Below are 230686 nucleotides of genomic sequence, written 5' to 3' on the forward strand. Positions count from 1 at the left end.
CTGGGCGCTCCCGCCGGGCTGCTGTGGACGGACGCCGAGGTGTACGCCGAGGACAGCGGCCGCCCCCGGCTGCGCGTCCGGGGCTCGGTCGCGGCCCGCGCCGAGCGGCTCGGGGTGCGGCGCTGGCACGTCTCGCTGAGCCATGACGCGGGGATCGCCTCGGCGGTCGTGATCGCCGAGGACTGACCGGGCCGGGCCCCCGGTCAGGCGCCCGGCTCCACCCGCCGGAACGCCAGCACCGTCGCGTCGTCCTCCGCGTCCGGCGCCATGAGGGCGTCGACGAGGCCGCGCGCGAAGGCGTCGAGGGCCGCGCCGCCCGGCGGGATGCCGGCTCCGGTGCCGCCGCGCACCGCCCGCAGCAGACGGCAGGCGTCCCGGTCCAGGTCGGAGCCGCGGCGCTCGATCAGGCCGTCCGAGTACAGCAGCACCACGTCACCGGGGCGCAGCGGCGTCTCGGCGGCCGTGTAGGGCGTGCCGGGCAGCACGCCCAGCGGCAGTCCCGGGCCCTCCGGCGGGGGGTCGAGGAAGCGGACCCCGCCCCGGCGCACCAGGAGCGGCGGCGGATGGCCCGCGCAGGTCCAGCGCAGCAGCCCCCGGTCGGAGCAGTAGTGGGCGATGACCGAGGTGGCCGTCGACTCCTCGCCGTCGTCGCAGGCCAGCAGGTTCAGCCAGCCGGTCAGCCGTTCCACGCTCTCCCCGGTGAAGGCCAGCCCCGCGAGCGCGTACCGCAGCTTGGCCATCAGGGTGACGGCGTCGGGCCCGTGCCCCCGCGCGTCCCCGAGCGCGACCAGCACCCGGCCGGTCGGCAGGACGCGGGTCTTGTACCAGTCGCCGCCCACCCGGGCCGCGTGCCCCGCGGGGCGGTACACGACCGCCGCCTCCAGGCCGTGCCGGGCGAGTTCCGGCGGGAAGCCGGGAAGCACCGCCTCCCGCAGCCGTTCGGCCACTTCGGCGACCGCCTCCGCCCGCTCGCGCTGCGCCCGCGCCTCGCGCAGGGCCCGCTGGGCGGACTCGCGGGCGCGCACGTCGGCGGTCACGTCGCGGCAGACCGCGCGCACGGTCCGAACCGGCGCGCTCCCGGCGCGCACCGGTTCGGCGAGGAAGCGGAGCACGCGCGCGTTGTGCGCGTCCGGCCCGAGGCGCAGTTCGAGGTCGATGTGGTCCCGTTCGCCCAGCAGCGCGTCGTGCAGCGCCCGGTACAGCTGCTCCCGGGGCTCCGGCAGCACCATGCGGCCGAGTCCGGGCAGGTCCGGCAGCGGCGCCGGGGCGGGCAGCCCCAGCAACGCGCGCAGCCCGGCCTCCTCGACGGTCCCCCGGGCAAGGTCCCACTCCGCCCAGGCGACCCGCGCGAGCTGCTGCGCCGCCCGGGCCATCCGCGCCCGGGCCGGCTCCCCGCGCTCCCAGGTGAGGAGCAGCAGCTCCCCGGCGGGGGCCACGTGGACCTCGACGCGGGAGCGCACCGCTCGGCCGTCCGGGGCGTGGTGCGGCCACTCGGCGGGCTCGGGGCCCTGCGGCCGTCCCGTCCGGCGCGCCGCGTCGAGCAGACGTGGCACGGGCGTGGCCGCGAGGGCGGGGAACCACTCGAACAGCGGGACGGCCTCGCCCCACGAGCCCTCCGCGGGCGCGGCGGAGGCGGCCGCCGTGGGCGGCGGCGGTGCCGGCCGGGAGGAGCGCGAGGACGCCGAGGCGGCGACCAGGGGGAAGCGCCGTCCGGCGTCCTCCCACGCGGCCGTGTTGTGCGCCAGACAGTGGTACTCCGCCCCCGCACCCCGTGCGTCCGGCAGCGCGCGCACCACCACGGCGGCGAGCGGCACGGCCTTCAGCAGCTCCCGGGCCGAGAGGGCGGACGCGGACGGCTCGGGGGCCGTACGCGGCCGCCGGGACGGCTTCCCCGGAGGGGCCTTCGGAGGCGGTGCGGGGGCCTCGGAGCCCGCCTCGGCGTACCGCTCGATCCGGAAGCGCTGCTCGGCCAGCAGCAACTCCAGGGCCTGGAGCCACCGCTCGCCGTCGTCGTCGCCGCCGTCGCCGCCGTCATTGTCGGTATCGCCCTCGACGGTCATCCGCCCGCTCCTCCCCTCACCCTTCTCCGCGCCGCCCGACCCTCCCTTCGATGCTCCGCGACCCGCGGGCGACGGGCCAGTCGGAGCGCACCCCGCGTGATGCCGGGCGCACACGGGGCAGACTCGGTGCCATGCGAACCGCGTACAGCGTCGACACCGTCAGGACCGCCGAGCGCGCGCTCATGGAGCGGCTCCCGGACGGCACCCTCATGCAACGCGCCGCCGCCGGACTCGCGACGGCCTGCGCCCAGCTCCTCGGCCGGGTGTACGGCGCCCGCGTCGTCCTCCTCGTCGGCAGCGGCGACAACGGCGGCGACGCCCTGTACGCCGGCGCCCGGCTCGCCGCGCGCGGGGCCGGGGTCACCGCCGTCCTGCTGTCCCCCGAGCGCGTCCACCCCGGTGGCCTCGCCGCCCTGCGCCGGGCCGGCGGCACCACGGCGGCCCCGGAGGACGCCGGGCCGCCGCTGCGCCGGGCCCGCCTCGTCGTCGACGGCATCGTCGGCATCGGCGGCCGGGGCGGCCTGCGGCCGAAGGCGGCCCGGCTCGCGGAACTCGTGGCCGAGGGGGACGCGGCCGTCGTCGCCGTGGACCTGCCGAGCGGCGTCGAGGCCGACACGGGGGAGGTGCGCGGGCCCGCGATCCGCGCCGACCTCACGGTCACCTTCGGCACCCACAAACCGGCGCACCTGATCGACCCCGCGCGGGAGTACGCCGGATCCGTGCGCCTCGTCGACATCGGGCTCGGCCCGGAGCTGCCACGGACGCCCGTGCTGGAGTCCCCGCAGCACGCCGAGATCGCGGCGCTCCTGCCCGTGCCGGGCGCGGAGAGCGACAAGTACCGGCGGGGCGTCGTCGGCATCGCCGCCGGGTCCGCGCGCTACCCCGGGGCGGCCGTGCTGGCGGTGGCCGGGGCGCTGCGCGGCGGCGCCGGGGCGGTCCGGTACGTGGGGGCGGCGGGGGAGGCGGTTCTCGCCCGCTTCCCGGAGACGCTGGTCTCCGACCGGGGGCCCGCGAAGGCGGGGCGCGTGCAGGCCTGGGTGGTCGGGCCGGGCGCGGGGGAGGACGCGAGCCCGGTGGCGGAGGTCCTCGCGGCCGAGGTCCCCGTGCTGCTCGACGCCGACGGGCTGCGCCTGGCCGAGCGGGACGCGGTCCGCGCGCGCACCGCGCCCACCCTCCTGACCCCGCACGCCGGTGAGGCCGCCGCCCTGCTAAGCGTCTCCCGGGAGGAGGTCGAGGGCGCCCGGCTGACGGCGGTGCGCGAACTGGCGGCCCGGTACCGGGCGACGGTCCTGCTCAAGGGGTCGACGACGCTGGTCGCGGGGGAGCCGGGGGAGCCGGGGGAGCCGGAGGCGCCGGTGCGGGTGAACGCGACGGGGACGCCCTGGCTCGCCACCGCGGGCAGCGGCGACGTCCTGTCCGGCCTCGCGGGCAGCCTGCTCGCGGCCGGCCTCTCCGCGCGCGACGCGGGCAGCACCGCCGCCCACCTGCACGGCCTCGCCGGCCGGCTCGCCGCGCGGGGCGCCCCGGTCGGCGCCCACGACGTGGCCGAGGCGATCCCGCGGGCGTGGCGCTCGGTGGGGGAGTGAAACGGGGGCGCGCGGTTGGGCTCGCGCTCCCGGGGGCGGTGGCGCGGGCTCCGCCCGCCCCGCCGCAATCCACCCACCCCATCCGCTTTGAGACACTGACCCCACGATGAAGACCAGTGAAGCCGCCCCCCTCCGGGCCCGCGCGGAGATCGACCTCGCGGCGCTCCGCGCCAACGTCCGTGCCCTGCGCGCCCACGCCCCCGGCGCCCAGCTCATGGCGGTCGTGAAGGCCGACGCCTACGGCCACGGCGCCCTCCCCTGCGCCCGCGCCGCCCTCGCCGCCGGCGCCCGCTGGCTCGGCACCGCGACCCCCGAGGAGGCGCTCGCCCTGCGTGCCGCGGGCATCCCGGGTCGCATCATGTGCTGGCTGTGGACCCCGGGCGGGCCCTGGCGGGAGGCCGTCGAGGCCGATCTCGACCTGGGCGTCAGCGGCCTGTGGGCGCTGCGCGAGGTCACCGCCGCCGCCCGCGCCGCGGGTGTTCCCGCCCGCGTCCAGCTCAAGGCCGACACCGGCCTCGGCCGCAACGGCTGCTCGCCCGCCGACTGGCCGGAACTGGTCGCCGAGGCGCTGCGCGCGGAGGCGGCCGGCCTGCTCCGGATCACCGGACTGTGGTCGCACCTCGCCTGCGCCGACGAACCGGGGCACCCCTCCGTCGTCCCCCAGCTCGCCCGCTTCCGCGAAATGGTCGGCTACGCCGAGGAGCGGGGGGTGCGCCCCGAGGTGCGGCACATCGCCAATTCGCCGGCCGCGCTGACCCTCCCCGACAGCCACTTCGACCTGGTCCGCACCGGCATCGCGATGTACGGCCTCTCGCCCAGCCCCGAGCTGGGCGCCCCGGCCGACTTCGGGCTGCGCCCGGTGATGACGCTGGCCGCCTCCCTTGCCCTGGTCAAGCACGTCCCCGGCGGCCACGGCGTCAGCTACGGCCACCACTACGTCACCCCGGGCGACACCACTCTCGGCCTGGTCCCCCTCGGCTACGCGGACGGCATCCCGCGCCATGCCTCCGGCGCGGGCCCCGTCCTCGTCGGCGGCAAGTGGCGCACGGTCGCCGGACGCGTGGCCATGGACCAGTTCGTGGTGGACCTCGGCGGCGACGAGCCCCCGGTCGGCTCCGAGGCGGTGCTGTTCGGGCCGGGCGACCGGGGCGAGCCCACCGCCGAGGACTGGGCGCAGGCGGCCGGGACCATCGCGTACGAAATCGTGACCCGGATCGGAACCCGAGTGCCCCGCGTCCATGTGAATGTGAATGCCGAACGGGAAGCGTGACTCCGACCGGGTGACACGCACGACCGGGCGGGACCGAGCCGGACCGGGCGGGACCGGGTGACTCGACGAGGTGACGGGCGGGGTCGCGCGCCGGAGCGCGCGCGGGGTCGTGCGCGGTACGGCGGACGGCTCCGGACGAGGAGGAACGGGACGTGAGCGAGAGCAGCGCGGACGCCGTGGCGGCCGTGGCGGAGGCGGCCGCCGGGACCCCCGCCGGGGCCGGCAACTGGCGGATGGCCGGACTCGCCGGCGCGGCCGTCGGCGTGATCGCCGCGGGTGCCGCCGCCGGCGTCGCCATAGAGCGGCTCACCGTCGGCCGCGGCATGCGCCGCAAGGCCCGCCTCGCCCTCGACTCCACCGGCCCCTACGGCACCCTGCGCGGCACCCCCGGCACGGCGTTCGCCGAGGACGGCACCGAGCTGTACTACGAGGTGGACGAGCCGGCCCCGGAGGGCGGCCCGGTCCCGCGCCGCCGCCGGCTGTTCGGCCGCCGTACGCCCGCCCCGGTCACCGTCGTCTTCAGCCACGGCTACTGCCTCAACCAGGACTCCTGGCACTTCCAGCGGGCCGCCCTGCGCGGGGTCGTGCGCACCGTCCACTGGGACCAGCGCAGCCACGGCCGCTCCGGGCGCGGGGTCGGCCAGCGGGACGGACGGGTGCCGCTCACCATCGAGCAGCTCGGCCGGGACCTGAAGGCGGTGATCGACGCGGCGGCGCCCGAGGGCCCGCTGGTGCTCGTCGGGCACTCCATGGGCGGCATGACCGTGATGGCGCTGGCCGAGCAGTACCCGGAGCTGGTCCGGGAGCGGGTCGCCGGGGTCGCGCTGGTCGGCACGTCCTCCGGGGGGCTCGGCGAGGTCAACTTCGGGCTGCCGGTCGCGGGCGTCAACGCGGTGCGGCGGATACTTCCCGGGGTGCTGAAGGCGCTGGGGCAGCGCGCCGAGCTGGTCGAACGCGGGCGGCGGGCGACGGCCGACCTCTTCACCGGCATCATCAAGCGGTACTCCTTCGCCACCCGGGACATCGACCCCTCGGTCGCCCGCTTCGCCGAGCGCATGATCGAGAACACGCCGATCGACGTCGTCGCCGAGTTCTATCCGGCGTTCACCGAGCACGACAAGACCGAGGCGCTCGCGCACCTGACGGGGCTGCCGGTGCTGGTGCTGGCCGGTGTCGACGACCTCGTCACGCCGAGCGAGCACAGCGAGGCCATCGCCCGGCTGCTCCCCGAGGCCGAACTGGTGCTCGTGCCGGACGCCGGGCACCTGGTGATGCTGGAGCATCCGGAGCTCGTCACCGACCGCCTGGCCGACCTCCTCGTGCGCGCGGGAGCCGTCCCCGCAGGGGCTACCGTGGGGCCTTATGGAAGCACCAGCAGCAGCGCACGACGCGGGTGAGCCCACGCCGGACACCGGTGCCGCCCCGGACTCCGGCGGCGTCACCGCGGAGCTCACCGTCACCTCCCCCGAACAGATGCGGGAACTCGGCCGCAGGCTCGCGAAACTGGTGCGCGCCGGCGACCTCGTCCTGCTCAGCGGCGAACTCGGGGCCGGCAAGACCACGCTGACCCGGGGGCTCGGCGAGGGCCTCGGGGTGCGCGGGGCGGTCACCTCGCCCACGTTCGTCATCGCCCGCGTGCACCCCTCGCTGACGGCCGGGCCGCCGCTGGTCCACGTCGACGCCTACCGCCTGGGCGGCGGCCTCGACGAGATGGAGGACCTCGACCTGGACGTCTCGCTGCCCGAGTCGGTGGTGGTGGTCGAGTGGGGCGAGGGCAAGGTCGAGGAACTCACGGACACGCGGCTGCACGTGAGCATCCACCGAGCGGTGGGGGACACCGACGACGAGGTGCGACGAGTCTCGCTCGCGGGCCTGGGGGAGCGGTGGGCGAGGGCCGACCTCGGGGCGCTGTCCGCCTGACATTGCGCCGGACGGGCCGGGCTGGTTAGGTATACCTAACCAAGTCCGGCGCCGAGGTGTTCAGGAGGCGTCCATGCGACGGTCCGACCACGAGGAACCGCCCACGCCGCCGGGCGAGGGCGCCGACCTCTCCATGCGGGACCTGCTGGCCGCCTGCGCCGCGGCCCGCGCGATCTCCTCGCCCCCGCCGCGGGGGCCGAGCCCCTCCCGTGAGGGCCGTGAGGGCGGTGGAAGGGGCGATAGCGCCCCTGTGGACCCCGCGCGCTCCTACTGAACGACCACCACGGGACGTCCCACTCCCGCGAACTCCCACATCGCCTCGCCGTCGGCCCGCGCCTCCCGGATGCCGCCCAGCTTCTTGGAGGCGTCCGGCACCGGCGTGGACCCGTCCACCGCCGCGCTGAACCCCACCGGCACCCCGCCCGCCGTCGTGAACAGCACCACGTGCTCGATCGGCACGCCGTCGGAGCCCGTCACCGCCGCCGTCCGCGAGGTGACCGTGTACTTCCCCGGGGCCGGGTCCACCGTCCCCGGCATCACCTCGAACGTGCGGCGCACCTTCCCGCCGGCGCCGACCAGCCACACCCGGTCGTTCCCCAGCGCGTACACGACCCGCTCGCCCGCGCCCGAGCCCTCCGGCACCGCCGCGGCCCGCTTCTTCTTCGCGCCGGGGGTCTTCTGCGCCCCGGCCGCCGGCGAGGGCTTCGCCTTCGTCCCCGGCTTGCCCAGCGTGTCCGGCGCGCTCGCCGACGCCTGGTAGGCGAGGAATCCGACCGCGGCGACGGCCGCCACGGTGAGCCCGGCCACGAATCCCGAGCTGCTCCTAGCCACCTGTCTCCACCTCTCCGGTAGTACGACTTTCCACCGGCCGTACCTGCTCGCTGTGACGGTAGCAGCAGCCGTGTGCCGCACCGGCTCGCCGGTGCGGCGGGCTCCGGCGCCGTAGGCTGTTCGCGTGCTCTTGCTCGCTCTGGATACCGCCACCCCCGCCGTGACCGTCGCGCTGCACGACGGCACGTCCGTCCTCGCCTCCTCGAACCAGGTGGACGCCCGCCGGCACGGGGAGCTGCTGCTGCCCGCCGTCGACCGGGTCCTCGCCGAGGCGGGCACCCGGCTGGACGCCGTCACCGGCGTCGTCGTGGGCGTCGGCCCCGGCCCCTACACGGGGCTGCGCGTGGGCCTGATGACCGCCGACACCTTCGGGCTCGCGCTCGGCGTCCCGGTGCACGGCCTGTGCACCCTCGACGCCCTCGCCTACGAGGCCGCCGGCACGGACCTCGGCGGCCCCTTCGTCGTGGCCACCGACGCCCGGCGCAAGGAGGTCTACTGGGCGCGGTACGAGGACCCGCGCACCCGGGTCACCGAGCCGGCCGTCGACCGTCCCGCCGACCTCGCGGAGGCGGTCGCCGGACTGCCCGCCGTCGGCGCGGGCGCCGCCCTCTACCCGGACGCATTCCCGGACGTGCGGGGCCCCGAGCACGTGTCGGCCGCCGCGCTGGCCGCCCTCGCGGCGGAGCGGCTGGCCGCGGGCGCGGAACTGCTGCCGCCCCGCCCCCTCTACCTGCGCCGCCCCGACGCGCAGGTGCCCAAGAACTACAAGGTGGTCACCCCCAAGTGACCCGGCCCGAGACACCCGGCACCCCCGAGGGCGCCGGCACCCCCGAGTCCCCCGCGCCCGTCCTGCGCGAGATGCGCTGGTGGGACATCGACCCCGTGCTGGACCTGGAACGCGACCTGTTCCCCGAGGACGCCTGGTCGCGCGGCATGTTCTGGTCCGAGCTCGCCCACTCGCGCGGCCCGGAGGCGACCCGCCGCTACTACGTCGCCCTCGCCGGGGACCGCATCGTCGGCTACGCGGGCCTCGCCGCCCAGGGCGACCAGGGCGACGTGCAGACCATCGCCGTCGCCCGCGACCAGTGGGGCACCGGACTCGGCGGCCGGCTGCTGACCGGACTGCTGCGGGCCGCCACCGCCTTCGAGTGCGGCGAGGTCCTGCTCGAGTGCCGCGTCGACAACGTGCGCGCGCAGAAGCTGTACGAGCGCTTCGGCTTCGAGGCCATCGGCTTCCGGCGCGGCTACTACCAGCCGGGCAACGTGGACGCCGTCGTGATGCGCCTGACGGACCCGGCCACCGCGGTGGCCGACCCGGCGCCCCCGCCCGCACCGGAAGCGGAACCCCCCTCCGGCCTTCCCTCAGGACCAGGCCGTCCCTCAGGACCAGTACAAGGAACCGACCTCCATGGCTGACTCAGCTGCCGCCCGACGCGAGGAGCCCCTCGTCCTCGGCATCGAGACCTCCTGCGACGAGACCGGCGTCGGCATCGTGCGCGGCACCACCCTGCTCGCCGACGCCGTCGCCTCCAGCGTCGACGAGCACGCCCGCTTCGGCGGCGTGGTCCCCGAGGTCGCCTCCCGCGCCCATCTGGAGGCCATGGTCCCGACCATCGAACGGGCCCTGAAGGAGGCCGGGGTCACCGCCCGTGACCTCGACGGCATCGCCGTCACCGCCGGCCCCGGGCTGGCCGGGGCGCTGCTGGTCGGCGTCTCGGCGGCGAAGGCCTACGCCTACGCGCTGGGCAAGCCGCTCTACGGCGTCAACCACCTCGCCTCGCACATCTGCGTGGACCAGCTCGAACACGGTCCGCTGCCCGAGCCGACGATGGCGCTGCTCGTGTCCGGCGGCCACTCCTCGCTGCTGCTCTCCTCGGACATCACCTCCGACGTGCGGCCGATGGGCGCCACCATCGACGACGCGGCGGGCGAGGCCTTCGACAAGGTCGCCCGGGTGCTCAACCTCGGCTTCCCCGGCGGCCCCGTCATCGACCGCTACGCCCGCGAGGGCGACCCGTCGGCCATCGCCTTCCCGCGCGGACTGACCGGCCCCCGCGACGCCCCCTACGACTTCTCCTTCTCCGGCCTCAAGACGGCCGTGGCCCGCTGGATCGAGGCGAAGCGCGCGGCGGGCGAGGAGGTGCCGGTGCGGGACGTGGCGGCCTCCTTCCAGGAAGCAGTGGTGGACGTGCTCACCCGCAAGGCCGTCCGGGTCTGCAAGGACGAGGGCGTCGACCATCTGATGATCGGTGGTGGCGTCGCCGCCAACTCCCGGCTGCGCGCGCTCGCCCAGGAGCGCTGCGAGGCGGCCGGCATCCGGCTGCGCGTGCCGCGCCCCAAGCTGTGCACGGACAACGGGGCGATGGTCGCCGCCCTGGGCGCCGAGATGGTGGCCCGCAACCGTGCCGCCTCGGCGTGGGACCTCTCGGCGGACTCCTCCCTGCCGGTCACCGAGTCCCACGTGCCCGGCCACGGACACCACGAGGGGCACGACCACGTGCACGAGGTCAGCAAGGAGAACCTGTACTCGTGAAGGGAAACGTGGAGGGAGACCCGTACTCATGACCGTCGCGCTGATGTGGGAGGCCCGGGCGGTCGCCGGCCGCGGCGAGGAACTGCTGGCATGGGCGGGGGCGCATGAGCTGACCCCCGCGCCGCTGCGTCGCGAGACCTTCCGCGCCCCACAGGACAGGGTCCTCGTCATCACCTGGTGGGACGCCCCCTACGACGAGCCCGGCCTGCCCGAACTGCCGGAGCCGGGCGAGGGCCTGGTGACCCGCCCGGTGCACCGGTGGCGGTTCGAACAGGTGTAGTGCCGGGCGGTCCGGGGACGCGGCCCGGGCCCGCCCTCAGGGCGCGGGGTGCCCCAGCAGCATCACGGGCGTGTCCTCCCGCCGGGTCAGGAACACCGTCACCGCGGCGCGGCCGTACGGCTTCGGCAGCACCTTGCGCCGCAGTTCCTCCGGCTCCACCGCCGAGCCGCGCTTCTTGACGGTCAGGACGCCGACCTCCCGGTCGCGCAGCAGCGCCTTCAGCCGCTTGACGTTGAAGGGGAGTTCGTCGGTGATCTCGTAGCGGCTCGCGAACGGCGTGGGCAGGGGCGCGTCGGCGGTGACGTACGCGATCCTCGCGTCGAGGAGCCCGCCGCCGACCTCCTCGGCCACCTCGGCGACCAGATGGGCCCGGATGACGGCGCCGTCCGGCTCGTAGAGGTAGCGGCCCAGGGGACGGACCGGCGGGTCGGGGAGGCCGCGCCCGCGCAGGGTGTGCCCGGCGGGCAGCAGCGTGGAGCGGACGAGGCCGGGCTCGGTGCCGAACCACAGCACCGCCTCCTTCACGTCCCCGCCGTCGGAGATCCACTCCGCCTCCGCCTCCTGCGGCACCGCCTCGTGGGGGATGCCGGGCGCGACCTTCAGCGCGGCGAAGGGGGCGGCGCGGGCGGCGGTCACCGCCCAGGAGAGCGGCGGCGAGTACGCCTCCGGGTCGAAGACCCGCCCCCCGCCCGCCCGGCCGCCGGTGCGCCGCGCCGGGTCCACGAACACGGCCTCGTAGCCGGAGGTGTCGACCTCGGTGACGTCCGCCTCGCGCACCTCGATCAGTCCCGCGAGCCCGAGCGCCTCGGCGTTGGCCCGCGCCACCGCCGCGGTGAGCGGGTCCCGGTCCACCGCCAGGACCCGGATGCCCGCGCGGGCGAGCGCGAGGGCGTCGCCGCCGATGCCGCAGCACAGGTCGGCGACGGAGGTGACGCCCAGTGCGCGCAGCCGCCGGGCGCGGTGCTCGGCCACCGTGGCGCGGGTCGACTGCTCGACGCCGTTCGGGGTGAAGAACATCCGCTCGGCGTCGGCGGCCGGGAACTTCGCCGCCGCCCGCTGCCGCAGCCGGGCCTGGGCGAGGGCCGCGGACACCAGCTCGGCGGGGTGCGTGCGGCGCAGCCGGGTGGCGACGGCCAGCTCCCGCGCCGGGTCGGTGCCGCGCACCTCGTCGAGGAGGGCGCGGCCCTCCGTGGTGAGCAGGGCGGCGAAGGAGGCGTCGTTCACCTGGCCATTGTGGTCCAGTGTCGGCCAGTCGGTGGACGATGACCGGCCGGTCGGTGGACGGTGACCGGCGGGTCGCGGTGTCGGGCGGGAGCGGGGGCGGGTGACTGCGAGGATCCGGCGCCATGCGACTCGTACGACAAAACGATGAATATCGCGCAAGGGGTGTGAAAGCCGCGCGAGGGGCGTGCGGGGCCGCGCCGGCGGCGGTGCGTGGAGCTCTCGCGCTGCTCGCGGCGGCCGCACTGGCCTCCGGATGCTCCGCCGCACCCCCGTCCTCCGGCACACCCGGCGCACAGGACGCACAGGGCGGCACCCGGGAACTCGAGGCGCCCCCGGCGCGCGCTCTGGACTCCTACGCCTCCAGGCTGCGCGCCGCGCACCACGCGCGAGTCGCCGCGGCGAAGCGCTGGGGCCTGAAGGGCGTACCCCTCACGGCCCCTCCGCCCCCGGCGAGGAAACCGGTCATCACCACCCGCGAGGGCTTCGAGGTCGAGGACGGCGAGGACCTGCCGCCGGTTTTCACCACCGTCCCCACCGAGGACCGGGTCGTCTTCCTCACCATCGACGACGGCGCCGAGAAGGACCCCGACTTCCTCAGGATGATGAGCGAACTGAAGGTCCCCTACACGGCGTTCCTCAGCAACTACCTGGTCAAGGACGACTACGGCTACTTCCGCCGGATGCGGGACCTGGGCGCGGGCGTGGACAACCACACCCTCCACCACCCCTACCTGCCGGGGCTGTCGTACGAGGAGCAGCGGCACGAGATCTGCGCCATGCAGGACATCATGCGCGAGCAGTTCGGCAAGCGCCCCCGGATGCTGCGCCCGCCCTACGGCAACTACAACCGGGACACCCTGGTCGCGGCGAAGTCCTGCGGCGTCAAGTACGCGCCGATCTGGAACGAGGAGGTCTACGTCGACCACTGGGAGTACCGCGAGGACGACCGCAGCCTGCACCCCGGGGACATCGTCCTCACCCACTTCCGCGGCAAGGACGAGTGGGACGGCACGATGGTCGACGACATGCGCCGCTTCCTGAACAAGGTCACGGCCGAGGGCTACGCGGTGGCCCGCCTGGAGGACTACCTGTGAGAGCGCCGGGCGCCCGGCCGAAGGACCTTTCCAGGTCGCCGCGCGCCCGGCCGGCGGCGCCCCGATTCCGACACAGCGGCACAGCGAACTGGCACTCCGCTTGACCGAGTGCTAATCGCAGTCATAGTCTCGGCTCTGGCACTCCCCACAGGAGAGTGCCAACAACGCGACGGGCAGGTCCGGCACCCGCGACGACGGATCGACCTGGTCGCCACCTCAGACAGTTAACCCCGTGAGATCTCCGAAGGGGGAGGTCGGATCGTGACGACCGCCAGCTCCAAGGTTGCCATCAAGCCGCTCGAGGACCGCATTGTGGTCCAGCCGCTGGACGCCGAGCAGACCACGGCCTCTGGCCTGGTCATCCCGGACACCGCCAAGGAGAAGCCCCAGGAGGGCGTCGTCCTGGCCGTGGGCCCGGGCCGCTTCGAGGACGGCAACCGCCTTCCGCTCGACGTCAAGGTCGGCGACGTCGTGCTCTACAGCAAGTACGGCGGCACCGAGGTGAAGTACAACAACGAGGAGTACCTCGTCCTCTCGGCCCGCGACGTGCTCGCGATCATCGAGAAGTAATTCACCTCAGCACTCGTGCTGTGAGCTGCGCCCCTGGCCCCCCGCGACCTACCAGTAGCCGGGCGTCCGGGGCGCAGTGCCTTTTTCACCCAGATTTCGAAAGAGGGCTCACGCTCCCATGGCGAAGATCCTGAAGTTCGACGAGGACGCCCGTCGCGCCCTCGAGCGCGGCGTCAACAAGCTTGCCGACACGGTGAAGGTGACGATCGGCCCCAAGGGCCGCAACGTCGTCATCGACAAGAAGTTCGGCGCTCCCACCATCACCAACGACGGTGTCACCATCGCCCGCGAGGTCGAGGTCGAGGACCCGTACGAGAACCTCGGTGCCCAGCTCGTGAAGGAGGTGGCGACCAAGACCAACGACATCGCGGGTGACGGTACGACCACCGCCACCGTGCTGGCCCAGGCGCTGGTCCGCGAGGGCCTGCGCAACGTCGCCGCCGGTGCCTCCCCGGCCGCCCTCAAGAAGGGCATCGACGCCGCCGTCAAGGCCGTCTCCGAGGAGCTGCTCGCCACCGCGCGGCCGATCGACGAGAAGTCCGACATCGCCGCGGTCGCCGGACTGTCCGCCCAGGACAGCCAGGTCGGCGAGCTCATCGCCGAGGCGATGGACAAGGTCGGCAAGGACGGTGTCATCACCGTCGAGGAGTCCAACACCTTCGGTCTGGAGCTGGACTTCACCGAGGGCATGGCCTTCGACAAGGGCTACCTGTCGCCGTACTTCGTGACGGACCAGGAGCGCATGGAGGCCGTCCTCGAGGACCCGTACATCCTCATCCACCAGGGCAAGATCTCCTCCATCGCGGACATGCTGCCGCTGCTCGAGAAGATCATCCAGACCAACTCCTCGAAGCCGCTGCTGATCATCGCCGAGGACGTCGAGGGCGAGGCCCTGTCGACGCTGGTCGTCAACAAGATCCGCGGCACCTTCAACGCCGTCGCGGTGAAGGCCCCCGGCTTCGGCGACCGCCGCAAGGCGATGCTCGGCGACATGGCCACCCTCACCGGTGCCACCGTCATCGCCGAGGAGGTCGGCCTCAAGCTCGACCAGGTCGGCCTGGAGGTACTGGGCACCGCCCGGCGCGTCACGGTCACCAAGGACGACACCACCCTCGTCGACGGCGGCGGCAACAGCGCCGACGTCCAGGGCCGCGTCGCCCAGATCAAGGCCGAGATCGAGACCACGGACTCCGACTGGGACCGCGAGAAGCTCCAGGAGCGCCTCGCGAAGCTGGCCGGCGGCGTGTGCGTGATCAAGGTCGGCGCCGCCACCGAGGTGGAGCTCAAGGAGAAGAAGCACCGTCTGGAGGACGCCATCTCCGCGACCCGCGCCGCGGTCGAGGAGGGCATCGTCTCCGGTGGTGGCTCCGCGCTCGTCCACGCGGTCAAGGTCCTCGAGGGCAACCTCGGCAAGGAGGGCGACGAGGCCACCGGTGTCGCCGTCGTCCGCCGCGCCGCCGTCGAGCCGCTGCGCTGGATCGCCGAGAACGCCGGCCTCGAGGGCTACGTCATCACCGCCAAGGTGGCCGAGCTCGACAAGGGTCAGGGCTTCAACGCCGCGACCGGCGAGTACGGCGACCTGGTCAAGGCCGGCGTCATCGACCCGGTCAAGGTCACCCGCTCCGCCCTGGAGAACGCCGCCTCCATCGCCTCCCTCCTCCTGACGACCGAGACCCTCGTCGTCGAGAAGAAGGAAGAGGAAGAGCCGGCCGCCGCGGGCCACAGCCACGGCCACTCCCACTGAGCACGGCCCGCTGAACGACGCACAGGCCCCGCGCCCCGGAAAGGGGGCGCGGGGCCTTGTCGTGCCCGGGGCGCGACAAGGCCCGCTGTCAGTGCCGTACGCCATGCTGCGGGGCAGACGACGCCAAGCGGGAGGGGCATCATGCGCACACCGGTGAGCGGTGAGGTTCACGTCACCTACTGGCAGCTCTACGTCGAGAGCGGTCCGGGAGGCGCCGTCCCGGGCGTCGCCGACGCGTTCGCGGGCCAGACGGTGGGCCTCTGCGGGGCGGCCGTGCCCGGTGCCCTCCACCTGACCACAGGTTTGCACTCGGGCCGTGTCGGCTTCACCGTCGAAATCCACGACGAGCCTCCCGCCCTGGACCCGGTCTGGGAAGACGTCGTGGAGGTCTCGTTCCGCCCGGTCTCCGGTCGCACCCATCTCGAGCAGTGGGCGGGCACGGCTTCATGGCCACTGGACCTGGCCATGACGGACCACCGGGTGCGTTACTGCGCCCGGGGGATGGACGCCGGACGCGACCTGGACACCAGGTCTGACGAGGACCCGCAGGTGGACAGCTACCTCCTGCAGTTCTGGCCGGCCCCGCCCGCTCCGGACCGCGTGATCCGTCAAACCTCCCGCAGTGCCGCGCGCGACCACGAGTACGCGCGTCGGCTCCCCCCGCCCCCCACCCCCGAGGAACGCGCCGAGGCCGAACGCCTGGCCCGCGAGGCGGAGGAACGGGCGGCCGAGGAGCGGCGGTTGCACCGGGAGGCGTGGCAGTGGGGCGGTCGGCTGCCGAGCGAGGAACTGCGCGCGCTGGGCGTCCACACCTGGAGCCTGCTCCGTTTCGACCCCGACCTGGTGCACACGCTGGGCGCCGCCACCGCCGGGACCCGGCGCGGAGTGGCACTGCTCGCCGCCCGCCGGGCCTGTGAGACGGCGGGTCTGACGAACGTGCCCTGGGTCGCCGAGGCGCTCACCGCGGCGGAGGAAGGTGCCCCGTTGCCCCCACCGTTCCACTACAGCACTTTGATGGCGGAAACCCTTCGCTCCGATCCGCGCGTCCCGGAGCGTTCGGTACGCGGGGCCGTACCGCCCGAGCGCCCCCCGTACGAACCCCTGGCCTCGCCGGCCGAACCCGGGTGGAGGTGGATCCCCGCGGAGGGGTCGGACACTCCCGAAGAGCCGGAACCGTCCCAGCCCTCCCCGGTGGCCGGGCCGGCACGGCAAGGGCTCGGCAAGTACCTGGGGAAACTGGTCCCCCCGCCGCCGCAGCCGCAGTCGGGTGTCGGCCGTGGCACCGCCCCGCCGTCGGAAATGCCGCAGTCGGGGACGCTGATTCCGGCCGCACCGAAGACGGCGTACGCGGTGGGTGTGCTGGAGGTGGTGGACTCGACCCCCGATCGTCCCCGCGGCCGTATCTCACAACCGCACTTCGCCTCTCCCGCCTTACCGGCCGCCGTCCACCCCGATCCGCTGCGCGCCGCCCTGGACGCGGTGTGCGCGGCGGTCGAGACCTACGGAGAGCACTACCCGGAGCTGCTGGCGGAGATACGCGCGTTCTGCGCCGCGGCGGACGAGCCGGGGAACGAGCCGGGGGAGCGGCCGTAGGACGCGGGGTGGCGGGGTTGGGCGCGGTCCGGGCCCGGTTCTCAGAGCAGCGCTCCCAGTGACAGCACCCGGGGCGAGAGCTGTCCGCGGAGCCGGTTCGCGTCCGGGGCGGTCTCGCCCTCGGTGAGCCAGTCCGCCGCGAGCAGGCGTTCGAGGTGCGGTCCGGTCTCCTCCGGTGGCACTCCGCAGAATCTGGCGGCCTCGGACAGGTCGAGGCCGTCGTCCTCGGCGCCTCCGAGGCGGCCGTCGGGGCGGATGTGGGCGGCGGTGTACAGCGCGAGGAGCCGGGGCGCGGCGCCCGCCTTCTTCTTGCGCAGCTTGCGGTCGCCCACCACCTTCTGGGCCCAGCCGGACAGTCGCGCACGGCTGACCTTGCCGAAGGAGAACGGGCGGGGCGCGGTCGGCAGCAGCGTCGGGACGGTGATCTGGGCGGGGTCCTCGGACCGGGCGACCAGCGCGTCGGCCACGGTGACCGTGTCGGGCAGCCGCATCCAGCCCGAGTCGACGAGCCGCTGGAGCACCCACTCGGCGTCCCCCTGCAGCCAACCGGTGAAGTCCTGCCCGGTGACGTTCCCGAGGCCGGCGCGCGCGGCCCGCAGGGTGAGCATGAACACCGCGAGCCGCACCTCGGGTTCGGGATGCGGGGCGCGGTCCCGGACGTGCGCCAGCACCGTACGGGCGTGCACGGCCTGGGCGCGGCTCAGCAGCCGCTCGACCGCGGGGCCGCCCTCGCCCGCGGGCACGCCGACACGGTTCTCGTTCATCTCGCGGGCGGCCCGCGCGGCCTTCTCCGCCCGCGCGGCCTCCTCGCGCAGCGTGTGGTCGCCGGTGACGTCGGCCCACAGGGCGAACGCGCGGGCCTTGCGGTCGTGGAGGCCGGCGAGGAGGGCGAGATCGGGCTCGGGATCGCGCTGGTACGCGCGGAACGCGTCGCCGAGTTCGATGAGTTCGAGTCGCAGCACGTCGGGCTGGAGGTCGTACGGCACGATGCGCTGCGCGATCTTCCCCCACTGCCTCGACCGCTGAGCCGCCGCGCGTGGCGAGCCCGCGCGGGCACCGGGCACCGGGGCCGTCCTCCCCCCGGCTCCCGGCTTCGGCACGGGCCGGGGCTGAGGGAAGGGAGCAGGCGGCGCCCCCGGACCGTCCGCCGGTGCCCCGCCGTCCGAGAAGAGGGCGACCACCGGCTCCCGTCCCCGCTCACCCGCGGCCGCCAGGGCCGGAGCCGACGGTGCCGCCGACGGCGGCGGGGCGGCCGTGTCCAGCACCCGGCAACCCTGCGTGGCCGCCGCACAGCGCGCGCACACCTCGGCGATCCGCCACAGCCGCCCCGCCCGGTCACCGAACACCGTCAGGACGACGGACCCCCCGCACCGCCCCGTGCCCGAGACCTGCCGGGTTCCCGCGCGCCGTCCCGTGAGGATCTCGGGGGAGTGCCAGGCGCAGTCGGCGGCCCGGCACCCGCACCACGCCTCACCGCGCGGCCCGCCGCCCGCGCGGATCCCGGCGAGATGCACATTGACGTGCGCGACCGCGGCCTTGCGGCCCTCAGGGGCACCGGGCAGCCGCTGCTCACCGCAGCCCGGGGAGGAACAACTGAGCCGGACCGCGCCCGAGGAGGGACCACCGAACGGGTCCAGCCGCACGGTCCACACCCGTCCCGGCACCCGCTCCCGCGGCGCCCCGGCCCCCGCCGCCGTACCGCCCGTCCTCCCCGCACCGGAGCCGTCGAAGAACAACCCGTCCCGGCCACCGCTGTCCCCGCTCACGCGATGCCGCCCTCTCCCCTTGCACGCCGCCTACGCCGTCCACGCATCCCACGTTCACCGTGGTCACGAGGACGCTACGCCGCACCGATACAGGACAGGGCCCCTGCCCACCGGCAGATCACACGTTCGGGTGAAGACCCGGCACGCGGCGGGGGCAGGGGGAGGGGGGCAGCGCGCGGGCAGCGCCTTGCGGCTCAACGCCGGGGAGTGCTCCCGGGGTTCACCACTCGTCCCTACTGCGGTCCGTACTTCCGTCCCGTCCGGGAGGTGATCGTGCCGAGCAGGGGGCGGGGGGCCAGTTTGGCCAGGCCCAGGAGGGTCTTGTAGCGGGGGTCGGGGATGGACAGCGACTTGCCGCGGGCCAGGTCCGCCAGGCCCGCCGCGACCACCTTGTCCGCGTCGAGCCACATCCAGCCGGGGATGTTGCCCGTGCCCATGCCGGCCCGCTCGTGGAACTCGGTGCGGGTGAAGCCGGGGCACAGCACCATGAGGCGTACCCCGGTGCCCGCGAGGTCCTTCGCCGCGCCCTGGGTGAACTGGACGATCCACGCCTTGGACGCCCCGTACGTACCGCGCGGGACGAACGCGGCGACCGAGGCCACGTTGACGACGCCGCCCCGTCCGCGCTCCCGCATGGCCTCGGACGCGGCCGAGGTGAGCCGCAGCACGGCCTCGCAGTGCACCTTGAGCATGCGCAGCTCGTCGGCCATCGGCACGTCGAGGTAGCGGCCCTTGTTGCCGAAGCCGGCGTTGTTGATCAGCAGGTCGACCGGGTGCGTACGGTCGCCGAGGCGGGCGACGACGGCGTCGATGCCGGCGTCCGTGGCGAGGTCCGCGGTGAGCACCTCGACCTCGACGCCGTGGCGGTCGTGCAGTTCGGTCGCCTGCTCGCGCAGGCGCGCGGTGTCCCGGGCGACGAGGACGAGGCTGTGGCCGTCGGCCCCGAGCCGCCGCGCGAAGGCGGAACCGATGCCGGAGGTCGATCCCGTGATCAGAGCGGTAGTCATGCGCCAAGGCTAGGGGGTGTTTTTCGGTCGGGACGCCGCCGAGGGACGGCACCCCGCGGCCCACCCGCCGGCCCGCCCGGCCAGCCCGGCCGGCGGGACGGGCGGGACGGCCCGGCGATCCCGGACGGTCCGCGAGCGGCACCTGCCTGGGGCCGACATCGACATCGGTGCCTGTGCCGGTACCCATGACCGGGCCGGCCCCGTCATCCCCCGCCGTCCCGCCGTCCCGCCGTCCCGCCGTCCCGGCGCCCGGCGTCACGTCGCACGTCGCCTCGCCGTCACGTCGCACGTCGCCCCGGCGTCACGCCGGCGCGGCCCCGCGCAGCCGTGCCAATTTCTCGCGCACCTCGGTGTGCAGCGCCTCCCCGGCCGGCGCGAGCCGCGGCAGCAGTTCGCGTTGCGTCGTCGTGGCCCGGAACTCCATCGTCGTCGTCACCCCGTGCCCCGGCCTCCGTACGATCTCCACCGCGTCACCGGCCCGAACGGTCCCCTCCTCGAGGACGCGCAGATACGCCCCCGTGAGCCCCGCCTCCGAGAAGCGCTTCACCCAGCCCCGCTCCCCGAGGTGGCCCTGGAAGGTGCGGCACGGGATGCGGCCGGAGGTCACCTCCAGCAGCGGCCCGCCCTCGCCCCCGACGCGCCACCGCTCACCTATCTCGGCGTGCGAGAGGTCCAGGCCCTCCGTCGTCAGGTTCTCGCCGAACTCCCCGTCGCGCAGCGGGCGTCCCAGCACGCGCTCCCATTCGTCCAGGTCCTCCCGCGCGTAGGCGTACACCGCCTGGTCGTTCCCGCCGTGGTGCCGCCGGTCGCACACCGCGTCCCCGGCCAGCCCGCTGCCCCCGACGCCCTTGGGGCCCGGGGCCGTCACCCGCACCGGCCCCTCCGCCGGCCTCTTGTCGATGCCCGTCAGCCCCTCGGGCTGCGTGGTGTACGGCACGGCGAGGGGGCGTCCCACGTTCACGCTGAGAACCTTCATGGCCGCAGGGTAATGGCGGCTCTCTCAAAGTTTCCGCGCATTTTTCGCCGTGCCATCCAAGAAAGCCTTATATTCGTGGGGTGATAGAAGCCCGTCATCTCCGCGTGCTGCGCGCCGTGGCCGCCACCGGCTCCTTCTCTGCGGCGGGGCGCCGGCTCGGCTGCACCCAGCCCGCCGTCAGCCAGCAGATGAAGGCGCTGGAGGCCTCGGTCGGCACGCCGCTCCTCGTGCGCGGCGGCCGGGAGATACGCCTGACCCAGGCCGGCGAGGCCCTCGTCCGGCACGCCTCGGGCATCCTCGCCGGACTCACGGCCGCGGAGGAGGAGATCGCCGCCATCGCGGGGCTGCGCGCCGGCCGGGTGCGCCTGGTCTCCTTCCCCAGCGGCAGTTCCACGCTGGTGCCCACCGCCCTCGCCGCCCTGCGTGCCGCGCATCCGGGGACCCGGGTCTCCCTGGAGGAGGCCGAGCCGCCGCGGTCGGTCGAACTGCTGCGCGCGGGCGACTGCGACGTGGCCCTCGCGTTCCGCTACGCGGGCGCGAGCGGCGCGGAGGAATGGGACGACCTGGTGGTGCGCCCCCTGCTCGCCGACCGGCTCGTGGCGCTGGTGCCCGAGCGTCACCGGTTGGCCGGGGCCGGTTCCCTCGCCATCGGCGACCTCGCCGAGGAGCCGTGGATCGCGGGCTGCCCCCGCTGCCGCGGACAGCTCGTCGAGGTGTGCCGCGCCGCCGGCTTCACCCCGCGCATAGATTTCGCGACCGACGACTACCCGGCCGTGGTCGGCCTGGTCGGCGCGGGCCTCGGCGTGGCCGTCCTGCCGCAGCTCGCGGTCGAGTCCGTACGCCCCCGGGGCGCACGCACGGTGACGCTGGAGCCCGAGGTGCGGCGCGAGGTCGTCGCGCTCACCCTGCCCGATCTGGCGCAGGTTCCGGCGGTGAAGGCCACGCTGCGGGAACTGTCCCGCGCGGCCGGTCACCGTCGGGCGGCCACCGACGAGGAGGACTGAGGGGCCGCCGGAGGCGCGCGCGTCACCGTCCGGCGGGTTGCCGTTCCCTATATCGCTACTCGGTGATGCGAAACGCCGACGTATCGGTATCGGCGATGTCGGCAGTATCGGCAGTATCGGAAGAAACGTTCCTTCAACTGTTCGAGAAACTAATGGTGAGAAAAGCCGGAGTGCGAGGCGCCCGAGTGCGGGACGCCGTCGTGCGAGGGGGGAGAGGCGTGGTCCTCGCCGCGTGAGGAGGCCGGCGCCGCGGCCGACACCAGGCGGTTCCGCGCGCGGCCCATGAGTTCCTCGCGCTCGTCCTCCGTCAGCCCGCCCCACACGCCGTACGGCTCGCGCACGGCCAGCGCGTGAGCCGCGCACTCGGCGCGTACGGGGCACCTCATGCACACCTCCTTGGCCGAGTTCTCACGGGCGCTCCGTGCGGCACCGCGCTCTCCCTCGGGGTGGAAGAAGAGCGAGCTGTCGACCCCGCGGCAGGCCGCGAGGAGCTGCCAGTCCCACAGATCCGCGTTCGGACCGGGAAGGCGGGAGAAATCTGCCATTGCGTGTCCCCTCGTTGCCGTTCTGAGCGGATGTGTGCTCGTGACCGTCCGCACCGTCCGCACCACATCGAGGGCTGTCAGGTCGGTGATGCCCGCGATGCCCATGAGGACGACGTACCACGATCTAAGGAGATGAAAATATGACTCATTGCGAATCTAGCTCCAGACACCAGCAAACGGGAAGAAAAACGGCCGAATGGGGCACGAGGTGTGAGGAAAGTTGAAGGGTCGGCCCCGCATGTCTGCACCGTGTCCGCGCCCTCACGTACAGTGCCGAAGGCGGCTCGCTGCACCGTAACTCTTTCGAGTGACCATCGTTGAGAGTGCGGATGGCGGTCGAAGGAATACGCGCTCGGGCAGGTGCATCCACTGCCCACGAGCGCCGACCGCACCGGTGACGATTCGTACCAGCCTGGAGGCTCAAGGTGACGCGCATCAGCTGCGGAGGGCGGCCATGACATCCGTCCTCGTCTGCGACGACTCCCCGCTTGCCCGAGAGGCGCTCCGCCGCGCGGTCGCGACCGTGCCCGGCGTGGAGCGCGTGACGACCGCGGCCAACGGCGAGGAAGTCCTCCGCCGCTGGGGAGCGGACCGTTCGGACCTTATTCTGATGGACGTACGCATGCCCGGTCTGGGCGGCGTCGAGACCGTGCGCCGGCTGCTGTCGGCGGACCCCGGTGCGCGCATCATCATGCTCACCGTCGCCGAGGACCTGGACGGCGTGGCGCTCGCCGTCGCCGCCGGTGCCCGCGGCTATCTGCACAAGGACGCCTCCCGCGCCGAACTGCGGGCCACCGTCACCCAGGCCCTGGCCGACCCCACCTGGCGGCTCGCCCCCCGCCGGCTGCGTTCCGCCGAGATGGGCGCCGCGCCCACGCTCACCGCGCGTGAGATCCAGGTCCTGGAGGGCATGAGCCACGGCCGCTCCAACGCCGAGATCGGCCGCGAGCTGTTCCTCTCCGAGGACACCGTCAAGACCCACGCCCGGCGGCTGTTCAAGAAGCTCGGCGCCTCGGACCGCGCCCACGCGGTGGCCCTGGGCTTCCGTTGGGGTCTGGTCCGCTAGGTGGACGACCGCGGGGGCACGGGAAACCCCGCCTACCGGCAGGTGGGCGGGGGTGGCACGGGGGTGCGCCGGGCACCCGCCGCCGGTTTCGCCGCGGATGCCGCATCCTTGAGGTGTGGAGTTCCTCGGGGACGAGTCTGTCGAGCGGGAGGGGAGGGCGCAGGACATGGCTTCCGGCGCACCTGCTCATAACGCTTCGGTGCACAAGTACGGGCACGGTGTCACGGAGCCCGCGGCACCAAGGCACCATGGACCGATGCGCGACGACGAGACGACGGTGATCGGTGCTCTCGTACACCGCGCCGTGGACGGCGACGAGCAGGCCACGCACGACCTGCTCGCCCGCGTCCATCCGCTCGCGCTGCGCTACTGCCGCACCCGGCTCTCGCGCCTGCCCGGGGACGCCCGCCACTTCGTGGAGGACCTCGCGCAGGAGGTCTGCGTCGCCGTGCTGCTCGCGCTGCCTCGCTACAAGGACACCGGACGCCCGTTCGAGGCGTTCGTCTTCGCCATCGCCGCGCACAAGGTCGCGGACCTGCAGCGGGCGGCCATGCGCCACCCCGGTTCCACGGCCGTCCCCTCCGACGAGATGCCGGAACGCGCGGACGATTCGCTCGGCCCGGAGGAGCGCGCCCTGCTCAGCAGCGACGCCGCCTGGGCCAAGAAACTCCTCGCCAATCTCCCCCAGAACCAGCGGGAGCTGCTCCTGCTGCGCATCGCGGTGGGCCTGACGGCCGAGGAGACGGGCCAGATGCTGGGGATGTCGCCGGGCGCGGTCAGGGTCGCCCAGCATCGCGCGCTGAGCCGGCTGCGAGCCCTGGCGGAGCAGTAGCCGTAGCAGTGGCAATCGCCGGAGCGGAAGTCCGGCGCGTCACGGCGGAGCGTACGGCGTCCGCCGTGATGCCCCCCACACCTGAACCGGGTGAACGCCCAGGTCACCCGCCGCGTACGAAGGTACGAACATACGAAGGGGGCGGGCGTCCCGTTCGTGGAATGAGGCGACCGTGCTTCCCGTTAGCATGGACATCCGCACCGAGCAAGGCCATATGGGGAAGGTGTCATGACTGCCAACGTCGACGGAGTGCCCGATAAATTCGCGACACTCGGGCTGACCTACGACGACGTGCTGCTGCTGCCGGGCCCGTCGGACATGGCTCCCGACGAGATCGACACCGCCTCGTACGTCTCCAAGAACGTGCGGGTCAACATCCCGCTGCTGTCCGCCGCCATGGACAAGGTGACCGAGTCCCGCATGGCGATCGCGATGGCCCGCCAGGGCGGCGTCGGCGTGCTGCACCGCAACCTGTCCATCGAGGACCAGGCCAACCAGGTCGACCTGGTGAAGCGGTCCGAGTCCGGCATGGTGGCCGACCCGATCACCATCCACCCCGAGGCCACCCTCGCCGAGGCCGACGCGCTGTGCGCCAAGTTCCGCATCAGCGGCGTGCCGGTCACCGACGGCGCGGGCAAGCTGCTCGGCATCGTCACCAACCGCGACATGGCCTTCGAGAACGACCGCTCCCGCCGGGTGAGCGAGGTCATGACGCCGATGCCGCTGGTCACGGGCAAGGTCGGCATCTCCGGTGTGGACGCCATGGAGCTGCTGCGGCGCCACAAGATCGAGAAGCTGCCGCTGGTCGACGACCAGGGCGTCCTCAAGGGCCTCATCACCGTCAAGGACTTCGTCAAGGCGGAGAAGTACCCCAGGGCCGCCAAGGACGGCAAGGGACGGCTGCTGGTCGGTGCCGCGGTGGGTGTCGCCGGGGACGCCTTCGAGCGTGCCCAGGCGCTGATCGAGGCGGGTGTCGACTTCATCGTCGTCGACACCGCGCACGGCCACTCCCGGCTGGTCGGCGACATGGTCGCCAAGATCAAGTCGAACTCCCACGTGGACGTCATCGGCGGCAACATCGCCACCCGCGAGGCCGCCCAGGCACTGATCGACTCCGGCGTCGACGGCATCAAGGTCGGCGTCGGCCCCGGCTCCATCTGTACGACGCGTGTCGTCGCGGGCATCGGCGTCCCCCAGGTCACGGCCATCTACGAGGCCGCGCTCGCCGCCAAGGAGGCCGGTGTCCCGGTCATCGGCGACGGCGGCCTGCAGTACTCCGGCGACATCGCCAAGGCCCTCGTCGCGGGCGCCGACACGGTGATGCTCGGCTCGCTGCTCGCGGGCTGCGAGGAGTCGCCGGGCGAGCTGATGTTCATCAACGGCAAGCAGTTCAAGTCCTACCGGGGCATGGGCTCGCTCGGCGCCATGCAGACCCGCGGCGACCGCAAGTCCTTCTCCAAGGACCGCTACTTCCAGGAGGGCGTCGCCTCCGACGAGCAGCTCGTGCCCGAGGGCATCGAGGGCCAGGTGCCCTACCGGGGTCCGCTCTCCTCGGTGGTCCACCAGCTCGTCGGCGGTCTGCGCCAGTCGATGTTCTACGTCGGTGGCCGCACGGTCCCCGAGCTGCAGAGCAACGGCAAGTTCGTCCGGATCACCTCGGCGGGTCTCAAGGAGTCCCACCCGCACGACATCCAGATGACGGTCGAGGCGCCCAACTACAGCCGCCAGTGAGCCCGCGGGCGGGTTCCCCGCGCGGGTGAGGCAGCCGGAGGGCGGTCCCGGGAGGTCCCGGGGCCGCCCTTTCGTCCACCTGCACGGGGGCGCCCGCGCGGCCGTCGGGGATACTGGAAGGCGCTGCAACGCAACAGGGAAAGGCCACAGACGTGACTGAGATCGAGATCGGGCGCGGCAAGCGCGGCCGCCGGGCGTACGCCTTCGACGACATCGCCGTCGTCCCCAGCCGCCGTACGCGGGACCCGAAGGAGGTCTCGATCGCCTGGCAGATCGACGCCTACCGGTTCGACCTGCCCTTCCTGGCCGCCCCCATGGACTCGGTCGTCTCCCCGGCCACCGCGATCCGCATCGGCGAGCTCGGCGGACTCGGGGTGCTCAACCTCGAGGGCCTGTGGACCAGGTACGAGGACCCGCAGCCCCTGCTCGACGAGATCGTCGGCCTGCCCGCGGAGAACGCCAGCCGCCGACTGCAGGAGATCTACCGGGAGCCCATCAAGGAAGAGCTGATCGGGCAGCGCATCAAGGAGGTGCGCGACTCCGGCGTCGTCACGGCGGCGGCGCTCTCCCCGCAGCGGACGGCCCAGTTCTCCAAGGCGGTCGTCGACGCGGGCGTGGACATCTTCGTGATCCGCGGGACGACGGTCTCCGCCGAACACGTCTCCGGTTCGCACGAGCCGCTCAACCTGAAGCAGTTCATCTACGAACTCGACGTCCCCGTGATCGTCGGCGGCTGCGCCACCTACACCGCGGCCCTGCACCTGATGCGGACGGGCGCGGCCGGCGTCCTGGTGGGCTTCGGCGGCGGCGCCGCGCACACCACGCGCAACGTGCTCGGCATCCAGGTCCCGATGGCCACCGCGGTCGCCGACGTGGCGGCGGCCCGCCGCGACTACATGGACGAGTCCGGCGGCCGGTACGTCCACGTCATCGCGGACGGCGGCGTCGGCTGGTCCGGCGACCTGCCCAAGGCGATCGCCTGCGGCGCCGACTCCGTGATGATGGGCTCCCCGCTCGCGCGCGCCACCGACGCGCCGGGCCGCGGGCACCACTGGGGCATGGAGGCGGTCAACGAGGAACTGCCGCGCGGCCAGAAGGTCGACCTCGGCACCGTCGGCACGATCGAGGAGGTCCTCACCGGCCCCTCGCGCATCCCGGACGGCTCCATGAACATCTTCGGCGCCCTGCGCCGCGCCATGGCCACGACCGGCTACAGCGAGCTGAAGGAGTTCCAGCGCGTCGAGGTGACGGTGGCGGACTCGCAGCACAAGCGGTGACACCGCGCCGCGCGTGGGCGTGAGCGCGAGAAGGGGCCCGGTCGTGGCGACCGGGCCCCTTCGTACGTCCTCGCGCCCGCTCACAAGCGGTGCGCGGCGCCCGTCGGTGCCGCGCCCCGCGTGTCGAGGAGGAGCTGGGCCTTGACCGACAACCCCTGCAGGTCGTACGTGCGGTGGTGTTGCAGCAGGATCGTCAGATCGGCCTCCGCGACCGCCTCGTAGAGCGAGTCCGCGCGTGGCACGGGGCGGTCGAGCACGTTCCAGGAGTGCACCAGCGGGTCGTGGTAGCTGACGGAGGCCCCGAGTTCCGTGAGCCGTACGGCGATCTCGTGCGCCGGCGAGCCCTTCAGGTCGGCGACGTCCGGTTTGTAGGTGACCCCGAGCAGCAGCACCCGTGCGGCCCGCGCGGACTTGCCGTGCTCGTTGAGCAGCGCGGCGGCCCGCTGGACGACGTACTGCGGCATGTCGTCGTTGACCTGCTGGGCGAGTTCCACCATGCGCAGCCTGCGGCCGCCGGCCGGGCCGAGGGGGCCGCCCAGGTCGTCGAGCGGGACGGTGTGACCGCCGACGCCGGGGCCGGGGCGGAAGGCCTGGAAGCCGAAGGGCTTGGTCTCCGCGCAGCGCACGACGTCCCACAGGTCGACGCCCAGCTCGTGGCAGAGCACGGCCATCTCGTTGACGAGCGCGATGTTGACGTGCCGGTAGTTGGTCTCCAGGAGCTGCACGGTCTCCGCCTCGCGCGGCCCCCGCGCGCGCACCACCTTGTCCGTGAGGCGGCCGTAGAACGCGGCGGCCGACTCGGTGCAGGCGGGGGTCAGTCCGCCGATCACCTTGGGGGTGTTGGCGGGGGAGAAGCCCCGGTTGCCGGGGTCGACGCGGCTCGGGGAGTACGCCAGGTGGAAGTCGCGGCCCGCGCGCAGTCCGGACCCCTCCTCCAGCAGCGGGCGCAGGAAGTCCTCCGTGGTGCCGGGGTACACGGCCGACTCGAGGATCACCGTGGTGTGCGGGCGCAGCCGGCTCGCGAGGGCCCGGGCGGCGGCCTCCACCTGACCCAGGTCGAGCGTGCCGTCCTCGTCCCGCGGGGTGGGGGAACAGATGACGGCGGTGCGGACGCGGCCGAGTTCGGCGGGGCCCGAGGTGATACGGAAACCGCTCGCATGCATGCGGCGCAGTTCCGCGGCGGTGAGGGAGCCGGCGTCGGGGCCGGTGCGGTACCCGACGGTGGGAATGCCGGCTGTCACAGCGGCCTGGGCCAGGGGCATGCCCAGGTGACCGAGTCCGATGACGGCGAGATCTGCGGGCATGGAGTGGGCCGTCCTTCCCATTAACCGGAGCGGGGCAGGCGCGCAAGCGCGGTGGACAGAATGAGCGAGCGCAATGTCAGACTAGGAGTAAATATGACCGAATTGCTGGATTGGTTCGGCGCGTCTCCCTGAGTGTTCCTGCCCGTCCGTGCGTGTTCGTGCGTGTTCACAGGGATGCGTGGGTGTTCCGGCTGGTGGCCGAAGTGGGGCGAGGCGGTCAGAATTGCGGGCATGAGGGATGTGGGCCGGGACTCGCCGCACGGGTGAGGCCGACGCGAGAGACAGCGGGAGGCAGCGGTGAGGACAGCGGCACTGGGTCCGGCGCAGCGCGCCGAGGCACTGGCGGGAATAGCCGAGCGGGAGCTGGACGTGCTGGTCGTGGGCGCGGGCGTGGTCGGCGCCGGCACGGCGCTGGACGCGGCCACCCGCGGCCTGTCCACGGGGCTGGTGGAGGCCCGCGACTGGGCCTCGGGCACCTCCAGCCGGTCCAGCAAGCTCATCCACGGCGGACTGCGCTATCTGGAGATGCTCGACTTCGCCCTGGTGCGCGAGGCGCTGAAGGAGCGCGGACTGCTCCTCGAACGCCTCGCCCCCCACCTGGTCAAGCCGGTCCCGTTCCTCTACCCCCTCCAGCACAAGGGCTGGGAGCGGCTCTACGCGGGTTCGGGCGTCGCCCTCTACGACGTCATGTCGATGGCCCGGGGACACGGCCGCGGGCTGCCCGGACACCGCCACCTGACCCGCCGCCACGCCCTGCGGGTCGCCCCCTGTCTGAAGAAGGACGCCCTGGTCGGCGCGTTGCAGTACTACGACGCGCAGATGGACGACGCCCGCTACGTCGCCACCCTGGTGCGCACCGCCGCCTCCTACGGCGCCCGGGTCGCCAACCGCGCCCGCGTCACAGGATTCCTGCGCGAGGGCGAGCGCGTGGTCGGCGCCCGGGTGCAGGACGTCGAGGGCGGCGGGGAGTACGAGGTGCGCGCCAAGCAGGTCGTCAACGCGACCGGGGTGTGGACCGACGACACCCAGGCGATGGTCGGCGAGCGCGGCCAGTTCCACGTGCGGGCCTCCAAGGGCATCCACCTGGTCGTGCCCAAGGACCGCATCCACTCCACCACCGGGCTCATCCTGCGCACCGAGAAGTCCGTCCTGTTCGTCATCCCCTGGGGACGGCACTGGATCGTCGGCACCACCGACACCGACTGGGACCTCGACAAGGCCCACCCGGCCGCCTCCAGCGCCGACATCGACTACCTGCTCGAACACGTGAACTCGGTGCTCGCGGTGCCGCTCACCCGGGACGACGTGGAGGGCGTGTACGCGGGGCTGCGCCCGCTGCTCGCCGGGGAGTCCGACGCCACGAGCAAGCTCTCCCGAGAGCACACGGTCGCCCACCCGGTGCCGGGCCTCGTGGTCGTCGCGGGCGGCAAGTACACGACGTACCGGGTCATGGCCAAGGACGCGGTCGACGAGGCGGTGCACGCCCTGGACCAGCGGGTCGCGGACTGCGTCACCGAGGACGTCCCGCTGCTCGGCGCGGAGGGCTACCGGGCGCTGTGGAACGCGCGGGCGCGCACCGCCGCGCGGACCGGCCTGCACGTGGCGCGGCTGGAGCACCTGCTCAACCGCTACGGCTCGCTCACCCAGGAGATCCTCGACCTGATCGCGGAGGACTCCTCGCTCGGCGCGCCCCTCCCCGGCGCCGAGGACTACCTGCGCGCCGAGGTCGTCTACGCCGCCTCGCACGAGGGCGCCCGGCACCTGGACGACGTCCTGACCCGGCGCACCCGCATCTCCATCGAGACCTTCGACCGCGGGACGCGCAGCGCCCGGGAGGCGGCGCGGCTGATGGCGCCGGTGCTGGGCTGGGACGAGGAACGGATCGAGCGGGAGGTCCGGCACTACGAGAAGCGCGTCGAGGCCGAACGCGAGTCGCAGCGCCAGCCGGACGACCTGACGGCCGACGCGGCACGGCTGGGCGCGCCGGACATCGTGCCGCTGTGACCGTGCCGCTGCCGCTGCCGCTGCCGCTGCCGCTGCCGGGGACGGGGACGGGGACGGGCAGGTTCACTCGAACGGGTGGGCCCGGGAGGGATCTCCGTTCGGAACCCGGTCGTTCTACGGGGTGCGGGAGCAGAACTCGGCCGACAGCAGGGCCCGCTCGAGGCCGGGATCGGCGAACGCGTCCGTGTTCAGGCGGTAGGTGAGCACACGGCGACCGTCGACGGTGGCCGCGGTGCGCACGTAGCTGCCCGGGATCCGGCCGGAATGTCCCCACACGGTCGTCCCGCACGGAAGGGTCACCGGATAGATGCCCGCGCCGTACACGCCTTGTGCGGCCCGGGTGTCGAGCATCTCGCGCAGCCAGTGCGGGGGCAGCAGTTCGCCGCCGAGCAGGGCCGCGTAGAAGCGGTCCAGGTCGGCGAGCGTGGTCACGAGTTCGCCTGCCGCGCCGGCCACGCGCGGGTCGAGCGCGGTGACGTCGGACCCGTCGGCGGCGTAGGCCCGGCCGTGCGGGGAGGGAAGGGTGGTACGGGCGCCCGGGAAGGAGGTGCCCGTCAGACGCAGGGGGGTGAGGATGCGGCGCTCGGCCTCGGTGGCGTACGAGTGCCCGGTGACCTGACGGACGACCATGCCGAGCAGGACGTAGTTGGTGTTGGAGTACGCGTAGCGGCCCGGCGTGGTGGGGGAGTGGGTGAGGGCGAGACGCACGGCCTCACGCGGCGTCAGGGGGACCATGGCCCCGGTGTCCGCGGTGAAGTCGGCCAGACCGCTGGTCTGCGTGAGCAGGGAGCGCAGGGTGAGGGCACTGCCGTCGTTGCCGTGCCCGCGCACCAGCCCGGGCAGGTGGTCCTCGACGGAGTCCGAGAGCGACAGCCTGTGCTCGGCTGCGAGTTGGAGGACGACGGTGGCGAGGAACGTCTTGGTGAGGCTGCCGGCCCGGAAGTGATCGGCGGCGCGGAGACCGTCCCTCTCCGTGCCCCCGGCACCGGAACCGGCGGGGGTCCCGTTTCCGCCTCCGTCCCCCTCGTTCTCCGCGTGGGCGAAGTGGGAATCCTTCCGGTCCTGCGTGAGGAGCGCTCCGGCGGGAACTCCGGTACGGGTGACCATAATTGACAGGACCGTGTCCGTCGCCGGCCTCTCCCGGCCCCGGGGCCCGGGCGGCGCCGCCGGGTCGTGGGGTGCGAGGGCGAGGAGGGGCAGGGTCATGGCCACGGCCACCAGGGATCGGCGGGCCCGGCGAAGCGGCATCGGCGTCCTCGTTTCGTCACCGCACATCATGGAGGAAGGCCGGTCGTCCGCGTGCCCCGGGTGGTGGGAGCGCGCCCGCTCCGCACGGGGCGTCCTACGGGGCACCCTGGGCGTCGGACGGTCCGTGGGTGAGGGACAATGAAGGCTCTGTCAGGGCGGGTTGCATGAGGGGACGCATGTCGGAGGCGGAGCGGGCGGGGTCATCCCGTCAGGACAAGAGCGGACGTCTCCTCGCCGGGCGGTACCGGCTGGGAGGGGTCCTCGGCCGCGGCGGCATGGGCACGGTGTGGCGGGCCGAGGACGAGACCCTCGGCCGCGCGGTCGCCGTGAAGGAGCTGCGGTTCCCGTCGAGCATCGACGAGGAGGAGAAGCGCCGGCTGATCACGCGCACGCTGCGCGAGGCGAAGGCGATCGCGCGGATCCGCAACACGGGCGCGGTCACGGTCTTCGACGTCGTGCAGGAGGACGACCGCCCCTGGATCGTCATGGAGCTGATCGAGGGCAAGTCCCTCGCCGAGGTCATCCGTGAGGACGGCGTACTCGAACCGAGGCGTGCCGCAGAGGTGGGACTCGCGGTCCTGGACGTGCTGCGGGCCGCGCACAGCGAGGGCATCCTGCACCGTGACGTGAAGCCGTCCAACGTGCTGATCAGCGAGGACGGCCGGGTCGTGCTCACCGACTTCGGTATTGCCCAGGTCGAGGGCGACCCGTCCATCACCTCGACCGGCATGCTCGTCGGCGCCCCCTCCTACATCTCCCCGGAGCGTGCCCGCGGGCACAAGCCGGGCCCGGCGGCCGACCTGTGGTCGCTCGGCGGCCTGATCTACGCCTCGGTGGAGGGCGTTCCGCCCTACGACAAGGGTTCGGCGATCGCCACCCTGACGGCGGTCATGACGGAGCCCGTCGAGGAGCCCAAGAACGCGGGCCCGCTGCGCGGCGTCATCTTCGGACTGCTCGCCAAGGACCCGGAGCAGCGGCTCGACGACGCGGGCGCCCGGGCGATGCTCAACGAGGTGATCGACGCCACCGATGCCGCCAAGGGCTCCGTCGCGGAACCGGTGGACGCCACCCGGGTCGTGGCGCTGCCGCCGGTGCCCGAGTCGGACGGGGGTGCCCCCGACAAGCTGCGCGGGGCACTGCGCTCCGTCCGCAAGGCGGCGGGTGCCGCGACCGCCCGCTCCAGGCGCGGCGGTGCGCCGGGCGAGGCCAGGAGCGGGGTCACGCCCGGCACGGGCAAGGAGTCGGGGACCACGGGAGGCGGCAAGGCGGCCGGCGCGTCGGCCGCAGGGGCCGCCGCGGGTGCGGCGGCGGCCGCCGGGACCGCGGGCACCTCGGGGACTCCGACCGCCACCCCGGCCGCGTCGGACTCCTCCTCGGCCGCGTCGGAGCCCTCGTCCTCCTCCACGCCCTCGTCCCCCTCCACGCCCTCGTCTCCCTCCGCCTCCCCCTCGGTGGGGGCGGCCTCGGAGAAGTCCACGGTCGACGCATCGAACTCCGGTGCGGCGAAAACCAGTTCGGGCTGGCCCGTGGTGCCGGAACCGGACCGCCCGCGGCGGCCCGCGCCCGCCCCCCGGGCGCCGATCACCGACGTCGTGCCGAAGCGGGCGCTGGTGGTCGTCGCCGTGGTCGTGGTGCTCGCCGTGCTCGGTACGGTGCTCGCGCTGACGCTGGGTGACGACGACGGCGGGGACAAGCGCGCCGACACCAAGGCGGACACGTCCCAGGGTGCGAGCAGCGGCTCGGGCAAGGGCGGCAAGGACGACAGCGGCAAGGGCGGTGCCTCCGGCAACGGCGGCGAGGGCGAGAAGAACGACGACGGGTCGCGCACGGACGGCTCGGGGAAGGGCTCCGGGGACACCGACGAGGACGGCACGGCGGACGGCTCCACCTCCGGCGACTCGGACTCCTCCTCCTCGAACGGCTCCTCGGACTCGTCCGGGTCCTCCTCCGGCGGCAGCGGCAAGGTGACCACGTACAAGGGCGCGCAGGGCTTCTCCATCGGGCTGCCCAAGGGCTGGAAGTACACGAAGACGGACTCGGCAGGGGCCCGTTTCACCGGCCCCGAGGGGCAGCGGCTGCTGATCGCCTGGACCTCCACCCCGAAGAACGACCCGGTGGCGGACTGGAAGAGCCAGGAGCGCTACATGACCCGCTCCCAGTACCACCGCATCCGAATAGAGAAGGTGGACTACCGCGGCTGGAACGCCGCCGACTGGGAGTTCACCTACTCCGACAACGGGACGCAGTACCGGACGATCGACCGGGGTTTCGTCGTCAACGACCACCAGGGTTATGCGCTGATGTACTCGGCGAAGTCGGCCCGGTGGAAGAGCGACCTGCGCAAGGACACCTGGAAGACCCTGAACACCACGTTCGAGCCGAAGTCATGAGGTGACGTTCCGTACGGTTGCGGGACGCCGAGATGTCATATACCTCCATGCGGGTTGCCCACGGCACGTATCGTGAGTGGTTGCGAACCGTACGCATCCACAACGGGGCGCAAGACGAACGGAATTGACCAGCCGACCGGCCGGGGGAGGCACTGTGGACGACTACGCGGGACGGGTTCTCGCCGACCGCTACCGCCTGCCGCTGCCTGCCGCCGACGAGGACGAGTTCGCCGACGGACGCGCCTTCGACACCTACAGCGGCCAGGAAGTGCTCATCCGGCAGGTGCCGCTGCCGGAGGTCGTCGAGGCGGAGGTGCTCGACGCGGACGGTCTGCCGGACGGCTTCGTGGCCCGTGACGCCGGGGCGCGCGGCCGCGGCGGGCGCGGCGCCACGCGCCGGCCCGCCGATCCCGCGGTACGGCGCGCGATCGAGGCGGCGCAGGCCGCCGCGCGGATTCCCGACCACCCCCGTCTCGACCAGGTCTTCGACGTGTTCGCCGAGGGCGGTTCGCTGTGGGTCGTCAGCGAGTTGGTGCCCGCGCGCTCGCTGGCGGCGCTCCTCGACGAGCAGCTCCTGACGCCCTACCGGGCGGCCGAGGTCGCCTCCGACGTGCTGATGGCCCTGCGGGTGCTGCACGCGCACGGCTGGGTGCACCGCAACATCACGGCGCGCACGGTGCTCGTCTGCGAGGACGGCCGGGTGATGCTCACCGGGCTCGCGGTCGGCGCCGCCGAGGAGGCGCTGTGCGGGTACGACCCCGTGCCGCCGGACATCGACGCCGACGCCGGTACCGGGAACGGGGCGGACGCCGGTGCGCCCGGCGCCGTGCCCGACACCTTCCGGGGGCCCGCCGCCGGTCCGGTGACGCCCTCGGCCCCGGTGCCCCCGGGTCCGCGCCCGCCGAGTGCCTGGCGCGCGATCCCGGGGGCGCGCGGCGCCGGCCTCGACGGTGCCGGTGGCCCGGGGGGCCCGGCCGTGGGCCCGGGGGCGCGCGGGGCCGTCGGAGCCGCCGGGGGCATGGTCAGCGCACCGGCCGGGGGCGCCCTCGGGGCGGTGGCGGGCGGCATGAGCGCGGCGGACGCCGAGGAGGCACGCCGCGCGGCACTCGAAGCGCGGGCCAACGGGGCGATGACGCCGCAGGGCGGCTCCGGGGGCGTGCCGGCCCCCGGCCCCAGGGCGCCGGAGAACGGGGACGACGTACGGGCGGCGCGGGCCGGGGCGATCGCCGCCTACCGGGCCGGTGCCCGGGCCGCCGCGCGCGTGCAGGAGGAGGAGCGCAGCAGCCGGGCCGCGCTCCCCGCGCCGCGCCCCGCGCACAGTCTTCCGCCCGGTGGTCCCGCCTCCGAGGGTGGCGCTCCGAGCGCGCACGGCGGTCCCCGGGGCGCGGGCCCGGCGGGCACGCCGGAGCAGGACCCGGCGCTCGGCGTGGAACAGGCGCCCTCCCCGGCACCCGGCCAGATCGCCGATCCCTACGGCGTCCTGGGCCGGCCCGGCGCGTACGGCCCCGCAGGAGCCTCGGGCGGGCCGCAGCTCTACGGTGGCCCGGGAACACAGGGCGGCCCCGGTATCCCGGGCGGTCCCGTCCGCCCCGGTGAGCCGGCCAATCCGGCCGTGCCCGGCGTGCCCGGTGTTCCGGGGGCCCGGAGCGGCGCGGGCGCGTACGGCGCCCCGGAGGGACGGGCCCCCTACGGGGCCGGCATGCGGGACCCGGCGGCCCACCGCGCCGCCGCCCCCGTCCGGCCGGGCGTCCACGGCACCCCGGAGGGACCTCCCCCGTACGGCACCGGTGTGGAGGGCCCGGCGGCCTACGGTGCCGTCCCCGACACGGCGCGCGGCCACGGTCCCGCCGGGGAGGCGGACCCGCACCGCGCCCCCGAGGTCCGGGACGCGCCCACCGCGCACTGGGGGCGGAGTGCGCCCGGGCGCGCACCCCAGCGCGGGCCGGGCACCGCGCTGGAGGCGGAACGGGCCCGGCAGGCGCGGATGGCGCTGGTCGGTCCCGTCACCGAGCGCTGGGCGCCCGAGCAGGCCGGGCCGGTGCACGAGAACTGGCAGCTCGCCGCCCCCATCGGTCCCGCCACCGACCTGTGGGCGCTGGGCGCGCTGCTGTTCCGCTCGGTCCAGGGCCATGCCCCGTACCCCGAGGAGAACACCGCCGAGCTGGTGCAGCTCGTGTGCGCGGAGCCGCCCGCCTTCGCCGAGGAGTGCGGACCGCTGCGGCCGGTCGTGGAGTCGCTGCTGCGTCAGGACCCCACCGAGCGGCCCGACTTCGAGGAACTGCGCGGTTGGCTGCGCTCGCTCGTGCGCTCGGCGCCCGAGCCGGAGGCAGGCGCGCACGTCGTGTCCGCGCCCCCCATCGACACCCGGCGACTGCCCATCGTGCGGCGGCGCGGCGAACTCGTGCGGCGCCGCAGGGCCGGACTGCCCGTCGCCACCCGGGCCCGCCACCGGGGCGCGCGAGCGGGCCGTCCCCGTCGGCTCGGCCGGACCCTGCTCGTGCTGATACTGCTGGCGATGGCCGCGGCGGTGGCGTACGCCATGGTGTTCCTGCCGAAGAACGGGGCGCGCGAGGACGGCGCGGGTGCCGACCGCGCGGGCACCGTCGGCGAGGCGAGCGCCGCCCCCGCGCCCTCGGCGAAGGACGAGGCCGAGGGCAAGGAGAAGGGGAAGGGCGGCGGCAGCGCGTCCCCCGACGCGGGGAAGAGCACCTCCGGGTCCGAGGAGGACTCGGGGACCGGCAGCGACGGCGGTTCCGGCGTCGCCCAGGGCTTCACCCTGCGCAAGGACAGCGAGGGCTTCCGGGTCGCCGTCGCCGACGGCTGGGACCGCGCGGGCCGCAACGGCAGGGGCCAGGTCGTCTACTCCCACGGCGAGTTCGAGCTGATCGTCGTACCGGGCCGGGACAGCACGGGCACATTCGGCACCGACCTGCTGACCTACCAGCGGGAGAAGGAACCGGAGACGCAGCCCTTCCGGGACTCGACCTGGGCGACCTCCACCGGCATGCGCCGGATCGACGTGGGCGGACGGACCATGGCGGAGGGCCAGTTCACCTGGACCGCCGGCGGCAAGGAGCTGTACGTGCGCAATCTCGTGCTGCTGGTCGGCAACCGCTACCACGTGGTGCAGGTGCGCGGTCCGGAGGCCGAGCGCGACGAGGTCACCCGCCTCTACGAGCAGGCGGAGCAGACGTACCGGGCCACCGGCTGACGGCTCGTGACGGGCAGTGACGGTGGCCTTCGCGCATGACGGGTGATCGGGTGTTATGTCGCCACTCGCACCCCTGACGCCACAGCAGGTGCCACAACTCCCAAGCGTCACAGTGTCGTTTCCGTACCACCCCGCCGGTTCCCAGTGCGGGGGCGGGTCCTTACGCTGGTTGTGTCAAGACCATTGCGGGGAAACGTGAATCAGATGCAGGGCCAGCTTCTCGCGGGCCGCTACCGGCTCGTCGACCCGATCGGCAGCGGGGGCATGGGCCGCGTATGGCGTGCCCGGGACGAGGTGCTCCACCGGTCGGTCGCCATCAAGGAACTGACGGCCGCGCTCTACGTCACCGACAGTGACCGTGCGGTGCTGCTGGCGCGTACCCAGACCGAGGCACGGGCGGCGGCACGGATCAACCACTCGGCCGTCGTCACCGTGCACGACGTGCTGGAGCACGACAACCGGCCGTGGATCGTCATGGAACTGGTCGAGGGCGGCTCGCTCGCCGACGCGGTCCGGGACCGCGAGCGGCTGGAGCCGGCCGAGGCCGCCCGCATCGGGCTGTGGGTGCTGCGCGCCCTGGGCGCCGCGCACGCCGCCGGCGTCGTGCACCGCGACGTCAAGCCGGGCAACGTCCTGCTGGCCACCGACGGGCGGGTACTGCTCACGGACTTCGGCATCGCCCAGGTGGAGGGCGACACGACGATCACCCGCACCGGGGAGATCGTCGGCTCGGTCGACTACCTGGCCCCCGAACGCGTGCGCGGCCAGGACCCCGGGCCCGCCTCCGACCTGTGGGCGCTCGGCGCCACGCTGTACACGGCGGTGGAGGGCCGCTCGCCGTTCCGGCGCACCTCGCCGCTGACCACCATGCAGGCCGTCGTGGACGAGGAGCCGCCCGAGCCGCGGTACGCCGGACCCGCGCTCGGACCGGTCATCGAGGCCTTCCTGCGCAAGGATCCGGCGACACGGCCGAGCGCGCGGGAGGCCGAGCAGATGCTCGCCGAGGCGGCGGAGGGCCGCCGCCCGCGCGCGGCCCAGGCCTACGTCCCGACCCGGCACGTCGATCGCGCCACCGGCAGCACCCCGGGCGGTGAGGCCGCCAGTGGTGAGGGCCCGGAGGGCGAGGGCGCGACGGACCGGCAGGGGGCCGCGGGGACGACGTCCGGGACCTCGGGAGGGACGGCGGCCACGCGCACGCCCACCGACGCCACCCATGCCCTCGACGCCGCCCGCGCCACCGACGCCGCCACGGCCGTCGCCGAGGCCTCCGGCGCGTACGCCGCCGCCCGCGCGGCGGACGGGTACACGGCCACGCCGGTGCCGGGACGCGCCACCGTCGGCACGCACATAGCGGGCGCGCCCGCGTCGCCGGGCGCCCCCGGCCATCCGGCCACGCCCCCCTTCGGTGCCACCGCCCACCAGACGCAGCAGGCGTCCGCGGGCGCCGGGGACCGGCCGCGCCGCCGCGGCCGCACGGTCGCGCTCGTCCTGGCACTGGCCGTGGTCGTCGGCGCCGGCGGCGCCCTGGCCTGGAACCAGCTGGGGAACGGCGGCCCGGACGGCAAGAAGTCCGACACCTCCGCCTCGGGCGCCGCCGTCCGTTCCGAATCCCCCTCCTCCGGCTCCCGCACGCCCTCCACCGGCGAGGACGGGGCCTCCGCAGTGGTTCCCGAGGGCTGGCAGCGCGTGGACGACCCGCTGGGATTCAGCATCGTCGTCCCGCAGGGCTGGAAGCGGCAGGTCGAGGGCAGCCAGATCGACTACACGCCCGACGGCGGACAGCACTTCCTGCGCGTGGCGGTGGACGACTCCCCGGACTTCGACACGGCGTACGGGCACCTCGCCGACCTGGAGCAGCAGTTGAAGCGGCTGACCGCCTATCAGCGGGTCAGTCTGAACTCCAACGTCTACCGCGACTGCCAGGGCGCGCTGTGGGACTTCACCTGGACCGCGCTCGCCAAGGACGGGCCGTACCCCGGTCCGCGACGGGCCGTCGAGCAGGCGTACATCAGCCGGGACGGCGTCGAGTACGCGCTCTACCTGTCCGGCCCCGCCTCGGACTGGGACACCGCGCGCAAGCAGTTCGACACGATGCTGCGCGGCTGGCGACCGCCGGCACAGCGTCCCTCGGCGTAGGGGCGTAGGGGCGTAGGGGCGTAGGGGCGTAGGGGCCTGCCGGGGCGCCGGGGGCTTCGTGCGCCCCCGAAGTCCACCGTTCGTGCTGCCGCACGCCCCGGCCCCGGTACGTCACTTGTCGGCCAGCCGCGTTCCGTTGCCCCGGGGGGCGGTGGTGGGGTGCGGCATGATGGGGCGCATGGGGACCGAGGGGGAGAACGTCCGTGTGATCGCGGGCCGATACCGGCTTCGGAACAGGCTCGGACGCGGCGGAATGGGTGTCGTCTGGCGTGCCACGGACGAACTGCTCGGCCGGGACGTGGCCGTCAAGGAGCTCCCCTTCGACGGCTCGCTCTCCGCGGAGGAGGCCCGCGCCCGGCGCGACCGCACGCTGCGGGAGGCACGGGCGGTCGCGCAGCTCCACCACCCGCACATCATCGTCGTCCACGACGTCGTGGAGGACGACGAACGCCCGTACATCGTCATGGAGCTGATCGACGGCGGATCGCTGGCCGACCGCATCGCGGCGGAGGGCCCGCTCGACGTGCGGGAGGCGGCGCGCCTCGGCGTCGACCTGCTCGGCGCGCTGAGCCGGGCGCACGAGGCCGGGGTGCTGCACCGTGATCTGAAACCCGCCAATGTGCTGCTGGAGAGCGGGACCGGCCGGGTCGTCCTCACGGACTTCGGCATCGCGCAGGTCGCGGGGGCGTCGACGCTGACCGAGACCGGCTCCTTCGTCGGCTCGCCCGAGTACACCGCGCCGGAACGGATGTCGGGGGCCAGGACGGGGCCGGAGTCCGACCTGTGGTCGCTCGGCGCGCTGCTGTGCGCGGCGCTCAGCGGCGAGTCGCCGTTCCGCCGGGACTCCGTGGGCGAGGTGCTGCACGCCGTCGTGCTCGACGAGATCCGGCCACCGGAGCGGGCGGGTCCGCTGCTGCCCGTCGTACGGGGACTGCTCGACCGCGACCCCGAGCGGCGCATGAGCGCGCCGGAGGCGGAACGGCTGCTGCGGGAGGTGTACGAGACGGGACGGGCGCCGCGCGGGACGGGGCACACCGCACGCGGGGCGACGGGGCGCACCCCGCTCGGCTCGTACCGGACGCGCGCGCCCTCGTACACCCCGACACAACGGAACGTGCCGCGCGCGCCCGCCGGGCCGCCCTCGCCGTCCTCCCCGCCCTCGGGCACGCCGTCCGCCGCGCCGGCCCGCCCCGGCCGCCACTCGACCCGGAGCCTGATGCTGATGGCGGCGCTGGTCGCCGCCCTGACGGGCGCGGGCGTCACGGCGGCGGCACTGCTGCTGCACGGGGACGGCGACGGAGGCGGGGAACCCGGCCGCCCGGGTCCCGAGACCTCGGTCAGCGCGCCCCGCCCGACACCCACGCCGAGCCCCTCGGGCACGACCCCGGGCACCACCGGCTCGGCCTCCGCCCCGGCCCCCGGCGCGAGCGCCTCCACGGCCGCCGGGCACCGGGCCCCCTCCGGCTACCGCACCGTGCGCGACCCGGAGGGCTTCTCGCTCGCCGTGCCGGAGGGCTTCACCCGCCGGCCGCAGGGCGAGCGCGTGTTCTATCTGTCGGCCGACGGGCACGTCCGCCTCGGCATCAAAGTCGCCGCCCCCGATCCGGGGGGCCCGCTCGCGGTCATGCGCCGGGCGCACGCCGGGGGCCCGTCCACCAACCCCGGTTACCGCGCCGGCCGCGTCACGCGCACCGGGCACGAGGGCCGGCCGGCGGCGCTGTGGGAGTTCACCTGGGACGGTTTCGACGCGGCGGCCGAGGGCCCCCGGCACACCTACGACCTGTGCTGGGACGAGGGGGGCCGGATGTACGACGTGTGGGTGTCGGCGCCGGTCGGAAGGGGACGGGAGGCGAGGGAGTACTTCGACGTCGCGGTGGACACCTTCGCGCCGGGCGATGTCACAGGTGGGTGACCGGTTCCGGGCAGGTGTGGTGCCGCCCCCCGTCCCCGCGCTAAGCATGGGGGCATGAACGACAACGGGGGAGCCACACAGGGACCGGACGAACCGACGAGCTACGCGCTGCAACCCCCGCAGGCGCGGAAGCCTCACCCGGACAATCCCTACGCCGCTCCGCGCCCGGAGCCGACCGGGCAGACCCAGGCCCCTCCACAGTCCCGGGCCCACCCGCAGCCTCAGCCGCATCCCCGGTCGTCCCGGCCGCACCCCCACCCGGAGCCCCGCCCGGCGACCGAGGCCGGGCATCCGGCCCCGGTGCCGGAGCAGGCCGCGGGCCCCGGAGCGGGTCCGGGCGCCGCGCCGGGCGTCGGCCGCCTCGTCGCCGGCCGCTACCGCCTCCTCTCCCGCCTCGGCCACGGCGGCATGGGCACCGTGTGGCGGGCCAAGGACGAGACGGTGGACCGCGAGGTCGCGGTGAAGGAGCCGCGGGTCCCCGAACACCTGGGCGAGCAGGAGCGCGCGACCGTCTTCGAACGCATGCGCCGCGAGGCACGTGCCGCCGCCCGCCTGGACCACCCGGCGGTGGTGACCGTGCACGACGTGGCGGTGGTGGACGGCCGGCCGTGGATCGTCATGGAACTGGTCCACGGCCGCAGTCTGGGCGACGCGCTCCAGGAGGGCACCCTCGACGTCCGCGAGGCGGCCCGCATCGGCCTCGAGGTGCTGGGCGCGCTGCGGGCCGCGCACGCGGCGGGCGTGCTGCACCGTGACGTGAAGCCGGACAACGTACTGCTCGGCCGCCACGACAGAGTCGTGCTCACGGACTTCGGCATCGCCCAGATCGAGGGTGAGACCCGGCTCACCGACACCGGCGGCTTCGTCGGCTCGCCCGAGTACATCGCCCCGGAGCGGGTGCTGGGCCGGCGCCCGGGCCCCGCCGCCGACCTGTGGTCGCTGGGCGTCCTGCTGTACGCGGCGACGGAGGGCGTCTCCCCGTTCCGCCGCAGCAACACCCCGGCCACCCTCCAGGCGGTCCTCAACGCCACACCCGCCCCGCCGGCCGCCGCGCGGGGGCCGCTGGCCGAACTGATCAACGCCCTGCTGCAGAAGGACCCGGCGCACCGCCCGGACGAGCCCCGGGTGCGCGCCCTGCTGGAACGGGCGGCCGCCCCGCCGCCGGCCCAGGCGCCCACCCAGGTGGTCTCCGCGCCGGCCCCCGAGGGCGGCGGGGGCATCCGCATCGGACGCAAGGCGCTGCGGGTCTCCCTCGGAGTCCTGGGCGCGGCCCTCGTCGCCGCGGCGGCGACCACGTACTGGCTGGTCGCGGACCCGTTCGCGGGCTCCCTCCCGGAGGGCTGGAGCAAGCACCACGTCACGCGTCTGGGCGCGACGCTGCCGGCCCCGGCCTCGTACCGCGCGAGCGGTCCGGACGCCGACGAGTCCGACAGGAACTGGGTGATGTACAGCGACCCGAGCGGCGCGATCACCATCGTGCTGCACGTGGCCCGCAAGGCGGAGGACACCGGCCACGAGATCAAGTCCTCGGCGGCCGCGGAGATGTACGCGGAGAACGACGAGTTCAAGGCCCGCGGCGACTACACCCGCGACATGCCCGCCAACCCGCACACGGCCCCCGACGGCAAGACGACCTTCCACGGCAGGCCGGCGGCCGAGAACACGCTCGCCTACACCACCACGGACAGCAGCGACCCGACCCCGCGCGAGGAACGCGTCTTCTACTACAGGACCTCGGCCGGGAACATGTACCAGGTCGCGGTCAGCTACCCCGGCAAGGGCGACTTCACGGCCAGGGGCCGCGAGGTCGCCCGCACGACACTGGCCAACCTGGACATCGACAAGCCCTGACGCCCCGTCGGTTCGCCGCCGGTACCGGTGGCGTCCGCGCGGGGCGTTCATGACATCCTGTGACGTCGCGCGACGTCTCGGGAGGCCGCATGGGAACGGCGGACGTCCAGGGGGTTTGGGGAAGGTCGATGAGGCTCTGCTTCCTGGTGGAGGAGCAATACCGCCGCGACGGCATGCCGGTCGAGGTGATCCGGCAACTGACCTCCTGGGGGCACCGGGTGGACGTCGTGCGGCCCGGCAGTTCCCTGCTGCGCGTGTCCGAGGACGTGTGGGCCGGCACCCATGACGCCTGGGTCCTCAAGACCGTCTCCGGGGGCCCCGGCCTCACTCTGCTGGAGGCCGCCGCCGCACTCGGGATGACGACGGTCAACGACGCCCGGTCGATCCGGGGCGTGCGCGACAAGGCGCTCGCCGCGGCCGTCGGCCGCAGCCGCGGACTGCCGCTCCCGCAGACCTGGGCGGCGGCGCGGCCCGAACTCCTCGCGGAGATACCGGACTCGGAGTACCCGCTCGTTGTCAAGCCCGCCGACGGCAGTTCGGGACGGGCGGTGCACCTGGTCCCGACGCCCGCCCGGCTCGCCGAACTCCTCCCCGTGCTCGCGGGCGAGGGCATGCTGATCGCCCAGCCCTACGTGCCCAACTCGGGCATGGACCTCAAGGTCTACGCCGTCGGCGGCGAGCTGTACGCCACCGAGCGCCGTTCGCCGCTCCACCCGGACCACGCGATACGCGAACGCGCGGTGCCGCTCCCGGCGGAGGTCGCCGCGGTGGTCGCCCGCACGGGCGCGGTCTACGGCCTGGACCTGTACGGCGTCGACGTCCTGCTCGGCCCGGACGGCCCCGTCATCGTCGACGTCAACGACTTCCCCAGCTTCCGCCGGGTCCCGGACGCGACGGCGCGGGTGGCCCGCGCCGTGCTCGAACTGGCCCGTGGCGGAAGCCGTTCCGCCGAGGCGGCGGAACGATCCTTCGTACCCCCGGCCGAGCTTCCGCCCCCGGCACCGACCTCGGCCGAGTGGCACGAGGGGGCCGTCGAGGCGCCCGCGATGCCGCGCCCCCGCACGTCGCAGGTGCCCGCCGCCGCGCGCGAGCGCATCTGAGACCGGGGACCCATGAGGATCGGCCTGATCACGTCCGCCCCCGGGCACCCCCTGCTCGCCGCCACCACCGCGCTGCTCGTCCCCGGCCACCGGGTCGTGCACCTGGACCCCGGGACGGCCGTGCCGGACACCGCGGACGAGGAGCCGCTCGCCGACGTGTACCTGCTCAAGGCCCGCACCCCGCGCGCGCTGGAGCTGGCCGCCGCGCTGGAACGGCGCGGCGCCCCCGTCGTCAACTCGTCGTCCGCGACCGCGCTCTGCCAGGACCGCACCGCCATGGCGGATCTCGCGTTGAGGGCCGGACTGCCCTTTGCGCCCACCCGTACCTTCCCGGCCCTCGCCGACCTGGCCTCGGGGCCGCCCCTGACCGGTCCCGTGGTGGTCAAGAGCCGCCACAGCCGCAGACAGGACCTGGTGGCCAGGGTCGATGGCGACGCCCGGCTGCGGGAACTCGCGGCGGCCGCGCCCGGGGAGCCGGTCGTGGTGCAGGACTTCGTGCCGAACAGCGGTGACGACCACAAGTTGTGGGTCGTCGGCGAGCAGGTCTTCGCCGCGCTGCGCCGGTCCGAACTCGCGCCCGGGGGACGGGGCCCCACCCGGCCGCTCCCCGACGCCGGGCTGCCGGCCGGATGGGCCGCCCTCGCCCGCCGCGTCGGCGAGGTCTTCGCGTTGGACGTCTACGGCGTCGACGTCCTCGACACCGGCGGGGGCGCCCCGGTGATCGTGGACGTCAACGCCTTCCCCGGCATCCGCGGCCAGGCCGGCGCCCCGGAGGCCCTCGCGGCACTCGCCCTGTCGAGGTCCGGCGGGGACGAACGCCGAGAACGCCGAGAACGCCCCGAAGACCCCGAAGACCCCGAAGGTCAAGGGGGCCGAGAACGAGGGGAAGGCCAAGGAGGCCGGGAAGGCCCGGAAGGCCGGGAAGAGGGACGCGGTGCGCACGCAACGCGCTGATCAGGCCATTCGCTGCCAGTGATCACTGGCGCGATGTGTACGGCCGGTGAAAGCCCGGGAAGCGCCGCGAATCCTCATTACCGACGGGTACCAAAACGCCGCGACCCGGCATACCCTGCGGCTCATGACCGACGCCCAGGCCTCCTCGCCGACCCCCCGCACGGCAACTCCCACGGCCACCCGGTCCACCCCGTCCGACCCGGACGCGGCGGCCGGCACCAACCCCGTCGCCCCCGTCCCCGAGGGTGTGCGCACGGCCGCCGACGTGGTGACGCCGGAACTGGTCGCCCAGTTGACCAAGGGCGTCACCGGCTCCGGCCGCACCAAGAGCCACACCCCGTTCACCGGCGAGAAGCTCGCCGAGCTGCCGGAGTCCACCCCCGAGGACGTGCGGAAGGCCTTCGAGGAGGCCCGTGCCGCGCAGACCGTGTGGGCCCAGGTACCGGTGCGGGAGCGGGCCGCCGTGCTGCTCCGCTTCCACGACCTGCTCCTCGAACGCCAGGGCGAGGTCCTCGACCTCGTCCAGCTCGAGACCGGCAAGGCCAGGCTGCACGCCCACGAGGAGGTGCAGGCCGTCGCCGTCGCCGCCCGCCACTACGGCCGCAGGGCGCGCGCCTACCTGCGGCCCAAGCGGCACACCGGCGCCGTGCCGACCCTGACCCGGGTCACCGAACTGCGCCACCCCCGCGGTGTCGTCGGCCAGATCGCCCCCTGGAACTACCCCCTGGAGCTGTCCGTCGGCGACGCGATCCCGGCCTTCGCGGCGGGCAACGCGGTCGTCATGAAGCCCGACACCGAGACCTGCCTGACCGCGTTGTGGGCCCGTGACCTGCTGATCGAGGCGGGGCTGCCCGCCGGGGTCTTCCAGGTCGTCCTCGGCGAGGGCCCGGTCGTCGGACCCGAGGTCGTCCGGTACGCCGACTACGTCTCCTTCACCGGCTCCACCCGCACCGGCCGCGAGGTCGCCCAGGGAGCCGCCGCCCGGCTCGTCGGCGTCTCGCTCGAACTCGGCGGCAAGAACGCCATGCTGGTCCTCGAGGACGCCGACGTGGACAAGGCCGCCGCGGGCGCCGTCCGCGCCTGCTTCTCCTCCGCCGGACAGCTCTGCATCTCCATCGAACGGCTCTACGTCCACGAGGCCGTCGCCGACGCGTTCCTGGAGCGGTTCACCGCCCGGACGAAGGCCATGCGGCTCGGCACCGCCCTCGCGTACGGCGCCGACATGGGCTCGCTCGTCGGCCCGCGCCAGCTCGAGACCGTCACCCGGCACGTGGAGGACGCCGTCGCGAAGGGCGCCCGGGTCCTCGCCGGGGGCGTGCCCCGCCCGGACGTCGGCCCGTACTTCTACGAGCCGACGATCCTCGAGGGCGTCGACACCCCCATGTCGGTCTGCGGCGAGGAGACCTTCGGCCCGGTCGTGTCCGTCTACCGCTTCACGAGCGAGGACGAGGCGGTCGAACGCGCCAACGCCAGCTCCTACGGTCTCAACGCCTCGGTCTGGACGAAGGACGCCCGGCGCGGCCGCGCGGTCGCCGCCCGGCTGCGCACCGGCACCGTCAACGTCAACGAGGGCTACGCCTCCGCCTACGGCAGCGTCCAGTCGCCGATGGGCGGCATGAAGGACTCCGGGCTCGGCCGCCGCCACGGCTCCGAGGGCATCCTCAAGTACACCGAGGCCCAGACCGTCGCCGAGCAGCGCGTGCTGCCGATGGCGCCGTCACTGGGCATGGACGACGAGAAGTACGCGGCGTTCATGAGCCGGAGCCTGCGCCTGATGAAGGCCCTGCGCCTGCGCTGACCGACCCCCACGCGTTCCCCGCGCCCCCGTCCCTTCCTCCCCGTCCGTCCCCGTCCGTCCCCGTCCCCATTCCCTCCGCCCCCGTCCCCGTCCCCCGTTTTCCGTTCTCGACGAGGAGAGCACGTGCCGCAGGAGAAGTCCGTCCCCGCCCGGGCCGAGGGCGGGCACCACCACGACGCCGAGGACGCCGCCGACGGGTACGACTACGACGTCCTCGTCGTCGGCTCCGGGTTCGGCGGCTCCGTGACCGCCCTCCGCCTGTCCGAGAAGGGCTACCGCGTCGGCGTCCTGGAGGCCGGCCGCCGCTTCACCCGCGAGACCCTGCCGAAGAACTCCTGGGACCTGAAGAACTACCTCTGGGCGCCCCGCCTCGGCATGTACGGCATCCAGCGCATCCACCTGCTCGGCAACGTCATGGTGCTGGCCGGCGCGGGCGTGGGCGGCGGCTCGCTCAACTACGCCAACACCCTCTACGTGCCGCCGAAGGCCTTCTTCGAGGACCCCCAGTGGCGGGACATCACGGACTGGGAGAAGGAACTCCAGCCGTACTACGACCAGGCCCGGCGCATGCTCGGCGTGCGGCTCAACCCGACGATGACCCCGTCCGACACGCACCTGAAGGCAGCGGCCGAGCGGATGGGCGTCGGCGACACCTTCCACCTGGCGCCCGTCGGCGTCTTCTTCGGCGACGGCAAGGACGCCGCCGGGGACGCCGAGGCGGCCCCCGGCGCGGAGGTCGACGATCCCTACTTCGGCGGGGCGGGCCCGTCCCGGCGGGCCTGCGTCGAGTGCGGAGAGTGCATGACCGGCTGCCGGCACGGCGCCAAGAACACCCTCAACGAGAACTACTTGTACCTCGCCGAGAAGGCGGGCGCGGTCGTGCACGCCATGACCACGGTCGTCTCGGTGACGGACGACTCGCGCGGCGGGTACGCCGTCGCCACCCTCCCCACCGACGACCGCCGCAAGGGCGCGGGACGCCTCTTCACCGCCCGCCGGGTCGTCCTCGCGGCCGGCACGTACGGCACCCAGACCCTGCTGCACCGCATGAAGGCCGGCGGTCAACTGCCGCACCTCTCGCGGCGGCTGGGCGAGCTGACCCGCACCAACTCCGAGGCGCTGGTCGGCGCCCAGACCGACGACCGGCGCTACCGCAAGGCGCACGGCGCGCCCCGGGCCGACTTCACACGCGGCGTCGCCATCACCTCGTCCGTCCACCCGGACGCCAGCACCCACATCGAGCCGGTCCGCTACGGCAAGGGCTCCAACTCCATGGGCGGCCTGTCCATCCTCCAGGTGCCGTACGCGGAGGGCGGCTCCCGCGCGCTGGCCTGGCTGGCGAACGCGGCCCGCCACCCCCTGCTGATGGTGCGCTCGCTGTCCAACCGGCGCTGGTCGGAGCGGACCATCATCGGACTGGTCATGCAGTCGCTGGACAACTCCCTGACCACGTACCTGAAGCCGAAGGGCACCGGCAAGGGGCTGCTGACCGCGCGCCAGGGGCACGGCGCCCCCAACCCCAAGCAGATCAAGGCGGCCTCCGAGGCCGCGAGCGCCCTCGCCGAGGAGATCAACGGCTTCCCCGGCAGCAACGTCGGCGAGCTCATGGGAACCCCGCTCACCGCGCACTTCCTCGGCGGCTGCCCCATCGGCGACTCGCCCGAGACCGGGGTGATCGACCCGTACCACCGGCTCCACGGCCACCCGGGCATCTCCGTGGTGGACGGTTCGGCCGTCTCCGCGAACCTCGGCGTCAACCCGTCGCTGACGATCACGGCGCAGGCGGAGCGGGCGATGGCGTACTGGCCCAACAAGGGCGAGGCCGATCCGCGCCCGGCCCCGGGGGCGGGATACGCGTCCCTCGACCCCGTGGCACCCCGGCACCCGGCGGTCCCGGAGGAGGCCTTCGGCGCACTGCGGCTGCCGTTCCTGGGGATGCCGACGGTGCCGCCGCGGAAGCCGCGCGAGGCCGCGGCCGAGTAGCCGTCCTTCGGGGCGGCGGGAACGCGGGCCGCGCCCCCGCGCCGGCGGCGGACGGAGAAGAGGGACCTGCGCCCCCCTCCTGGCCCAGGTCCCTCTTCCCCGTCCGTGCCGGCGTAGCGCGCCGCCCGGGCCCGCGGCTTCCCGCGGGGCCGGGCGGCGGCGCTCAGGCCGCCGTGCCGCCGCTCCTGCGGCGACGCACCGCGAACACCGCGCCGGCACCGGCGACGACGGCCACGCCGCCGACGAGGCCGACGGTCGGCAGCATCGAGCTCGAACCCGTCTCGGCGAGGCTGCCGGTGACCGGGATGTCCGCGGCCCCGCCCTGCGGCTTCTTGCCGCCGACCGGCTTGGGCTTCTTGCCGTGGTCGACCGGCGTGGCCTGCCCCGGGTCCACGTTGCCGCTGCCCGGCTTGAGCACGGAGAACTGGTAGAAGCCGAAGGAGCTGTGGACGCAGTTCCGCTTCTCGTCCAGGTAGCCGCCCAGACCCACGGTGAAGCCGTCACCGGCCGGGGCCTTGGCGGTGATGTCGAGGCGGAGCTGGATGGTGACCGTCTGCTTGGCGCCGAGTTCGGTCTCGCCGAAGGAGATGCCCTCGCCGACGACGTCCGCCAGCGACGTCCAGGTCTTGGTCGCCGGGTCCAGGTACTGGACGTGGGTGTACTGGCTCAGCGAGGCCTTGCCGCCCCCGTCGAGCCCGTCGTTGTCCACCAGCACGAACCACTCCACGGTCCCCAGCGGCTCGTCGCTGTGGTTGGCGGCGGTCAGCTTGAAGGTGTGCCAGCCGCTGCCCGCCACGATCTTGCCGGGGAGCCCGGAGACGCCGAGGGTCAGCGCGGAGTCGAGGTCGTCACCGTTGTCGTCGACCGGGCAGTCGGTCGGGTCGTCGCTCGGCTCCTTGGTCGACCCGGTGGCCGGGGTGGTGGCGGGGGTCGTGACGGCGTCCACCGGCTTCCCGCCGGACTTGCCGGCCTCGCCGCCGTTCGCGGCGTCCGAGCCTTCCGTGGCCGGGGTGTCCCCGTCGGCGGTGTCCGCGTCACCGGAGCCTTCGGCGTCGCCCCCGGTGTTGTCTCCGGAGGTGGAGTCCGTGCCCGTGGTGGCCTCGCCGGACGGCGCGGTGTCCGTACCGGCGGACTGGGTCGTGCCGGTGGCCGGGTCGTCGTCCGCGAGGGCCACTCCCGCCGCCATCAGCGACAGCGGGGCGATGGCGGCCGTCGCGGCGGCGGTGGCGAGAGCACGGCGAAGCTTCATGAAGACCTCGAGAAGTCGGGCGTACCGCCCCCGTGGCGGTACGGACGGAGGCCTCCGCGTGTGGGGCGCGGACGTGGCCCTTGGTTCCACAGAGGTGACCGTCCGCGATCGGTGAAGGTTGTCCTCGTCTTCACGACATCTTTATGTGAGGTGGATCACGCCCGGCGGGCCGAGGGGGCCCGGTGTGCGGGCGGGAAGGGGCGAAGGACCCCGGGGAGCCCGCCGGTGCGGCGGGCGTGATGCTCCACGGGGTCCTTCTCCTCATGGGCACCGGTGGTCGGGGGCGGACGCCGGTGCCGGACGACGGCGCGAGGAGGAGGCGCCGTCGACAAGGCCTGTTCACCGCCGGCCGGCCCCGGGCGTCCCCGGGACCGACCGTCTCTTGGGTGACCGGGCTGCTGTCCCCTGCCGTCCGGTCACAACCGGGGCGAGGTCCCACGACGTACGGCGTGAATCCCGTACGTCTCATCGCCCCGGCGCAGCCACGCGTGGTTCCTTCGGGCCCGCCCCTGGCTGGCACGGACACCCCTATCAACGACGGGATGTGGCGTGGGTCACGCCCCGGAGAAAGGGATGTCAGACGCGGCCGCGGCACAGCTCGAGAAGCGTCATGGCGAGGGTGGTGCCGGGCTTGCCGAGGGCGGCGCTGTAGCGGCCGAGGATCTCGTTCTCGCGGGAGAGGTTCACCCGGCGGCCGCCGGAGGCGATGCGGGCGTCCTGGATGACGGCGGAGACGGCCATGCGCTCCTGGACGAGACCGAGGATGCGGTCGTCGAGTGCGTCGATGCGCTCACGGGCGCCGGTGATGAGGCCGGCGGCCTCGGAGGTACGGGCGCCGGTCCTCTCGGCGGCGGCGGGGGCGTCGGTCTTCTCGACGGTCTCGGGGTGGGTCGCGGTCATGGAGGGCTCCTTGTCGGATCGTGGTTCCCGGAGCCCCGGGTGACAGGTCCCGTGCACGCAGAGCGCCCCGGGCCTGTGTGGCCCGGGGCGCCTGGGAGGTCGCTCGTCAGTTGCTCAAGCAGCTCGACCATGGCAGCCGGTGGGCCGGGTGCCATAGGTAAAGAGGAAGGCCGGGTGCGTGCTGAGCATGGGGCCAGTATGCCGCGCGGCGGAGGGACGTCCAAGCGGGTTCGCATGATGAGACGGCCGGGGGCGGGAGGGGGTGTCTCCCGGGGTGGAAGCGAGGGCCGCGACGCCCCGCCGCCCCCCGGTAGACTCGGAATCACACCCCTTGCTCATCCGCCGGAAGGCAACCCGTGTCAGAAGCGTCCCCCGCCACCCCCGACACCGTTCTGGTCGTCGACTTCGGTGCGCAGTACGCCCAGCTCATCGCCCGTCGCGTCCGCGAGGCGCGGGTGTACAGCGAGATCGTGCCGAGCACCACCCCGGTCGAGGACATGCTCGCCAGGAACCCGGCGGCGATCATCCTCTCCGGCGGACCCTCCTCCGTGTACGCCGAGGGCGCGCCCACCCTCGACCGCGCGCTCTTCGAGTCCGGTGTCCCCGTCTTCGGCATGTGCTACGGCTTCCAGCTCATGGCGCAGACCCTCGGCGGCACCGTCGACAACACCGGCGCCCGCGAGTACGGCCGCACGGACATGTCGGTCAGCAAACCGTCCTCGACGCTGTTCGAGGGCACCCCCGCCGAGCAGTCCGTCTGGATGTCGCACGGCGACGCCTGCTCCGCCGCCCCCGAGGGCTTCAGCGTCACCGCCTCCACGGACGTCGTCCCGGTCGCCGCCTTCGAGAACGACGAGAAGAAGCTCTACGGCGTCCAGTACCACCCGGAGGTCATGCACTCCACGCACGGCCAGCAGGTCCTGGAGCACTTCCTGTACCGCGGCGCCGGCCTGAGCCCCTCCTGGACCACCGGCAACGTGATCGAGGAGCAGGTCGCCGCCATCCGCGAGCAGGTCGGCGACAAGCGCGCGATCTGCGGCCTGTCCGGCGGCGTGGACTCCGCGGTCGCCGCGGCCCTCGTGCAGAAGGCCATCGGCTCCCAGCTCACCTGCGTGTACGTCGACCACGGTCTGATGCGCAAGGGCGAGACCGAGCAGGTCGAGAAGGACTTCGTGGCCGCGACCGGCGTCCAGCTCAAGGTCGTGGACGCCGAGGAGCGGTTCCTGAAGGCGCTGGCCGGGGTCTCCGACCCCGAGCAGAAGCGGAAGATCATCGGCCGCGAGTTCATCCGGGTCTTCGAGCAGGCCCAGGCGGAGATCATCGCGGACGAGGGCCCGGCGGTGGAGTTCCTGGTGCAGGGCACCCTCTACCCCGACGTCGTCGAGTCCGGCGGCGGCACCGGCGCCGCCAACATCAAGTCCCACCACAACGTGGGCGGCCTCCCCGAGGACCTCGAGTTCCAGCTGATCGAACCGCTGCGCAAGCTGTTCAAGGACGAGGTCCGGATGGTCGGCCAGGAACTCGGGCTGCCGGAGGAGATCGTCCAGCGCCAGCCGTTCCCCGGCCCCGGCCTCGGTATCCGGATCGTCGGCGAGGTCACCAAGGAACGGCTCGACCTGCTGCGCGAGGCCGACGCGATCGCCCGCGAGGAGCTGACCGCGGCCGGCCTGGACCGCGACATCTGGCAGTGCCCGGTGGTGCTGCTCGCCGACGTCCGCAGCGTCGGCGTCCAGGGCGACGGCCGCACCTACGGTCACCCGATCGTGCTGCGCCCGGTGTCCTCCGAGGACGCCATGACCGCCGACTGGTCCCGGCTGCCGTACGACGTCCTCGCCAAGATCTCCACCCGGATCACCAACGAGGTGCGCGACGTCAACCGCGTCGTCCTCGACGTGACCAGCAAGCCCCCGGGCACCATCGAGTGGGAGTGAGTGTCCTTCGCTGAGGGCGCTCAGGTCCGCCGGAGGGTCCGCACCGGCTCTCCGGGCTTCCAGATCTCGAGGACGAGGTACTTCTCGTCCTCGACGGTGGTCCGCACGACCTCCCTCAGTTCGGCGCGGAAGAGGTGGAACGGCTCCGGCGGTTCCACCTCTTCCACGTACGCCGACCGCCGTTCCGGGTCCGTCACCTCCACCGCCCGCCCGCCGATCCGTACGTCCCCGCCGCCCATCCCGGTGCCCGGGCCCTGGTTGGCCTGGAGTGCGAAGCGCGGATCCCGGCGCAGGTCGAGGGCCTTGAGCGAGTCCGGCATCATGCCGAAGCACAGCTCGCCGTGGACGAACCGCACCTCGATGCCGCTGGTGCGGGGCGCGCCGTCCGTGCGGAGGGTCGCCAGGGTGTGGTGGGTGAAGGCCTCGAAGCGTTCCCGGACGGTCCGGGCCAGCGCCGGTTCGGCGGCCGCGAACTGTGCCCAGACGGTGCCCGTCCGCGAGTCCCGCGTGGTGTACGCCTTGTCCAGAGAGCCGTTGTCCATACGACCGAGGATCACCCGCAAAGGTGACACCTCCTGTCGGGTATCGCAGGCCGTCGTTCCGCGCGATGTCACCGACCGCCAACTCTTCACGGAAACCCCTGTCCCCCCAGGACTGACCGGCGGTAACTTCCGCCCCGTGAACGAACCCAGTGCGGGAGCACACATGCACGAATCCACCCCGCCGCCCCTGCCCACCGACAAGCTCCGGTTCGCCCTGCCGCCCAAGCACGAGTCGATCGAGGACGAACGCCGTCACCGCAAGGAACGGCTGGCCGGCGCCTTGCGGATCTTCGGCCGCAAGGGCTTCGAGGACGGGGTCTCGGGACACATCACCGCCCGCGACCCCGAGTTCAGCGACTGCTTCTGGGTCAACCCCTTCGGCATGCCGTTCCGGCACGTCACCGTGAGCGACCTGGTGATGGCCAACGCCGAGGGCCAGGTCGTCGAGGGCGACTACCACGTCAACCAGGCCGCGTTCACCGTGCACGCGCAGGTGCACGCCGCCCGCCCCGACGTCGTCGCCGTCGCCCACTGCCACTCCGTGCACGGCCGCGCCCAGGCCGCCCTCGGCGAGCTGCTGGACCCGATCACCCAGGAGAGCTGCGCGTTCTACGAGGACCACGTGGTGTACGAGGCCTACACCGGGGTCGCCGTCGACGCGGAGGAGGGCCGCCGGATCGCCGCCTCGCTCGGCAGCCGCAAGGCACTGGTGCTGCGCAATCACGGCCTGCTCACCGTCGGCGACTCCGTGGACGCCGCCGCCTGGTGGTTCCTGTCGATGGAGCGCTCCTGCCAGGTGCAGCTCGCCGCCCGCGCCGCCGGGCGCCCGGTGCTGATCGACCACCGGCAGGCGTCCGCGACCCGGGAGCAGCTCGGCGGGGACCTCGTCGCCTGGATCAACTACCAGCCCCTGTGGCAGCACATCAGCCGCAGCGAACCGGACCTGCTGAGCTGAAGCCCGGACCGGCCCTCCGGCGTCTTCGCGCCACTTCCTCGCACCGTCCGTCCCGTTCACCCCGTCCGTCAACACGCGCGCGGCGCATTCACCCCCACTGACCGGACCTGGCCGACGCGCACCCCCTTCGGTACGGCACAATGCGTGCTCGTCGCAGGGGAGTGGCAGACGGGCCGGACGCATCGCGGAACCGGCCGTACCAAGGCACGGGACGCGGGGAAGGCGGGCATCGGGCGTGGCGGTGCAGGAGGCGAGACAGGGCGCGGAGCCCACGGCCCACCGGGGCGGTTGTACCTGCGGGGACTGCCCGCACGGCGCCCGCGAGGGGCATCGGCGCGCGGTGGCGGCGTTCCTCGCGAAACGGGACGGGTACGCTTCCGGGCAGGGCCTGCCCGCGGCGGTCGCGCACTCCGCGTCCGCCTCCCGGCAGTGGGTGTCGGACGAGTTGACCCAGTCCGCCGACGCCGTCGCCGAACGCGGCCGCGCCGAGGGCGAGGCCTGGCTGGCCCGGCTCTGGCACCGCACCGCCTTCGCGGTGTGGGGTGGCGTCACGGTCCTGCTGCTGGTCCAGGCGCTGACCGCCGTCGGCGCCGGCTGGTCCCCGGCCCGCACCGCCGGACTGCTCGCCGCGGTGCTGCTCGGCGCCGTCCTCACCGGCGCCGGGTACGCGCACCGGGCCCGGGGCGGCGCGCTGGCCCCCGTCATCGGCGAGGACAACCGCCTGTCCACCTCGCGCGCGGTGGCCGCGAGCTGGGTGCTGTTCACTGTGTACGCGGTGCTCGTCCTGGTCGGCCAGCTCGCCGCGGCCTCCGCGCACGGTCGGCGCGACCGGCTGATCGCCGGGCTCGACCTCGCCCGCGGGGCGGGCGTGGTGACCGTCGTCGCCGTGGTCTGCGGGATCGCCGTGCTCGTCCGGCGGGTCGTCGGCCTGCGCGTGCTGGGGCAGCGCCTGCAGAAGGTGCGCGCCCACCGCCCGCGCGCCGCCGATCTGCTCTCCGACGACTCCGGGAGGGGCAGCTTCGCCGACATCCAGTACGTGATGATCAGCGCCGTGGCCCTGGCCTTCGCGGCGGTGCGCCTGGCCCGCCGCCCCGACCAGCTCCCCGACCTGCCCTGGGGCCTCGCCGTCCTCGTCCTGATCTCCGCGGCGACGTACCTCGCCGCCAAGTACGCCGAGGGCGGCCGTCCGGTGATCCTCTCCGTGGTCCGCGCCCGGGAGGCCGGTGACCTGGACGCCCCGATCCGCACCGGCGACGACATCGAGATCCGCGGCGCCGGCTTCGTCCCCGCCGGTGCCCAGTCGGCGGACCGGCTGTCCCGCATGGTGGTGCGTATCGGCGCGGTCCATGTCCACGTCCCGCTGGTCCCGGTGACCGGCGGCTTCGACAATCCCTCCGACACCCTGCTGACCGTCCCCGTCCCGGCCGACGTCGAACCCGGCCGTGTCGAGGTACAGGTGGTCACGGCCGCCGGAGTGGAGACCAACCGCGTGACCGTCGAGGTCCTCGACTGACCCGGCCCGATCACCCGACTGCCCCCTCGGCTGATCCACCGGGCAGAGACTCCCCCGAACCGCCCATGCCACGTCCCCCAAGCTGTCTACAACATGTCAGTACGTGGTCGGACCGTGAAGACGCGTCCGATCGTTGAGCGGCCCCCGTTTCTCGTACGTATGGTTGGTTGAGATCTCAACAGTCCAGCGGGCGAGAGGCGGCGACCGGCAGTGACTCACATCCGTTCCGATACGCACACCCTTCATGTGGGTGAGCAGCGAGGCTGGCGGGACACCGCCACGCGGTACGCCCTCGTCCCGCTGCGGATCTTCCTCGGCGTCACCTTCGTCTACGCAGGCATCGACAAGCTGACCGACAGCGCCTTCATGTCCGACTCGGGGGCCGGCTCGCTGGGCGACACCCTGCGCGCGGTCCGCGACTCCTCGGCCATCCCCGCCCTCGTCGACCTGGCCCTCAAGAGCCCGGTCGGCTTCGGCTACGCCATCGCGCTCGGCGAACTCGCCGTCGGCCTCGGCACGCTGTTCGGCCTGCTGACCCGCGTCGCCGCGCTGGGTGGTGCGCTGATCTCGCTCAGCCTGTGGCTGACCGTGAGCTGGGCCTCCGATCCGTACTACTACGGGAACGACCTCGCCTATCTCATGGCCTGGCTCCCCCTCGTCCTCGCCGGTGCCTCCGTCCTCTCCCTGGATGCCGTGCTCCACGCCCGCCGCAGGCAACGGACACCCAGCTACCGCTGACTGCGGGCGGCATCGCCGTCACCGCCGCTGTGCCCTCGCTGCGGCCACCGGCCCGGCAGGGCCGGCGGGCCGGGGCCACCGCCGCGGGTGACGGGCAGCGGGTGACGGCGGGTGGCAGCGGTCCCGGGCGGGCCCTCGCCACGCTGTCGCCCTGAGCCCGGGGGCCACCGTCGGAGGCTGCTCAGAGCGGTGTCTTCGAGGAGGCCGGTGCCGTGGGACGGGTCCGTCGCCGGCGGCGCACCGCCCGGCCCGTCATTCCCGCCGCGGCCGCCAGGCACAGGCCGCCCACGACGATCGGGATGATCACGAACCACGGCGTGCTCCACCAGCCACCCCCGTCACCCGCGTAGGCGACCCCGGCTGAGGCGAGCGCCAGCCCCGCTATCAGCCGGCCGGGCCAGAACTCATGACGCGGCACGGGTCACCTCCACCTGTCCGAGGCCCACCCGCAGTTTCAGGTCGAACGAGCCCACGTTCTTCTTCTTCCCACCGGCCGCCGGCGGCAGCGTCACCCGCTTGTGCTTGCCCGGAGCCACGTCCACGTCCTTCGAGGTGTCACCCGGGAGCTGGATGTCGCCGATGCCCGCGTTGATGTCCAGCCTGGTCGTGACGCCGGGCGGCAGCACGATCCGGAGCCGTCCGATGCCCACCTCGGCGTCGGTACTGACCGTCCGGCCCTCGGCCGGGCGTATTCGGCTCAGGTCGAGCGTGCCCTCGCCCGTGCCCAGGTCGTAGTTCTCCCGGACCGTGGAGGCCGAGGCCGGTGCCCAGGTGGTCCGCGCCCAGTGGGTGCCGATGTCCTTGGGGAGCGCCGCCGACGCGGCGAGGAGGGCCGCGGTGAGCACGGCCATGATGATCGAGCCGGCACCCGTCCGCCCTATGAAGGCGCTGAGCGCTATCCCCAGGCCGAAGACGGCGAGTGCGCAGGAGAGGCCGATCTGCAGACTGGTGCCCAGGGGGTGATCGCTCCAGGTCAGCCCCGTGCCCAGGCCTCCGGCCAGCAGGGCGAGCAGGGTCACCGGGCCGCCCGTGCGGCGCGGACCGCGCGGGCGGGGCCGCGGCGCCGGCGGTGTGCCCGGGCGCAACGGGTAACCCTCGGCGATGTTCACCGCGGCCCGCACGTCCCGGTCGGGGATGTCCGGTGGCCCCCACAGGTATCCGGTGCCCCCCTCGTGCGTGCCGTCCTTGACGATCGGCTCCCGCCACCAGGAGGGATACGTCGTCGCCACCGGCGGTGCCGTGGCCTCCGGGGGCGCGTCGGCGGCGGCCTGCGCGGCCAGGGGGTCGGGCGCCGGTGCGCCGCGCCGCCGGGACCAGTACCCGGCGCCGGCCAGCAACAGGGAGAGGACCGTGGCGAAGGCCAGCACGGTGCCGTTCTTCAGCATCGTCAGGAAGACCCCGCAGCCGACCAGGGCGAACAGCACGGCGGCGAGCCCCGGGCCGTCGACCCGTCCGGTCAGCAGCTTGCGGAACTCGTTCTCCTCCTCGTCCTCGAAGGGGACGAGGAGCCAGACGAAGCCGTAGAAGAGGAGGCCGAGACCGCCGACCGCGGACAGCACCGCGAGGCCCACCCGGAAGATCACCGGGTCCATGTCGCACTGTCGCCCCAGACCGGCGCACACCCCGCCCAGCATCTTGTACCGGCGGTCGCGGCGGAACCGCTGCGGCACGTCGACGCCCGCGGTCTCCTCGACGCCGGCGGCCTCCCCGGCGGCCGTGGGCTCCTCGTGCGCGCGCGGTTCCCTTCCCGGCCCGGGGGCGGGCCCCGGCCCCGCCGGCGCGTGCTGGTGATCTGTCATGCGTCCATCGTCCCCGCAGCGGCGCCCGCGCGGCAGCAGGGATGACCCTGGCAGAACCCTGAGATCCGGTCTCGGGGCACGGCGCTGCGGCGGCAGGCGCGCGGAAGCGCGGGACGGAGCCGGACGAGGAGCCCGTGGCACTCGTCCGGGGTCGCGGTGAGGGTGACGGTGAACGCGGGCGGGTGACGGTCTCAGACCGCGCGCAGGCAGAAGGGGTGGCCCGCGGGGCTGGCGTACACCCGGCTGCCGGTGCTGCGTTCCGGGGGGACGCCCTCGGCCGGACGCAGCCGGGTGGCGCCCGCCGCGGTGGCCGCGTGGTCGGCGGCCGCGAGGTCCTCGACGGCGAAGTCGAGGTGGATCTGCTGGGAGACGCCGTCCGGCCAGTCGGGCGAGGTGTGTCCGGGGGCCGACTGGACGACGACCACCGGGAGGCCGGGAGCCTGCACGAAGTGGTGCGCCGGGGTGCGGGTGAGCGAGCCGCCGAGCAGCCGGTGCCAGAAGGCGCCCTCCGTCTCGACGTCTGCCGCGTCGACGACGACGGAGGCCAGGGTGAGGGGCATGGTGATGTCCTGTCTTGCTGTCCAGGGGGTTTCAGACGGTCGGGATGATGCCGCCGTCGACGCGGAACTGCGCTCCGGTCAGCCACTTCGCGCGGTCGGAGGCGAGGAAGGCGATCATCTCGGCGACGTCCTCGGGGTCGCCGGGGCGGCCCATGGGGACCTTGAGGTGATCCACGAACCGCTGTTCGATCTCCTTGGTGCTGACGCCCTCCTGCTCGGCCATGTGCCGGAGGTGCGCGTCGGCACCCTCGGTGACGACGAAGCCGGGGAGGACGCACACCACGCGCACCCCGTGCTCACCGACCTCGGTGGCCAGTTCGCGGCTGTAGGTGTTGAGCGCGGCCTTGGCGGCGGCGTAGGACGCCTCGGTGCGCTGCGGCAGGTGGGAGGCGATCGAGGAGACGTGCACGACGACGCCTGAGCCCCGTTCGACCATCCCCGGCACCAGGGCACGGTCCAGGCGCACGGCGCTGAGGAGGTTCATCTCCAGGTCCGCCTGCCAGGAGGCGTCCGAGCGGCTCAGGGTGGGTGCCGGGGAGCTCGCCGCGCCCGCGTTGTTCACGAGCACGTCCACTCCACCCATCTGTTCGACGACCCGGCGGCCGAGTCCGGCCACGCCCTCCTGGGTCGAGAGGTCCGCCGGGACGAACGTGGTGCCGTCTTCCGCCGCGGGCCTGCTGCGGGAGGCCGTGAGCACGGTCGCGCCCGAGGCCGCGAACCGGCGGGCGGTCGCGGCGCCCAGGCCCCGGCTGCCGCCGGTGACCAGCACCCGTAGGCCCTTGAAGCTGTCGTCCCCGAGGAAGGGCATGGGAGTCTCCTCGCCGTAAGATGAACCCGACTCCGGAAACCATACACATAAGCGGAGTCCGACTCACCTTATGGATCCCGTGGAGGTTCCCTTGCCGGCATCACGCCCGCTGCGCGCCGACGCGCGACGCAACCGGGAAGCGCTGTTGTCCGCGGCCCGCCAGGCGTTCCTCGGTGGAGACACCGACGCCCACGTGGAGGACATCGCCCGCAGCGCCGGCGTCGCCGTCGGCACGCTCTACCGCCACTTCGAGACCCGCGAGGCGCTGATCGAGGAGGTCTACCGCAAGGAGGTCGACGACCTCTGCGCCGCGCCCGCCGAGCTGCTGGCACAGCACCCGCCGGAGGAGGCGCTGCGGCGCTTCCTGCTGCTGCTCGTGGAGCACGCGGCGGTCGGCAAGGGGATGTCCGTCGTCCTGGAAAGCATCATGGCGACGGACTCACCGGTCTTCGACGAAGCCCGCGCCCGCATGGCCGACGCCCTCTCCCGGCTGCTCGAAGCCGGCGCCGCGGCCGGCACCGTCCGCGGGGACGTCACCGGCCCCACCCTGCTGCGCGCCCTGGGCGGCATCTGCGGGATGCGCGCCACCGAGGGCTGGCTGACCGAGGCCCGGCAGATCACCGCCCTCCTCTTCGACGGTCTGCGTCACGGAGCGGCCGGGGCGGCCTGAACCGGAGGCGCCGGACCGCCCGTCTGCGGGACGAAGATCAGGGGAGTCTCGGGGACCGACCCTGATGCCCCGGGTCCGCCCGGCGTGTGACCATCGAAGGCATGCCGGAAGCCGCCACAGCGCCACTCGCCTCTCCGCGGCCCCCGCGCAAGCTCTACCGCAGCAGCGACGGACGCTGGCTGGGCGGGGTGGCGCGAGGGCTCGCCGGACACCTCGGCCTGCCCGTGGTGTGGGTCCGGCTGGTGTTCGCGGGCCTGTTCATGGCGGACGGCCTCGGCGCCCTGCTCTACGCCGCCTTCTGGTTCTTCGTGCCGCTCGGCGTCGGAGGGGTGAACGACCGCCGGCCCTCCTCCCTGGTCGGCACCGAGATCTCGCCGGACGGCCGGCGCAGACTCGTGGCCCGCAAGCCGGACAAGGGCCAGATCGTCGCGCTGCTCCTCATGGTCGTCGTGGCGATGGTCTTCGTCGGCAACGTCAACCTCGGTGACGGGGCCAAGGCCTATCTGTGGCCGGCCGTCCTCGTCGGCGCGGGCGTCGCCCTCGTGTGGCGCCAGGCGGACAACGCGCGGCGGGCCCGCTGGGCCGAGGTCGGCCGCCGCCGGCGCACCCTCACCCTGCTCCGGTCCGCCGCCGGTGTCCTGCTGGTCACCGCCGGGGTCTCCGCGATCTTCGTCCTGCAGGGCTCCGCCGCACACCTGGGCTCGGTCCTCCAGGCGGCCCTCGCGGTCCTCGTCGGCATCACCCTCCTCGCCGGCCCGTACCTCATCCGCATGACACAGGACCTCTCGGAGGAGCGTCTGATGCGCATCCGCGCCCAGGAACGCGCGGAGGTCGCCGCCCACGTCCACGACTCGGTGCTGCACACACTGACCCTGATCCAGCGCAACGCGGAGAACGTGGGCGAGGTCCGCCGCCTCGCCCGCGCCCAGGAGCGGGACCTGCGCGCCTGGCTCTACAAACCCGAGGGCACCGGCAAGGACGAGGACGAGGAACCCGACACCCTCGCCGAGGCGGTCCGGCACCACGCGGCCGAGGTCGAGGACAAGCACGGCGTCCCGATAGAGGTCGTCGTCGTCGGCGACTGCCCGCTCGACGAACGCATCGGCCCGCAGATGCAGGCCGCGAGGGAAGCCATGGTGAACGCGGCCAAGTACGGTGGCGACGGCGGTCCGGTCCAGGTGTACGCCGAAGTCGAGGGCAGGACGGTCTTCGTGTCCGTCCGCGACCGGGGCCCCGGCTTCGATCTCGGCGCGATACCCGCCGACCGCATGGGAGTCAGACAATCGATCATCGGCCGCATGGAGCGCAACGGTGGCACGGCGCGGCTGCGCGCGGTGCCCGACGGCGGCACGGAGGTCGAGCTGGAGATGGAGAGGGCGGAGAAGACGTCATGAGCGACGCGAACGACGCGAACGGCGCGACCGGAGCGACCGGAGCGGCCCGGACGGAGGGCGCGAGCGGGGGCCCGGCCGGACGCCGGGTGCGCGTCGTCCTCGTCGACGACCACCGCATGTTCCGCACGGGCGTGCAGGCCGAGATCGGGCAGACGGAGACGACGGGGGTGGAGGTCGTCGGTGAGGCCGCCGACGTCGACCAGGCGGTGAGCGTCATCACCGCGACCCGGCCGGAGGTCGTCCTCCTCGACGTCCACCTGCCGGGCGGCGGCGGAGTCGAGGTGCTGCGCCGCTGCGCACCCCTCATGGCGGACGCCGAACAGCCCGTGCGGTTCCTGGCCCTGTCCGTCTCGGACGCGGCCGAGGACGTCATCGGGGTGATCCGCGGCGGCGCCCGCGGCTACGTCACCAAGACGATCACCGGCTCCGACCTCGTCGCCTCGATCTTCCGGGTCCAGGAGGGGGACGCGGTCTTCTCCCCGCGCCTGGCCGGATTCGTCCTCGACGCCTTCGCCTCCACCGACGCCCCGCCGGTCGACGAGGACCTCGACCGCCTGACCCAGCGGGAACGCGAGGTGCTGCGTCTCATCGCCCGCGGCTACGCCTACAAGGAGATCGCCAAGCAGCTCTACATCTCGGTGAAGACGGTCGAGTCCCATGTCTCGGCGGTCCTGCGCAAGCTCCAGCTCTCCAACCGCCACGAGCTGACCCGCTGGGCCACGGCCCGCCGGCTGGTGTGACGCCCGGCCGCCGGGGGCCACCCCGGCGGGAGGGGGTGGGGGCCGGTCCGATTAGGCTCCGGCCCCATGGACGTACTCATCCACCTCTTCGTCGGCCTGCACATCATCGGTATCGCCGCGCTGCTGGGCGGGTTCCTCACCCAGATGAAGGCGATGGGCAGCGGCACCGCGCGGTTCGTGCCCGGGATGCTGCACGGCGCGCTGACGATGCTGGTCACGGGCGCGGTCCTGGTGGGGCTCAACCAGGCGGACGACCACTCGGTCGACAACATCAAGATCGGCGTCAAGCTCGCGCTGCTGATCGTGATCCTGGGCCTGGTCTACGTCAAGCGGGACGAGGAGCGGGTCGACAAGCGGCTGTTCGGGCTGGTCGGCCTGCTGACCTGCGCGAACATCTTCATCGCGGTCCTGTGGACCTGATCGTCCGCAGCGGTCCCACAGCCGCGCCCGCGGTGACGGCGAGGCACACCACCACCGCGATCCACAGCAGCACCTGCCCCGGTGTCCGCAGCCACCCCGCCCCCAGGGCGGGCGCGGCGGAGAGCAGCGCCGCCGCCGTCATGCCCAGGGGGAACGTCGTCGACCAGCGCCGTATGTCGTAGCGCGGGCGCGGCCGCAGCAACTCCGCCGCCCACAGCACCACGTACCAGGCGAGGGCCAGGACGAGCAGGGTGACGGTCATGGAGTGCAGTACGTGCTGGCCGTCGTCGCTCCACAGGTACGAGGGCCCCTTGCCCGCCTTGAGCAGCTCGGCCCCGGCCAGCGCGGAGATCGCGAGCGCGCCGCCCGCCACCCAGTGGTCGCCGTGCCCCCGGACGACCTGCCGCCAGTCGAAGAAGTAGAGGGCGACGGCGTACAGGGCCAGCCCGAGCCAGAAGAACACCAGCGCCACATGGGCCGGCCAGGCCGTACGCACCGCGTGCGCCACGGCCGCGCCGAGCACGGCGGGCCCCTGCGTCGCCACGCAGGCCAGGAACACCGAGCCGGGCATGCCCCGCCGCCAACCCCGCAGGGCCAGGAACAGCAGCACCGGCCACAGCACCACCGCGAGGGCGAGGAGCGCCTCCGCCAGGGTCTGCCGGCCCAGGGCGGAGAACTGCGAGCCCAGGACGGTCGTCGCCGCCACCGCACTGGGGGCGGCCGGGCTCCCCGAGTCGGAGAGCCACCGCCGCGGCTGTCGCGACAGCCGTACGGCGAAGTCGGCGGCCAGCCCCAGCCAGGTGAGGACGGTGACGGCCAGCGCGATGTCGGACAGCACGTCGTACCCGGCGAGCCGCAGGCCGACCGAGAGGATGCCCGCCGTCATCACGGCGGCCCCCGCGGCGGGCGGGCGGCGGGCCCACCAGGCGAGGAGTACGGAGACGAGGGTCGAGGGCCCCGGGGACGGGGAGCTGCCTGCCATGGCTCCGATGCTAGGAACGACCGTCGGCCTCGCGCCCGGGGCACGCGCGCGAGGCGTGTGGAAGAGCACCGCGTGCGCGGGAGAGCGCCGGGCGTGCGGAATACAGGCGAGCACCCCCGCGTACGAACCGGACCCGGAAGAGTGCCGCCCGCGCGCGTTAGGCTTCCGGCGTGTTCGATTCGCCGGATTTCGACTTCGACGTGACGCCGTATGCGGGCGTCGACGCGGAACGGCTGGTGCGGCACACGTACTGCAGTGGGGAGGCGTCCGCCTGGCGGTCGCTGCTGGTGCAGTGCTTCACGCACGCCCGGGAGGTGGAGCGGCTCGAACTGCCCGGGACGTCCGACCTCCACCTCGTGCTCTGTACCCACGGGGACGCCGTCATGCGGACCGGCACGGGCGGCGGCAGGGCGGTACGGCGGCGCTGGGTCCCCGGCCGCATGGAACTCATGGTTCCCGGCCGGCCGACCACGCGTGGGTACCGCACGGCGTCGACGCTGCGGACGACACAGGTGCACATCCCGCGGGCGACCGTCGACCGGACGGCCGCACAACTGGGCGTCGGGGAACCCGACTTCGAGGCGCTGGCCGCGCATCTCGGCGAGGGCGACGCGGCCGTCGAACACGTCGTACGCGCGCTGCCCGCCGCCCCGGGCACGAGCGACCTGTACGCGGAGTCCGCCGCCTCCTTCCTCACGACGCACCTGCTGACCGGGGGCCGCGGCCAGGCCCCGCCCGGGCCCGAACGCACCGCCGTCCGCACGGGCATCGCCATCATGCGGGAGCGTCTGGCCGATCCGCTCACCCTCGCGGACCTCGCCGCCGAGGTGCACCTGAGCGTCTACCACTTCATCCGGGTGTTCCGCGAGGCCACCGGCGAGACACCCCACCGGTACCTCACCCGGCTGCGGATCGAACGGGCGCGGCACCTGCTCACGAGTACCACCCTCACCGTCGGCCAGATCGCGGAGCGCTGCGGTTTCTCCGGCCCCGGCGCCCTGTCCGCGGCCTTTTTCTCCCATGTCGGCGTCCGGCCCTCCGTGTACCGCAAGAACGCGTGAGGGGGACGGCAATCGCGCGCATGTCGCGCGCGGCCACGCCTTCCTAGCCTGGTGCCATGCCTCATAGCTACAGGGTGACGTCCCACTCGCACGCGACCCCCGGTGCCGTTTTCTCCCTGCTCGTACGGGGAGGGACGTGGTCGTCGTGGTCGCCGATCGACACGGTCGGGATCGAGGGCGGCGGGGACCCCGACGCACCGCAGAAGGTGGGGGACACGAGGGTGTTCCGGACCGGCCGGGCGACCTCCCGGGAGCCAATCGTCGAACTGGTGGCCGACCGGAGGTTCGGCTACGAGAACCTGGGCGGCCCCTTCCGCTCCTACCGCGGCGTCATCGAACTCGTCGAGGCGCCGGGGGGCGGTACCGACATCACCTGGTCGGCGACCTTCGTGCCGAAGGTTCCCCTCACGGGTCGCCTCCTGCGGCGGTACCTCACCGGCTACATGCAGCGGATGGCCGACGGACTGGCGCGGTACGCCGGCCGATCCGACATCTGACCGAGTCGTCAGGCGAGCCGTCAGGCGAGCCGTATGACGCCGCGGACCGCCGCCTCGCCGTCGAAGTACACCGACTCCTCCCGTACGTAGGCGCCCGGGCGGGGGGCGTGGATCATCATTCCGTTGCCCGTGTAGACGCCCACATGGCTGAGGTCCTCGTAGAAGAAGACCAGGTCACCGGGGTGAGCGGCGGCGAGCGGGACGGTCGTGCCGCACCGGGCCTGCTCGGCGGGGGTCCGCGGGAGCAGGAACCCGGCGGCCTTCCAGGCGGCCTGGACGAGACCGGCGGCGTCGAAGGAGCCGGGACCGGTCGCGCCCATGACGTACGGCCGTCCGGTCTGCGCCCGGGCGAAGGCGGCGGCGGTCGCGGCCTTGTCGACGGCGGGAACGCCGGCGCCCGCCGCGGGGACGGCCGACGTGGGGGCGGGTGTGACGGTGCCGTGCGAGGCCGGTCCCTGGGAGGCGGTCGGCGCTTGCGGGGCGGCGGTGGGGACGGCGCCCGTGGGGCCGATGGCCGGGATGCTGCCCGTGCTTTCGATGGTCGGGAGGGAGTCGCCCCGGCCGGCGGGCGCGTACGTGCCGGCGCCCGCGGCGGCCGGGAAGGCCACGGTGACGCCTGTGGCGGGGGCCGGACCGGTGAGGGCGGCGGCCGGCGCGGGGCCGGCGGTGGGAGCCTGCGCGAGGCCGCCGGTGGCGGGGTACGCGCCGAGCCCGCCGGTGCCGGGGAGCCCGCCAGTGGTCCCCGGGAAGAAACCGGTGGTCCCCGGGGCGGAGAAGGAGCCGATGCCGTCGGCGGCCGGGAAGCTGCCGGTGCTGCTCACGCCCGGCAGCCCACCGCCGCCGTTCGCGGCGGGGTACGCCGGGGCCACGTCCGCCGGGAACGCACCGGTGCCGCCGGTGGCCGGGTAGGCCGGGGCGGCCGGGTAGGCGTTGCCCGCACCGGGGTCCCCGGCGGCCTGGTACGCGACCGGGAGCGCTCCGGTGCTGTCGCCCGCGGGATACGGGGCGGTGCCGCCGGTGGCCGGGAAGCCGCCGGTGCCGTCCACGGCGGGGTAGGCCCGCGTGTTGTCCACCGCCGGGAAACCGCCGGTGCCGTCCACCGCCGGCCAGGAGCCGATGCCGTCGACCGCCGGGAAGGAGCCCGTGCCGTCCGTGCCCGGGTACGAGTAGGCGGTGCCGAGGGCCGGGATGGAGCCGGTGCCGTCGACCGCCGGCCAGGAGCCCGTGCCGTCCGTGCCCGGGTACGAGTAGGCGGTGCCGAGGGCTTGGAAGGAGCCCGTGTCGTCGGCCGGGGGGAACGCCCCGGTGGCGCTCGCGCCGCCGGTGGAACCCATGCCGTTCACCGCCGGGAACGATCCTGTCCCGCTCACCGCCGGGAACGCGCCGGTGTCCGTGCCGGGGTACGCGCCGGAGCCACCGGCGCCCGGGAAGGTGGCCGTGCCGGCACCCATCGCAGGGAAGGAACCCGTGTTCTCCATGCCCGGGTAGGCACCCGTGGCGCCCACCGCCGGGAACGACCCGGTGGCGCCCACAGTGGGGAAGGACCCCGTGCCGTCGACGGCAGGGAACGAACCCGTGCCGTCCACCGCCGCGAAGGCGGAGGCCGTACCGCCCGTCGTCGTGTACGCACCGGACGGCGCCCCCTGTCCCGGGGCGAGCTCCTGCACGGGGGACGCCCACGAGGGCGACTGCTGCTGGGTCTGTGCCCGCGCGGGCGATGCGCTCTCGAGTGCCGCACGTGCTCCGCCGGTCCGCTGCGACAGCAGACCGCGCGCGGTGGCGAGCTTGCGCTGCGTCGCCTCCTTCGAGGTCCGCGGCGACCGCTGAGGCGCGCTCGCCGAGACCGGCTTCCTCGGCGACGGCAGTGCCGGCAGCTCCCGCCCCGCGGTGCCGGGCCCGAGTGCCGGCGTCTCGCGGGAGGCGCCCAGCGCCGGGGTTCCGGACCTGCGCCGTTTCTCCGTCGCGGCGATGAGCTCGGCGACGGTCCTGTCGATCGAGGACTGGCGCAGGCCCTGCGGCCGCCCGGCGCCCGGACGCCCCGTGGACCGGCCGGGCGCCGGTCGGTCGGAACTCCGGTCGGCCGGCAGCACCGCCGGGACGGACGGGCCCAGCTTGGCGCGTGCCGTGTCCAGCCACTGCGAACGCTTGGCGGCCTCCGCCGCGGCCCCCGACCGCTGCCGCTCCTTGGCGGCCAGGACGCGCGTCGCGTTGTACGTCTCCGTGGCCGTCTCGACCCGCTGGTACAGGCTGTCGATCCGCTGCTGGACCTCCGCGCGGCTCGGCGCCGGCGGTTCGGTCCCGGAAGCGGAGTCCCCCGAGCCGTTGTCCCCTGCGGGAGCCACGGGGACCGCCGGGTACGCCGGGCGCGCGACGGCGGGAAGCGGTTTCTGGTCCGACGCCAAGAGAGGCGACTCCTTCCGTACGCCGCCTACCGGGTTAGCTGTCGGATTCGGGCGGATGGTTCCGGAAGGACTGCCCTACGGCCCGTGCGCGCGGGGCGGTGGGCCGATTCACCCCAGGTCTCGGTTGGGTCCCCGGTTCCGGCTGCCCGCGGGGGCGGGCCGGATTCGGCGGAGGCCGCGCGGCCCGGCGACGTTCGCCGGTTGCGTCGCGCGACCTGCCCGGCACGGTAGCCAACTTGTGTGCCTCGTGTGAAGGTCGAAGTGCGTTATGTCCGATACATTTTTGTGACCTTCGCGTGAGGATTCGGTTGCCGACGGCGGCGCGGGCCAACGTGCGGAACCGTTCCGGCAGTTGCCCGTCCGCCGGCCCCTTCCGCGCTCGTCTCGCGGTCACCAGGGGTGATGGCGCCGAGGTGGCGCCTCGGTGGCCGGCCGGGGGGATGCCGGCCGGGAGGCCCGCCGGGCACCGGCGCCCCGGCTGAGAGGTTCGTCACGCGGGGCGCTCCGCCGCCCCGGGGTTGCGGGCGGAGTTCCCGAGGGGGCGGCCGGTTGTCGGTGGGGCGCCCTAGACTCGGAGAGCGATGAGCAGCCTCTTTGACGACAGCTTCCTGGCGGACCTCCAGGCCCCGCGGGCCCACGCGGAGGAACCCCCGCCACCGCCCGAGGACGAGCACGTGCCGGAGCCGATTCCGGACGACCTGTTCGGCGGGAAGTTCGACACGCCCCCGGGCGGCTGGGGGGCCCGAGCGGGGGAGTCCGAAGGCGGAGGCGGCTACTACCGCAACGGCGCCCCCCGCCCCGTCCTGGACGCGGCGGCCCTGCTGGACGGCCTGAACGAGAACCAGCGTGCGGCCGTCGTGCACGCCGGATCCCCTCTGCTCATCGTCGCGGGTGCCGGCTCCGGCAAGACCCGTGTGCTCACCCACCGCATCGCGCATCTGCTGGCGGAGCGGAACGTCCACCCCGGCCAGATCCTCGCCATCACCTTCACCAACAAGGCCGCGGGCGAGATGAAGGAGCGCGTCGAGCAGCTCGTCGGCCCGCGCGCGCACGCGATGTGGGTGATGACGTTCCACAGCGCCTGTGTCCGCATCCTGCGCCGGGAGAGCAAGCGGCTCGGCTTCACCTCCTCCTTCTCGATCTACGACGCCGCCGACTCCAAGCGCCTGATGGCCCTCGTCTGCCGTGATCTGGACCTCGACCCCAAGCGCTTCCCGCCGAAGTCCTTCAGCGCCAAGATCAGCAACCTGAAGAACGAGCTGATCGACGAGGAGGACTTCGCGGCGCAGGCCGCCGACGGTTTCGAGAAGACGGTCGCCCAGGCCTACGCGCTCTACCAGTCGCGGCTGCGCGAGGCCAACGCGCTGGACTTCGACGACCTGATCATGACGACGGTCAACCTGCTGCGCGCGTTCCCGGACGTCGCCGAGCACTACCGCCGCCGCTTCCGGCACGTCCTGGTCGACGAGTACCAGGACACCAACCACGCCCAGTACGCCCTCGTGCGTGAACTGGTCGGCACCTCCGAGCACCCGGTCGACGTGCCGCCGGAGGCCCAGGTGCCGCCCGCCGAGCTGTGCGTCGTCGGTGACGCGGACCAGTCGATCTACGCCTTCCGGGGCGCGACCATCCGCAACATCCTCCAGTTCGAGGAGGACTACCCGGACGCGACGACGATCCTGCTGGAGCAGAACTACCGCTCCACGCAGACGATCCTGTCCGCCGCCAACGCGGTCATCGAGCGCAACGAGTCCCGCCGACCCAAGAACCTGTGGACCAACGCGGGCTCGGGCGCGCAGATCACCGGCTACGTCGCCGACACCGAGCACGACGAGGCCCAGTTCGTCGCCGAGGAGATAGACCGCCTCACGGACGCGGGCGAGGCCAAGGCGGGTGACGTCGCCGTCTTCTACCGCACCAACGCACAGTCCCGTGTCTTCGAAGAGGTGTTCATCCGCGTCGGCCTGCCCTACAAGGTCGTCGGCGGCGTCCGCTTCTACGAGCGCAAGGAGGTCCGGGACGTCCTGGCCTACCTGCGGGTCCTCGCCAACCCGGAGGACTCCGTGCCGCTGCGCCGGATCCTCAACGTGCCCAAGCGGGGCATCGGCGAGCGCGCCGAGGCGATGATCGACGCCCTCGCGCAGCGCGAGCGGATCAGCTTCCCGCAGGCGCTGCGGCGGGTCGACGAGGCGTACGGCATGGCGGCCCGCTCCGCCAACGCCGTCAAGCGGTTCAACGTGCTGATGGAGGAGCTGCGCACGGTCGTCGAGTCCGGCGCGGGCCCGGCGACGGTCCTGGAGGCGATCCTCGAACGCACCGGCTACCTCGCCGAGCTGCAGGCGTCGACGGACCCGCAGGACGAGACCCGGATCGAGAACCTGCAGGAACTCGCGGCCGTCGCCTTGGAGTTCGAGCAGGAGCGGGGTGGTGCGGCCGGTGCCGGGGACGGGACCGGGGCCGTGACACCGGACACCGCCGCGCCCGCCGATGCCGCGACGGCCGGCACCGGTGCCGGGGGTACGGAAGCCGAGGGCGCGGACGCCGCCGTCACGACCGGCGCGGCCGCCGGAGCTGCGGCGGCCACCGGCGGCACCCTCGCGGAGTTCCTCGAGCGGGTCGCCCTGGTCGCCGACTCCGACCAGATCCCGGACGAGGAGGAGGACGGTTCGGGCGTCATCACGCTGATGACCCTGCACACCGCCAAGGGCCTGGAGTTCCCGGTCGTCTTCCTCACCGGCATGGAGGACGGCGTCTTCCCGCACATGCGCGCGCTCGGCCAGACCAAGGAGCTGGAGGAGGAGCGGCGACTGGCGTACGTGGGCATCACCCGTGCCCGGGAGCGGCTCTACCTGACCCGTGCGGCACTGCGCAGCGCGTGGGGGCAGCCCTCGTACAACCCGCCCTCCCGTTTCCTGGAGGAGATCCCCGAGCAGCACGTGCAGTGGAAGCGCACGGGGTCGGCCGGGGCTCCGGCAGCGGGCGGTCGGCCGGGGCGCGGCTCGGGCGTGGCGGCCTCGCTGTCCTCCTCCCTGTCCTCCTCCTTCCCGGCGAGCCGGTCGCGTTCCTCGGCGGCGGGCGCCGCCGGGTTCGCCACGGGCCGGGGCGGTGCGGGGGACCGGCCCGCGGTGGACCTGTCCGTCGGCGACCGGGTCACGCACGACCAGTTCGGCCTCGGCACGGTGGTCTCGGTCTCCGGGGCGGGCGCGAAGGCGGAGGCGACGATCGACTTCGGCGACACCAAGCCGAAGCGGCTGCTGCTGCGGTACGCGCCGGTGGAGAAGCTGTAGCCGGGCGGGGGCGCCCGGCCCTCTGCCGTAGGTGGAGCGGGGCGGGGGGCCGCCCCGCCGGTCACGCCGGGTTCAGGCCGTGGCTGCGGAGCCAGGGGAGGGGGTCGATCGCCGAGCCGCCGCCGGGCCGGACCTCGAAGTGCAGGTGCGGGCCGGTGGAGTTGCCCGAGCTGCCGGAGAACGCGATCGGCTGCCCGGCCTTCACGGTGGTGCCGGAGGCGACGCGGTAGCTGGAGAGGTGGCAGTACCACGTCTCCGTGCCGTCCTTCGCGGTCACGATCGCCATGTTGCCGTACGCGCTGTTCCACTGGGTGCGCACGGTGCCGTCCGTCGCGGCCATCACCGTGGTGCCGAAGGAGACGGGGAAGTCGATGCCGGTGTGCACGGACATCCAGTTGACGCCGGCCTGGCCGTAGTAGGCGCTGAGGCCCTTCTGCGAGACCGGCAGGGCGAACTTGGGGCGCAGTCGCTCCTTGCGGGCCGCCTCCTGCGCCGCCTTCTTCTGCTGGGCGGCCTGCTGGGCCTTGAGGTCGATGCGTTCCTGGGTCCGGCTGGCCCGGCCGGCGAAGTCGTCCGCGCCGGCGGACAGGCTCTGGAGCTGGGTGTCCAGCTTGTTGTTGGCGGCGACCGGCTTCACCGGGGCGGCGTCCGAAGACCCGGCGGCCGTCGTCTCCTTGCCGTCGTCCCCGCCGAAGTCCATGGTGGCGGCGGCGATCGAGGCGACGCCCAGGACGCACACCGAGGGCACGGCGACGGTGAGCAGCGCGGAACGTTTTGCCGGGGCGCGGCGGCGGGAGCGGGTGGCGGCACGGGCCGCGGTCCGCGAGAGCGGCGCGGGGGCGACCTCTTCCTGGTCGTCGAGGAGGGCGGGGGCGTCCTCGCCCTCGTCCGGCCCCTCCGTCCCGAACTGGGCCGCCTCGAAGGACTCGAACGTCGCGGTGGCCTGCTGGTCGAAGGGCACGGGCTGCTCGACGACCGCCGTGGCCGGGTGCTCGTAGTCGTAGGAGTCCGCCGCCTCGAAGGTGGCGGTCGCCTGCTGGTCGAAGGGCTCGGGGGACGGGGTGCTCTCCGGTGCCCGGCCCTCGTGCTGCTCCTGGTGGCCGGCGTCGGCACCCGCGTTCCACTGCGTGGCGTCGTACACGCCGCTGTCGAAGGTCTGGGTGCCCCATGCCCACTGCTGGGTGGCGCCCGCGCCGTCGGAGTGCTGATCCGCCTGCTGCCAGGCCTGCGCGTCCCACTGCCCGGTCGCCTCGGGGGACTGCCCCTGCGCGGGGATGCCGCCGAGGTGCTGGTAGCCCTCGGTCCAGGCGGTCGCGTCGTGGGTCCCGGAGTCGTACACGGACTGGTGCGCGGCGGCGTACGGGTCGTAGGCGGGCGTCTGGTTCGGGTCCGCGCCGTAGGTCTGGCCGGTGCCGGCCCACTGGGCGGCGTCGTACGCGCCGGTGTGGGTACCGGTGTCGGGGAAGGCGCCGAAGAGCGGGTCGCTGCCGAAGGAGACGGACTGCTGTCCGCCGAGCGTCCCGGTCGTGCTCGCGGAGGGATCACCGTACGGGGTGAACTCGCCGTACTGGGCTTCCTGGCCGCCGTACGGCGCGTAGGACGCCGAGGCCGGATCGGAAGCCGGGGCCGGGGAGGTTGCGGTCCCCGACGGGTGACGGTCGTTCACCAACTTCTCTTTCGCCTCGACAACAGGGGCTGGCAGAGCAGTGCGGCGACTGTACCCGGCGGTATGCGGGCGCGACAATCTTCTGCGGGTTTCAGCCCCGGGGGAAACGGGCATTCGGCCGTGTTTCGGGGGGCGTTGACAACGGCTTGGCCGTACGTTCGAGGAGTGTTCGAGTGCGCTGGCCGTGTGGTGCGGCGCTCGCGTCAGGGGTGAAATACCCGTACGGGACTTACCTGTGGCCGCGCGGACCCGAGACTCCTCAGCCCGCGGTTCTCCGGGGCCGCGGTTCACCGGCCCGCGGTTCGTCCGGTCCGCAGTTCTCCGGTCTGCGGCTCTTCGGTCCGCGGTTCGTCCGGTCCGCAGTTCTCCGGTCCGCGGTCCTTCGGCTCGCGTCTCAGGCCACCGTGAGGCCGCCCTCGTTCGTGTGCCCCTGCTTCGTGCGTCCCTGCTTCGTGTGCCCCCGCATCGGGTGCTCCGGCGTGCGGGCCCCCGGGAGCGTCGGCGACTCGCCGGACTCGGTCGGGCCGGCGTCCAGTACCTGCCGTACGCGCGTGGCGACCGCGGGGTGCACGGGCAGGGCGAGGTGGCCGATGCCCGTCACCCGCACGTTCTCCGCCGTCAGGTCCGGATGATCGATGCGGGCCGTCTCCACCGGGACCATGACACGGTCCAGATCGCTCCAGAAGCTCACGAAACGCGTGCGGCAGCCGGGCGCGGGCCCCCGCAGCTCCTCCAGCAGCGCGGAGTGCGGACGCATCTGCCGCACGATCGGATGCGCGTCGGCGAGCGGTGCGACGCGTGTGCCGGAGTGTGGGGTGCCGAGGGTGACCAGGGTGCGCACCCGCAGGTCGCCGCCGAGCCGCTGCACGTAATAACGGGCGATCAGCCCGCCCAGGCTGTGCCCGACGACGTCGACGCGGTCCTGGCCGGTGCGCGCGAGGAGGTCCTCCACGTGGCGGCCCAGGAGTTCGGCGGCTACCCGGATGTCGCAGGTCAGCGGCGAGTGGTTGAGTGACTCGATCCGGCGGTGGCCGCCTCGGGCGAGGGCGCGGCGCAGCAGGACGAAGGCCGACCGGTTGTCGACGAAGCCGTGGAGGAGGACGACCGGGGGAACCGGGGGAGTGGACGGGGCGGGGAGGCGGGGCAGCGCGGGCGCCACGGGCGGTGCGGCCCCGGGACCGCCGGAACGGGCGGCTTCGACCTGGGCGGCCCCGGGCAGGAGGACGCCGGGACGGACGTCGCCGGGATGCGCGTCGCCGGGATGCGCGGCATCGGTGGGGTGGGTGCCGGAACGGCGCTCGGGGAGGAGGCCGGAGGGGTACAGCAGAAGGTGGCCCGCGAGGACCGCGGCCTCCAGGACGGTCGCCTTGAGGAGGGGAACGAGGTGGGGGAGGGGTGCGTGGGGGTGAAGCGGTTGTGCGGGGCGGTCGGGTGTCGCTGCGGTGTCGTCCAAGCCGGCCTCCTGTCGGTGCGCCGGTAGGGGAGCGCGCGTCCGCGGAGGTGGGTGAAGGTGGTAAGGGCGCGGAAGGTGTCCCACCGTGTGATTTCCCCCTCTGTGTGCGGCACGAAACGGCCGGTTGCGGGATGCTGGCGATAACGTTCGTTCACTTCGCTTCGACGTCGTGCAGTCGTCGCTGGCGGTCGCTTGTAGTCATGAAGGGAGTGGTGGGTGTGGCAGCGGGACCGATCCGTGTGGTGGTGGCCAAGCCGGGGCTCGACGGTCACGATCGCGGGGCCAAGGTGATCGCGCGGGCGCTTCGGGACGCGGGGATGGAGGTCATCTACACCGGGCTCCATCAGACGCCGGAGCAGATCGTCGCCACGGCGATCCAGGAGGACGCCGACGCGATCGGGCTGTCGATCCTCTCCGGTGCGCACAACACGCTCTTCGCGGCGGTGATCGACCTGCTGAAGGAGCGGGACGCGGAGGACATCAAGGTCTTCGGCGGCGGGATCATCCCGGAGGCGGACATCGCGCCGCTGAAGGAGAAGGGCGTCGCGGAGATCTTCACGCCCGGGGCCACGACCGCGTCGGTCGTCGACTGGGTGCGGGACAACGTGCGCCAGCCGGCGGGTGCCTGACCGGACGCGTGACCGCGCGCCCGGCAGGGCGCACGACCGCTCGCCAGGCCGGGCACGGTCCGCGTGACGGCGGCGAGGGCGGGGGCCTCCTCGCCCCCGTCGCACGACCCCACCGCCCCCGCCACTCCCGTGCCTCCGGGACGGGACGTGGAGGCGCGGGCCCGCGCCCGTCTAGGGCGTCAGCTCCGCCGTCATCAGCGCCCGCAGCCGCAGCGTGGCCGTGAGGCGCTGGAAGGCCTCCGCCCAGTAGCTCCCCGCTCCCGGCGCCGCCCCCTCCGTCTCGTCGGGTATCGCCGTCAGGCCCTCGAGGCGGTCCGCCTCCGCGGGCGCCAGGCACCGCTCCGCCAGGCCCATCACCCCGCTGAAGCTCCACGGGTAACTCCCGGCGTCCCGGGCGATGTTGAGCGCGTCGACCACCGCACGGCCCAGTTCGCCCTCCCACGGCACCGCGCACACGCCGAGCAACTGGAACGCCTCCGACAGGCCGTGCGTGCCGATGAACCCGGCCACCCACGCCGCCCGCTCCTCCGCCCCGAGGGTGCCGAGGAGCTTCGCGCGTTCCGCGAGGGACACCGCGCCCGGGCCACCCGCCTCCGGTGCGGACGGCGCCCCCAGCAGCGCCCTGGCCCATGCGGCGTCCCCCTGCCGGACGGCCGCCCGGCACCAGGCCGCGTGCAGTTCGCCCTGCCAGTCGTCGGCCACGGGGAGGGCGACGATCTCCTCCGGTGTCCGGCCCCCGAACCGGGCCGCCCAGGTGCTCAGGGGCGCGGCGTCCAGCAACTGGCTCAGCCACCAGGACCGTTCACCCCGTCCGGAGGGAGGCTGGGCCACCACCCCGTCGCGCTCCATCCCCGCGTCGCACTCGTGCGGCGCCTCCACGACCAGCGTCGGGACGGGGGCGGTCACGTCCACCGCCACGCACGTGGCCGCGCGGCTCCCCATCCGGGCGGCCAGCGCCGAGCCCGGCAGCGCCGACAGCAACTCCGCCGCCACGGCCCGGACGTTGCGGCTGCGGTCGGTGAGGGCCCGTTCCAGGAACGGCTCGTCCTGCGGGCCGAGCCCCGAGCGCAGCGAGTCGAGGAACATCAGCCGGTCCTCGGCCCGCTCCGCCGGCCAGGTCGAGGACAGCAGCGCACGGCCCGCCGCCGGGGTGCGGGCCCTGAGCGCGGAGAGCAGCGCGACGCGCTCCGCTAACAGGCCCCGCCGCCACAGATCGCGCACCCGGTCGGACTCCTCGGCCGAGGGCAGTCCCCCGCCGCCCGGCGCGGCCCGCAGCGCGAACCGCCAGTCGGGGTTGAGCCGGGCCAGCCACAGCGCCCGCGGCCCCGCGAAGGCGAGCGCCGCCGGACGCAGGTCCGTTCGCCCCCGGGCCGCGTCCAGCAGCGCGGGGAGCAGCTCGGGCGGGGCGGCGAAGCCCCGTTCGTTCGCCAGCGCCAGCCACTGCGGCAGCAGTTCCCTCAGGTCCGGAGCCGCTCCCCGGCGGCCGCCGCCCGTCCCGGGCCGGTCCGCGAGCAGGGCCGCCAGCCGGCGGGCCGCCGGGGACGGCAGCGGGGGCCGGGGGTCGGGCGCGGCGGACTCCGGCCGGGGCGCGGCGGGCGCGGCGCGCAACCCGGCCCGCCGCCGTACGGCCGCCACGGCCGCCGCGTCCAGCAGCGCCGCCGGGGCCTCGCGGCCGGGCGGCAGCCCCGGCGGTGTGCGGCGGTCGGTCCCCAGCAGCGCCGTCGTCACCAGCTCCGGCCAGGAGAGCGGGCCGGGAGCGGGGAGAGTGCCACTCATGCGCGGTCCTTCCGGTGGGGGGATGACGGGCGGAACGGGGGCAGGACGGCGCGGGGCGGGGCGAGCCGGGGCGGTGTCAGCACAGCGTCACCGCCTCGCCGGGCCCCTCGGGCCAGGCCGTCAGCGGGGTGAAGCCGCGGTGGCCGCACTCGCCGAAGACCGTGACCGGTGCCCCGCCCGAGAGGGCGACCAGCCGCCACAGACCGGAACGGGACCCGGCCGACGTCCGTACGGGCAGCGCCAGGCCGCCCTCCGCTTCGGCCAGTTGCCAGGAGCCCTCCCCGGCCGGGACCGGCACCACGCGGCACAGGGTCACCGGGTACGTCTCCTGCCAGGGATCGTCCCTGAGCGCCTCGCCGTACCGGGCGGCGGCCTCGGCCGGGCCGCAGCCGGGCGGGCGTGCGGCCGAGGGGACGGGATCCGGGAACCGCTCGCCCAGGGCCACCCGGAGCTGACCCGCCCCCGGGTACGCCATCGCTTCCGCGTCCAGCTCCCGCCCCACCGGCAGGGACAGCTCCGGGACGCGCCCTCCGCCCCCGTACGACAGGACCAGTGCCGTGCGGCCGGACTCTGTGCCGTACAGCCAGATCCGGCGGGTGGTGAGCCTGCCCTCGTACGTGTCGTACCGGGCCAGCACCAGCCAGCGGTCCCGCACCGGCGGGCCCACGGGCGAGGAGGGCAGACCGAGCCGTGAGCGGACCGTGGCCGCGAGTGCCTCCGGCAGGTCCTCGTGGCGCAGCCAGCCCCGGTCGAGCAGATGGAGCAGCGCGCACTCCTCCAGCAGCCGGGCGGGCCAGCCCGGACCCGAAGCCGTCACGGCCCCCAATTCCCGCACCCGGGCGGCCAGTCCGGGAGCCTGCGCGTCGACCATGCGCGCCGCCGTCTCCTCCCACGGTCCGTACCCCTCCTCCTCGGCGGCCGCCAGGCCCCCGCGCAGGAGATCGGCCAGCCGCCGCTCCAGTTCCGTGACCCCCGCCGTGACCCTGGCCGCCCGCTGCTCCGCCCGGCGCCGGGCCGCCCCCGGATCGGCGGGCGGGCCGGCCGCACCGGGCCCGCCGCCCGCCGCGCGCGCCGCCACGTCGGACACCGGTGCCGGCACCTGGTCCGTCGTCCGGCGCACCCCCGTATCACTCATGCACCCGACCGTAGATCCCCCCACTGACAATCCGCCCCGTGAGTGCGTTCGCGCAGGTCGGAGCGATTGTCAGTGGGGTGGTGCAGGGTGGGGACCAGATCGGACCGGCCGAGCTGGAGGGGGACCTGCCCATGCCTGCGCCCGAGGAAGCCACGACCGCCGCGCACGCGGGAACGGACGACGAAAACGTGCACGCGACCAGGGCCGCCGAGGTCCTGCGGCCGCACGCCGAGGAGGCCTTCGCCGAGGAGCTCGCCGCGCTGGCCGCGCGGGACGACCGCCCGCGTCCGCCCCGCTGGCGGCTGTCCCCGTGGGCCGTGGTCACGTATCTGCTCGGCGGCACCCTGACGGACGGCACGGTGATCACACCGAAGTACGTGGGCCCGCGCCGCCTCGTCGAGGTCGCCGTCTCCACTCTCGCCACCGACCGCGCGCTGCTGCTGCTCGGGGTGCCCGGCACCGCCAAGACGTGGCTGTCGGAGCATCTCGCCGCGGCCGTCAGCGGCGACTCGACGCTGCTGGTGCAGGGCACCGCGGGCACCCCGGAGGAGGCGATCCGCTACGGCTGGAACTACGCGCAGCTCCTGGCGCGCGGCCCCAGCCGGGAGGCGCTGGTGCCGAGCCCGGTGATGCGCGCGATGGCCGGGGGGACGACCGCCCGCGTCGAGGAACTGACCCGCGTCCCGGCGGACGTCCAGGACTCGCTGATCACCATCCTGTCCGAGAAGACCCTGCCGATACCGGAGTTGGGGGAGGAGGTGCAGGCCGTCCGCGGCTTCAACCTCATCGCCACGGCCAACGACCGCGACCGCGGGGTCAACGAACTCTCCAGCGCCCTGCGCCGCCGCTTCAACACGGTGGTGCTGCCCCTGCCGGAGTCCGCCGAGGCCGAGGTGGAGATCGTCACCCGGCGGGTCGACCAGATCGGCCGCGCCCTCGACCTGCCCCCGGCACCCGAGGGCATCGACGAGATCCGGCGCGTCGTCACCGTCTTCCGCGAACTGCGCGAGGGCATCACGGCGGACGGCCGGACGAAGCTGAAGTCGCCCGGCGGCACGCTGTCCACCGCCGAGGCCATCTCCGTGGTCACCGGCGGGCTCAGCCTGGCCGCCCACTTCGGTGACGGCGTGCTGCGCCCGGACGACGTCGCCGCAGGCGTCCTGGGCGCCGTCGTCCGGGACCCGGCGGCCGACCGCGTCGCCTGGCGGGAGTACCTGGAGACGGTCGTGCGGGAACGGGAGGGGTGGGCGGACTTCTACCGGGCCTGCCGGGAGGTGGGCCCATGACCGGAGGGGGACCGCTGCTGCTCGGCGTGCGCCACCACGGGCCGGGCTCGGCGCGTGCGGTGCGGGCCGCGCTCACGGCGGCGGAACCCGGGACGGTGCTGATCGAGGGGCCGCCGGAGGCGGATCCGCTGATCCCGCTCGCGGCGGACGGGACGATGCGGCCGCCGGTCGCGCTGCTGGCCCACGCGGTGGACGAACCGGGACGCTCGGCGTTCTGGCCGCTGGCCGAGTTCTCCCCGGAGTGGGTGGCCCTGCGCTGGGCGCTGGAACACGGGGTGCCCGCCCGCTTCATCGACCTGCCGGCCGCGCACACCCTGGTGTGGGGCCGGGACACGAACTTCACAGACGGCACAGGCGACACAGACGGCACAGACGCCCCGAACGGTGACGGCGACGGAGACGGCAGCCCGGTCCCCGACGAGGCCGCGCGCGTGCGGGTGGACCCGCTCGCCGTGCTCGCCGACGCGGCCGGGTACGACGACCCGGAGCGCTGGTGGGAGGACGCGGTCGAGCACCGGGGCGGGACGAGGGACCCCCTCGCGCCGTTCGCGGCGCTCGACGAGGCGATGACCGCGCTCCGCGAGACCTACGGCGACGGCGGGCACCCGCGGGACCTGGTGCGCGAGGCCCACATGCGGATCCAGGTGCGGGCGGCGGTCAGGGAGTTCGGGGACTCCGTGGCCGTGGTCTGCGGGGCCTGGCACGTTCCGGCGCTGCGGGAGCGCACCACCCTCGCCGCCGACCGGGCCCTGGTGAGGGGCCTGCCCCGGGTGAGGACCGACATGACGTGGGTGCCGTGGACCCACCGCCGGCTCTCCCGGGCGGGCGGCTACGGCGCGGGCATCGAGTCGCCCGGCTGGTACGGGCACCTGTTCGCGGCCCCGGACCGGCCCGTCGAGCGGTGGCTGACCGAGGTCGCCGGGCTCCTGCGGGCCGAGGACCGGCTCGTCTCGTCCGCGGACGTCATCGAGGCCGTACGGCTCGCCGAGACGCTCGCCGTGCTGCGCGGCCGCCCCCTGCCCGGGCTCACCGAGACGCTCGACGCGGCACGGGCGGTGCTGTGCGAGGGCTCGGACGTGCCACTGGCGCTGGTGCGGGACCGGCTCGTGGTGGGGGACGTACTGGGCCGGGTGCCCGCGTCGGCGCCCGCCGTGCCGCTGCGGCGCGACCTCGACCGGGAGCAGCGGCGGCTGCGCCTGAAGCCCGAACCGTCGGCGCGCGAGGTGGAACTGGACCTGCGCAAGGAGACCGACGCCGGGCGCGGCCGGCTGCTGCACCGGCTGCGGCTGCTGGGCGTCGACTGGGGCCGGCCCGTGGACGGGCGCGGGAGCACGGGCACCTTCCGGGAGACCTGGCGGCTGCGCTGGGAGCCCGAACTGGAGGTGCGGGTCGCCGAGGCGGGGATCTGGGGCACCACGGTGCTCGCGGCCGCGACCGCCAGGGCCGAGTCGGACGCGCTGTCCGCGCCGGGACTCGCCGAGGTCACCGCCCTCGCCGAACGGTGCCTGCTCGCCGGGCTCCCGGAGGCGCTGCCGGTGGTGACGAGGATGCTCGTCGACCGCGCGGCGCTCGACACCGACGTCGGCCACCTCGCCCAGGCGCTGCCCGCCCTCGTCCGCTCCCTGCGGTACGGCGATGTGCGCGGCACGGACACGGCGGCCCTGGCCGAGGTCGCCGGTGGCCTCGCCGAGCGGGTCTTCATCGGCCTCCCGCCCGCCTGCGCCGCGCTCGACGCCGAGGCCGCGGCGGAGATGCGGCGGCATGTCGACGCCGTGCACGGGGCGGTGGCCCTGCTCGGTGAGGGAACCGGACCGCCACCCTCCGGCCGCGGTGGTCTGCGCCGGCGTTGGTACGGGGTACTGCGCGTGCTGTCGGCGCGGGACACGTGCGCGGGGATCGTGCGCGGCCGCGCGGTGCGGCTGCTCCTCGACGAGGGGGAACTGGACGAGGGCGAGGCCGCCCGGCTGATGGGGCTCGTCCTGTCCCCCGGCACCCCGCCCGCCGACGCCGCCGCGTGGATCGAGGGATTCCTCGGCGGGGGCTCCGGCGGCGGACTGCTCCTCGTGCACGACGAGCGGCTGCGGGGCCTGGTCGACGCCTGGCTGACGGCGGTCCCGGACAGCGCCTTCGAGGACGTACTACCCCTGCTGCGGCGCACGTTCGCGGCCTACGAGGCGGGAGTGCGCAGAACGCTCGGCGAGCTGGTGCGGCGCGGTCCAGGGGCGCGGGGGAGCGCCGTCCACCCGGGTGCGGGCGCCCCGGGGTTCGGGGACGGCTTCGACAGCGGGCGCGCGGACGCCGTACTGCCGGTGCTGGGCCTCCTCCTCGGCACGGCGGAGGCGGACGAGGCCGGGGCGGGAGACGGTGAGGGACACGGACCCTCGCCCCACGACGGACGGAAGGCCGACGAGAGATCACCGGAAGACATGGGGGAGGCGCTGACGTGACACCGGACCAGGAGGGGACGCCGGCCCGGGACGCGGCGGAGGAACGGCTGCGGCGGTGGCGGCTCGTGCTGGGCGGGGGCGCGGCGGACGGCACCGGGCACGGCCTCGGCGGACGGGACGCCGCGATGGACGGCGCCCTGACCTCGCTCTACGGGACGGCGGAGAAACCGGCGGCGGGCCGGGACCGTTCGGCGGGGCTGGGGGCGTCCGCGCCCTCGGTCGCCCGGTGGCTCGGGGACATACGGACGTACTTCCCGGCCTCCGTGGTGCGGGTGATGCAGCGCGACGCCATCGACCGGCTCGGCCTGGCCGCACTGCTGCTGGAGCCGGAGATGCTGGAGGCCGTGGAGGCGGACGTCCATCTCGTCGGCACCCTGCTCTCCCTCAACAAGGCGATGCCGGAGACGACGAGGGAGACGGCACGGGCGGTGGTGCGCAAGGTAGTGGCGGACCTGGAGGAGCGGCTGGCCACCCGGACCCGGGCCGCGCTCACCGGTGCGCTCGACCGCAGTGCCCGGGTCGCCCGGCCCCGCCACCAGGACATCGACTGGAACCGGACGATCGCGGCCAACCTCAAGCACTACCTGCCCGAGCACGGCACGGTCGTGCCGGAACGGCTCCTCGGGCACGGGCGGGCGGCGAGGTCGGTGCAGAGGGAGGTCGTCCTGTGCATCGACCAGTCGGGCTCGATGGCCCCGTCCCTCGTGTACGCCTCCGTCTTCGGGGCCGTGCTGGCGTCCATGCGGTCGATCGCCACGCGGCTCGTCGTCTTCGACACGGCGGTGGCCGATCTGACCGACCGGCTCGACGATCCGGTCGACATCCTCTTCGGCACGCGACTCGGCGGCGGCACGGACATCAACAGGGCCCTGGCGTACTGCCAGTCGCGCATCACCCGCCCCGCCGACACCGTCGTGGTCCTCATCAGCGACCTCTACGAGGGAGGGATACGCAACGAGATGCTGAAGCGGGTGGCGGCGATGCGGGCCTCGGGGGTGCGGTTCGTGGCGTTGCTCGCGCTGTCCGACGAGGGGGCGCCCGCCTACGACCGTGAGCACGCGGCGGCCCTGGCGGCGCTGGGCGCCCCGGCCTTCGCGTGCACGCCCGAACTCTTCCCCGAGGTGATGGCGGCGGCCATCGAGAAACGCCCGCTGCCGGTCCCGGACGTGGGCTGAGGGGAGGGCGGCGAGGAGAACGGCAGGGCCCGTTCCGGGCGGTGACGGGGGCTTGCGCGGGCTGTGGAGCCTCGTGCGAGGATCGTTGCCCCTTCGTCCCTGTCCCTCCTGCCCCGTCCGCCTCACGGAGGCCGTCCCGCCGTGATTCCGCCCGCCGCGCCGCATCCCGCCGGTGCCGTCCTGCGCCTCGTGCGCACGGCGGCCGGCCGGCGCGTGCTCCAACTGGCTCTGCTGGTGGGCGGGTTGGCGGTGCTGGGACTTCTGGGCGGAGGGCGGGCGCAGGCGGCGGACGGCGGTGGGAGCACCCCGGCGACGGCGGCGGGCGTCACCTCGACCGTGGAGCGGACGGTCGCGAGGGCCGCCGCGCTCACGGACGCGCACACGGCGGTGGCCGGCGGGGACGGCCCCGGCGGGGCACCGGGCGCGAGGCACGCGTCCGAGGTGCCGCGCGATCCGGACGCGTCCTCCGCACCCCGCGAACCTCGCCGACCCAGCGACCCTCGCCGACCCGACGGCCTCCGCGGGCCCGGCCCCGGCCGCGCGGGCAACACGGCCCACGCGGGGCACACGGCCCACGCCGTACGGACGGCCCACGCGGCAGAGGTGGTCGCCCAGGCCCACCCGGCACCCGCACCGCGCGCGGTGCGGTCGGTGAGGGGTGACGGCGGTGGCGGCGGTGACGGCGATGACATGGACGGCGCTGTGCGGCGCGTGATCCGGACCGTCGCCGACGGGCCCGTGCGCCCGGTGGCGGAGCAGGCCGTGGGCCGGGTCGGCGGAGTCGTCGAGGCGGCCGCCGGAGCGCCGGGGGGCACGGCGGGGCAGTGGCCGCCGGCCTCCGCACTGCCCCTGCCCCTGCCCCGGGTGACGTTGCCGCCCTTTTCCCTCGTCCCGCCGGGCCCCTCCTCCCCGGCCGACCCGCGCCCGGTGCCCGACCCGCACGTACTGCCCGGCCGGTCCGGGGCGCCCCCGGGGGCCGTACAGAAGCAGTCCCCCTCGTCCGCACCCGGCGGGCGGGCCCTGGCGCACACCGCGAAGGAACCGTGGACCCGGTGGGCCGGTGGGCCGGCCGATCCGGCGGCCACGGGCGGCGAGGACCGTACGGCGGCCTCGGGCGACCGCGCCGGGCAGCGGCGCACCGTGCCGCTCCCCCTGCCCCGGCCGCCCGGCGGGGACCCGTCCGGGCTGCTGGGGGAGCGGTCCCTCGTCGACAACGGCGGCCCCCGGCACGCCGATCCGCACGCGGTGGCCGTCCGGCAGCGGGCGCTGCCGCGCCTCGCGCCCGGGGCCCTCGCGAAGCATCCCGCCGAGGACGTCCGGTACAGGAGCGGGGAGGTGCCGAGCCCTCCGGGCCGGGACCTGCGGGAGGCCGCCCGGCAGAGGCCGCGGCCTCCGGTCCCCGGCCCCGTGCGCGTCCGGCCACCCTGCGGGGCCGTGCGCGGGTCCGCTCCCTCTTCCTCCTGACGTCCGGCGATCCGGCGCCCCTGCCGGGGCGCAACCGGCGGCGGGGGACGTGGCGTCCCCGAGCGAACACGGCTTCGGCCCGCCCACGCCGGCACCCGCCCCCGACCGCCCCTTCCCATCCCGGCGACCGGCCGACCGGCCGCTCGACCGGCCGCTCGACCGCCGTCCCGGCCGGCCGCCTGATCGGACACGTGCGCACCGGACGCGTGCGCACCGGGCACGTGCGCATCGGACACGTGCGCACCGGCCGCAAGCGGACCGGCCGTCTCTCGTCCGGCAGCCGCGTGTCGACCGACCCGGGCCGGACACGAGAGAAGAACCGCGGCGCCCTCGCGCCGCCCCGAAGCTCCACAGGAATCCGGCCCGGACGGCCGAAAGCCGTCGGAACCGTCCGGGCCGGATCCCTGCGGACGGGGCGGGGCCCCCTTGGGGAAGGGGGCCCCGCCCCGCGCCCTCGACGGGTCGTCACCTCCCGCGGGGCGCTGAACAGGGCCTCACCGGGCCAACCCCAGCCCGGTGAGGCCTTTCTCCCGCGGCACGCCGTGCCAGTAGGTCAGGCATCATGTGACAGGTATCACCGCTCAGGTGTGACCTGCGATTTAGAGCCCCACCCCCGGCGGCGATAACCTGCGAGACGGACATGCCGCGCGCTCGGTCACCGTGTGCGCTCCCCTTGTGACACTGCGGACGTCACGTTGCCCTCGCGGCACGCCCACGCATCCAACGAACCGCGAGATCACTGATAGGGACGGAAGCGCGTGGACCTGTTCGAGTACCAGGCGAGGGACCTCTTCGCCAAGCACGATGTACCGGTGCTGGCCGGTGAAGTCATCGACACGCCTGAGGCGGCGCGCGAGATCACCGAGCGTCTGGGCGGCAAGTCCGTCGTCAAGGCGCAGGTGAAGGTCGGTGGTCGTGGCAAGGCCGGTGGCGTCAAGCTGGCCGCGTCCGCGGACGAGGCCGTCGCGCGTGCGACGGACATCCTCGGGATGGACATCAAGGGCCACACGGTCAACAAGGTGATGATCGCCGAGACCGCCCCGGAGATCGTCGAGGAGTACTACGTCTCCTTCCTCCTCGACCGTGCCAACCGCACCTTCCTCTCCATCGCCTCGGTCGAGGGCGGCGTGGAGATCGAGGAGGTGGCCGCCACCCGTCCGGAGGCCGTCGCCAAGACCCCGATCGACGCGATCGACGGCGTGACGCCGGAGAAGGCGCGCGAGATCGTCGAGGCCGCGAAGTTCCCGGCCGAGGTCGCCGACCAGGTCGCGAACGTCCTGGTCAAGCTGTGGGACACCTTCATCAAGGAGGACGCCCTCCTGGTCGAGGTCAACCCGCTGGCCAAGGTGGCCTCCGGTGAGGTCATCGCCCTCGACGGCAAGGTCTCCCTGGACGACAACGCCGAGTTCCGTCACCCGGACTTCGAGGAGCTCCACGACAAGGCCGCGGCCAACCCGCTCGAGGCCGCCGCCAAGGAGAAGAACCTCAACTACGTCAAGCTCGACGGCGAGGTCGGCATCATCGGCAACGGCGCGGGTCTCGTCATGAGCACCCTGGACGTCGTCGCGTACGCCGGTGAGAAGCACGGCAACGTCAAGCCCGCCAACTTCCTGGACATCGGCGGCGGCGCCTCCGCCCAGGTCATGGCGAACGGCCTGGAGATCATTCTCGGCGACCCGGACGTCAAGTCCGTCTTCGTCAACGTCTTCGGCGGCATCACCGCCTGTGACGAGGTCGCCAACGGCATCGTCCAGGCGCTGAAGCTCCTGGAGGACCGCGGCGAGAACGTCAGCAAGCCGCTCGTCGTCCGTCTCGACGGCAACAACGCCGAGCTCGGCCGGAAGATCCTCACCGACGCGGGCCACCCGCTGGTCCAGCGCGTCGACACCATGGACGGCGCGGCCGACAAGGCCGCCGAGCTGGCCCACGCCGCCAAGTAATCACTCAGGACGAGGACATCAACACACCATGGCTATCTGGCTCAACAAGGACAGCAAGGTCATCGTCCAGGGCATGACCGGCGCCACGGGCATGAAGCACACCAAGCTCATGCTCGGTGACGGCACCGAGGTCGTGGGCGGCGTGAACCCGCGCAAGGCGGGGCAGACCGTGGACTTCGACGGCACCGAGGTACCGGTCTTCGGCACCGTCAAGGAGGCCATCGAGAAGACCGGCGCCAACGTCTCCGTCATCTTCGTGCCGGAGAAGTTCACCAAGGACGCCGTCGTCGAGGCCATCGACGCCGAGATCCCGCTGGCCGTCGTGATCACCGAGGGCATCGCCGTGCACGACTCGGCGTCGTTCTGGGCGTACGCCGGCAAGAAGGGCAACAAGACCCGGATCATCGGCCCGAACTGCCCCGGCATCATCACCCCGGGCCAGTCGAACGTCGGCATCATCCCGGGCGACATCACCAAGCCGGGCCGCATCGGCCTGGTGTCGAAGTCCGGCACGCTGACGTACCAGATGATGTACGAGCTGCGGGACCTCGGCTTCTCGACCGCCGTCGGCATCGGTGGCGACCCGATCATCGGCACCACGCACATCGACGCGCTCGCCGCGTTCGAGGCCGACCCCGAGACCGACCTGATCGTGATGATCGGTGAGATCGGCGGCGACGCCGAGGAGCGGGCGGCCGACTTCATCAAGGAGAACGTGACGAAGCCGGTCGTCGGCTACGTCGCGGGCTTCACCGCGCCCGAGGGCAAGACCATGGGCCACGCCGGCGCCATCGTCTCCGGTTCCTCCGGCACCGCCCAGGCGAAGAAGGAGGCCCTCGAGGCCGCCGGTGTCAAGGTCGGCAAGACGCCGACCGAGACCGCGAAGCTGGCGCGCGAGATCCTCGCCGGCTGAGACGTTCACGTCTCGGGGGCGGTGCCGCACCGCCCCCCGGCACGTCGGGCCCGCCCTCCCCACCCGGGAGGGCGGGCCCCTTCGTGTCAGCGGGCCGAGGGCACGAGGCGGTGGGGGCCGCCGGGGAACTCGGACCGCAGGGCCCGGTGCAGTGCCCGGGACCGCTCCGACAGCGGGCCCTGGACCGCGTGCGGAGGCAGGCCGTGGATCGCCGCCCCCTGGGGCACCGGGCGTGCGTAGTGGTCGGGGGCGTACTGCAGGGCGAGCGCCGTCGTGCCGGTCAGGGTGGTGACCAGCACCGCCGCCGTGCGCACCCACTGGCGGTCGCGTCGCTCACCCGTCGTGCGCACCGTGGGCGGGGGCGCGGCGGCCGGGATCTCGGTGGCCGCCAGTTCGCTCAGGCGCCGGCGCAGGTCCGGCGGGGCACTCGCGCCCGGCAGCAGGTCGCTCACCGCCTCGCGGGCGTGCCGCAGCCGCCTGGCCGCGGCCGAGGTGGTCGCCTCGGTCTCCTGGGCGATCTGCCGTACGGTCAGCCCGACCCCGTCGGCCAGCAGCAGCGTGCGCCGGTACGGCGGCGGCAGTTGGAGCAGGACGTCGAGGAGCGCGCGCCCGGCCGGGTCCCCGGGCGGTGGCTCCGGTTGCCGGTGGCGCCGGCGGAACCGGTGCCAGGGGGAGAGCGCGTGGTCGTGGGCGGCCGCGCGCACCCATCCGCCGGGGTCGCGGTCGCGTGCCACCTCGGGCCAGCGCCGCCAGGCCAGTTCGAACGCCCGCTCCACGGACTCCCGGGCCAGTGCCCGCCGCCCGGTGAGCAGGTACGCCTGCCGCACGAGGACGGGGGCGCAGAAGCCGTAGAGCGTATCGAATGCCTGAGCGGGCGTGAGCTGACCTCGGGTGAGCTGACCCGGCATGAGCCGACCGCGCCGGAGCTGACTCTCAGTCACCGAAGGACACCCTTTCGTACGAAAAAGAACATAAACGTATTTTGGGCGACACTGCCGAGTCCCGCCCGTTACGAGGGAAAAGTGGGTGTCGTTGGGAGCATGGCCGTCGTGCTCCCATGGATCGAACGTCGCGCCTCGCCGACACCCCTGGCCCCACCCGCGCCCTCGCCGGGCACCGGGACCCCCTCGCTCACCACGCGATCGCTCACCCGGTTGCTCGCCTGGCTGCTCACCCGGCTGCTGCTCCGGCTCCGCGGGCGGCTGCGCCGCCGCGTGCGGGACCGCGCTCCGGGCCTCGGCGCCGGTCTGCTGGGCGGCGCGATCGCGGCCGGGCTCGGGCTCGGCGCCCTCGCCGTCCTGGTGCTGGCGCTGTGGGTCACCTCCCCGTACCCGGATGGCGGTCCGGACGGCGCCCTGCACCTGGCCGCCTCCCTCTGGCTCCTGGGCCACGGCGTCGAACTGCTCCGCACCGACACGCTCACCGGGACGCCCGCCCCCGTCGGCCTCACCCCGCTGCTGCTGCCCGCGCTGCCGGTGTGGCTGCTGTACCGGGCCGGGCGGGACGCCGTCGACGTCCCCCGAGAGGGCCCCGGGGACGCGCCGCCGGTCAGCCCGCGCACGGCCTGGTGCGGGGTCATGACCGGCTACCTCGCGGTCGGCTCCCTCGCGGCGGCCTACGCGTCCGGCGGTGAGCTGCGGCCCTCCTGGATCTGGACCGCCGGCGCTCCGCCGCTGCTCGCCGGGCTCGCCGCGGGAGGGGGCGTGTGGACGGCGTACGGGGCGCCGCGGGGCGCGCTGCCGCGGTGGGCGCGGGTGGCCGCGCGGGCCGCGCTGCGAGGGCTCACGGTGCTGGTGGGGGGCGGCGCGCTGCTCGTCCTGGCCTCGCTGGCCTGGCACGGCGAGGCCGTACGGGACTCCCTGCTGGGGCTCACGCCCGGATGGTGGGGCCGGCTCACGGTGGCGCTGCTCGCGGTGGCCCTGCTGCCCAACGCGGCGGTGTGGGGCGCCGCCTACGGGCTGGGGCCGGGCTTCGTGCTGGGGGCCGGGCAGGTGGCCGGGCCCTGGGGGGCCCCGGGGAGCGCGGCGCCGGGGGCGCTGCCGAGGTTCCCGCTGCTCGCGGCGGTGCCGGGGGAGGGCACGGCGTGGCTCGGCTGGGCCGTGGCGGTGGTACCGGTGGCCGCGGGGGTGGTCGTGGGCTGCGGGGTGGCCGGGGCCGCGGCGCGGGAGCGGGTGCGCTGGTCGTGGCCGCGGGTGGTGGGGGTCGTGACGGCGGCGGGAGCCGGGTGCGGCGCGGCCGCCGGAGGGCTCGCGTGGGTGGCCGGCGGGGCGATGGGCGTGCGGGGACTGGCGCGCTTCGGGCCGGTGTGGTGGCAGGTCGCCCTCGCCGGCGCCGCGTGGGCCGTGGGTATGGGGGTGCCGGTGGGGTTGCTGTGGTGGGGGGTGCGAGTGCTCCGGAGCGCGGGCGCGGGCGCCGGTGCGCCCGGTGCGGGCGTCGGCGAAGCCTCCCGCGCGCGTGCGGCGGGGACGGGCGCCCCCTCGGCCGTCCCCGCCCCGAAGGGAGCGGTGGAGCCGGAGGACGCCTATGACTTCCTGCCGGTCGATCCGGTCGATCAGACCGGCCCGGTCGGTCCGGTCGGTCCGGTGGGCCCGGTGGGCCCGGTCGGCCCGGCCGGTCCGGTGGGCCCGGTGGGCCCGGTGGGCCCGGTAAATCCGGTAGGCCCGGTCGACGTGGAGCCGGCCGTACCGGCCCGGCCGCCGAGGCCCGGGGACGCGCCGGCCGAGTGAGCGCCCGGGGGCGGGGCGCGCGCCACGGAGGAACGCGCCCCGTGCCGCACCTACGGCGCGCGCGGCAGGACTACGGCACGCCAGGCAGGACTACGGACGCACTCGCCAGGGCTATGCGTGCCGAGCGGGCCCGCGGTGCTACGGCGTGCCCATCAGGTCGCGGAGCTGGTGCGGCAGCAACGAGTCGCAGTCCTTCTTCGCGGAGGTCGTCAGGGCGTCCTTGGTGCAGGTGTAGTAGTCCCGGTAGACCAGGTGTGCCGTGAAGGTCGTGGCCACCATGAGCAGGGCCAGGGAGGCCGTCACCAGGCCGCTGATCGCCGCCGTCGTCTGCGGCCGGCGGCCCGGCGGCTGCGGCGCGGGCGCCGGGGCGGGCGCGGTGCCGGGCGTGCCGTTCTGCGGGCGCGGGGCCTTGGCGCGCAGCGCGCTCACTCCCCAGTACAGCCCGAGCGCGCCCAGCAGCAGCGCCACCGACGGCCAGCCGAACAGGGAGAAGAAGAAGGCCCACATGCCGGACAGGAGCGCGAAGCGCGCCCTGCGCTGGGCGGGGTCGGTCGGGTCCCAGCGCGTCCCGCCGGGACCGCCCTGGCCCCCGGGGCCGCCCTGGTTCCCGGGCCCGCCGTTGTCCGGGCCCTCGGGGCCGCCGGGCCGGCGCGGTCGGGTGCCGAAGCTGCCGTCCGACGAGGGGCCCGGCTGCCGGTCGCTCCACTGGCTTCCCCACGCGGGGCCGCCCCGGCCCCCCTGATCCCGGCTTCCCTCGTCCTGGCCGTCCTGCCCGCCCTCGGGGCGCCGGGGCTGCCAGGGGCGGTCCGGGGTGCCCTCGGGCGGCGGCGCGAACGGGTTGTCCTCGCCCGAGGGCGCTCCGCCCTCGCGGCCGGACCCGGACGACCCGGAGCCGGACGACCCGGACCCGGAACGGGACCCGCCCGTCGCACCCGGACCCTCCCCGCCCGGCGCGGACGTGCCCCCCTGCGGCGGGTACGGGGGCTGGTGCCGCTCGCGCGGCAGGAGGTGCGGGTGTCGGAAACGGCTGTCCGGCATCAGGTGTGCGTCTTCCCCTTGGTGGTTCCGGCGGGCGGCGTGCGGTGCGGTCCGTGCGGCGCGTCAGTGGTGCGCCCCGGGTCCGCGTACTCGGGTCCGCGGACCCGGGTGTGCGTACCGGTCGCGAGGACCCGTACCCCGGTACCCGTGGCGTCCGTCCTCGCGTCCGTGCCCGGGTGTCGCGTACCCCACCCGTGAACGTTCCGCGCGAACGGGTCGTTCCCCGCGTGGGCCGCTCGTCGCGGGTGGGTGCTCCCCGCACGCTACCGCCCGGCCCCGCCCCCGTCCCGTGGGGGTTGTCCGAGGTGCCGGTATCGTTGCGGACGGTCGGCCGCTTCGTAGGCTTCCCCGTACGCGGGGGCCCGAAGCATTCGTACGAACGTACAAAGAAGAACGTCGTGCGCGCCGCCCGCTCACCGCATGCCTCCCGAAGAAAGGGCCCGCCGTGGCCGCCAAGCCCGTGGCTCCCGTGCCCGGACGCCGTCCCGGGGCGGGACGACTGGTCGTCCTGGTCTCCGGATCCGGCACCAACCTCCAGGCGCTCCTCGACACCATCGCGGAGGCCGGGGCCGATGCCTACGGTGCGGAGGTCGTCGCCGTCGGGGCCGACCGCGAGGGCATCGAGGGCCTGGCCCGCGCCGAGCGCGCCGGGGTGCCCACCTTCGTCTGCCGGGTCCGGGACCACGCGACCCGCGAGGAGTGGGACGCGGCGCTCACCGAGGCCGTCGCCGCCCACGAGCCCGACCTGGTCGTCTCGGCCGGGTTCATGAAGATCGTGGGCAAGGAGTTCCTCGCGCGGTTCGGCGGCCGGTTCGTCAACACCCACCCCGCCCTGCTCCCCAGCTTCCCCGGAGCCCACGGGGTGCGGGACGCGCTGGCGTACGGCGTCCGGGTCACCGGCTGCACCGTCCACTTCGTCGACGACGGCGTCGACACGGGGCCGATCATCGCGCAGGGCGTGGTGGAGGTCCGGGACGAGGACCACGAGGACGGCGGTGCCGCTCTGCACGAGCGCATCAAGGAAGTCGAGCGAAGGCTGCTCGTCGATGTCGTGGGGCGGCTCGCCCGCAACGGCTATCGCATCGAGGGACGAAAGGTAGTTATCCAGTGACCGCCACCGCCACCGCCGGAACCGAGAAGCGGGCCATCCGTCGCGCGCTCGTCAGCGTCTACGACAAGACCGGACTCGAGGAGCTCGCCCGCGGGCTGCACGAGGCCGGCGTCGAGCTGGTCTCCACCGGCTCCACCGCCGGGCGGATCGCCGCCGCCGGTGTTCCCGTGACCCGAGTCGAGGAGCTCACCGGGTTCCCGGAGTGCCTCGACGGCCGGGTCAAGACCCTCCATCCCAAGGTGCACGCCGGCATCCTCGCCGACCTGCGGCTGGACGACCACCGCCGGCAGCTCGACGAGCTGGGCGTGGCGCCCTTCGACCTCGTCGTGGTCAACCTCTACCCGTTCCGCGAGACCGTCGCCTCGGGGGCCGCGCCCGACGAGTGCGTCGAGCAGATCGACATCGGCGGGCCGTCCATGGTGCGCGCCGCCGCCAAGAACCACCCCTCGGTGGCCGTCGTCACCAGCCCCGCCCGGTACGGCGACGTGCTCTCCGCGGTCAAGGACGGCGGCTTCGACCTCGCCGCCCGCAAGCGGCTGGCCGCCGAGGCCTTCCAGCACACCGCCTCCTACGACGTGGCCGTCGCCTCCTGGTTCGCCTCCGAGTACGCCCCGGTCGACGAGTCGCGATTCCCGGACTTCCTCGGTGCCACCTGGGACCGCTCGCACACCCTGCGCTACGGCGAGAACCCGCACCAGCCGGCCGCGCTGTACACCTCCCCCGAGGGCGGCGGCCTCGCGCGGGCCGAGCAGCTCCACGGCAAGGAGATGTCGTACAACAACTACACGGACACGGACGCCGCCCGCCGTGCCGCGTACGACCACGACGAGCCCTGCGCCGCGATCATCAAGCACGCCAACCCGTGCGGCATCGCGGTCGGCGCGGACGTCGCCGAGGCGCACCGCAAGGCGCACGCCTGCGACCCGCTGTCCGCCTTCGGCGGCGTGATCGCCGTGAACCGGCCGGTCAGCAAGGAGATGGCCGAGCAGGTCGCGGAGATCTTCACCGAGGTCATCGTCGCGCCGGACTACGAGGAGGGCGCCCTGGAGGCGCTCACCCGGAAGAAGAACATCCGGGTCCTGCGCGCCCCCGAGGCGCCCGCCGCCCCGGTCGAGGTCAAGCCCATCGACGGCGGCGCGCTGCTGCAGGTCACCGACCGCCTCCAGGCCGAGGGCGACGACCCCGCCACCTGGACCCTCGCGACCGGCGAGGCCCTCTCCGAGGCCGAGCTGGCCGAGCTGGCCTTCGCCTGGAAGGCGTGCCGGGCGGTCAAGTCCAACGCCATCCTGCTCGCCAAGGACGGCGCCTCGGTCGGCGTCGGCATGGGCCAGGTCAACCGGGTCGACTCCGCGAAGCTCGCGGTGGAGCGGGCCGGCGCCGAGCGCGCGCAGGGGGCGTACGCCGCCTCCGACGCGTTCTTCCCCTTCCCCGACGGCCTGGAGATCCTCACCGGGGCCGGCGTGAAGGCCGTGGTGCAGCCCGGCGGTTCGGTCCGCGACGAGCTGGTCGTCGAGGCCGCGAAGAAGGCCGGCGTGACCATGTACTTCACCGGGACGCGGCACTTCTTCCACTGAGCCGCCGGACGAGCGACGACGGCCCCGGGCCGGCGGCTTCGAGCCGCCCGCCCGGGGCCGTCGTGACGTGGGGCCCGGATCGGCCGCTCAGTACCTCGGGCGGTTGAACCAGGCCGAACCCGTCGAGTTGCCGACGAAGACGGCTATCAGGATGCCCAGCACGGTGTGCACGAGACCGACGATGATGAACGGGTAGATGCCCGCGATCGCGGTGATGACGGCGAAGACCAGCATCGTGATCCGGGCGCCGTTGCCGCCCGACGTGAACTTGGTCGCCAGCACGATCGCGAAGATCATCCACGCGACGCCGAACACGACGAAGGCCCACAGGACGCCCGTCGACTGGTCGGCGAACCGCTGGAAGTCGGCGTTGTCCTGGAGGTCGTTGTCGTCCTTGTGCGCGCTGACGGTGGCCGCGGCGATGGCGAACAGCGCCACGCCGATCACCTGGAGGGCGACGATGACCCACATCAGGGCGCGCGCCGCGCTCACCGTGCCCGGCATCGACGTCATGGCCGGTCCGCCGCCGTACTGCGGGACGGGGGGAGCCTGCGGATAGCCGTACCCGGGCTGCTGCGGACCCTGCGGGTAGCCGTAGCCGGGCTGCTGAGGGGCGCCGTAACCGGGCTGCTGACCCTGTTGCGGGGCGCCGTAGGGGTTGTTCGGGTCGCCGTGACTCATGGCGCTGTTCATCCCTCCGTCTGCCGTTCTAGTGCGGGGAAACGCGGCCCGCAGCGGAGGAATGAGTGAAGAGGAGCGGTCCGTCCCCCCGGTACTGTCCGCGGCACTGCCCGGTCATCGTTCTGGCGGGCGTGGGCGTATGTCCAGAGCCACGCCATATGTGTTGTGCAAGCGCAACCTTCCGATCATGCGTTGATCAGGGCCGTAATGCCGCGTACGGGCTCGGGGGCGGTCGGCCGCGGCGCCCGGCGCGGCACCGTTTCCCGGTCTCGTATCGCGACCCGGATTGGAACCGCCGGGCGGTCATCCGGGAGGATGGGGCCATGACCGCCCAGATTCTCGATGGCAAGGCCACCGCAGCCGCGATCAAGTCCGATCTGACCGCCCGCGTGGCGGCCCTGAAGGAGAAGGGCGTCACGCCCGGCCTCGGCACCGTCCTGGTCGGCGACGACCCCGGGAGCCACAAGTACGTCGCCGGCAAGCACCGCGACTGCGCGCAGGTCGGCATCGCCTCCATCCAGCGCGAGCTGCCCGCGACGGCCACGCAGGAGGAGATCGAGGCCGTCGTCCGCGAGCTGAACGAGGACCCGGCCTGCACGGGGTACATCGTGCAGCTCCCGCTGCCCAGGGGCATCGACGAGAACCGCATCCTCGAACTGATGGACCCCGCCAAGGACGCCGACGGTCTGCACCCGATGAACCTCGGCCGGCTGGTGCTCAACGAGCCCGCGCCGCTGCCCTGCACCCCCAACGGCATCCTCACGCTGCTGCGCGCGCACGGCGTGGAGATCAAGGGCGCGGAGGTCGTGGTCGTCGGCCGCGGGGTGACCATCGGGCGCCCGATGCCGCTGCTGCTGACCCGGCGCAGCGAGAACGCGACGGTCACGCAGTGCCACACCGGCACCCGTGACCTCTCCGCCCACCTCAAGCGGGCGGACATCATCGTCGCCGCGGCGGGTGCGCCGCACCTGGTGCGCGCCGAGGACGTCAAGCCGGGCGCGGCCGTCCTGGACGTGGGCGTCTCCCGCAACGCCGAGGGCAAGATCGTCGGCGACGTCCACCCCGACGTCAACGAGGTCGCCGGCTGGATCTCCCCCAACCCGGGTGGCGTCGGCCCCATGACCCGTGCCCAGCTGCTCGTCAACGTGGTCGAGGCGGCGGAGCGCAGTGTCGGCTGAGCCGGGGGAGGGCGGCGGGGCCGTGCGGGAGAAGTCCGGCGAGCGGGAGAAGTCCGCCGCGCACGCCGAACCCACCGAGCCCACCGGGCACGAGAAGCCCGCCGAGCCCGCCGAGCCCGCCGGGCACGAGAAGCCCGCCGCGCACGAGAAGTCCAGGCCCGCCGGGCACGGCGAACCCGGGAAGTCCGTCGACCCCGAGAAGGAGGAGCCGACCGTGCGCGATCCCATCGCCGTGGGCGGCCGCTTCGAGCGGGCCCGGCGCGGGGTGCGCCGCTTCCCGCTGTTCACGCGGGACACCGCGCGCCCCGAGGGCGGCGGCCGTGCCGCACCCGGGGACGCGCCCGCGCCCGCCCGGCAGTGGCCGATCCTCGTCGTGCTGCTGACCGTGGGGCTCGGCCTGCTGCTCACCGCGTTCGACGCGTTCCGGGTGGGCACGATCCTCGTCGGCGTCGCCCTGCTCGGCGGGGCCGCGCTGCGCTGGGCGCTGCCCGACGTGGGCATGCTCGCCGTCCGCTCCCGCTTCACGGACCTGCTCACCTACGGCACGCTCGGGGTCGTCATCGTCCTGCTGGCGCTGATGGCGCAGCCGAGCCCCTGGCTGGTCATCCCCTTCCTGGACGACACGCTGCACTTCACCATCAGCACGTGAGCACGTGAGCACGTGAGCACGGGGCCGGGGACGTCCTCCCCGCGGACCTGACGGTGGCCCGTACCTCCCCCGGGGGTACGGGCCACCTGCCGTCCGGGGTCGTCATGCGGGCCCCGGACGCGGGCCGGGTCAGACCGTGAGGCTCCGCAGCCACGGCCAGGAGTTCCGGCCGGGCAGTCCGTCCACGGTGAGACCGGCGCCCCAGTCCCGGTCGGCGAGCCGCTGGAAGCTCCGCATCGACGCCTTCGACCTGGTGCCGAAGATCCCGTCGACGGTGCCGGGGCTGGACACCGCGTCCGGGAGGATGGCGTGCATCCGCTTCAGGAGGCACTGCGCCTCGATGCCCGCACTGGTGACCGTGCTCGACGAGGGCACGACCGTCAGACCGCTGTAGTGCCCGGCGTACTCGTAGCCGTCGCTCTTCTTGTAGTGGCAGCTGTACGCCGTCGCCGAGGCCGGTGCCGCCGAGGCCGCCGTGACGGGCAGCAGGGCGAGCCCGCCGCCGAGGACGAACGAGACCGCCGCGAGGGCGAGGCGCCTGTGCGTGCTCATGTGCCGCTCCTTCCGTGTGCGGGCCGGGTCCCCCCGTCGGGTCCCCCGTACGGCCCGCCGTGCGCGGCACCGCCGGTCGAGCGGTGCCGCCGGTGAACGACGGTAGGGACCGCCGGTGCGCCCCCGCGTCCCGCCGCGGGTGGAATCCCCCGCACACCGGCCGCGGCAGCCCGGCGGCGGCTGCAACTCCCGCGGTACCGCGAAAGGTTGACTCCACGCCCGGTGCACCGGCGCTACGCTGCGGCGATGCGTCCGCGGTCGCCCCGTCCCCGTCCCGCCCGTCCGGGCGCCGCCCGTGTGTGGCGCCGGGCACGCCGGGTGCTGCACGCCCCGTACGTCCTCGACTCGCTGACCGCCCTCGCCATGGCCGCCGTCGCGCTGCTGCTCGGCCGGGAGTCCGCCGCGCAGGGGTGGCCGGCACTCGATGCCCGGGCCCTGCCCTGGATCGCGTTGTCGCAGCTCCCGGTGGCCCTGCGCGCACGCGCCCCGCTCACCGTGTTCGCCGTGGTGTGCGCCGCCGACGCGGTCCATGTCGGGCTCGGCTACTGGCCCGTGGTGTGCACCTTCGGCCCGATGCTCGCCCTGTACACCGTGGCAGCCCTGCGCCCGCTGCGGGACGCCCTGTGCTGTGCCGCCGTCCTCACCGGCCTGTGGATCTGCGCGGGGCTCGTCACGGACGGCTCCTCCATGCCCTCCGTCCTCGGCCAGGGGCTGCTGTTCTCCGCGGTGCTGGTCCGCTTCGGCGCCCTCGCCCGCCGCTCCGCCGCCCTCGCCCGTCGGCTGCGCGCCGAGCAGGCCGAGCGGGCCCGCCGCGAGGTCGCCGAGGAACGCGGGCGCATCGCACGGGAGTTGCACGACGTGGTGGCCCACCACATGTCGGTGATATCCGTGCAGGCCGGCCTCGCGCGGTTCGTCTTCGACTCCGACCGCACGACCTCCCGCACGGCCCTGGACACGATCGCCGGCACCAGCGCGGAGGCGCTCGACGAACTGCGCCGCATGCTCCAGGTGCTGCGGGAGGAGGACCTGGCCGACGCCGGGGGCGGCCGGGACGGGACACCGGCCGCGCCCATGCCGGGACTCGACCGGGTGGAGGACCTGGTGCGGCGCGTACGGGCCGGCGGCGTCCCGGTCGAACTGCGGGTCGAGGGCGAGCCCCGCCCGCTCGCGCCCGGGGTGGACCTGTGCGCGTACCGGGTCGTGCAGGAGGCGCTGACGAACGTCCTCAAGCACGCCCGGCACGCCGAGGCCGTCGTGGAGGTCCGCTACCTCCCGCAGCACGTGACGGTTTCCGTCACCGACGACGGTGAGGGGGTGATTCCGGACAGAGTCGCCGGGGGCGGCGGACACGGCTTGCTCGGCATGCGCGAGCGGGCCAAGCTCTACGGCGGGACGATCAGCATCGGCCCGCGGAACGAGGGCGGGTTCGCCGTACGGCTGACCCTGCCGACCTCGGCCGCGGCCGCACGGCAGGGGGACGACCGGACGCGATGACCGGACACGACGGGACCGGAGACGACGGGACCGGAGACGCCGGGGCCGGGCGTGCCGGGACCGGACACGACGGGACCGGAGACGACGCGGCCGGTCACCGGGCGGCCGGACGCGCCATGACGGGCCTCCGCACGCTCGGACGCGCCGTCCCCGGCCTCCGCACCCCCGGTTTCCGCACGACCGGCCCCGGCACGACCGGGCGGCGGGACGGGCGCGGCCGCCCCGGACGGCCGGGCGGGTGGTCCGCGTGATCCGGGTGCTCGTCGTCGACGACCAGTACCTGATCCGGGCCGGCCTCGTCGGGCTGCTGAACGCGGCCCCCGGCATCGAGGTCGTCGGCGAGGCGGAGGACGGCGACGCGGCGGTCCGGGTCGCCGCCGAGACCTCGCCCGACGTCGTCCTGATGGACATCCGCATGCCCGGCACCGACGGCGTCCGGGCCACCGAACTGATCCTCGCCCAGGCCACCGACCCCGTGCCGCGCGTCCTGGTGCTCACCACCTTCGACCTCGACGAGTACGTCTACGGGGCGCTGCGTGCGGGAGCCTCCGGGTTCCTGCTGAAGGACTCGGGCCCCGAGCGCCTGCTGGCCGCCGTGACCGCCGTACGGGGCGGCGACGCCCTCTTCGCGCCCAGCGTCACCCGGCGGCTCGTGGAGGCGTACGCCGGCCGGGCCGGACATCGCCCGCGAGACGCGGAACCGCCGCCGGAACTCGGGGCGTTGACCACCCGAGAGGTGGAGGTCCTCGGGCTGATCGGCCGGGGCCTGTCCAACCTGGAGATCGCCGACCGGCTCTACATCAGCGAGGCCACCGTCAAGACCCACCTCAACCGCACGATGACGAAGCTGGACCTGGACAGCCGGGCCCAGGCGGTGGTCGTGGCGTACGAGACGGGACTGGTCACGCCCGGCGGCTGACCGCGCCCCGCCGCCGGACCTGGGATCCTGGTCCCGCGCACGCCACGGTGGGGGGAGCCGGGCGCGTGGGCACGGAGCGCGGAGGACGCGGGAAGTGAGGGGGAAGGGAACGTCATGCCTCGGTGGAAGGCCCTGCCGGAGGAACTCGACCCAGGGCTCGCGGAGTTCGTGGAGGAACTCCGGCGGCTCGTGGACCGCAGCGGGCTGAGCGTCGCCGCGGTGGCCGACCGCACCGGCTACGGCAGGGCGTCCTGGGAGCGGTACCTGGCCGGGCGGCTGCTCGCGCCCAAGGGTGCGGTCCTCGCGCTGGCCGAGGTCACGGGGACCGACCCCGACCGGCTCACCGCGGGGTGGGAGCTGGCGGAACGGGCCTGGCGTCGCTCGGAGACGCGGCAGGACACGACGGGGGAGGCGCTGCGGATCGCGCAGGACCGCCGGGCGTCCACGGCGCCCGCCCCGGCCCGGGCCCCGGGCACCGGCGCCCGGGCCGGGGGGCGGCTCCCGGGGGACGCGGTGCCACCGGGCGCGCGGGACCGTGCACCCGGGGCCCGGTGGCGCCGTCCGGCCGTGCTCCTCACGGCGCTCGCCGGGACGCTCGCCGTGGTGCTGGGCGCGGTGTGGCTCACCTCGGACGGCGAACGCCGGCCGGAGGCGCGGCCGCGCGCGAAGACCCCGGCCGCCGCGGCGAGCACCGCGCCCTCGCTGCCCGCCGGGGTGCGGTGCGCCGGGGACGACTGCGTCGGCAAGGACCCCGAGCGGATGGGCTGCGGCGGGGCGCGGGCCCGGACGACGACGAGCGTCACGGTGGGGACGACGCTGGTGGAGGTGCGCTACAGCGAGGTCTGCTCGGCCGCCTGGGGCAGGATCGTCCGGGCGGCGCGGGGGGACCGCGTGACCGTCCGGGTCGTCGCCCCCGCCGGCGCCACGGCGCAGGGGCGGGTGCAGCACGGCTTCGTGCGGGACGCCGCGGACACGGACGCGTACACCCCGATGGTGCGGGTGGGCGGCGCCGGCGGCGCCGAGGTCTGCGCGGTCCTGGCCTCCGGCCTCGACGGCTGCGCGGAGTAGCCCACCGGCGGGCCGACGATCGCCGGGTCGCCGGGTCGCCGGGTCGCCGGGTCGCCGGGGCGTCGGCTGCCGGAACATCGGGTGCCAGGCGTGCCAGGCGTCGGACACCAGCGTCGGACACCGGGCAGCGGGCGTCGGCTGCCGGGCCGTCGACCGCCGACCGCCGACCGCCGACCGCCGACCGCCGACCGCCGGGACATCGGGGCATCGGGGCACCGGGGCATCGGACCGCCGGGCACCGGGCCGCCGGAACATCAGGCGTCAAGCACCGGGCGTCAAGCACCGGGGGTCAAGCACCGGGGGTCAAGCACCGGGAGTCACGCACCGGGCGTCAAGCACCGGGCACCGGCCGCCCGCCGCCGCGGCACGAGGGCCGCGACGCGCGCACGTGTCTCCCGTGGTCGCCGGCGCGTGCCTGGTCCGTACACAAAACCATCACTCCGCCAGGCGGTTGGCCGCCTGCCGTACGGGCAGGCGCACCAGTACCCCCACGGGATCCGGGCTCTCCGGTCCCCGGCCGGCGGCCGTCTGCGGTCCCTCCTCTTCCGGACCGGCGGCCGCCGGTCCTTGTGACGCCACCGTCACCCCCTGTGGGCCGGGCCACAGCAACCCCGACCGTGCGGGATGCCGGATGCGCGATAGCCTGACGTCGATCTCTTGACGCCAAGAGATCGATCATCCGCCCCAAAGCCAGCTGTCCTACGGAGAACGCCATGACCCGCACTCCCGTGAACGTCACCGTCACCGGCGCGGCCGGCCAGATCGGTTACGCCCTGCTCTTCCGCATCGCCTCCGGCCAGCTGCTCGGCGCGGACGTGCCGGTCAAGCTGCGCCTGCTGGAGATCACCCCGGCGCTGAAGGCCGCCGAGGGGACCGCCATGGAGCTGGACGACTGCGCGTTCCCGCTGCTGCGGGGCATCGACATCAGCGACGACCCGAACGTCGCGTTCGACGGCACCAACGTCGCCCTCCTCGTCGGCGCCCGCCCCCGCACCAAGGGCATGGAGCGCGGCGACCTGCTCGAGGCCAACGGCGGCATCTTCAAGCCGCAGGGCAAGGCGATCAACGACCACGCCGCGGACGACGTCAAGGTCCTGGTGGTCGGCAACCCGGCGAACACCAACGCGCTCATCGCCCAGGCCGCCGCCCCGGACGTACCGGCCGAGCGCTTCACCGCGATGACCCGTCTGGACCACAACCGCGCGCTGACCCAGCTCGCGAAGAAGGCCGGCGTCACCGTCTCCGACATCCAGCGCCTGACGATCTGGGGCAACCACTCCGCCACCCAGTACCCGGACATCTTCAACGCCCGGATCGGCGGCAAGTCGGCGGCCGAGGTCGTCGACGACGAGAAGTGGCTGGCCGAGGAGTTCATCCCGACCGTCGCCAAGCGCGGTGCCGCCATCATCGAGGCGCGCGGCGCCTCCTCCGCCGCGTCGGCCGCCAACGCCGCGATCGACCACGTCCACACCTGGGTCAACGGCACCGCCGAGGGCGACTGGACCTCGATGGCCGTGCCGTCCGACGGTTCCTACGGCGTGCCCGAGGGGATCATCTCCTCCTTCCCGGTCACCACCAAGGACGGCCGGTACGAGATCGTCCAGGGCCTGGACGTCAACGACTTCTCGCGCGCCCGCATCGACGCCTCCGTCAAGGAGCTCACGGAGGAGCGCGACGCGGTCCGCGGCCTCGGCCTGATCTGACCCGTCGGCCCCGCCGCCCTCGGACGGCCGGCCCGGGCGCCTACCACCTTTCGCGCAGGCTCCGTCCCGTTTTCGTACGGGACGGGGCCTGTCGGCGTGTACGCCGCTATCGTCGAGTTCCGGGCGGGATCGGGGGGACGGTACGACATGCGCCAACGGTGGGACGCGGAGCAGCAGCGCTGGATCGACGACGACGCGGGCACGGTCGGCGCGCAGCCGCCGACGGGCCGGGCGGACCGGCCGGAGCAGCCGGGTCAGGCGGTACAGCCGGGTCAGGCGGGGCAGGTCGGGCAGCCGGAACAGGTGGGCGGGCCCGCGCAGGACGCGGAGCGGCCCTGGTGGGCCGGGGCCGAGACGCAGATCGGCACCGTCCGGCCGCCCTCGTTCCCGTCCGCCCCCTCCGCCCCCTCCGCCCCGTCCGCCCCGGCGTACGCGGCCCCTCCACCGCCGCCCCCCTCGTACGTCACTCCCGCTCCCGCTCCGCCGTACCGGCCGGCCCCCGGACCGGGAACGCTTCCCGTGACCGTGCCGGAACCGGCCGCGGGGCCGGACGCCCGGGGCCCGCGCACCGTTCTCGTGCTGATCGCGGTGCTGGCCGTGCTCGCCGGGGGCGGCGCCGGCGCGGGAGTGTGGTGGCTGACCCGCGAGGACGGCACGGGATCACAGGCGGGCCCCGCGGGCCCCTCCGTGTCCGCCCCCGCCACAGGGAGCCCGCAGATGGTGCCGCCCGCGGAGACCGGCGGCCGGCCCTCGCCCTCGGACACCGAGCGGTCCCTCTCCCGCTCCGCGGGCCCCTCGCCCGGGTACCGCCGGGCCGAGGACCCCGTCGGCTACCGACTGGACGTGCCCGAGGGATGGGTGCGCTCGCAGGAGCACGGGGTCAGCGCCGAGGTCGTCACCTACCGCTCGCCCGCCGACGGGCGCAGCCTGCTGATCTTCGAGGTGGTCGAGGAGACGCCCGCCGCCTCCCTCGACCTGGCGGAGAACGGTCCCGGCGGCTTCGCCGAGAAACTCTCCGGCTACCGCGTCCTGCACCGCTCCTCCGGGGCGGACCGGGCGGAGCTGGACTACCGCTACGACGACCGCTCCTCCGGCGCCACCCGGGTCGTCGACCGCCGTTTCACCGCCGCCGACGGCACCCTGTACGCGATCCGCTCCAGCGGCCCGGAGGGCTCCGACGTCCGCACGCCCTTCGACGCGGCCACCGCCTCCTTCTGCCCGACCGGGGCGGACTGCCCGGCGGCCTGAGCCACCCGGCCGCGTCACGGGCGGGGCGGAGATCACGGAGGGCTCACGGTCGGTGACAACTCGCTTTCCGCTGTCCGCGTGCGCCACTATGCTGATCCTCCATCACCACGCGTGTCATGTACGCGTGTTCGGACCATCGGGGGATGGGCGTGAGTACCGCCTACGTACCGCAACAACCACAGCCGCGACCGGATCCCGGCGCGGGCCCGGGTGCCGCCCCGGCCGCCGCACCGAACCCGGAACCCCCGGCGACACCGCCGTACGCCAGCGAGGCCACCCGGCTGCTGTGCGCGGGGACCTACCTGGACTCCGCGTACCGCGACCGGGTCATCGACGAGCTGTACCTCGGCGAACAGCGCCTGGCCGCGCCCTCGCTCGGCTTCGACGCCGCCCGGGTCCTGGCGCACGCCCTGCGCGCACGCCGACTCGAACTGGGCTGGTCCGCGGCCATCCTGGGCCTGTGGGTGGTGGGCCTGCCGCTCACCCGGGGCTGGCTGTTCCTCTTCCTCGTCTTCGGCACCTACTCCGCCCTGGCCCCCTGGGCCCGCGGCAAGGCCGACGAGCCGCCGATGTACCGGCGGGTGTTCGCCTTCCTGCTGCGCTGGTACGGCCGCATCGGCATCACCGCGCTCCTGGTGACGACCGTCTACGTCGCCTGCGGCGGCGGGGAGGACGCCGACCGGTCCGTCTCGTCGCCCTCCTACTACGGCGGTGCGTACGGCTCCTCGGGAAGCACCGACCTCTTCGACACCCTGCACGAGTGGGTCGGCGTCCTGGGCGCCTGGCTGACCCTCGCGATCCTCGCGCTCACCGGCCTGTTCCTCGCCGCCCAGCGAAGCCAGGTCACCCGCTCGCTGTCCGCCGAACTGTCCATGGAGCGCTTCCCCGACGTCGCCGGCGACCCCGCCGAGCAGGCGGAGGGGCAGCGGTTCCGGCGGCTGGCACAGCGCATCAGGGCCGAGCAGTGGCAGCCGCTCGTCATGTACCACGAGGCCCGCCCGTTCTGCGGGGCCGGCGCCGCGCACGACACCTGGGTGCTCGCCGTCGAACTGCGCCCCGACAGCGCCCGCGCGCAGCGCCCGCTGAGCAACCGGACCGTCCTGGAGACCGTGCGCCCGCTGCTCGAACAGCTGCGGGAGTCCGCGGCGACGGCCGAGCACCCGGTGCGCGACCGGCTGCGCCGGCTGGAGATCGACGAGTGCGTCTTCCTGCCGGTCGAGGGACTGCTGCGGCGCGAGGACGCCCCCTACGCCCCCGGCGACTTCGAGAGCCACCTGGCCCGCGCGGTCGAGGAGGGCGCGGAGAAGCGGCGGCACTTCCTGCGGGTGCGGGTCGGGGGCTGGGAGGAGGAGCTGGTCGTCAGCGTCTTCGTCCGCGTCCACACCCAGGGCCGGATGCTCATGCTGGAGATCGCCCCGCACGTCCTGACCCCGGTGCGCGAGGACTTCAAGGACGCCGACCGCACCGCCCACCGCTACAACCACAACAACCTGCTCGGCAAGGCCGCCTGGGCCGTGCCGCGGGTGCCGGCCGCGGCCGCCGTGGCGGTGTATCAGCTCGGCCGGCAGGTGGTGTTCGGCTGGCGCCTGGTGACCTCCGGGAACGCGGGGGCGCTGCCCGAGGGGCCGGCGGCCTCGGTGCGCGAACTGGGGGCGGCGCCGGACGGCTCGCTCTTCCAGGAGATGGACGTCGACCGCTATCTGCGTGCCGTGCAGGACCGGATCGCGCACGGGGTGCGCACCGCCCTGGCCGACGCGGGCTACCAGACCGGCGAATTCGTCCAGAAGATCATCAACATCAGCAACGGCGGCGTGAACATCGAATCGGTGGAGGGCTCCACCTTCGCCGTCGGCGAGCACGCCACCGCGCAGAGCGGCGGCGCGCCCGCCGCCGCGCCGCAGAAGGGAACGGAATAGCGATGGCCGGCACCCCTGGCACCAACGAGCCCGGCGTCTCCGTGGGAAACGTCTCGGGCAGCACGTTCGCCATCGGCAGCCACGCCAGGGCGGTGAGCCACCACGGCACCGCACCGGACCGCGACGCCGCGACGGAGGAGCTGCTGGCGGCGGTGCGTGAGCTGCGCGCCGATCTGACCCGGGTGCGCGGCACCGACCGCACGGCCGAGCTCGACGCCGCCCTCGCCGAGACGGAGGAGGAGATCACCGGCACCGGGCGGGCCGCGCCCACCCGCCGTCAGCGGCTGCGGGAACTGCTCGCCGACTCCGAGTCCCTGCTGAGCGTGCTCTCCTCGGCGGGAGCGGTGGCCGGGCTGCTCGGGATCGGGTCGTGACCGGCGAGAGACGGCGGGTCTGGAACGAGGAGACCCAGCGCTGGGAGGACACCGGCGCCTCCGGCGACGCGGCACCGCCGCCGCCCCCGCTCCCGCCGCTCCCCGGACACCTGCCGTACGTGCCCGAGACGCCGACCGTGCCCACGGTCCCCGCACCGCCCGTGCCGGCGGCCGGGGGCGGGCGGGCGCTGTGGTGGAAGGTCGTGGCCGCGGCCGTCGTGCTCGGCCTCGGCGCCGGCTACGGCGTGCTGAAGCTGATGGGTGAGGACGACGGGGACGGCCACGACCGCGCCCCCACGGCCGCCACGGCGCCGCCGAGCGAGGACGGCGTCCCCATGGACGGGGACACCGGCGCGGGCGCCCCGTCCTCCGAGTCCCCCTCCCCCTCGCCCTCCGAGTCGGCCGGCACGCTGCCCGCCGGCTACCACCTGGTCGAGGACCCCGCCGGGTACGCGCTGGCCGTGCCCGACGGGTGGGAGCGCAGCGAGCGCGACACCGGCGTCTTCTACGCCGCGAAGGGCGACCGCAACCTGCTGCAGATCTTCGTGATCACGGAGGGGGATCTCACGCCCTACGAGGCGGTGCGGCAGTCCTCGAAGAACCTGGGCAGCCAGCAGCCCGGGTACGAGGAGGTCTCGCTGGACCGCGGGGCCGCCCCCGAGGGCGCGTCCCCCGCCGTGGGCGAGGACACGGCGCGCCTGGTCTACGCCTACGACAGCGAGAAGCTCGGGACGCGCAAGCAGGGCGTGGAGTACGCCTTCACCGCGGCGGACGGCAAGAAGTACGCGCTGGTCGCGGCGGGCCCGCTGGACGACTGGGCCATGACCCGCGAGAGCGCGGAGACGGCTCTGGCCCACTGGGCGACAGGGGGCTCCCTGGACTGAGGGGGTCGACCGGAACCGAGGGACAGGTGGCGGCGGGGCCCCCTTCGCGCCCCGCCGCCACCTGCCCGGCCCTCTCAGCCGCTCTGTCCGGCCCTCTCAGCCGTGCTGCCCCGGCCGGTAGTGCCCCGGCACCATCCGGGTCGTCACGGCGAAGCGGTTCCACGAGTTGATCACGGTGATGGCCGCGACCAGCGCCGCCAGCTCCTTCTCCTCGAAGTGCGCCGCGGCCCGCGCCCACACCTCGTCCGGCACGAACCCGTCGGTGAGGACCGTCACCGCCTCCGTCAGTTCCAGCGCCGCGGCCTCCCGCTCCGTGTAGAAGTGCCGCGACTCCTCCCACGCCGAGAGCTGCACGATCCGCTCCACGCTCTCGCCCGCCGCGAGCGCGTCCTTCGTGTGCATGTCCAGGCAGAAGGCGCAGTGGTTGAGCTGCGAGGCCCGGATCTTCACCAGCTCCCGCAGCTTCGGCTCGACACCCTGCCCCGCCGCCGCGTCGAGCCTGATCATCGCCTTGTAGACCTCGGGCGCGAGCGTGGCCATGTCCAGTCGGGGGGTGTGCTCGGGCGCGTACGCGGTCACCGTCTCGTTCGTCGTCATGCCACCGACCCTAGGAGGCGGGCAGCCCGGCGGTATGGTCCACTTCCATGCCGAATCAGCGGGCCACTTCCGCGCTCGACCTCCATCTGCACCTGGACCGGAACGCCGGTACCGGCCTGCGCCGCGGCCTCACCACCGCCCTGCGCGAGGCCGTCCGCACCGGCCGCCTCACCCCCGGCACCCGGCTGCCCTCCTCCCGGGCCCTCGCCGCCGACCTGGGCCTCGCCCGCAACACGGTCGCCGAGGCCTACGCGGACCTCGTCGCCGAGGGGTGGCTCACCGCCCGCCAGGGCTCGGGCACCCGGGTCGCCGACCGCCCGGTCGCGGCGCCGCGCGGTACCGGGACCCCGTCCCGCGCCCGCAGCGGCGCGACCTCCCGCCCCGCCTACGACCTCACCCCCGGCACCCCCGACCTCGCCTCCTTCCCCCGCGCCGAATGGCTCCGCGCCGCCCGTCGGGCCCTGGCCCGCGCACCCCACGAGGCCCTCGGCTACGGCGATCCGCGCGGCCGCCCCGAACTGCGTGCCGCGCTCGCCGGCTACCTGGCCCGCTCCCGGGGCGTGCGCGCCGACCCCGAACGCATCCTGGTCTGCGCCGGGTTCACCCACGGCCTGTCACTGCTCGGCACCGCGCTGCGGGAGCGCGGTGTGCGCACGGTCGCGGTGGACGAGTACGGCCTCGACGTCCACTGGGACGTCCTGACCCGGGCCGGCCTGCGCACCACGCCGCTCCCGGTCGACGCGCACGGCACCCGCACGACCGACCTGAGCACCGCCCGCGGCGGCCCGGGGGCCGTGCTCCTCACGCCCGCGCACCAGTTCCCGCTCGGCGTGTCCCTGCATCCCGAGCGGCGCGCGGCCGTCGTCGACTGGGCCCGGCGCACCGGCGGCTGGGTCCTGGAGGACGACTACGACGGCGAGTTCCGCTACGACCGCCAGCCGGTCGGCGCCCTGCAGGACCTCGACCCCGAGCGCGTCGTCCACCTGGGCACCGCCAGCAAGGCCCTCGCCCCCGGGCTGCGCCTCGCCTGGATGGTGCTGCCGCCCGCGCTCGCCGGGCAGGTGCTGGAGGCGACCGGCGGGCACAACCCCTGCGGTGTCCTGGACCAGCTCACCCTGGCGGAGTTCCTCGCCTCCGGCGCCTACGACCGCCATGTGCGCGCCTCCCGGCTGCGCTACCGGCGCCGCCGCGACCAGCTCGTCGCCGCCCTCGCCGCCCGCGCCCCCGAGGCGCGCCCCACCGGCATCGCGGCCGGACTGCACGCGGTGCTCCGGCTGCCCCCGGGCACCGAGCAGAGCGTGGTCCGGGCGGCCGTCTGGCAGGGCCTCGCCCTGCACGGCCTGGCGGCGCACCGCCATCCGGAGGCCGCGCCGGGCCCCGCGGCCGACGCCCTCGTCGTCGGCTACGGCACGCCCCCCGACCACGCCTGGTCCGGGGCCCTCGACGCGCTGTGCCGGGCGGTGCCGTAAGGTACCGCGCGCACATACGGTCCACAGCGGTCACGGGGGAGCGGGAACATGGCGGACATACGTCGGCAACTACGGTCGGGAACGGTCGTCCTCGGAAGCGTGGGGCTGCTCGCCGCCGCGCTCACGGCCTGCTCCTCCGACCCCGACAAGCGGTGTGTGGACAAGGACAGTTACGAGGCCGGCAAGGGCTACCGCACCGTCGACGGCAAGTACTGCGGCTCCTCCGGCGGCACCGGCAAGTCCGACGGCTCCGGCAGCTCCGGCATCAACGGAGTCTGGTACTACGGCGGCAGCAAGAAGGGGCAGCGCGTCAAGGGCGGTTCCCTCACCAAGCCCCGCTCCGGCTCCGGTTCCTCGGGCGGGGGCGGCGTCAAACGGGGCGGGTTCGGCGGCAAGGGCGGCGGCTCCGGAAGCTGAGGGGGGAGCCCGCATGGAACGCCGCACCCTGACCCCCCGCCCCGGCTGGCAGCGGACCGTCGAGGCGCAGGGACTCATCTACCCGCTCACCCTGCCCCCGGCCTGGGAGTCCGCCCGCGCGGCGGGCGACCCCGTCCCCGAGGACGCCTGGGTGCCGTACTGGGACGAGAGCGCCGCCTACGTCTTCTCGCTGCCGGAGGTCGAGGCGCTGGAGGAGACGGTCGCGGAACTGCACCGCATGTGCCTGGCCGCGGCCGGTCACATCGTCGCGGAGAACCGTTTCGCCGACCTCGGCATCACCGACCCGAGGGTCGCCGCCGCCGTCGCCGAGGCCTGGCGGCGGCGGGCCGAACTCCCCTCCCTCTACGGCCGCTTCGACCTGCGCTACGACGGGACCGGCCCGGCCAAGCTGCTGGAGTACAACGCCGACACCCCGACCTCGCTGGTCGAGGCCGCCTCCCCGCAGTGGTTCTGGATGGAGGAGCGGTTCCCCGGCGCCGACCAGTGGAACTCCCTGCACGAACGCCTGGTCGACGCCTGGAAGCGGCAGTCCGCGCTGCTTCCGCCCGGCAGCCCCCTGTACTTCGCGCACTCCTCCGTGGACGAGCTCGGCGAGGACCTGATGACGGTCGCCTACCTCAAGGAGACGGCCGAACAGGCGGGCCTCGACACCGACTGGATCTCCATGGAGGAGATCGGCTGGGACCCGCTCTCCGAGCGCTTCGTCGACAAGCGGCTCCGCTTCATCCGCTCCTGCTTCAAGCTCTACCCGTGGGAGTGGCTCACCACCGACGCCTTCGCCGAGCACGTCCTCGACACCCTCGACAACGGTGGCGGCACCGGCAGCACCCTGTGGATCGAACCCGCCTGGAAGATGCTGCTCAGCAACAAGGCGCTGCTCGCCGTCCTGTGGGAACTCTTCCCCGGCCACCCCAATCTGCTGCCCGCCCATCTGGACGGCCCCCGCGAACTGGCCGCCACCACCGGCTACGTCGCCAAGCCGCTGCTCGGCCGGGAGGGCGCCGGCATCACCGTGCACGAGCCGGGCGCCGGCGCGGCCCTGCGGGACGAGCCCTGCTGCTACCAGCAGCTCGCCCCGCTGCCCGACTTCGACGGCAACCGGGTCGTGCTCGGGGCGTGGGTCGTCGGGGACGAACCGGCGGGCCTCGGCATCCGCGAGTCCGCCGGGCTGATCACCGACGAGTACGCCCGCTTCCTCCCGCACGTCATCCTCTGAGCCGGGCCGTCACGCCCCGCCGAGCACCGCCGCGAGTCGGTCCACGCCCCACTCCAGGTCCTCCTCGGAGATCACCAGCGGCGGGGCGAGGCGGAGCGTGGAGCCGTGGGTTTCCTTGACCAGGACGCCCCGCCGGAGCAGCCGCTCCGAGAGCTCCCGCCCGGTGCCGTACGCCGGGTCCACGTCCACGCCCGCCCACAGCCCCCGTCCGCGCACCTCCGTGACCGGCCCCGGACCGGCCGCCGACGCCGACAGCCGCCGGTGCAGCACCTCGCCGAGCCGGGCCGCCCGCTCCTGGTACTCGCCCGTGCGCAGCATCGCCACCACCTCCAGGGCCACCGCGCAGGCCAGCGGATTGCCGCCGAAGGTCGAGCCGTGCTCGCCGGGCCGGAACACCCCGAGCACCTCCTCGTCGGCCACCACCGCCGAGACCGGCACGATCCCGCCGCCGAGCGCCTTGCCCAGCACGTAGACGTCCGGCACCACGCCCTCGTGCTCACAGGCGAAGGTCCGTCCGGTGCGGCCGAGTCCCGACTGGATCTCGTCCGCCACGAACAGCACCCCCCGCTCCCGGGTCAGCTCCCGCACCCCGGCCAGATAGCCCGGCGGCGGCACCCGCACCCCCGCCTCGCCCTGGATCGGCTCCAGCAGGACGGCCACGGTGTCCTCGGTGAGGGCGCCGCGCAGCGCGGCGAGGTCGCCGTAGGGGACGACGTCGAAGCCCGGCGTGTAGGGGCCGAAGTCCGCGCGGGCCTCCGGGTCGGTGGAGAAGCTGATCACCGTCGTCGTACGGCCGTGGAAATTGCCCTCCGCGACGACGATCCGGGCCCTCCCGGCGGGCACGCCCCTCACCCGGTAGCCCCACTTGCGGGCCGTCTTCACCGCCGTCTCGACGGCCTCCGCGCCGGTGTTCATCGGCAGCACCATCTCCTTGCCGCACAGTGCCGCGAGGCCGGCGCAGAAGGGGGCGAACCGGTCGTGGTGGAAGGCCCGGGAGGTCAGCGTCACCCGGTCGAGCTGGGCCCGGGCCGCGTCCAGCAGCCGCGGATGGCCGTGGCCGAAATTGAGTGCCGAGTAACCGGCGAGGAAGTCCAGGAAGCGGCGCCCCTCCACGTCCGTCACCCAGGCGCCCTCGGCGCGCGCCACGACGACCGGGAGCGGGTGGTAGGTGTGCGCGCAGTGCGCCTCGGTCTCGGCGATCAGGTCGTCGGCGGTGCTCACGGGGGCGTCCCCTTTCCGTCGAGCGCCCTGCCGCCCGTCCCGTTTCCGCCCCCGCGGGAGAGCCGCCCTCCGCCCTCCATTCTCGCTCGCATGGTGGACGCGCGCCCCGTCCGCCGCGTCGCTCCCGGTAGGCTGGCCGCGGGCCGTGACTGGCGCGCTGGGATGGGACCGACCATCGGGAAGCGGCCCCGAGTCCGCCTCGACGGGCTCGGAAGCGTGTGTGCCGTGCGCCTGGGCCGAACCGTGACCGTGACCGCTGAACGCCACGCAGCCCCGGAGGCCGAGATGTCAGAGCAGCCGCACCTGTCCACCGAGTCCACCGCCTTCCGCGGCGCCCTCGACGTGATCCGCGCCGTGGAGCCCCGCATCGCCGACGCCATCGGCCAGGAGGTCGCCGACCAGCGCGAGATGCTCAAGCTGATCGCCTCCGAGAACTACGCCTCCCCGGCCACCCTGCTCGCCATGGGCAACTGGTTCAGCGACAAGTACGCCGAGGGCACGGTCGGCCGCCGCTTCTACGCCGGCTGCCGCAACGTCGACACCGTCGAGTCGCTCGCCGCCGAGCACGCCCGCGAGCTGTTCGGCGCCCGGCACGCCTACGTCCAGCCGCACTCCGGCATCGACGCCAACCTCGTCGCCTTCTGGGCCGTCCTCGCCGACCGCGTCGAGGCCCCGTTCCTGCGGAAGACCGGCGTCCGCCAGATCAACGACCTCTCCGAGGCCGACTGGGCCGAGCTGCGCCAGGCCTTCGGCAACCAGCGCATGCTCGGCATGTCCCTGGACGCCGGCGGTCACCTCACCCACGGCTTCCGCCCGAACATCTCCGGCAAGATGTTCGACCAGCGCTCCTACGGCACCGACCCGGCCACCGGCCTCATCGACTACGAGGCCCTGCGCGCCCAGGCCCGCGAGTTCAAGCCGCTGATCATCGTCGCGGGCTACTCGGCGTACCCGCGCCTGGTGAACTTCCGGATCATGCGGGAGATCGCCGACGAGGTCGGCGCCACGCTCATGGTCGACATGGCGCACTTCGCCGGCCTGGTCGCGGGCAAGGTCCTCACCGGCGACTTCGACCCGGTGCCGCACGCCCAGATCGTCACCACGACCACCCACAAGTCGCTGCGCGGCCCGCGCGGCGGCATGGTCCTGTGCGACGACTCCCTCAAGGACCAGGTCGACCGCGGCTGCCCGATGGTGCTCGGCGGCCCGCTCCCGCACGTCATGGCCGCCAAGGCGGTCGCCCTCGCCGAGGCCCGGCAGCCCTCCTTCCAGGACTACGCGCGCCGGATCGTCGACAACGCCCGCGCCCTCGCCGAGGGCCTGACCCGGCGCGGCGCCACGCTGGTCACCGGCGGCACCGACAACCACCTCAACCTCATCGACGTCGCCTCCTCCTACGGCCTCACCGGCCGCCAGGCCGAGCAGGCGCTGCTCGACTCGGGCATCGTCACCAACCGCAACGCGATCCCCGCCGACCCGAACGGCGCCTGGTACACCTCCGGCATCCGCATCGGCACGCCCGCGCTGACCACGCGCGGCCTCGGCACCGCCGAGATGGACGAGATCGCCGCGCTCATCGACCGCGTCCTGACCGCCACCGAGCCGGGCACCACGTCCAAGGGCGCCCCCTCCAAGGCCCAGCACGTCCTGGACGCGAAGGTCTCGAAGGAGATCGCCCAGCGCGCCACGGACCTGGTGGCGGGCTTCCCGCTCTACCCGGAGATCGACCTGGGCTAGGGTTCTTCGCTCGGCTCGGGCCGGCCGGGGTGGCGCGGTGCGTCTCCCCGGCCGGCCCGGTCGCACGTTCGGACCCCGTCGGCCGGGGGTGGCGTGCGGCACCGTGCGGGCACGGCTCGACCGGCCTCAGCCGAACGGGTCATTCGCGCTTCGGCCCGGAGGCGGGTCCGGCAGCCCTGGGGCCACCCGGTCGCCGCGCGCCGCGCCGAAGACCCGGCAGCGTCAAGAGGCCGATGTGCGGGCGCACTTGACGACCGTGCCGGAGGTCCCGGAACCGCGACCCCCCGCCCGGCACCGGGACCCGCTGTGCCGGCTCGTGGTCCCCTCGAACGCCGCTTTCCGACGGGTGAGCGACCGGGTTGTCGGCTTTCATGGCATCGTCCGGGCCGCCACGGCGATCGTGAGGGAGGAGCCCGTTCCGCCGCGGATCGTTCCGCCGGCGGAGCAGGAGGCCGGCGACAGCACCGGACACGGCGGAGACCGGAACGATCCCGGAGGTGAGCGGACGTGGACTTCTGGGACTTCCTGGGCAGCCGCCACGAGCAGCTGCTCGCCGACGCCCTCCAGCACGCCAGCGCCGTGTTCCAGTGCATGGTCGCCGCGACGCTGATCGGGGTGCTGATCGGGGTCGTCACCTACCGCAGCGAGTGGGCGGGGAACCTGGCGACGCTGTCCACCTCGACCATCCTCACCATCCCGTCGCTGGCGATGATCGGTCTGCTCATCCCCGTCCTGGGCCTGGGCGTGCCGCCGACGGTGACCGCGCTGACCCTGTACGGACTGCTGCCGATCGTGCGCAACTCCATCGTCGGCCTGCGGGGGGTGGACCCGGCGCTGGTGGACGCCGCCAAGGGCATCGGGATGTCACGTCCGGCGCGGCTGCTGCGGGTGGAACTGCCGCTGGCCTGGCCGCCGATCCTGACCGGCATCCGGGTCTCGACGCAGATGCTGATGGGCATCGCGGCCATCGCCGCCTTCGCCTCCGGGCCGGGCCTCGGCAACGAGATCTTCCGCGGGATCGCCTCGCTGGGCAGCAAGAACGCGCTCAACCAGGTGCTCGCGGGCACGCTCGGCATCATCGTCCTGGCCCTGTTGTTCGACGCGGCGTACGTGCTGCTGGGGCGGCTGACCATCTCCAGGGGGATCCGTGCCTGAGAGCGGTGGCGAGGAGAGGGCGGTCACCGGGCCGAGCGGGGCCGGTGGCGCGACCGGGAGCACCGGAACCGGCGGGACCACCGGTGCCACGATCGAGCTGGAGTCCCTCACCAAGCTCTACCCGGGCAACCCGCAGCCCGCCGTCGAGAACGTGTCGATGGAGATCAAGGCGGGCGAGACGGTCGTCTTCGTCGGCCCCTCGGGCTGCGGGAAGTCCACCACCCTCAAGATGATCAATCGGCTGATCGAGCCGAGCGGCGGCCGCATCCGCATCAACGGTGAGGACGTCACCGACATCGACCCGGTGAGGCTGCGCCGCAAGGTCGGCTACGCGATCCAGTCCTCGGGCCTCTTCCCGCACATGACCGTCGCACAGAACATCGCCCTCGTACCGAAGATGATCGGCTGGTCGAAGGCCCGCATCCGCGCGCGGGTGGAGGAGATGCTGGACCTCGTCGGTCTCGACGCCGGGGAGTTCCACGGCCGCTATCCGCGCCAGCTCTCCGGCGGCCAGCAGCAGCGGGTGGGCGTGGCACGCGCCCTGGCGGCCGATCCGCCCGTGCTGCTGATGGACGAACCGTTCGGCGCGGTCGACCCGATCACGCGCGACCACCTCCAGGACGAACTGATCCGCCTCCAGCGCGAGCTGCACAAGACGATCGTCTTCGTCACCCACGACTTCGACGAGGCCATCAAACTGGGCGACCGGATCGCCGTCCTGCGCGAACGCTCCCACATCGCGCAGTTCGACACCCCCGAGGCCATCCTCACCAACCCGGCGGACGACTTCGTCTCCGGCTTCGTGGGCGCGGGGGCGGCGCTGAAGCGGCTCAACCTGACACGGGTCCGGGACGTGGCGATCACCGACTACCCGACGGTGACCGTGGAGGACCCGCTCCAGCACATCTTCGACCGGCTGCGGGAGTCGGGCACCAACGAGATCCTGCTCCTCGACCGGCGCGGCCGGCCCTACAAGTGGCTGCGGCGCGGCGACCTGATGCGGGCCAAGGGCTCGCTGGCACGGGCGGGCACGCTCGTCCACGACACGGTGACCCGGGACGCGACGCTGCGGGACGCGCTGGAGGCGGTGCTGACCGACAACGCGGGGCGGGTCGCGGTCACCGGGCGGCGCGGCGGGTACGAGGGCGTGGTCGACATGGAGACGCTGATGAACTCCGTGCAGGAGCTGCTGGAGGCCGACCGCCTCGACGCGCTGGAGCACCGGCACGACCTGGAGGAGTCCCGGGCCCCGCTGACGCACACCGAGCAGGAGGGCTTCGGCGAGGTCGGAGGCCGCGCGTGAGCGGCACCGCCCGGCCCTCTCCCGGCCGCCGGCCCGAGGGGGAGCACGAGGCCGAGGGACTCGCCTTCCGGGACGAGGACGACGATGCGGGGGAGGCGCCCCCGCCTCCCCGGGCGGCGGCCGGACCCCGGATCGGCTGGCGGAAGCTGACCTTCCTGCCCGCGGTACTGATCGCCGTCCTGCTCGCCACGTGGCTGTGGTACCGACAGGCCGACCTGGACGCGCTCACGCGCAACGCCCTCGGCAACGGTCAGGTCTCCAAGGCCCTGTGGCAGCACATCCAGCTGACGGTGATCTCCACCTTCTTCGTGCTGATCATCGCGATCCCGCTCGGCATCCTGCTCACGCGACGGGCGTTCCGGAAGGCCACCCCGTTCGCGATGGCCTTCGCCAACATGGGCCAGGCGACGCCGGCGATCGGCCTGCTGGCGCTGCTGGTCATCTGGCTGGGCATCGGCCGCCGGGCCGCCCTGATCGGCATCATCGCGTACGCCGTCCTGCCCGTGCTGTCCAACACCATCGCGGGTCTGAAGGCGAACGACCCGACGCTTCTGGAGGCGGCCCGCGGCATCGGCATGTCCCCGCTCGGCGTCCTCACCCGGGTGGAACTCCCCCTGGCCGTCCCCCTCATCCTGGCCGGCGTGCGCACGGCGCTCGTCCTGAACGTCGGTACGGCGACGCTGGCGACCTTCGGCGGGGGCGGCGGTCTGGGCGTCCTGATCACCACGGGCATCACCAGCCAGCGGATGCCCGTCCTGGTGCTGGGCTCGGTCCTCACCGTGGCGCTCGCGCTGCTGGTGGACTGGCTGGCGTCGCTGGCGGAACTGCTGCTGCGCCCGAAGGGCCTCGAGGTGGACACATGAGACGACCGAGGCCGAGCGGACGTATGCGCGTGCTGCTGGCCGTGTCGCTCCTGACGGCCTGCGCCGGGTGCGGCCTGACCAGCGGCTCCCCGATGGTCGACGACGTCGGACCCGGCACGATCGGCAGGGGGAGACCTCTGGACGGGGCCGCTCTGACGGTCACCTCCAAGGAGTTCACCGAGCAGCTGGTCCTCGGCGCGATCATGGGCATCGCCTTCCAGGCGGCCGGCGCGGAGGTGCTCGACCGCACGGGCATCCAGGGCTCCGTGGGCACCCGCGCGGCGGTGGAGAACGGTGACGCCGACGCCACGTACGAGTACACGGGCACCGCCTGGATCACCTACCTCGGCAACAGCAGGCCGATCCCGGACCCGGAGCAGCAGTGGGAGGCGGTGAGGAAGGCCGACGCGAAGAAGGGCCTGACGTGGCTGCCGCCGGCCCGCCTGAACAACACGTACGCCCTGGCGATGAACCGCTCGAACTACGAGAAGTACCGCACGAGAACCCTCTCGCAGGTCGCCGCCCTCTCGAAGTCGGACCCCGGCGCGGTGACACTCTGCGTGGAGGGCGAGTTCGCCAACCGTGCGGACGGCCTGCCGGGCCTGGAGAAGGCGTACGGCATGTCGCTGCCCGCCGGGAACATCACCCAGATGGACACCGGCATCATCTACACCCAGACCGCGAAGGGCGCCTGCACCTACGGCGAGGTGTACACCACCGACGGACGGATCACGTCCATGCACCTCGTGGTGATGGAGGACGACAAGAAGTTCTTCCCGAACTACAACGCGGCGCCCATGGTCCGCACGGCCACCCTGAAGAAGTGGCCGGCGATCGCGTCGGTCCTCGACCCGGTCACCAGGGCGCTGACCAACGACGTGGCCCGGGCCCTCAACGCCAAGGTCGACGTGGACGGCGAGGACCCGCACCAGGTGGCCCTGGACTGGATGAAGGAGAAGGGCTTCGTGAAGCAGGGCTGAGGGCCGTCCCGTCCCACCCCCGGCCGGGCCCAGGGCCTTTCGTTCGCCGGGACGATCCGGACGAGAGGCCCTAGAGGTCGATCAGCTCCTGCCGCGGCTCCCGCGCGACCGGCTCCGCGTCCCGCCGCGCGGACCACCGCCGCAGCCCCCAGGCGCCCCCGCCCCCGAGTGCCACGCCGGCCAGCGCCCCCCAGAGCGCCCAGCGCGCCCGCAGTCCCGCGCCGGACTCCCCGGGCTGCTCGGCGGGACCGAACATGCCCGCCTTCTCCAGCCGGTCGTAGACCTTCCGGACCCCGCGGTGCCACCGCACGTCGTCGTCCGCGACGTCCGGCGCGGGATCGCTGCGGATCCACGGCGTGCCGTCCTCCGCGAGGAACACCTGGTCCTGCCGCTCGATGGCGACGTCGCCCCCCGGCGCCCGCTCCGTGTACGGCCACCCCCCGATCCCGGTCAGCCCCCACACCACGGTCGCCCGCGCCCGCGGGTACCGCCCCTCCCGCCACTCGGGAGGCACCGCCTCGCTCTCCGTCTCGTCCGGCCGGAACAGGTCCCACAGCCGGGCGAACCCGGTGTCCCCCGAGCGCACCGTCCTCGTCCGCGCGCTGTCGCCCGGGATGACGATGGCCAGGTCCGGCACGTCCTTGGCCACCGCCCCCGCCCCGGGCGCGCCCACCCCGAGGAACGCCCCTGCCATCACGAGACCCGCCGTCACCACGGCCGTACGACGTATCACGCCGCAGCCCCTTCCCACACGATCCGTCCTGCCCTCGCCCGCATCCGCGCCGGACCCGGTCCCGCACCCTGCCACCAGGGCATCGTCCCTTGTTACACCCCGAAGACCCGTTCGGGCAGCTCCTCTTCCCGTCGCGTACCGGAGCGGGTCCGCGGACCTGAGAGAATGGTGGGCATGGCGATCGACCGACCCCGCGTGCTCTCCGGAATCCAGCCCACCGCAGGCTCGTTCCACCTCGGAAACTACCTCGGCGCCGTCCGCCAATGGGTGGCTCTCCAGGAGACGCACGACGCGTTCTACATGGTCGTCGACCTGCACGCGATCACCGTGCAGCAGGATCCGGCCGAACTGCGCGCCAACACCCGGCTGGCCGCCGCCCAGCTCCTCGCCGCCGGTCTCGACCCGGAGCGCTGCACGCTGTTCGTGCAGAGCCACGTGCCCGAGCACGCCCAGCTCGCCTGGGTCATGAACTGCCTCACCGGCTACGGCGAGGCCCAGCGCATGACCCAGTTCAAGGACAAGTCCGCCAAGCAGGGCGCCGACCGCACCACCGTCGGCCTGTTCACGTACCCGATCCTCCAGGTCGCCGACATCCTGCTGTACCAGGCGCACGAGGTGCCGGTCGGCGAGGACCAGCGCCAGCACATCGAGCTGACCCGCGACCTCGCCGAGCGCTTCAACGGCCGCTTCGGCGAGACCTTCACCGTCCCGAAGGCGTACATCCTCAAGGAGACGGCGAAGATCTTCGACCTGCAGGACCCGGCGATCAAGATGAGCAAGTCGGCCTCCACGCCGAAGGGCCTCATCAACCTGCTCGACGAGCCGAAGGCCACCGCGAAGAAGGTCAAGAGCGCGGTCACCGACACCGACACCGTCATCCGGTACGACGCCGAGGCCAAGCCGGGCGTCAGCAACCTGCTGACCATCTACTCCACGCTCACCGGCGAGGGCATCCTCGCGCTGGAGCAGCGCTACGAGGGCAAGGGCTACGGCGCGCTCAAGACCGACCTCGCCGAGGTCATGGTCGACTTCGTGACGCCGTTCCGGGAGCGCACCCAGGCCTACCTGGCCGACCCCGAGACGCTGGACAAGATCCTCGCCAAGGGCGCCGAGAAGGCCCGCCTCATCGCCGCCGAGACGCTCGCGCAGACCTACGACCGGGTCGGTTTCCTGCCCGGCCGCCGCTGAACCCCACCCCCCACCCTCCGGTCCCGTCCCGCACGGCGACCGGAGGGCCACCGCACGGCACCGTGTACCACCGGGCAGAGCGCTGCACATCACTCCCGCTGCGCCTGCCCGGGGCCGAGCCGTGGCCGTACAGTCGATAGCCGGGCGGCACACAGCCGGCCGGCGAGCCCGCCCCGAAGTCAGACGCCCGACCCGACGACGAAGGAGACGACGTGGGGACCGTAACGATCGGTGTGTCGATCGCGGTCCCGGAGCCGCACGGCACCCTGCTCCAGCAGCGGCGCGTCGGCTTCGGCGACGTCGCGGCGCACGGCATCCCCACCCACGTCACCCTGCTGCCGCCGACCGAGATCGGGCGGGCGGACCTGCCCGCCCTGGAGGCGCACCTGGCCCGGGTCGCCGCGGCCGGGCGGCCCTTCCCGATGCGGCTGTGCGGCACGGGCACCTTCCGCCCGCTGTCACCGGTGGTCTTCGTCCAGGTGGTGGAGGGCGCCGAGGCGTGCGCCCGGCTGCAGCAGCAGGTGCGGAACGCCTCCGGGCCCGTCGCCCGCGAACTGCAGTTCCCCTACCACCCGCACGTCACCGTGGCCCACGGTATCGACGAGGCGGCACTGGACCGCGCCTACGAGGAACTCGCCGGCTACACCGCCCAGTGGCCCTGCACCGGCTTCGGCCTGCACGAGCAGGGGAGCGACGGGGTGTGGCGCAAGCTGCGCGACTTCCCCTTCGGCTCCACGGTCGTCCCGCCGCAGGCGAGTGCCCCCGAGGGCAGCTCGCTGCCCGCCCGCTGACCCCCAGGGGCGGCGGCGGCACCGCTCGGCTCACATCGGCAGCAGCCGGAACAGCGGCCGCGGCACGTGCCGCAGCGCCGACATCACCACCCGCAGCCGCCCCGGCACCCACACCGTCTCCGAACGGCGCCGCAGCCCCAGCTCCACGGCCCGCGCCACCGCCTCCGGCGTGGTCGTGAACGGCACGTCCGGCCGCTCGGTGCTGCCCGCCGTGCGGACGTACCCGGGGCGGACGACCATCACATGCACCCCGGTGCCGTACAGCGCGTCCCCGAGGCCCTGCGCGAAGGCATCCAGGCCCGCCTTGCTGGAGCCGTAGATGAAGTCCGAGCGGCGGGCCCGCTCACCGGCGACGGACGACAGCACGACCAGCGAGCCGTGCCCCTGCGTCTGCAGGGCCTTCCCGCACACCAGCCCGGCCGAGACGGCGCCGGTGTAGTTGGTCTGCGCGACCCGGGCGGCGGCCACCGGGTCGCGTTCGTCGGTGGCCTGGTTGCCGCTCACGCCGAAGGCCAGCAGCACCATGTCGACGGCGCCCTCGGCGAACACCTTGCCGAGCACCGCCTCGTGGGCCTCGGGGTCCAGCGCGTCGAAGGCGACGGTACGGACGTCCGCGCCCGCCCGGCGGATCTGCTCGGCGGCCTTCTCCAGCGCCGGCGAGGGCCGCCCGGCCAGCCACACGAGCCGGGTCCGGCGCGCGATCAGGCGCCGGGCGGTGGCGAGCGCGATCTCGGACGTGCCCCCGAGCACGAGCAGGGAGGTGGGAGGTCGATAGCCGTCCATCATGCGCCCGACGGTATCGGTCACATGGGTATGTACCCTTCCAAAACACGCCGTTCCTCGTGCCGCTACCGCCGCCGTCAGCGGGTAACCGGGCAAGAAGGGGCCGAGCTGCCGGAAAGAGTGGGACCGTCTGGATCATGGACTGGCTGAGAAGACTCCCCGGCGTCGGCCCCGCGCTGGCCCACCTGGAGACCACCCACGCCTGGCGCTCCTACCAGCGCCTGGACCGGGTCAAGTGGACCCGCCTCGCCGCGGCGATGACCTTCACCAGCTTCGTCGCCCTCTTCCCCGTCCTCACCCTCGCTGCGACCCTCGGCACAGCCGCCCTCAGCGAGGCCCAGCGGCGCACCCTCCAGGACCGCCTCGCCGAACAGGTCCCCGGCATCGCCGAGGAACTCGACATCCACGGCCTGGTCGAGAACGCGGGCACCGTCGGCGTCATCGCGGCCGTCGTGCTGCTGGTCACCGGCATCGGCTGGGTCGACGCCATGCGGGACTGCCTGCGCACGGTGTGGGAACTGCCCGAGGGCGAGGAGAACCCCCTGCTGCGCCGGGTCAAGGACGCGGGCGTCCTCGTCGGCTTCGGCGGTGCCGTCCTCCTCACCCTGGCCGCGTCCGCGACCGCCACCGCGCTGGTGGGATGGAGCGCCGACCGCCTCGGCCTGGACGGGGCGGGCTGGGGCCGCGCGCTGCTGCAGCTCGCCGCGTTCACCGTCGCCGTCCTCGCCGACTTCGCCCTCCTGCTGTACGTCCTGACCCTGCTGCCCGGCGTCGAGCCCTCCCGGCACCGGCTGTTCGTCGCCGCCCTGCTCGGCGCCCTCGGCTTCGAGATCCTCAAGCTGGCGCTCAGCGGCTACATCCAGGGGGTCGCCTCGAAGAGCATGTACGGCGCCTTCGGCGTGCCGGTCGCGCTGCTGCTGTGGATCAACTTCACGGCCAAACTGGTGCTGTACTGCGCCTCCTGGACGGCCACCGGCAGCAAGGCCGAGGAGGGCGTCACCCGTCCTTCCCGCGGCGTGCCGAACCCGGCAGCGGCCAGCGGCGGTTGACCAGCCAGACCCCGGCGGCGAGCAGCACCAGCAGCCCTCCGGCCACACCGAGGGCCACACCCATCCCGCCGGACCCGCCCCGCGCGGCCGCGGCGGCCACCGGCTCGGTGGACGGCGCGGGCGTGGCCGTCGGAGTTCCGGCGTCCCCGGCGGCGGAGGAGTCGCCCGCCGCGCCCTCGGGGGCGACCAGTTCGCCGACCGGCGTGGCCTTGCCCGCCGCCGAGAAGCCCCAGTCGAGCAGCCTGGCGGCCTCCTTGTAGACCTCGTTGTGCCCGTGGTCCTCCGGGTTCATCACCGTGACGAGCAGTACCCGGCCCCCGCGTTCGGCGACACCGGTGAAGGTGGCGCCGGCCTCGGTGGTGTTGCCGTTCTTCACGCCCGCGAGGCCCGGATAGGCGGGGACGTCGGTGTCGCCGGCCAGCAGCCGGTTGGTGTTGCGTATCTCGAAGGTCTTGCGGGACTTCTTGCCGCCGCTCTTCGTGGTCTTTCCGGGGAAGGAGGTCTTCACGGTGGCGCAGTACTCCCGGAAGTCCTTCTTCTGCAGCCCGGAGCGGGCGATCAGCGTCAGGTCGTACGCGGAGGAGACCTGCTTCGGGGCGTCGTAGCCGTCCGGGCTGACCACCGTCGTGTCCAGGGCGCGCAGCTCCTCGGCGTGCGCCCGCATGTCCTGAACGGTCGCCGCGACGCCCCCGTTCATCGCGGAGAGCACGTGCACGGCGTCGTTGCCGGACTTCAGGAAGACGCCGAGCCACAGGTCGCGCACGGAGTACGTCTCGCCCTTGTGCAGCGGGACCACGCTGGACCCGGCGCCCATCCCGGCCAGATCGGAGGCGGCCACCTCGTGCTCGGTGGTGCGGGGGAACTTGGGCAGCAGCGTGTCCGCGAACAGCATCTTCAGGGTGCTGGCCGGGGGGAGTCTCCAGTGCGCGTTGTGCGCGGCGAGGACGTCGCCGTTCTCGGCGTCGGCGACGATCCACGAGCGGGCGGTGAGGTCCTTGGGCAGCACGGGCGCACCGGAGCCGAGTTCGGCCTGCGTCCCGGGCAGCCCGAGCCGCGCCCCGCCGACCGTCGACATCGTTGCCGGGGGAGTGGCGGAGGCGCCGGCGCCGGGTGTCGCACCGGCAGCGGTACCACTGCTCGCGCTCGCCCCCGGACTCGTGCTCGATCCCGGACTCGCGCCCGCGCCCGCCCCCGGTGTCGTGCCGGGCGCGGTGCTGCCGCTCGCCCCAGGACTCGGCGGCAGCGGTGCCGCGAAGGCGGTGCCGGGCACCGCGAACGGCAGCGCGGGCAGGGACAGCAGGACGACGGCGGCGACCGGCGCGCGGCGCCTGCCGGTCTTCGTGTGGGAAGCGGGCACGCAGTGCAACGTACCGGGCGCCGCTTCCGGTGTCGCACCCCCCTTCGGCCGTATCGCCTCCGCGCGGCCGGAGCCCGCCGTTCCAGCCGCCCGCCGGGCGTGCGGCAGGGGCCGCGGGGTGGGGAGCTGGGTCATCCGGATCACCTTTCACACGCGTTCGTCCGTCGCGGGGCCGCCACGGCACCGGGGCCTTCACCGCCCTCCCCGAAGAAGAGCGCCGGGACCCCCCGAGGGTTGCGGTGCGCCGACGGATCCGGGGCCGGGCGGGCCGGGCAAGTCGGGTGCGCGGCAAGGGCGTTGTCAGTGGCGGCCCCTACCTTGTGGTCCATGACCCAGGACGCGCAGACGTACGCCTACCTACGGCCCTCCGCCGTGCACCGCACCACGGAGGGCGGCATCCTCAGCCTGCAGACCTCCGGCGGGACGACACCGGCGGGCCGGGAAGCCCACCCGAGCTTCTTCCACGGCTTTCTGGCGAACCCCCAGGTCGCCGCCGCCGGGCTGCTGTCCGTCGCGGACGTCGCCGCCGCCCGCTACTACCAGCCACAGCGCTACGGCTGCTGCGATCCGGTGGTCACCGGCAACGGGGACCGGCTGCGCTTCGAGTCCTTCTCCGGCTGCGGTGGCGTCTACGCCCGGCTCGACGTGCTGGGCGAGGCGCTCGACGGGGACGAGGTCGGGCACGGCACGACCAACGTCGACGTGAACCTCCCCCTCCGCGAGGCCCTCACCCACGTCGGCCCGGCCGACCCGATGCTCCTTGAGGTCGGCCCCGACGAGCTGACCCTCACCACCTTCGACGGGCCCGTGGTGGAGAGGAAGGTGCCCCTGCCCGGCCGCTGGCTGCGCGGGTTCGCCGAGACCCAGGTGCTCGCCTCCGGCTTCGACCTCCGTGCCGAGCTGTCCGCCGCCGAGGCCGTGCGCTTCCTGCGCTCGCTGCCCCGTTCCGGTGCCTCCCGGGCGGTGCGCTGGGTCGTCCCGGCCGGCCGCTCGCTGCGCGCCACCACCCGGCCGGTCCCCGGCGCGGTGTGCCTGCCGGGTCCCGAGCGGCTCGCCGCGCTCGGCCGGGTACTGCGCCACGCGACGGGCCTGCGCCTGCACGGACCGGCCGTCACCTCGGGCAGCGGGCCCGTGGCGAGCGCGTGGGAACTGGAACTCCTCGGCATGCGCCTCACCCTCACCCTCTCCCCGGACCCGGCCCGGGGCTTCTCCGGCGAGGGCGGCGTCCTGGAGGCCCTGGCCTCGGAGGAGTCCGCCGAGGACGCCGAGCTGGTGTCGGTGCTGCTCGCCTGGGACCCCGTCGTCGACCTCGACCGGCTCGCCGAGCAGAGCGGGCTCACCCCCGCGCGCGTACGGGCGGCGCTCACCCGGCTCGGCACCGCCGGACGCATCGGCTACGACGTGGCGGAGGCGGCGTACTTCCACCGCGAACTGCCGTACGACACCGGGCGGGCCGAGCGCCAGAACCCCCGGCTGCGGGCCGCCCAGGCCCTGGTCGAGGCGGGCGCGGTCTCCCTGGAGGGGGAGCTCGCCACGGTCACCGTCGACGACCACGTCCACCGGGTCAGGTCCGCCGAGGGGCGCCTGAGCTGCACCTGCCTGTGGTGGGCCACGTATCGCGGCGGCCGGGGACCGTGCAAGCACGCCCTGGCCGTCCGGATCGTCCGCCGCGCGGCGGCCCGGGGCACGGCGGGCACCACGACCTCTTCTTCTCCCGCTGCTTCCACTTCTCCTTCCTCTCCTTCCTCTTCTTCCTCCTCCTCGACCGGAGCCGTCTGATGCCCGACTACGACATCCCCGCCGGGGCCGCCCCCGGCGCCCACGCCCTGCTGCACGCCGTGCGCGAGGGCCGCGCCGAGGACGTCGCCAAGCTGGCCTCGCCCCTCACCGCCGCCGAGCGGCGCGCCTGCCTGCCGGTGCTGAAGGCGTGGCGCAAGGAGGTGCGCGACGACCGGACCGAGGGGCACCTCGGGATCCGCGAGGCCCTGTGGGCGGCCGGGGCGGCCTGCTCCTCCGGCGTGGCGGCCGCCGCCCAGTGGCTCGCGGCGGGCGAGCTGTGGTGGAGCAGCAGGGACCTCACGCCGGTCCTCGACGCGCTGGGTGACCGCGAACCCGCCTGGCTGGGCCAGGTCGCGCACCGGATGGCCGAGCGCCGTACCGTCGCGCGGGATCAGTACCCGCTGATCGCCGCACTGGTGCAGGCCGCGGGCTGCGAGCCGCCCACGACGGACGGCTTCGTCCTCGGCTGGGAGCTGTGCGTCGGCGGCTCCCCGGTGAGGAAGTCCCTCGGCGAGCACCCCTTCCTGACGGTCATGGTGCCGCGGCTCTTCGAGGTGCCGGAGGCCGGCTCGAACCTCCAGTACGTCTGGGACCACGACCCCGGGTGGGCCGCGGCCCTGGCCGGACTCGCCGAGGAGGGCCGGCTCAGCCGGGGGATGCTCCTCGACGGCTGTGTGTCCCGGCTGTCGCGCGAGACCCGGCTCGGCCTCGTGCGGGGTTTCCTCACCCTGCTGACGGCCCTGGACCCGACCGAGGACGAGTACGCGGCGCGCACCCTGACCTGGGTGCGGATGGTGCCCGACGCCCAGTCGCTCGCGGCGGCACGAGCCCAGGAGGTGCTGGCCCGGCTCGACGCGGCGGGCCGTCTGGAGACCGAGCACCTGGTCGAGGCCTCCCGGGCCGCCCTGACCCGGCCCGAGAAGAAGATCGTGCGGGCCCAGCTCACCCTGCTGGACAAGGCCGTGAAGCGCGGCGGACCCGGCACGGAGGAGCTGCTCCTCGCCGTGACCGACGTCTTCGCCCACGAGGAACACAGCCTCCAGGAGCGCGGCCTCGCCCTGCTGATCCGCCACCGCAAGCGTGCGGGCGGGGCCGTCCTCGCCGCGATCGCGGCGTCCGCCGGGCAACTCCGCCCCGACCTGCGCGCCCGCGCGGCCGAGGCGTTCGGGGACGTCCTCGCCGAGGAGACCGCCGGCATACCCGAGGGCGACGACGAGGACGAGGGGCTGCCGCCCGCCCCGCTCCCCGAGCCCCTCGAACCGGAGCCGCTGAGCCTCGCCGAACTCGTGGAGGAGATCGCCGCCGTCCCCGAGGGCTCCGGCGCACCGGTACGGCAGGAAAGGGTCCTGGGCGCTCTCGTGCGCCACGCGCACGCCGACCTGCCCGGGCTGCGGGCCGCCCTGGAACCGGTCGCGGGGCGCTGGAAGGAGAGGTGGTACGCGGACGGCCACTACTACTACCTCGGCTGGCACTGGCTCCCGTCCCTCCTCGCCTCCGCCATGGGTGCCGCGCCGGAGGAGGAACTGGCCGCCGCCCGCAGCCGGGTCCTCGAATCCGCGTGCCCGCACAGGGCCGTCGGACTCGTCCCCCTCCTCCGGGTGGCCGAGATCGCGGCACGGCTGCACACCGACCCGCTGCCGTTCCTGCTGGCCACGCCCACCTGGTCCACGGGCACCATCGACCCGGCGGTGCTGGTGGAGCGGCTCGCCGCCTACGAACGCGCCGGCATCGCACCCGGCCCGGCCGACCTCGACCTGGCGCTGCTGCGGCTGGACCGGGAGGTGCCGCCCGGCGTCGTGGCGGCGGCCGCGGAGCTGACCTCACCGGCGGGCCGCCGGCTCGCCGCCCGGCTCGCCGAGGGCCCCCTGCCCGATCCCGCCGTCTTCCGCGAGCGGCAGCGCCTGGGGCTGAGGACGGCGCGCCCCGGCGTTCTGGTCCGCACCGAGGCCGTCGCAGGACACGAGGACTTCTCCGAGCCGTTCCGTTCCCTGCTGGGCGTGTACGACCCCCTCACCGGCAGGTGCCGGTGCGGCGACGAAGGCGGCGAGCTCAGCACGCAACTGCTCGCACTCCTGCCTCAGCACCGGGAGATCGTGGCGGCCCGGATGCTGGTCCGGTTCGCCTGGCTGGCCTACGACGAGAGCATCGGAGAGGCCGCCGACGTGCTGCCCGTACTCGCCGAGTCCGGGGGGCCGGCCGGGCCCGCGACCCATCTCCTCCTGGCGTACGGTCTCGGGGCGCGGCGCCCGGAGGAGCGGCTGTCCGCCGTGGACGCGATGCTCGTCCTGGCCGCGCGCGGACAGCTCGACACGGAGCGGCTCGGCCGGGACGTGGCCGAGCTGACCCAGCTGCGCCGGCTCACCCTCCAGCGGGTCGTGGAGGCGCTGCGGGAACTCGTGCGCACCGGCGCGTACGCCACGGCATGGGCGGTGCTCTCGGCCGTGCTTCCCCCGCTCCTCGCGGACGAGGCGCCGCACGGCCTCCCCGCCGTGCTCACGCTCGCCGCCGACAGCGCGGAGGGCTGCGGCGCCCGCGGGTCCGTACCCGGGCTCGACGCACTGGCGGCACGTCCGGGCTCCTCGCAGACGGTGAAGCAGGCGCGGCGCCTCAAGAACGCCCTGGACAGGACGGACTGATCAGGAGGACGGACTGATCAGGAGGACGGGCTGAGGAGGAGTGCGGGCTGAGGAGGAGTGCGGGCTGATCAGGCGACGGGCTCCCGCGTGTCCGCGCGCAGGCCGCGCAGACCGCGGAGCCCGATCGCACCGACGGCCGTGCCCAGGACGAACGAGGTGACGGCCAGGGTGAGGTGCACCCAGAAGTAGGCCGTGGGACTGCCGTCCTCGAAGGCGAGCCCGCTCGCGTCCGCGATCAGGTTCTTCACGAAGGTGACCCAGATCACCCACGACCACACGCCGAAGGCGAGCAGGAACCAGGAGGCACGACGGCCGAGTTTCATGAGAGGAGTCCTCCGGTGCGACAGACATGACGGGTGCGACGGCCGCGAGGGCGGGGCCGTGCACCGCAAGTGTCCTCCTCGCAGCTCGGTGCCCTAGCATCGGGCACCGGTGGCCCGCCGTACCGCGCAGGGCGGTGCGCCGCTACGGCCGAGGGAGCCCCGCAACCGTGATCGTCGTCTTCGTCCTGGCCGCGCTGCTGGTGCTGGCCGCGTTCGTGGCGCTGCACTGGTGGGCCTGGCGCCGCCTGGTGCGCGACACCACGTCCGGCCCCGGCCCCGCCCGCCGCACCGGCACGGCGGTGCTCGTGGCCGGGCCGGTGCTGATGTTCGGCGCGCTGGTCGCGGAGCAGGCGCACGCCCCGTTCTGGCTCCAGCGGACGCTGGGCTGGCCGGGCTTCCTGTGGATGGCGCTGTGCCTCTATCTGCTGCTGGCGCTGGCGGCGGGGGAGGCGGTGCGCCCGCTGGTCCGGCGGCTGGTGGCGCGACGGGCGGGCGTGGAGCCCCGGGAGGTGGTCCGGGAAACGGTCCCGCCGGCCCCGGGAGCGGTCCCGCCGGCCCGGGAACCCGAGGCGGAGTCCGAGGCGGAGTCCGAGAAACCCGCCGCTCCCTCGCGCCGGCTGTTCGTCTCCCGGGTGGTGGGCGGCGCGGTCGCCACGGCGGCCGTCGGCACGGTCGGCCTCGGCACCTACGGCGTCCTGAAGGGCCCCCGGGTCAAGCGGATCACCGTCCCCCTGGCGAAGCTCCCGCGCGCGGCACACGGCTTCCGGATCGCGGTGGTGAGCGACATCCACCTGGGCCCGGTGCTCGGCCGGGGCTTCGCCCAGCGCGTGGTGGACACGGTCAACGCGACCCAGCCGGACCTGATCGCGGTGGTCGGCGACCTGGTCGACGGCAGCGTCGAGGACCTGGGGCCTGCGGCGGCCCCGCTGGCCGGGCTGAGGGCCCGCCACGGAAGCTATTTCGTCACCGGCAACCACGAGTACTTCTCGGGCGCCGCCCAGTGGGTCGAGCAGGTCCGCGAACTGGGCCTGCACCCCCTGGAGAACGCCCGCACGGAACTCCCCGCCTTCGACCTGGCGGGGGTGAACGACCTCCAGGGCGAGAGCGAGGGGCAGGGCCCGGACTTCGCCCGCGCCCTGGGCGACCGCGACACCTCCCGCGCGGTGGTGCTGATGGCCCACCAGCCCGCCCAGATCCACGAGGCCGTGCGACACGGCGTCGACCTGCAGCTCTCCGGTCACACCCACGGCGGGCAGCTCTTCCCCGGCAACTTCGTCGCCGAGGCCGCCAACCCCACGGTCGCGGGCCTCGACACCTACGGAGACACCCGGCTCTACGTCACCCGTGGCGCCGGCGCCTGGGGCCCACCGACAAGGGTCGGCGCCCCGTCGGACATCACGGTGGTGGAACTGGCGTCGAAGCAGGCATGACCCGCCCCGGTGATCCACTCGCGACGGGTGGCCGCGTCCGGTCGGCTCCTCCGCCTCGGGGCCCCGCCGCCCAGCGGGTGCGGGTCAACTGGTTCGGCCGACCCGCGGTAGGCCGCTTCGGCCCGATTTCGCCGGACGAGGACCCGCCGGTCGCGGCGGACCCGCTCAGTCCCCCGGCACCCCCGCCGGCAGCACCACCGTCACCGTCAGGCCCTCGTCCGGGGCCGTCGTGGCGGTGACGTCGCCGCAGTGGGCCTCGATCACGCCCTGCACTATCGCCAGGCCCAGGCCGCTGCCCGCGGAGGAGCCCGTGCGGAAGAAGCGGTCGAACATGCGGGCCGCGTCCTCCTCGGGCAGTCCCGGGCCCTCGTCGGCGACGGTCAGGCGGACCGTGCCGTCGGAGCGCCGCGCGTCGAGCCGGACGGGGACGTCGGGCGGGGTGTGGGCGCGGACGTTGGCCACCAGGTTGCCGAGGACCTGGCGCAGCCCGGACTCGTCGGCGCGCACCAGCAGGGCACCGGAGGCCGACACCGTCACCGGGCGGTCCGGCTGCTGCGCGCGCAGGTCCTCCGCCGCGTCCCGCACCAGCCGGCTCACGTCCACGTTCCGCAGCCGCAGTTCCGGGCGCTGGTCGAGGCGGGCCAGGGTCAGCAGCTCGTCGACCAGCCGGCCCATCCGGTCCACCTCGCCGTTCATCCGCTCCCAGGCACGCTTCCGCTCGTCCGGGTCGGTCAGGATGCCCCGGTCGTAGAGCTGGAGGTAGCCACGGATCGCGGACAGCGGGGTGCGCAGCTCGTGCGAGGCGTCGGCGACGAACCGGCGGAGCTGGGCGGCGCTGCGCTCGCGCGTGCGGTACGCCGACTCGACCTGGTGCAGCATCGAGTTGAGGGCGAGCCGCAACTGCTCCACCTCCAGGCTGGTCTCCCGCCGCGAGGGCACCCGCCGGGTCAGGTCGCCCTCGGCGATCGCCGAGGAGGTCTCCACCATGTCCTCCAGCGGCCGCATCCGACGCCGCACCTGGAACATGGTGAGGAAGGCCAGCAGCGCCAGCAGCAGCCCCCCGACGGTCAGATCGAGCTTGAGCGCCTTGTGGATGCCGTTGTCCAGCGCGTCCGTGGAGCTGGCGAACAGCACGTACGTGCCGTCGTCCAGTCTGCTCGCGGTGGCCCGGTAGGAGGCGCCGTTCAGGGTGAGGTCCCGGGGCTCGGGGGCGGCGGCGAACGGTGCCGGGTCCCCGACCGCCGCCGCGAGCGCCCGCTGCGCCCGGGTCGGCCGCAGCCCGGCCACCTCCAGGACGGTGCCGTGCCCGTCGACCATCGCGAACGTGTCGTCCGGCGTCGCCGACCCGTCGAGCTGCGGCACCAGTCCCTCCCGCAGGACGGCCGTGGCACCCAGGTTGTCGAGCTGGTGCAGCGTGAGGTGGGACTCCCCCAGCGAATCGCGGCTGCGCATCAGGTGCGTGTCGATCTGGCCGAGCAGGTAGTGCCCGGTGCCCATCAGGCTGACCGCCGTCGCCGCGATCACGCCGACCGCGAGCAGGGCCACGTTCGCCAGGGTGAGCTGGGCACGCAGGGAGTGCAGCCCGCGGGGCAGTGCCACCGGGCACGACCGCAGGGAGGGGAACCGCGGGCGGAAGGGAAGCCTCATGCCAGCCCGTATCCCACGCCGCGCCGGGTGGTGATCAGCGGCGGGCCCAGGGGGGCCAGCTTGCGGCGCAGATAGCTGATGTACGTCTCCACCACCGTCGATTCCGCCGGCGCGTGCTCGTAGGCCCAGACGTGGCGCAGCAGTTGCTCCTTGGTCACGATGCGCCCGCCGTTGCGCACCAGGAAGCGCAGCAGCGCGTACTCGGTGGGCGTGAGCTCCACCATGCGGCCCGCGCGGTGCGCGCAGTACGTCGTCTCGTCCAGTTCCAGGTCGCCGTAGCGCAGCGGCGGGGGGTGGGGGAGGACGTCGGCGGAGCGGGTGCGGCGCAGTACCGCCGTGACCCGGGCGACGACCTCGTCGATGTGGAAGGGCTTGGTGATGTAGTCGTCGCCGAAGCCGAGCGCCCCCACGATCTCGCCGGGCGCGTCCCGCGCGGTGACGAACACCACCGCGAGGCCGGGCATCCGGGCGCGCAGTTCCTTGCCGAGCGCGCGGCCGTCGCCGTCCGGGAGCATGACGTCGAGCAGCGCGGCGTCGGGCCGGACGCGCTCGGTGAGCGCGAGGGCCTCGCGGACCGTGCCCGCCGTCATCACCTGGAAGCGGTGGTAGCGCAGGGCGATCGCGAGGACGTCGGCGATCGACTCCTCGTCCTCCACGAGGAGCACGGTCGCGCCGTCCCCCGGCCGCGCTCCGGCCCCGTCCTCCGGGCGGACGCTCTCGTCGGCATCGCTCGTCATGGCCCCAAGTATCCGCAACGGGCGCCGGGTCGGCGGGGGTCCGTGCTTTGGAGTTCCCTGAGAGTGCGCCGCGCTCCGTGTTCCCGCCCCGTCCCCCGCCGGGATGCTGGGGGTCCAGGCCCGGGGGACCCTGACGAAGGAGCAGGAAGACGTGACGACTTTGGCGCGCTGGTGCTACAGGCACCGGCTGCTGGTGGTGCTGCTGTGGCTGGCGGCACTCATAGGGGTGGGGGCGGCGGCGACCTCCGCCGGGAGCGACTACGCGACCACGTTCTCGCTGCCGGACACCGACTCCAAGCGGGCCTACGACCTGCTGGAGAAGGCCTTCCCGCAGACCTCGGGGGACACCGACACGGTGGTGTGGAAGGTCGAGGACGGCAAGGTCACCGACGGCGCGGTGCGGAGCCGGATGGAGCCGGCCCTGAAGAAGATCGCGGGCATGGACGGCGTCGGCGAGGTCGTCGGCCCGTACTCCGGCGAGCGGGGGGCCTCGCAGATCAGTGAGGACGGGCGGATCGCCTACGCCCAGGTCACCTTCAACAAGCAGGCCGACGCCCTGCCCAAGGAGCTGGTGCAGGACGTCGTCGACACCGCCCAGGACGCCGAGCGGCAGGGGCTGCAGGTGGAGCTGGGCGGCCAGGCGATCCAGCGCGTGGAGGAGCCGCCGACCGGGCTCGCGGAGATGGTCGGCCTCGGGGCCGCCGCCGTCATCCTGTTCCTCGCCTTCGGCTCGCTGCTCGCGATGCTGCTGCCGCTGTGCGTGGCCGTCTTCGGCGTCGGCATCGGCGACTTCGGCATCCAGCTGCTCAGCCACGGCACCAACGTCCCCGACCTCGCGCCGCTGCTGGCCTCGCTGATCGGCCTCGGCGTCGGCATCGACTACGCGCTGTTCATCGTCACCCGGCACCGGCGCGGCATCCTGCGCGGGCTCGACCCGGAGGAGGCCGCGATGACGGCGCTCAACACCTCCGGCCGCGCCGTGCTCTTCGCGGGCGGCACGGTGTGCATCGCGCTCGCCGGCATGCTCGTGACCAATCTGCGGTTCCTCGACGGCGTCGTCATCGGCACCACCCTCACCGTCGTGCTGAGCGTCCTCGCCGCGATCACGCTGCTCCCGGCGCTGCTCGGCCTGTTCGGCACCCGGGTGCTCAGCCGTCGGCAGCGCCGCAAGCTGGCCGCCGAGGGGGCCGAGACCACGTCGGAGAAGACGAGCGGGCTCGCCGCCCGCTGGTCGGCGCAGGTGCAGAAGCGGCCGCGGCGCACCGCCGCGCTCGCCCTCGTCGTCATGGCCGCCCTCGCGCTGCCGGTGCTGTCGCTGCGGCTCGGCACCGTCGACCAGGGCAACGACGACACCACGACGACCACCCGCCAGGCCTACGACATGCTCGCCGAGGGCTTCGGGCCCGGCTTCAACGGACCCCTGCAGGTGGTGGTGGAGGGCGGCGACAGCGCCGCGCTCGTCAAGGGCATCGAGGCCACCGAGGGTGTCGCGCAGGCCTCCGCACTGCCGCCCGCCCACGGGGTGAGCCTCATCCAGGTGGTGCCGACCACGTCACCGCAGTCGAAGGAGACCTCCGAGCTCATCGACCGGCTGCGCGAGGACGCCATCCCGGAGGCCGGGGTCACGGCCCACGTCGGCGGGGTCACGGCGGTCTCCAAGGACTTCGCCACCGTCACCGGCGACCGGTTGCCGCTGTTCGTCGGCACCATCATCGCCCTCGGGTTCCTGCTGCTCCTGCTGGCCTTCCGCTCGCTCGTCGTCCCGCTGACGGCCGCGGTGATGAACCTCGTCGCCGCCGCCGCGTCCTTCGGCGTCCTGGTCGCGATCTTCCAGTGGGGCTGGGGGCTCGACCTGCTGGGCCTCGGCAAGGAGGGGCCGATCAACGCCTTCCTGCCGGTGATCATGCTTTCGCTGCTCTTCGGGCTCTCCATGGACTACCAGGTGTTCCTGGTCAGCCGGATGCACGAGGAGTGGGTGCACACCCGGGACAACGCCCGCGCGGTCCGGGTCGGCCTCGCCGAGACCAGCCGCGTCATCAACAGTGCCGCCCTCATCATGGTCGCCGTCTTCGTGGCCTTCGTGCTCAGCGGCAACTCGGGTGCGGCGATGGCGGGTGTCGGGCTGGCGGCGGCGGTCGCGCTCGACGCGTTCATCCTGCGCACCGCGCTGGTGCCCGCCGCGATGCATCTGCTGGGCCGCTCCAACTGGTGGCTCCCGGCCTGGCTGGACAAGCGGCTGCCGCACCTCGCGGTGGAACCCGCGGAGGAGTCCGAGAGGCCCGCCCCGGCGGACGGGGCGAGCGAGGACAGGGCCGGTGCCGGTGCGGCCGGTACGGGGGGCTCGGCGGTGCACGGCTTCGTGCGGGACGCGGACGGCGGTCCCGTCGAACACGCCTCGGTGACGCTGCTGTCCAAGGGCGGCGGACGCCGATTGGACAGCGTGACCTCCCTGGCCGACGGCTCGTACATCGTCTCCGCGCCCGCCCCGGGCACCTATCTGCTGACGGTCACGGCGGCGCCGTACGGCGCGCGGGCGCAGCGGGTGGAGGTGGGCGAGGAACCGCTCGTCTACGACGTGGAACTGCGCTCCGGCGAGGTGGACGTGGTCGGCTAGTCCTTCCCGGACCTCTTCCCCGGCTCCCTCCCGGAATGGTCCACGGGCCCCTCTCCGGGCCCCCGCCCGGCGGTCCGGTCCCCCTCCGGCCGCCCCCGGCCCCGTCGCCCCTTGGCGGCGGGGTCCGGCAGTGCCCGGGTCATGCCGGGCAGGAAGTCCGTGAACAGCTCGTGCACCTCGTGGACGAGGGGCCGCAGCACCCGGAAGCGGGCGAGGACCACGCCGCGCGCGGTGAGCCGGGCGCCGCGCTCGGCGAGCCGGTAGCTGCGCTCGCGGCCCTCCGTGCGGTCGAAGATCCAGTACATCACCAGACCCATCTGGGCCAGCCACATCAGGTCCGGGAGCACGTCCTTGAGGTCGGCGGGCACCTTGGTGCGGGAGCCGGCCAGCACCTCGCGGTGCAGGGAGAGGACCTCCGTCCGCGCGGGCTCCGACTCCTTGGAGAAGGGGCTGAGCGGACTGTCGGGGTCGGCCGCGTTCTTGAAGAACTGCACCGCGAACTCGTGGTACGGCGCCGCCACGTCCAGCCAGGCCTTGAGGACGCCGGCGAACCGGGCGTGCAGCTCCGTCTCCCGGGCCAGGACCTCCCGGACCGCCGCCCGGTGCTCCGCGGCGATCCGGTCGTAGAAGCCCTGGATCAGGTGCTCCTTGCCCGCGAAGTAGTAGTAGGCGTTCCCGACGGAGACGCCCGCCTCCTGGGCGATGGCCCGCATGGTGGTCCTGTCGTACCCCCGCTCCTGGAAGAGCCGCATCGCGGTCTCCAGGATCAGGGCACGGGTCTGCTCGCTCTTGGTCACCGGGGGGTCGTTCTTCGCAGGCACGGGGTCGAGCCTAGGGCCTGTCCGACAATCACCGTCGTCAGCCCGGAGGGCCGGCAGGCGGAGATCGTCGGACGGGCCTCAGCCGGTCGCGCAGGCACCGTCGGAACAGTCTTCCGCGGGGCGGGCGGGGCCTCGGTAGGCCCAGCCGGACTGGGGGGTGTAGACCCATCCGTCCCGGCGCACGTAGGCGGTGCCTCCCCAGTGCGGGGCGCGCGGGGCCGCCGTCCGTACCCGGTGGGCCTCTCGCCACTTGGCGGCGGCGAGCACCGCGCCGCGGGCCACCCGCAGCCCGGCGGGGGTGGACAGCCGGTGGGCGAGGGCGCGGTGCTCGCGCAGCGCCCACAGGCAGACGACCCAGGCGGCGGCTCCCCGGTAGACCTGGCCGCCGTCACCGACGACGGTGATCTCCTCCTGGGCCGCCCGGTGGTCGAGGTCCGGCAGGAGCCGCCGGGCCCCGGGCGAGCCGACCGGGACGAACTCCAGCGGGACGAGCCGGCGCTGCCGGCCGAGCCAGCCGCTGACGAAGCGGCACAGGGGGCACCGGTCGTCGTAGAGGACGGTGAGCCCTCGGACCGGGGGCGGCGGGGCGGCGTGGGGCGCGGCGGCCGCCGTGTCCGGCGTGCGCATCTCCTCACGCCCCGGCGGGCGGGGCGACGTAGCCCTGCGGCGGGACCGGCGGGAACTGCTCGCGCTCCATCGCCCCGCGCCGGCGTATCCGGTTGAGCACGTACACGTTGGCCAGGTGCATCACGCCGAGGACCAGCAGCACCACGCCGAGCTTGGTCGACAGGGCCTCGAAGACGCCCCGGGCGTCGGCGACGGTGCCGTCGCCGTTGAGGTAGAGCGCGACGAAGCCGAGGTTGACGAGGTAGAAGCCGACCACCAGGAGGTGGTTGACGGCATCGGCGAGCTTCTCGTTCCCGTGCAGCACGTCGGCGAGGAAGATCCGCCCGTTGCGGCTCAGCGTCCGGGCGACCCAGATGGTCAGGGCGATGCTGATCACCAGGTAGATGACGTACGCGACGACCGTGAGGTCCATTGCCCCACCTTTCTCGAACACGTTCAAAACGTTGTCACGGGTGACTGTAGACCTGTTTTTGAACACGTTCAAGCTCGGGTCCGGCTGAGCGGACCGCCCAACGGGCCGCCGCGAAGGCAGGGGCGACGTGTCGTCAGCGCACGACAGTCCCGCGCCGCACCGCCCGCCCCAGTTCGGGGCGCTTGGTGTAGTCGGTGAAGCCCAGGACGTTGCCCCAGGGGTCGGCGAGCTCGACGGTCCAGCCCGTGGCGACGGCGAACGGCTCGTCCAGCGGGGGTACTCCGGCGGCGGCCAGCGTGCGCGCCGTCACGCGCGCGTCGCGCACCTCCAGCCACACCCGGGGCGCGGCCCACGGCGGCGGCCGGTGGCCGAGGCCCTCCTCGTGCCGCAGGAGCAGACCGGGCGTCTCGCCGCCCACGCCCAGCAGGGCGATCCCGGCCTCGTCGAGCCGGAAGCGCAGCGGGAAGCCGGCCGCCTCGTAGAAGGCCACGGCCTCGTCGAGGTCGCCGACGGACAGCAGCACGTTGTCGAAGCCGAGCAGCTCGTACGACTCGTCGTCTGACATGCCATCAGATTAGGTGGCCGGTTCCCCGGGGGCCCGGCAACAGCGGCGGCGGGGTCACCCGCGCGGAGGAGGCGAGGTCCCGACTTCCTCCCGGGAGGGGTTCTCCTGCAAGATGACCTGCACTCATACTTATGCGCATCAGACTTCACCAGGAGTGGTCGCCGTGACCCAGCCGCCGAACCAGCCGCCGCAGCCCCCGAACCAGCCGCCGGGCTACGGCTACCCCAACTCGGGTGAGCAGAACCCCTACGGGGCGGCGCCGGGCGCCGGCCCCTACCAGCAGCCGCAGTACGGCTACCCGCAGGCCGGCGGCTACCAGCAGGCCGGCGGCTACCCGCCGCCCGGCGGCGCGGTGCCGCCCCCCGGCGCGTACGGCGCCGACCCCAACGCCCCCTACGGCTACGACCCCTACGGGCGGCCGTACTCCGACAAGTCGAAGATCGTCGCGGGTGTCCTCAGCATCTTCCTCGGCTACCTGGGCATCGGCCGGTTCTACCTCGGGCACGTGGGTCTGGGCATCGCCCAGCTCCTCACCTGCGGCGGCCTGGGCATCTGGTCGCTGATCGACGGAATCGTGCTGCTGACCAGCAACAACACCACGGACAGCAACGGGCGGATCCTGCGTGGCTGACGCGGGCCCGCGCACCGGGAGGATGCCGGCCGCACCCCGGCCGGTCCTCCGGTGGCTGCCCCCCGCGCTGCGCCGTCCCGAGGCGGCGCCGCTCGCGGTGTGCGTCGCGGGACTCGCGGGCGCCGGCTACCTCTACGTGACCGACCCGCACGAGCCGGGGCACCTGCTGCCGGGCTGCCCCTTCCGGTTCGTCACCGGGCTGCTCTGCCCCGCCTGCGGCGGCACCCGCATGGTGTACGACCTGATGCACGGCCACTTCGGGCAGGCCTGGCTGGACAACAGGATGCTGCTGCTCGCCGCCCCCTTCGCCCTCGCGCTGCTCGGCCGCTGGGCGCTGGAGGGGCTGCGGGGCAGGCGCTGGCGCCCCCGACTGCGGCCGCGCACGCAGGCGTTGATCCTGCTGCTCGCGGTGGCCTGGACCGTGGCACGCAACCTCCGCTGAGCGCGGGCCTGTTGCGAAACCTGTCGTATTTCATACTTGACCGTGACTTGGTCATAATTTGATCACGGGATGAGCACAAAAGGCCGTTGATGCTCCCTGAGCTGACCGGGACTCTCTAGGCTCCCTGCTCACAGGGGGGATGAGCTGTGCTGTACGGCCTGTGGCGAACGCTGCCACGGGTCCCTCCTGAAGCGCCCGGAGCGGAGTGCTCCGGGCACATTTCAGTCATTCAGGAGCTGCACCATGACCGTCCCCACCCCTGACGCCCCCTACGGCTTCGACCCGCAGGGCCGCCCCTACTCCGACAAGTCGAAGATCGTCGCCGGCATCCTCCAGCTCTTCCTGGGCACGCTCGGCATCGGCCGCTTCTACGTCGGCTCCGTGGGCGTCGGCGTCGCCCAGCTCCTGACCTGCGGCGGCCTGGGCTTCTGGGCCCTGATCGACGGCATCATCTTCCTCACCAGCAACGACCGCACCGACAGCCAGGGCCGCGTGCTCCGCGGCTGACCCCTGGCGAGTGCCCCCGGGGCTGCCGCTCCAGCCCCGGGAGGGCCCGGACGCGTCCGGGGCCGCGCCTCGCCGCGTACGCCGAGGGCCCGACTTCCCCAGGGGGAAGCGGGCCCTCGGCGCGTGTACGGGGCCGACGGCCCCGGCAGGCACGGGATCAGAGGCGGCGCGTGATCAGCGCCCGCTTGACCTCCTGGATGGCCTTCGTGACCTCGATGCCACGGGGGCAGGCGTCCGTGCAGTTGAACGTCGTCCGGCAGCGCCAGACACCGTCCTTGTCGTTCAGGATCTCCAGCCGCTGCTCCCCGGCCTCGTCACGCGAGTCGAAGATGAAGCGGTGCGCGTTCACGATCGCGGCCGGCCCGAAGTACTGGCCGTCGTTCCAGAACACCGGGCACGAGGACGTGCACGCCGCGCACAGGATGCACTTGGTCGTGTCGTCGAACCGCTCCCGGTCCTCCGCCGACTGCAGGCGCTCCCGCGTGGGCTCGTTGGTGTCCTTCGTGATCAGGAAGGGCATCACGTCCCGGTACGCCTGGAAGAACGGCTCCATGTCGACGACCAGGTCCTTCAGGACCGTCAGGCCCTTGATGGGCTCGACCGTGATCGGCTTCTCGGGGTTGATGTCCTTGATCAGCGTCTTGCAGGCCAGCCGGTTCTTGCCGTTGATCCGCATGGCGTCCGAGCCGCAGATGCCGTGCGCGCAGGAGCGGCGGAACGTCAGGGAGCCGTCCACGTCCCACTTGATCTTGTGGAGGGCGTCCAGGACGCGCTCCTTGGGGTCCATCTCGAGCTGGAAGTCCTGCCAGGTCGCCTCGGCCGCCACCTCGGGGTTGAAGCGGCGCACGCGCAGGGTGACCGTGATGTAGGGGGAGTCGGCGAAGCCGGGCTCGGGCGTGCCGGCCGCGTCCGCCTTGTCCAGGGTCGGGGTTGCCATCAGTACTTACGCTCCATCGGCTGGTAGCGGGTCTGGACGACCGGCTTGTAGTCGAGACGAATGGACTCGCTGCCGTCGTCGCCCACCTCGCGGTACGCCATGGTGTGGCGCATGAAGTTGACGTCGTCGCGGTTCGGGTAGTCCTCGCGGTAGTGACCGCCGCGGGACTCCTTGCGGGCGAGTGCGGAGACGGCCATGACCTCGGCCAGGTCGAGCAGGTTGCCCAGCTCGACGGCCTCCAGCAGGTCCGTGTTGAACCGCTTGCCCTTGTCCTGGATCGCCACGTTCTTGTAGCGGGCGCGGAGCTCGCCGATCTTCTCGACCGCCGTCTTGATCGTCTGCTCGGTGCGGAACACCATGACGTTGGCGTCCATGCACTCCTGCAGCTCGCGCCGCAGCTCGGCCACCCGCTCGGTGCCGGTGGAGGAGCGCAGCCGCTCGATCTGCGCGACGACCAGGCTCTCCGGGTCCTCCGGCAGCTCGACGAAGTCGGCCTTCTGCGCGTACTCCGCGGCGGCGATGCCCGCGCGGCGGCCGAAGACGTTGATGTCGAGCAGCGAGTTGGTGCCCAGCCGGTTGGCGCCGTGCACGGACACGCAGGCGACCTCGCCGGCCGCGTACAGGCCCGGGACGACCGTCGTGTTGTCCAGCAGGACCTCACCCTCGACGTTCGTCGGGATGCCGCCCATCGCGTAGTGCGCGGTGGGCTGGATCGGGATCGGGTCCGTGTAGGGCTCGATGCCGAGGTAGGTCCGCGCGAACTCGGTGATGTCGGGCAGCTTGGCGTCGAGCTGCTCCGGCGGCAGGTGGGTCAGGTCGAGGTAGACGTGGTCGCCCTCGGGACCGCAGCCGCGGCCCTCGCGGATCTCCGTGTAGATGGAGCGCGAGACGACGTCGCGGGAGGCGAGGTCCTTCATGACCGGCGCGTACTTCTCCATGAAGCGCTCGCCGTCCTTGTTGCGCAGGATGCCGCCCTCACCGCGGGCGCCCTCCGTGAGCAGGATGCCCATGCGCCAGATGCCGGTCGGGTGGAACTGGAAGAACTCCATGTCCTCCAGCGGCAGCCCGCGCCGGTACACGGCGGCCTGGCCGTCACCGGTCAGGGTGTGCGCGTTCGAGGTCACCTTGAAGAACTTGCCGGTGCCGCCGGAGGCGTAGATCACGGACTTCGCGCGGAAGACATGGATCTCGCCGGTGGCCAGCTCGTAGGCGACCACGCCGGCCGACTTCTTGATGCCGTCGACCTCGGCGATGAGCTGGTCCAGGACGTAGAACTCGTTGAAGAACTCCACGCCCTCCTTGACGCAGTTCTGGTACAGCGTCTGGAGGATCATGTGGCCGGTGCGGTCCGCGGCGTAGCAGGACCGGCGGACCGGGGCCTCGCCGTGGTTGCGGGAGTGACCGCCGAAGCGGCGCTGGTCGATGGTGCCGTCCGGCGTGCGGTTGAACGGCAGGCCCATCTTCTCCAGGTCGAGGACGGAGTCGATGGCCTCCTTCGCCAGGATCTCGGCGGCGTCCTGGTCGACCAGGTAGTCACCGCCCTTGACCGTGTCGAAGGTGTGCCACTCCCAGTTGTCCTCCTCCACGTTGGCGAGCGCGGCGGCCATGCCGCCCTGCGCGGCGCCCGTGTGGGAGCGGGTGGGGTAGAGCTTGGTCAGCACGGCCGTGCGGCTGCGCTTCGTCGACTCGATGGCCGCGCGCATGCCCGCGCCGCCGGCGCCGACGATGACAGTGTCGTACTTGTGGATCTTCATGATTCTCGCAGCCCCGTGCCTAGCGGATGTTCGGGTCGAAGGTGAAGATCACCAGCGTGCCCAGGACGATCGTCCACACCGTCGCGGTGTAGAGCAGACCCTTGAGCCACAGACGGCTCTTCACGCTCTCCGCGTAGTCGTTGATGATGGTGCGCAGGCCGTTGGCGCCGTGCAGCATCGCCAGCCACAGCATGGCCAGGTCCCAGACCTGCCACCACGGCGAGGCCCAGCGGCCCGCCACGAAGGCGAAGCCGACCTTGGACACGCCGCCGTCCAGCACGAGCTGGATCAGCAGGTGGCCGAGGACCAGGACGACCAGGACGATGCCGGACAGGCGCATGAACAGCCAGCCGTACATCTCGAAGTTGCCGCGCGTCGAGCGCGGCGTCTTCTTGGTGCGCTTGCGCGGGGGCTCGATGAAGGGCGCCGGGTTGTCGACGCCGTAGGACCCCTCGTGGGCACCGGAGCCCTCGACGGGGCCGATTCCGGTTGCGGTGGTCTCAGTGGACATTGCGCGTCAGCTCCCGAACACGACTCGAGCGGCGTGACCGAGGACGGGGTAGATCGCGCCGAGCATCAGCACGAGCCACACGCCCACGACGGTCCACAGCATCTGCTTCTGGTAGCGCGGGCCCTTCGACCAGAAGTCGACGGCGATGACCCGCAGGCCGTTCAGCGCGTGGAAGAGGATGGCCGCCACGAGGCCGTACTCGAGCACCGCGACCACGGGCGTCTTGTACGTCGATACGACCTTGTCGTAGGCCTCGGGCGAGACACGGACGAGTGCGGTGTCCAGCACGTGAACGAACAGGAAGAAGAAGATGAGGACGCCGGTGACTCGATGAGCCACCCAGGACCACATTCCTTCCCGGCCGCGGTACAGCGTTCCAGCCGGCACGGAAGAACCCTCTCCAAAGCGGGGACTGGGGCCGGCCGGCTTCGTTGTGTCGGACGGGCCCGGCCGGGTACGGTCCACCGGCCCCGGCCATCGTAGCGACGTGTTGTCGGAACGCTCACTCGGCCCCTGCCGATGTGATCAAACTGGCAATCAATGAGGCACGTACGGCCTACTGGGACGTTCCGAACCAGGGGATTGCGGGGCGATCCCGTCCGTAGCGGCGGCGTAGCCGCCGAGGAGCCGGGTGAGGCGGCCGCGGGCCAGCCGGCGCAGCTCCTCGGCCGCGGCGACCCGCTCGTCCTCGGGATCGTTGTTCCATCGTGACCGGATTCCGGCCAGCACCCGGTCGGCCGCCTCGTCCGGGGCCACATCGTCCAGACAGATGACGAACACGTGCCCGAAGCGGCTCTCGTACGCGGCGTGCGCGGCGCTCAGCGCGGTCTGCGCCGCCGAGTAGGCGCCGTCGGGGAGCAGGGTCAGCGACTCGCCCGCGAGGGCCTCGGCGAGATCGGCCGGAGCCAGGTCGTACGCCGCCTCGTCGGCCGCCGCGAGCAGCGCGGGCAGATCGGGGTAGGGGCGGTGGGCGGCGACCCGGCGGGCCCAGCGCGGGCTGCGGCAGCAGGACAGCAGGGCACGCTCGGCCTCGTCTGCGGGAGCCGTGTTGAAGGCGTGGGGGTCGGGCGTGAGGTGCGGGCGATGCGCGGGCAGCGTGGGTCCTCGGCGAGGCGGGGCCGCGGTGTCGTGTGCACGCGGCGTGTGGATCGGCTGGGGATGAGGTGACAGAAGTGACATCACGTTATCGAGGTCGGTCGAAGGCTGTCCGCGGAAGTCCGGGATTTCACCCGGACGGGGAAGTTTCGGAACCGGAGATGGACGTAGGAGGTCGGACGAGGTCGTGGGTGTCGGCGGCGGGCCGTAGGTTCGGAGGAGTGAACGGGGGCGGATGTGTGCGGGTACGAGTGCGCGAACGCGTGCGGTGAACGGGATGTGCGGTGAGTGCGGGTGACTGCTGAGGTGACGATCGGCGTGGGCAGGAGGCTCGTACGGTGAGCGGGCGGAGGAGAAGGGCCCCGAACCGAAGGACGTCCGTGGGGCGCCGGGGGTTGCTGCTGGGTGCCGGAGTCGTCGTGGCGGGCGGCGCGGTGGCGGCGGCCGTGACGCTGTGGCCCACCGGTGACGGCGGGGGCGAGGGGACGCGCGCCTCCGAGAGCGCCTCGGCGGGCACGTCCGGCGGCGCCTCGCCCTCGCCGAGCCGGAACTACCCGCTGTCGAAGGCCCCGCGCACCATCCCCGCCGTGCGCGCGCACACCGCCGCCCGCGGCCCGGGCTGGCGGCCCGCGTCCGGCGCCCGTGTCGTCGTGAACGACGACGGCCTCGCCGACGAGGGGAAGCTGCTCGCCGGGGAGCTGAAGATGACGTACGGCGGGCGCGCCGGCGCCCGGGCCGGGGACGTGGAACTCGCGCTGGACGGCAAGGGGGACGCCGAGTCGTACACCCTGACCGTGGGGGAGGGCCGGGTGCGGATCGCCGGCCCCGGACAGTCCGGCGTCTTCTACGGCACCCGCACGCTCAAGCAGGAGGTGCACGGGGGCGGCACGGCACCCGAGGGCGTCGTGCGCGACCGGCCCGCCAAGCCGGTGCGCGGCTTCATGCTCGACATCGCCCGCAAGCACTTCACCGCGGGCTGGATAGAGGACCGCGTACGCGAGCTGGGCGACCTGAAGTACAACGAGCTCGGCCTGCACTTCTCCGACGACCAGGGCTTCCGCATCGAGTCGGACACGCACCCCGAGGTGGTCTCCGAGGAGCACCTGACCAAGGCGCAGGTGAAGCGGATCGTCTCCCTCGCGGCCGAACGGCACATCGCGGTGGTCCCCGAGATCGACTCCCCGGGACACCTCGGCGCGGTCATCGACGCCCACCCCGACCTGCAACTGCGCAATGCCGGAGGAGCCTCGGCGAGCCGGGGCACGCTCGACATCTCCAAGCCGGCGGCCGCGAAGATCGTCGACGACCTGCTGGACGAGTACGCCGGCCTCTTCCCCGGCTCCGGCTGGCACCTGGGCGGCGACGAGTACCAGGCGCTGACCGCGTCGAACCCGGCCGCCTCCTATCCGCAGCTCGCCTCCGCCGCCGTGAAGCGGTACGGGGCCGGGGCGACCATCGCCGATCTGACGACGGGCTGGCTCAACGACCGCGCCGCGGTGGTGGCCCGGCACGGGCGGACGCCCCGCGCCTGGAACGACGGCTTCTACCGCTCGGTGAAGAAGGCGGGAGTGTCCAAGGACGTACGGGTCGCCTACTGGACGGGGAAGGAGTACGGGGCCCGGCAGCCGACGGAGTACCTCGCGGCCGGCCGCGAGATCGTCAACTACAACGACGAGTTCCTCTACTACGTGCTCGGCCAGCCGCAGACCTTCGTCTACCCGACCGGGGAGCGCATCTACCAGCAGTGGACGCCGCGGGTGCTGCGCGGTACGACCGCCGTGCCGGCCTCCTACGAGGACCGCATACGCGGTGGCGTGTTCGCCGTGTGGTGCGACCTCTCGGGCGCCCAGACCCAGAACCAGGTCGCGGCCGGGATCCGGATGCCGCTGCGGGCGATGGTGCAGAAGCTGTGGGACCCGGGGAAGCCGGAGCTGTCCTGGAAGGAGTTCCAGGCCCTCGCGAACCGGATCGGCTGACCCCTTCCGACCTCGGTTGACTCTGCGTCAACTCCCCGTGGGTGGCTGGAATTTTACCGCCGCGTGTGGGACGCGTGGGGCGGGAGAGGCCGCTGTGCCGTCCATCATCTGTCGCGCTTAGTAGTGGCAAACCGCGTTTCCCGTGAGAAAGTGGCGCCTCGCAAGGCGTTCCGGGGAGGGGCGATGAGTCTGGTGGACTTGATCGGCGAGGCCGAGGCGCGGGGGCTGGCCGCGAGCGGGTTGGCTTGTTTGGACCGGTGCGTGCCCCTGCTCGGGGGAGGGGACGAGGTCCTGCGCCCCCTGTGGGCCTGCCTGGCCGAGGACGAGGGCGGGGCGGAGGAATGGGCGGTACGCATGGCCAAGGTGCGCGGTGAACTGCCGGGCGAGGACGAGGCGTCCCCGTCCGGCGCGGACCCCGCGGCCGCGGCGGCACGGGGGATGCTCGAGGGCATGCCCGAGACCTGGGACGAACAGGCACTGAGGGCGTGGGCCGAGGCCTGCTCCCTCGCCGCACTGCGGGTGCACGCCCTGCTCGACCCCTCCGCCCCGGGCGGGGGCCCCGACCCGGTGCCCGGCTACCGCGAGGGCCGCACGGAGGGCGCCGCCCCACTCGTCGCGGCGGAACTCCGCCGCCAGACGGCCGTACTGGAACTCCTCGCCGACCACGGCCCGGCCGGTCTGCGCCCGGCCCTGGAGATCTGCACGGAGGGCCGCCGCGTCCTGCGCGCGGTGGTGTCCCGAAGGGCCCGCGGGCGGCGGTAGCCACAAGCGGCGGCAGTGACCGGGGCGCCGGGGCGGCGGGCTCCGGTCCGGCGCTCGTGCGGGGCGGCGGGCCGGGCGGGCACGTCCCCGGTGCGTTCGCGTGCACAACGGGTGCGACGCGATGTGTCGAAGTGGACCTCGACACATCGCGTCGAAGCCGAGGAGCGCGCATGACGTCGAACCTGCCCGTCAAGCCGGACGACGTGGTCGACCGGGACCGGGAGCGGGTTGATCCTCCGCGGTTGCGCGATGAGCGTCATGCGCGAACCGCGGTCGGGAACCGAGCCCCTGCGGTGCCGTGCCGTGGTCGCCCCGCGCCCGGGAGCCTTCGACCACCGGGGCCGGACCTCCGGTCCCCCGCGCGCGGAGTCCACCCGGACCTCGTCGAACCGGCCGACCGCCGAGAGGACGTACTCCTTGTGGATGTGGCCGCGTCGTACGGGAGTCGACGCGGATGCGGCGACGACCGGGGCCGCCACCCCCCACAGGAGAGGCCCCGGTCGTCGCGTGGCACGGGTCGCGCGGCGGCCCGCACTCCGTACAGCGCCGGGGGTGCGTTTTGTGTCACACCCCCGCCCGTCACGAGTCGGTTGCGGCCCGTACCAACGTGGACGGGACCCGGATTGAGGCCGTAACGTGCCATTCGCGCCGGACTGCGAAGCCCACCGTACGGACGAGGACCGACGAACGGACGGTGGGAGCGGCGCCAGTGCGTGCGCAAAGGGAGTAGCGGTGGGGGACGACGCGGAGCTGACCGCCGCGGTGCTCGCGGCCCAGGGTGGTGACGAGGCCGCGTTCCGGAAGGTGTACCGCGCGGTGCACCCCCGGTTGCTGGGGTACGTCCGGACGCTCGTCGGCGACGCGGACGCCGAGGACGTCGCCTCCGAGGCATGGCTGCAGATCGCCCGTGACCTGGGGCGGTTCAGCGGGGACGCCGACCGGTTCCGAGGCTGGGCCGCCCGCATCGCCCGCAACCGCGCGCTGGACCACATACGGATGCGCGGGCGCCGCCCGGTGATCGGCGGCGACGAGAACGAGCTGACCGGCCGGGCCGCCGATTCCGACACCGCGTGCGAGGCCCTGGAGGCGCTCGCCACCGACCGCGCCCTGTCGCTGATCGCCAGGCTGCCGCAGGACCAGGCGGAGGCGGTGGTGCTGCGCGTGGTCGTCGGACTGGACGCCCGCACCGCCGCCGAGACGCTCGGCAAGCGCCCGGGCGCCGTACGCACCGCCGCGCACCGGGGCCTGAAACGGCTGGCCGAGTTGCTGGGAGCGGATGCGGAGTCAACGGGCGCCCTCGACGCGCTCCCCCCTCAGAGGCAACCGCGAGTACGCGCGGTGACGTCCGCAAGTGTGACGCGCTCGCGTTCGCGGACGCAGAAGGATGTGTGATGGCCGACGAGCAGTACGGGTGGCTGGACCGCGACATGGCGGAGCGTCTGCTGCGCGGAGAGCCGCTCCCGGCCGTCGACGAGAACGTCCGGGCCCGGGCCGGCCGGCTGTCCGAGACTCTCGGCGCCCTCACTCCGCCGCCCGCGCGCGAGGACCGCGAACTCCCCGGGGAGGCGGCGGCGCTGGCCGCGTTCCGGGCGGCGCGGGCGCCCGAGGGCACCGAAGCGGAATCCGGGCAGGTCACCGCTTTCCAGAGCGCCGACGCGGGTCTCGTGCGCCTCGGCCGTCCCGTGGACGTCCCGCGCCGGCGGTCGTCGCGGCGGCCCGTGCGGCTGGGGCTCGCGGCCGGACTGGCCGCGGTGACGCTCGGCGGGGTCGCGGTGGCGGCCGGCTCCGGAGTGCTGCCCGCCCCCTTCGGCAAGGACGAACCGGAACCCGGCAGTTCGGTGACGGCCCGCGTCACGCCCCGTCCCTCCGGCACCGGAGCGGCGGACGGCGGCGGCACGGGCGCGCCCGAGGGCGAGGGCGGGACGGCCGGGGGAGGCTCCGCGCGCGAGGGCGCGGGCGGGGGCGGCGCGCGGTCCGGCGCGGGCAAGGGCGAGGCCGCGCTGCGCGGGTCGGGGGCGTGGTGGAACGGGGTGCTCGACTCCTGCCGTGATGTTCGCGAGGGCAAATCCCTCGACGCCGCGCGGCAGCGGACGCTGGAGGACGCGGCGGGCGGTCACGACCCCGGCCGGGTGAAGTCGTACTGCCGTACCGCGCTGGCGTCCCCCGGCGCGAACGGCCCCGCCGCCACGAACGGGAACGGCGGCAAGGACAAGGGCCACGGCAAGGCGCAGGGGCAGGACGGCCAGGGCAAGGGGAACGGCAACGCGAACGGCGGCGGCGCGGGCGGGAACCAGGGCCAGGGCAACGGCAACGGCAACCAGGGCAACGGCAACGGAGGCGGGAACGGCAACGGAGGAGCCGGCGGCGGAGGTCCCGGCAAGGGGCACGGCAACGGCAAGGGAAACGACGCGGGCGGCGACAAGGGCCCCGGTCACCCGGGCGGCGGCGGGCACGCCCACGGCCCGAAGCGGCCGTAGGGGGCGCGGGCGGGACCGGGGGAACGTGTCCCGCCCGCGCCGATGGCGCCGAGCCACGGGTACGGGGGGAACCCCGGCTCGTGTTGCGCCGGCCGATGACCAGTCGGCCATTAGGTACTGCGCCGGGCGGCCGGAAAGTGTCACACCCGGGGCGCACACCGGCTCACGCCGGAGCGAGCCCGCCCTCCCGCGCACCCGCGCCGCCGCCCCTCGGACACACCGCCGCCCCGCGCCTCACCAATGAACGACGACCTTGTCCCCGTCCCGGACCTGCGCGAACAGGGCCGCGATCTTCTGCTCGTCCCGCACGTTGACGCACCCGTGCGACCCCCCGGCGTAGCCGCGCGCCGCGAAGTCGGCGGAGTAGTGCACGGCCTGGCCGCCGCTGAAGAACATCGCGTAGGGCATCGGCGAGTCGTACAGCGTGGAGACGTGGTGCCGGGACTTCCAGTAGACGTGGAAGACGCCCTCCCGGGTCGGGGTCAGTTCGGTGCCGAACCGTACGGGCATCACCGACACCGTGCGGCCGTCGATCATCCAGCGCAGGGTTCGGCTGGTCTTGCTGATGCACAGCACCCGGCCGGTGGTGCAGCGCGGGTCCGGGGGAGCCGCCGGCTGCCCGCCGAAGGCGTACAGCTCCCATTTCGTCGGCTCGTGCGTCATCGCCAGCAGTCGCTGCCAGGTGACGGTGTCCGCGCGGCCGGTCCGCGGCAGCCCGCGCTTGCCCTGGAAGCCGCCGACCGCCTTCGCCGTGAGGTCGTCGTAACTGCCCGTCGGCCCGTCGAACAGCCAGGCGACCTGTTTCAGGCGTGCCTGCAGTTCCCGCACGTCCCTGCCGTGGTCCCCCTCGGACCACAGCACCCGGGCCGGCGCGACGGTACGGGGCGCCGGCGTGGCACGCGGGGCCCGGCGCGGTGCGGGAGGGGCGGCAGGGGTGCCGGGGGTACGGGTGGCCGGGGTGCCGGAGCCGTGCGTGGCCGGTGCGCCCGTGCCGCGGTCGGCGGGGACGTCGATGTGCACGGGGGACGTGCCGCCTCCCCGCCCGTCGTCACCGGGCTGCACCGTGCAGCCGGCCACGGCCACGACCATCACCAGCGCCCCGCCCGCGGCGAGCACCGCGCCGCCGCCCCCGTGCCGTCCGCGTCCCGCCCGCGGGCCGTGCCGCCTCCGCAGGGGCAGAGCCCGCGCCGCCCTCGTTCGCATACCCCTCTTACGCACGCCGCCCCCAGCCGTCTCACCGCTCGCCGTCGATGCCACCCGCGCACCCCGTGTTCTGCCCGCCGTGCGGGCGCTCACGCGTGCTCTCCCGTGCGGGAAGGGGCACAGTTGTGAGCAAGGTCCCAACTCGGCGCACTCCTCCACGCGCACGCCCGCCGCTACAGTCCGTCGCGAGGGTCGTTCGTACCGGCGGGTAACCAGGCAGTCGCGCAGACGGCGGGGACCGGCGGGATCACCAAGCAACGCGGAGGCACACACCATGGCGCGGGAGTCGGGCAGTGCTCGGTCCACGGAGAGCGGTCTGCCGATCGAGCCGGTCTACGGGCCGGGGGATCTGGCGGGCTGGGATCCGGCGGAGCGGCTGGGGGAGCCGGGGGCGTATCCGTACACGCGGGGTGTGTATCCGTCGATGTACACGGGGCGGCCGTGGACGATGCGGCAGTATGCCGGGTTCGGGACGGCGGCGGAGTCCAACGCCCGTTACAAGCAGTTGATCGCGAACGGCACGATGGGTCTGTCGGTGGCGTTCGATCTGCCCACGCAGATGGGGCACGACTCCGACGCGCCGCTGGCGCACGGTGAGGTCGGCAAGGTGGGGGTGGCGATCGACTCGCTGGAGGACATGCGGGTGCTGTTCGGCGGGATCCCGCTGGACAAGGTGTCCACCTCGATGACGATCAACGCGCCCGCGGCGCTGCTGCTCCTGCTGTACCAGCTGGTGGCGGAGGAGCAGGGGGTGGCGGCGGACAAGCTGACGGGGACGATCCAGAACGATGTGCTGAAGGAGTACATCGCGCGGGGCACCTACATCTTCCCGCCCAAGCCGTCGCTGCGGCTGATCGCGGACATCTTCCAGTACTGCCGGGCGGAGATCCCGCGCTGGAACACGATCTCGATCTCGGGCTATCACATGGCGGAGGCGGGGGCCTCGCCGGCGCAGGAGATCGCGTTCACGCTGGCCGACGGCATCCAGTACGTGCGCACGGCGGTGGCGGCGGGGATGGACGTGGACGATTTCGCGCCCCGGTTGTCGTTCTTCTTCGTGGCGCGGACGACGATCCTGGAGGAGGTGGCCAAGTTCCGGGCCGCCCGCAGGATCTGGGCGCAGGTGATGCGTGAGGAGTTCGGGGCGCGCGACCCCAAGTCGTGGATGCTGCGTTTCCACACCCAGACGGCCGGGGTGCAGCTGACGGCGCAGCAGCCGGAGGTGAACCTGGTGCGGGTGGCGGTGCAGGGCCTGGGCGCGGTGCTGGGCGGTACGCAGTCGCTGCACACCAACAGCTTCGACGAGGCGATCGCCCTGCCCACCGACAAGAGCGCCCGTCTGGCGCTGCGCACCCAGCAGGTCCTGGCCCACGAGACGGACGTGACCGCGACGGTCGACCCCTTCGCCGGTTCCTACGTGGTGGAGCGGATGACCGACGACCTCGAGGCGGCCGCACGCGAGCTGATGGGCAAGGTCGAGGACCTGGGCGGCGCGGTGGAGGCCATCGAACACGGCTTCCAGAAGAGCGAGATCGAACGCAGCGCCTACCGCATCGCCCAGGAGACCGACGCCGGGGAACGCGTCGTCGTCGGCGTCAACCGCTACCGGCTCGACGAGGAGGAACCCTACGAACCCCTCCGCGTCGACCCCGCCATCGAAACCCGCCAGGCCGAACGCCTCACCGCGCTGCGCGCCGGGCGCGACCAGGCGGCGGTGGACGCCGCCCTGGCCGCGCTCAAGAAGGCGGCCGAGGGCGAGGACAACGTCCTGTACCCCATGAAGGAGGCGCTGCGCGCCCTTGCCACGGTCGGCGAGGTCTGCAACGCGTTGCGCGAGGTGTGGGGCACCTACGTCCCCAGCGACGCGTTCTGACACACGGTCCGGGCCGTCCGGAACACGGTCCGGACCGTCCGGCGCGCCCCGCGGCGGACGGCTCCCCGCCCGCCGCGCGGGCGCCCCTTCAACGAGCGGGACCGAGCGAGGCACCGACCGCGGACAGGTACCGGGCGAGTCCGGTCTCGTCGGTGCCCGCCCAGCCGACGTACCCGTCGGGGCGGACCAGGTACAGGCCGGGCGCGTAGGCCCCGCGCGGGGGGATGCGGACCGCTTCGGGCGCCTCGGCCGGCCGGCCCACCGCCAGCAGGGTCCAGTGGGGCCCGCGGAACACGTCGAACAGCCGTACGCCGTCGACGCGGGCGTCCGGAGCGCGGTCGCCCGCGCGCAGGGCGTCCTCCGGGAGATCTCCCCGGGTCTCCACCGACAGTGACGACTCCGGGTAGCTCAGGTCGAGCTGTGTGGTGTCGCGGCCCCTGCCGGCCTCGCCGCGGTGCACGCGCGTGCTCAGGCCGAGCATCCCCGCCGCGGTGGGCAGGCGCTCCTCCTCGTAGGTGTCGAGCAGGGACTCCGGTGCCCCGAGGCGCAGGACGGCGCCCAGCTTCCAGCCCAGGTTGTAGGCGTCCTGCACGCTGGTGTTCAGGCCCTGGCCGCCGGCCGGGGAGTGCACGTGGGCGGCGTCCCCGGCGAGGAAGACCCGGCCCTCCCGGAAGCGTTCCGCGAGTCCTGTGCGGGGGCGGAAGCTCGAGGCCCAGAGCAGCGCGGTGACGTCCTCGGGGGCGAGAGGGGTGCGGGCGGCGACGACCTTGCGGACGCCCTCCAGGGAGAGGTCAGGGGTGACGCCCTCCGCGAAGCGCGCCATGACCTGGAAGTCCTCGGTGCCGGCCAGCGGGCAGAGAGCGAGCATCTCCGGGGCGTCCTCCGCCGCCGCCTGGAAGATGTGCCAATGGTCCCGGTCGATGCCGGTGAGCCGCACGTCGGCGACCATGCTCGGGTAGGGGTCGAGCTGTTCGCCGGTCATGCCGATGCCGAGCGCCCGCCGCACCGCCGAGCGGCCGCCGTCCGCGGCGACGGCGTACCGGGCGCGCACGGTGCCGCCGTCGGCGAAGCGCGCCGTGACCCCGTCGGCGTCCTGCGTGAGGCCGGTGAACTCCCGGCCGAAGGCGACCCGGCCACCGAGTTCCCGCAGCCGGGCGTGCAGGATCTCCTGCGTCCGCCATTGCGGGACCATCCACGGACGGTTGTACGGGGCGTCCTCGCTCGGCTCGACCGGTTCGAACATCTGGTGCTCGCCGAGCCGCTGCCCGTCCCGCCAGAGCATGACGAGCGGGTACCGGCCGCCGGCCGCGGTGAACGCGTCCGCCATGCCGAGGTCGTCGAAGACCTCCATCGTGCGCGGCTGGACGCCCTTGCCGCGTGAGCCGGGGAACAGGGCGTCCGCCCGCTCCACGACCAGCGCGTCCACCCCCCGTCTGGCCAGGTCCACGCCGAGGGCGAGGCCGGTGGGTCCCGCGCCCACGACGAGGACGTCCGTCGTCGCGTCCGTCGCCCCGGGCTCCGTCGTGCCGGTGGCAGAAGTCATGACTTTCTCCTTAACATCGTTAAGTCGCGCTTCCGTCCGAGCATGGCCTTAACGGCGTTAAATTGTCAAGGCGGGGCTGTAAGGTTTCCGGACGTGAGCACTGAACGGACAGGCGGCAGCACGTCGACGGCAGGCACCGCACGCGGGGAGCGCCGCGCGCCGCTGGACCGCGCACGGGTCGCCGACACCGCCCTGCGGCTGCTGAACGAGGTGGGTCTCGAAGGGCTGACCCTGCGCGCCATCGCCCGCGAACTGGACGTCAAGGCGCCCGCCCTGTACTGGCACTTCAAGGACAAGCAGGCCCTGCTCGACGAGATGGCGACCGAGATGTACCGCCGCATGATCGCGGGCATCCCGCTGGACCCCCAGGAGACCTGGCGGGAGCGGCTCCTCAACTCCAACCGGGGGCTGCGTACCGCCCTGCTCGCCTACCGCGACGGCGCCCGCGTCTTCAGCGGCTCGCGCTTCACCGGCGCCGCCCACGCCGAGCGGATGGAGGACACCCTGCGGGTGTTCACGGAGGCCGGCTTCACCCTCACCCAGGCGGTCCGGGCGACACAGACCTCGTACCTCTACACCATCGGCTACGTCACCGAGGAACAGGGCGTCCAGCCCATGGCCGACGAGCGCCGCGAGGGTTACGACGTCGAGGAACGGGCCCGTCTGATGGCCGAGTACCCGCTGTCGGCCGCGGCCGGCCGCGAGATCTTCGAGGACTTCGACCGCCACTTCGAGGAGGGCCTGGCCCTGCTGACGGCCGGGATCGCGGCGCGGTACGGCATCGCCTGAGGCGACGTCACGGCGCGGTGCCCGGCGGGGCCCGTCCCGACGCTCAACGCGCCTTGTTCAGCACCCCGCGCAGCCTCGGGGTCAGGGGCTTCTCCACCCAGCCGTGCACCAGCCGGGCCAGGGTCAGCATCGCCGCCACCGTCAGCGGGAGCGTCGCGTACGACGGGAGGCCCCAGGTGCGGTGCAGGAGCTGGATCGCCGGCCAGCCCAGATGCTCGTGGACCAGGTAGAAGGGGTAGGTCAGTGCCCCGGCCGTGGTCAGCCAGCGCCAGTTCACCCCGTTCAGCAGGCCCAGCGCGATCGCCCCGACCGCGACGAACGCGAACGCGACGACCAGGACGATGCCGCCCGAGGTGCGGTGGGCGAAGGCGTGCGGGTCCGCGGCGTTCCACAGGTCGCGCACCGCGTAGTGCTGCCCGATCAGGAAGCTCACGGCCACGATGCCCCAGCCGTAGCCGTCCCGCCGGTCGCGGTGGAGGAGGTGGAGGCCGACGCCGCCGATGAAGAACGGCGCGTACTCGGGCATCAGGACCAGGTCGAGCAGCGGCTCGTGCACGGACCGCGTGAGGGCCGCCGCGAGCGTCCAGCCCGCGCAGAAGAGGATCACCCGCCGCCGGTTCACCCCGGGCAGGACCACGCACAGCGCGAACAGTGCGTAGAAGCGGACCTCGGCCCACAGCGTCCAGCACACGCCCAGCACCCGGTCGACGCCCAGCGGCATCTGCAGCATCGTCAGGTTCAGCAGCGCGTCGCTCGGCGACACCGCCTCGTAGGCCACCACCGGCAGCGCGAACACCGCCGTCACGAGGACGACCGCCGCCCAGTACGCCGGCAGCAGCCGGGAGGCGCGGGAGGCGAAGAACGACGTCAGGGACCGCCCCCAGCCGCTCATGCAGATCACGAACCCGCTGATCACGAAGAACACCTGGACGCCGAGGCAGCCGTAGGCGGCGTACGAGTGCAGCGTCGGGAACTGCTCCGCGGGAGAGGTGCCCCAGGCCCGCGCCACCTCACCGCCGCGTCCGGCGTAGTGGTAGACGGCCACCATCAGCGCGGCGACCAGTCGCAGGCCGTCCAGGGACCGCAGCCGGTGCTCCCGCCGTGGTGCCGCCGGCTGCGGTCGCGCGGGCACGTCGGTCACCGGACGGACGGGCAGGGTGGTCACGGCGGCCCTTTCGACGGCGTGGGACGGGTTTCTCGGCCGGGAGTGCGCACCGGGGCGGAGACTCGCACGTTAACCCCTGCCCACCGGCCGTCCGGCCCGCCGGGAGAAGCCTTGTCCACCCGGTTCCGGCATGTTCATCTCCAGGTCACCCCGGCTTCCCGGAACACCCCCGGGCGCGGGGAGCGGCGACCCGCCGCCCGGCGGGGCCTGCCGGGGCAGCGCCCCGGACGGGGCGTCCGGGAGACGGACGGGGGCCGGCCCGCGGGTTCGGCGGGTGGCCGTGTCCCCGGTTTGTCCCCCGTCGGCGGTGGGGCTCAGCGCCGTACCGCCCTGCGCATCGCGCGCGCCCGCCGGACCACCCGGCGGGCCGTCGCGTTGTTCGGCAGGAAGGCCAGGCGCTCGGGGATGCCGCCGGGCAGGCCCAGCGAGGTGAGGCGCCTCCTGCGGACGTAGCGGCGGGTACGCGGGCCGGGGTGGGCGGACAGGTACCGGGTCGCGGCCGGCCGCAGCGAGGGGTACAGCTGCGGCTGCATCATGAAGCCGACCGCGGTGACCAGTTCGCCCAGCAGGTCCGCCGGTACCGGGTCCTCGCCGGGCCGCTCCTCCAGGTCGGGGAGCAGCGCGTCGGCGAGGACGGCCGGCACCCGGTTGCTGTTCTGGTAGGGCGTCAGGCGGTCGAGGAGCAGTTCCGTGCCGGTGCGGGCCACGGGCAGGCCGTAGAGCGCGGAGGCGGTGAACAGGGCGGTGGAGAAGCAGCCGGCGACCAGAGCGGGTCGCGCCCGTTCGAACAGCACCTCGGCGAGCACCGGGGTGTCGAGCACGGTCAGTTTCACGCCCAGCCGCTCCGCCTCCTCCTCCAGGGCGCGCCCGTACCGGGCCGGCGCGGACGGGTGCGGCTTGAAGACCAGGGCGCGGTGGCCGCGCCCGACCGCCCCGCGCGCCATCGACACGTGCAGCCGCTCCTCCTCCTCGGGGGAGAGGATGCCGAGCGCGGAGAGGTACTGGCCGAGCAGCAGCGCCGCCCCCTCGGGGATCTCCGGCGGCGGTGCGGCGGCGGCGAGCTCGCCCATGACCTTCAGGAAGGCGGGCGTAGGCACCAGGTGGGCGGGCACGTCGAACTCGGTCAGCAGCAGGGGCGTGAGCCCGGGCACCAGGTCGAGGTGGAGCAGCCGGCGCACCCGGGTGCCGACCAGCGGGTCCAGCTTGTTGCGGGTGGGGCCGTAGCTCATCAGGCCGTCGGCGTAGACGTCGATCGGCGCGTCGGTGAACAGGGTGGCGATCGAGAGGGCGGGCGGGACCTGGAGGGACTCCAGGACCAGCTCCACCCGGTCCTCGCCGAGCCCCCACAGCAGCCGCAGATACCGCTCCAGCAGGGGGACGTCGTCGGGGCGCGGCGCCCAGGCGCCCGGGTGGAAGGGGCGGACGGCCTCGTTCCAGGAGAGGACGGCGTCGAAGTGGGCGCGCAGCGGCGCGAAGCCCGGCAGTTCGTCGAGGGACGGGGTGGTCTCCGGCGTACTCGCGTTGTTGCAGACGAGGAGCAGCCGGCGGTCCGCCTCGGCGAACAGCCCGGACTCCAGGGCGGCGGCCAGGGTGGCGGCGCCGTAGAGGGTGGAGGCGCAGAAGATCTGGGTGGTGGCGCGCCGGGGGAGGTCGTTACGGGGCATCACGCGGCCGCCTTCGCTGGGGTGATCCGGCGCCGCAGCCGCCGCAGCCTCGCCGCGCGGTGCGGATCCATGGTGTCGAGTATCTCGTCGAGCGTGTCCTGCGGCAGGCGCCGGATCGCGGCCGCGCTCATCGCCCGCAGCCGCTTGGCCACGGCCGGTTCGAACTTGGCCTCGTCGGCGAGGTGGTGGGCGATGATCGCGCAGTAGGTGCGGACGGCCTTGGGCAGCAGCCGGGCGGCGTCCTCGTCCCGCGCCGTCTCCTCGATCACCTGGTCGAAGGCGCGGATGAAGTCGAGCTGGCGGACGTCACCGATCTGGGTGAGGGAGGAGGCGACCCCGCGCCGGTAGAAGACGCCGAGCAGTCCCACCACGGCGAAGGACCGCGCCTCCCGGTGCAGCCGCCAGATCCACGGCCGGTCCTCGGCGGTGCGCAGCCCGTCCGTGAAGTGCAGCAGGCCCCGCTCCAGCAGCCGACGGTGGTAGATCCCGGCCCAGGCGTAGGCGTAGTCCACGGAGGTGCTGCGCTCGGCGGGCAGGATCGACCCGCGCGGGTCGAGCACCTCGCCGCGCCGGCCGACGGGCACCCGGTGCACGGTGCGGGCGCGGGCGGTGGCCTGCACGTGGTCGGTGCGCACGAAGTCGCAGCCGAGGTCCTCCACGGCGGCGAGCAGCGCGGCGAGATGGCCGGGGGCGAGCCAGTCGTCGCCGTCCAGGAAGGTCAGGTACTCGCCGCCCGCCGCGTCCAGACCGGTGTTGCGCGCGGTGGCGAGCCCCCCGTTCTCCTCGTGGCGGACGTACCGCACCCGGGCGACGTCCGAGAGCTGCTCGGCGGCGCGTTCGAGAAGGGCCGGAGTTCCGTCCTTGGAATGGTCGTCCACCAGCACGAACTCGAAATCCTCGCGGGCATTGGACCGCAGACTTCGGAGCATGTCCGGCGCGTATTGCTGCACGTTGTAGAACGGCACGATCACGGAGAGCTTGGGCACCCGCACGACGCTAGGAGCCGCCCCGTCAGCGGAACTTGCCGGTGGGGGGACGGCCGGTGAACTCCTCGTGTCGGAACGGTGCACCGCGTGTACGCCGGGGAATTCCGCGGGCCGGTTCGGTTTCCGGTGGCGCGTTGTTCACTTCTCGTTGAATCCCGGTTGGGCCGGGCATCGGAATCGCTTCCTAGCGTCTTGGGCGTGCCAGCAAGTACACCGAAGCCCCCGCGCATCGCCGTCCTCGCGGATTCCGACACCCGCTGGAAATGGGGTGCGCTGACCGCCGGACGGATCGCCCCCGGTGGCGCCCCCGTGCTCGACGGCTTCCTGCTGCGCGGCCGGGCCACGCCCACCCCGCGCCAGCTCGCCGAGGTCGGCGTCCACGCCGACTCGCTGCGCGAGGTCACCGCCACCGCCTTCCTGCGCGCCATGACGGAGGAGGAGTACGACGTCGTCGTGCTCGCCCTCGTCGGCGGGGGAGTGCAGGCGCTGCTGCACGGTCTCGGGCGGGCCTGGGAGGGCCGCTCCCGGCGCCCCGTGGTCGTCACCGGCTACGTCGGCGTCGTCTACGAGAAGCTCGCCGACGGCCTGCTGCTGCGGCACGGCGCGGACCTCGTCCTCGCCAACTCCCGCCAGGACGCGGAGCGTTTCCGCGCGGTGTACGAGGGGGTCGGCGCCGACGCCTCGGCGGTCACGGAGGTCGCGCTGCCCTTCCTCGGCGGCGCGCCCTACACCGGCCCGCCCGGGCCGGGGGCGGAGGAGGGAGGCAGGCCCTTCACGGTCGTCTTCGCCGCCCAGCCCTCCGTGCCCGCCGGCCGCCGGGAGCGCACCTACCTGCTCGACCGTCTCGTGCGGCACGCCCGGCTGCACCCGGAGCGCGAGGTGCTGCTCAAGCTGCGCTCCCGGCCCGGCGAGCACACCACGCACCTGGAGGAGCTGCCCTACCAGAAGCTCGTCCGCAGGGCCGACCCGCCGCCCAACCTGCGCCTGATCCACGGGCACATGGGCGAGGTCCTCGACCGCACCGACCTCCTCGTCACCGTCAGCTCGACGGCTGCCCTGGAGGCGCTGCACCGGCGCATCCCGACCGCCGTCCTCACCGACCTCGGGGTGCGCGAGACGCTCGGCAACCACCACTTCACCGGCTCCGGCTGCCTCACCTCCTGGGACCGGCTGGACGCCGGGCACCGCCCCGAACCCGAGGAGGACTGGGTCGTCCGGCAGGGCGTCGCGGCCGGCGAGGGCTCCTACGACACCGCCTTCGACGGGGCCCGCACCCGCATCGCCGGGCTGCTCGCCCGGCCCGGCGGCCTGCCCCCCTTGACCCCGTACTACACGCTCGCGACGGCCCCCGGCTATCTGCCGGGCATCCTCGCCCGCCACCACCTCGGCCCGGACGGTCTCCCGCTGCCGGGCGCGCCCGCCGCCGACCGCGAGCCGGGCCCGGTCCGGGAGATCGTGCGCCGCGCCGCGCGCGGCGCCTACCGGCACGGGGTGCAGCGGGTCGCCCCGGCGATCCGCCGGATGGGGGAGCTGTGAACGTCCCGAACGTCCCGGGCACCACCCCGGGCAGCCCGAGCACCCCGAGCGTCCCGACGCAGCCCCGACGAGAGGGAGCAGAACCCATGACCGGTCCGCACGAGGGCGCCACCCCGCGCCGGGTGCTCGCGGTGATCCCCGCGCGCGGCGGCTCCAAGGGGGTGCCCGCGAAGAACCTCGCCCCGGTCGGCGGGGTGCCGCTGGTGGCCCGGGCCGTGCGCGAGTGCCGCGCGAGCCGCCTGGTGACCGACGTCGTCGTCTCCACCGACGACCGCGCGATCGCCGCCGCCGCCCGCGAGGCCGGCGCGGAGGTCGTGTCCCGCCCCGGCGCGCTCGCCGGGGACACGGCCACCTCCGAGGCCGCCGTCCGGCACGCGATGGACACCCACGAGGCACTGCACGGGGCGCCGGTCGACGTCGTCCTGCTCGTGCAGTGCACCAGCCCCTTCCTGGTCGCCGAGGACCTCGACGCGGTGGCCGGCGCCGTCGCCGAGAAGGGCGCCGACACGGCGGTGACCGTGGCCCCCTTCCACGGCTTCGTGTGGCGGGACGGCGAGCCCGGCGCCCCCGCGGCGGAGGGCGGGCACGGCGTCAACCACGACAAGTCCCACCGCCCGCGCCGCCAGGACCGCCCCCAGGACCTGCTGGAGACCGGCGCCGCCTACGCGATGGACGCGGCCGGCTTCCGCACCCACGGGCACCGCTTCTTCGGCCGCACGGACCTCGTGCGCACCGACCCGGCCCGCGTGCTGGAGATCGACGACCCGCACGACCTGGCCCGCGCCCGTGCGCTGGCCCCGCTCCTCGACGCGCCCCGGCGCGGTGCGCTGCCGACCGCCGGGGACATCGACGCGGTCGTCCTGGACTTCGACGGCACCCAGACCGACGACCGGGTGCTGATCGACGCCGACGGAAAGGAATTCGTCTCCGTGCACCGCGGCGACGGCCTCGGCATCGCCGCCCTGCGCGGGAGCGGCCTGAAGATGCTGATCCTCTCCACGGAACAGAACCCGGTCGTCGCCGCCCGCGCCCGCAAGCTGCGGATCCCCGTGGCGCACGGCGTCGACCGCAAGGACCTCGCGCTCAAGCAGTGGTGCGAGGAACAGGGCATCGCGCCCGAGCGCGTGCTCTACGTCGGCAACGACGTCAACGACCTGCCGTGCTTCGCCCTCGCGGGCTGGCCCGTGGCGGTCGCGAACGCCCACGACCTCGTGCGCGGCGCCGCCCGCGCGGTCACCACCCTCCCCGGCGGCGAAGGCGCCGTCCGGGAGATCGCCGGCTGGATCCTCGGCCCCTCCCTCGACTCCCTCCCCGACTAAGGAAATCCCTCATGAGCACCCACTCCCGCATCCGCACCCTCGGTTCCCGCGAGGCCGGCCCCGGCCGCCCCGTCTACGTCACCGGTGAGATCGGCATCAACCACAACGGCGAGCTCGAGAACGCCTTCAAGCTGATCGACGCGGCCGCCGAGGCCGGCTGCGACGCCGTCAAGTTCCAGAAGCGCACCCCCGAGATCTGCACCCCCCGCGACCAGTGGGACATCGAGCGCGACACCCCCTGGGGCCGGATGACGTACATCGACTACCGCCACCGCGTCGAGTTCGGCGAGGAGGAGTACCGGCGGATCGACGCGTACTGCAAGGAGAAGGGCATCGACTGGTTCGCCTCCCCGTGGGACACCGAGGCCGTCGCCTTCCTGGAGAAGTTCGACGTCCCCGCGCACAAGGTGGCCTCCGCCTCGCTGACCGACGACGAGCTGCTGCGCGAGCTGCGCGCGACCGGCCGCACGATCATCCTCTCCACCGGCATGTCGACCCCGAAGCAGATCCGGCACGCGGTGGAGGTGCTGGGCAGCGAGAACATCCTGCTCTGCCACGCCACCTCGACCTACCCGGCCAAGGCCGAGGAGCTCAACCTGCGCGTCATCAACACCCTGCAGGCCGAGTACCCGAACGTGCCGATCGGCTACTCCGGCCACGAGACGGGCCTGCAGACCACGCTGGCCGCCGTCGCCCTCGGCGCCGCCTTCGTCGAGCGGCACATCACCCTCGACCGCGCCCTGTGGGGCTCGGACCAGGCGGCCTCCGTCGAACCCCAGGGGCTCACCCGGCTGGTCCGCGACATCCGCACCATCGAGGCCTCGCTCGGCGACGGCGTGAAGAAGGTCTACGACTCCGAGCTCGGCCCGATGAAGAAGCTGCGCCGCGTCCCCGGCGCCGTCGCGGAGGCGGAGATCGCCGCGGCGGCGGGCGAGCCGGTCGCGGTCTGACCGGGACGGACGGTCCTTTCGCCGATGAGCCCCCGCGCCGCGACACCCGGCCCCGAAGCCGGTTCCGGCACCGGTCCCGATCCCGCCAACGGTGCCGGCCCCGGCAGCGATTCCGGCACCCTCGCCTTCGTCGAGAGCCCGGTGCAGCTGCTGAACGTCCTGGAGTGGGCACACGCACACGCTCACGTGCCCGCGCCCGCGTCGGACGGGCGGCGGCCGCCCGGCGCGGGCCTCACCCTGGTCGTCCTCTCCCCCGTGGACCCGATGACCCGCGGTCAGCTCCGCCGCATGGCCGAACTGGCCCGCGAGGAGGGGCACCGGGTCCGCTGGGAGGAGGCGCGCGGCGGCACCCTCGCCCCCTTCCGGACGGTGGGCGGTCTCACCGCCCTGCTGCGCCGGGCGCGGCGGGTGGTCATGGGCGACCCCTTCTCCCGCTACGTCCAGCTCCTGCTGACCCTGACCGGGGCGCGCGAGCTGGTCGTGGTGGACGACGGCACGGCCACGATGGAGTTCGTCACCCAACTGGCCCAGGGCGAACGCCTGGTGCGCTGGCACCGCAAGGGCGGCCGTCCGGGCCCCCGGGATCTCCTGTTCGCCCCGGTGTCGGCGGTGGCCCGCCGCCGGCTGCGCGCCACGCCCGCGCGCACGGTCGAGATCTTCTCCGCGATGCCGATCGGGGAGGTCCCGGAGGGCGTCACGGTGACCGCCAACACGTTCACCTGGACCCGCGCCCGCTTCGGCCCCCCGCGCGTCGCGAAGGGCGCCGACCTGGTCGGCACCTCGCTCGTGGAGACGGGCGTGGTCGATGTCGAGCACTACCTCGACGCGGTCCGGGCCCTCGCCTCGGCGCACGGCGCCGGCCGCTACTTCGCCCACCGGCGCGAGAGCACGGAGAAGCTCCACCGCCTGGCCGTGGAGACGGGCCTGGAGATCGTCCGCCCCGACCTGCCCCTGGAACTGATCGCCCGCCGCGGCCCGGTCGGCCGCACGATCCTCAGCTTCCCCTCGACGGTCGTCCACACCCTCCCCCTGGCCCTGGCCGGGACCGAGGTCCGGGTGGCGGTCTGCGACATCGACCCCGGCTGGCTCACCACCAGTGCCTCGCCCCGGGCCCGGACCTTCCTGACCGGCGTCACGAGCACCGCGAGGGACGTCCACCGGCTGCCGGGGACGTCGGCGACGGCGGCGGGACAGGCGGGACCCGAGGGGACGGCGGGGCCGACGGGAAGCAGTGTGTGGCGGAGGTCACATCGGCGGGAGCGATGCCCCGACTCGGCCGACAAGTCCGGGCAGTTTACCCAGCCGTGAAGGTCGTCATGCGGCGTGTCCCCGGGATTTTTTCGCCCAACGGCCTGAACTTTGTTGATCACGGGTTGGTTGTGCGTCCGATCGGCCTACCCTTCAAAGGGTGAACCATGTGATGTCCCCAGAGTCCGAGGCCGACATCCCGGGGAACGCTGTGCTCCCCGGCGCGCTGCCCGCCGCCCTGCACGCCGAGCTCGTGGCCTTCCGCCGCGATCTGCACATGCACCCGGAGCTCGGTAACCAGGAGTTCCGCACGACCGCCGCGATCAAGGCCCGCCTCGAGAAGGCCGGGCTCACGCCGCGTGTCCTCGAGGGCGGGACCGGGCTCGTCTGCGACATCGGTGACACCGGGGACCGGGCCGACGGCCCGATCCTCGCGCTGCGCGCCGACATCGACGCGCTGCCCATCCCGGACACCAAGACCGACTGCGCCTACCGCTCCACCGTGCCCGACCGGGCCCACGCCTGCGGGCACGACGTGCACACCACGGTCGTCCTCGGCACCGCGCTCGTCCTCGCCGGGCTGCACCGCGAGGGCCGGCTGCCGCGCGGAGTGCGGATGATCTTCCAGCCCGCCGAGGAGGTGCTGCCCGGAGGCGCCTCCGACGTGATCGCCTCCGGCGCCCTCGACGGAGTCGGCCGGATCATCGCCGTGCACTGCGACCCCAAGGTCGACGCCGGCCGCATCGGCCTGCGCTACGGCGCCATCACCTCCGCCTGCGACCGCGTCGAGATCGCCCTCGACGGACCCGGCGGCCACACCGCGCGCCCCCACCAGACCACCGACCTGGTCACCGCCGCCGCCCGCGTGGCCCTCGACGTGCCCGCGCTGGTGCGCAACCGGGTCGACGCCCGCAGCGGGCTCTCCGTCACCTGGGGCCGCATCGAGTCCGGCCACGCCCCCAACGTGATCCCCCAGCACGCCGAGCTGTCCGGGACCGTGCGGTGCCTGGACCTGGACGCCTGGCGGATCGCCCCCGACGTCGTGCACGCCGCGGTCGACGAGATCGCGAACATGTACCGCGCCAAGTCCGAGATCAACTACATCCGGGGCGTCCCGCCGGTCGTCAACGATCCCGTCGTCGCCGAACTGCTGCGCGACGCGATGACCGCCCGGCGCGGTGCCGACTCCATCGAGGACACCCCGCAGAGCCTGGGCGGCGAGGACTTCTCCTGGTACCTGGAGCACGTGCCGGGCGCGATGGCCCGCCTCGGCGTGCGCCGGCCCGGCGACCGGACCGTGCGCGACCTGCACCAGGGTGACTTCGACGCGGACGAGCACGCGATCACCGTCGGCGTGGAGATGTTCACGGCGGCGGCCCTCCTGCACCCGGACCACTGACGGTCCCTCCTCGCGCGAAGGCGCCCGCGAGGCCCTCGCGGGCGCCCCTTGCGTCCCCTTCGCCCGGCCGCGACATCGGCCCGTAACGCCCGTCGACCGCCCGTAACCCGGAGGCGGCACGAATCGGTAACGGCGGCGCCGAACCCCGTTCCCCCGTTCTTCTACGCGCGTTACTGTGCGCCCGAATCGCTGCCGCAGCGGCGCGTTCGATCGAGCCGGCCGGCCACGGGTGCCGGAAACGAAGGGTGCTTGTCGTGCGTTCGAATCCCCGCAGATCCCTCAGATTCCCCACGTCCCCCGGACTCCGCGGAACCTCCTCGCGCCGGATCTCCCGCGCCGCGGTGGCCGTCTCCGTCGTCGCGCTCGTGGCCGCCGGCTGCGGCAAGTCCAGCAACGAGGCGAGCGACTCCGGCAAGGACTCCTCCGGCGGCTACTCGGGCAAGGGCATCGGCCTGGCGTACGACATCGGCGGCAAGGGCGACCAGTCCTTCAACGACGCCGCGTACGCCGGTTTCGCGAAGGCCGAGAAGGAGTTCAAGATCGGCGGGCGGGACATCGAGCCGCAGGACGGCGAGTCCGATGCCGACAAGATCCAGCGGCTGACCACCCTCGCCAAGGCGGGCTACAACCCGATCATCGGCGTCGGCTACTCCTACGCGCCCGCCGTGAAGGAGGTCGCCGCCCACTACCCGAAGGTCACCTTCGGCATGATCGACGACGAGACGATCAAGGCGAAGAACGTCGTCGACCTGGTCTTCAGCGCGGAGCAGTCCTCCTACCTGGCCGGCGTCGCGGCGGCCAAGGCCAGCAAGAAGGACCACATCGGCTTCATCGGCGGCGTCGACATCCCGCTCATCCACACCTTCGAGGCGGGTTTCGACCAGGGCGCGAAGTCCGTCAACCCGAAGATCAAGATCGAGTCGCAGTACCTGACGGAGACCGCGGCGGAGGGCGGCTTCTCCAGCCCCGACAAGGGCCAGAGCGCGGCGGACGGCCAGATCGACGCCGGCGCCGACGTGATCTACCACGCGGCCGGGCTCTCCGGGCAGGGCGTGATCAAGGCCGCCGCCACGCACAAGGTGTGGGCGATCGGTGTCGACTCCGACCAGTACCGGCAGTCACCGCTGGCGAAGTACAAGGACCACATCCTCGGCTCCGCGCTGAAGAACGTCGGCGGCGCGGTCTACGAGCTGGTCAAGTCCGTCCACGAGGGCAAGCCGCTGAGCGGCGTGGTCGTCGGCGACCTGAAGTCCGGCGGTGTCGGCTTCGCGGACTCCAACCCCGGGTACCGCGCCATGAAGGACGTGGTGGCCGCGGTGGAGAAGGCGAAGGAGGACGTCGTCGACGGCAAGGTGAAGGTCGCGACGGAGTAGCCGCCCGGCCCGGCCGTGAAGGGAGGGGCCGGACGGCGACCACCCCGCCGACCAGCCCCTTCCCCGTTCCACCACGCCGATGTCAGTCCCCTGCGGTAGCTTCCGGAGTGCGGGGGGCCACAGCGCCCGTACAAGCACACGGCCACAGGGGTGGGTGGACATGAACGACGGCACGGCGACCGCACAGGACCCGGCAGCGACCGAACCGCTGGACGCCCGGCTCGAACGCCACCGCGTCGAGCTCACCGGCTACTGCTACCGCATGCTCGGTTCCTCCTTCGAGGCGGAGGACGCGGTCCAGGACACCATGGTCCGCGCCTGGCGCAGTTTCGACCGCTTCGAGGGCCGCTCCAGCCTCCGCTCCTGGCTCTACCGCATCGCGACCAACGTCTGCCTGGACATGCTGAACGCGGGCAACAAACGGGCCCGCCCGATGGACCTCACGGAGTCCACCCCGCTCGCCCGGGCCGCCCTGGCGCCCCGCCCGGACCACACCTGGCTGGAGCCGGTGCCGGACGCCCGGGTCCTGCCCGCCGTCAGCGATCCCGCGGAGGCCGCCGTGGCCAAGGAGTCCGTGCGGCTCGCCTTCATGGCCGCGCTGCAGCAACTGCCGCCCAAGCAGCGGGCGGTCCTCATCCTGCGCGAGGTCCTCGCCTGGCGGGCGAGCGAGGTCGCCGAGCTCCTCGGCACCTCGGTCGCCTCGGTGAACAGCGCACTGCAGCGGGCCCGCGCCACCCTCGCCGAGCGCCCGGCCGGGGAGGGCGCCGAGGCCGCCGTCTCCGATCCGATGGACGAGGAGCAGCGCAAGCTCCTGGAGCGCTACGTCGCCGCCTTCGAGGGCTACGACATGACCGCGCTGACCGCCCTGCTGGCGGAGGACGCGATCATGACGATGCCGCCGTTCGACCTGTGGCTGCGCGGCCCGGAGGACATCACCGGCTTCATGACGACGCTCGGCGCGGCCTGCGCGCACTCGCGCCTGGTCCCCGTCGAGGTCAACGGACTGCCCGGGTTCGCGCAGTACAAGCCGGACCCGGAGACGGGCGGCTTCACGGCGTGGGCGGTGCAGGCCCTGGAGATCTCGCCCGAGGAGTCAGGCGGCCGGATCACCGGGTTCCACTGCTTCCTCGACACCGAGCGGTGGTTCCCCCTGTTCGGACTGCCCCTCCAGCTCGACGGGGAGGGCGAGGAGGCCGAGTAGCGCTCGCAGCTCGGGCGAGGGCCCCCGGACCCGGATGCGCCCGCCGGCCCGGCGGGCGGCGAGCTGGAGCCGGGCGAGGACGTCGACGAGGACGAGTCCGGAGGTGAGGACCCCGCCGACGTCGCAGACCACCGCGCCCCCCTCGGCGGCGGCCGCCCGCGCCCGGACGTCACGGCTCAGCCGCCCCACGTCGTCCCGGCCGACGAACGGGGGAAGCACCAGCACAGCGGGTGTCACGGAATCCACGGTCGGTAGACGCCCCGCCCTCCCGCGACTCATCGGTCCCCGCACGACGCCTTCGCCCGGGGATCGGCCCGGACGTGCGAACGGGACCGGCGGGGGTCCACCGGTCCCGTTCATCCGGTCCCGTCATCCGAAAAGGGAAAAGCCCGGTCAGGCGATGCGTTCCAGGACCACCGGCGTCCGGTTGAACTCGGCGCCCTGGGCGGCGATGTCGCAGGCGTTCTCCAGGGCCTTCAGAGCGTACTCGAAGCGCTCGGGGGTGTCGGTGTGCAGGGTCAGCAGGGGCTGGCCCTCGGTGACCCGGTCGCCCGGCTTGGCGTGCAGCTCCACACCGGCCGCCGCCTGCACGGGGTCCTCCTTGCGGGCGCGGCCGGCGCCCAGCCGCCAGGCGGCGACGCCGACGTCGTAGGCGTCGAGGCGGGCGACCACGCCGGAGGCGGCGGCCGTGACCACGTGCTGCTCGCGGGAGGTGGGCAGAGGCGCGTCCGGGTCGCCGCCCTGGGCGCTGATCATGCGGCGCCAGGCGTCCATCGCGGAGCCGTCTGCCAGCGCCTTGGCCGGGTCGGCGTCCGTCAGCCCGGCCGCGTCGAGCATCTCCCGGGCGAGCGCGAGCGTCAGCTCGACCACGTCCGCCGGGCCTCCGCCCGCGAGGACCTCCACCGACTCGCGGACCTCCAGCGCGTTGCCGGCGGTCAGCCCGAGCGGGGTGGACATGTCGGTGAGCAGGGCGACGGTCTTCACGCCGTGGTCCGTGCCCAGGCCCACCATGGTGCGGGCCAGCTCGCGCGCGTCCTCCACCGTCTTCATGAAGGCGCCGCTGCCCGCCTTCACGTCGAGCACCAGCGAGCCGGTGCCCTCGGCGATCTTCTTCGACATGATCGAGGAGGCGATCAGCGGGATCGACTCGACCGTGCCGGTCACGTCCCGCAGCGCGTACAGCTTCTTGTCGGCGGGGGCGAGCCCGTCACCGGCCGCGCAGATCACCGCGCCGACGCCATCCAGCACGGACAGCATCTCCTCGTTGGACAGCAGCGCCCGCCAGCCGGGGATCGACTCCAGCTTGTCCAGTGTGCCGCCGGTGTGGCCGAGGCCCCGTCCGGAGAGCTGCGGCACGGCGGCGCCGCAGGCGGCGACCAGCGGGGCCAGCGGCAGCGTGATCTTGTCGCCGACGCCTCCGGTGGAGTGCTTGTCGGCGGTGGGGCGGGAGAGCGAGGAGAAGTCCATGCGCTCGCCCGAGGCGATCATCGCGGCGGTCCAGCGGGCGATCTCGTGCCGCTCCATGCCGTTGAGCAGGATCGCCATGTTGAGCGCGGCCATCTGGTAGTCGGCGACCTCGCCGCGGGTGTAGGCGTCGATCACCCAGTCGATCTGCGCGGCGCTGAGCTCGCCCCCGTCCCGCTTGGTGCGGATGACGGAGACGGCATCCATCGACAACGACGTCATGGCTTTCCTTCCGGAGGGGGAGCACGCGCACGTGCGGATTCGGAACGCCGTACGGCCCCGCCGAGCTGCTCAGCAGGGCCGTACGGGAAATGCGGGAGGAGCGGGAGCGAAGCAGGTCAGCCGACCAGGTGGCCCGGGCCGAAGGCCTGCGGCAGCATCTCGGACAGCGGCAGGATGCCCGCCGGGGTCTCCAGGAGCATGTCGGGCCCGCCGAACTCGTACAGGAGCTGCCGGCAGCGGCCGCACGGCACCAGGCTCTCGCCCCGCCCGTCCACGCACACGAAGTGCGTCAGCCGCCCGCCCCCGCTGTCACGCAGCGCGGAGACCAGCCCGCACTCCGCGCACAGGCCGAGCCCGTAGGAGGCGTTCTCCACGTTGCAGCCGGTGACCGTGCGCCCGTCGTCGACGAGGGCGGCGGCACCGACCGGGTAGCCCGAGTAGGGGGCGTAGGCGCGCGACATCGCCGCGCGCGCCGCCTCCCGCAGGGCCTCCCAGTCGACGCCGGACGCCCCGGCACCGGTGGGGGTCACTTGCCCTGCCCCTTGCGGTAGGGCAGACCGTCCGCCTTCGGCATCCGCAGGTGCTGCGCGGAGAGCGAGAGCACGAGCAGCGTGACCACGTACGGGGTCGCGGTGACGACCTGGCGCGGGACGTCGTCCGTGGAGACGTACCAGAGGAACATCAGCACGCCGACGACCGCGGTGGCCACGGCCGGCACGTGCCGCTTCCGCCACACCAGGTAGGCCGCCCCGAACACCAGCAGGATCGCCAGCAGCAGGATCAGCGCGTGCACGTTGGTGGTGCCGCCGCGCAGGTTGAGGCTGTCGGTGTAGCCGAACAGGCCCGCACCGAGGGCGAGGCCGCCCGGCATCCAGTTGCCGAAGATCATCGCCGCGAGGCCGATGTAGCCGCGTCCGGCGGTCTGGCCGTCCAGGTACACGTTGGAGGCGACGATCGACAGGAAGGCGCCGCCCAGCCCGGCGAAGCCGCCGGAGATCAGCACGGCGAGGTACTTGTACTTGTAGACGTTGACGCCGAGGGACTCGGCGGCCACCGGGTTCTCGCCGCAGGAGCGCAGCCGCAGCCCGAAGGCGGTGCGCCACAGCACCCACCAGGACAGCGGCACGAGTGCCACGGCGATCACGGTGAGCGGCGACAGGTCGGTGATCAGGCCGCCGACGAGGCCGGCGAGGTCGGAGACCAGGAACCAGTGCTTGCCGTTGAGCGTGGCCAGGCCGCTGGAGATGCCGGGGATGTCGAAGGTGCCGAGGGAGTCGATCGGCGGGGACTGCTTGGAGGAGCCCTGCGGGACGCCCTCGAAGGTGAACTTCGACAGGTAGCGGGTGGTGCCGAGCGCCAGGATGTTGATGGCCACACCGGAGACGATGTGGTTCACGTTGAACGTGACGGTGGCGATCGCGTGCAGGATACCGCCGAGGACACCGCCGAGGATGCCGAAGACGACACCCGTCCACGGGCCCCACTGGTAGCCGGCCCAGGCACCGAACCAGGTGCCGAGGATCATCATGCCCTCGAGGCCGATGTTGACCACGCCCGCGCGCTCGGCCCACAGACCGCCGAGACCGGCGAGGCCGATCGGGACGGCGAGCCGCAGCGCGGTGGACATCTGGCCGGTGGAGGTGATGCCGTCCGCGCCGGTGATCAGCCGGACCACGGAGGTGAGGACCAGCACGCCCGCGATGACCAGCAGGAGCACCGGGAGCGAGAGCCGACGGCCGCTCCGGCCGGGCCGCTTCGCCTGCTGCTTGGTGAGGGTCGCGGTGCTCATCGGGCCGCCACCTCCTTCTTGTCGGTGTTGCGGGCGGCGGCGGCGAGTTCCGCGCCGACCCGCTTCTGCTGGCGGCGCAGCCCCCACTGCCGTACGGCCTCGTAGGAGATGACGACCGCGAAGACGATCAGGCCCTGCATGATCGTCGCGATCTCCTTCTCGTACGCCACCGGGGTCGCGTAGTCGAGGGCGGGCGAGGCCTTGTCGAGCAGGGCCCAGAGCAGGGCGGCGAGCGCGATGCCGCCGGGGTTGTTGCGGCCCAGCAGGGCGATGCCGATGGCGGTGAAGCCGAGACCGGCGGGGAAGCTGAGGCTGTAGGTGTGGGTGTCGCCGAGCAGCAGCGGCAGGCCGGCCAGGCCCGCGACCGCGCCGGAGATCACCATGGAGAGGAACACCATCCGCTTGGCGTTGACGCCGGAGGCCGCGGCGGCGGTCTCGGAGGCGCCGGTGGCGCGCAGGTCGAAGCCGAAGCGGGTGCGGTTGAGGACCAGCCAGTAGCCGATGCCCAGCAGGATGGCGAGGAAGACCAGGCCGTAGATCTCGCCGACGTCGGCGCCGAGGTCGATGCCCGGGATCCAGCCGGACTTGCGCATCACGCCGGTCGTCATGTTGTTGCCGAGCTGGACGCCCCACACGTGCGCGAGGGTGACGTAGCCGATGACGGCGGTGGCGATGGAGTTCAGCATGATCGTCGCGACGACCTCGCTGACGCCCCGGGTCACCTTCAGCGCACCGGCGATGCCCGCCCACAGCGCGCCCGTGCCCATGGCGACCAGGAGCAGCAGGGGGATCTGCAGGAAGTTCGGCAGGGCCACGTTGGCGCCGACCACGGCGGTCATCACGACGGCGAGGCGGTACTGGCCGTCGACGCCGATGTTGAACAGGTTCATGCGGAAGCCGAGGGCGACCGCGATGGCGGCGATGTAGTACATCGACGCCTGGTTGACGATCAGCACCTGCACGTCGGAGTACGAGGCCTGCTGGAGCATCAGCCGGTAGGGCTCGAACGGGTTGCGGTCCGAGGCGAGCAGGACGACGGAGGTCAGCGCGATCGCCAGGACGAGCGCGATGACCGGTCCGGCCACTGCGAGGAGCACCCGCTCCTTGTCGAACTTCTTCATCGGGCCTCGTCCTCCGGGGCGGCCTCGGTGGCGCCGCTCGGGGCGCCTGATTCGTCGTGCTCCAGGTGGCCGGCCGCGGCGCCGGTCATGGCGGAGCCGAGTTCCTCGGGGGTGATGGTGGCCGGGTCGGCGTCGGCGACGAGGCGGCCGTTGTAGATCACCCGCAGGGTGTCCGACAGGCCGATCAGCTCGTCGAGGTCGGCGGAGATCAGCAGCACCGCCAGGCCCTCGCGGCGGGCCTCGCGGATGCGGTCCCAGATCTGCGCCTGCGCGCCGACGTCCACACCGCGGGTGGGGTGCGCGGCGATCAGGAACGTGGGGGAGTGGCTCATCTCGCGGCCGACGATCAGCTTCTGCTGGTTACCGCCGGACAGCGAGGCGGCGGTGACGTCGATGCCGGGGGTGCGGACGTCGTACTCCTCGACGATCCGGCGGGTGTCGGCCTGGGCGCCCTTGGGGTCCAGCCAGAAGCCCTTGGCGTTGGGCTTCTCGGTGACGTGGCCGAGGATGCGGTTCTCCCAGAGGGGGGCCTCCAGGAGCAGGCCCTGGCGGTGGCGGTCCTCGGGGATGTAGCCGACGCCCTGCTCGCGGCGCCTGCGGGTGGGCCAGGGGGTGATGTCCTCGCCGAGGAAGCGGAGGGTGCCGGAATCGGCGTGCCTGGTGCCGATCAGCGCGTCGATCAGCTCGGTCTGCCCGTTGCCCTCGACACCGGCGATGCCCATGACCTCGCCGGCGTGGATGGTGAACGTGACGTCGTCGAGCACCCGGCGCACGTCGGCGTCGGTGGGGGCGGTGGGCACGGCGCCGGTGCCGCCGCTGGCCGCGGGGGCGGTGACGTCGCTCGCCTCGGCCACCTCGCCGAGCGAGGCGCCGGCGGCGTGGACGGTGAGGTTCTCCACCTCGATCACCGGGCGGTCGGTGACCGTGGACTCGGCGGTCTCGGGGGTGGGCAGCTCGCTGCCGACCATCATCTCGGCGAGCTGGCGGGGGGTGGTCTCGGCGGGGACGGCGGTGCCGACGGTGGTGCCGCGCCGGATCACCGTGATCTCGTCGGCGACGGAGAGGACCTCGCCCAGCTTGTGCGAGATGAAGATGACGGCCAGGCCCTCGGACTTCAGTTCGCGCAGGTTGGCGAAGAGCGCGTCGACCTCCTGCGGCACGAGGACCGCGGTCGGCTCGTCGAGGATGAGCGTGCGGGCGCCCCGGTAGAGGACCTTGAGGATCTCCACCCGCTGGCGGTCGGCGACGCCGAGGCTCTCCACCAGGACGTCGGGGCGGACGCCCAGGCCGTACCGTTCGGAGATCTCCTTGATCTTCCGGCGGGCGCCGCCGCCGATGCCGTGGAGCTTCTCGCTGCCCAGGACGGTGTTCTCCAGGACGGTGAGATTGTCCGCGAGCATGAAGTGCTGGTGGACCATGCCGATGCCGCGGGCGATGGCGTCGGCGGGGCTGCCGAAGGCCACCTGCTCGCCGTCGACCGCGATGGTGCCCTCGTCCGGCTTCTGCATGCCGTAGAGGATCTTCATCAGCGTCGACTTGCCGGCGCCGTTCTCGCCGACGAGGGCGTGCACGGTGCCTTTGCGGACGGTGAGGTGGATGTCGTGGTTGGCCACCACCCCCGGGAACCGCTTGGTGATGCCGGCCAGCTCGACCGCGGTCGACCGCGCGGTGAGCGGAGGGCTGCTGGACGCGTCGATGGCGCACTCTCCTTGGAAAAGGGGCCGATCTACGCGCGTAGCGCCCCTGCCTTAAATAGTGCTCGGGTGCATGTCGTTCGCGCCGTGGATCCCCGGCGTTCCCGACCGTTCCCGAGCATTGTGCCGTGCGGACGGCGGTGCGGGTCGGCCCGTCCTCCCCGCACTCCGTCGTGCGGCTGCCACGCTGCCACTGCGGGCTCGCGCTGACCATGGTCCCGGGGGACCGCGTGATGACGTCGTGGCCGGGACGTCGTCGCGTCGTGACCCCCGGCCGGGAGACGGTGCCGCCGCCCGGTGCCGGCCGGGGCCGGCGGGCGGGCGGCGGTCCGGCGGGCGGGCGGCGGTCCGGCGGGTCCGGCGGCGCACCGCCGGACCCGCCGTGGTCCGCGTCAGTCCGTCAGGACGCGTTGACCTTGATCGAACCGTCCTTGATGCCCTGCTCGGCCTTCTCGAGGGCGGCCTGCAGGTCCTTGTCGTTCTTGAAGACCGGGTTGGAGTCGGCCAGGCCCACCCCGCCGTTCTCCAGGGACCCGCGGATCTCGCCGCTCTGCGGCTTCTTGTCCTTGATGACGGACTTGGCGAGGTCGTAGACCTGGCCCTGCACGTTCTTCAGGGCGGAGGTGAGGATGTACTTCTTGTACTTCGCCAGCGCCGACTGGTTGTACTGGTCGGAGTCGACCCCGATCGCCCACACCTTGTGCGCGGCGGCGGCCTTGATCACGCCCTGCCCGGAGAGGCCGGCCGCGTGGTAGACGACGTCCGCACCGGCGTCGATCTGGCCCTCGGCGGCGCTCTGGCCCTTGTCGGGGCTGGAGAAGCCGCCCTCGGCCGCGGTCTCCGTCAGGTACTGCGACTTGACCTTGACCTTGGGGTTGGTGTCCTTGACGCCCTGCTCGAAGCCGGCCTCGAACTTGTGGATCAGCGGAACGTCCACACCGCCGATGAAGCCGACGACGTTCGACTTGGTGGTCTTCGCGGCGGCGACACCGGCGAGGTAGGAGGACTGCTCCTCGTGGAAGACCAGGTCGGCGACGTTGTCCGCCTTGATGGTGTTGTCGTCGACGATGCCGAAGGTCACCTTGGGGTACTTCTTGGCGGCTTCCTTGACGGCGGGGGCGTAGGCGAAGCCGACGCCGATCACCGGGTTGTAGCCCTCCTTGGCGAGCTGCTCCAGGCGCTGGACCTTGTCCGCGTCGGACTCGCCGTCCTGGGGCTCGATGGCCTTGGAGCCGGTGTCGAAGTCCGTGGCGGCCTTCTCCATGCCGGCGGTGGCGGCGTCGTTGAAGGACTGGTCGCCCTTGCCGCCGACGTCGTACGCGAGGGCGACGCCCTTGCTCTTGTCGCCGCTGCCGGCGGACTCACTGGACGAACTGCCGCAGGCGGACGCCGTGACGGCGAGGGTTGCGGTCGCGAGGGACGCGATCGCGATTCGGGACACCCGGCGCATGGAAGGAGACTCCTTTGTGCAAGCGCCTCTACCAGGCGCTGGTTCCGCCGCAGCGTAACGCGCGTAGACGAGCCGGAAAAACCCTTCTGTCCGCTCCGTTACCGAGCTGTGCCGTCGGAAACGGGTGGGCCCGGGGCGACGCGAGGTGCGGGGCGTGGCCGGTCCGGGCGGGGCGGTGGCCGCTCGCGGGGGCCTCCGTGCCTCGTCACGAGGGTGGACACCCGCGCGGCCGGCGTCCGCCGGTGCCGCGCGGGTGCCCGCCCCTGTGAGGAGGGGGCCCTACGCCGTCCGGGTGGCGGCCGTGCGGCGGGCCGCCCGGGTGCCCAGGAGGGTGATCGAGGTCACGCCCGCCAGGGCCAGCAGGCCGAGGGCGACCGTCCCCGCCCAGCCCGTCGCGTGATAGGCCGTGGCGCCCAGTGTGGACCCCACGCTGGAGCCGATGTAGTAGGCCGACTGGTACAGCGCCTGTGCCTGCGCCCGGCCGTGCGTGGCCGTCCGGCTCACCGCCGAGGACGCCACCGCGTGGCCCGCGAAGAAACCCGCGGTGATGAGCACCAGGCCGAGGAGCATCAGCGGCAGCGAGTCCGCCAGCGAGAGCAGCAGGCCCGCCGCCGTCGTCCCGCCCGCCAGGTACAGCGCCCCGCGCCGGCCGAGGCGCCCCACGAGACGGCCCGCCGTGGACGCCGAGACCGTGCCGACCAGGTACACCAGGAAGATCGAGCCGATGATGCCCTGCGGCAGCGAGAACGGCGCGTCGGTCAGCCGGTAGCCGATCACCGTGTAGACGCCGCCGAAGACGGTCATGAACAGCGCGCCGATCGCGTACAGCCGGCGCAGCAGCGGATCGCCGAGGTGGTCGCGGATCGCGCCGAGCAGCACGCGCGGCCGCAGCGAGCCCGCCGTGAAGTGCCGCGGCGCCGGCAGCAGCAGCCGGAACGCCACCGCGCACACCACCGCGACGAGGCCGATCGTGCCCACGGCCACCCGCCAGCCGAAGAGCTGCGCGACCCAGCCGGTGAGCAGCCGGCCGCTCATCCCGCCCACGCTGTTGCCCGCCACGAACAGGCCGATCGCGGTCACCAGCGCCTTGGGCCGCACCTCCTCGGCCAGGTACGCCGTCGCCGAGGCGGGCAGCCCGGCCAGGGCCGCGCCCTGCACGGCGCGCAGCGCCACCAGCCAGCCGATCGTGGGGGCGAACGGCACGAGGAGCCCCACGGTGACCGCGACGGCGAGCGAGGCCGTCATGACCGTGCGCCGCCCGAACCGCTCCGACAGGGCGCTCATCGGCAGCACGAACAGGGCCAGGCCGCCGGTCGCGGCCGCCACCGTCCAGCTCGCCGCGCCCGCGGTCGCCGCCATGTCCTCGGAGATCAGCGGGAGCAGCGCCTGGGTGGAGTACAGCAGGGCGAAGGTGGCGACGCCCGCGAGGAAGAGGGCGAAGCTCATCCGCCGGTAGCCGGGGCCGCCCGGGGTCAGCCGGGAGTCGGCGTCGGGGGCGGGCATGTCGACGGCGGCGGGGGCGGGGGCGGAGGCGGGGGATGCGGAGGTGTCGGCGGGGGCGTCGGCGCTCACCCTGGTGAGCGCCCCGGTATCGGCGGGAGACATGTCTCGAACCTAAGGACCCCGCCACTGATCCGTCCAATGCATGAAACCCTCATAATCGTTCCCGTGACGCATCAGCAGAGGCCCGGGCCGCGCCTGTCACCTTCCGGTGACACAAGTGACATGGAAGACATCGTCGCGGCGCTCGTCCCGCGCCTCGCCCACTTCGCCGGTGTCGCCCGCACCGAGCACGTCACGCGGGCCGCGGGCGAGCTGCGGGTGCCGCAGTCGACGCTGTCCCGCGCGATGGTCCGGCTCGAACAGGACCTCGGCGTCGACCTGTTCGCCCGTCGCGGCCGCGCCGTCTCCCTCACCCCCGCGGGCCGGAGCTTCCTGCGCTCCGTCGAACGCGCCCTCGCCGAGATCGGCCGGGCCGTCGAGGAGGTGCGCGCGGACGCCGACCCGGCGGGCGGCAAGGTCGCCTTCGGGTTCCTGCACACCATGGGCTCCGAGACGGTCCCCGGACTGATCCGCGCCTTCCGCGCCGACCACCCCCGGGTCCGCTTCAGCCTGGTGCAGAACTACGGCGAGGCCATGCTGGAGGGGCTGCGCGCGGGCGAGCTCGACCTGTGCCTGACCTCACCGGTGCCGGACGCGCCCGACCTCGTCGGACGGCGGCTCGACGAGCAGAAGCTGCGGCTGGTCGTCCCGGCCGACCACCGGCTGGCCGGACGCCGCCGGGTGCGGCTCGCCGAGGCCGCCGACGAGGCCTTCGTGACCCTGGAGCCCGGCTACGGGCTGCGGCGCATCACCGACGACGTCTGCCGCGAGGCGGGCTTCGTGCCGCGGGTCGCCTTCGAGGGGGAGGAGGCCGAGACACTGCGCGGGCTGGTCGCCGCCGGACTCGGCGTCGCGCTGCTGCCGCCGCCCGCCGTGCCGCGCCCGGGGGTCGTCGAACTGACCGTCACCGCGCCGCGGGCCGTGCGGGAGATCGGCGTGGCCTGGCTGGAGGGACATCCGGACACGCCGCCGGTGGCCGCGTTCAAACGGTTCCTGCTGTCCCGCCGCGGCCGGCTGCTGTCCACCACGCCCCCCGACCTGTGAACGGGGGCGCCGGGAGCCCGCGGCACGGGTCACTTGGGGCGCGACTGGCCGAACCCCGCCGCCAGCGGCATCCGCAGGCCCAGCGGCGGCGGCGCCGCGAGCGCGTCCTGTACCGGGCGCGAGAACGGGCGGCCGAACAGCGCGCCCCGCACGAAGTCCGCCGTGAGCGCGTACACCTCGGACCGGTACTGGCGCAGCCCGTGGCCGTCGGAGTGCACCTCGAAGCGGCACACGTCCCGGTTGGCCTTCTTCGCCCGCGCCGCGAGCCGGAAGGACCGTTCGGGGTCGGTGCGCCGGTCGCTGGTGCCGTGCACGAGCAGCACCCGGCGCCCGACGAGCTGCTTCACCGGTTCGGGCGGAACCGCCCTGTCCTCCTCGGGGAGCCGGGGCGCGAGGGCGACGACCGCGTCGACCGCCTCGTGACCGCCCGCGCGCAGTGCCGCCCTGCCGCCCATGCCGAGGCCCACGAGGCAGACGGAGACGTCCCCGTACCGCCGTAACACCTCGTCCACGGCCCAGGAGGCGTCCTGGGCCGGATCCGCCTCCTCGCCGTTCCAGCCGAGCCGGCGGTAGTGCACCGTATGCGCCGCCAGGCCCTCCTCGCGGCTCACGCGGAGCAGCCGACGGGCGAGCGGACGCACCGAGACGGCCGATCTCAGGACGGACGGCCTGCGCTCCGAGTCCTCCCGGCCGTCCGGGAGCAGCAGCACCACACCGCTCACCGCCGTCTCCCGCGGACCGAGCGCCCTCCCCAGCCGGGCCTGGCGAACCGGCGTCGCTTGCTGTGCCATGAAAGAACAGTGGCAGAAGTCGTGCCGCACGCCATCCTTCCGGGCGATCACTGTTACGTATCGACGGGCCGACGCCCCCTGGTGTCTACGCGCGTAGGCGCTATGGTGCGGCAATGACGAGCCAGCACGAGCACACCCCCAGCTCCGATCAGATCCGCCGCGCGCCCAAGGTCCTGCTGCACGACCACCTCGACGGCGGGCTGCGCCCCGGCACCGTCGCCGAACTGGCCCGCGCCACCGGCTACTCCGGCCTGCCGGAGACCGATGCCGACAAGCTCGGCCTGTGGTTCCGCGAGGCCGCCGACTCCGGGTCCCTGGAGCGGTACCTGGAGACCTTCTCGCACACCGTCGGCGTGATGCAGACCCGCGAGGCGCTGGTGCGGGTCGCCGCGGAGTGCGCGGAGGACCTCGCCGAGGACGGCGTCGTCTACGCCGAGGTGCGCTACGCCCCCGAACAGCACCTGGAGGGCGGACTCACCCTGGAGGAGGTCGTCGAGGCCGTCAACGAGGGCTTCCGGGAGGGCGAGCGGCGCGCCCGGGAGAACGGCCACCGCATCCGGGTGGGCGCCCTGCTGACCGCGATGCGGCACGCGGCCCGCTCCCTGGAGATCGCCGAACTGGCCAACCGCTACCGCGACCTGGGCGTCGTCGGCTTCGACATCGCGGGCGCCGAAGCCGGCCACCCGCCGACCCGGCACCTGGACGCCTTCGAGTACCTGAAGCGGGAGAACAACCACTTCACGATCCACGCCGGCGAGGCCTTCGGACTCCCCTCCATCTGGCAGGCCCTGCAGTGGTGCGGTGCCGACCGCCTCGGCCACGGCGTGCGCATCATCGACGACATCGAGGTGCGTGAGGACGGCTCGGTGCACCTCGGCCGCCTCGCCGCCTACGTCCGCGACAAGCGCGTACCGCTGGAGCTGTGCCCGAGCTCCAACCTCCAGACCGGGGCCGCCGCCTCCTACGCCGAGCACCCCATCGGGCTGCTGCGGCGGCTGCACTTCCGGGCGACGGTCAACACCGACAACCGGTTGATGTCCGGGACCAGTATGAGCCGGGAATTCGAGCACCTGGTCGACGCGTTCGGTTACACGCTCGACGACATGCAGTGGTTCTCGGTCAATGCTATGAAGTCAGCATTCATTCCTTTCGATGAACGACTGGCGATGATCAATGACGTGATCAAGCCTCGGTATGCCGAGCTGAAGTCCGAATGGCTGTTCCAGTAGGGGTGGCCTGAACTGCGTTGATGCATGAGCGGAAGGTCGCGAAATGATTTCCTGCGGAATCCGCCTCCATGAATTCTTCACCCTCGTGGTGTGAAGGGATGTTTGCGGCGGACGGTCCCGCGTGTTTACGGTCGTGGACCGCTCATCCCCGTCAACGCTTTCAAGGACGCATTCACTATGAAGCAGTCTGCTGCCAAGACCCTCGGTGTCGCCGCTCTCGGTGCCGCCTTCGCCGCGGCCGGCGCGGGCGCCGCGAACGCCGCCCCGGCCGTGCCGGACGTCACCTCGGGCCTGGACACCGTCACCCACGCGCTGCCGGCGGACGGCCTCGCCAAGACGCTGCCCGGCGCGGGCCAGGTGCTCGGCCAGGGCCAGGGCGCGGTCGGCCGCACCCTGGAGGCCGCCGAGCCGGCCGTGCAGCACGCGCTCCCCGGCGGTCAGGGCGCCACCGGGCCCCTGGGTGGACTGCTGGGCGGCCTGCCGGTCCAGGGTCTGCCGACCCACGGTCTCCCGGTGAACGGCATCCCGCTGGGCTGACCCGGGACACCGCGCCGCACGCGGTACGACGCCGGTGGGCGCCCTCCGTCCGGAGGGCGCCCACCGGCGTCTCCGTGTACCCGGGCGTCCGCGGTGCGGGTGCCGCCGCTCTCCGGCGTCCCGCGCCCACCGCCCTCCGGCCGGCCGGGTCACCAGGCCGAGGCGGTCCTGTCCTCCGAGGGCAACAGGATCCACAGGGCTATGTAGAGCAGGAACTGCGGCCCCGGGAGCAGGCAGGAGACCAGGAAGATCACGCGCATCGTCGTGGCCGAGGTGCCGAAGCGCCGGGCCAGGGCCGCGCACACTCCGCCGATCATGCGTCCGTTCGTGGGGCGGGCCAGGGTGGTCATGGGAAGGCTCCTTCGTCGAGGCGTGGAAGGGGCGAACCGCTGTCACAACCGGTGAGCGGTGTGCCCTCGTGAAATCCACGCTACGCGGACGAAGCGGGCACCGTCGTCACTCTAAGGAGCCACTTTCACCCTGGGAATCGTCGGGGTCCGACCCTGAGAGGGTTCCGGCGCCGGCTCCTCCCCGAGGAGGGCGGCACCGCCCCGGCCCTCGGCCCCGCGGCGGAGCCGGGCCCGGACCGCCGGGACCACGGCGAGGTGCGCCAGGACCACTCCCGCCGTGTTGAGCAGCAGGCAGTCGATGTCCACCACCCGGCCGGGAACGCCGGTCTGGGCGAGTGCGATGCCCAGGGACAGGAGGGCGCCGGCGGTGGCCGTGCGGACCAGGGAGGCGAGCGGGGCGGAGTCCAGCCGGGCGTGGACGGCCGGGAGGAGGACGCCGAGCGGCGAGAGCAGGGCGAGTCCGGCCGCGATCCTGCGGGCCGCCTCCGCGGGGGGCAGGGCGAGGTCGGCCCGGATGCCGGCGAAGGGGCGCATGTTGGCGGGGCTCACCCAGGGGACGTCGAGAGGGCGCAGCGTGAGCCAGGCGACAAGGGCGAGGTGGGCGACGAGGAGGGCGATGCCTGTCGCTCGGAGCCGGGGGACGGGGTTGCCGCGAGGCGTGATGTCGTCGCGGGCGGGACCTTGTCGCTGCACGCAAGCGTAGACGCGGACCGTGGGGGCATCGGTTCCGGGCGGCCGGCTTCCGCTCCGCCGCGCCCGGGGCCGTGGCGGAGCGGGAACGACGCCGTGGCGGAGCGGGAACGGTCCCGCCTCCGCCCCCGGCCCCGCCCCGGCCCGCTCAGCTCTTCCCGACCGCCTTCGGCTCGGGGTCCTGGCTCGCCGGGTGGGTGCGCAGCCCGGTGGTGCAGGTGTAGCGGTTCAGGGGGGTGGCGGCGGGGCCGCCGAGGATGATCGTGCCGTTGTCCGCCGCCGTGGCCTCCGAGTCGGCGAACGTGCAGATGATCTGCGCCAGTTCGGCCGGTCCGAGGCGCTTCGGGGGCACGCTCAGACGGAAGGTGTTCTCCGGGTCGCGGGCGTCGGGACCGACGACCCGCAGGCCCTCGCGCACGCCCGTCGAGTAGCCGGCCGTGGTCTCCGGCGACGTGGGCTTCGCGGACAGTTCGTCGAGCAGGCTCTGGGCCACCGCGACCCGTCGTTCCGCCTCCGCCGCGCCGCCGGATATCCGCACCGAGCGGTCCACCGCCACGAGCTGCTCCGCGCACACGAGGAAGACCTGGACGGGTATGCCCGGGTCGGCCGAGGCGGTGCTCTCCGCCGCCGGCAGCGAGCAGGGCAGTCGCGAGGGCGCCGGGCCGAAGTCGGTCGGCACCTGGGTGGCGCGGATGCCGCAGCCGGCGAGCGCCGTCGCGAGCAGGGGCAGGAGGAGCAGTCCCACGCGCCTCGGGCGCCGCCCGGCGCCCGCCCCGTGCCGCCTCGTCGTTCTCCCGGCCTTCACGGCCTTCACGGCCTTCACGGCCTTCACGGCCTTCACGGCCTTCACGGCCTTCACGGCTCTCACGGCTCTCACGGCTCTCATCGCTCGCCCCCCTCGCCGGCTTCGGCCGCCTCGCCGTCGCCCCCGGGGCCGCCGTCCGCGCGGTCCCCGCCGTCCTCGACGAGCGAGGAGGCGTCCCGGGGCAGCCGCAGCGTGAACACCGCGCCGCCTTCCGGCGAGTTGGCGGCGGTGATCCCACCGCCGTGGATGTGCGCGTTCTCCATGGCGATGGACAGGCCGAGCCCGCTGCCCTCGGAGCGGGGGCGGGAGGCGCTGGCCTTGTAGAAGCGGTCGAAGACGTGCGGCAGGACCTCCTCGGGGATGCCGGGCCCGTGGTCCCGCACCTGGATGAGCAGGTCCTCGCCGTCGGTACGGACCGCGACCCGGACCGGGGAGCCGCCGTGCTTGAGCGCGTTGCCGATCAGGTTGGCGAGGATGACGTCCAGGCGGCGCGGGTCGAGGTTGGCCATGAGGCCGCGCTCGGCGTCCAGTTCGACGGCGTCGAGCCAGGCGCGGGCGTCGATGCACGCGGTGATCTGGTCGGCGAGGTCGACGTGGTCCAGGACCAGCCGGGCGGTGCCCGCGTCGAAGCGGGTGACCTCCATCAGGTTCTCCACCAGGTCGTTGAGCCGCCGGGTCTCGCTGACGACGAGTCGTACCGCGGGCTCGATCATCGGGTCGACGCTGCCGGTCTCCGCGTCCAGTTCCTCCTCCAGCACCTCCGTCACCGCGGTGATCGCGGTCAGCGGGGTGCGCAGTTCGTGCGACATGTCGGCGACGAACCGGCGGGAGGCCTCCTCGCGGGAGCTCATGTCCGCGACCTTCTTCTCCAGCGCCTCCGCCGTCCGGTTGAACGTCCGTGACAGCTCGGCCAGTTCGTCGGTGCCCGAGACCCGGAGCCGGGTGTCGAGCTTGCCCTCGCCGAGCCGGCGGGCGGCGATGCCGAGCCGGTGCACCGGCTTCAGCACGGTCGTCGCGGCCGCCTGCGCCAGCAGCGCGGCGCCGACCAGGGCCAGCGCGGTGGCGATGCCCAGCGACCAGGCGAGCGAGTTGAGGTCCTTGGCCTCCGGCTCCAGGGACTTGAGCATGTAACCGGTCGGCCCGCCGTCGACCACCCGGGCGCCGCCGACCAGGTACGGCCGGCCGTCCTCGACGATCCGCTGCCAGTACAGGTGGTACGTGGGCTTCTCGCCCGAGGAGCCGGGCTGCCGGCGGTTGACCGCCGTGCGCAGCGAGGACGGCACGTCGTCGAGGGTGAAGGTGCCCAGGTCGGAATTGCCGGTGACGGTCCGGCCGCCGGAGTCCTCGGCGACGAGCAGCACGCTGAAGCGCTGGCTGCTGTTCGCCATCTGCCCCGCCGTGCGCTGCAGTTGCTCCTGCGTGGGATGCGCGGGCAGGGCGCTCGCCCGGTTCCGCATCTCCTGCTGGAAGTCGCGCAGCACGGCGTCCTGGGCACGCGTGAGCACGGCCTCGCGGTTGAGCCAGTAGGCGATCCCGGAGGCCGAGACGGCGGCGGTCAGCGCGACCAGGCCGAACACCACGACCAGGCGCAGCCGGAGGCTGGTCAGCCGGATCCGCGACCACACGCTGCGGCGCCGCCCCACGGACCAGCCGCGGAGCCCGCCCTGGCCCCCCTCGGACGCCTCGGCGCCCACGGTGTCCGGCGCCCCCGAGGCCCTGGAGGACACTTCGCCGCCCCCCTCGGCGCCCGGGGCCCCCGAGGTGTGCTCCGCCCCCTCGATGTTCCCGGCTCCTTGCTGCCTCGCGGACTTCTGAGTCACCCGTGCCACTTCCGTCACTGAGGCGTGTCCAGCCGGTAGCCCACGCCCCGCACGGTGCGGATGAGCGTCGGGGACGAGGGCACGTCCTCGACCTTGGCGCGCAGCCGCTGCACACAGGCGTCCACGAGCCGGGAGTCGCCCAGGTAGTCGTGCTCCCACACCAGCCGCAGCAGCTGCTGCCGGGACAGGGCCTGTCCGGGGCGGCGGCTCAGTTCCAGCAGCAACCGCAGTTCGGTGGGCGTGAGCTGCAGGTCCTCGCCGTTCTTCGTGACCGTCATCGCCGAGCGGTCGATCACCACCGAGCCGAACGTCGCCGAGTCGCTGGACTCGCGTTCGCCGCGGCGCAGCACCGCGCGGATCCGGGCGTCGAGCACCCGGCCCTGCACGGGTTTGACCACGTAGTCGTCGGCGCCGGACTCCAGTCCGACCACGACGTCGATGTCGTCGTTGCGCGCGGTGAGCAGGATGATCGGCAACTGGTCGGTGCGCCGCACGCGTCGGCACACCTCGAAACCGTCGATGCCGGGCAGCATCACGTCCAGCACGATCAGGTCCGGCCGCTGTTCGCGCAACAGCTTCAGACCGTCCTCACCAGTGGCAGCAGTGGCCACCCGGTGACCCTGGCGCGTCAGAGAGAGCTCCAGGGCCGTCCGGATGGCGTCGTCGTCCTCGATCAGCAACAGGGAAGGCACGTTGGCCATTCTGGCCCATGGCACCGGCAGGTTTCGACTGTTGGGGCGCTCCCACACATCTCCCCCCTATGGGAAACCGCCCGCCGGACCCGGCGAAGGACCCCTGTGACAGCTCTGTGACAGTCGGCGGACACGGCGATGAAGTGGCCCGGGCAGGCTTCTCGACATCGAAAGAGCACGACATCGAAAGAGCACGACGCAGGTCCGGGACTCCACGACGGGGGGCGCGAGATGAACACGCTGCACGGCACCATGACGAGCGCGGTTGTCACGCGGCTCCACGACGTCAACCGGGCCACGGTCCGCGGCCGGGGGCGTCAGCACGCCGCAGCCTGGATGGCGGTGGTCGACGCCCGCACGGGTGACGCCGGCACGGGGGCGGAGGAGAGTGCGTACGGGGAGGCATCGGGGGAGCGCCGGTCCGCGGCGGAGGCGGAGTTCACCGCCTACGTCGAGGAGCGCCGCGCCTCCCTGTACGCGACCGCCTACCACCTCACCGGTGACCGCTTCGAGGCCGAGGACCTGCTGCAGAGCGCGCTGTTCTCGACGTACCGGGCCTGGGACCGGATCACCGACAAGGCGGCGGTCGGGGGCTACCTCCGCCGCACGATGACCAATCTGCACATCAGCGCGTGGCGCCGCCGCAAGCTGAACGAGTACCCGACCGAGGAGCTGCCGGAGACCGCCGGCGACACGGACGCGATGCGCGGCACCGAGCTGCGGGCCGTCCTGTGGCAGGCGCTCGCGCGGCTGCCCGAACTCCAGCGCACCATGCTGGTCCTCCGCTACTACGAGGGCCGCACGGACCCGGAGATCGCGGACATCCTCGGCATCAGTGTCGGCACGGTGAAGTCCAGCATCTGGCGGTCGCTCCGCCGGCTGCGCGAGGACGAGGTCCTCAGCTTCGGCCGTGACGAGGAGGAGTCCTTCGGCGAGCTCGTCGCCTGAGGATCGGGGGAACCACGGGGGCCCACGGGGGGATAGGGCTCGCGGGGGAAACGGGGGACTTCCGGGCCGGGGGGCCCGGAAGTGCGACACGGGGGGCCGCGAGGACGACGGGGGCGTCGGCGCGGCGACGGGGGAACGGGGGACCACCGGGGGAAACGGGGGGAGTACCACGGGGGTGGTGAACAGCGGGACCGCGTACCGGCTTTCGGGCCGGGCGCGGTCCCGCTGTTTTCGTGCGCCTCCCCGGAGGCACTCCCCGGTCGCCCGCTCCGTCCGTGTGTCCCTCGTTCGCCGGTGTGTCCTTCGCCGTCCCGAACTACACACCGCATGTATACACGCTGGGTATAGTGAGCCGCATGGCCACCACGACCGCGATCCGCCGCGACTCCCCGCTCCTCGCCCTCTCCGCCGTGACGGCCTTCGGCCTGCTGCTCGGCTGGGCGACGTTCACCCTGCACGGGACGACCCCGCTCCTGGAGCGGGCCACCAACTCGGTGTCCACCTGGATCATCTGGACCGCCGCGGCCGGTGCGGTGCTCCGCACCGCGAGGCTCGCCGCCTGGAGCGGCGGCCTCATGATGCTCGCCACCTGTGCCGGCTACTACCTGACGGCCGGCGTCGGCGACACCGCGGGAACCGCCGCCGTCTGGTCGGTGGCCGGGCTCGCGGGCGGGCCGCTGCTGGGCTGGGCCGGCTGGACCGTGCGGCACGGGCGGGGCACCGCGCGGGCGACGGCGGGGGCGGCCATCGCGATGGTGGTCCTCGGGGAGGGGCTCTGGCTGGGGCTGACGCTGCGCTACCGGGGCGAGGCCGCCGTGTACCTGGCCGTCGGCGCGCTCCTCACCGCGGCCCTCACCGTCTTCCTGGCCCGCGCCGGGGTGCGTCGCTTCTGGCTGTGCGCCGTCCTTGCGCCCCTGTTCGCCGGAGCCTTCTACCTGGCCGAACTTCTCGTCCTGGACCGCCTGATCGGCTCGGTCTAGAGGCCGGTCCGAGGGGCCGTCACGGAGTGCTGGTCGTCCTCGGGCGGCCGACGACCGCCGCGGCCGCCATCCGGCTCAGAGCCTCGTCACGGTCGCAGGGGTGGGCGCCCAGGCCGGTCTGACGGGCGACGATCGAGCGCTCGGCGCGCATCAGCCGCCAGCCGCGGCGCAGCAGGAACGGCACCGACTTGCGGCCCTCGCGCAGATCGCGCAGGAAGCGCCGCCGGAACGTCTTCACCGGGCCCCGGGTCAGACACAACGCCTCCGCGAGGAGCCCCAGCTCCCGGCAGCGGGACACGATCTCGGCGGCGAAGACGCCCTCCGCGACGAACAGCGGGGTCCGCCCGACGCTCAGCTCCTCCGTGCCGGTGCGGGCGCTGAGTGCGATGTCGTAGACCGGCACCGTCGTCCGGCCGTGCGCGCACAGTTCGGCGACGGCGGCCACGGCGGCGTCCTCGTCCCAGGAGCCGGGGGCGTCCCAGTCGATGTCCGAACTCCCCGGTACCAGCGGCAGCGTGGGGTCGTCACCGTCCTTGTAGAAGTCGTCCAGACGCAGGACGGGAAGCCCGGAGCGGGCGGCGACGAGGGACTTGCCCGAGCCGGAGGGGCCGCAGAGCAGCACGACGCGGGCGGGTGACGCGGGATGGGGGCTCACGGGACACCAGTTTGACGCATCACCCGGCCCGTGCCGACCCCGCGGGTCGGCGTTGGAGCGCACATCACACCTCAACTACCCTGCGTGTCGAAGTGGACACGAGTGGCGATCGCCGGAACGGCGCACCACGGAACGAGAAGGCGGCACCCATGGCACGACACACCTCCCGCACCCCGGCCACCACCCGGCGCCTCCTCCTCGCCCTCGCGGCCGCGGGCGTCGCCGTGGGCGCGGGGGCGACGGCGGCCTCGGCGCAGACGCTCCCCGTCGTCGACGGGACGTACCACACCGGCTCCCTCGGCGAGGTGGACCCGGGGGCGGGCCTCCAGGCGCTCACCGGGACGGTCCGGTACGTCACCGGCCCCGTCGCCGACCTCAAGCCGAACCCGCTCGCGGGCACCGGCGTGGACCCGCTCGACAACGGGGTGGGCACGCAGCTCGCCGACTTCCGCCCGCTGACCTCGCAGATGCTGACCGGCCCGGTGGCGCAGGCCCCTTCGGTCGGCTCGATCCCGGTGGTCGACCAGGTGGTCGGCGCACTGCGCTGATCCGGGGCCGGGCCGGGGCCGGGGACCGGGGGGCCTGGAACCGGACTCGTCCGCTCGTGCCCGGTTCGTCCCGCTCGCGCCGCAACTGCGCACCGCGCACCGGCGGAGGAGCCGTCTAATCTGTGGTGATCCACGCTTCGGCAAGAGGTGCAAGGGGGCCACGTGCACAACCAGGACGGCAGCAACGGGGTCGGCGGCGGCCCCGACGGGCACCCCGAGGACCGTGTCCCCGCCCCCCACGCGGTGATCGAGGGCCGCTACGAGCTGCTGGAGCCCGTGGGCAGCGGCGGTATGGGGGAGGTCTGGAAGTCCTACGACAGACGGCTGCGCCGCTTCGTCGCCGTGAAGGGTCTCCTCGACACCACGGCGGCGTCCCCGGACACGAAGCGGGCCGCGTTGCAGCGGGCCCGTCGCGAGGCGGAGGCCCTCGCCAAGATCGAACACCAGAACGTGGTGACGGTTCACGACCAGATCGAGACCGCCGACCAGGTCTGGATCGTGATGAAGCTCCTGGAGGGGCGTTCGCTCGCCGACCTGCTCAGCCGTGACGGGGTGCTCGGCGTGCCCAGGGCGGCGGACATCGGCCTCCAGATGGCCCAGGGGCTGCGCGCGGTCCACGAGGCCGCGGTCCTGCACCGCGACGTCAAGCCGGGCAACGTACTGGTGCGGGACGGCGGCCAGGTGGTCCTGGTGGACTTCGGCATCGCCACCTTCGAGGGGGCGGACCGCGTCACCCGGTACGGCGGGGTCATCGGCACACCGCCCTACCTGGCGCCCGAACTCTTCGCCCCCGGCAGCCCCGGCCCCACGCGCGCCTCCGACCTGTGGGCACTGGGCGTCACCCTGTACGAGATGGTCGAGGGACGCCTGCCCTTCGCCGGCCGCGAGGTCTGGGAGGTGCAGGCGCACATACAGCAGGCCCCCGAGCCCGTCTTCCGTTACGCCGGACCGCTCGGCCCGGTGATCCGGGCCCTGCTGGTCACCGATCCGGCAGGCCGCCCCGACGCGGCCTCGGCGGAGGAGATGCTCCGGGAGGTCCTCGCCGAACCGGGCACGCCGCCCCCCGCGCGGGCCGCCGGCCCCACGCCCCCGCCCACGGCGCCCGCCACCCCTCCCACACCGGCGCTGGTCCTCCCGGGGCCGGAGCCGGCCACCCCCGCCGGGGCCGTCCCGCCCGAGCTTCTGGAACCCGCCCCGCGCGGGGAGCGGGGCCGGCGGCGGGGCTGGAAGGTGGCGGCGGCCGCGGCGTGCGTCGTCCTGCTGGCCGGGGGCGGCTGGGTCCTCGCGCAGAACGGCTCCGGCGGCGGACGGGACGACGTCTCCGGGCGGCAGGGAGCGGGCTCCGGCGGGGCCGACACGGAGCAGGCCTGGCAGCAGTGGAAGAACGCCAGGAAGCGGCTGACGATCGGCGCCAAGGAGGACCAGCCCGGGCTGAGTCTCCACGACAGGAAGGGCGTGTGGAGCGGCTTCGACATCGACATCGCCTACGCCCTCGCCCGCGAACTGGGCTACGACAAAAAGCAGGTGGACTTCTACGGGGTCACCACGGCCAACCGGGCGAGCAAGCTCAGGAACGGCGAGGTGGACCTGGTCGTCGCCTCGTACAGCATGACGCCCGAGCGGGAGAAGCGGGACGGCATCCGGTTCGTCGGCCCCTACTACAAGGCGGGCACGAGCCTCCTCGTGCGCAGGAAGTCCGCGCGGTACGACCTCGACGAGGCCGTCGACGTGAAGCGGAACCACGTCGACGTGTGCACGGCGCGGGACTCCACCTACGCGGACCGGCTGCGCAAGGACGGCTACACCACGGGCAAGTGGCAGCCCGACACGTACAAGGAGTGCGTGAAGAGGCTGCTGGACAGGAATTCGAGTGTCTACGCGGTCGCCTCGGACGACGTCCTGCTCGCCGGGTACGCCAAGGACGATCCCGCGCACCTGAAGCTGCTGCCCAGCGGCTCGGGCACGGAGCCCTACGGGGTGGCGATGCGCAAGGACGATCCACTGCTGCGCGGCCGGGTGTGCTCGGCGCTCCGGAAGATCCTGGCCGGGGCCGAGTGGCCGGAGATGTACATGAAGGACCTGTCCCCGCTGACCGGCCGGAAGACCGCGCCGAACAGACCGGAGCTGCAGCCCTGCCCGGGTGAGTGAGCGACCGGGCGCCACCCGGGGGAGAAGGACCCCCGGGTGGCGGCGGCGGTCAGTACGAAGAGCCGGAGGCCCCCAGCGCCCCCGTCGGGTGCCAGACCGTCTTGGTCTCCAGGAAGGCCGTCATGCGCTCGATGCCGGGCATGGCCGTCCAGTCGTCCACAGGCTGTGGACGCAGGACGCGCTTGAGGTTGTCGGCCGCCGCGATCTCCAGTTCCTTCGCCAGCGCCTCGTCCGCGCCGGCCAGGTCGATCGCGTTGACGTCCCTGTGCGCGGCGAGCGGCGCGGCGATCTCCGCCGTGCGGCCGGACAGGATGTTGACGACACCGCCGGGCACGTCGGAGGTGGCCAGCACCTCGCCGAGGGAGAGCGCAGGGAGGGGGGACCTCTCGCTCGCGATCACCACCGCCGTGTTGCCCGTCGCGATCACCGGGGCGAGGACCGAGACCAGGCCAAGGAAGGACGACTCCTGCGGGGCCAGCACGGCCACCACGCCCGTCGGCTCCGGGGAGGACAGGTTGAAGAAGGGACCGGCCACCGGATTCCCGCCGCCCACGACCTGGGCGATCTTGTCGGTCCAGCCCGCGTACCAGACCCAGCGGTCGATCGCCGCGTCCACCTGGTCCGCGGCCCTCGCCCTGGACAGGCCCTCGGCCTCGGCGACCTCGCGGACGTACTGCTCGCGGCGGCCCTCCAGCATCTCCGCGACGCGGTAGAGGACCTGGCCCCGGTTGTACGCGGTCGCGCCCGACCAGCCGCCGAAGGCCTTGCGCGCGGCGACCACCGCGTCCCGGGCGTCCTTGCGGGAGGCGAGAGGGGCGTTGGCCAGCCAGTCGCCCTTCCCCGCCGCGTCAGCGGCTGATGATGCCGTCACCTCGTACACCCGGCCGCTCTCCGAACGCGGGAACTTCCCGCCGACGTACAGCTTGTAGGTCTTGAAGACGGACAGTCGCCCGTGCTTCTCGGGCTTGTCAGACATCGAGGTACGCCTCCAGGCCGTGGCGGCCGCCCTCGCGGCCGAAGCCCGACTCCTTGTAGCCGCCGAACGGCGAGGTCGGGTCGAACTTGTTGAACGTGTTGGACCAGATGACACCCGCGCGGAGCTTGTTCGCGACCGCGAGGATGCGCGAGCCCTTCTCCGTCCAGATGCCCGCCGACAGCCCGTAGGGCGTGTTGTTCGCCTTGGCGACGGCCTCGTCGGGCGTGCGGAAGGTGAGGACCGACAGCACGGGGCCGAAGATCTCGTCGCGGGCGATCGTGTGCGCCTGGGTGACGCCCGTGAACAGCGTCGGCGCGAACCAGTAGCCGGCGGAGGGCAGTTCGCAGGCCGGGGACCAGCGCGCGGCGCCCTCCGCCTCGCCCTGCTCGGCCAGCGCCGTGATCCGGGCGAGCTGCTCGGCGGAGTTGATCGCGCCGATGTCGGTGTTCTTGTCCAGCGGGTCGCCGAGGCGCAGGGTGGCCAGACGCCGCTTGAGGGAGTCGAGCAGCTCGTCGTGGATCGACTCCTGGACCAGCAGCCGCGAGCCCGCGCAGCAGACCTGGCCCTGGTTGAAGAAGATGCCGGTGACGATGCCCTCGACGGCCTGGTCCACGGGTGCGTCGTCGAAGACGATGTTGGCGCCCTTGCCGCCCAGCTCCAGCGTGAGCTTCTTGTCGGTGCCCGCGACCGTGCGCGCGATCTGCTTGCCGACGGCGGTGGAACCGGTGAAGGCCACCTTGTCGACGTCCGGGTGGGCCACCAGGGCCGCTCCCGCGCGCCCGTCGCCCGTCAGGATGTTGACGACGCCCTTCGGCAGCCCCGCCTGGCGGCAGATGTCCGCGAAGAACAGCGCGGACAGCGGCGTCGTCTCGGCGGGCTTGAGGACCACGGTGTTGCCGGTGGCCAGCGCCGGGGCGATCTTCCAGGCCAGCATCAGCAGCGGGAAGTTCCAGGGGATGACCTGGCCGGCGACGCCGAGCGGGCGCGGGTTCGCGCCGCTGTGTCCCTCTGTCGTCCTCCGGCCGAAACCGGCGTGGTCCAGCTTGTCGGCCCAGCCCGCGTAGTAGAAGAAGTGCGCGGCGACGAGGGGGAGGTCCGCGTCGCGGGTCTCCCGGATCGGCTTGCCGTTGTCCAGGGTCTCCAGGACGGCCAGCTCGCGGCTGCGCTCCTGGATGATCCGGGCGATGCGGAACAGGTACTTGGCGCGCTCGGAGCCGGGCAGCGCCGACCACTTCTCGAAGGCCCTCCGGGCGGCGGCCACCGCGCGGTCCACGTCCGCCTCGGTGGCCTCCGCGACCTCGGAGAGGACCTCCTCGGTGGCGGGGGAGAGGGTCTTGAAGACCTTGCCGTCGGCCGCCTCGGTGAACTCGCCGTCGATGAACAGCCCGTAGGAGGGGGCGATGTCGACGACCGCGCGCGACTCGGGCGCCGGGGCGTACTCGAAAACAGGTGCCATGGTGATCAGTCCACCGTCACGTAGTCGGGGCCGGAGTAGCGGCCGGTGGCCAGCTTCTGCCGCTGCATCAGCAGGTCGTTGAGCAGCGAGGAGGCGCCGAAGCGGAACCAGTGGTTGTCCAGCCAGTCCTCGCCCGCGGTCTCGTTGACCAGGACCAGGAACTTGAGCGCGTCCTTGCTGGTGCGGATGCCGCCGGCGGGCTTCACACCGATCTGCACACCCGTCTGGGCGCGGAAGTCGCGCACGGCCTCCAGCATGAGCAGGGTGTTGGCGGGGGTCGCGTTGACGGCGACCTTGCCGGTGGAGGTCTTGATGAAGTCCGCCCCGGCCAGCATGCCGAGCCAGCTCGCGCGGCGGATGTTGTCGTACGTCGACAGCTCGCCCGTCTCGAAGATGACCTTCAGGCGGGCGCTCGTCCCGCAGGCCTCCTTCACGGCGGTGATCTCGTCGTACACCTTGCGGTAGTTCCCGGCGAGGAAGGCGCCGCGGTCGATGACCATGTCGATCTCGTCCGCCCCGGCGGCGACGGCCTCGCGGACGTCCGCCAGCTTGACGGCGAGCGGGGCGCGGCCGGCCGGGAAGGCGGTGGCGACGGAGGCGACCTTGACGCCGGAACCGGCGACGGCCTCCTTGGCCGCGGCCACCATGTCCGGGTAGACGCAGACGGCCGCCGTCGAGGGGGCGGTGCGGTCGCTCGGGTCGGGACGGACCGCCTTCGCGCCGAGCGCCCGGACCTTGCCCGGGGTGTCCGCGCCTTCCAGCGTCGTCAGGTCGACCATCGAGATCGCGAGGTCGATGGCGTACGCCTTCGCCGTCGTCTTGATGGACCGGGTGCCGAGCGACGCGGCGCGCGCCTCCAGGCCGACCGTGTCGACCCCGGGCAGCCCGTGCAGGAAGCGGCGCAGCGTCGCGTCGGACGCGGTGACGTCGCTGAGAGCGTGTGGTGCAGTGGTGGGCATGGTCACCGGACGAGCATATCTACGCGCGTAGCGGCTGTACAGCCCCGAGGCGGGGGGTGCGGGTCGCCCTGGCCCCCGGCATGCGTTCCCGGACCGCTTCGGCGCCCCTCCGGGACCACCCCCGCGCCCTCAACAGCCCCCGCCCCCAAGGGTGATGGTGGTGCAGGCTGTACCCGGAATCCTCCCGCAGCCCTCATCGTGCCGAGGCTCCCCGATTCCTAGCGTGGTGGGCGACCGAGCCGCCCCCTCCGATTCGAGGAGCTGCCCCACCATGGCGACCGACACCACCCCCCGCACCCGGACCCACACTCAGACCCCCCACACTCGGACCCTCCACCCCGCGACCCGTCGCTCCCGTGCGGGGGTCACCTCCCGCGTCCTCGTCACCGCACTCGCCGCCGCCCTCGCGGGCACCGGGCTGATCACGCCGGCGGGCGCGGCGACGCACACGCCCGCCCCTTCCCTGCGGCACGGGGCGCAGTCGGTCCTCGACACCGGAACCCTCGGCGTCGTCGTCCGCTCGACCGGCCCGCACGGCTCCCGCACCGCCACCGCGGGCCTCGCCGACAAGCGGACGGGACGCCCGGCGGGACCGGACGACACCTTCCGCATCGCCAGCTCCACCAAGACCTTCGTCTCCACCGTCGTCCTGCAACTGGTCGGCGAGGGGCGCCTCTCGCTCGACGACAGCGTGGAGGACCTGCTGCCGGGCGTGGTCTCCGGCAACGGCAACGACGGCCGCCGCATCACCGTCCGCAACCTGCTCAACCACACCAGCGGACTCTTCGACTTCACGGAGGACTTCCCCGTCCTCACCGACATCGACGCCTTCCGCGAGGGGCACCTGGCGAGCTGGACCGAGGACCAGCTCGTGGGCATAGCCATGAAGCACGCCCCGCGCTTCGCCCCGGGCGAGGGCTGGAGCTACTCCAACACCAACTACGTCCTCGCCGGCATGATCATCGAGAAGACGACAGGCAAGAGCTGGCAGCACGAGGTGACCCGGCGCATCATCCGGCCCCTCGGACTGCACCGCACCACCGCCCCCTACACCGACCCCTTCATGAAGGGGCCGCACCTCAAGGGGTACTCGAACTTCGCCGCCGAGGGCCGGACGCCGATCGACGTCAGCGTGATGAACCCCAGCGCCGCCGGAGCCGCCGGGGGCATGATCAGCAACACCGCCGACCTGAGCACCTTCTACGCGGCGCTGATGAAGGGCCGGCTGCTGAAGCCCGCCCAGCTCGCCGCGATGAGGACGACCGTGCGGGCCGAGGAACTCGACCCCGCCTGGCCCGGGGCGCGCTACGGGCTCGGTCTGCTGAGCGTCCCGCTGAGCTGCGGAGGGAGCTACTACAGCCACGGCGGCGACCTCTTCGGCTACACCACCCGCAACGGGTTCAGCGCCGACGGGCGGCACGTGGTCGTCGTGGCGGCGACGGGCGACGGCGACGAGGACACCACGCCCGCGGCCAACGCCGTGATCGACGAGCAGCTCTGCGCGGACGGCGGCCGGTAGGGCGACCTCCGCGTACGGGGCGGGCGGCGGCGTCGGGCAGAATCGACGGCATGACCACCCCCGAGTCCCAGCCGCCCGCCCCCGAGCCCTCGGAGCCCTCGGAGTCTTCGGAGCCCTCGGTGTCCGACCAGGTCCACCGCTCCTCGGCCGGCATCGCCGGCGGGGTGATGCTCCTCGCCCTGGTGGCGTGGCTCGGCATCGACGCACTGGTCGTCGGCAAGGGCCGCACGCCCTGGCTGGCGCTGGCGGCGATGATCGTCGTCGTGCCCCTGGTGGCCGCGTTCACGCTGCGGCCCGCCGTCTTCGTGGGCCGGGACCGGCTGCGCGTCCGCAACCCCTTCCGGGTGATCGTGCTGCCGTGGGGCTCGGTGGCCTCGCTGCGCTCCGGTTACTCCAACGAGGTCGTCGCGAGCAGCGGCACCAAGTACCAGCTCTGGGCGCTGCCGGTGTCGCTGCGCGGCCGCAAGCGGGCGGCCCGCCACGAGGCGAGGCAGACGGCTGAGGGCATCGGCCGGGGTGGCTCCGGCCGGCGCGGCGGACTGCTCGGCGGCCTCGGCGGCGGCCAGGGGAGCGTGCGGGGCGCCGCCGCGACCGAGGGGCCGGTGCGGGCGCAGACCGACCAGGTCATGGACGACCTGAAGGACCTCGCCGAGCGGCGGGGCGGGGCGGAGACGGCCCAGGGCGAGCCGAGCGTGCGCTGGGCGTACGAGGTGCTCGGCCCGGTGGCCGCCGGCCTGATCGTCCTCGCGATCCTCCTGGCCACGGGCTGAGCCCGGGGCCCGGGGCCCCTCCCCCCGGCACCCGTGCCGTGCGCCGGCCACCGCCTGCCCCCGGGGTCTGCGCGCGCTGCACCCGCCGGCGCCCCGTCCGTACCTCCCCGCGCCCGGCCGCGACATCTAGGGCCTTTCGTTCGGATCAGGCCGGCTGGGAGGCGCGGTACGTCCTCGGCCGACCCGAGCGGGGTCCGGTGCGTGCGGCTGCAAGGCGGAGGAGGGCGCCAGGGCGGAGCCCTGGCAACCGACGACAACGCCGCAGAGGCGCGTGCCGGACCCCGCGACGCCGGGATGCTCCAAACGAGAGGCCCTAGGCTGGGGCCATGACCCCAGCGCAGAGAGAACGCCCACGCGCCCTGCTCGCGGGGTCCTCGCGCGCGTGGGTGCGGCTCCTTCCGTGGGGGCTCGCGTTCGTGCTGTGCGTCGCGCTGCTCCCCACGACCATCGTGGTCCTCGGCGGCGACTACGGCCTGAACCCGGGAGTGGCCGCCGCGTTGGCCGTGGCGCAGTCCGCCCCGCTGCTGCTCGCCGTCGTACGGCCGCTCCAGGCCTGGTACGTGATCTTCGCCGCGGATGTGGCGGGGGCGCTGGCGCTGCTCGTCGTCGACTTTCCCCAGCGGCTGCTGTGGCCGTTCCCGCCGATGGCGATCGTCGGGTACGTCGGCCTCTGCCTCGCCCTCGGCCTGCGCGAACGCCCCCGCACGCTGCTGCTGGTGTGGTCGGCCACGGCGGTCGCCAACGTGACCCTCGCCTTCTTCGCACCCCACGACGAAGGCGCCAGGGGACTGCTCCTCACCCTCCTCGGGGGCGTCGCGCTCCTGCTCGGCGCCGTGGTCAGGGAGCGGTCCGAGGCGCAGCGCAGGCTGGCCGAGCAGGAGACGATCAGCGAGGCCGAGCGCGGTCGGCGGACGCTGTTGGAGGAGCGCGCCCGCATCGCCCGGGAGCTGCACGACGTGGTGGCACACCACATGTCCGTCATCACGGTGCAGGCGAACACCGCCGAGTACCGCATCGACCGGCTCTCTCCCGTGGTGCGGGACGAGTTCACGTCCATCGCGGCCACCGCGCGCGAGTCCCTCGGGGAGATGCGACGGCTGCTCGGCGTGCTGCGCAACGAGGAGGCGCGGGGCGACCTCGAGCCGCAGCCGGGGCTCGCGCGCATCGGGCAGCTCGTGGAGGCCACGGCCAGGGTCCGGGGGCCGGTGGAGTTCACCCCCTGCGAGGCCGAGGTGCCCGAGGCGGTGGGCCTGTCCGCGTACCGGATCGTCCAGGAGGCCCTGTCGAACGTCGTCCGGCACGCGCCGGGCGCCCGCACGCGGGTGGCGCTGTCGGTGTCGGAGCCCGGCCCCGGGCCGGGCGAGTGGCTCACCGTCCTCGTCGTCAACGGCCCGCCGCCGGAACGGTCCGGCGGGCCGCTGGAGTCGGGCGGCACCGGGCACGGCCTGGTCGGCATGCGTGAACGGGTGCGGCTCGTCGGTGGCACCCTCGACGTGGGACCGCTGGAGGACGGCGGTTTCCGGGTGGCGGCCCGGCTCCCCCTGAGCGACAAGGAACTCATGTGACGACGCGCGTCCTGATCGTCGACGACCAGGCCATGGTGCGGGCCGGCTTCGCCGCCCTGCTGGCCGCCCAGAGCGACATCGACGTGGTGGGCGAGGCCCCCGACGGGGCGCGCGGCGTCGAACTGAGCCGGCGCACGCACCCCGACGTCGTCCTGATGGACGTCCGGATGCCGGAGATGGACGGGCTGGAGGCCGCACGCCGACTGCTGACGCCCCCCGCCGGGGTCACCCACGTGCCGCGCGTCCTGATGCTCACCACCTTCGACATCGACGACTACGTGTACGAGGCGCTGCGGGCCGGCGCGAGCGGCTTCCTGCTCAAGGACGCCCCGCCCGCCGACCTCATCGCGGCGGTCCGCGTCGTGGCCTCCGGCGACGCGCTCCTCGCGCCCTCCGTGACCCGCCGCCTCATCGCCGACTTCGCCAAGTCGCGTCCCGGCGGCCGGGGCGGGCCCGCGCAGCGGCTGAAGGGACTGACGCAGCGCGAGACCGAGGTCCTCACCCTGGTGGCCCGCGGCCTCTCGAACAGTGAGATCGCCGAGACGCTCGTACTGGCCGAGCAGACGGTGAAGACACACGTCAGCCGCGTCCTCACCAAGCTGGGCCTGCGCGACCGAGCCCAGGCCGTGGTCTTCGCCTACGAATCGGGCCTGGTGGCCCCGGGTGACTAGGGCCTTTCGTCTGGATCAGGCCGGCTGGGGGGCGCGGTACGTCCTCGGCCGTCCCGAGCGGGGTCCGGTGCGTGCGGCTGCAAGGCGGAGGAGGGCGCCAGGGCGGAGCCCTGGCAACCGACGACAACGCCGCAGAGGCGCGTGCCGGACCCCGCGACGCCGGGATGATCCGCACGAGAGGCCCTGGCTCCCGCACGGCTTCGCCGGGCCGTCTGGTGCACCCCCTACCGGGGTAGCACCCCCACTTCGGTTCCCGGGTATGACGCCCCGGACGCGCCCCTTCCCGCACTCTTCGGTTCGACACGCGAAGCATGCGACAGGGAGACGGACATGAGGGTGCGCAAGGGCAGGCGGCAGAAGGCGGACGGCGGGCAGGGGGCGGAGGTCCGGCCGGAGGCCCCCGGAGCCACGCCCGGCCTCGCCGTCGAACTGCGCGGGGTCCGGCGGCAGTACGGCCGCGGGGCGGGCACCGTGCACGCCCTCGCCGGCATCGACCTCGGGCTGCGCCGCGGCACGTTCACCGCCGTCATGGGGCCCTCGGGGTCCGGCAAGTCCACGTTCCTGCAGTGCGCCGCCGGGCTCGACCGGCCGACGGCGGGCTCCGTGCGCCTCGGCGGCACCGAGATCACCGGCATGAGCGAGAACGAGCTCACCGAGCTGCGCCGCAGCCGTCTCGGCTTCGTCTTCCAGGCATTCAACCTGCTGCCCTCGCTCACCGTGGAGCAGAACGTGCTGCTCCCGATGCGCCTTGCCGGGCAGCGCCAGGAGCGGCGCCGGGCCGAGGAGGTGCTCGCCCGGGTCGGGCTCGCCGACAAGGCGCGGCGCCGGCCCGGCGAACTCTCGGGCGGTCAGCAGCAGCGCGTGGCCGTGGCCCGCGCACTGATCACCGCACCCGACGTGATCTTCGCGGACGAACCCACCGGCGCCCTCGACACCGGCACCGCCGCCGAGGTGCTCGGCCTCCTGCGCGACGCGGTGGACACCCTCGGCGCCACGGTCGTCATGGTCACCCACGACCCCACCGCGGCCGCCTGGGCCGACCGGGTGCTGTTCCTCGCCGACGGCGCCTTCGCCGACCGCCTCGAGCGCGGTTCGGCGGAGGGGATCGCGGCCCGGATGACCGCGCTCACCTCCCGCGCCCCCCGTGAGGCCACGGCGGCGGGGGTGACCGTATGAGGCGCCCCAACGGACTCGCCCGTGAGGCCGTCCGTTTCCGGCCCGCGTCCTTCGCGGGCACCTTCCTCGCCCTGCTGATGTCCGCGCTGATCGTCTCCACCTGCGGCATCCTGCTCGAGACCGGCCTGCGCGCCTCGGTGCCGCCGGAGCGCTACGCGAGCGCGGCGGTCGTGGCCGCCGCCGACCAGAACGAGTATGTCGTCACCGGCAGCGGCGAGGACGAGGAGCGTGAGGCGACGCCGCTGCCCGACACGGCACGGCTGGACGCCGGGCTCGCGGCGAGGGCCGCCGGGGTTCCGGGCGTGGCCGCGGCCGTCGCGGACGTCACCTTCCCGGTGCGCACGGCGCACGCCGACGCGGGCTCCGGCGTCCGGGAACTGCCGGTTCCCGGCGGTGTCCTCACCGCCCACGGCTGGGGCGCGCACGCCTTCACCGGCACCGCGCTGACCAGCGGCTCCGCGCCCCGTGCGGGCGAGGTGGTGCTCGCCGCGGGGACGGCCCGCGCGGCGCACGCCGCCGTGGGCGACACCGTCGTGCTGGAGACCGCCGCGGGGCGGCAGGACTTCCGCCTCTCCGGCGTCGCCGAGGTGGGGAAGGCGGACTTCCCCCGCGACGCCGGCACCGGCGCCGCACCCGACCTGGTCTGGTTCGCCGACACCCGGGCCGCGACGCTCGCCGGGCACCCGGGCAAGGTCGACGCGGTCGTCGTCGTGGCCGAACGCGGCACCGACACCGGCGCCCTGGCCGACGGCGTCGCACACGCCCTGGCCGGCTCCGGCGCCCTTGTCCACACCGGCGACGGCCGCGGTGCCGTCGAGGACCCGGGCCTCGGCTACGCCAAGGTGACGCTGTTCGCGATCGGCGGTTCCTTCGGCGGGATCGCCGCCCTCGTCGCGGTGTTCACCGCCGCGGGCACCGTCGCCCTCTCGGTCGGCCAGCGGGCCCGCGAGTTCGCCCTGCTGCGTGCCGTCGGTGCCACTCCGCGGCAGATCCGCCGCGCGGTCGCCTGTGAGGCGCTGCTGGTCGCCCCGCTCGCCGGAATCCTGGGCTGCCTGCCCGGCATCGGGCTCGCGCACTGGTGGTTCGGGCAGCTCCAGGACAGGGGCGCCGTCCCGCACGCCGCCGGCCTGCACGTCTCCGCGTTCCCGATGCTCGCGGCCGTCGTCATGGGCCTGCTCACCGCGCTCGGTGCCGGCTGGATCGCCGGGCGCCGGCCCGCCCGGATCAAGCCGGGCCAGGCACTGTCGGAGGCTTCGGTGGAGCGGCTGCGGCCCGGAGTGGTCCGCACCCTCCTCGGGGTCGCCGCCCTGGTCGGCGGCTCGGTCCTCACCGGCGTGTCCGCCGGCTCCGCCGGGGACGACGCGGCCGGGGCCGCCCTCGGTGTCGTCATGTGCTTCATGCTCGCCGTCGGGCTGCTCGGCCCGCTGGTGGCCCGGCTGTGCGCGGGACTGTTCGGACTGCCGCTGCGGAGCGCGGGTCCGGCGGCGGGGCTGGCCGCCGCCAACTCCCGTGTCAACGCCCGCCGTCTCGCCTCCGCGATCACCCCGATCGCGCTCGCCGTGGCCTTCTCCTCCACGCTCGTCTTCATGCACACGAGCGAGCACCACGCCGCCGACAAGCAGCTGCGCGCGGGGCTCACCGCGGAACACGTGGTGAGCGACCCGGCCGGCCTCCCGGTGGACGCGGCCGCCCGCGCCGCCCGCGCCCCGGGCGTGGACACGGCCGTCGGACTGCTGCACACGCAGGTGCTGGTGCCGACCGGGTCCGGCGAGTTCCAGTCGCTGCTGGGCGCCTCGACCCAGGGCGTCTCCACCTCCGGGGCCGACCTGGCGAAGGTCGAGGACCTGGACGTGCGCGAGGGCAGCCTCGACCGGCTCGGCAGCGGCCGGATCGCCGTCGACCGGACCCTCGCGGAGTCGGCGGACGCCGGTGTCGGCGACCGGCTCCCGCTCTACCTCCCCGACGGCACGAAGGTCAGCCCCGAGATCGTCGCCGTCTACGGGCGCGGCCTCGGCCTGTCCACGCTCACCATGGACCGGGCGTCCCTGGAGGGGCACGTCACCTCGCCCTACGACGACACATTGCTCGTACGGGGCGGCTCGCGGACGTCGCTCGCCGCCCTGGGCGAGGTCACCGACGTCTCCGGCTACGCCACCCAGCAGAGCCTCGACGCACGGCTGGGCGCCTGGATGAACAACACCATGGCCGCGGTCCTCGGCGGCTTCGCGGCCGTCGCCGCCCTCAACACCCTGGTGATGACGGTCCTCGACCGCCGCCGCGAACTGGGCGCCCTGCGCCTGGTCGGCGCCACCCGGCGCCAGGTGCTGGCGATGCTCCGCTGGGAGGGGCTGCTGGTGGCCGCGGCGGGCCTGGTCCTCGGTTCCGCGATCGCCGCGGCCACGCTCATCCCGATGATCGACGGGGTGACGGGGGACGCCCCCTACGTGCCCCCGTCGATGTTCGGCGCCCTCACCCTCGCCACCGGCACTCTGACCCTGCTCGCGGTCACGCTGCCGGGCCGGGCGGCACTGCGCCGAAGGCCGTAGTACGGGGGGCGGGGCGGGAACCGGTGCGGCCGGTTCCCGCCCCGCGGCCGTTCATAGCCCCGCGGCCTCGGCCACGTCCTCCTTCAGCGCCGCCAGCAGCGCCGCCGCCCGCTCCCGCGCCTGCCCCAGGCCGTCCCGGTCGGCGACCGGCACGACGACCTCCAGGTAGCACTTCAGCTTCGGCTCGGTGCCGCTCGGACGGACGATGACCCGGGCGCCGTCCATCGTGTAGCGCAGGCCGTCCGTGGGCGGCAGCCGGTCGGTGCCCCGGGTCAGGTCCTCCGCCCCTCTCACGTCGAGCCCGGCCAGCCGCACCGGGGGCCGCTCGCGCAGCCGCCGCATGGCGTCGCCGATGACCGACAGGTCCTCCACCCGCACCGAGAGCTGGTCCGTGGCGTGCAGGCCGTGCTCGACGGCGAGGTCGTCGAGGAGGTCGAGGAGCGTGCGGCCCTCGGACTTCAGCCGGGAGGCCAGTTCCGTCAGCAGCAGCGCCGCCGTGATGCCGTCCTTGTCGCGCACCCCCTCGGGGTCGACGCAGTAGCCGAGGGCCTCCTCGTAGCCGTAGCGCAGGCCCTCGACGCGGGCGATCCACTTGAAGCCGGTGAGGGTCTCCTCGTACCCGAGGCCCGCCGCCGCGGCGATCCGGCCGAGGAGGGAGGAGGAGACGATCGACTCCGCGAACGTGCCGCTCACCCCGCGCCCGACCAGGTGGGCGGCGAGCAGCGCGCCGACCTCGTCGCCGCGCAGCATGCGCCATGCGCCGCCGTCCTTCACGGCGGCGGCGCACCGGTCGGCGTCCGGGTCGTTGGCGATCACCAGGTCGGGGTCGGCCTCCCGGGCGGTCGCGAACGCCAGGTCCATGGCACCCGGCTCCTCCGGGTTGGGGAAGGCGACGGTCGGGAAGTCCGGGTCCGGCTCCGCCTGTTCGGCCACCAGCACCGGCTCGGGGAAGCCGGCCCGGGCGAACGCGGCCAGCAGGGTGTCCTTGCCGACGCCGTGCATCGCCGTGTAGACGGTGCGGGCGGTGCGCGGCGAGCCGGGGGCGAGGACGGCGTCGGTGCGGGCGAGGTAGGCATCGAGGACGGAGTCGTCGAGGACCTCCCAGCCGGAGTCCGGGCGGGGGACGTCGGCCAGGGCCGCGATCGCGTCGATCTCGGCGGCGATCCCGGCGTCGGCGGGCGGCACGATCTGCGAGCCGTCTCCCAGGTACACCTTGTAGCCGTTGTCCCGGGGCGGGTTGTGGCTCGCGGTGACCTCGACGCCGGCCACCGCGCCCAGGCGCCGGATCGCGAAGGCGAGCACGGGGGTCGGCAGCGGGCGGGGCAGCAGCGCCGCGCGCAGGCCCGCGCCGGTCATCACGGCGGCGGTGTCGCGGGCGAAGTCGGCCGACTTGTGGCGGGCGTCATAGCCGATGACGACGAGGCCGGCATCCGGCGCGTCCCCGTGCGGGGTGCCGTTCTTCCTCAGATACGCGGCGAGGCCCGCGGCGGCGCGGATGACGACGGCGCGGTTCATCCGCCGGGGCCCGGCGCCGAGCTCGCCGCGCAGACCGGCGGTGCCGAACTCCAGCGTGCCGGAGAAGCGGTCGGTGAGCCCGGGGAGGTCGTGGGCGTCGAGGAGGGCCGCGAGTTCCTCGCGGGTGTCCGGGTCGGGGTCCTCCGCGAGCCATGCCTTGGCGCGGGCGAGGAGATCGTCGTGCACGGGTCAGCCTCTCTCGTTGTGGTGCGGTTCGGGGGCGCCTTGCGGGCCGGTCGCGCCCGCGCGGCGGGACCGCGGACCACCGGTGCGGCGCGGGTCCCCCGCGAGCGCCCCCCAGAACGCGTCAGACGCGGTCCAGGACCTTCGTCAGCAGTGCCCCCATGCGGGCCGCGGAGTCGCGGCCGGCCTGGAGGACCTCCTCGTGGTTGAGGGGTTCGCCGGTCATTCCGGCCGCCAGGTTGGTGACCAGGGAGATGCCCAGCACCTCCGCGCCCGCCTCGCGGGCGGCGATCGCCTCCAGCACCGTCGACATGCCGACCAGGTCCGCGCCGATCGTGCGGGCCATGCGGATCTCCGCAGGGGTCTCGTAGTGCGGCCCGGGGAACTGGGCGTAGACGCCCTCCTCCAGACCGGGCTCGATCTCCTTGCACAGCGCCCGCAGCCGGGGCGAGTACAGGTCGGTGAGGTCCACGAAGTTCGCGCCGACGATCGGTGAGGTCGCCGTGAGGTTGATGTGGTCGCTGATCAGCACCGGCTGCCCGGGGCGCATCGTCTCGCGCAGACCTCCGCAGCCGTTGGTCAGGACGACCGTCTTCGCTCCGGCGGCGACGGCCGTGCGCACGCCGTGGGCGACCGAGGCGACCCCGTGACCCTCGTAGTAGTGGGTGCGGCCGAGGAAGACCAGGGCGCGCTTGCCGCCGAGGCGGTAGGAGCGCAGGCGTCCGCCGTGACCCTCGACGGCCGGCGGGGCGAAGCCCGGCAGGTCGGTGACGAGCAGTTCGGCCTCGGGCTCGCCGAGGGCGTCGACGGCGGGGGCCCAGCCGGAGCCCATCACGAGGGCGACGTCGTGGGTCTCGGCGCCCGTCAGCTCGCGCAGCCGCGCGCCGGCGGTGTCGGCGGCGGCGTAGGGGTCGCCCTGGCGGTCGTCCGGAAGAAGAGAAGCGTTCACGCGCAAGAGAGTAGCCGTTTCGCGCCTACGCGCGTAGATGACGGAGGTCGCGGGAGTGCGATCGTTGTCGTGTCGTTTCCGAGGGCGCCCCTGGGGGCCTTCCGGGAAGGTCCTAGGAGGGCCAGGCCGACAGGGCCGTGTCGGCGACCAGTCGCAGTTCCTCGCGGCTCGCGCCGCTCGCCGCCTGCACGGCGATGCCGTTGCCGACGGTCATCAGGAACCGGGCGAGCGTCGCGGGATCGGCGTCCGCGGGGAGGTCGCCCTCGTCGCGGGCCCGCGTGAACCGCTCGCGCAGGCGGGCGGTCCCCTCGTTGCGCCAGTCGGCGAGGGCGTCCCGGACGGTGCGGCCGAGGTCGCCGGCGGCGAGGGAGGCCTGGACGCCCAGGCAGCCGGTGGGGCGGTCGGGCTGGGTGGTGGCCCGGACGGCGCCGCCGAGGAACGCCTCGGCCACCCGCCGGGCGGTCGGTTCCGCCAGGGCGCGGAGCACGTACGAGGCGGGGCCTTCGCTGTAGCGCCGCAGCGCCTTGTGGAACAGCTCCTCCTTGTTGCCGAAGGCCGCGTACATGCTGGTGCGGGTGATGCCCATGGCGCGTGTGAGGTCGGTGAGCCCGGCGCCCTCGTAGCCCTGCTCCCAGAAGACCCGCATCGCGCGTTCGAGCGCCTCGTCGGCGTCGAACCCCCTCGGGCGGCCGATCGGCGCCTTCCGCTGTGTCCCTGGCGTCCCCGGTGTCCCCGGCGTTCCCGGCGTTCCCGGCGGCGCGTCCTGCGGCGTCCCCGCCGGGGCCTTCGGCCCGGTGTCCGCCCGCGTTCCGGGCCTTGTCTCCCGCTCCGACTCCATGCCGCGATCCTACCTCTTTCTGTACCGCTCGGTGCGGAAGTGCTACGGTCGCATTCAGTACCGATCGGTACTGAAATTCGTGGAGGTCATCGTCATGGGGAAGCTCGAAGGCAGGACCGCGGTCGTCACGGGCGGCGGCACGGGGATCGGCCTGGCCAGCGCCGTACGGCTCGCGGCCGAGGGCGCGCACGTGTTCGTCAGTGGACGCCGCAAGACGGAACTGGACGCCGCGGTCGAGGCCATCGGCCCCGACCGGGCCACCGCGGTACCGGGGGACATCGCGAACCCGGCCGACCTGGACCGGCTCTACGAGGCCGTACGGGCCCGGGGGAGGGGACTGGACGTGGTGTTCGCCAACGCGGCGACCGCGCAGCTCGTCCCGCTCGGGAACATCACCGAGGAGGACTACGACCACGTCTTCGGCGTCAACGTGCTCGGCACGCTGTTCACCGTCCAGAAGGCGCTGCCGCTGCTCAACGAGGGTGCCTCGGTCATCATCAACGCCTCCACCGCCGCCGACAACGGCAAGGAGACCGGCTTCGCCCTCTACGCGGCCTCCAAGGCCGCCGTCCGGTCCTTCGCGCGGACCTGGGGCAACACGCTGAAGGACCGGGGCGTCCGGGTCAACGCGATCTCGCCCGGGCCGATCGACACCCCGGCGATCCCGGCGCTGTTCGGCGAGCAGAAGGCCGAGGAGGTCAGGGCGCACCTCGCCACGACCGCGGCGGTGGGCCGGATGGGCCGCCCCGAGGAGGTCGCGGCGGCGGTGGCCTTCCTCGCCTCCGACGACAGCAGCTTCCTCCTCGGCTCCAACCTGTACGTGGACGGAGGCGAGAACCAGATCTGACCGGGGCGGCGCGGCGGGTGCGCCCGCCGGTCGGCAGAGTGGCGGCGGGTCAGCAGGGGCGCTTGCGCAGTTCCATCACGTAGTCGTGCGGAGCCCCCGCCGACTCCGCCGCGTCGGCCACCTCGCCCAGGTAGCGGGCGGACGGCAGCCCGCCCTCGTAGGCGTTGAGGACGTACGTCCACGCGGACTCCTCGCCGTCCAGCGTGTGCACCCGCACTTTCACCCGGCGGTATATGTCCATGCCCACGCCCTCCCAGCGGTCCAGGGAGTCCTCGTCCATGGGGGCGATGTCGTACAGCGCGAGGAACACCTGGGAGCCCGGCGCCTCCACGATCGTCGCCAGCGCGCCCTCCCAGCTCATCTGCTCGCCGCCGAACGTGAGCCGCCAGTCGTTCAGCCAGCCCGTGGCGCGCAGCGGCGAGTGCGGGGCGCGGCGCGTCATGAGCCGCGCGTCGAGGTTGCCGGCGTACGCGGCGTAGAGCGACATGAGCGCAGCGTACGGCAGTCCCGTGCCGGTCACCCGGGCACGCCGCGGGGGCCGGACGCCGCCCGGTCCCCGCCCGGACACGCCCCGCCCGAGGCCCCGGGCGGAAGCACCTTGAAGCGTGCGGGACAATGGGGTACGTGACTCGGATCGTGATCATTGGTGGCGGACCCGGCGGATACGAAGCGGCGCTGGTGGCCGCGCAGCTCGGCGCGGAGGTGACCGTCGTCGACTGCGACGGCCTGGGCGGCGCGTCGGTGCTGACCGACTGCGTGCCCTCGAAGACCCTCATCGCGACCGCCGAGGTGATGACCACCTTCGACTCCTCCTACGAGGAGCTCGGCATCATCGTCGCCGACGACACCCCGCCGCTGGAGGAGGCCGCCCGGGTGGTCGGGGTCGACCTCGGCAAGGTCAACCGCCGGGTCAAGCGGCTCGCCCTCGCCCAGTCGCACGACATCACCGCCTCCGTGACCCGGGCCGGCGCCCGCGTCGTGCGCGGCCGGGGCCGGCTGGAGGGCATGCAGGGCCTGGACGGCTCGCGCAAGGTCGTCGTCCGGGCCGCTGACGGCAGCGAGGAGACCCTCACCGCCGACGCCGTCCTCATCGCCACCGGCGGTCATCCGCGCGAACTGCCCGACGCGCAGCCCGACGGCGAGCGCATCCTGAACTGGACCCAGGTCTACGACCTCGACGAGCTGCCCGAGGAGCTCATCGTGGTCGGCTCCGGCGTCACCGGCGCCGAGTTCGCCGGCGCCTACCAGGCGCTCGGCTCCAAGGTCACCCTCGTCTCCTCCCGCGACCGGGTGCTGCCCGGCGAGGACCCCGACGCCGCCGCCGTCCTGGAGGACGTCTTCCGCCGCCGCGGCATGAACGTCATGGCCCGCTCCCGCGCCGAGTCCGCCAAGCGGGTCGGCGACCGGGTCGAGGTCACCCTCGCGGACGGCCGGGTCATCACCGGCTCGCACTGCCTGATGGCCGTCGGTGCCATCCCCAACAGCGCGGGCCTGGGCCTGGAGGAGGCCGGCGTCCAGCTCCGCGAGTCCGGGCACATCCGCACCGACCGCGTCTCCCGCACGACGGCACCGGGCGTGTACGCCGCCGGTGACGTGACCGGCGTCTTCGCGCTCGCCTCCGTGGCCGCCATGCAGGGACGCATCGCGATGTACCACTTCCTCGGCGACGCGGTGGCCCCCCTCGACCTCAAGACGGTCTCCTCCAACGTCTTCACCGACCCCGAGATCGCCACCGTCGGCTATTCGCAGGCCGACGTCGACGCCGGCAAGATCGACGCCCGTGTCGTCAAACTGCCGCTGCTGCGCAACCCGCGCGCCAAGATGCAGGGCATCCGGGACGGCTTCGTCAAGATCTTCTGCCGTCCGGGCACCGAGATCGTGGTCGGCGGAGTCGTCGTGGCCCCGCGCGCCTCGGAACTCATCCACCCCATCTCGATCGCGGTCGACAACAACCTGACGGTCGAACAGATCGCGAACGCGTTCACCGTGTACCCGTCCCTGTCGGGATCGATCGCGGAGGTCGCCCGCCAGCTCCACACCCGCAAGGCGACGGCAGGGGCCTGACGGCGACCGGGCAACTGCCGCCCGGCCGAAAGCGGTTCGCCTCGGTCACGCGCAGTCGCCGGGGGCGCGGACCAGGTGTGTGACGGGCGGGAAACGCGTATACCACTTGTGAACCCCCTGTGCGAACAACTTCTGTTATTCGGCGCAAACTGCTGAAAGCAGGCGGTCGTTGGGGTTACTGTCAGTTTCGTGTTCGCTGCAGAACGTCGCCAATTGATCCTCGAAATGGTGCGCGCGAACGGGGCCGTGTCGCTCCGTGAGCTCGCCCGCGTCGTCCAGACCTCCGAAGTGACCGTACGGCGGGACGTGCGCGCACTGGAGGCAGAAGGACTCCTCGACCGCCGGCACGGCGGTGCGGTACTGCCGGGCGGGTTCACGCGGGAGTCCGGCTTTCCGCAGAAATCCCATCTCGCGACCGCCGAGAAGACGGCCATCGCCGATCTCGCCGCGAGCCTCGTCGAAGAGGGCGAGGCGATCGTGGTCGGTGCGGGCACCACCACGCAGGAACTGGCGCGCCGGCTCGCCCGTGTGCCGGGGCTGACCGTCGTCACCAACTCCCTGCTGGTCGCACAGGCCCTCGCCCACGCCAACCGGGTGGAGGTCGTGATGACCGGCGGCACCCTGCGCGGCTCCAACTACGCGCTCGTCGGATCCGGGGCGGAGCAGTCCCTCCAGGGCCTGCGGGTCTCCCGGGCCTTCCTCTCGGGCGCCGGGCTCACCGCCGAGCGGGGACTGTCCACGTCGAACATGCTCTCCGCCTCGGTCGACCGGGCGCTGGTGCAGGCGGCGGCGGAGGTCGTGGTCCTCGCGGACCACACGAAGCTCGGGACGGACACGATGTTCCAGACCGTGCCGACGGATCTCATCACCCGGCTCGTCACCGACGAGCCGCCCGCGCACGACGACCGTGCGGGCGGTGAACTGCAGGCGCTGGCCGACCAGGGCGTGCAGATCGCGGTGGCCGGGGCGGGGGGCGGCGAGACGGGACCGGGTGGGCGGCAATCCCGCCGGGACGTCGGCCTGCCGGGCCCCAGACGGCAGGGCAACCCCGCGGGCCCGCAACTCCGCAGTGCCCCCGCCCTCGGTGACGCCCCCGCCGGGGACCGCCCGGCGAGGGTCGCGGACCTCCGCCGACGGTAGCGAGCGGCGCGCTGCGGGGCCGTGCGGTGCGGTGCGGTGCCGTGCCTCGGCTGCGGGTGCGCTGTGGCCGGTCGCGCAGTTCCCCGCGCCCCTTGGGGTGGCTGGGGTTGAGGGTCGGGTGCGGGTGCGCTGTGGCTGGTCGCGCAGTTCCTCGCGCCCCTTGGGGTGGCTGGGGTTGAGGGTCGGGTGCGGGTGCGCTGTGGCTGGTCGCGCAGTTCCTCGCGCCCCTTGGGGTGGCTGGGGTTGAGGGTCGGGTGCGGGTGCGCTGTGGCTGGTCGCGCAGTTCCTCGCGCCCCTTGGGGTGGCTGGGGTTGAGGGTCGGGTGCGGGTGCGCTGTGGCTGGTCGCGCAGTTCCTCGCGCCCCTTGGGGTGGCTGGGGTCGAGGGTCGGGTGCGGGTGCGCTGTGGCCGGTCGCGCAGTTCCCCGCGCCCCTTGGGGTGGCTGGGGTCGAGGGTCGGGTGCGGGTGCGCTGTGGCTGGTCGCGCAGTTCCCCGCGCCCCTTGGGGGGCTGAGGTTGTACCTCTGGTGCGGGTGGTCTGTGGCTGGTCGCGCAGTTCCTCGCGCCCCTGGGGTGGTGGGGTGCAGGGGCGGAGCCCCTGGGGGCGGGACGGGTAGGGGCGGCGGGGGTGGAGAACCCCCGGGCCGCCCCCGGCCGGTTCGTCAGTCCTTGATCTCGCAGAGCGGGGCGCCGGAGGTCACGGACGCACCGACCTCCGCCCCGAGGCCCTTGACAGTCCCCGCCTTGTGCGCGTTGATCGGCTGCTCCATCTTCATGGCCTCCAGGACGACGATCAGATCGCCCTCCTTGACCTCCTGGCCCTCCTCGACCGCGACCTTGACGATCGTGCCCTGCATGGGGGAGGCCAGCGTGTCGCCGGAGGCCACGGGGCCGGACTTCTTCGCGGCCCGCCGCTTCGGCTTGGCGCCCGCCGCCAGCCCCGTACGGGCGAGCGTCATCCCGAGGGACGCCGGCAGCGACACCTCGAGCCGCTTGCCGCCGACCTCGACGACGACCGTCTCGCGGCCCGTCTCCTCGTCACCGTCGGCCTCACCGGCTGCGGAGAACGGCTTGACCTCGTTGACGAACTCGGTCTCGATCCACCGGGTGTGCACGGTGAAGGGATCGGCGGAGCCGGTGAGTTCGGGCGCGAAGGCCGGGTCGCGGACCACCGCGCGGTGGAAGGGGATGGCGGTGGCCATGCCCTCCACCTGGAACTCGTCCAGCGCACGGGCGGCCCGCTGCAGCGCCTCCGCCCGGGTGCGGCCGGTCACGATCAGCTTGGCGAGGAGCGAGTCCCAGGCCGGGCCGATGACGCTGCCGGTCTCGACGCCCGCGTCGAGGCGGACACCGGGACCCGAGGGCGGGTCGAACAGGGTGACCGTGCCGGGCGCCGGCAGGAAGTTGCGGCCCGGGTCCTCGCCGTTGATGCGGAACTCGAAGGAGTGGCCGCGCAGCGGCGGGTCGTCGTAGCCGAGCTTCTCGCCGTCGGCGATGCGGAACATCTCGCGCACGAGGTCGATCCCGGAGACCTCCTCGGTGACCGGGTGCTCGACCTGGAGCCGGGTGTTGACCTCCAGGAAGGAGATCGTGCCGTCCTTGCCGACGAGGAACTCCACGGTGCCGGCGCCGACGTACCCGGCCTCCTTCAGGATGGCCTTCGACGCGGAGTAGAGCTGGGCGACCTGGTCGTCGGAGAGGAACGGCGCCGGGGCCTCCTCGACGAGCTTCTGGTGCCGGCGCTGCAGAGAGCAGTCACGCGTGGAGACGACGACCACGTTGCCGTGGGAGTCGGCCAGGCACTGCGTCTCCACGTGCCGGGGCTTGTCCAGGTACCGCTCGACGAAGCACTCGCCGCGCCCGAACGCGGCCACGGCCTCGCGCACCGCCGAGTCGTACAGCTCGGGCACCTCTTCGAGGGTGCGGGCCACCTTCAGACCGCGTCCGCCACCGCCGAAGGCGGCCTTGATCGCGATGGGCAGGCCGTGCTCCTCGGCGAAGGCCACGACCTCCTCGGCGCCGGAGACCGGGTCCGGGGTGCCCGCGACCAGCGGGGCGCCCGCGCGCTGCGCGATGTGCCGCGCCGCGACCTTGTCGCCGAGGTCACGGATGGCGTGCGGGGGCGGGCCGATCCAGATGAGGCCCGCGTCCAGGACGGCCTGGGCGAACTCCGCGTTCTCGGAGAGGAAGCCGTAACCGGGGTGGACGGCGTCCGCGCCGGAGTCCGCGGCGGCCTGGAGCACCTTGGCGATGTCCAGGTAGCTGGTGGCCGGGGTGTCCCCGCCCAGGGCGAACGCCTCGTCCGCGACGCGCACGTGCACCGCGTCCCGGTCCGGTTCCGCGTACACGGCCACGCTCGCGATGCCGGCGTCGCGGCAGGCCCGGGCGACACGGACAGCGATTTCGCCACGGTTGGCGATCAACACCTTGCGCACGTTGGCTCCCTCTCCTTGAAACAAGCCGAGTTTAGGGACTGCCGACACGACGTTTCGACCCGTGCCCAGTGGTGAGCTTCCCCACACGGAGCGTGAGTCGGGGCTCACTCGAGCGGCGAAACCCCTTGTCGCACCGGAGTACGCGGGGGCCCTCCCGGAAACACTAACCCTCCGGTGTGGTCGAGGTCTCTGTGCGGCCGTGCTGCGGGCGGTCGTGTTTCTTTGTGGAGTCCCTACTAATGGCCCAATGATTCTTTGCCTCTGCCGCACCCCTTGTCCCGGCCTTTACCCGTGAGTAGCGTTTCCGGGTGTCCCGTACGTACTCGGGGTAACCAGTGGGAAGGCGGGGGTGGGGCGGAGTGTTGCGCAGACCGGTGGCCCTGGTGACGGCGGTCGTGCTCTTCTGCGAGGCGGTGGGCATCGCGCTGCTCAACTGGTCCCTGGGCACGCTCGTGGACCGGCAGCAGATGTCCCTGGCCGGTCTCGAACCGGCGAAGATGTCCGCCTCCTCGAAGATCGGCGGCCTGGTCTTCGGCCTCTACTTCGTGCTCTGCGGCATCGCCGCGCTGGCGGTGTGCCTGCGCAACCGGCCGTCCGCCGGGCTGGGCCGGATCCTGCTGATCAGCGCGGCGGTGGTGCACGCGGTGCTGGGCGCCTTCGCCGTGGGGCTGATCGGCTGGCGGGCCTTCGCCTACATGATGGTGGTGCTGGCGCTCATCGTGCTCACGCTGATGACGTACGACCGGGACGGCGCGCGGCACGCCGCGACGGCGCCCCCGGCCGCCCCGGAACCCGCGGGCGCCACCGAGCCCCCGGTGGGCTCCGTCGACCCGGCGGCTCCGGCCGGCCCGGCGGCCCCGGCGTCCGCGGGACCGCCGGAGGAGGCGGCGCCGCCCGCCGGGGGCGGGTCCGTCAGTGCGAAGGGCGCGCCCACAACTGGGTGATGCCGACGCCCAGTTCCGCCAGCAGCCGGCGGACCAGCGGCAGGCTGAGCCCGATGACGTTGCCGTGGTCGCCCTCGATGCCGTCGATGAACGGCGCCGAGCGGCCGTCCAGCGTGAACGCGCCCGCGACGTGGAGCGGCTCCCCGGAGGCCACGTAGGCGGCGATCTCCTCGTCGCTGGGCTCGCCGAAGCGGACCACGGTGGACGCGGTCGCCGAGACGTGGCGGCCGCTCGCGGTGTCCCACACGCAGTGGCCGGTCTGCAGCGTGCCGGACCGGCCGCGCATCGCCTTCCAGCGGGCCGTGGCCTCCTCGGCGTCCGCGGGCTTGCCGAGCGCCTCGCCGTCGAGGTCGAGGACCGAGTCGCAGCCGATCACCAGGGCGCCGCGCACGTCCGGGCGGGCCGCCACGACGGACGCCTTGGCCTCGGCGAGGGCGAGGGCCAGTTCGGCGGGGGTGGGGGCGTCGAAGGGCTCCTCGTCGACTCCGCTGACGACGACCTCGGGCGCGAGCCCCGCCTGGCGGAGCAGCCCGAGGCGGGCGGGGGACTGGGAGGCGAGCACGAGCCGTCGGGGCGGCGACTGATCCGTCATGCGGTCAGCGTATTGCCTGCCGGCGGGCGGGGCGTCCGGGCCTCACAGGAGGCCCAGGACGAGCATCGCCACGACCATGGCAAGCGCCATCAGGATGCCGAGGCGGCGCAGCATGTCCTGGGTGTCGCGCAGTTCCTCGGGCGGCTCGTCGTCGGGGTCGGACCACAGCATGCCTTCGAGCTTGGGACCGTCCGGTCGGTCCGCGCCTGAGTACCCGTACTCAACTTCCCGGGCGGCTCGTGGTGCCGCCCGGGAAGCGGGCACTCAGCCCGGCCAGTAGGTACGGCTCCACGCCGTCGGACCCGGCTGCGGCAGCCGGTGGGCGGCGATGCGGGCGGGGTCGTCCCACGAGGCGCGGGCGGGGCGGGCGGAGTGCGGTTCCTGCGCCGCGGCACCGGCGGCCGCGGCGCGGGCGCGGACCACCGCCAGGGTGGCGGCGAGCTCCTCGGGGGTCGGGTTGCCCCGTACGACCTTGATCGTCACAGCGGCTCCTTCCAGAGGCTCTACAGGGGGATGTTGCCGTGCTTCTTCGGCGGCAGGGACTCGCGCTTGGAGCGGAGCTGGCGCAGGCCGCGGACCAGGTGGGCGCGGGTCTCCGAGGGCATGATCACCGCGTCGACGTAACCGCGCTCGGCGGCGACGTAGGGGTTGAGGAGGGTGTCCTCGTACTCCTGGAGCAGCCGGGCCCGGGTCGCCTCGGCGTCCTCGCCCGCGGCGGCGATCGTGCGGCGGTGCAGGATGTTGACGGCGCCCTGGGCGCCCATGACGGCGATCTGCGCGGTCGGCCAGGCCAGGTTGAGGTCGGCGCCCAGGTGCTTGGAGCCCATGACGTCGTAGGCGCCGCCGAAGGCCTTGCGGGTGATGACCGTGATGAGCGGGACGGTCGCCTCGGCGTAGGCGAAGATCAGCTTGGCGCCGCGGCGGATGATGCCGTCGTGCTCCTGGCCGACGCCGGGCAGGAAGCCGGGCACGTCGACGAAGGTCAGCACCGGGATGTTGAAGGCGTCGCAGGTGCGCACGAAACGGGCCGCCTTCTCGGAGGCCTTGATGTCCAGGCAGCCGGCGAACTGCATGGGCTGGTTGGCGACGATCCCGACGGGGTTGCCCTCGACGCGGCCGAAGCCGGTGACGATGTTCGGCGCGTACAGCGGCTGCGTCTCGAAGAACTCGGCGTCGTCCAGGACGTGTTCGATCACCGTGTGGATGTCGTACGGCTGGTTCGCGGAGTCGGGGACGAGGGTGTCGAGCTCGCGGTCCTCCTCGGTGAGGGCGAGGTCCGCCTCCTCGGGGAAGGCCGGGGCCTCGGACAGGTTGTTCGAGGGCAGGTAGGACAGCAGCTGCTTGATGTACTCGATGGCGTCCTTCTCGTCGCCCGCCATGTGGTGGGCGACGCCGGAGGCCGTGTTGTGGGTGCGGGCGCCGCCGAGCTCCTCGAAGCCGACGTCCTCCCCGGTGACGGTCTTGATGACGTCGGGGCCGGTGATGAACATGTGCGAGGTCTGGTCGACCATGACCGTGAAGTCGGTGATCGCCGGGGAGTAGACCGCGCCGCCCGCGCAGGGGCCGACGACCAGGCTGATCTGCGGGATCACCCCGGAGGCGTGGGTGTTGCGGCGGAAGATCTCCCCGTAGGCGCCGAGCGAGGCGACGCCCTCCTGGATGCGGGCGCCGCCGGAGTCGTTGATGCCGATGACCGGGCAGCCGGTCTTCAGCGCGAAGTCCATCACCTTGACGATCTTCTGCCCGTAGACCTCGCCGAGCGCGCCGCCGAAGACCGTGAAGTCCTGGGAGAAGACGGCGACCGGACGTCCGTCCACGGTGCCGTAGCCGGTGACCACCCCGTCGCCGTAGGGGCGGTTCTCCTCCAGCCCGAAGTCGGTCGAGCGGTGCCGGGCGAACTCGTCCAGCTCGACGAACGAGTCCTCGTCCAGCAGGAGTTCGATCCGCTCACGGGCCGTCAGCTTGCCCTTGGCGTGCTGCTTCTCGACGGCGCGCGCGGAGCCGGCGTGCCGGGCCTCCTCGATACGGCGCTGCAGATCCGCGAGCTTGCCCGCGGTGGTGTGGATGTCGATCTCTTCGCGCGCCTGGCGCTCTTCCGGCTCGGACATCGGGGATGCGGCTCCCTGCCTGCTCAAGTGGGGACGTGAGGGGGTGCGACGTGCGCTGGCTCGATCGGTGAACGCTCAGAAGAAGGGTTGGCTACTCATCCGTAGCGTAGTGGTGCGCCTACCGATCGGCAGTGCGGCGTTGGCCACACCTTCCGCGCTCTAGGGTGGCCCGTATGACCCCGCGAGACGCTTCCGAACCGCAGCCCAGCCGCTGGTCCGACCTGGACCGGCCGCCGCTCGGCGCCGCCGCCCTGCGCCGGGCGCTGGTGCGGCCGGGCAGCCTGTGGTCGGAGCTGGACGTCGTGCAGCGCACCGGGTCCACCAACAGCGACCTCGTCGACCGCGCGGCGAAGGGCGCGGCCGCCGAGGGCGCGGTGCTGGTCGCCGAGGAGCAGAGCGCGGGACGCGGCCGCCTGGACCGGCGGTGGACGGCCCCCGCCCGCTCCGGACTCTTCTTCTCCGTCCTGCTCGACCCCGCCGAGGTCCCGCTCGCCCGCTGGGGCTGGCTCCCGCTGCTCACCGGCGTCGCGGTGGCCACCGGGCTGTCCCGGGCGGCGGGCGTCGACACCGCCCTGAAGTGGCCCAACGACCTGCTGGTCACGGTGGACGGCGCCGAGCGCAAGACCGGCGGCATCCTCGCCGAGCGGGCCGGGGACCGGGGAGTGGTCGTCGGCATCGGCATCAACGTGAGCCTGCGGGCCGAGGAGCTGCCCGTGCCCACCGCCGGCTCGCTGGCCCTCGCGGGCGCCGCCGGCACCGACCGCGACCCCCTGCTGCGGGCGGTGCTGCGCTCCCTGGAGCAGTGGTACGGCCGCTGGCGGGAGGCCGGCGGGGACGCCGCCGCGAGCGGTCTCCAGGAGACGTACGCCGCCGGATGCGCGACGCTGGGCCGTACCGTGCGGGCCGACCTGCCGGGCGACCGCTCGGTCACCGGGGAGGCGGTGGCGGTCGACGGGGACGGACGGCTGGTGATCGCCACGGAGGAAGGGGTACAGGAGCCGGTGGGCGCGGGCGACGTGATCCACCTGCGGCCCGCCGGGGCATGACCGCCGCGGATCGGACGCCGGAGACCGGACGCCGACCGGACGTCTCCTTCGGGGAGTGAGCCACCGCACACCTGCCGTAGAGTTGAGCGCGGTCGATACCTGACCGCGACAGATCGGAAGGGCAGCAGGCGTGACCGTCGACGATTCGGGCTCGGGTACGGGCGCACATCCCGCCCCCGACGGTGAACCGGCGCGGGACGACGAGGCCGGCCCCGGCGAAGCCGGTTCCGAGGAGCCCGCTCCCGACCGCCCGGGTTCCGGCGAGGCCGGAACCCCGGAGGGCGGCCCGGACGAGGCCGGCGCGGAGGAGGACCCGCTCGCGCTCCGCCTCGAGGGCCTGATCCTCGGCGCCGAGCGCCGCTACACCCCCTTCCAGGCGGCCCGCAGCGCGGGCGTCTCCATGGAACTGGCCTCCCGCTTCTGGCGGGCCATGGGCTTCGCCGACATCGGCCAGGCCAAGGCGCTCACCGAGGCCGACGTCCTCGCCCTGCGGCGGCTCGCCGGCCTCGTCGAGGCGGGACTGCTCAGCGAGGCGATGGCGGTGCAGGTCGCCCGCTCCACCGGCCAGACCACCGCCCGGCTGGCCGAATGGCAGATCGACTCCTTCCTGGAGGACCTCACCGAGCCGCCCGAGCCCGGCATGACCCGCACCGAGGTGACGTATCCGCTGGTCGAGCTGCTCCTGCCGGAGCTGGAGGAGTTCCTCGTCTACGTGTGGCGGCGCCAGCTCGCCGCCGCCACCGGCCGGGTCATCCAGGCCACGGACGACGAGGAGATGGTCGACCGCCGCCTCGCCGTCGGCTTCGCCGACCTCGTCGGCTTCACCCGGCTGACCCGCCGCATGGAGGAGGAGGAGCTCGGCGAACTGGTCGAGGCCTTCGAGACGACGGCCGCCGACCTGGTCGCCGCGAACGGCGGCCGGCTCATCAAGACCCTCGGCGACGAGGTCCTCTACGCGGCCGACGACGCCGGTGTGGCCGCCGAGACCGCGCTGCGGCTCATCGAGACCATGGCGAACGACGAGACGATGCCGGAGCTGCGCGTAGGGATAGCCTTCGGCACGGTCACCACCCGGATGGGCGATGTGTTCGGCACGACGGTGAACCTCGCGAGCCGGCTGACCTCGATAGCCCCCAAGGACGCCGTCCTCGTGGACCAGGCGTTCGCCGAGGAACTGATCCGCTCCGGCGAGGCCCCCGCCTCCGAGGCCGAGGCCGCCGAGGCCGCCGCGACGGCCGAGAAGGAGGGCGAGGAGCCCCCGGTCTACCGCTTCGCCCTCCAGCCCATGTGGCAGCGCCCGGTCCGCGGGCTCGGCGTGGTGGAACCCTGGCTCCTCACCCGCAGGCCGACGGAGGCGCAGGACACGGTCTGACCGTGTGACGGGCGCGAGCGCCTGAGAGCCCGCACGCGTGACGCGTGTGGCGCACGGCCCGTAGGCCCCCCGGCTCCGCCTCCCCACTTCCCCCGCGCCCCGCCGCCTGCGATCATCGACCCCACGGAAGTTAACCCACGTTAACCGGGAGGGTGTCATGGACGGCACGTCGGACCGCACGGAAGCCGCGGACCACACGGAACCCGCCGGCGAACAGCGCGAACAGCGCGAACAGCGCGAGGAACGTGAAGAGCGCTTCGGGTCCCACGTCGCCGTGCGCCACCACGCCCACGTCGCCGAACTGGTCCTCGACCGCCCGAAGGCCATGAACGCCGTCTCGACGGAGATGGCCCGCTCCCTGGCCGCCGCCTGCGCCGCCCTGGCCGAGGACCGCGCCGTACGGGCGGTCGTCCTCACCTCCACCCACGAGCGGGCCTTCTGCGTCGGCGCCGACCTGAAGGAGCGCAACTCCCTCACGGACGCCGAACTCCTCGCCCAGCGCCCCCTCGCCCGCGCCGCCTACACCGGCGTCCTGGACCTGCCGATGCCGACGATCGCCGCGGTGCACGGCTTCGCGCTGGGCGGCGGCTTCGAACTCGCCCTCGCCTGCGACGTGATCGTCGCCGACCGTACGGCCGTGGTGGGGCTGCCGGAGGTCTCGGTGGGCGTCATCCCGGGCGGCGGCGGCACGCAGCTGCTGCCCCGCCGGGTGGGCGCGGCGCGCGCGGCGGAGCTGATCTTCTCGGCGCGCCGGGTGGAGGCGGCCGAGGCCCGGGAGCTCGGCCTGGTGGACGAACTGGTGGAGGCGGGCGGCGACCGCGAGGCGGCGCTCGCGCTGGGCGCGCGGTTCGCCGCGAACTCGCCGGTGGGACTGCGGGCGGCGAAGCGGGCGCTGCGGGTCGGCTGGGGGCTGGAGTTCCGGGCGGGTCTGGAGGTGGAGGACGCGGCCTGGCGCACGGTCGCGTTCTCGCCGGACCGCGCGGAGGGAGTGGCGGCGTTCAACGAGCGCCGGGCTCCCCGCTGGAGCGACTGAGGGCGGCGGCGTCCGCTCCGGCCACGACGGAGGGCGGCGGCGTCCGCTCCGGCCACGACGGAGGGCGGCGGCGTCCGCTCCGGCCACGACGGAGGGCACGCGGCCACGCCGCCCGCCCCCGGCCGCACGGACATCCCACCCCCGGGCCTCGCCGCCACCCCGCCCTCCGGGCCCCGCCGCCACCCCACCCTCCGGGCCTCGCCGCCACCCGCCCCGGCCCTCGTGGCCACCCCGTTCGCCGTCCCCAACCTCCCGTATCGCCCCATTTCTCCCTAACCTGGAGCGATGGGTGAGGACAGACGGTTGCGGGCCGTGGTCGCGCTGGCGCAGGGCATGGCCGCCGCGCCCGCCCCGCGCGAGGCCTACCGCGCTGCCGCCCTGCGGGCCTGCGAGGCGCTCGCCGGCAGCTTCGCCGCGCTCTCCGTCTGGGAACGGGACCGGGGCTGCCTGCGCGTCCTGGTGAACGTCGGCGCCCGCGCCGAGGACGAGGAGGAGTTCCCCGAGGACGAGACGTACCCCGTGTACGAGTTCCCGGAGATCACCGAGTTCCTGCACGAGCGCTGGGCCGGCGGTGTCGGGCCCAGCGCCTGGGTGGAGACCGCGGGCGGCCCCAGGGGCGCCTCGGCCGCCCGCGCCGGCTACTGCCACCAGCGGGTCGCGGCGCTGCGCCGGCGGGGCCGGGGCTGCTGCGTCGTCGCCCCGGTGGTGCTGCACGGCCGCGCCTGGGGGGAGCTGTACGTGGCGCGGCGGGCGGGCGTGGCCGTCTTCGACCGGGAGGACGCGGACTTCGCGACGGTGCTGGCCTCGGTCGTGGCCGCCGGGATCGCGCAGACCGAGCGGCTGGAGGAGGCCCGCCGGCTGGCCTTCACGGACGCCCTGACCGGCCTCGCCAACCGCCGCGCGGTCGACATGCGGCTGGACGAGGCGCTGGAGCGGCACCGCGCGGAGGGGGCCGTCGTCAGCCTCGTCGTGTGCGACCTCAACGGACTGAAGCGGGTCAACGACACCCGTGGCCACGCCGTGGGCGACCGGCTGCTGGAACGCTTCGGCTCCGTGCTCTCCCTGTGCGGCGCGATGCTCCCGGGCACGCTCGCCGCGCGGCTCGGCGGCGACGAGTTCTGCCTGCTCGCGGTGGGCCCGTCCGGGGACGAGGTGGTGCGCGCGGCGGAGGAGCTGTGCCGGCGGGCGGCCGAGCTGGAGCTGGGGGACGGGGTGGCCTGCGGGGTCGCCTCCACCGACGACCCGATCGGGCCGCTCCGTTCGGGACGGCGGCTGTTCCGGCTCGCCGACGCGGCGCAGTACCGGGCGAAGGCCCTCCGGGCGGACCGGCCGGTGGTGGCGGGACGCGAGGGCGAGGGCGAGGACGACCCGGTCGTGCGGCTCGCCGACGCCCCGCCGAAGGGGGCGGCCGAGCGGCGCGCCTTCCGCGGCCGCGTGCCGTGACCCGGGACGGCCGCGTGCCGTGACCCGAGGCCGTCGTGTGCCGTGACCCGAGGCCGTCGTGTGCCGTGCGTCGCGAGGCGCGGACGGCGTGGGTGCGGCGGGCCCGCGGTGTGGTGCGCGCCTCCCGTTCCCCGCCGGCCCCACCCGTGACACCGTCGAATTCACTGCGTACGCTCCTGAATATGGATATGCACACCGTGGTGGTGGGGACCACCTCAGTCACCGCGTCCGACGTGCTCGCCGTCGCCCGTGACGGGGCCCGCGTCGAGCTCTCCGAGGACGCCCGCGCGGCCCTCGCCGCCGCCCGCCGCACCGTCGACGCGCTCGCCGCCAAGCCCGAGCCCGTCTACGGCGTCAGCACCGGCTTCGGCGCCCTCGCCACCCGGCACATCGGCCCGGAACTGCGCACCCGGCTCCAGCGCAACATCGTCCGCTCGCACGCCGCCGGCATGGGCCCCCGCGTCGAGCGCGAGGTCGTCCGCGCGCTGATGTTCCTGCGGCTGAAGACCGTCTGCTCCGGGCACACCGGTGTCCGCCCCGAGGTCGCGCAGACCATGGCGGACCTGCTGAACGCCGGCATCACCCCGGTCGTCCACGAGTACGGCTCCCTCGGCTGCTCCGGCGACCTCGCGCCGCTCTCGCACTGCGCGCTCACCCTCATGGGGGAGGGCGAGGCGGAGGACGCCGAGGGCGTGGTGCGCCCCGCCGCCGAACTCCTCGCCGCGCACGGCATCGACCCCGTCGAACTGCGGGAGAAGGAGGGCCTCGCCCTCCTCAACGGCACCGACGGCATGCTCGGCATGCTGCTCATGGCCCTCGCCGACCTCGAGGTCCTCTACAAGACCGCCGACGTCACCGCCGCCCTCAGCCTGGAGGCGCTGCTCGGCACCGACCGGGTGCTCGCCCCCGAGCTGCACGCCATCCGCCCGCACCCCGGGCAGGCCGCGAGCGCCGCCAACATGCTCGCCGTGCTGCGCGGCTCCGAACTCACCGGGCACCACCAGGACGACGCGCCCCGCGTGCAGGACGCGTACTCGGTGCGCTGCGCGCCCCAGGTCGCGGGCGCGGGCCGGGACACCCTCGCGCACGCCCGTCTGGTCGCCGAGCGCGAGCTGGCCGCCGCCGTGGACAACCCGGTGGTGCTGCCCGACGGCAGGGTGGAGTCCAACGGGAACTTCCACGGCGCCCCGGTGGCGTACGTGCTGGACTTCCTCGCGATCGCCGTCGCCGACCTCGCCTCCATCGCCGAGCGGCGCACCGACCGGCTGCTCGACAAGAACCGCAGCCACGGGCTGCCGCCCTTCCTCGCCGACGACCCGGGCGTCGACTCCGGGCTGATGATCGCCCAGTACACGCAGGCCGCGCTGGTCAGCGAGTTGAAGCGGCTCGCGGTGCCCGCCTCGGTCGACTCCATCCCGTCCTCCGCGATGCAGGAGGACCATGTCTCGATGGGCTGGTCGGCGGCGCGCAAGCTGCGGACGGCGGTCGACAACCTCGCCCGCGTGCTGGCGGTCGAGCTCTACGCGGCCACCCGCGCGATCGAACTGCGCGAGGGTCTGACCCCCGCCCCGGCGAGCCGTGCGGCGATCGACGCGGCCCGCGCGGCGGGGATCGGCGGCCCGGGCCCCGACCGCCACCTCGCCCCCGACCTCGCGGCGGCGGACGCCTTCGTCCGGGCCGGCGGTGCGGTCGCGGCCGTGGAGACCGTCACCGGTCCACTGGCCTGAGGGTTCCCGTCACTCGCCGGGGGAGGCGCACGGGAGCGTGCGGCGGATCAGTACGCCGTCGCGCGCTCCCGCCGTACGGAGTACGCCACGAAACCCGCGCCCAGACCGAGCAGCAGCGTGCCGCCGACGACGTACGGGGTGGTGTCGATGCTTCCGGTGTCGGCGAGCCGGGTGTCCGCCGAGCCCTCGATGCCGTCGAGGGCCCGCGTGCCCGTGGCCGGCTCCCCCTCGGACCCGCCCGTCGCCTCCGAGGCGGCGCGCGCGGCCGTGCCGTTCGTGGTGGCAGCGTCGTCGGAGGTTCTCGCGACCGCCGAGGTGCCGGTCACGGTCGACGACTCCTGGGCCGTGTCCTGCGAGGCGTTCGCGGACGGGACGAACCACAGGGCCGCGAGCATGGTCCCCGCGGCGGTGGCGGTCAGCAACGATCGGCGTGCGGTGGACGACGATCGGCGTGCGGCGGACACGAAATATCGATCCCCTTGTGGCGCTTGCGAATTGGCCGTGTGGGCAGATGCTAGTGAAAGGCGTGGGTCGCGGGAAAGTCACGGTCTCCGAACGATCGGAGCGAGATGGTTTCGCGCCACTCTCGTGCGCCACCGCGCGTGACGGTGCGCCACCCCTCGGTGGGACCCCCCGGTGCGTGGCACGCGCGGCGGCACGAGGATGATTGGTCCTCGGGATCCCCGCAATCGGGAACCGGAACGGGAATCCGCGCGTCTGAGTGATTGCTCCCTGGCGTCCCTCGCGACGCGGTGACCTCCGCGCGCCCGCCGTCCGGCGTGGTGTGGGTAACACGCCCGGGCCCTGTGGATGGGGCCGGACCGGTCGTAGCGTTGAAGTTTATGACGGGGATCTCGGGGTTTTTCGGGGATTCGGCAACGATGGAGAAGCGTGTGATGACGGACGGTAAGCGGCGCAAGGGTCTCGTGGCCGCGTCCGCACTGCTGGGCGGCGTGCTGGTGCTCACCGGATGCAGCGGTGGCGACTCCGACGCCAAGGGGGGCGACGGCGACTCCACCTCGCAGGCGAAGGCCGACGAGGCGGCCGCGCAGAAGGCGTCCGAGGCGGACATCAAGATCACGCCGAAGGACGGCTCGGACAACGCCTCCATCAACAACGCCGCCAAGGTCGTGGTGGCCAAGGGCACGCTGACCGACGTGACCATGACCACGGCTTCCGGCACCGCGGTCTCCGGCCGGATATCGGCCGACAAGAAGAGCTGGGCGCCCAGCGGCCAGCTCGAGCGGGCCACCACCTACAAGGTTGCGGTGACCGCCAAGGACGCCAAGGGCCGCGCCGCCCACGAGAACGCCTCGTTCACCACGGTCTCGCAGGCGCACTCCTTCATCGGCAACTTCACGCCGGACAACGGCCAGACGGTCGGCGTCGGCATGCCCGTGTCGATCAACTTCGACAAGGCCATCACCAACAAGGCGGCCGTGCAGAAGGGCATCACCGTCACCTCCAGCGCCGGGCAGGAGGTCGTCGGCCACTGGTTCAACGCCAACCGCATCGACTTCCGTCCCGAGAAGTACTGGACGGAGAACTCCACGGTCACCCTCAAGCTCGCGCTCGACGGGGTCCAGGGGGCGAGCGGCGTCTACGGCGTCCAGCAGAAGACGGTGACCTTCAAGATCGGCCGCAACCAGGTCTCCTACGTCGACGCGCAGACCAAGCAGATGAAGGTCACGCAGGACGGCAAGACCATCAAGACCATCCCGATCTCCGCCGGTTCGCCCGAGAACAAGACCTACGAGGGCCAGATGGTGATCTCCGAGAAGTTCAAGGAGACCCGGATGAACGGCGCCACGGTCGGCTTCACGGACGACGACGGCAAGGGCGAGTACGACATCAAGGACGTGCCGCACGCCATGCGGCTGAGCAGCTCCGGCACGTTCATCCACGGCAACTACTGGGGCGCCAAGTCCATCTTCGGAGCCGTGAACACCAGCCACGGCTGCGTCGGCCTGTCCGACACCAAGGGCGCCAACGACTCCAGCACCCCGGCCGCCTGGTTCTACAACGGCTCCCTGATCGGGGACGTGGTGGTCGTCCAGAACACCGGCGACAAGACCGTCGCCCCGGACAACGGCCTCAACGGCTGGAACATGAGCTGGGCCGACTGGAAGGCCGGCTCGGCCGTCTGACCCAGGGCCCCAGGGCCCCAGGGCCCTCGGGTCCACGGTCTTCGGGTCCACAATCCTCGGACTCGCGGCCGGACCCGTCCGGCCGCGCCCGCACCGCACGCACGCATCACGGCGCCGCCGCTCCCCGTACCGACGGGGGGCGGCGGCGCCGTCGTCGGGCGCCGGCCCCGCCGGTCCGCCGCACCCACCGATACGCGCCACGTGGGGCGATTTTCAGCCCAAGATCATATGGTGGTGATCATGTCAGGCGGTTTCTTCATAACATCGTCCGGCAGTCGTTCTTCCCGTCCCACCAGTTCCTTGGTGACGCTCGTTCAGGAGTGTTTGATGCTGAAGAAGTTCTTCGTGTCGGCGGCCGTGGCCGCCACCGCCGTGGCCGGTCTGGCCCTCGGCGCCGGCACGGCCTCGGCCGCCACCTTCGTCCCCGCCGGGGTCTACCCCTCGAGCGCCGCCTGCGCCGACGCGGGCAACGCGGGCTTCCCGCAGGGCCGCTGGGTCGGCTGGTACTGCGAGGGCGTGACCGGCGGCCAGTACCTGCTGTGGGTGCAGCCGACGTACTGATACGTGTGACCGGCTGACACGTGTGATCGGCGGTGGAGCGCGGATGCCGCGTTCCACCGCCGTGCCGTTTCCGGCGCCGTGCCGTATTCGGTGCCGGACCGGACCCGGTACCGGACCGGACCCGGTGTCGGACCGGACCCGGTGTCGGACCGGGGCGCCCGCACGGCGCGGAGGGCGCGGGTGAGCGCTTCTCATCCCCCTCTTATGCGGGACTTATGGCTTCGTCACGGGGCCTTCCTACCGTGCGGCCATGTTCTTCACCTACCTGAGGCGCGAGTTGCGCCGCCGCCGCAAGGCGGCCCTGGTCGTGGCCTCCGGGCTCGCCCTCGGCATAGCCCTGGTCATCGTCGTCACCTCCGTCTCCGCCGGCATGAGCAAGGCGCAGGACAAGGTCCTGCAGTCGCTCTACGGCCTCGGCACCGACATGACCGTCACCAAGGCGGCCGCCTCCCAGAGTTCGGGCGCCGCGCAGCGGCCCCGCTTCAACTTCGACGCGAACGACGAGGACTCCGACAAGGAGCAGAGCAGCGACCGCGTCCTGGTCCAGGGCTTCCAGACGCTCGCGAGTTCCACCGTGGCGAAAGTGGGCGCGCAGAGCGGCGTCTCCGACGCGGTCGGCGGCCTGAGCCTCCAAGTCGTCAAGGTCAGCGGCGAGTTCCGGCGGGGCCAGTTCAAGCAGGACGGGAACTCCGGCAGCCGGCAGGGAGGCGGCGCGCCCGGCGGCGGCGCACCGCAGGGCCGGGTCGAGGGCGGCGGCGCCGACTTCGACGTCAACAGCTACTCGGTCTACGGCACCGACGTCACCGAACCGGCCCTCGGCCCGCTCACCTCCTCCCGGATCACCAAGGGCCGCACGTTCAAGGCCTCCGAGACGAACGCCCAGGTCCTCGTCGCCGACGCCTCCTACGCCAAGGAGAAGAAGCTCGCCCTCGGCGACACGGTCACCGTCAAGAGCGTCAAGTTCAAGGTCATCGGCATCGCCACCCCCGACAGCGGGGACGCGGCGGCCAACCTGTACATGCCTCTGAAGCGGGCCCAGACGCTGAGCGACTCCAAGAACAAGGTCACCACGATCTACGTCAAGGCGGCCGACTCCCAGAAGATCGACGCCGTCAAGTCGGCGATCCAGAAGAACATCGGCGGCACCACCGTCACCACCTCCGCCGACCTCGCCGACACCGTCTCCGGCTCCCTGTCCACCGCCTCCGACCTCGCCGCCGGCGTCGGCAAGTGGCTCTCCGTCGCGGTGCTCGTGGCGGCGTTCCTCGTCGCCGGACTGCTCACCTCCTCCGCCGTCTCGCGGCGCGTCCGCGAGTTCGGCACGCTCAAGGCACTCGGCTGGCGCTCCGGCCGCGTCACCCGCCAGGTGGTCGGCGAGGCCCTGGTCAACGGACTGGTCGGCGGCGCCCTCGGCATCGCGCTCGGCCTCGCCGGCGCCTACGTCGTCACCGCCATCAGCCCCACCCTCCAGGCACAGCTCGGCTCCGGCGCGGGCGGGGGAGGCGGCTTCGGCGGGGGACCCGGCGGAGGCGGTCCGGGACGGCAGCAGGCCGCCAAGACCCTCGAGGTCGCGCTGACCGCACCGGTCGGCCTCGGCACCATCGCCGTCGCGGTCGGCCTCGCCGTGGCGGGCGGGCTGATCGCCGGCGCGTTCGGCGGCTGGCGGGCCTCCCGCCTGCGCCCCGCCGACGCGCTGCGCCGCGTCGCGTAACCCCCCCCAGCCACGGACCGCAGGAGCTGACCACCATGTACGAACTCAGTGGCGTCACCAAGCGCTACACCCGGGGCAAGGACGTCGTCCACGCCCTCGACGGCGTCGACCTCACGATCGCCGACGGCGACCGGCTCGTCGTCCAGGGCCCCACCGGCGGCGGCAAGTCCACGCTGCTGCAGATGCTCGGCGGGCTCGACAGGCCGACCTCCGGCAGTGTCACCCTCGACGGCACCGATCTCGCCGGGCTCTCCGAGTCCAGGCTCACCGAGGTGCGCAGCGAGAAGATCGGCTTCGTCTTCCAGAGCTTCAACCTCATCCCCACGCTCACCGCGCAGGAGAACGTCGAGACCGCGCTCGTGCCACTCGGCGTGAAGACCGCGGAACGCCGCGCACGGGCCGCCGAGGCACTGGCCTCCGTCGGCCTCGGCGAACGGCTCCGCCACCTGCCCGGCGAGATGTCCGGCGGCCAGCAGCAGCGCGTCGCCATCGCCCGGGCCCTGGTCAAGAAGCCGAAGGTGCTCCTCGCCGACGAGCCCACGGGCAACCTCGACGAGTCCACCCGCGACGAGATCATGGACGTACTGGAGAAGCTCTGGGCCGAACAGGGCCTGACCTTCGTGATGGTCACCCACGACTCGGCCCTGGCGAAGAAGGCCCCGCGCCTGGTGACGATCAGGAAGGGCCGGATCACGGTGAAGGAGAACGCGAAGGCGTGACGCGGAGGGGGAGGCCGGGGAGGCCGCCCCCGCCCGGTGGCCGCGAGGCCTCCCCGGCCTCCCCCTCCCCGTCCACCTCGCACCACACGGTCTTGTGGCCCGCCGCCCGCACCACACCCCACCGCAGGGCGAGCGCGTCCAGCACGGCGAGCCCCCGGCCGGACTCGTCCGCGAGGGAGGCCCGCCGCACGACGGGCAACGCCTGCGGGTCGGGATCGCTGACCTCGACCCGCGTGCGGCCGTCCGGCATGCCGAGCACCCGGACGGTCACGTCGGTGCCCTCGCCGACGTGGTCGACGACGTTCGTCAGCAACTCGGTGACGCACAGCATCACGTCGATGCCGTGCCGACGGAGGAGCCGGCGCACCTCCGGCACCGCCGCCGACGTGACGGGCAACCGCAGTTCCAGGCTCATCCCTCCGCCGCCTTCCGCAGCACGGCGGTCAGCGCACGGGCGGTGGCGGTGTTGCAGTTCCCCAGCGCGACCAGCCCCGCGGGCGGCGCGTACGTCCCCGCGTACACCAGCAGGTCCACCCCCAGCGAGGGCAGCGTGAGCCCGTGCAGGGCGAGCGCGGCACGCAGTTCCTCCGCGCAGCGGGGAACGTGGTCGTGACGAACGGGACGGGTGACCGGCGAACGGTCGCACATGAGCGAACACCTCTTCTGCACACACTGTGCTCTCAGTGACGAATCGCTCACACTGTGACGCCGGGCGCACTACCGTAAAAGGGGTATCGCGTACGCGAACCGGCCTGCGGAACAGATGGTGGTGAACCGTGCCCCGAAGCAAGGACATCGACGGCTCGATGGGCGTGCCGACGTTCTACGGCAAGGAGTTGAGGTGGAAGCGCGAGTCGGCGGGTCTCTCCCTGGAGGAGACGGTCGCGGGCAGCTTCTACGGCAAGTCCTACCTCAGCGACATCGAACGCGGCGAACGCCGCATGCCACTCGACCTGGCCCGCCACGTGGACCAACTCCTCACCACGGACGGCTTCTTCGAGCGCCGGTGCGAGGATGTGCGGAGGGCGCGGCGCACGGGGCACGCCCAGTATTTCGAGCAGATCCTGGAGGCGGAGAAGCACGCCAAGTCCATCGAGGAGTGGTGCCCAGGCGTCTTTCCCGGACTGCTCCAGACCCCGGCGTACGCACGCGCGGTGATCAGGGCGACCCATCCGCTGTCCCTCGATGAGGAGGTGGAGCCGAAGGTGAGCGGCCGGATGGCCCGCGCCGTTCTCTTCGAGGAGGACCACCACACCCCGTCCTACTGGGTGATCCTGCACGAGTCGCTTCTGCTGGACCCGATCCTGCCGCCGCAGGAAATGGCGGAACAACTGGACAACATCGTGCAGTTGGCCCAGCGCCGGCGCATCGTTCCGCAACTGCTGCTGCGGAAGTGCGGGCCGCATCCCTTCATGATCGGCACTGCCATGATTATGACCTTCCCGGACGCGCCACCACTTGTGTACACGGAGTCGCTGCACAGTGGCGACACGACCGACGATCCAGGCCTCGTGGCCGAGTACCGCAAGTCGTACGATCGGCTCAGGGCCGTGGCGCTGTCACCGGAGGCGTCCCTGGCCATGATCAAGGCGACCGCAGAGGGATACCGAAATGGCACACCGACGGATCGACTTGAGTGACGCACGCTGGGGCAAGAGTACGTACAGCAACGGTGACGGCGGGGCTTGCGTCGAGCCCGTGAGGGACTTCCCCGCCGCCCCATGGCGCAGGTCGAGCTACAGCAACGGCAGCGGCGGCAACTGCGTAGAGGTCGCCGACAACGTCCCCGGCCTCGTCCCCGTACGTGACTCCAAGCTCCCCGACACCGGCCCCGTCCTCCTCCTCACCGCCCACGCCTGGGCCCCGTTCGTCACCTCCCTGAAGGCGACGGCGGTCTCCTGAGCGAACGGCAACGGAGCTTCTGTGTACGCCTTTTGGCCCGCCGGTCAGACCGGTACGCTGCCGTGGACGGCCTGTGCCGTCGTCGATGCAGGGGGTCGCGCATGCCGGACACCGTTGTCCTGCTCCTCTCCGTCGTCCCGCTCGCCATGGTCCTGATGATGATCGTTTCTCAGCGGGTGGGCGAGGTCAGCGACGCGTACACCGGCGAGATCACCGGCCGGGGGGTGCGCAGTTCGACCGGCACCTACGGCCCCACGGGCCGTTACGTGATGCATATCCGCACCGACCAGGGGCGGGAACTCACCATTGAGGTGAACGGCAGGACGTACCAGTCGCTCGGCGTCGGCGACCGAGTGGTCAAGACGGCGGGCGCGCGCTGGCCGGTGCGGCCGGAGTAACGGAGCGAGGCTCACCCCGCACCGTCCGGTGCCCCTCGCCGCCAGGAGCGGAGACGGTGCCACGCGCACCGAAAAGCGGTGGCCGCACGCACCGTCGGCCTCCACGCTGTACGGCATGGCACCACCCCAACGCGAAGTCCGCGCGGCCCACACGGACGCGACCGTCACCGTCTACCAGGCGTACGCCCCGGAGATCGGCGTACCCGCGGCCGAAGCCGGCCGGTTCCCCGCCGCGTGGAAGCGGGACCGGATGACATGGATCAAGCCCTCGTTCCTGTGGATGATGTACCGCTGCGGGTGGGGCACCAAGCAGGGGCAGGAGACCGTGCTCGCGGTGGAGATCAGCCGGGAGGGCTTCGAGTGGGCGCTGCGCCACGCGTGTCTGTCGAGCTACGCCCCAGGCGTGCACCCCGACCGCACGACCTGGCAGCGTGAGCTGAAACGGGCACCCACTCGTGTGCAGTGGGACCCCGAACGGGACCTGTACCTGCGACCACTGCCGTACCGGTCGCTGCAACTGGGCCTAGCCGGAGAGGCCGCACGTCGCTACGCGGACGAGTGGACGGTCTCCCTCACCGACGTGACGTCACTCGCCCACGAGATACACGCCCTCGTGAGGGACGGCGACACGGACTCCGCAGCCCGGCTGCTGCCGCGGGAAAGCCCTTACCCCGGCCAGGAGGAACTCCTGGCCCGCTTGCGCGGATGAGCCTGGGGCCCGCCCGGGCCACGGCGGGCGAACAGGCGGGAAGTTTCCTCCTCACTCCTTCGAGCGGAGGACCGGCACGTGGAGGTCGGTGGAGAACGCCCGGCACGACAATCGGCGCCATGACCCTCTCCGCCGCCGGGCAGCCGCGCATCCCTCAGCCGCCCGCCACCGTCGCCGCGCTGCGGCAGGCCCTCCGCCAGGTCGCGCCGGCGGCTCTGCCCGCCTTCACCCGGGAGCTCGACGAGGCGGCCGGCCGGTCCCGGCCGGGTTCCGACCTCGCACCGCTCCGGCGGTTCCTCGCGCAATGGGCCGTCTACGTGCACATCCACCGGCAACCCGGCCCGGCAGCCGAGTTCCGCCGCTGGGAGGACGGTGCCAGGAGCGGAGACGCGGCCGAGGTGCGTCGGGCCGCCTCGGAGCTCGGGCGCATCTTGGACGAGGCCCACGCGCGCGTGCTCGGCGCCCGCCCCACGTGAAGGGGGCCACGGACCAGTGCCCGTGGCCCCCTTCGCCCGTGGGCGTCCCCGGCCGTCGCCGGGTGGGTGCCGTGCGGGTCAGATCGTCGACGCGTCGATGACGAAGCGGTAGCGGACGTCGCTGGCGAGGACGCGCTCGTAGGCCTCGTTGATCTCGGAGGCGGCGATGAGTTCGATCTCCGCGCCCAGGTTGTGCTCGGCGCAGAAGTCGAGCATCTCCTGGGTCTCGCGGATGCCGCCGATGCTGGAGCCGGCCAGGGTCTTGCGGCCGCCGATCAGCGAGAACAGGTTGAGGGAGATCGGCTCCTCGGGGGCGCCGACGTTGACGAGGGCGCCGTCCGTGCGGAGCAGGGACAGGAACGCGCCGAAGTCGAGCGGGGCGGACACGGTCGACACGATGAGGTCGAAGCTGCCGCGCAGTTCCTCGAAGGTCTTCGGGTCGCTGGTGGCGTAGTAGTGGTCGGCACCCAGGCGCAGGCCGTCGTCCTTCTTGCGCAGGGACTGCGAGAGGACGGTCACCTCGGCACCCATCGCGTGCGCGATCTTGACGGCCATGTGGCCGAGCCCGCCCATGCCGAGGACGGCGACCTTCTTGCCGGGGCCGGCGTTCCAGTGCCGCAGCGGGGAGTACACGGTGATGCCGGCGCACAGCAGCGGCGCGGCCACGTCCAGGGAGAGGGCGTCGGGGATGCGGACGACGAAGTTCTCGTCGACGACGACCTTCTCGGAGTAGCCGCCGTAGGTGACCTCCCCGTCCTTGCCGACGCCGTTGTACGTCATCACGTTGCCGCCCGTGCAGTACTGCTCACGGCCGGCCCTGCAGTTCTCGCACTCGCGGCAGGAGTCGACCATGCAGCCGACGCCCACGCGGTCGCCGACCGCGAACTTCGTCACGCCGGGGCCGACCTCGGAGACGACGCCCGCGATCTCGTGGCCGGGGACCATCGGGAAGATGGCCTCGCCCCAGCCCTCCCTGACCTGGTGGATGTCGGAGTGGCAGATGCCGGCGAAGTGGATGTCGATGAGGACGTCGTGCTCACGAACCGCGCGTCGCTCGATCGTGGTGCGCTCCAGCGGAGCCTTGGCGGCGGGCGCGGCGTATGCGGCGACAGTGGTCATGATCTCGGGTTCTCCGCAATCTCGAATCTCGTGACGGGTGGTCTCCTCCCACAGTGCTCCGCGCGCGAGCATCTACCCAGGTCACGGCTTTGCGTACGTCCGCTGTGCCTACTACTGGCGGGGTCAGGCTCATGGGCGTACGACCGGGAATACTGGGATGTATGGATGGACAGCTGGACAGGCGTGCCGAACTGAGCGAGTTCCTGCGCACCCGGCGGGCCCGGCTCAAGCCGGAGGAGGTGGGGCTGCCCTCCTTCGGCCGGCACCGCCGGGTGCCGGGGCTGCGGCGGGAGGAGCTGGCGCAGCTCGCCGGGATGTCCGTGGCGTACTACACCCGCCTCGAACAGGGCAACGGGCGGAACGTCTCGGCGGAGGTCCTGGACGCGATCGCCGGCGCGCTGCGGCTCTCGGACGCCGAGCACGCGCACCTGCTG

The 230686-nt window shown here is 73.7% G+C and carries 202 protein-coding genes and 1 riboswitch (2 of these 203 only partly in view); of the genes, 123 read left to right on the forward strand and 79 right to left on the reverse strand.

What is annotated here, in order from left to right; all coding sequences use genetic code 11:
- Window positions 1-186: the 3' end of a holo-ACP synthase gene (locus OHB09_RS19725; protein ID WP_006140882.1), read on the forward strand. Its footprint begins 186 nt before the window's first position; 186 of the gene's 372 nt are visible here — the last part of the coding sequence; its start codon lies beyond the left edge, outside the window; the stop codon is at window positions 184-186.
- 17 nt (window positions 187-203) lie between these two features.
- On the opposite strand, the gene OHB09_RS19730 is transcribed toward OHB09_RS19725, so the two are convergent.
- Window positions 204-2060 (reverse strand): PP2C family protein-serine/threonine phosphatase, encoded by a 1857-nt coding sequence (locus tag OHB09_RS19730; RefSeq protein ID WP_328922315.1) that lies wholly within the window; start codon window positions 2058-2060, stop codon window positions 204-206.
- A gap of 131 nt (window positions 2061-2191) precedes the next feature.
- Here OHB09_RS19730 and OHB09_RS19735 point away from each other — a divergent pair, with 131 nt between their 5' ends.
- The 5 genes from OHB09_RS19735 to OHB09_RS19755 all read left to right on the forward strand — a co-directional run bounded on the left by OHB09_RS19735 (window position 2192) and on the right by OHB09_RS19755 (window position 7110).
- Window positions 2192-3646 carry an NAD(P)H-hydrate dehydratase gene (locus OHB09_RS19735; RefSeq protein WP_328922316.1) on the forward strand — a complete coding sequence of 485 codons (1455 nt, stop codon included), beginning with the start codon at window positions 2192-2194 and terminating at the stop codon, window positions 3644-3646.
- Between the two features lie 106 nt (window positions 3647-3752).
- Complete coding sequence (alr, locus tag OHB09_RS19740) at window positions 3753-4916, forward strand: alanine racemase (protein WP_167792774.1); 1164 nt, start codon at window positions 3753-3755, stop codon at window positions 4914-4916.
- 152 nt (window positions 4917-5068) lie between these two features.
- The gene (locus tag OHB09_RS19745; protein WP_006140878.1) at window positions 5069-6313 is read left to right on the forward strand and encodes an alpha/beta fold hydrolase; all 1245 of its coding nucleotides are present in this window, start codon (window positions 5069-5071) and stop codon (window positions 6311-6313) included.
- Complete coding sequence (tsaE, locus tag OHB09_RS19750) at window positions 6279-6836, forward strand: tRNA (adenosine(37)-N6)-threonylcarbamoyltransferase complex ATPase subunit type 1 TsaE (RefSeq protein WP_006140877.1); 558 nt, start codon at window positions 6279-6281, stop codon at window positions 6834-6836. Before OHB09_RS19745 ends, tsaE begins: the two co-directional genes overlap by 35 nt.
- A gap of 73 nt (window positions 6837-6909) precedes the next feature.
- Entirely contained in the window at window positions 6910-7110 is a 201-nt protein-coding gene (locus OHB09_RS19755) for a hypothetical protein (protein ID WP_006140876.1), read from the forward strand.
- Here the strand turns inward: OHB09_RS19755 and OHB09_RS19760 are convergent.
- Window positions 7104-7667 (reverse strand): hypothetical protein, encoded by a 564-nt coding sequence (locus tag OHB09_RS19760; protein ID WP_191854532.1) that lies wholly within the window; start codon window positions 7665-7667, stop codon window positions 7104-7106. The two genes, OHB09_RS19755 and OHB09_RS19760, sit on opposite strands and share 7 nt — an antisense overlap.
- Before the next feature lie 124 nt (window positions 7668-7791).
- Between OHB09_RS19760 and tsaB the strand changes: the two genes are divergently transcribed.
- The 4 genes from tsaB to OHB09_RS19780 all read left to right on the forward strand — a co-directional run bounded on the left by tsaB (window position 7792) and on the right by OHB09_RS19780 (window position 10480).
- Window positions 7792-8454 (forward strand): tRNA (adenosine(37)-N6)-threonylcarbamoyltransferase complex dimerization subunit type 1 TsaB, encoded by a 663-nt coding sequence (gene tsaB / locus OHB09_RS19765; RefSeq protein ID WP_040895589.1) that lies wholly within the window; start codon window positions 7792-7794, stop codon window positions 8452-8454.
- A 71-nt stretch (window positions 8455-8525) separates the two neighbouring features.
- The gene (gene rimI, locus OHB09_RS19770; protein ID WP_234527812.1) at window positions 8526-9083 is read left to right on the forward strand and encodes a ribosomal protein S18-alanine N-acetyltransferase; all 558 of its coding nucleotides are present in this window, start codon (window positions 8526-8528) and stop codon (window positions 9081-9083) included.
- A complete protein-coding gene (tsaD, locus tag OHB09_RS19775) occupies window positions 9076-10200 on the forward strand; it encodes a tRNA (adenosine(37)-N6)-threonylcarbamoyltransferase complex transferase subunit TsaD (RefSeq protein WP_006140872.1) in 1125 nt (374 codons plus the stop codon). Before rimI ends, tsaD begins: the two co-directional genes overlap by 8 nt.
- 28 nt (window positions 10201-10228) lie before the next feature.
- Entirely contained in the window at window positions 10229-10480 is a 252-nt protein-coding gene (locus OHB09_RS19780; protein ID WP_006140871.1) for a hypothetical protein, read from the forward strand.
- 36 nt (window positions 10481-10516) lie between these two features.
- On the opposite strand, the gene OHB09_RS19785 is transcribed toward OHB09_RS19780, so the two are convergent.
- On the reverse strand, window positions 10517-11704 hold the full coding sequence (locus tag OHB09_RS19785) for a class I SAM-dependent methyltransferase (protein WP_093593823.1): 1188 nt from the start codon (window positions 11702-11704) through the stop codon (window positions 10517-10519).
- A 122-nt stretch (window positions 11705-11826) separates the two neighbouring features.
- Here OHB09_RS19785 and OHB09_RS19790 point away from each other — a divergent pair, with 122 nt between their 5' ends.
- From OHB09_RS19790 to OHB09_RS19805, 4 genes are all read left to right on the forward strand, one after another.
- Window positions 11827-12798: a polysaccharide deacetylase family protein gene (locus tag OHB09_RS19790; RefSeq protein ID WP_191890227.1), complete on the forward strand. Its 972-nt coding sequence runs from the start codon at window positions 11827-11829 to the stop codon at window positions 12796-12798.
- Between the two features lie 261 nt (window positions 12799-13059).
- The gene (gene groES, locus OHB09_RS19795) at window positions 13060-13368 is read left to right on the forward strand and encodes a co-chaperone GroES (RefSeq protein ID WP_009190181.1); all 309 of its coding nucleotides are present in this window, start codon (window positions 13060-13062) and stop codon (window positions 13366-13368) included.
- Window positions 13369-13486: 118 nt separating this feature from the next.
- On the forward strand, window positions 13487-15112 hold the full coding sequence (gene groL / locus OHB09_RS19800; protein ID WP_006140867.1) for a chaperonin GroEL: 1626 nt from the start codon (window positions 13487-13489) through the stop codon (window positions 15110-15112).
- 141 nt (window positions 15113-15253) lie between these two features.
- Window positions 15254-16705 (forward strand): hypothetical protein, encoded by a 1452-nt coding sequence (locus tag OHB09_RS19805; RefSeq protein WP_319118447.1) that lies wholly within the window; start codon window positions 15254-15256, stop codon window positions 16703-16705.
- A 41-nt stretch (window positions 16706-16746) separates the two neighbouring features.
- Here the strand turns inward: OHB09_RS19805 and OHB09_RS19810 are convergent, their stop codons facing one another.
- The 3 genes from OHB09_RS19810 to OHB09_RS19820 form a co-directional block, all read right to left on the reverse strand.
- Complete coding sequence (locus OHB09_RS19810; protein WP_328922317.1) at window positions 16747-18471, reverse strand: hypothetical protein; 1725 nt, start codon at window positions 18469-18471, stop codon at window positions 16747-16749.
- 233 nt (window positions 18472-18704) lie between these two features.
- Window positions 18705-19478: an SDR family NAD(P)-dependent oxidoreductase gene (locus OHB09_RS19815; protein WP_093593835.1), complete on the reverse strand. Its 774-nt coding sequence runs from the start codon at window positions 19476-19478 to the stop codon at window positions 18705-18707.
- A 301-nt stretch (window positions 19479-19779) separates the two neighbouring features.
- Entirely contained in the window at window positions 19780-20454 is a 675-nt protein-coding gene (locus tag OHB09_RS19820; RefSeq protein ID WP_191854527.1) for an MOSC domain-containing protein, read from the reverse strand.
- A gap of 80 nt (window positions 20455-20534) precedes the next feature.
- Between OHB09_RS19820 and OHB09_RS19825 the strand changes: the two genes are divergently transcribed.
- Window positions 20535-21458, forward strand: a complete 924-nt coding sequence (locus OHB09_RS19825; RefSeq protein WP_167792782.1) for a LysR family transcriptional regulator — start codon at window positions 20535-20537, stop codon at window positions 21456-21458.
- 149 nt (window positions 21459-21607) lie between these two features.
- Here OHB09_RS19825 and OHB09_RS19830 read toward each other — a convergent pair whose 3' ends face one another.
- Entirely contained in the window at window positions 21608-22003 is a 396-nt protein-coding gene (locus OHB09_RS19830; protein WP_050811224.1) for a WhiB family transcriptional regulator, read from the reverse strand.
- A 454-nt stretch (window positions 22004-22457) separates the two neighbouring features.
- Between OHB09_RS19830 and OHB09_RS19835 the strand changes: the two genes are divergently transcribed.
- The 4 genes from OHB09_RS19835 to OHB09_RS19850 all read left to right on the forward strand — a co-directional run bounded on the left by OHB09_RS19835 (window position 22458) and on the right by OHB09_RS19850 (window position 26909).
- The gene (locus OHB09_RS19835; RefSeq protein WP_003948568.1) at window positions 22458-23069 is read left to right on the forward strand and encodes a response regulator transcription factor; all 612 of its coding nucleotides are present in this window, start codon (window positions 22458-22460) and stop codon (window positions 23067-23069) included.
- Between the two features lie 256 nt (window positions 23070-23325).
- Window positions 23326-23901, forward strand: a complete 576-nt coding sequence (locus OHB09_RS19840; protein ID WP_006140858.1) for a sigma-70 family RNA polymerase sigma factor — start codon at window positions 23326-23328, stop codon at window positions 23899-23901.
- A 228-nt stretch (window positions 23902-24129) separates the two neighbouring features.
- Window positions 24130-25632 (forward strand): IMP dehydrogenase, encoded by a 1503-nt coding sequence (gene guaB / locus OHB09_RS19845; protein ID WP_006140857.1) that lies wholly within the window; start codon window positions 24130-24132, stop codon window positions 25630-25632.
- Between the two features lie 152 nt (window positions 25633-25784).
- Window positions 25785-26909 (forward strand): GuaB3 family IMP dehydrogenase-related protein, encoded by a 1125-nt coding sequence (locus OHB09_RS19850; protein ID WP_006140855.1) that lies wholly within the window; start codon window positions 25785-25787, stop codon window positions 26907-26909.
- Window positions 26910-26989: 80 nt separating this feature from the next.
- Here OHB09_RS19850 and OHB09_RS19855 read toward each other — a convergent pair whose 3' ends face one another.
- A complete protein-coding gene (locus tag OHB09_RS19855) occupies window positions 26990-28213 on the reverse strand; it encodes a nucleotide sugar dehydrogenase (protein ID WP_328922318.1) in 1224 nt (407 codons plus the stop codon).
- Between the two features lie 297 nt (window positions 28214-28510).
- Here OHB09_RS19855 and OHB09_RS19860 point away from each other — a divergent pair, with 297 nt between their 5' ends.
- Window positions 28511-30217: a glycerol-3-phosphate dehydrogenase/oxidase gene (locus tag OHB09_RS19860; RefSeq protein WP_328728693.1), complete on the forward strand. Its 1707-nt coding sequence runs from the start codon at window positions 28511-28513 to the stop codon at window positions 30215-30217.
- Between the two features lie 114 nt (window positions 30218-30331).
- Here OHB09_RS19860 and OHB09_RS19865 read toward each other — a convergent pair whose 3' ends face one another.
- A complete protein-coding gene (locus OHB09_RS19865) occupies window positions 30332-31423 on the reverse strand; it encodes a serine hydrolase domain-containing protein (RefSeq protein ID WP_328922319.1) in 1092 nt (363 codons plus the stop codon).
- 218 nt (window positions 31424-31641) lie between these two features.
- Between OHB09_RS19865 and OHB09_RS19870 the strand changes: the two genes are divergently transcribed.
- The 9 genes from OHB09_RS19870 (at window position 31642) to OHB09_RS19910 (ending at window position 48800) form a co-directional block, all read left to right on the forward strand.
- A complete protein-coding gene (locus tag OHB09_RS19870; RefSeq protein WP_234527813.1) occupies window positions 31642-33855 on the forward strand; it encodes a serine/threonine-protein kinase in 2214 nt (737 codons plus the stop codon).
- A gap of 154 nt (window positions 33856-34009) precedes the next feature.
- Window positions 34010-37066, forward strand: coding sequence for a protein kinase (locus OHB09_RS19875; RefSeq protein WP_328922320.1), 3057 nt, complete (start codon window positions 34010-34012; stop codon window positions 37064-37066).
- Window positions 37067-37270: 204 nt separating this feature from the next.
- Window positions 37271-39202, forward strand: a complete 1932-nt coding sequence (locus OHB09_RS19880; protein WP_006140849.1) for a serine/threonine-protein kinase — start codon at window positions 37271-37273, stop codon at window positions 39200-39202.
- Between the two features lie 178 nt (window positions 39203-39380).
- Window positions 39381-41114, forward strand: coding sequence for a serine/threonine-protein kinase (locus OHB09_RS19885; protein ID WP_328922321.1), 1734 nt, complete (start codon window positions 39381-39383; stop codon window positions 41112-41114).
- Window positions 41115-41168: 54 nt separating this feature from the next.
- A complete protein-coding gene (locus OHB09_RS19890) occupies window positions 41169-42965 on the forward strand; it encodes a serine/threonine-protein kinase (protein ID WP_328922322.1) in 1797 nt (598 codons plus the stop codon).
- 128 nt (window positions 42966-43093) lie between these two features.
- The gene (locus OHB09_RS19895) at window positions 43094-44065 is read left to right on the forward strand and encodes an ATP-grasp domain-containing protein (RefSeq protein WP_191891781.1); all 972 of its coding nucleotides are present in this window, start codon (window positions 43094-43096) and stop codon (window positions 44063-44065) included.
- A 12-nt stretch (window positions 44066-44077) separates the two neighbouring features.
- A complete protein-coding gene (locus OHB09_RS19900) occupies window positions 44078-45019 on the forward strand; it encodes an ATP-grasp domain-containing protein (RefSeq protein ID WP_191891782.1) in 942 nt (313 codons plus the stop codon).
- A 124-nt stretch (window positions 45020-45143) separates the two neighbouring features.
- The gene (locus tag OHB09_RS19905) at window positions 45144-46817 is read left to right on the forward strand and encodes a succinic semialdehyde dehydrogenase (RefSeq protein ID WP_328918599.1); all 1674 of its coding nucleotides are present in this window, start codon (window positions 45144-45146) and stop codon (window positions 46815-46817) included.
- Between the two features lie 123 nt (window positions 46818-46940).
- Entirely contained in the window at window positions 46941-48800 is a 1860-nt protein-coding gene (locus OHB09_RS19910; RefSeq protein ID WP_167792792.1) for a GMC oxidoreductase, read from the forward strand.
- 163 nt (window positions 48801-48963) lie between these two features.
- Here OHB09_RS19910 and OHB09_RS19915 read toward each other — a convergent pair whose 3' ends face one another.
- Both OHB09_RS19915 and OHB09_RS19920 read right to left on the reverse strand, forming a co-directional pair.
- The gene (locus tag OHB09_RS19915; protein ID WP_328922323.1) at window positions 48964-50049 is read right to left on the reverse strand and encodes an LPXTG cell wall anchor domain-containing protein; all 1086 of its coding nucleotides are present in this window, start codon (window positions 50047-50049) and stop codon (window positions 48964-48966) included.
- A gap of 576 nt (window positions 50050-50625) precedes the next feature.
- Window positions 50626-50949 (reverse strand): chorismate mutase, encoded by a 324-nt coding sequence (locus OHB09_RS19920; protein ID WP_234527908.1) that lies wholly within the window; start codon window positions 50947-50949, stop codon window positions 50626-50628.
- 356 nt (window positions 50950-51305) lie between these two features.
- Between OHB09_RS19920 and guaA the strand changes: the two genes are divergently transcribed.
- Window positions 51306-52880 carry a glutamine-hydrolyzing GMP synthase gene (guaA, locus tag OHB09_RS19925; protein WP_006140837.1) on the forward strand — a complete coding sequence of 525 codons (1575 nt, stop codon included), beginning with the start codon at window positions 51306-51308 and terminating at the stop codon, window positions 52878-52880.
- Between the two features lie 20 nt (window positions 52881-52900).
- Here guaA and OHB09_RS19930 read toward each other — a convergent pair whose 3' ends face one another.
- Complete coding sequence (locus OHB09_RS19930; protein ID WP_191854515.1) at window positions 52901-53422, reverse strand: pyridoxamine 5'-phosphate oxidase family protein; 522 nt, start codon at window positions 53420-53422, stop codon at window positions 52901-52903.
- A 163-nt stretch (window positions 53423-53585) separates the two neighbouring features.
- Between OHB09_RS19930 and OHB09_RS19935 the strand changes: the two genes are divergently transcribed.
- The 3 genes from OHB09_RS19935 to OHB09_RS19945 all read left to right on the forward strand — a co-directional run bounded on the left by OHB09_RS19935 (window position 53586) and on the right by OHB09_RS19945 (window position 56628).
- Complete coding sequence (locus tag OHB09_RS19935; RefSeq protein WP_328922324.1) at window positions 53586-54377, forward strand: class II aldolase/adducin family protein; 792 nt, start codon at window positions 53586-53588, stop codon at window positions 54375-54377.
- Between the two features lie 235 nt (window positions 54378-54612).
- A complete protein-coding gene (locus OHB09_RS19940; protein WP_328922325.1) occupies window positions 54613-55890 on the forward strand; it encodes a hypothetical protein in 1278 nt (425 codons plus the stop codon).
- A 210-nt stretch (window positions 55891-56100) separates the two neighbouring features.
- Complete coding sequence (locus tag OHB09_RS19945) at window positions 56101-56628, forward strand: DoxX family protein (protein WP_006140833.1); 528 nt, start codon at window positions 56101-56103, stop codon at window positions 56626-56628.
- 181 nt (window positions 56629-56809) lie between these two features.
- On the opposite strand, the gene OHB09_RS19950 is transcribed toward OHB09_RS19945, so the two are convergent.
- The 4 genes from OHB09_RS19950 to OHB09_RS19965 all read right to left on the reverse strand — a co-directional run bounded on the left by OHB09_RS19950 (window position 56810) and on the right by OHB09_RS19965 (window position 59795).
- Window positions 56810-57046 carry a hypothetical protein gene (locus tag OHB09_RS19950; RefSeq protein ID WP_093593869.1) on the reverse strand — a complete coding sequence of 79 codons (237 nt, stop codon included), beginning with the start codon at window positions 57044-57046 and terminating at the stop codon, window positions 56810-56812.
- The gene (locus tag OHB09_RS19955; RefSeq protein ID WP_328922326.1) at window positions 57033-58427 is read right to left on the reverse strand and encodes a PspC domain-containing protein; all 1395 of its coding nucleotides are present in this window, start codon (window positions 58425-58427) and stop codon (window positions 57033-57035) included. The genes OHB09_RS19950 and OHB09_RS19955 overlap by 14 nt, the downstream gene beginning before the upstream one ends.
- A 191-nt stretch (window positions 58428-58618) precedes the next feature.
- Window positions 58619-58987 (reverse strand): VOC family protein, encoded by a 369-nt coding sequence (locus OHB09_RS19960; protein WP_328922327.1) that lies wholly within the window; start codon window positions 58985-58987, stop codon window positions 58619-58621.
- 31 nt (window positions 58988-59018) lie between these two features.
- A complete protein-coding gene (locus OHB09_RS19965) occupies window positions 59019-59795 on the reverse strand; it encodes an oxidoreductase (RefSeq protein ID WP_234527912.1) in 777 nt (258 codons plus the stop codon).
- A gap of 91 nt (window positions 59796-59886) precedes the next feature.
- Between OHB09_RS19965 and OHB09_RS19970 the strand changes: the two genes are divergently transcribed.
- From OHB09_RS19970 to OHB09_RS19985, 4 genes are all read left to right on the forward strand, one after another.
- Window positions 59887-60465 (forward strand): TetR/AcrR family transcriptional regulator, encoded by a 579-nt coding sequence (locus OHB09_RS19970; protein ID WP_040895583.1) that lies wholly within the window; start codon window positions 59887-59889, stop codon window positions 60463-60465.
- A 101-nt stretch (window positions 60466-60566) separates the two neighbouring features.
- Entirely contained in the window at window positions 60567-61859 is a 1293-nt protein-coding gene (locus OHB09_RS19975; protein ID WP_328922328.1) for an ATP-binding protein, read from the forward strand.
- Window positions 61856-62599: a response regulator transcription factor gene (locus tag OHB09_RS19980; RefSeq protein ID WP_328922329.1), complete on the forward strand. Its 744-nt coding sequence runs from the start codon at window positions 61856-61858 to the stop codon at window positions 62597-62599. The genes OHB09_RS19975 and OHB09_RS19980 overlap by 4 nt, the downstream gene beginning before the upstream one ends.
- 66 nt (window positions 62600-62665) lie before the next feature.
- Entirely contained in the window at window positions 62666-63019 is a 354-nt protein-coding gene (locus OHB09_RS19985; RefSeq protein ID WP_006140821.1) for a hypothetical protein, read from the forward strand.
- On the opposite strand, the gene OHB09_RS19990 is transcribed toward OHB09_RS19985, so the two are convergent.
- Window positions 62997-64001: a tellurite resistance/C4-dicarboxylate transporter family protein gene (locus OHB09_RS19990; RefSeq protein WP_234527914.1), complete on the reverse strand. Its 1005-nt coding sequence runs from the start codon at window positions 63999-64001 to the stop codon at window positions 62997-62999. The two genes, OHB09_RS19985 and OHB09_RS19990, sit on opposite strands and share 23 nt — an antisense overlap.
- A 170-nt stretch (window positions 64002-64171) precedes the next feature.
- Here OHB09_RS19990 and OHB09_RS19995 point away from each other — a divergent pair, with 170 nt between their 5' ends.
- Window positions 64172-65062 (forward strand): helix-turn-helix domain-containing protein, encoded by an 891-nt coding sequence (locus tag OHB09_RS19995; protein ID WP_191891788.1) that lies wholly within the window; start codon window positions 64172-64174, stop codon window positions 65060-65062.
- 56 nt (window positions 65063-65118) lie between these two features.
- Entirely contained in the window at window positions 65119-65559 is a 441-nt protein-coding gene (locus OHB09_RS20000; RefSeq protein ID WP_040895581.1) for an SRPBCC family protein, read from the forward strand.
- A 20-nt stretch (window positions 65560-65579) separates the two neighbouring features.
- Here OHB09_RS20000 and OHB09_RS33320 read toward each other — a convergent pair whose 3' ends face one another.
- Window positions 65580-67961, reverse strand: coding sequence for an NlpC/P60 family protein (locus OHB09_RS33320; protein ID WP_407077336.1), 2382 nt, complete (start codon window positions 67959-67961; stop codon window positions 65580-65582).
- An 8-nt stretch (window positions 67962-67969) separates the two neighbouring features.
- A riboswitch (cyclic di-AMP (ydaO/yuaA leader) is annotated at window positions 67970-68142 on the reverse strand.
- Window positions 68143-68542: 400 nt separating this feature from the next.
- Here OHB09_RS33320 and OHB09_RS20010 point away from each other — a divergent pair.
- Window positions 68543-71248 (forward strand): ATP-dependent DNA helicase, encoded by a 2706-nt coding sequence (locus OHB09_RS20010; protein ID WP_328922330.1) that lies wholly within the window; start codon window positions 68543-68545, stop codon window positions 71246-71248.
- 61 nt (window positions 71249-71309) lie between these two features.
- On the opposite strand, the gene OHB09_RS20015 is transcribed toward OHB09_RS20010, so the two are convergent.
- Complete coding sequence (locus tag OHB09_RS20015) at window positions 71310-72914, reverse strand: M23 family metallopeptidase (RefSeq protein WP_328922331.1); 1605 nt, start codon at window positions 72912-72914, stop codon at window positions 71310-71312.
- Between the two features lie 394 nt (window positions 72915-73308).
- Window positions 73309-74367, reverse strand: coding sequence for an esterase/lipase family protein (locus OHB09_RS20020; RefSeq protein ID WP_191854506.1), 1059 nt, complete (start codon window positions 74365-74367; stop codon window positions 73309-73311).
- A gap of 212 nt (window positions 74368-74579) precedes the next feature.
- Between OHB09_RS20020 and OHB09_RS20025 the strand changes: the two genes are divergently transcribed.
- Window positions 74580-74996: a cobalamin B12-binding domain-containing protein gene (locus tag OHB09_RS20025; protein ID WP_040895579.1), complete on the forward strand. Its 417-nt coding sequence runs from the start codon at window positions 74580-74582 to the stop codon at window positions 74994-74996.
- A gap of 171 nt (window positions 74997-75167) precedes the next feature.
- Here OHB09_RS20025 and OHB09_RS20030 read toward each other — a convergent pair whose 3' ends face one another.
- Window positions 75168-76772, reverse strand: coding sequence for a DUF5691 domain-containing protein (locus OHB09_RS20030; protein WP_328922332.1), 1605 nt, complete (start codon window positions 76770-76772; stop codon window positions 75168-75170).
- 76 nt (window positions 76773-76848) lie between these two features.
- A complete protein-coding gene (locus OHB09_RS20035; protein ID WP_328922333.1) occupies window positions 76849-77907 on the reverse strand; it encodes a hypothetical protein in 1059 nt (352 codons plus the stop codon).
- Window positions 77908-78038: 131 nt separating this feature from the next.
- Here OHB09_RS20035 and OHB09_RS20040 point away from each other — a divergent pair, with 131 nt between their 5' ends.
- From OHB09_RS20040 to sucD, 6 genes are all read left to right on the forward strand, one after another.
- Window positions 78039-79193 (forward strand): ATP-binding protein, encoded by a 1155-nt coding sequence (locus OHB09_RS20040; RefSeq protein ID WP_040895648.1) that lies wholly within the window; start codon window positions 78039-78041, stop codon window positions 79191-79193.
- Window positions 79190-81640 carry a DUF5682 family protein gene (locus tag OHB09_RS20045; RefSeq protein WP_191854505.1) on the forward strand — a complete coding sequence of 817 codons (2451 nt, stop codon included), beginning with the start codon at window positions 79190-79192 and terminating at the stop codon, window positions 81638-81640. The genes OHB09_RS20040 and OHB09_RS20045 overlap by 4 nt, the downstream gene beginning before the upstream one ends.
- Window positions 81637-82815, forward strand: coding sequence for a VWA domain-containing protein (locus OHB09_RS20050; RefSeq protein ID WP_328922334.1), 1179 nt, complete (start codon window positions 81637-81639; stop codon window positions 82813-82815). Before OHB09_RS20045 ends, OHB09_RS20050 begins: the two co-directional genes overlap by 4 nt.
- Window positions 82816-82956: 141 nt before the next feature.
- The gene (locus OHB09_RS20055) at window positions 82957-84279 is read left to right on the forward strand and encodes a hypothetical protein (RefSeq protein ID WP_328922335.1); all 1323 of its coding nucleotides are present in this window, start codon (window positions 82957-82959) and stop codon (window positions 84277-84279) included.
- 758 nt (window positions 84280-85037) lie between these two features.
- Entirely contained in the window at window positions 85038-86219 is a 1182-nt protein-coding gene (sucC, locus tag OHB09_RS20060) for an ADP-forming succinate--CoA ligase subunit beta (protein WP_006140798.1), read from the forward strand.
- A 28-nt stretch (window positions 86220-86247) separates the two neighbouring features.
- Complete coding sequence (sucD, locus tag OHB09_RS20065; protein WP_006140794.1) at window positions 86248-87132, forward strand: succinate--CoA ligase subunit alpha; 885 nt, start codon at window positions 86248-86250, stop codon at window positions 87130-87132.
- An 86-nt stretch (window positions 87133-87218) separates the two neighbouring features.
- Here the strand turns inward: sucD and OHB09_RS20070 are convergent, their stop codons facing one another.
- Window positions 87219-88073, reverse strand: a complete 855-nt coding sequence (locus OHB09_RS20070; protein ID WP_309486463.1) for an RNA polymerase sigma factor — start codon at window positions 88071-88073, stop codon at window positions 87219-87221.
- A gap of 108 nt (window positions 88074-88181) precedes the next feature.
- Between OHB09_RS20070 and OHB09_RS20075 the strand changes: the two genes are divergently transcribed.
- Complete coding sequence (locus tag OHB09_RS20075) at window positions 88182-89858, forward strand: cell division protein PerM (RefSeq protein ID WP_328922336.1); 1677 nt, start codon at window positions 88182-88184, stop codon at window positions 89856-89858.
- Window positions 89859-89996: 138 nt separating this feature from the next.
- On the opposite strand, the gene OHB09_RS20080 is transcribed toward OHB09_RS20075, so the two are convergent.
- A complete protein-coding gene (locus OHB09_RS20080) occupies window positions 89997-90896 on the reverse strand; it encodes a hypothetical protein (RefSeq protein ID WP_328728661.1) in 900 nt (299 codons plus the stop codon).
- Between the two features lie 445 nt (window positions 90897-91341).
- Here OHB09_RS20080 and purN point away from each other — a divergent pair, with 445 nt between their 5' ends.
- Both purN and purH read left to right on the forward strand, forming a co-directional pair.
- Window positions 91342-92007, forward strand: coding sequence for a phosphoribosylglycinamide formyltransferase (purN, locus tag OHB09_RS20085; RefSeq protein ID WP_191891153.1), 666 nt, complete (start codon window positions 91342-91344; stop codon window positions 92005-92007).
- The gene (purH, locus tag OHB09_RS20090) at window positions 92004-93581 is read left to right on the forward strand and encodes a bifunctional phosphoribosylaminoimidazolecarboxamide formyltransferase/IMP cyclohydrolase (RefSeq protein WP_328922337.1); all 1578 of its coding nucleotides are present in this window, start codon (window positions 92004-92006) and stop codon (window positions 93579-93581) included. Before purN ends, purH begins: the two co-directional genes overlap by 4 nt.
- An 87-nt stretch (window positions 93582-93668) precedes the next feature.
- Here the strand turns inward: purH and OHB09_RS20095 are convergent, their stop codons facing one another.
- Window positions 93669-94262 carry a hypothetical protein gene (locus OHB09_RS20095; protein WP_191854499.1) on the reverse strand — a complete coding sequence of 198 codons (594 nt, stop codon included), beginning with the start codon at window positions 94260-94262 and terminating at the stop codon, window positions 93669-93671.
- 323 nt (window positions 94263-94585) lie between these two features.
- Here OHB09_RS20095 and OHB09_RS20100 point away from each other — a divergent pair, with 323 nt between their 5' ends.
- Together OHB09_RS20100 and OHB09_RS20105 are read left to right on the forward strand one after the other, a co-directional pair.
- Window positions 94586-95440 (forward strand): bifunctional methylenetetrahydrofolate dehydrogenase/methenyltetrahydrofolate cyclohydrolase, encoded by an 855-nt coding sequence (locus OHB09_RS20100; protein WP_167795047.1) that lies wholly within the window; start codon window positions 94586-94588, stop codon window positions 95438-95440.
- Window positions 95430-96089 (forward strand): DUF3017 domain-containing protein, encoded by a 660-nt coding sequence (locus OHB09_RS20105; protein ID WP_191891155.1) that lies wholly within the window; start codon window positions 95430-95432, stop codon window positions 96087-96089. The genes OHB09_RS20100 and OHB09_RS20105 overlap by 11 nt, the downstream gene beginning before the upstream one ends.
- A gap of 129 nt (window positions 96090-96218) precedes the next feature.
- On the opposite strand, the gene OHB09_RS20110 is transcribed toward OHB09_RS20105, so the two are convergent.
- Window positions 96219-96641: a peptidoglycan-binding domain-containing protein gene (locus OHB09_RS20110; RefSeq protein ID WP_006140782.1), complete on the reverse strand. Its 423-nt coding sequence runs from the start codon at window positions 96639-96641 to the stop codon at window positions 96219-96221.
- Between the two features lie 363 nt (window positions 96642-97004).
- Here OHB09_RS20110 and OHB09_RS20115 point away from each other — a divergent pair, with 363 nt between their 5' ends.
- The 8 genes from OHB09_RS20115 (at window position 97005) to OHB09_RS20150 (ending at window position 106247) form a co-directional block, all read left to right on the forward strand.
- Window positions 97005-98135: a sensor histidine kinase gene (locus tag OHB09_RS20115; RefSeq protein ID WP_050811221.1), complete on the forward strand. Its 1131-nt coding sequence runs from the start codon at window positions 97005-97007 to the stop codon at window positions 98133-98135.
- Window positions 98136-98382: 247 nt separating this feature from the next.
- Window positions 98383-99054 (forward strand): response regulator transcription factor, encoded by a 672-nt coding sequence (locus tag OHB09_RS20120; RefSeq protein WP_176945030.1) that lies wholly within the window; start codon window positions 98383-98385, stop codon window positions 99052-99054.
- 114 nt (window positions 99055-99168) lie between these two features.
- A complete protein-coding gene (locus tag OHB09_RS20125) occupies window positions 99169-100122 on the forward strand; it encodes a helix-turn-helix domain-containing protein (protein WP_328922338.1) in 954 nt (317 codons plus the stop codon).
- A 713-nt stretch (window positions 100123-100835) separates the two neighbouring features.
- Window positions 100836-101825 (forward strand): malate dehydrogenase, encoded by a 990-nt coding sequence (locus tag OHB09_RS20130; RefSeq protein WP_006140775.1) that lies wholly within the window; start codon window positions 100836-100838, stop codon window positions 101823-101825.
- 147 nt (window positions 101826-101972) lie between these two features.
- The gene (locus tag OHB09_RS20135; protein WP_328922339.1) at window positions 101973-103073 is read left to right on the forward strand and encodes a hypothetical protein; all 1101 of its coding nucleotides are present in this window, start codon (window positions 101973-101975) and stop codon (window positions 103071-103073) included.
- Between the two features lie 149 nt (window positions 103074-103222).
- Window positions 103223-104989 (forward strand): hypothetical protein, encoded by a 1767-nt coding sequence (locus OHB09_RS20140; protein ID WP_407077365.1) that lies wholly within the window; start codon window positions 103223-103225, stop codon window positions 104987-104989.
- A 2-nt stretch (window positions 104990-104991) separates the two neighbouring features.
- A complete protein-coding gene (locus OHB09_RS20145; protein WP_167795657.1) occupies window positions 104992-105363 on the forward strand; it encodes a hypothetical protein in 372 nt (123 codons plus the stop codon).
- Window positions 105360-106247, forward strand: coding sequence for a hypothetical protein (locus OHB09_RS20150; RefSeq protein ID WP_328922341.1), 888 nt, complete (start codon window positions 105360-105362; stop codon window positions 106245-106247). The genes OHB09_RS20145 and OHB09_RS20150 overlap by 4 nt, the downstream gene beginning before the upstream one ends.
- Window positions 106248-106343: 96 nt before the next feature.
- On the opposite strand, the gene OHB09_RS20155 is transcribed toward OHB09_RS20150, so the two are convergent.
- Window positions 106344-106844, reverse strand: coding sequence for a carboxymuconolactone decarboxylase family protein (locus tag OHB09_RS20155; RefSeq protein WP_006140770.1), 501 nt, complete (start codon window positions 106842-106844; stop codon window positions 106344-106346).
- 47 nt (window positions 106845-106891) lie between these two features.
- Between OHB09_RS20155 and pdxR the strand changes: the two genes are divergently transcribed.
- The 3 genes from pdxR to OHB09_RS20170 are packed head-to-tail and all read left to right on the forward strand — an operon-like array spanning window position 106892 to window position 109967.
- Entirely contained in the window at window positions 106892-108313 is a 1422-nt protein-coding gene (pdxR, locus tag OHB09_RS20160) for a MocR-like pyridoxine biosynthesis transcription factor PdxR (protein ID WP_328922342.1), read from the forward strand.
- 48 nt (window positions 108314-108361) lie between these two features.
- Window positions 108362-108730, forward strand: coding sequence for a hypothetical protein (locus OHB09_RS20165; protein ID WP_006140768.1), 369 nt, complete (start codon window positions 108362-108364; stop codon window positions 108728-108730).
- A gap of 13 nt (window positions 108731-108743) precedes the next feature.
- Complete coding sequence (locus OHB09_RS20170; protein ID WP_093593942.1) at window positions 108744-109967, forward strand: glutathionylspermidine synthase family protein; 1224 nt, start codon at window positions 108744-108746, stop codon at window positions 109965-109967.
- Window positions 109968-109976: 9 nt separating this feature from the next.
- On the opposite strand, the gene rocD is transcribed toward OHB09_RS20170, so the two are convergent.
- Window positions 109977-111188 (reverse strand): ornithine--oxo-acid transaminase, encoded by a 1212-nt coding sequence (gene rocD / locus OHB09_RS20175; RefSeq protein WP_093593945.1) that lies wholly within the window; start codon window positions 111186-111188, stop codon window positions 109977-109979.
- 285 nt (window positions 111189-111473) lie between these two features.
- Between rocD and OHB09_RS20180 the strand changes: the two genes are divergently transcribed.
- The 5 genes from OHB09_RS20180 (at window position 111474) to OHB09_RS20200 (ending at window position 117226) form a co-directional block, all read left to right on the forward strand.
- Complete coding sequence (locus OHB09_RS20180; protein ID WP_040895574.1) at window positions 111474-112925, forward strand: glycine hydroxymethyltransferase; 1452 nt, start codon at window positions 111474-111476, stop codon at window positions 112923-112925.
- A gap of 507 nt (window positions 112926-113432) precedes the next feature.
- Window positions 113433-114080 (forward strand): ABC transporter permease, encoded by a 648-nt coding sequence (locus tag OHB09_RS20185; RefSeq protein WP_006140764.1) that lies wholly within the window; start codon window positions 113433-113435, stop codon window positions 114078-114080.
- A gap of 91 nt (window positions 114081-114171) precedes the next feature.
- Window positions 114172-115383: a betaine/proline/choline family ABC transporter ATP-binding protein gene (locus tag OHB09_RS20190; protein ID WP_040895634.1), complete on the forward strand. Its 1212-nt coding sequence runs from the start codon at window positions 114172-114174 to the stop codon at window positions 115381-115383.
- Entirely contained in the window at window positions 115380-116246 is an 867-nt protein-coding gene (locus tag OHB09_RS20195) for an ABC transporter permease (RefSeq protein WP_191854491.1), read from the forward strand. Before OHB09_RS20190 ends, OHB09_RS20195 begins: the two co-directional genes overlap by 4 nt.
- On the forward strand, window positions 116243-117226 hold the full coding sequence (locus OHB09_RS20200; protein ID WP_328922343.1) for a glycine betaine ABC transporter substrate-binding protein: 984 nt from the start codon (window positions 116243-116245) through the stop codon (window positions 117224-117226). Before OHB09_RS20195 ends, OHB09_RS20200 begins: the two co-directional genes overlap by 4 nt.
- Window positions 117227-117296: 70 nt before the next feature.
- On the opposite strand, the gene OHB09_RS20205 is transcribed toward OHB09_RS20200, so the two are convergent.
- Complete coding sequence (locus OHB09_RS20205; protein WP_328922344.1) at window positions 117297-117959, reverse strand: hypothetical protein; 663 nt, start codon at window positions 117957-117959, stop codon at window positions 117297-117299.
- Window positions 117960-118133: 174 nt separating this feature from the next.
- Between OHB09_RS20205 and trpS the strand changes: the two genes are divergently transcribed.
- Both trpS and OHB09_RS20215 read left to right on the forward strand, forming a co-directional pair.
- Window positions 118134-119147, forward strand: coding sequence for a tryptophan--tRNA ligase (gene trpS / locus OHB09_RS20210; protein WP_328922345.1), 1014 nt, complete (start codon window positions 118134-118136; stop codon window positions 119145-119147).
- A 212-nt stretch (window positions 119148-119359) separates the two neighbouring features.
- On the forward strand, window positions 119360-119938 hold the full coding sequence (locus OHB09_RS20215) for a 2'-5' RNA ligase family protein (RefSeq protein ID WP_006140758.1): 579 nt from the start codon (window positions 119360-119362) through the stop codon (window positions 119936-119938).
- A gap of 30 nt (window positions 119939-119968) precedes the next feature.
- On the opposite strand, the gene OHB09_RS20220 is transcribed toward OHB09_RS20215, so the two are convergent.
- Complete coding sequence (locus tag OHB09_RS20220) at window positions 119969-120724, reverse strand: decaprenylphospho-beta-D-erythro-pentofuranosid-2-ulose 2-reductase (RefSeq protein ID WP_040895630.1); 756 nt, start codon at window positions 120722-120724, stop codon at window positions 119969-119971.
- 134 nt (window positions 120725-120858) lie between these two features.
- Between OHB09_RS20220 and OHB09_RS20225 the strand changes: the two genes are divergently transcribed.
- Window positions 120859-121770 carry a YihY/virulence factor BrkB family protein gene (locus OHB09_RS20225; RefSeq protein ID WP_167793749.1) on the forward strand — a complete coding sequence of 304 codons (912 nt, stop codon included), beginning with the start codon at window positions 120859-120861 and terminating at the stop codon, window positions 121768-121770.
- Here the strand turns inward: OHB09_RS20225 and OHB09_RS20230 are convergent.
- On the reverse strand, window positions 121718-123127 hold the full coding sequence (locus OHB09_RS20230; protein WP_176945031.1) for a D-alanyl-D-alanine carboxypeptidase family protein: 1410 nt from the start codon (window positions 123125-123127) through the stop codon (window positions 121718-121720). The genes OHB09_RS20225 and OHB09_RS20230 overlap by 53 nt on opposite strands.
- Before the next feature lie 327 nt (window positions 123128-123454).
- On the opposite strand from OHB09_RS20230, the gene OHB09_RS20235 reads away from it, so the two are divergent.
- Both OHB09_RS20235 and OHB09_RS20240 read left to right on the forward strand, forming a co-directional pair.
- Window positions 123455-124906, forward strand: coding sequence for a DprA-like winged helix domain-containing protein (locus OHB09_RS20235; protein ID WP_328922346.1), 1452 nt, complete (start codon window positions 123455-123457; stop codon window positions 124904-124906).
- On the forward strand, window positions 124906-127542 hold the full coding sequence (locus OHB09_RS20240; protein WP_328923040.1) for a DUF7824 domain-containing protein: 2637 nt from the start codon (window positions 124906-124908) through the stop codon (window positions 127540-127542). Before OHB09_RS20235 ends, OHB09_RS20240 begins: the two co-directional genes overlap by 1 nt.
- A gap of 68 nt (window positions 127543-127610) precedes the next feature.
- Here the strand turns inward: OHB09_RS20240 and OHB09_RS20245 are convergent, their stop codons facing one another.
- Entirely contained in the window at window positions 127611-127865 is a 255-nt protein-coding gene (locus OHB09_RS20245; RefSeq protein WP_006140753.1) for an SCO4848 family membrane protein, read from the reverse strand.
- Between the two features lie 167 nt (window positions 127866-128032).
- On the opposite strand from OHB09_RS20245, the gene OHB09_RS20250 reads away from it, so the two are divergent.
- Entirely contained in the window at window positions 128033-129295 is a 1263-nt protein-coding gene (locus OHB09_RS20250; protein WP_328918584.1) for a metallophosphoesterase, read from the forward strand.
- Window positions 129296-129460: 165 nt separating this feature from the next.
- Here the strand turns inward: OHB09_RS20250 and OHB09_RS20255 are convergent, their stop codons facing one another.
- Both OHB09_RS20255 and OHB09_RS20260 read right to left on the reverse strand, forming a co-directional pair.
- Window positions 129461-130894, reverse strand: coding sequence for a sensor histidine kinase (locus tag OHB09_RS20255; RefSeq protein WP_093593971.1), 1434 nt, complete (start codon window positions 130892-130894; stop codon window positions 129461-129463).
- 44 nt (window positions 130895-130938) lie between these two features.
- Complete coding sequence (locus OHB09_RS20260; protein ID WP_040895625.1) at window positions 130939-131607, reverse strand: response regulator transcription factor; 669 nt, start codon at window positions 131605-131607, stop codon at window positions 130939-130941.
- Between the two features lie 232 nt (window positions 131608-131839).
- Here OHB09_RS20260 and OHB09_RS20265 point away from each other — a divergent pair, with 232 nt between their 5' ends.
- Window positions 131840-134293, forward strand: coding sequence for an MMPL family transporter (locus OHB09_RS20265; RefSeq protein ID WP_319351851.1), 2454 nt, complete (start codon window positions 131840-131842; stop codon window positions 134291-134293).
- On the opposite strand, the gene OHB09_RS20270 is transcribed toward OHB09_RS20265, so the two are convergent.
- The 4 genes from OHB09_RS20270 to OHB09_RS20285 all read right to left on the reverse strand — a co-directional run bounded on the left by OHB09_RS20270 (window position 134290) and on the right by OHB09_RS20285 (window position 136718).
- Window positions 134290-135114 carry a TetR family transcriptional regulator gene (locus OHB09_RS20270; RefSeq protein ID WP_318295266.1) on the reverse strand — a complete coding sequence of 275 codons (825 nt, stop codon included), beginning with the start codon at window positions 135112-135114 and terminating at the stop codon, window positions 134290-134292. The two genes, OHB09_RS20265 and OHB09_RS20270, sit on opposite strands and share 4 nt — an antisense overlap.
- A 78-nt stretch (window positions 135115-135192) precedes the next feature.
- Window positions 135193-135741 carry a thiol-disulfide oxidoreductase DCC family protein gene (locus OHB09_RS20275; RefSeq protein ID WP_167793746.1) on the reverse strand — a complete coding sequence of 183 codons (549 nt, stop codon included), beginning with the start codon at window positions 135739-135741 and terminating at the stop codon, window positions 135193-135195.
- A 4-nt stretch (window positions 135742-135745) separates the two neighbouring features.
- A complete protein-coding gene (locus OHB09_RS20280) occupies window positions 135746-136153 on the reverse strand; it encodes a hypothetical protein (RefSeq protein WP_006140746.1) in 408 nt (135 codons plus the stop codon).
- Between the two features lie 133 nt (window positions 136154-136286).
- Window positions 136287-136718 (reverse strand): VOC family protein, encoded by a 432-nt coding sequence (locus OHB09_RS20285; protein ID WP_328728650.1) that lies wholly within the window; start codon window positions 136716-136718, stop codon window positions 136287-136289.
- Between the two features lie 163 nt (window positions 136719-136881).
- On the opposite strand from OHB09_RS20285, the gene OHB09_RS20290 reads away from it, so the two are divergent.
- The 3 genes from OHB09_RS20290 to OHB09_RS20300 all read left to right on the forward strand — a co-directional run bounded on the left by OHB09_RS20290 (window position 136882) and on the right by OHB09_RS20300 (window position 138298).
- Window positions 136882-137349: a TM2 domain-containing protein gene (locus OHB09_RS20290; protein WP_006140744.1), complete on the forward strand. Its 468-nt coding sequence runs from the start codon at window positions 136882-136884 to the stop codon at window positions 137347-137349.
- Window positions 137350-137371: 22 nt separating this feature from the next.
- Window positions 137372-137791 (forward strand): DUF2752 domain-containing protein, encoded by a 420-nt coding sequence (locus OHB09_RS20295; protein WP_191891172.1) that lies wholly within the window; start codon window positions 137372-137374, stop codon window positions 137789-137791.
- A gap of 243 nt (window positions 137792-138034) precedes the next feature.
- Window positions 138035-138298: a TM2 domain-containing protein gene (locus OHB09_RS20300; RefSeq protein WP_006140742.1), complete on the forward strand. Its 264-nt coding sequence runs from the start codon at window positions 138035-138037 to the stop codon at window positions 138296-138298.
- 157 nt (window positions 138299-138455) lie between these two features.
- Here OHB09_RS20300 and OHB09_RS20305 read toward each other — a convergent pair whose 3' ends face one another.
- The 5 genes from OHB09_RS20305 to OHB09_RS20325 all read right to left on the reverse strand — a co-directional run bounded on the left by OHB09_RS20305 (window position 138456) and on the right by OHB09_RS20325 (window position 142679).
- Window positions 138456-139235 (reverse strand): succinate dehydrogenase iron-sulfur subunit, encoded by a 780-nt coding sequence (locus OHB09_RS20305; protein ID WP_006140741.1) that lies wholly within the window; start codon window positions 139233-139235, stop codon window positions 138456-138458.
- Complete coding sequence (gene sdhA / locus OHB09_RS20310) at window positions 139235-140989, reverse strand: succinate dehydrogenase flavoprotein subunit (protein ID WP_328922347.1); 1755 nt, start codon at window positions 140987-140989, stop codon at window positions 139235-139237. The genes OHB09_RS20305 and sdhA overlap by 1 nt, the downstream gene beginning before the upstream one ends.
- A gap of 19 nt (window positions 140990-141008) precedes the next feature.
- Complete coding sequence (locus OHB09_RS20315; RefSeq protein ID WP_006140739.1) at window positions 141009-141500, reverse strand: succinate dehydrogenase hydrophobic membrane anchor subunit; 492 nt, start codon at window positions 141498-141500, stop codon at window positions 141009-141011.
- A gap of 6 nt (window positions 141501-141506) precedes the next feature.
- Entirely contained in the window at window positions 141507-141887 is a 381-nt protein-coding gene (sdhC, locus tag OHB09_RS20320; RefSeq protein WP_040895570.1) for a succinate dehydrogenase, cytochrome b556 subunit, read from the reverse strand.
- Between the two features lie 150 nt (window positions 141888-142037).
- Window positions 142038-142679: a 2-oxo-4-hydroxy-4-carboxy-5-ureidoimidazoline decarboxylase gene (locus tag OHB09_RS20325; RefSeq protein ID WP_213088702.1), complete on the reverse strand. Its 642-nt coding sequence runs from the start codon at window positions 142677-142679 to the stop codon at window positions 142038-142040.
- A gap of 296 nt (window positions 142680-142975) precedes the next feature.
- Between OHB09_RS20325 and OHB09_RS20330 the strand changes: the two genes are divergently transcribed.
- The 4 genes from OHB09_RS20330 to OHB09_RS20345 all read left to right on the forward strand — a co-directional run bounded on the left by OHB09_RS20330 (window position 142976) and on the right by OHB09_RS20345 (window position 147810).
- Window positions 142976-144571, forward strand: coding sequence for a beta-N-acetylhexosaminidase (locus tag OHB09_RS20330; protein WP_309486461.1), 1596 nt, complete (start codon window positions 142976-142978; stop codon window positions 144569-144571).
- A gap of 183 nt (window positions 144572-144754) precedes the next feature.
- Window positions 144755-145333 carry a hypothetical protein gene (locus tag OHB09_RS20335; RefSeq protein WP_191854483.1) on the forward strand — a complete coding sequence of 193 codons (579 nt, stop codon included), beginning with the start codon at window positions 144755-144757 and terminating at the stop codon, window positions 145331-145333.
- A gap of 732 nt (window positions 145334-146065) precedes the next feature.
- The gene (locus tag OHB09_RS20340) at window positions 146066-146725 is read left to right on the forward strand and encodes an RNA polymerase sigma factor (RefSeq protein WP_006140734.1); all 660 of its coding nucleotides are present in this window, start codon (window positions 146066-146068) and stop codon (window positions 146723-146725) included.
- On the forward strand, window positions 146725-147810 hold the full coding sequence (locus OHB09_RS20345) for a hypothetical protein (RefSeq protein ID WP_328922348.1): 1086 nt from the start codon (window positions 146725-146727) through the stop codon (window positions 147808-147810). The genes OHB09_RS20340 and OHB09_RS20345 overlap by 1 nt, the downstream gene beginning before the upstream one ends.
- Before the next feature lie 234 nt (window positions 147811-148044).
- Here the strand turns inward: OHB09_RS20345 and OHB09_RS20350 are convergent, their stop codons facing one another.
- Complete coding sequence (locus OHB09_RS20350; RefSeq protein ID WP_040895618.1) at window positions 148045-148899, reverse strand: L,D-transpeptidase family protein; 855 nt, start codon at window positions 148897-148899, stop codon at window positions 148045-148047.
- A 388-nt stretch (window positions 148900-149287) separates the two neighbouring features.
- Between OHB09_RS20350 and OHB09_RS20355 the strand changes: the two genes are divergently transcribed.
- Window positions 149288-150886, forward strand: a complete 1599-nt coding sequence (locus OHB09_RS20355) for an acyl-CoA mutase large subunit family protein (protein ID WP_328922349.1) — start codon at window positions 149288-149290, stop codon at window positions 150884-150886.
- Between the two features lie 88 nt (window positions 150887-150974).
- Here OHB09_RS20355 and OHB09_RS20360 read toward each other — a convergent pair whose 3' ends face one another.
- Entirely contained in the window at window positions 150975-152429 is a 1455-nt protein-coding gene (locus OHB09_RS20360) for an FAD-dependent oxidoreductase (protein WP_328918579.1), read from the reverse strand.
- A 93-nt stretch (window positions 152430-152522) separates the two neighbouring features.
- Between OHB09_RS20360 and OHB09_RS20365 the strand changes: the two genes are divergently transcribed.
- A complete protein-coding gene (locus OHB09_RS20365) occupies window positions 152523-153218 on the forward strand; it encodes a TetR/AcrR family transcriptional regulator C-terminal domain-containing protein (protein WP_006138406.1) in 696 nt (231 codons plus the stop codon).
- 43 nt (window positions 153219-153261) lie between these two features.
- Here the strand turns inward: OHB09_RS20365 and OHB09_RS20370 are convergent, their stop codons facing one another.
- The 3 genes from OHB09_RS20370 to OHB09_RS20380 all read right to left on the reverse strand — a co-directional run bounded on the left by OHB09_RS20370 (window position 153262) and on the right by OHB09_RS20380 (window position 157033).
- On the reverse strand, window positions 153262-154383 hold the full coding sequence (locus OHB09_RS20370; protein WP_191890568.1) for an acyltransferase family protein: 1122 nt from the start codon (window positions 154381-154383) through the stop codon (window positions 153262-153264).
- Between the two features lie 314 nt (window positions 154384-154697).
- A complete protein-coding gene (locus tag OHB09_RS20375; protein ID WP_319351583.1) occupies window positions 154698-156047 on the reverse strand; it encodes an alpha-2,8-polysialyltransferase family protein in 1350 nt (449 codons plus the stop codon).
- The gene (locus OHB09_RS20380; protein ID WP_040894154.1) at window positions 156047-157033 is read right to left on the reverse strand and encodes a glycosyltransferase family 2 protein; all 987 of its coding nucleotides are present in this window, start codon (window positions 157031-157033) and stop codon (window positions 156047-156049) included. Before OHB09_RS20380 ends, OHB09_RS20375 begins: the two co-directional genes overlap by 1 nt.
- A gap of 198 nt (window positions 157034-157231) precedes the next feature.
- Between OHB09_RS20380 and OHB09_RS20385 the strand changes: the two genes are divergently transcribed.
- The 7 genes from OHB09_RS20385 (at window position 157232) to OHB09_RS20415 (ending at window position 166059) form a co-directional block, all read left to right on the forward strand.
- The gene (locus tag OHB09_RS20385; RefSeq protein ID WP_040894137.1) at window positions 157232-158569 is read left to right on the forward strand and encodes a DUF6716 putative glycosyltransferase; all 1338 of its coding nucleotides are present in this window, start codon (window positions 157232-157234) and stop codon (window positions 158567-158569) included.
- An 86-nt stretch (window positions 158570-158655) separates the two neighbouring features.
- Window positions 158656-159888: an N-acylneuraminate cytidylyltransferase gene (locus OHB09_RS20390; protein WP_328922350.1), complete on the forward strand. Its 1233-nt coding sequence runs from the start codon at window positions 158656-158658 to the stop codon at window positions 159886-159888.
- Window positions 159889-159899: 11 nt separating this feature from the next.
- Window positions 159900-160838, forward strand: coding sequence for an N-acetylneuraminate synthase family protein (locus tag OHB09_RS20395; RefSeq protein WP_006138416.1), 939 nt, complete (start codon window positions 159900-159902; stop codon window positions 160836-160838).
- Between the two features lie 24 nt (window positions 160839-160862).
- The gene (locus tag OHB09_RS20400) at window positions 160863-162146 is read left to right on the forward strand and encodes a hypothetical protein (RefSeq protein ID WP_319119077.1); all 1284 of its coding nucleotides are present in this window, start codon (window positions 160863-160865) and stop codon (window positions 162144-162146) included.
- A 112-nt stretch (window positions 162147-162258) separates the two neighbouring features.
- Window positions 162259-163485 (forward strand): amidohydrolase, encoded by a 1227-nt coding sequence (locus OHB09_RS20405; protein WP_319119082.1) that lies wholly within the window; start codon window positions 162259-162261, stop codon window positions 163483-163485.
- 341 nt (window positions 163486-163826) lie between these two features.
- Window positions 163827-164858 (forward strand): BMP family lipoprotein, encoded by a 1032-nt coding sequence (locus OHB09_RS20410; RefSeq protein WP_167792742.1) that lies wholly within the window; start codon window positions 163827-163829, stop codon window positions 164856-164858.
- Window positions 164859-165018: 160 nt separating this feature from the next.
- Window positions 165019-166059 carry a sigma-70 family RNA polymerase sigma factor gene (locus OHB09_RS20415; protein WP_050811090.1) on the forward strand — a complete coding sequence of 347 codons (1041 nt, stop codon included), beginning with the start codon at window positions 165019-165021 and terminating at the stop codon, window positions 166057-166059.
- Here OHB09_RS20415 and OHB09_RS20420 read toward each other — a convergent pair.
- The 8 genes from OHB09_RS20420 to OHB09_RS20455 form a co-directional block, all read right to left on the reverse strand.
- Window positions 165952-166296 carry an STAS domain-containing protein gene (locus OHB09_RS20420; protein WP_310592012.1) on the reverse strand — a complete coding sequence of 115 codons (345 nt, stop codon included), beginning with the start codon at window positions 166294-166296 and terminating at the stop codon, window positions 165952-165954. The genes OHB09_RS20415 and OHB09_RS20420 overlap by 108 nt on opposite strands.
- A 156-nt stretch (window positions 166297-166452) precedes the next feature.
- Window positions 166453-167736 carry a thymidine phosphorylase gene (locus OHB09_RS20425; protein ID WP_040894158.1) on the reverse strand — a complete coding sequence of 428 codons (1284 nt, stop codon included), beginning with the start codon at window positions 167734-167736 and terminating at the stop codon, window positions 166453-166455.
- A gap of 125 nt (window positions 167737-167861) precedes the next feature.
- Window positions 167862-168275 (reverse strand): cytidine deaminase, encoded by a 414-nt coding sequence (locus OHB09_RS20430; protein ID WP_006138423.1) that lies wholly within the window; start codon window positions 168273-168275, stop codon window positions 167862-167864.
- On the reverse strand, window positions 168272-169534 hold the full coding sequence (locus OHB09_RS20435; RefSeq protein ID WP_006138425.1) for an ABC transporter permease: 1263 nt from the start codon (window positions 169532-169534) through the stop codon (window positions 168272-168274). The genes OHB09_RS20430 and OHB09_RS20435 overlap by 4 nt, the downstream gene beginning before the upstream one ends.
- On the reverse strand, window positions 169531-170655 hold the full coding sequence (locus tag OHB09_RS20440) for an ABC transporter permease (protein ID WP_006138426.1): 1125 nt from the start codon (window positions 170653-170655) through the stop codon (window positions 169531-169533). The genes OHB09_RS20435 and OHB09_RS20440 overlap by 4 nt, the downstream gene beginning before the upstream one ends.
- Complete coding sequence (locus OHB09_RS20445; RefSeq protein ID WP_191890602.1) at window positions 170652-172352, reverse strand: ABC transporter ATP-binding protein; 1701 nt, start codon at window positions 172350-172352, stop codon at window positions 170652-170654. Before OHB09_RS20445 ends, OHB09_RS20440 begins: the two co-directional genes overlap by 4 nt.
- A 397-nt stretch (window positions 172353-172749) precedes the next feature.
- On the reverse strand, window positions 172750-173799 hold the full coding sequence (locus OHB09_RS20450; protein WP_006138428.1) for a BMP family lipoprotein: 1050 nt from the start codon (window positions 173797-173799) through the stop codon (window positions 172750-172752).
- A 279-nt stretch (window positions 173800-174078) separates the two neighbouring features.
- Window positions 174079-175404 (reverse strand): MFS transporter, encoded by a 1326-nt coding sequence (locus OHB09_RS20455; protein ID WP_328918576.1) that lies wholly within the window; start codon window positions 175402-175404, stop codon window positions 174079-174081.
- 120 nt (window positions 175405-175524) lie between these two features.
- On the opposite strand from OHB09_RS20455, the gene OHB09_RS20460 reads away from it, so the two are divergent.
- Entirely contained in the window at window positions 175525-176445 is a 921-nt protein-coding gene (locus tag OHB09_RS20460; RefSeq protein ID WP_234528517.1) for a LysR family transcriptional regulator, read from the forward strand.
- A gap of 29 nt (window positions 176446-176474) precedes the next feature.
- On the opposite strand, the gene OHB09_RS20465 is transcribed toward OHB09_RS20460, so the two are convergent.
- Window positions 176475-177236, reverse strand: coding sequence for a prolyl oligopeptidase family serine peptidase (locus OHB09_RS20465; protein WP_319119075.1), 762 nt, complete (start codon window positions 177234-177236; stop codon window positions 176475-176477).
- 113 nt (window positions 177237-177349) lie between these two features.
- Here OHB09_RS20465 and OHB09_RS20470 point away from each other — a divergent pair, with 113 nt between their 5' ends.
- Both OHB09_RS20470 and OHB09_RS20475 read left to right on the forward strand, forming a co-directional pair.
- A complete protein-coding gene (locus OHB09_RS20470; protein ID WP_006138435.1) occupies window positions 177350-178465 on the forward strand; it encodes an adenosine deaminase in 1116 nt (371 codons plus the stop codon).
- Between the two features lie 177 nt (window positions 178466-178642).
- Complete coding sequence (locus tag OHB09_RS20475; RefSeq protein ID WP_006138437.1) at window positions 178643-179002, forward strand: hypothetical protein; 360 nt, start codon at window positions 178643-178645, stop codon at window positions 179000-179002.
- Between the two features lie 149 nt (window positions 179003-179151).
- On the opposite strand, the gene OHB09_RS20480 is transcribed toward OHB09_RS20475, so the two are convergent.
- The 5 genes from OHB09_RS20480 to afsQ1 form a co-directional block, all read right to left on the reverse strand.
- On the reverse strand, window positions 179152-179352 hold the full coding sequence (locus tag OHB09_RS20480; protein ID WP_006138438.1) for a PspC domain-containing protein: 201 nt from the start codon (window positions 179350-179352) through the stop codon (window positions 179152-179154).
- Between the two features lie 111 nt (window positions 179353-179463).
- Window positions 179464-180045: a VanZ family protein gene (locus tag OHB09_RS20485; RefSeq protein ID WP_176945139.1), complete on the reverse strand. Its 582-nt coding sequence runs from the start codon at window positions 180043-180045 to the stop codon at window positions 179464-179466.
- Window positions 180046-180190: 145 nt separating this feature from the next.
- Window positions 180191-180787 (reverse strand): hypothetical protein, encoded by a 597-nt coding sequence (locus OHB09_RS20490; protein ID WP_006138441.1) that lies wholly within the window; start codon window positions 180785-180787, stop codon window positions 180191-180193.
- A 137-nt stretch (window positions 180788-180924) separates the two neighbouring features.
- Window positions 180925-182784, reverse strand: a complete 1860-nt coding sequence (locus OHB09_RS20495; protein WP_407077366.1) for a sensor histidine kinase — start codon at window positions 182782-182784, stop codon at window positions 180925-180927.
- Entirely contained in the window at window positions 182682-183359 is a 678-nt protein-coding gene (gene afsQ1, locus OHB09_RS20500; RefSeq protein ID WP_176945138.1) for a two-component system response regulator AfsQ1, read from the reverse strand. The genes OHB09_RS20495 and afsQ1 overlap by 103 nt, the downstream gene beginning before the upstream one ends.
- Before the next feature lie 231 nt (window positions 183360-183590).
- On the opposite strand from afsQ1, the gene OHB09_RS20505 reads away from it, so the two are divergent.
- Window positions 183591-184307 (forward strand): SigE family RNA polymerase sigma factor, encoded by a 717-nt coding sequence (locus OHB09_RS20505; protein WP_328922352.1) that lies wholly within the window; start codon window positions 183591-183593, stop codon window positions 184305-184307.
- Between the two features lie 356 nt (window positions 184308-184663).
- Entirely contained in the window at window positions 184664-185287 is a 624-nt protein-coding gene (locus OHB09_RS20510; protein ID WP_191851574.1) for a DUF6518 family protein, read from the forward strand.
- A gap of 19 nt (window positions 185288-185306) precedes the next feature.
- Here the strand turns inward: OHB09_RS20510 and OHB09_RS20515 are convergent, their stop codons facing one another.
- Window positions 185307-186017, reverse strand: coding sequence for a uridine kinase (locus OHB09_RS20515; protein WP_407077337.1), 711 nt, complete (start codon window positions 186015-186017; stop codon window positions 185307-185309).
- Window positions 186018-186091: 74 nt separating this feature from the next.
- On the opposite strand from OHB09_RS20515, the gene OHB09_RS20520 reads away from it, so the two are divergent.
- The gene (locus OHB09_RS20520; RefSeq protein WP_191890577.1) at window positions 186092-186490 is read left to right on the forward strand and encodes a hypothetical protein; all 399 of its coding nucleotides are present in this window, start codon (window positions 186092-186094) and stop codon (window positions 186488-186490) included.
- Between the two features lie 162 nt (window positions 186491-186652).
- On the forward strand, window positions 186653-188638 hold the full coding sequence (locus tag OHB09_RS20525) for a bifunctional serine/threonine-protein kinase/glutamate ABC transporter substrate-binding protein (protein ID WP_328922354.1): 1986 nt from the start codon (window positions 186653-186655) through the stop codon (window positions 188636-188638).
- A gap of 49 nt (window positions 188639-188687) precedes the next feature.
- Here the strand turns inward: OHB09_RS20525 and OHB09_RS20530 are convergent, their stop codons facing one another.
- From OHB09_RS20530 to deoC, 3 genes are read right to left on the reverse strand one after another with little or no spacing between them, the layout of a single operon-like run.
- Window positions 188688-189614 carry an aldehyde dehydrogenase family protein gene (locus OHB09_RS20530; protein WP_167792735.1) on the reverse strand — a complete coding sequence of 309 codons (927 nt, stop codon included), beginning with the start codon at window positions 189612-189614 and terminating at the stop codon, window positions 188688-188690.
- Complete coding sequence (locus OHB09_RS20535) at window positions 189607-191070, reverse strand: aldehyde dehydrogenase family protein (protein WP_006138453.1); 1464 nt, start codon at window positions 191068-191070, stop codon at window positions 189607-189609. Before OHB09_RS20535 ends, OHB09_RS20530 begins: the two co-directional genes overlap by 8 nt.
- A 5-nt stretch (window positions 191071-191075) precedes the next feature.
- Window positions 191076-192029, reverse strand: coding sequence for a deoxyribose-phosphate aldolase (gene deoC / locus OHB09_RS20540; protein WP_167792744.1), 954 nt, complete (start codon window positions 192027-192029; stop codon window positions 191076-191078).
- Window positions 192030-192300: 271 nt separating this feature from the next.
- On the opposite strand from deoC, the gene OHB09_RS20545 reads away from it, so the two are divergent.
- The 6 genes from OHB09_RS20545 (at window position 192301) to OHB09_RS20570 (ending at window position 200276) form a co-directional block, all read left to right on the forward strand.
- Window positions 192301-193548 (forward strand): serine hydrolase domain-containing protein, encoded by a 1248-nt coding sequence (locus tag OHB09_RS20545; protein WP_328922355.1) that lies wholly within the window; start codon window positions 192301-192303, stop codon window positions 193546-193548.
- Window positions 193549-193598: 50 nt separating this feature from the next.
- On the forward strand, window positions 193599-194318 hold the full coding sequence (locus OHB09_RS20550; protein ID WP_234528215.1) for a PH domain-containing protein: 720 nt from the start codon (window positions 193599-193601) through the stop codon (window positions 194316-194318).
- Between the two features lie 326 nt (window positions 194319-194644).
- Window positions 194645-195883, forward strand: coding sequence for a sensor histidine kinase (locus OHB09_RS20555; protein ID WP_093597375.1), 1239 nt, complete (start codon window positions 194645-194647; stop codon window positions 195881-195883).
- A complete protein-coding gene (locus OHB09_RS20560) occupies window positions 195880-196554 on the forward strand; it encodes a response regulator (RefSeq protein ID WP_006138460.1) in 675 nt (224 codons plus the stop codon). The genes OHB09_RS20555 and OHB09_RS20560 overlap by 4 nt, the downstream gene beginning before the upstream one ends.
- A 330-nt stretch (window positions 196555-196884) precedes the next feature.
- Window positions 196885-197730, forward strand: a complete 846-nt coding sequence (locus OHB09_RS20565; protein WP_006138462.1) for an ABC transporter ATP-binding protein — start codon at window positions 196885-196887, stop codon at window positions 197728-197730.
- Window positions 197727-200276: an ABC transporter permease gene (locus OHB09_RS20570; RefSeq protein ID WP_191851568.1), complete on the forward strand. Its 2550-nt coding sequence runs from the start codon at window positions 197727-197729 to the stop codon at window positions 200274-200276. Before OHB09_RS20565 ends, OHB09_RS20570 begins: the two co-directional genes overlap by 4 nt.
- Window positions 200277-200327: 51 nt before the next feature.
- Here OHB09_RS20570 and OHB09_RS20575 read toward each other — a convergent pair whose 3' ends face one another.
- From OHB09_RS20575 to OHB09_RS20585, 3 genes are all read right to left on the reverse strand, one after another.
- Window positions 200328-201977: a phospho-sugar mutase gene (locus OHB09_RS20575; RefSeq protein WP_328922356.1), complete on the reverse strand. Its 1650-nt coding sequence runs from the start codon at window positions 201975-201977 to the stop codon at window positions 200328-200330.
- A gap of 121 nt (window positions 201978-202098) precedes the next feature.
- On the reverse strand, window positions 202099-202923 hold the full coding sequence (locus OHB09_RS20580; protein ID WP_006138469.1) for a purine-nucleoside phosphorylase: 825 nt from the start codon (window positions 202921-202923) through the stop codon (window positions 202099-202101).
- Between the two features lie 112 nt (window positions 202924-203035).
- Window positions 203036-203761 (reverse strand): TetR/AcrR family transcriptional regulator, encoded by a 726-nt coding sequence (locus OHB09_RS20585; RefSeq protein ID WP_328922357.1) that lies wholly within the window; start codon window positions 203759-203761, stop codon window positions 203036-203038.
- A gap of 94 nt (window positions 203762-203855) precedes the next feature.
- Here OHB09_RS20585 and OHB09_RS20590 point away from each other — a divergent pair, with 94 nt between their 5' ends.
- On the forward strand, window positions 203856-204608 hold the full coding sequence (locus OHB09_RS20590) for an SDR family NAD(P)-dependent oxidoreductase (RefSeq protein ID WP_006138471.1): 753 nt from the start codon (window positions 203856-203858) through the stop codon (window positions 204606-204608).
- A gap of 49 nt (window positions 204609-204657) precedes the next feature.
- Here the strand turns inward: OHB09_RS20590 and OHB09_RS20595 are convergent, their stop codons facing one another.
- Window positions 204658-205095, reverse strand: coding sequence for a gamma-glutamylcyclotransferase (locus tag OHB09_RS20595; protein WP_040894163.1), 438 nt, complete (start codon window positions 205093-205095; stop codon window positions 204658-204660).
- A 128-nt stretch (window positions 205096-205223) separates the two neighbouring features.
- Between OHB09_RS20595 and OHB09_RS20600 the strand changes: the two genes are divergently transcribed.
- Together OHB09_RS20600 and OHB09_RS20605 are read left to right on the forward strand one after the other, a co-directional pair.
- Window positions 205224-206672 (forward strand): NAD(P)H-quinone dehydrogenase, encoded by a 1449-nt coding sequence (locus tag OHB09_RS20600; RefSeq protein ID WP_006138473.1) that lies wholly within the window; start codon window positions 205224-205226, stop codon window positions 206670-206672.
- A 189-nt stretch (window positions 206673-206861) separates the two neighbouring features.
- Window positions 206862-207812 (forward strand): DeoR/GlpR family DNA-binding transcription regulator, encoded by a 951-nt coding sequence (locus tag OHB09_RS20605; protein WP_093597359.1) that lies wholly within the window; start codon window positions 206862-206864, stop codon window positions 207810-207812.
- A 660-nt stretch (window positions 207813-208472) separates the two neighbouring features.
- Here the strand turns inward: OHB09_RS20605 and OHB09_RS20610 are convergent.
- On the reverse strand, window positions 208473-210245 hold the full coding sequence (locus tag OHB09_RS20610) for an acetyl/propionyl/methylcrotonyl-CoA carboxylase subunit alpha (RefSeq protein WP_093597356.1): 1773 nt from the start codon (window positions 210243-210245) through the stop codon (window positions 208473-208475).
- Window positions 210246-210604: 359 nt separating this feature from the next.
- Here OHB09_RS20610 and OHB09_RS20615 point away from each other — a divergent pair, with 359 nt between their 5' ends.
- Complete coding sequence (locus OHB09_RS20615; RefSeq protein ID WP_319118908.1) at window positions 210605-211189, forward strand: hypothetical protein; 585 nt, start codon at window positions 210605-210607, stop codon at window positions 211187-211189.
- Here the strand turns inward: OHB09_RS20615 and OHB09_RS20620 are convergent.
- The 4 genes from OHB09_RS20620 to OHB09_RS20635 form a co-directional block, all read right to left on the reverse strand.
- Complete coding sequence (locus OHB09_RS20620; protein ID WP_040893966.1) at window positions 211158-211781, reverse strand: Maf family protein; 624 nt, start codon at window positions 211779-211781, stop codon at window positions 211158-211160. The two genes, OHB09_RS20615 and OHB09_RS20620, sit on opposite strands and share 32 nt — an antisense overlap.
- 42 nt (window positions 211782-211823) lie before the next feature.
- Entirely contained in the window at window positions 211824-211952 is a 129-nt protein-coding gene (mmpB, locus tag OHB09_RS20625) for a morphogenic membrane protein MmpB (protein ID WP_267972740.1), read from the reverse strand.
- A 93-nt stretch (window positions 211953-212045) separates the two neighbouring features.
- Window positions 212046-212264 carry an acyl-CoA carboxylase subunit epsilon gene (locus OHB09_RS20630; protein ID WP_328922358.1) on the reverse strand — a complete coding sequence of 73 codons (219 nt, stop codon included), beginning with the start codon at window positions 212262-212264 and terminating at the stop codon, window positions 212046-212048.
- A gap of 20 nt (window positions 212265-212284) precedes the next feature.
- Complete coding sequence (locus tag OHB09_RS20635; RefSeq protein WP_006138277.1) at window positions 212285-213889, reverse strand: acyl-CoA carboxylase subunit beta; 1605 nt, start codon at window positions 213887-213889, stop codon at window positions 212285-212287.
- A gap of 173 nt (window positions 213890-214062) precedes the next feature.
- Between OHB09_RS20635 and OHB09_RS20640 the strand changes: the two genes are divergently transcribed.
- The 5 genes from OHB09_RS20640 (at window position 214063) to hutH (ending at window position 220510) form a co-directional block, all read left to right on the forward strand.
- Window positions 214063-214935, forward strand: coding sequence for a biotin--[acetyl-CoA-carboxylase] ligase (locus tag OHB09_RS20640; protein WP_006138276.1), 873 nt, complete (start codon window positions 214063-214065; stop codon window positions 214933-214935).
- A gap of 130 nt (window positions 214936-215065) precedes the next feature.
- The gene (locus OHB09_RS20645; protein ID WP_093597350.1) at window positions 215066-216307 is read left to right on the forward strand and encodes an adenylate/guanylate cyclase domain-containing protein; all 1242 of its coding nucleotides are present in this window, start codon (window positions 215066-215068) and stop codon (window positions 216305-216307) included.
- A gap of 157 nt (window positions 216308-216464) precedes the next feature.
- Entirely contained in the window at window positions 216465-217340 is an 876-nt protein-coding gene (locus OHB09_RS20650; RefSeq protein WP_397770940.1) for an enoyl-CoA hydratase/isomerase family protein, read from the forward strand.
- Between the two features lie 285 nt (window positions 217341-217625).
- Window positions 217626-218783, forward strand: a complete 1158-nt coding sequence (locus tag OHB09_RS20655; RefSeq protein WP_040893964.1) for a GGDEF domain-containing protein — start codon at window positions 217626-217628, stop codon at window positions 218781-218783.
- 188 nt (window positions 218784-218971) lie between these two features.
- Window positions 218972-220510 carry a histidine ammonia-lyase gene (gene hutH / locus OHB09_RS20660; protein ID WP_167795001.1) on the forward strand — a complete coding sequence of 513 codons (1539 nt, stop codon included), beginning with the start codon at window positions 218972-218974 and terminating at the stop codon, window positions 220508-220510.
- Between the two features lie 47 nt (window positions 220511-220557).
- On the opposite strand, the gene OHB09_RS20665 is transcribed toward hutH, so the two are convergent.
- On the reverse strand, window positions 220558-220974 hold the full coding sequence (locus tag OHB09_RS20665) for an LPXTG cell wall anchor domain-containing protein (RefSeq protein WP_006138269.1): 417 nt from the start codon (window positions 220972-220974) through the stop codon (window positions 220558-220560).
- 432 nt (window positions 220975-221406) lie between these two features.
- On the opposite strand from OHB09_RS20665, the gene OHB09_RS20670 reads away from it, so the two are divergent.
- The 4 genes from OHB09_RS20670 (at window position 221407) to OHB09_RS20685 (ending at window position 225648) form a co-directional block, all read left to right on the forward strand.
- Entirely contained in the window at window positions 221407-222657 is a 1251-nt protein-coding gene (locus OHB09_RS20670; RefSeq protein ID WP_093597344.1) for a L,D-transpeptidase, read from the forward strand.
- A 327-nt stretch (window positions 222658-222984) separates the two neighbouring features.
- A complete protein-coding gene (locus tag OHB09_RS20675; protein WP_006138267.1) occupies window positions 222985-223218 on the forward strand; it encodes a hypothetical protein in 234 nt (77 codons plus the stop codon).
- Window positions 223219-223468: 250 nt separating this feature from the next.
- Window positions 223469-224929, forward strand: a complete 1461-nt coding sequence (locus OHB09_RS20680; RefSeq protein ID WP_006138266.1) for an ABC transporter permease — start codon at window positions 223469-223471, stop codon at window positions 224927-224929.
- Window positions 224930-224964: 35 nt separating this feature from the next.
- Entirely contained in the window at window positions 224965-225648 is a 684-nt protein-coding gene (locus OHB09_RS20685; protein ID WP_093597341.1) for an ABC transporter ATP-binding protein, read from the forward strand.
- Here OHB09_RS20685 and OHB09_RS20690 read toward each other — a convergent pair.
- Together OHB09_RS20690 and OHB09_RS20695 are read right to left on the reverse strand one after the other, a co-directional pair.
- Window positions 225620-226063, reverse strand: a complete 444-nt coding sequence (locus tag OHB09_RS20690; RefSeq protein ID WP_191851562.1) for an ATP-binding protein — start codon at window positions 226061-226063, stop codon at window positions 225620-225622. The two genes, OHB09_RS20685 and OHB09_RS20690, sit on opposite strands and share 29 nt — an antisense overlap.
- Complete coding sequence (locus OHB09_RS20695) at window positions 226060-226296, reverse strand: hypothetical protein (RefSeq protein ID WP_006138262.1); 237 nt, start codon at window positions 226294-226296, stop codon at window positions 226060-226062. Before OHB09_RS20695 ends, OHB09_RS20690 begins: the two co-directional genes overlap by 4 nt.
- 128 nt (window positions 226297-226424) lie before the next feature.
- On the opposite strand from OHB09_RS20695, the gene OHB09_RS20700 reads away from it, so the two are divergent.
- The 5 genes from OHB09_RS20700 to OHB09_RS20720 all read left to right on the forward strand — a co-directional run bounded on the left by OHB09_RS20700 (window position 226425) and on the right by OHB09_RS20720 (window position 229133).
- Entirely contained in the window at window positions 226425-227288 is an 864-nt protein-coding gene (locus OHB09_RS20700; RefSeq protein ID WP_328922359.1) for a helix-turn-helix domain-containing protein, read from the forward strand.
- Complete coding sequence (locus OHB09_RS20705) at window positions 227260-227550, forward strand: DUF397 domain-containing protein (RefSeq protein WP_191890586.1); 291 nt, start codon at window positions 227260-227262, stop codon at window positions 227548-227550. The genes OHB09_RS20700 and OHB09_RS20705 overlap by 29 nt, the downstream gene beginning before the upstream one ends.
- A gap of 101 nt (window positions 227551-227651) precedes the next feature.
- Complete coding sequence (locus tag OHB09_RS20710) at window positions 227652-227948, forward strand: DUF7489 domain-containing protein (protein ID WP_167794555.1); 297 nt, start codon at window positions 227652-227654, stop codon at window positions 227946-227948.
- 115 nt (window positions 227949-228063) lie between these two features.
- Window positions 228064-228657, forward strand: a complete 594-nt coding sequence (locus tag OHB09_RS20715) for a DUF4291 domain-containing protein (RefSeq protein WP_167794554.1) — start codon at window positions 228064-228066, stop codon at window positions 228655-228657.
- Window positions 228658-228776: 119 nt separating this feature from the next.
- Window positions 228777-229133, forward strand: coding sequence for a DUF6247 family protein (locus OHB09_RS20720; RefSeq protein ID WP_319118913.1), 357 nt, complete (start codon window positions 228777-228779; stop codon window positions 229131-229133).
- Between the two features lie 78 nt (window positions 229134-229211).
- Here the strand turns inward: OHB09_RS20720 and OHB09_RS20725 are convergent, their stop codons facing one another.
- Window positions 229212-230252, reverse strand: a complete 1041-nt coding sequence (locus OHB09_RS20725) for an NAD(P)-dependent alcohol dehydrogenase (protein ID WP_167794553.1) — start codon at window positions 230250-230252, stop codon at window positions 229212-229214.
- Between the two features lie 161 nt (window positions 230253-230413).
- Between OHB09_RS20725 and OHB09_RS20730 the strand changes: the two genes are divergently transcribed.
- Window positions 230414-230686, forward strand: the start of a protein-coding gene (locus tag OHB09_RS20730; protein ID WP_006138253.1) for a helix-turn-helix domain-containing protein. The gene runs 612 nt beyond the window's last position; only the first 273 of its 885 coding nucleotides appear in the window; the start codon lies at window positions 230414-230416; its stop codon lies beyond the right edge, outside the window.

Origin of the sequence: Streptomyces griseoaurantiacus (assembly GCF_036189845.1) — a bacterium.
In the GTDB taxonomy this organism is placed as follows: domain Bacteria; phylum Actinomycetota; class Actinomycetes; order Streptomycetales; family Streptomycetaceae; genus Streptomyces; species Streptomyces griseoaurantiacus.

Coding starts and splice junctions, on each gene's coding strand:
- OHB09_RS20305 (WP_006140741.1), bottom strand. CDS start 139,235: ATGGCAACCCCGACCCTGGACAAGGCGGACGCGGCCGGCACGCCCGAG.
- OHB09_RS19920 (WP_234527908.1), bottom strand. CDS start 50,949: ATGACCGCGACCCACCCCGAGACCGTCGAGAAGACCGACGCCCCCGCC.
- OHB09_RS20275 (WP_167793746.1), bottom strand. CDS start 135,741: ATGCGCACGCCGGACACGGCGGCCGCCGCGCCCCACGCCGCCCCGCCG.
- hutH (WP_167795001.1), top strand. CDS start 218,972: ATGCACACCGTGGTGGTGGGGACCACCTCAGTCACCGCGTCCGACGTG.
- OHB09_RS20155 (WP_006140770.1), bottom strand. CDS start 106,844: ATGACGACGAACGAGACGGTGACCGCGTACGCGCCCGAGCACACCCCC.
- OHB09_RS20405 (WP_319119082.1), top strand. CDS start 162,259: ATGTCCCCAGAGTCCGAGGCCGACATCCCGGGGAACGCTGTGCTCCCC.
- OHB09_RS20705 (WP_191890586.1), top strand. CDS start 227,260: ATGGCACACCGACGGATCGACTTGAGTGACGCACGCTGGGGCAAGAGT.
- OHB09_RS20565 (WP_006138462.1), top strand. CDS start 196,885: ATGAGGGTGCGCAAGGGCAGGCGGCAGAAGGCGGACGGCGGGCAGGGG.
- OHB09_RS20590 (WP_006138471.1), top strand. CDS start 203,856: ATGGGGAAGCTCGAAGGCAGGACCGCGGTCGTCACGGGCGGCGGCACG.
- OHB09_RS20455 (WP_328918576.1), bottom strand. CDS start 175,404: ATGTCTCCCGCCGATACCGGGGCGCTCACCAGGGTGAGCGCCGACGCC.
- OHB09_RS19835 (WP_003948568.1), top strand. CDS start 22,458: ATGACATCCGTCCTCGTCTGCGACGACTCCCCGCTTGCCCGAGAGGCG.
- OHB09_RS20245 (WP_006140753.1), bottom strand. CDS start 127,865: ATGAAACTCGGCCGTCGTGCCTCCTGGTTCCTGCTCGCCTTCGGCGTG.
- OHB09_RS19780 (WP_006140871.1), top strand. CDS start 10,229: ATGACCGTCGCGCTGATGTGGGAGGCCCGGGCGGTCGCCGGCCGCGGC.
- OHB09_RS20505 (WP_328922352.1), top strand. CDS start 183,591: ATGAACACGCTGCACGGCACCATGACGAGCGCGGTTGTCACGCGGCTC.
- OHB09_RS19915 (WP_328922323.1), bottom strand. CDS start 50,049: ATGAAGCTTCGCCGTGCTCTCGCCACCGCCGCCGCGACGGCCGCCATC.
- OHB09_RS20115 (WP_050811221.1), top strand. CDS start 97,005: ATGGCCGCCGTCGCGCTGCTGCTCGGCCGGGAGTCCGCCGCGCAGGGG.
- OHB09_RS19820 (WP_191854527.1), bottom strand. CDS start 20,454: ATGAAGGTTCTCAGCGTGAACGTGGGACGCCCCCTCGCCGTGCCGTAC.
- OHB09_RS20480 (WP_006138438.1), bottom strand. CDS start 179,352: ATGACCACCCTGGCCCGCCCCACGAACGGACGCATGATCGGCGGAGTG.
- OHB09_RS20295 (WP_191891172.1), top strand. CDS start 137,372: ATGCCGGCCGCACCCCGGCCGGTCCTCCGGTGGCTGCCCCCCGCGCTG.
- OHB09_RS20035 (WP_328922333.1), bottom strand. CDS start 77,907: ATGAGTGATACGGGGGTGCGCCGGACGACGGACCAGGTGCCGGCACCG.
- OHB09_RS20130 (WP_006140775.1), top strand. CDS start 100,836: ATGACCCGCACTCCCGTGAACGTCACCGTCACCGGCGCGGCCGGCCAG.
- OHB09_RS20280 (WP_006140746.1), bottom strand. CDS start 136,153: ATGGACCTCACGGTCGTCGCGTACGTCATCTACCTGGTGATCAGCATC.
- OHB09_RS20325 (WP_213088702.1), bottom strand. CDS start 142,679: ATGTCACTTCTGTCACCTCATCCCCAGCCGATCCACACGCCGCGTGCA.
- OHB09_RS20040 (WP_040895648.1), top strand. CDS start 78,039: ATGCCTGCGCCCGAGGAAGCCACGACCGCCGCGCACGCGGGAACGGAC.
- OHB09_RS19955 (WP_328922326.1), bottom strand. CDS start 58,427: ATGACAGATCACCAGCACGCGCCGGCGGGGCCGGGGCCCGCCCCCGGG.
- rimI (WP_234527812.1), top strand. CDS start 8,526: ATGCGCTGGTGGGACATCGACCCCGTGCTGGACCTGGAACGCGACCTG.
- OHB09_RS20240 (WP_328923040.1), top strand. CDS start 124,906: ATGCCCGACTACGACATCCCCGCCGGGGCCGCCCCCGGCGCCCACGCC.
- OHB09_RS20600 (WP_006138473.1), top strand. CDS start 205,224: ATGGGGTACGTGACTCGGATCGTGATCATTGGTGGCGGACCCGGCGGA.
- OHB09_RS20045 (WP_191854505.1), top strand. CDS start 79,190: ATGACCGGAGGGGGACCGCTGCTGCTCGGCGTGCGCCACCACGGGCCG.
- OHB09_RS20170 (WP_093593942.1), top strand. CDS start 108,744: ATGGAACGCCGCACCCTGACCCCCCGCCCCGGCTGGCAGCGGACCGTC.
- OHB09_RS20710 (WP_167794555.1), top strand. CDS start 227,652: ATGCCGGACACCGTTGTCCTGCTCCTCTCCGTCGTCCCGCTCGCCATG.
- OHB09_RS20400 (WP_319119077.1), top strand. CDS start 160,863: ATGAGCCCCCGCGCCGCGACACCCGGCCCCGAAGCCGGTTCCGGCACC.
- OHB09_RS20450 (WP_006138428.1), bottom strand. CDS start 173,799: ATGCGCCGGGTGTCCCGAATCGCGATCGCGTCCCTCGCGACCGCAACC.
- OHB09_RS20145 (WP_167795657.1), top strand. CDS start 104,992: ATGGCCGGCACCCCTGGCACCAACGAGCCCGGCGTCTCCGTGGGAAAC.
- OHB09_RS20620 (WP_040893966.1), bottom strand. CDS start 211,781: ATGACGGATCAGTCGCCGCCCCGACGGCTCGTGCTCGCCTCCCAGTCC.
- OHB09_RS20395 (WP_006138416.1), top strand. CDS start 159,900: ATGAGCACCCACTCCCGCATCCGCACCCTCGGTTCCCGCGAGGCCGGC.
- OHB09_RS20440 (WP_006138426.1), bottom strand. CDS start 170,655: ATGAAGAAGTTCGACAAGGAGCGGGTGCTCCTCGCAGTGGCCGGACCG.
- OHB09_RS20715 (WP_167794554.1), top strand. CDS start 228,064: ATGGCACCACCCCAACGCGAAGTCCGCGCGGCCCACACGGACGCGACC.
- OHB09_RS20695 (WP_006138262.1), bottom strand. CDS start 226,296: ATGTGCGACCGTTCGCCGGTCACCCGTCCCGTTCGTCACGACCACGTT.
- OHB09_RS19965 (WP_234527912.1), bottom strand. CDS start 59,795: ATGCCCTTCCTCGGGGACGACAGCTTCAAGGGCCTACGGGTGCTGGTC.
- OHB09_RS19730 (WP_328922315.1), bottom strand. CDS start 2,060: ATGACCGTCGAGGGCGATACCGACAATGACGGCGGCGACGGCGGCGAC.
- OHB09_RS20545 (WP_328922355.1), top strand. CDS start 192,301: ATGGCGACCGACACCACCCCCCGCACCCGGACCCACACTCAGACCCCC.
- OHB09_RS20650 (WP_397770940.1), top strand. CDS start 216,465: ATGGACGGCACGTCGGACCGCACGGAAGCCGCGGACCACACGGAACCC.
- OHB09_RS20470 (WP_006138435.1), top strand. CDS start 177,350: ATGACGAGCCAGCACGAGCACACCCCCAGCTCCGATCAGATCCGCCGC.
- OHB09_RS20315 (WP_006140739.1), bottom strand. CDS start 141,500: ATGTCCACTGAGACCACCGCAACCGGAATCGGCCCCGTCGAGGGCTCC.
- deoC (WP_167792744.1), bottom strand. CDS start 192,029: ATGCCCACCACTGCACCACACGCTCTCAGCGACGTCACCGCGTCCGAC.
- OHB09_RS20465 (WP_319119075.1), bottom strand. CDS start 177,236: ATGGCACAGCAAGCGACGCCGGTTCGCCAGGCCCGGCTGGGGAGGGCG.
- OHB09_RS20100 (WP_167795047.1), top strand. CDS start 94,586: ATGACCGCCCAGATTCTCGATGGCAAGGCCACCGCAGCCGCGATCAAG.
- OHB09_RS19980 (WP_328922329.1), top strand. CDS start 61,856: ATGAGCGACGCGAACGACGCGAACGGCGCGACCGGAGCGACCGGAGCG.
- OHB09_RS20375 (WP_319351583.1), bottom strand. CDS start 156,047: ATGCCCCGTAACGACCTCCCCCGGCGCGCCACCACCCAGATCTTCTGC.
- OHB09_RS19885 (WP_328922321.1), top strand. CDS start 39,381: ATGGGGACCGAGGGGGAGAACGTCCGTGTGATCGCGGGCCGATACCGG.
- OHB09_RS20655 (WP_040893964.1), top strand. CDS start 217,626: ATGGGTGAGGACAGACGGTTGCGGGCCGTGGTCGCGCTGGCGCAGGGC.
- OHB09_RS20285 (WP_328728650.1), bottom strand. CDS start 136,718: ATGTCAGACGACGAGTCGTACGAGCTGCTCGGCTTCGACAACGTGCTG.
- OHB09_RS19815 (WP_093593835.1), bottom strand. CDS start 19,478: ATGACTACCGCTCTGATCACGGGATCGACCTCCGGCATCGGTTCCGCC.
- OHB09_RS20000 (WP_040895581.1), top strand. CDS start 65,119: ATGCCTCATAGCTACAGGGTGACGTCCCACTCGCACGCGACCCCCGGT.
- OHB09_RS20475 (WP_006138437.1), top strand. CDS start 178,643: ATGAAGCAGTCTGCTGCCAAGACCCTCGGTGTCGCCGCTCTCGGTGCC.
- OHB09_RS19790 (WP_191890227.1), top strand. CDS start 11,827: ATGCGACTCGTACGACAAAACGATGAATATCGCGCAAGGGGTGTGAAA.
- mmpB (WP_267972740.1), bottom strand. CDS start 211,952: ATGCTGTGGTCCGACCCCGACGACGAGCCGCCCGAGGAACTGCGCGAC.
- OHB09_RS20355 (WP_328922349.1), top strand. CDS start 149,288: ATGGCGCGGGAGTCGGGCAGTGCTCGGTCCACGGAGAGCGGTCTGCCG.
- OHB09_RS20670 (WP_093597344.1), top strand. CDS start 221,407: ATGACGGACGGTAAGCGGCGCAAGGGTCTCGTGGCCGCGTCCGCACTG.
- OHB09_RS19755 (WP_006140876.1), top strand. CDS start 6,910: ATGCGACGGTCCGACCACGAGGAACCGCCCACGCCGCCGGGCGAGGGC.
- OHB09_RS19930 (WP_191854515.1), bottom strand. CDS start 53,422: ATGGACAACGGCTCTCTGGACAAGGCGTACACCACGCGGGACTCGCGG.
- OHB09_RS20690 (WP_191851562.1), bottom strand. CDS start 226,063: ATGAGCCTGGAACTGCGGTTGCCCGTCACGTCGGCGGCGGTGCCGGAG.
- sdhA (WP_328922347.1), bottom strand. CDS start 140,989: ATGAAGATCCACAAGTACGACACTGTCATCGTCGGCGCCGGCGGCGCG.
- OHB09_RS20535 (WP_006138453.1), bottom strand. CDS start 191,070: ATGGCACCTGTTTTCGAGTACGCCCCGGCGCCCGAGTCGCGCGCGGTC.
- OHB09_RS20095 (WP_191854499.1), bottom strand. CDS start 94,262: ATGAGTCACGGCGACCCGAACAACCCCTACGGCGCCCCGCAACAGGGT.
- pdxR (WP_328922342.1), top strand. CDS start 106,892: ATGCCGAATCAGCGGGCCACTTCCGCGCTCGACCTCCATCTGCACCTG.
- OHB09_RS20520 (WP_191890577.1), top strand. CDS start 186,092: ATGGCACGACACACCTCCCGCACCCCGGCCACCACCCGGCGCCTCCTC.
- OHB09_RS20550 (WP_234528215.1), top strand. CDS start 193,599: ATGACCACCCCCGAGTCCCAGCCGCCCGCCCCCGAGCCCTCGGAGCCC.
- OHB09_RS19985 (WP_006140821.1), top strand. CDS start 62,666: ATGGACGTACTCATCCACCTCTTCGTCGGCCTGCACATCATCGGTATC.
- OHB09_RS19805 (WP_319118447.1), top strand. CDS start 15,254: ATGCGCACACCGGTGAGCGGTGAGGTTCACGTCACCTACTGGCAGCTC.
- OHB09_RS19975 (WP_328922328.1), top strand. CDS start 60,567: ATGCCGGAAGCCGCCACAGCGCCACTCGCCTCTCCGCGGCCCCCGCGC.
- OHB09_RS20345 (WP_328922348.1), top strand. CDS start 146,725: ATGGCCGACGAGCAGTACGGGTGGCTGGACCGCGACATGGCGGAGCGT.
- OHB09_RS20635 (WP_006138277.1), bottom strand. CDS start 213,889: ATGTCCGAGCCGGAAGAGCGCCAGGCGCGCGAAGAGATCGACATCCAC.
- guaB (WP_006140857.1), top strand. CDS start 24,130: ATGACTGCCAACGTCGACGGAGTGCCCGATAAATTCGCGACACTCGGG.
- OHB09_RS20125 (WP_328922338.1), top strand. CDS start 99,169: ATGCCTCGGTGGAAGGCCCTGCCGGAGGAACTCGACCCAGGGCTCGCG.
- OHB09_RS19830 (WP_050811224.1), bottom strand. CDS start 22,003: ATGGCAGATTTCTCCCGCCTTCCCGGTCCGAACGCGGATCTGTGGGAC.
- OHB09_RS20300 (WP_006140742.1), top strand. CDS start 138,035: ATGACCGTCCCCACCCCTGACGCCCCCTACGGCTTCGACCCGCAGGGC.
- OHB09_RS20350 (WP_040895618.1), bottom strand. CDS start 148,899: ATGGTCGTGGCCGTGGCCGGCTGCACGGTGCAGCCCGGTGACGACGGG.
- OHB09_RS20685 (WP_093597341.1), top strand. CDS start 224,965: ATGTACGAACTCAGTGGCGTCACCAAGCGCTACACCCGGGGCAAGGAC.
- OHB09_RS20225 (WP_167793749.1), top strand. CDS start 120,859: ATGGACTGGCTGAGAAGACTCCCCGGCGTCGGCCCCGCGCTGGCCCAC.
- OHB09_RS20360 (WP_328918579.1), bottom strand. CDS start 152,429: ATGACTTCTGCCACCGGCACGACGGAGCCCGGGGCGACGGACGCGACG.
- OHB09_RS20585 (WP_328922357.1), bottom strand. CDS start 203,761: ATGGAGTCGGAGCGGGAGACAAGGCCCGGAACGCGGGCGGACACCGGG.
- OHB09_RS20415 (WP_050811090.1), top strand. CDS start 165,019: ATGAACGACGGCACGGCGACCGCACAGGACCCGGCAGCGACCGAACCG.
- OHB09_RS20435 (WP_006138425.1), bottom strand. CDS start 169,534: ATGAGCACCGCGACCCTCACCAAGCAGCAGGCGAAGCGGCCCGGCCGG.
- OHB09_RS20220 (WP_040895630.1), bottom strand. CDS start 120,724: ATGATGGACGGCTATCGACCTCCCACCTCCCTGCTCGTGCTCGGGGGC.
- OHB09_RS20720 (WP_319118913.1), top strand. CDS start 228,777: ATGACCCTCTCCGCCGCCGGGCAGCCGCGCATCCCTCAGCCGCCCGCC.
- OHB09_RS20235 (WP_328922346.1), top strand. CDS start 123,455: ATGACCCAGGACGCGCAGACGTACGCCTACCTACGGCCCTCCGCCGTG.
- OHB09_RS20335 (WP_191854483.1), top strand. CDS start 144,755: ATGAGTCTGGTGGACTTGATCGGCGAGGCCGAGGCGCGGGGGCTGGCC.
- OHB09_RS19840 (WP_006140858.1), top strand. CDS start 23,326: ATGCGCGACGACGAGACGACGGTGATCGGTGCTCTCGTACACCGCGCC.
- OHB09_RS20555 (WP_093597375.1), top strand. CDS start 194,645: ATGACCCCAGCGCAGAGAGAACGCCCACGCGCCCTGCTCGCGGGGTCC.
- OHB09_RS20110 (WP_006140782.1), bottom strand. CDS start 96,641: ATGAGCACGCACAGGCGCCTCGCCCTCGCGGCGGTCTCGTTCGTCCTC.
- OHB09_RS20390 (WP_328922350.1), top strand. CDS start 158,656: ATGACCGGTCCGCACGAGGGCGCCACCCCGCGCCGGGTGCTCGCGGTG.
- OHB09_RS19865 (WP_328922319.1), bottom strand. CDS start 31,423: ATGACCCTGCCCCTCCTCGCCCTCGCACCCCACGACCCGGCGGCGCCG.
- OHB09_RS19935 (WP_328922324.1), top strand. CDS start 53,586: ATGCACGAATCCACCCCGCCGCCCCTGCCCACCGACAAGCTCCGGTTC.
- OHB09_RS19895 (WP_191891781.1), top strand. CDS start 43,094: ATGAGGCTCTGCTTCCTGGTGGAGGAGCAATACCGCCGCGACGGCATG.
- OHB09_RS20570 (WP_191851568.1), top strand. CDS start 197,727: ATGAGGCGCCCCAACGGACTCGCCCGTGAGGCCGTCCGTTTCCGGCCC.
- groL (WP_006140867.1), top strand. CDS start 13,487: ATGGCGAAGATCCTGAAGTTCGACGAGGACGCCCGTCGCGCCCTCGAG.
- OHB09_RS19960 (WP_328922327.1), bottom strand. CDS start 58,987: ATGCCCCTCACCCTGGCCTCCGTCGTCGTCGACGCGGCAGACGTCGAG.
- OHB09_RS20010 (WP_328922330.1), top strand. CDS start 68,543: ATGAGCAGCCTCTTTGACGACAGCTTCCTGGCGGACCTCCAGGCCCCG.
- OHB09_RS19890 (WP_328922322.1), top strand. CDS start 41,169: ATGAACGACAACGGGGGAGCCACACAGGGACCGGACGAACCGACGAGC.
- tsaD (WP_006140872.1), top strand. CDS start 9,076: ATGGCTGACTCAGCTGCCGCCCGACGCGAGGAGCCCCTCGTCCTCGGC.
- OHB09_RS19905 (WP_328918599.1), top strand. CDS start 45,144: ATGACCGACGCCCAGGCCTCCTCGCCGACCCCCCGCACGGCAACTCCC.
- sucD (WP_006140794.1), top strand. CDS start 86,248: ATGGCTATCTGGCTCAACAAGGACAGCAAGGTCATCGTCCAGGGCATG.
- OHB09_RS20510 (WP_191851574.1), top strand. CDS start 184,664: ATGGCCACCACGACCGCGATCCGCCGCGACTCCCCGCTCCTCGCCCTC.
- OHB09_RS19870 (WP_234527813.1), top strand. CDS start 31,642: ATGTCGGAGGCGGAGCGGGCGGGGTCATCCCGTCAGGACAAGAGCGGA.
- OHB09_RS19735 (WP_328922316.1), top strand. CDS start 2,192: ATGCGAACCGCGTACAGCGTCGACACCGTCAGGACCGCCGAGCGCGCG.
- OHB09_RS20595 (WP_040894163.1), bottom strand. CDS start 205,095: ATGTCGCTCTACGCCGCGTACGCCGGCAACCTCGACGCGCGGCTCATG.
- OHB09_RS19880 (WP_006140849.1), top strand. CDS start 37,271: ATGCAGGGCCAGCTTCTCGCGGGCCGCTACCGGCTCGTCGACCCGATC.
- OHB09_RS20165 (WP_006140768.1), top strand. CDS start 108,362: ATGGCGGACATACGTCGGCAACTACGGTCGGGAACGGTCGTCCTCGGA.
- OHB09_RS20640 (WP_006138276.1), top strand. CDS start 214,063: ATGACCCCGCGAGACGCTTCCGAACCGCAGCCCAGCCGCTGGTCCGAC.
- OHB09_RS20680 (WP_006138266.1), top strand. CDS start 223,469: ATGTTCTTCACCTACCTGAGGCGCGAGTTGCGCCGCCGCCGCAAGGCG.
- OHB09_RS20460 (WP_234528517.1), top strand. CDS start 175,525: ATGGAAGACATCGTCGCGGCGCTCGTCCCGCGCCTCGCCCACTTCGCC.
- trpS (WP_328922345.1), top strand. CDS start 118,134: ATGGCGATCGACCGACCCCGCGTGCTCTCCGGAATCCAGCCCACCGCA.
- OHB09_RS19990 (WP_234527914.1), bottom strand. CDS start 64,001: ATGGCAGGCAGCTCCCCGTCCCCGGGGCCCTCGACCCTCGTCTCCGTA.
- OHB09_RS20530 (WP_167792735.1), bottom strand. CDS start 189,614: ATGTCTGACAAGCCCGAGAAGCACGGGCGACTGTCCGTCTTCAAGACC.
- tsaE (WP_006140877.1), top strand. CDS start 6,279: ATGGAAGCACCAGCAGCAGCGCACGACGCGGGTGAGCCCACGCCGGAC.
- OHB09_RS20080 (WP_328728661.1), bottom strand. CDS start 90,896: ATGCCGGACAGCCGTTTCCGACACCCGCACCTCCTGCCGCGCGAGCGG.
- OHB09_RS20675 (WP_006138267.1), top strand. CDS start 222,985: ATGCTGAAGAAGTTCTTCGTGTCGGCGGCCGTGGCCGCCACCGCCGTG.
- OHB09_RS20135 (WP_328922339.1), top strand. CDS start 101,973: ATGCGCCAACGGTGGGACGCGGAGCAGCAGCGCTGGATCGACGACGAC.
- OHB09_RS20725 (WP_167794553.1), bottom strand. CDS start 230,252: ATGACCACTGTCGCCGCATACGCCGCGCCCGCCGCCAAGGCTCCGCTG.
- alr (WP_167792774.1), top strand. CDS start 3,753: ATGAAGACCAGTGAAGCCGCCCCCCTCCGGGCCCGCGCGGAGATCGAC.
- OHB09_RS19900 (WP_191891782.1), top strand. CDS start 44,078: ATGAGGATCGGCCTGATCACGTCCGCCCCCGGGCACCCCCTGCTCGCC.
- OHB09_RS19855 (WP_328922318.1), bottom strand. CDS start 28,213: ATGCCCGCAGATCTCGCCGTCATCGGACTCGGTCACCTGGGCATGCCC.
- OHB09_RS20030 (WP_328922332.1), bottom strand. CDS start 76,772: ATGAGTGGCACTCTCCCCGCTCCCGGCCCGCTCTCCTGGCCGGAGCTG.
- OHB09_RS20200 (WP_328922343.1), top strand. CDS start 116,243: ATGAGACGACCGAGGCCGAGCGGACGTATGCGCGTGCTGCTGGCCGTG.
- OHB09_RS20180 (WP_040895574.1), top strand. CDS start 111,474: ATGTCAGAGCAGCCGCACCTGTCCACCGAGTCCACCGCCTTCCGCGGC.